The 221,372-nt window shown below is 66.7% G+C and carries 238 protein-coding genes and 2 tRNA genes (2 of these 240 cut by a window edge); 112 read left to right on the forward strand and 128 right to left on the reverse strand.

Annotated elements, in window-relative coordinates; translation table 11 throughout:
• The 3 genes in view from DU502_RS05630 to DU502_RS05640 are tightly spaced (at most 60 nt apart) and all read right to left on the reverse strand, a layout consistent with a single transcriptional unit that may run on beyond the window.
• Positions 1–34, reverse strand: partial view of a DUF2110 family protein gene (locus tag DU502_RS05630; RefSeq protein ID WP_121920955.1) — the 5' end (the start) only. It extends 635 nt beyond the left edge of the window; the window shows 34 of its 669 coding nt (coding positions 1–34); its start codon is at positions 32–34; its stop codon lies off the left edge, out of view.
• A complete protein-coding gene (locus tag DU502_RS05635) occupies positions 34–558 on the reverse strand; it encodes a transcription factor (RefSeq protein WP_121920954.1) in 525 nt (174 codons plus the stop codon). The genes DU502_RS05630 and DU502_RS05635 overlap by 1 nt, the downstream gene beginning before the upstream one ends.
• 60 nt (positions 559–618) lie before the next feature.
• Positions 619–1,227, reverse strand: a complete 609-nt coding sequence (locus DU502_RS05640) for an NfeD family protein (RefSeq protein ID WP_121920953.1) — start codon at positions 1,225–1,227, stop codon at positions 619–621.
• Between the two features lie 178 nt (positions 1,228–1,405).
• On the opposite strand from DU502_RS05640, the gene DU502_RS05645 reads away from it, so the two are divergent.
• Both DU502_RS05645 and DU502_RS05650 read left to right on the forward strand, forming a co-directional pair.
• Positions 1,406–1,840: a DUF4112 domain-containing protein gene (locus tag DU502_RS05645; protein WP_121920952.1), complete on the forward strand. Its 435-nt coding sequence runs from the start codon at positions 1,406–1,408 to the stop codon at positions 1,838–1,840.
• Between the two features lie 343 nt (positions 1,841–2,183).
• A complete protein-coding gene (locus DU502_RS05650) occupies positions 2,184–3,359 on the forward strand; it encodes a mandelate racemase family protein (RefSeq protein WP_121920951.1) in 1,176 nt (391 codons plus the stop codon).
• A 166-nt stretch (positions 3,360–3,525) separates the two neighbouring features.
• On the opposite strand, the gene mtnA is transcribed toward DU502_RS05650, so the two are convergent.
• Both mtnA and DU502_RS05660 read right to left on the reverse strand, forming a co-directional pair.
• Positions 3,526–4,593 carry an S-methyl-5-thioribose-1-phosphate isomerase gene (gene mtnA / locus DU502_RS05655; RefSeq protein ID WP_121920950.1) on the reverse strand — a complete coding sequence of 356 codons (1,068 nt, stop codon included), beginning with the start codon at positions 4,591–4,593 and terminating at the stop codon, positions 3,526–3,528.
• A gap of 49 nt (positions 4,594–4,642) precedes the next feature.
• The gene (locus tag DU502_RS05660) at positions 4,643–5,275 is read right to left on the reverse strand and encodes a class II aldolase/adducin family protein (RefSeq protein ID WP_121921024.1); all 633 of its coding nucleotides are present in this window, start codon (positions 5,273–5,275) and stop codon (positions 4,643–4,645) included.
• Between the two features lie 122 nt (positions 5,276–5,397).
• Between DU502_RS05660 and DU502_RS05665 the strand changes: the two genes are divergently transcribed.
• Complete coding sequence (locus DU502_RS05665; RefSeq protein ID WP_121920949.1) at positions 5,398–8,031, forward strand: PAS domain S-box protein; 2,634 nt, start codon at positions 5,398–5,400, stop codon at positions 8,029–8,031.
• 9 nt (positions 8,032–8,040) lie between these two features.
• On the opposite strand, the gene DU502_RS05670 is transcribed toward DU502_RS05665, so the two are convergent.
• Positions 8,041–10,167, reverse strand: a complete 2,127-nt coding sequence (locus tag DU502_RS05670; protein ID WP_121920948.1) for a PAS domain S-box protein — start codon at positions 10,165–10,167, stop codon at positions 8,041–8,043.
• A gap of 78 nt (positions 10,168–10,245) precedes the next feature.
• Positions 10,246–11,736, reverse strand: coding sequence for a TrkH family potassium uptake protein (locus DU502_RS05675; RefSeq protein ID WP_121920947.1), 1,491 nt, complete (start codon positions 11,734–11,736; stop codon positions 10,246–10,248).
• A gap of 121 nt (positions 11,737–11,857) precedes the next feature.
• Here DU502_RS05675 and DU502_RS05680 point away from each other — a divergent pair, with 121 nt between their 5' ends.
• A complete protein-coding gene (locus tag DU502_RS05680) occupies positions 11,858–12,310 on the forward strand; it encodes a VanZ family protein (protein WP_121920946.1) in 453 nt (150 codons plus the stop codon).
• A 48-nt stretch (positions 12,311–12,358) separates the two neighbouring features.
• Positions 12,359–12,910, forward strand: coding sequence for a hypothetical protein (locus DU502_RS05685; protein WP_121920945.1), 552 nt, complete (start codon positions 12,359–12,361; stop codon positions 12,908–12,910).
• Here the strand turns inward: DU502_RS05685 and DU502_RS05690 are convergent, their stop codons facing one another.
• The gene (locus DU502_RS05690) at positions 12,911–13,429 is read right to left on the reverse strand and encodes a GbsR/MarR family transcriptional regulator (RefSeq protein ID WP_121920944.1); all 519 of its coding nucleotides are present in this window, start codon (positions 13,427–13,429) and stop codon (positions 12,911–12,913) included.
• 224 nt (positions 13,430–13,653) lie between these two features.
• Between DU502_RS05690 and DU502_RS05695 the strand changes: the two genes are divergently transcribed.
• The 5 genes from DU502_RS05695 to DU502_RS05715 all read left to right on the forward strand — a co-directional run bounded on the left by DU502_RS05695 (position 13,654) and on the right by DU502_RS05715 (position 19,419).
• Positions 13,654–13,866, forward strand: a complete 213-nt coding sequence (locus DU502_RS05695; RefSeq protein ID WP_121920943.1) for a hypothetical protein — start codon at positions 13,654–13,656, stop codon at positions 13,864–13,866.
• Between the two features lie 55 nt (positions 13,867–13,921).
• Positions 13,922–14,728 (forward strand): undecaprenyl-diphosphate phosphatase, encoded by an 807-nt coding sequence (locus DU502_RS05700; protein WP_121920942.1) that lies wholly within the window; start codon positions 13,922–13,924, stop codon positions 14,726–14,728.
• A gap of 141 nt (positions 14,729–14,869) precedes the next feature.
• A complete protein-coding gene (locus tag DU502_RS05705) occupies positions 14,870–16,306 on the forward strand; it encodes a sugar transferase (protein WP_241966813.1) in 1,437 nt (478 codons plus the stop codon).
• 108 nt (positions 16,307–16,414) lie between these two features.
• Positions 16,415–18,517 (forward strand): STT3 domain-containing protein, encoded by a 2,103-nt coding sequence (locus DU502_RS05710; protein ID WP_121920941.1) that lies wholly within the window; start codon positions 16,415–16,417, stop codon positions 18,515–18,517.
• A gap of 74 nt (positions 18,518–18,591) precedes the next feature.
• The gene (locus tag DU502_RS05715; protein WP_121920940.1) at positions 18,592–19,419 is read left to right on the forward strand and encodes a hypothetical protein; all 828 of its coding nucleotides are present in this window, start codon (positions 18,592–18,594) and stop codon (positions 19,417–19,419) included.
• 51 nt (positions 19,420–19,470) lie between these two features.
• On the opposite strand, the gene DU502_RS05720 is transcribed toward DU502_RS05715, so the two are convergent.
• Both DU502_RS05720 and DU502_RS05725 read right to left on the reverse strand, forming a co-directional pair.
• Entirely contained in the window at positions 19,471–20,106 is a 636-nt protein-coding gene (locus DU502_RS05720; protein ID WP_121920939.1) for a hypothetical protein, read from the reverse strand.
• Between the two features lie 214 nt (positions 20,107–20,320).
• Positions 20,321–20,857, reverse strand: coding sequence for a DUF7344 domain-containing protein (locus tag DU502_RS05725; RefSeq protein WP_121921022.1), 537 nt, complete (start codon positions 20,855–20,857; stop codon positions 20,321–20,323).
• A gap of 369 nt (positions 20,858–21,226) precedes the next feature.
• On the opposite strand from DU502_RS05725, the gene DU502_RS05730 reads away from it, so the two are divergent.
• The 8 genes from DU502_RS05730 (at position 21,227) to DU502_RS05765 (ending at position 30,812) form a co-directional block, all read left to right on the forward strand.
• A complete protein-coding gene (locus DU502_RS05730) occupies positions 21,227–22,336 on the forward strand; it encodes a SipW-dependent-type signal peptide-containing protein (protein ID WP_121921021.1) in 1,110 nt (369 codons plus the stop codon).
• Between the two features lie 128 nt (positions 22,337–22,464).
• The gene (locus DU502_RS18540; RefSeq protein ID WP_199722722.1) at positions 22,465–24,426 is read left to right on the forward strand and encodes a vWA domain-containing protein; all 1,962 of its coding nucleotides are present in this window, start codon (positions 22,465–22,467) and stop codon (positions 24,424–24,426) included.
• 81 nt (positions 24,427–24,507) lie between these two features.
• A complete protein-coding gene (locus tag DU502_RS05740; protein WP_121920938.1) occupies positions 24,508–25,311 on the forward strand; it encodes a hypothetical protein in 804 nt (267 codons plus the stop codon).
• A gap of 304 nt (positions 25,312–25,615) precedes the next feature.
• Complete coding sequence (locus tag DU502_RS05745; RefSeq protein ID WP_199722721.1) at positions 25,616–26,758, forward strand: signal peptidase I; 1,143 nt, start codon at positions 25,616–25,618, stop codon at positions 26,756–26,758.
• Entirely contained in the window at positions 26,755–27,819 is a 1,065-nt protein-coding gene (locus tag DU502_RS05750; protein WP_121920937.1) for a hypothetical protein, read from the forward strand. Before DU502_RS05745 ends, DU502_RS05750 begins: the two co-directional genes overlap by 4 nt.
• Complete coding sequence (locus DU502_RS05755; protein WP_124897030.1) at positions 27,820–29,817, forward strand: midas domain-containing protein; 1,998 nt, start codon at positions 27,820–27,822, stop codon at positions 29,815–29,817.
• On the forward strand, positions 29,814–30,032 hold the full coding sequence (locus tag DU502_RS05760) for a hypothetical protein (protein WP_124897031.1): 219 nt from the start codon (positions 29,814–29,816) through the stop codon (positions 30,030–30,032). The genes DU502_RS05755 and DU502_RS05760 overlap by 4 nt, the downstream gene beginning before the upstream one ends.
• Positions 30,033–30,107: 75 nt before the next feature.
• A complete protein-coding gene (locus DU502_RS05765) occupies positions 30,108–30,812 on the forward strand; it encodes an HD domain-containing protein (protein ID WP_121920936.1) in 705 nt (234 codons plus the stop codon).
• Positions 30,813–30,953: 141 nt separating this feature from the next.
• Here the strand turns inward: DU502_RS05765 and gltB are convergent, their stop codons facing one another.
• The 5 genes from gltB to DU502_RS05790 form a co-directional block, all read right to left on the reverse strand.
• The gene (gltB, locus tag DU502_RS05770) at positions 30,954–35,486 is read right to left on the reverse strand and encodes a glutamate synthase large subunit (RefSeq protein WP_121920935.1); all 4,533 of its coding nucleotides are present in this window, start codon (positions 35,484–35,486) and stop codon (positions 30,954–30,956) included.
• A gap of 315 nt (positions 35,487–35,801) precedes the next feature.
• Positions 35,802–37,277 (reverse strand): proline--tRNA ligase, encoded by a 1,476-nt coding sequence (gene proS, locus DU502_RS05775; RefSeq protein ID WP_121920934.1) that lies wholly within the window; start codon positions 37,275–37,277, stop codon positions 35,802–35,804.
• Positions 37,278–37,322: 45 nt separating this feature from the next.
• Positions 37,323–38,087, reverse strand: coding sequence for an endonuclease V (locus DU502_RS05780; protein ID WP_199722719.1), 765 nt, complete (start codon positions 38,085–38,087; stop codon positions 37,323–37,325).
• Positions 38,088–38,094: 7 nt separating this feature from the next.
• The gene (locus DU502_RS05785) at positions 38,095–39,030 is read right to left on the reverse strand and encodes a rhomboid family intramembrane serine protease (protein WP_121920933.1); all 936 of its coding nucleotides are present in this window, start codon (positions 39,028–39,030) and stop codon (positions 38,095–38,097) included.
• A 307-nt stretch (positions 39,031–39,337) separates the two neighbouring features.
• Entirely contained in the window at positions 39,338–39,871 is a 534-nt protein-coding gene (locus tag DU502_RS05790; protein WP_121920932.1) for an inorganic diphosphatase, read from the reverse strand.
• A gap of 322 nt (positions 39,872–40,193) precedes the next feature.
• Between DU502_RS05790 and DU502_RS05795 the strand changes: the two genes are divergently transcribed.
• On the forward strand, positions 40,194–40,553 hold the full coding sequence (locus tag DU502_RS05795; protein WP_121920931.1) for a PadR family transcriptional regulator: 360 nt from the start codon (positions 40,194–40,196) through the stop codon (positions 40,551–40,553).
• Here DU502_RS05795 and DU502_RS05800 read toward each other — a convergent pair.
• Together DU502_RS05800 and rnhA are read right to left on the reverse strand one after the other, a co-directional pair.
• Positions 40,534–41,097 (reverse strand): DUF7108 family protein, encoded by a 564-nt coding sequence (locus DU502_RS05800; protein ID WP_121920930.1) that lies wholly within the window; start codon positions 41,095–41,097, stop codon positions 40,534–40,536. The genes DU502_RS05795 and DU502_RS05800 overlap by 20 nt on opposite strands.
• The gene (rnhA, locus tag DU502_RS05805) at positions 41,090–41,683 is read right to left on the reverse strand and encodes a ribonuclease HI (protein ID WP_121920929.1); all 594 of its coding nucleotides are present in this window, start codon (positions 41,681–41,683) and stop codon (positions 41,090–41,092) included. The genes DU502_RS05800 and rnhA overlap by 8 nt, the downstream gene beginning before the upstream one ends.
• 154 nt (positions 41,684–41,837) lie before the next feature.
• Here rnhA and DU502_RS05810 point away from each other — a divergent pair, with 154 nt between their 5' ends.
• The 3 genes from DU502_RS05810 (at position 41,838) to nreA (ending at position 45,050) form a co-directional block, all read left to right on the forward strand.
• Positions 41,838–42,704 (forward strand): alpha/beta fold hydrolase, encoded by an 867-nt coding sequence (locus tag DU502_RS05810; RefSeq protein ID WP_121920928.1) that lies wholly within the window; start codon positions 41,838–41,840, stop codon positions 42,702–42,704.
• A gap of 91 nt (positions 42,705–42,795) precedes the next feature.
• Positions 42,796–43,761 carry a transcription initiation factor IIB gene (locus tag DU502_RS05815; RefSeq protein WP_121920927.1) on the forward strand — a complete coding sequence of 322 codons (966 nt, stop codon included), beginning with the start codon at positions 42,796–42,798 and terminating at the stop codon, positions 43,759–43,761.
• Between the two features lie 38 nt (positions 43,762–43,799).
• A complete protein-coding gene (gene nreA, locus DU502_RS05820; RefSeq protein ID WP_121920926.1) occupies positions 43,800–45,050 on the forward strand; it encodes a DNA repair protein NreA in 1,251 nt (416 codons plus the stop codon).
• A gap of 21 nt (positions 45,051–45,071) precedes the next feature.
• Here the strand turns inward: nreA and DU502_RS05825 are convergent, their stop codons facing one another.
• The 5 genes from DU502_RS05825 to DU502_RS05845 form a co-directional block, all read right to left on the reverse strand.
• Positions 45,072–46,619, reverse strand: coding sequence for a TrkH family potassium uptake protein (locus tag DU502_RS05825; protein WP_121920925.1), 1,548 nt, complete (start codon positions 46,617–46,619; stop codon positions 45,072–45,074).
• A 101-nt stretch (positions 46,620–46,720) separates the two neighbouring features.
• A complete protein-coding gene (locus DU502_RS05830) occupies positions 46,721–47,161 on the reverse strand; it encodes a DUF302 domain-containing protein (protein WP_121920924.1) in 441 nt (146 codons plus the stop codon).
• A 30-nt stretch (positions 47,162–47,191) separates the two neighbouring features.
• Complete coding sequence (locus DU502_RS05835; protein WP_121920923.1) at positions 47,192–47,620, reverse strand: universal stress protein; 429 nt, start codon at positions 47,618–47,620, stop codon at positions 47,192–47,194.
• Positions 47,621–47,662: 42 nt separating this feature from the next.
• The gene (locus DU502_RS05840) at positions 47,663–48,325 is read right to left on the reverse strand and encodes a CPBP family intramembrane glutamic endopeptidase (protein WP_121920922.1); all 663 of its coding nucleotides are present in this window, start codon (positions 48,323–48,325) and stop codon (positions 47,663–47,665) included.
• Between the two features lie 143 nt (positions 48,326–48,468).
• On the reverse strand, positions 48,469–48,759 hold the full coding sequence (locus tag DU502_RS05845; protein ID WP_121920921.1) for a DUF5789 family protein: 291 nt from the start codon (positions 48,757–48,759) through the stop codon (positions 48,469–48,471).
• A gap of 123 nt (positions 48,760–48,882) precedes the next feature.
• Here DU502_RS05845 and DU502_RS05850 point away from each other — a divergent pair, with 123 nt between their 5' ends.
• Complete coding sequence (locus DU502_RS05850) at positions 48,883–49,794, forward strand: DUF7139 domain-containing protein (protein WP_121920920.1); 912 nt, start codon at positions 48,883–48,885, stop codon at positions 49,792–49,794.
• On the opposite strand, the gene DU502_RS05855 is transcribed toward DU502_RS05850, so the two are convergent.
• From DU502_RS05855 to DU502_RS05870, 4 genes are read right to left on the reverse strand one after another with little or no spacing between them, the layout of a single operon-like run.
• Entirely contained in the window at positions 49,791–50,228 is a 438-nt protein-coding gene (locus DU502_RS05855) for a Mut7-C RNAse domain-containing protein (RefSeq protein ID WP_121920919.1), read from the reverse strand. The genes DU502_RS05850 and DU502_RS05855 overlap by 4 nt on opposite strands.
• Positions 50,228–51,979 (reverse strand): DNA polymerase/3'-5' exonuclease PolX, encoded by a 1,752-nt coding sequence (polX, locus tag DU502_RS05860; protein ID WP_121920918.1) that lies wholly within the window; start codon positions 51,977–51,979, stop codon positions 50,228–50,230. Before polX ends, DU502_RS05855 begins: the two co-directional genes overlap by 1 nt.
• The gene (locus DU502_RS05865; RefSeq protein WP_121920917.1) at positions 51,976–52,419 is read right to left on the reverse strand and encodes a DUF5788 family protein; all 444 of its coding nucleotides are present in this window, start codon (positions 52,417–52,419) and stop codon (positions 51,976–51,978) included. Before DU502_RS05865 ends, polX begins: the two co-directional genes overlap by 4 nt.
• Before the next feature lie 21 nt (positions 52,420–52,440).
• Positions 52,441–52,998 carry a CNNM domain-containing protein gene (locus DU502_RS05870; protein WP_121920916.1) on the reverse strand — a complete coding sequence of 186 codons (558 nt, stop codon included), beginning with the start codon at positions 52,996–52,998 and terminating at the stop codon, positions 52,441–52,443.
• Positions 52,999–53,079: 81 nt separating this feature from the next.
• On the opposite strand from DU502_RS05870, the gene DU502_RS05875 reads away from it, so the two are divergent.
• Both DU502_RS05875 and DU502_RS05880 read left to right on the forward strand, forming a co-directional pair.
• Positions 53,080–54,915, forward strand: coding sequence for a flippase-like domain-containing protein (locus DU502_RS05875; protein ID WP_121920915.1), 1,836 nt, complete (start codon positions 53,080–53,082; stop codon positions 54,913–54,915).
• 99 nt (positions 54,916–55,014) lie between these two features.
• A complete protein-coding gene (locus DU502_RS05880; protein WP_121921018.1) occupies positions 55,015–55,695 on the forward strand; it encodes a hypothetical protein in 681 nt (226 codons plus the stop codon).
• Between the two features lie 3 nt (positions 55,696–55,698).
• Here the strand turns inward: DU502_RS05880 and DU502_RS05885 are convergent, their stop codons facing one another.
• Complete coding sequence (locus DU502_RS05885; RefSeq protein WP_121920914.1) at positions 55,699–56,430, reverse strand: helical backbone metal receptor; 732 nt, start codon at positions 56,428–56,430, stop codon at positions 55,699–55,701.
• A 94-nt stretch (positions 56,431–56,524) separates the two neighbouring features.
• On the opposite strand from DU502_RS05885, the gene DU502_RS05890 reads away from it, so the two are divergent.
• Genes DU502_RS05890 through DU502_RS05900 form a run of 3 tightly spaced genes read left to right on the forward strand, consistent with a single transcriptional unit; the run spans position 56,525 to position 58,756 of the window.
• A complete protein-coding gene (locus tag DU502_RS05890) occupies positions 56,525–57,595 on the forward strand; it encodes a DNA-methyltransferase (protein ID WP_121920913.1) in 1,071 nt (356 codons plus the stop codon).
• Between the two features lie 3 nt (positions 57,596–57,598).
• Positions 57,599–58,279 carry a type I 3-dehydroquinate dehydratase gene (locus DU502_RS05895; protein WP_121920912.1) on the forward strand — a complete coding sequence of 227 codons (681 nt, stop codon included), beginning with the start codon at positions 57,599–57,601 and terminating at the stop codon, positions 58,277–58,279.
• 48 nt (positions 58,280–58,327) lie between these two features.
• Positions 58,328–58,756, forward strand: coding sequence for a zinc ribbon domain-containing protein (locus tag DU502_RS05900; protein WP_121920911.1), 429 nt, complete (start codon positions 58,328–58,330; stop codon positions 58,754–58,756).
• Between the two features lie 29 nt (positions 58,757–58,785).
• Here the strand turns inward: DU502_RS05900 and DU502_RS05905 are convergent, their stop codons facing one another.
• Complete coding sequence (locus DU502_RS05905; RefSeq protein WP_121920910.1) at positions 58,786–59,058, reverse strand: winged helix-turn-helix domain-containing protein; 273 nt, start codon at positions 59,056–59,058, stop codon at positions 58,786–58,788.
• A gap of 193 nt (positions 59,059–59,251) precedes the next feature.
• On the opposite strand from DU502_RS05905, the gene DU502_RS05910 reads away from it, so the two are divergent.
• The 3 genes from DU502_RS05910 (at position 59,252) to thsA (ending at position 62,545) form a co-directional block, all read left to right on the forward strand.
• Positions 59,252–59,956, forward strand: a complete 705-nt coding sequence (locus DU502_RS05910) for a class I SAM-dependent methyltransferase (RefSeq protein ID WP_121920909.1) — start codon at positions 59,252–59,254, stop codon at positions 59,954–59,956.
• A gap of 39 nt (positions 59,957–59,995) precedes the next feature.
• On the forward strand, positions 59,996–60,895 hold the full coding sequence (locus tag DU502_RS05915; protein ID WP_121920908.1) for a glycosyltransferase family 2 protein: 900 nt from the start codon (positions 59,996–59,998) through the stop codon (positions 60,893–60,895).
• A gap of 93 nt (positions 60,896–60,988) precedes the next feature.
• Entirely contained in the window at positions 60,989–62,545 is a 1,557-nt protein-coding gene (gene thsA, locus DU502_RS05920) for a thermosome subunit alpha (protein ID WP_121920907.1), read from the forward strand.
• Positions 62,546–62,549: 4 nt separating this feature from the next.
• On the opposite strand, the gene DU502_RS05925 is transcribed toward thsA, so the two are convergent.
• Both DU502_RS05925 and DU502_RS05930 read right to left on the reverse strand, forming a co-directional pair.
• Entirely contained in the window at positions 62,550–63,329 is a 780-nt protein-coding gene (locus DU502_RS05925) for an SAM hydrolase/SAM-dependent halogenase family protein (RefSeq protein ID WP_121920906.1), read from the reverse strand.
• Positions 63,326–63,841: a nicotinamide-nucleotide adenylyltransferase gene (locus DU502_RS05930; RefSeq protein WP_121920905.1), complete on the reverse strand. Its 516-nt coding sequence runs from the start codon at positions 63,839–63,841 to the stop codon at positions 63,326–63,328. The genes DU502_RS05925 and DU502_RS05930 overlap by 4 nt, the downstream gene beginning before the upstream one ends.
• 166 nt (positions 63,842–64,007) lie before the next feature.
• Here DU502_RS05930 and lonB point away from each other — a divergent pair, with 166 nt between their 5' ends.
• Complete coding sequence (gene lonB / locus DU502_RS05935) at positions 64,008–66,125, forward strand: ATP-dependent protease LonB (RefSeq protein WP_121920904.1); 2,118 nt, start codon at positions 64,008–64,010, stop codon at positions 66,123–66,125.
• Between the two features lies 1 nt (position 66,126).
• Positions 66,127–66,900, forward strand: coding sequence for a CPBP family intramembrane glutamic endopeptidase (locus DU502_RS18170; RefSeq protein WP_166033642.1), 774 nt, complete (start codon positions 66,127–66,129; stop codon positions 66,898–66,900).
• Positions 66,901–66,981: 81 nt separating this feature from the next.
• Here DU502_RS18170 and DU502_RS05945 read toward each other — a convergent pair whose 3' ends face one another.
• Positions 66,982–67,425: an MGMT family protein gene (locus DU502_RS05945; RefSeq protein ID WP_121920903.1), complete on the reverse strand. Its 444-nt coding sequence runs from the start codon at positions 67,423–67,425 to the stop codon at positions 66,982–66,984.
• 75 nt (positions 67,426–67,500) lie between these two features.
• Here DU502_RS05945 and trpC point away from each other — a divergent pair, with 75 nt between their 5' ends.
• The 9 genes from trpC to DU502_RS05990 all read left to right on the forward strand — a co-directional run bounded on the left by trpC (position 67,501) and on the right by DU502_RS05990 (position 75,366).
• Entirely contained in the window at positions 67,501–68,256 is a 756-nt protein-coding gene (trpC, locus tag DU502_RS05950) for an indole-3-glycerol phosphate synthase (RefSeq protein ID WP_121920902.1), read from the forward strand.
• Complete coding sequence (trpB, locus tag DU502_RS05955; RefSeq protein WP_121920901.1) at positions 68,253–69,503, forward strand: tryptophan synthase subunit beta; 1,251 nt, start codon at positions 68,253–68,255, stop codon at positions 69,501–69,503. The genes trpC and trpB overlap by 4 nt, the downstream gene beginning before the upstream one ends.
• The gene (trpA, locus tag DU502_RS05960) at positions 69,500–70,345 is read left to right on the forward strand and encodes a tryptophan synthase subunit alpha (RefSeq protein ID WP_121920900.1); all 846 of its coding nucleotides are present in this window, start codon (positions 69,500–69,502) and stop codon (positions 70,343–70,345) included. The genes trpB and trpA overlap by 4 nt, the downstream gene beginning before the upstream one ends.
• 23 nt (positions 70,346–70,368) lie before the next feature.
• On the forward strand, positions 70,369–71,160 hold the full coding sequence (locus DU502_RS05965; RefSeq protein ID WP_121920899.1) for a 2-amino-3,7-dideoxy-D-threo-hept-6-ulosonate synthase: 792 nt from the start codon (positions 70,369–70,371) through the stop codon (positions 71,158–71,160).
• A gap of 51 nt (positions 71,161–71,211) precedes the next feature.
• Positions 71,212–72,387: a 3-dehydroquinate synthase II gene (locus tag DU502_RS05970; RefSeq protein WP_121920898.1), complete on the forward strand. Its 1,176-nt coding sequence runs from the start codon at positions 71,212–71,214 to the stop codon at positions 72,385–72,387.
• A 76-nt stretch (positions 72,388–72,463) separates the two neighbouring features.
• The gene (locus tag DU502_RS05975) at positions 72,464–73,222 is read left to right on the forward strand and encodes an MBL fold metallo-hydrolase (RefSeq protein WP_121920897.1); all 759 of its coding nucleotides are present in this window, start codon (positions 72,464–72,466) and stop codon (positions 73,220–73,222) included.
• 44 nt (positions 73,223–73,266) lie between these two features.
• Entirely contained in the window at positions 73,267–73,923 is a 657-nt protein-coding gene (locus DU502_RS05980; RefSeq protein ID WP_121920896.1) for a YkgJ family cysteine cluster protein, read from the forward strand.
• A 52-nt stretch (positions 73,924–73,975) separates the two neighbouring features.
• Entirely contained in the window at positions 73,976–74,374 is a 399-nt protein-coding gene (locus DU502_RS05985; RefSeq protein WP_121921016.1) for a TRAM domain-containing protein, read from the forward strand.
• A 62-nt stretch (positions 74,375–74,436) separates the two neighbouring features.
• On the forward strand, positions 74,437–75,366 hold the full coding sequence (locus DU502_RS05990) for a hypothetical protein (protein ID WP_121920895.1): 930 nt from the start codon (positions 74,437–74,439) through the stop codon (positions 75,364–75,366).
• On the opposite strand, the gene DU502_RS05995 is transcribed toward DU502_RS05990, so the two are convergent.
• The gene (locus tag DU502_RS05995) at positions 75,363–77,084 is read right to left on the reverse strand and encodes a radical SAM protein (RefSeq protein ID WP_121920894.1); all 1,722 of its coding nucleotides are present in this window, start codon (positions 77,082–77,084) and stop codon (positions 75,363–75,365) included. The two genes, DU502_RS05990 and DU502_RS05995, sit on opposite strands and share 4 nt — an antisense overlap.
• A 167-nt stretch (positions 77,085–77,251) precedes the next feature.
• Positions 77,252–78,847, reverse strand: coding sequence for a hypothetical protein (locus DU502_RS06000; protein WP_158601174.1), 1,596 nt, complete (start codon positions 78,845–78,847; stop codon positions 77,252–77,254).
• Positions 78,848–79,171: 324 nt separating this feature from the next.
• Between DU502_RS06000 and DU502_RS18175 the strand changes: the two genes are divergently transcribed.
• On the forward strand, positions 79,172–79,330 hold the full coding sequence (locus DU502_RS18175) for a DUF7559 family protein (protein WP_166033644.1): 159 nt from the start codon (positions 79,172–79,174) through the stop codon (positions 79,328–79,330).
• Entirely contained in the window at positions 79,327–79,779 is a 453-nt protein-coding gene (locus tag DU502_RS06005; protein ID WP_121920893.1) for an Hsp20/alpha crystallin family protein, read from the forward strand. The genes DU502_RS18175 and DU502_RS06005 overlap by 4 nt, the downstream gene beginning before the upstream one ends.
• 39 nt (positions 79,780–79,818) lie before the next feature.
• Here DU502_RS06005 and DU502_RS06010 read toward each other — a convergent pair whose 3' ends face one another.
• The 3 genes from DU502_RS06010 to DU502_RS06020 all read right to left on the reverse strand — a co-directional run bounded on the left by DU502_RS06010 (position 79,819) and on the right by DU502_RS06020 (position 82,056).
• Positions 79,819–80,418 (reverse strand): NUDIX hydrolase, encoded by a 600-nt coding sequence (locus DU502_RS06010; RefSeq protein ID WP_121920892.1) that lies wholly within the window; start codon positions 80,416–80,418, stop codon positions 79,819–79,821.
• A 67-nt stretch (positions 80,419–80,485) separates the two neighbouring features.
• Positions 80,486–80,968 carry a DUF7109 family protein gene (locus DU502_RS06015; protein WP_121920891.1) on the reverse strand — a complete coding sequence of 161 codons (483 nt, stop codon included), beginning with the start codon at positions 80,966–80,968 and terminating at the stop codon, positions 80,486–80,488.
• Positions 80,965–82,056, reverse strand: a complete 1,092-nt coding sequence (locus tag DU502_RS06020; protein ID WP_121920890.1) for a glycosyltransferase family protein — start codon at positions 82,054–82,056, stop codon at positions 80,965–80,967. Before DU502_RS06020 ends, DU502_RS06015 begins: the two co-directional genes overlap by 4 nt.
• Before the next feature lie 160 nt (positions 82,057–82,216).
• On the opposite strand from DU502_RS06020, the gene DU502_RS18180 reads away from it, so the two are divergent.
• Positions 82,217–82,387: an HVO_0758 family zinc finger protein gene (locus DU502_RS18180; protein WP_166033646.1), complete on the forward strand. Its 171-nt coding sequence runs from the start codon at positions 82,217–82,219 to the stop codon at positions 82,385–82,387.
• On the opposite strand, the gene DU502_RS06025 is transcribed toward DU502_RS18180, so the two are convergent.
• The 12 genes from DU502_RS06025 to DU502_RS06080 all read right to left on the reverse strand — a co-directional run bounded on the left by DU502_RS06025 (position 82,380) and on the right by DU502_RS06080 (position 95,720).
• Positions 82,380–83,468, reverse strand: coding sequence for an aldo/keto reductase (locus DU502_RS06025; RefSeq protein ID WP_121920889.1), 1,089 nt, complete (start codon positions 83,466–83,468; stop codon positions 82,380–82,382). The genes DU502_RS18180 and DU502_RS06025 overlap by 8 nt on opposite strands.
• A 57-nt stretch (positions 83,469–83,525) precedes the next feature.
• Entirely contained in the window at positions 83,526–84,683 is a 1,158-nt protein-coding gene (locus tag DU502_RS06030; protein WP_121920888.1) for a DHH family phosphoesterase, read from the reverse strand.
• Positions 84,684–84,757: 74 nt separating this feature from the next.
• On the reverse strand, positions 84,758–85,627 hold the full coding sequence (locus tag DU502_RS06035; RefSeq protein WP_121920887.1) for an SDR family oxidoreductase: 870 nt from the start codon (positions 85,625–85,627) through the stop codon (positions 84,758–84,760).
• Positions 85,628–85,633: 6 nt separating this feature from the next.
• Complete coding sequence (locus DU502_RS06040) at positions 85,634–86,062, reverse strand: DUF5791 family protein (protein ID WP_121920886.1); 429 nt, start codon at positions 86,060–86,062, stop codon at positions 85,634–85,636.
• A gap of 31 nt (positions 86,063–86,093) precedes the next feature.
• On the reverse strand, positions 86,094–89,171 hold the full coding sequence (locus DU502_RS06045) for a DUF7286 family protein (RefSeq protein ID WP_124897033.1): 3,078 nt from the start codon (positions 89,169–89,171) through the stop codon (positions 86,094–86,096).
• Complete coding sequence (locus DU502_RS06050) at positions 89,168–90,025, reverse strand: DUF7284 family protein (protein WP_124897034.1); 858 nt, start codon at positions 90,023–90,025, stop codon at positions 89,168–89,170. The genes DU502_RS06045 and DU502_RS06050 overlap by 4 nt, the downstream gene beginning before the upstream one ends.
• Positions 90,022–90,417 (reverse strand): DUF7285 family protein, encoded by a 396-nt coding sequence (locus tag DU502_RS06055; RefSeq protein ID WP_121920883.1) that lies wholly within the window; start codon positions 90,415–90,417, stop codon positions 90,022–90,024. The genes DU502_RS06050 and DU502_RS06055 overlap by 4 nt, the downstream gene beginning before the upstream one ends.
• A complete protein-coding gene (locus tag DU502_RS06060; protein WP_121920882.1) occupies positions 90,398–90,865 on the reverse strand; it encodes a DUF7283 family protein in 468 nt (155 codons plus the stop codon). The genes DU502_RS06055 and DU502_RS06060 overlap by 20 nt, the downstream gene beginning before the upstream one ends.
• A gap of 43 nt (positions 90,866–90,908) precedes the next feature.
• On the reverse strand, positions 90,909–92,633 hold the full coding sequence (locus DU502_RS06065) for a type II secretion system protein (protein ID WP_121920881.1): 1,725 nt from the start codon (positions 92,631–92,633) through the stop codon (positions 90,909–90,911).
• Positions 92,630–94,570 carry a type II/IV secretion system ATPase subunit gene (locus tag DU502_RS06070; RefSeq protein ID WP_121920880.1) on the reverse strand — a complete coding sequence of 647 codons (1,941 nt, stop codon included), beginning with the start codon at positions 94,568–94,570 and terminating at the stop codon, positions 92,630–92,632. Before DU502_RS06070 ends, DU502_RS06065 begins: the two co-directional genes overlap by 4 nt.
• Before the next feature lie 32 nt (positions 94,571–94,602).
• A complete protein-coding gene (locus DU502_RS06075) occupies positions 94,603–95,037 on the reverse strand; it encodes a DUF7311 family protein (RefSeq protein ID WP_121920879.1) in 435 nt (144 codons plus the stop codon).
• Positions 95,034–95,720, reverse strand: a complete 687-nt coding sequence (locus tag DU502_RS06080; protein ID WP_121920878.1) for a DUF7310 family coiled-coil domain-containing protein — start codon at positions 95,718–95,720, stop codon at positions 95,034–95,036. Before DU502_RS06080 ends, DU502_RS06075 begins: the two co-directional genes overlap by 4 nt.
• Before the next feature lie 86 nt (positions 95,721–95,806).
• Here DU502_RS06080 and DU502_RS06085 point away from each other — a divergent pair, with 86 nt between their 5' ends.
• Positions 95,807–96,886 carry a tubulin/FtsZ family protein gene (locus DU502_RS06085; RefSeq protein ID WP_121920877.1) on the forward strand — a complete coding sequence of 360 codons (1,080 nt, stop codon included), beginning with the start codon at positions 95,807–95,809 and terminating at the stop codon, positions 96,884–96,886.
• A gap of 84 nt (positions 96,887–96,970) precedes the next feature.
• On the opposite strand, the gene DU502_RS06090 is transcribed toward DU502_RS06085, so the two are convergent.
• On the reverse strand, positions 96,971–98,323 hold the full coding sequence (locus DU502_RS06090) for an alkaline phosphatase family protein (protein ID WP_121920876.1): 1,353 nt from the start codon (positions 98,321–98,323) through the stop codon (positions 96,971–96,973).
• A 214-nt stretch (positions 98,324–98,537) separates the two neighbouring features.
• Here DU502_RS06090 and DU502_RS06095 point away from each other — a divergent pair, with 214 nt between their 5' ends.
• Positions 98,538–98,783: a DUF7123 family protein gene (locus tag DU502_RS06095; RefSeq protein WP_121920875.1), complete on the forward strand. Its 246-nt coding sequence runs from the start codon at positions 98,538–98,540 to the stop codon at positions 98,781–98,783.
• Here DU502_RS06095 and DU502_RS06100 read toward each other — a convergent pair.
• The 3 genes from DU502_RS06100 to DU502_RS06110 are packed head-to-tail and all read right to left on the reverse strand — an operon-like array spanning position 98,771 to position 101,228.
• Positions 98,771–99,445 (reverse strand): winged helix-turn-helix transcriptional regulator, encoded by a 675-nt coding sequence (locus tag DU502_RS06100; RefSeq protein ID WP_121920874.1) that lies wholly within the window; start codon positions 99,443–99,445, stop codon positions 98,771–98,773. The genes DU502_RS06095 and DU502_RS06100 overlap by 13 nt on opposite strands.
• 49 nt (positions 99,446–99,494) lie before the next feature.
• Complete coding sequence (locus DU502_RS06105) at positions 99,495–100,634, reverse strand: SPFH domain-containing protein (RefSeq protein WP_121920873.1); 1,140 nt, start codon at positions 100,632–100,634, stop codon at positions 99,495–99,497.
• 54 nt (positions 100,635–100,688) lie between these two features.
• On the reverse strand, positions 100,689–101,228 hold the full coding sequence (locus DU502_RS06110; protein ID WP_121920872.1) for a tRNA (cytidine(56)-2'-O)-methyltransferase: 540 nt from the start codon (positions 101,226–101,228) through the stop codon (positions 100,689–100,691).
• A gap of 82 nt (positions 101,229–101,310) precedes the next feature.
• On the opposite strand from DU502_RS06110, the gene DU502_RS06115 reads away from it, so the two are divergent.
• Complete coding sequence (locus DU502_RS06115) at positions 101,311–102,240, forward strand: NAD-dependent epimerase/dehydratase family protein (protein WP_121920871.1); 930 nt, start codon at positions 101,311–101,313, stop codon at positions 102,238–102,240.
• A 36-nt stretch (positions 102,241–102,276) separates the two neighbouring features.
• Complete coding sequence (locus tag DU502_RS06120) at positions 102,277–103,023, forward strand: DUF2797 domain-containing protein (protein WP_121920870.1); 747 nt, start codon at positions 102,277–102,279, stop codon at positions 103,021–103,023.
• 16 nt (positions 103,024–103,039) lie between these two features.
• Here DU502_RS06120 and DU502_RS06125 read toward each other — a convergent pair whose 3' ends face one another.
• Positions 103,040–103,354 carry a hypothetical protein gene (locus tag DU502_RS06125; protein WP_121920869.1) on the reverse strand — a complete coding sequence of 105 codons (315 nt, stop codon included), beginning with the start codon at positions 103,352–103,354 and terminating at the stop codon, positions 103,040–103,042.
• A gap of 95 nt (positions 103,355–103,449) precedes the next feature.
• Here DU502_RS06125 and DU502_RS06130 point away from each other — a divergent pair, with 95 nt between their 5' ends.
• Positions 103,450–103,878 (forward strand): hypothetical protein, encoded by a 429-nt coding sequence (locus DU502_RS06130; RefSeq protein WP_121920868.1) that lies wholly within the window; start codon positions 103,450–103,452, stop codon positions 103,876–103,878.
• Here the strand turns inward: DU502_RS06130 and DU502_RS06135 are convergent.
• A complete protein-coding gene (locus DU502_RS06135; RefSeq protein WP_121920867.1) occupies positions 103,875–104,978 on the reverse strand; it encodes a glycosyltransferase family 4 protein in 1,104 nt (367 codons plus the stop codon). The two genes, DU502_RS06130 and DU502_RS06135, sit on opposite strands and share 4 nt — an antisense overlap.
• Before the next feature lie 24 nt (positions 104,979–105,002).
• Entirely contained in the window at positions 105,003–106,067 is a 1,065-nt protein-coding gene (locus DU502_RS06140) for a glycosyltransferase family 4 protein (RefSeq protein WP_121920866.1), read from the reverse strand.
• Positions 106,068–106,184: 117 nt separating this feature from the next.
• Between DU502_RS06140 and DU502_RS06145 the strand changes: the two genes are divergently transcribed.
• From DU502_RS06145 to DU502_RS06155, 3 genes are all read left to right on the forward strand, one after another.
• The gene (locus DU502_RS06145) at positions 106,185–106,460 is read left to right on the forward strand and encodes a ribonuclease P protein component 4 (RefSeq protein WP_121920865.1); all 276 of its coding nucleotides are present in this window, start codon (positions 106,185–106,187) and stop codon (positions 106,458–106,460) included.
• Between the two features lie 85 nt (positions 106,461–106,545).
• Positions 106,546–106,794 carry a YhbY family RNA-binding protein gene (locus DU502_RS06150; RefSeq protein ID WP_121920864.1) on the forward strand — a complete coding sequence of 83 codons (249 nt, stop codon included), beginning with the start codon at positions 106,546–106,548 and terminating at the stop codon, positions 106,792–106,794.
• The gene (locus DU502_RS06155) at positions 106,791–107,714 is read left to right on the forward strand and encodes a mechanosensitive ion channel family protein (protein ID WP_121920863.1); all 924 of its coding nucleotides are present in this window, start codon (positions 106,791–106,793) and stop codon (positions 107,712–107,714) included. Before DU502_RS06150 ends, DU502_RS06155 begins: the two co-directional genes overlap by 4 nt.
• On the opposite strand, the gene DU502_RS06160 is transcribed toward DU502_RS06155, so the two are convergent.
• Both DU502_RS06160 and DU502_RS06165 read right to left on the reverse strand, forming a co-directional pair.
• Positions 107,711–108,517 (reverse strand): HD domain-containing protein, encoded by an 807-nt coding sequence (locus tag DU502_RS06160; RefSeq protein WP_121920862.1) that lies wholly within the window; start codon positions 108,515–108,517, stop codon positions 107,711–107,713. The genes DU502_RS06155 and DU502_RS06160 overlap by 4 nt on opposite strands.
• Before the next feature lie 54 nt (positions 108,518–108,571).
• On the reverse strand, positions 108,572–109,048 hold the full coding sequence (locus DU502_RS06165; protein ID WP_121920861.1) for a redoxin domain-containing protein: 477 nt from the start codon (positions 109,046–109,048) through the stop codon (positions 108,572–108,574).
• 143 nt (positions 109,049–109,191) lie between these two features.
• Here DU502_RS06165 and DU502_RS06170 point away from each other — a divergent pair, with 143 nt between their 5' ends.
• Positions 109,192–109,476: a Sec-independent protein translocase subunit TatA/TatB gene (locus DU502_RS06170; protein ID WP_121920860.1), complete on the forward strand. Its 285-nt coding sequence runs from the start codon at positions 109,192–109,194 to the stop codon at positions 109,474–109,476.
• Between the two features lie 204 nt (positions 109,477–109,680).
• Here DU502_RS06170 and DU502_RS06175 read toward each other — a convergent pair whose 3' ends face one another.
• Positions 109,681–110,238, reverse strand: coding sequence for a cupredoxin domain-containing protein (locus DU502_RS06175; protein ID WP_121920859.1), 558 nt, complete (start codon positions 110,236–110,238; stop codon positions 109,681–109,683).
• Positions 110,239–110,369: 131 nt separating this feature from the next.
• Here DU502_RS06175 and DU502_RS06180 point away from each other — a divergent pair, with 131 nt between their 5' ends.
• Genes DU502_RS06180 through DU502_RS06210 form a run of 7 tightly spaced genes read left to right on the forward strand, consistent with a single transcriptional unit; the run spans position 110,370 to position 118,911 of the window.
• The gene (locus tag DU502_RS06180; protein WP_121920858.1) at positions 110,370–113,357 is read left to right on the forward strand and encodes a type II/IV secretion system ATPase subunit; all 2,988 of its coding nucleotides are present in this window, start codon (positions 110,370–110,372) and stop codon (positions 113,355–113,357) included.
• A complete protein-coding gene (locus tag DU502_RS06185; protein ID WP_121920857.1) occupies positions 113,357–115,381 on the forward strand; it encodes a type II secretion system F family protein in 2,025 nt (674 codons plus the stop codon). The genes DU502_RS06180 and DU502_RS06185 overlap by 1 nt, the downstream gene beginning before the upstream one ends.
• Entirely contained in the window at positions 115,378–115,911 is a 534-nt protein-coding gene (locus tag DU502_RS06190; RefSeq protein WP_121920856.1) for a DUF7287 family protein, read from the forward strand. The genes DU502_RS06185 and DU502_RS06190 overlap by 4 nt, the downstream gene beginning before the upstream one ends.
• A gap of 1 nt (position 115,912) precedes the next feature.
• Positions 115,913–116,506, forward strand: a complete 594-nt coding sequence (locus DU502_RS06195; protein WP_121920855.1) for a DUF7288 family protein — start codon at positions 115,913–115,915, stop codon at positions 116,504–116,506.
• A complete protein-coding gene (locus tag DU502_RS06200) occupies positions 116,494–117,696 on the forward strand; it encodes a DUF7261 family protein (RefSeq protein WP_121920854.1) in 1,203 nt (400 codons plus the stop codon). Before DU502_RS06195 ends, DU502_RS06200 begins: the two co-directional genes overlap by 13 nt.
• A complete protein-coding gene (locus DU502_RS06205; protein ID WP_124897035.1) occupies positions 117,693–118,151 on the forward strand; it encodes a DUF7266 family protein in 459 nt (152 codons plus the stop codon). Before DU502_RS06200 ends, DU502_RS06205 begins: the two co-directional genes overlap by 4 nt.
• Positions 118,144–118,911 (forward strand): DUF7289 family protein, encoded by a 768-nt coding sequence (locus tag DU502_RS06210; protein ID WP_121920852.1) that lies wholly within the window; start codon positions 118,144–118,146, stop codon positions 118,909–118,911. The genes DU502_RS06205 and DU502_RS06210 overlap by 8 nt, the downstream gene beginning before the upstream one ends.
• Here the strand turns inward: DU502_RS06210 and DU502_RS06215 are convergent.
• A complete protein-coding gene (locus DU502_RS06215) occupies positions 118,904–120,382 on the reverse strand; it encodes a DUF7289 family protein (RefSeq protein ID WP_121920851.1) in 1,479 nt (492 codons plus the stop codon). The genes DU502_RS06210 and DU502_RS06215 overlap by 8 nt on opposite strands.
• A 177-nt stretch (positions 120,383–120,559) precedes the next feature.
• On the opposite strand from DU502_RS06215, the gene DU502_RS06220 reads away from it, so the two are divergent.
• Positions 120,560–121,954 carry an FAD-binding oxidoreductase gene (locus tag DU502_RS06220; protein ID WP_121920850.1) on the forward strand — a complete coding sequence of 465 codons (1,395 nt, stop codon included), beginning with the start codon at positions 120,560–120,562 and terminating at the stop codon, positions 121,952–121,954.
• On the opposite strand, the gene DU502_RS06225 is transcribed toward DU502_RS06220, so the two are convergent.
• The 3 genes from DU502_RS06225 to DU502_RS18185 form a co-directional block, all read right to left on the reverse strand.
• A complete protein-coding gene (locus DU502_RS06225; protein ID WP_121920849.1) occupies positions 121,955–122,362 on the reverse strand; it encodes a DUF7475 family protein in 408 nt (135 codons plus the stop codon).
• A 185-nt stretch (positions 122,363–122,547) separates the two neighbouring features.
• Positions 122,548–123,123 (reverse strand): response regulator, encoded by a 576-nt coding sequence (locus DU502_RS06230; RefSeq protein ID WP_121920848.1) that lies wholly within the window; start codon positions 123,121–123,123, stop codon positions 122,548–122,550.
• 105 nt (positions 123,124–123,228) lie between these two features.
• Positions 123,229–123,390, reverse strand: coding sequence for a hypothetical protein (locus DU502_RS18185; RefSeq protein WP_158601173.1), 162 nt, complete (start codon positions 123,388–123,390; stop codon positions 123,229–123,231).
• A 179-nt stretch (positions 123,391–123,569) separates the two neighbouring features.
• On the opposite strand from DU502_RS18185, the gene DU502_RS06235 reads away from it, so the two are divergent.
• On the forward strand, positions 123,570–123,791 hold the full coding sequence (locus DU502_RS06235) for a DUF5795 family protein (RefSeq protein ID WP_121920847.1): 222 nt from the start codon (positions 123,570–123,572) through the stop codon (positions 123,789–123,791).
• A 40-nt stretch (positions 123,792–123,831) separates the two neighbouring features.
• Positions 123,832–124,008: transfer RNA gene (locus tag DU502_RS06240), tRNA-Trp, on the forward strand.
• Between the two features lie 320 nt (positions 124,009–124,328).
• On the opposite strand, the gene DU502_RS06250 is transcribed toward DU502_RS06240, so the two are convergent.
• From DU502_RS06250 to csg, 3 genes are all read right to left on the reverse strand, one after another.
• Positions 124,329–125,891 carry a hypothetical protein gene (locus DU502_RS06250; RefSeq protein ID WP_121920846.1) on the reverse strand — a complete coding sequence of 521 codons (1,563 nt, stop codon included), beginning with the start codon at positions 125,889–125,891 and terminating at the stop codon, positions 124,329–124,331.
• A 1-nt stretch (position 125,892) separates the two neighbouring features.
• The gene (locus tag DU502_RS06255; protein WP_121920845.1) at positions 125,893–126,618 is read right to left on the reverse strand and encodes a hypothetical protein; all 726 of its coding nucleotides are present in this window, start codon (positions 126,616–126,618) and stop codon (positions 125,893–125,895) included.
• Positions 126,619–126,963: 345 nt separating this feature from the next.
• Positions 126,964–129,927 carry an HVO_2072 family ArtA-dependent S-layer glycoprotein gene (gene csg, locus DU502_RS06260; protein WP_121920844.1) on the reverse strand — a complete coding sequence of 988 codons (2,964 nt, stop codon included), beginning with the start codon at positions 129,925–129,927 and terminating at the stop codon, positions 126,964–126,966.
• A gap of 503 nt (positions 129,928–130,430) precedes the next feature.
• Between csg and DU502_RS06265 the strand changes: the two genes are divergently transcribed.
• Positions 130,431–130,772 (forward strand): hypothetical protein, encoded by a 342-nt coding sequence (locus DU502_RS06265; RefSeq protein ID WP_121920842.1) that lies wholly within the window; start codon positions 130,431–130,433, stop codon positions 130,770–130,772.
• A gap of 7 nt (positions 130,773–130,779) precedes the next feature.
• Here the strand turns inward: DU502_RS06265 and DU502_RS06270 are convergent, their stop codons facing one another.
• The gene (locus DU502_RS06270) at positions 130,780–131,313 is read right to left on the reverse strand and encodes a type IV pilin (protein ID WP_199722718.1); all 534 of its coding nucleotides are present in this window, start codon (positions 131,311–131,313) and stop codon (positions 130,780–130,782) included.
• An 86-nt stretch (positions 131,314–131,399) separates the two neighbouring features.
• Between DU502_RS06270 and DU502_RS06275 the strand changes: the two genes are divergently transcribed.
• Positions 131,400–131,642, forward strand: coding sequence for a hypothetical protein (locus DU502_RS06275; RefSeq protein WP_121920840.1), 243 nt, complete (start codon positions 131,400–131,402; stop codon positions 131,640–131,642).
• 106 nt (positions 131,643–131,748) lie between these two features.
• Positions 131,749–132,912: a pyridoxal-phosphate-dependent aminotransferase family protein gene (locus DU502_RS06280; RefSeq protein WP_121920839.1), complete on the forward strand. Its 1,164-nt coding sequence runs from the start codon at positions 131,749–131,751 to the stop codon at positions 132,910–132,912.
• Here DU502_RS06280 and DU502_RS06285 read toward each other — a convergent pair whose 3' ends face one another.
• Both DU502_RS06285 and DU502_RS06290 read right to left on the reverse strand, forming a co-directional pair.
• Complete coding sequence (locus DU502_RS06285) at positions 132,913–133,692, reverse strand: GTP cyclohydrolase IIa (RefSeq protein WP_121920838.1); 780 nt, start codon at positions 133,690–133,692, stop codon at positions 132,913–132,915.
• Between the two features lie 74 nt (positions 133,693–133,766).
• Positions 133,767–135,353, reverse strand: coding sequence for a LamG domain-containing protein (locus DU502_RS06290; RefSeq protein WP_121920837.1), 1,587 nt, complete (start codon positions 135,351–135,353; stop codon positions 133,767–133,769).
• A 162-nt stretch (positions 135,354–135,515) separates the two neighbouring features.
• Here DU502_RS06290 and DU502_RS06295 point away from each other — a divergent pair, with 162 nt between their 5' ends.
• Entirely contained in the window at positions 135,516–136,295 is a 780-nt protein-coding gene (locus tag DU502_RS06295; RefSeq protein ID WP_121920836.1) for an HAD-IIA family hydrolase, read from the forward strand.
• Here DU502_RS06295 and DU502_RS06300 read toward each other — a convergent pair.
• A complete protein-coding gene (locus DU502_RS06300) occupies positions 136,292–136,939 on the reverse strand; it encodes a potassium channel family protein (RefSeq protein WP_121920835.1) in 648 nt (215 codons plus the stop codon). The genes DU502_RS06295 and DU502_RS06300 overlap by 4 nt on opposite strands.
• A 2-nt stretch (positions 136,940–136,941) precedes the next feature.
• Positions 136,942–138,402 (reverse strand): APC family permease, encoded by a 1,461-nt coding sequence (locus DU502_RS06305; RefSeq protein WP_121920834.1) that lies wholly within the window; start codon positions 138,400–138,402, stop codon positions 136,942–136,944.
• A 237-nt stretch (positions 138,403–138,639) separates the two neighbouring features.
• Between DU502_RS06305 and DU502_RS18190 the strand changes: the two genes are divergently transcribed.
• Positions 138,640–138,783 carry a hypothetical protein gene (locus DU502_RS18190; protein ID WP_158601172.1) on the forward strand — a complete coding sequence of 48 codons (144 nt, stop codon included), beginning with the start codon at positions 138,640–138,642 and terminating at the stop codon, positions 138,781–138,783.
• A gap of 56 nt (positions 138,784–138,839) precedes the next feature.
• On the opposite strand, the gene DU502_RS06310 is transcribed toward DU502_RS18190, so the two are convergent.
• Entirely contained in the window at positions 138,840–139,238 is a 399-nt protein-coding gene (locus DU502_RS06310; RefSeq protein ID WP_121920833.1) for an OsmC family protein, read from the reverse strand.
• Between the two features lie 40 nt (positions 139,239–139,278).
• Complete coding sequence (locus DU502_RS06315; RefSeq protein ID WP_121920832.1) at positions 139,279–140,010, reverse strand: metal-dependent hydrolase; 732 nt, start codon at positions 140,008–140,010, stop codon at positions 139,279–139,281.
• Between the two features lie 92 nt (positions 140,011–140,102).
• Here DU502_RS06315 and DU502_RS06320 point away from each other — a divergent pair, with 92 nt between their 5' ends.
• From DU502_RS06320 to tpiA, 11 genes are all read left to right on the forward strand, one after another.
• Positions 140,103–140,834 (forward strand): fumarylacetoacetate hydrolase family protein, encoded by a 732-nt coding sequence (locus DU502_RS06320; protein WP_121920831.1) that lies wholly within the window; start codon positions 140,103–140,105, stop codon positions 140,832–140,834.
• Positions 140,835–140,983: 149 nt separating this feature from the next.
• The gene (locus tag DU502_RS06325) at positions 140,984–141,523 is read left to right on the forward strand and encodes a gluconate 2-dehydrogenase subunit 3 family protein (RefSeq protein ID WP_121920830.1); all 540 of its coding nucleotides are present in this window, start codon (positions 140,984–140,986) and stop codon (positions 141,521–141,523) included.
• Positions 141,516–143,135 (forward strand): GMC family oxidoreductase, encoded by a 1,620-nt coding sequence (locus DU502_RS06330; RefSeq protein WP_121920829.1) that lies wholly within the window; start codon positions 141,516–141,518, stop codon positions 143,133–143,135. The genes DU502_RS06325 and DU502_RS06330 overlap by 8 nt, the downstream gene beginning before the upstream one ends.
• 114 nt (positions 143,136–143,249) lie before the next feature.
• Entirely contained in the window at positions 143,250–143,870 is a 621-nt protein-coding gene (locus DU502_RS06335; protein WP_121920828.1) for a phage tail protein, read from the forward strand.
• Positions 143,867–144,370 carry a phage tail protein gene (locus DU502_RS06340; RefSeq protein WP_121920827.1) on the forward strand — a complete coding sequence of 168 codons (504 nt, stop codon included), beginning with the start codon at positions 143,867–143,869 and terminating at the stop codon, positions 144,368–144,370. Before DU502_RS06335 ends, DU502_RS06340 begins: the two co-directional genes overlap by 4 nt.
• Before the next feature lie 39 nt (positions 144,371–144,409).
• Positions 144,410–145,492 (forward strand): histidinol-phosphate transaminase, encoded by a 1,083-nt coding sequence (gene hisC / locus DU502_RS06345; protein ID WP_121920826.1) that lies wholly within the window; start codon positions 144,410–144,412, stop codon positions 145,490–145,492.
• Positions 145,489–146,010, forward strand: a complete 522-nt coding sequence (locus DU502_RS06350; protein WP_121920825.1) for an adenylate kinase family protein — start codon at positions 145,489–145,491, stop codon at positions 146,008–146,010. The genes hisC and DU502_RS06350 overlap by 4 nt, the downstream gene beginning before the upstream one ends.
• A 79-nt stretch (positions 146,011–146,089) precedes the next feature.
• A complete protein-coding gene (locus DU502_RS06355) occupies positions 146,090–146,698 on the forward strand; it encodes a CDP-alcohol phosphatidyltransferase family protein (protein WP_121920824.1) in 609 nt (202 codons plus the stop codon).
• A 123-nt stretch (positions 146,699–146,821) separates the two neighbouring features.
• Positions 146,822–147,355, forward strand: a complete 534-nt coding sequence (locus DU502_RS06360) for a multiprotein bridging factor aMBF1 (protein ID WP_121920823.1) — start codon at positions 146,822–146,824, stop codon at positions 147,353–147,355.
• 71 nt (positions 147,356–147,426) lie between these two features.
• Positions 147,427–148,542, forward strand: a complete 1,116-nt coding sequence (locus DU502_RS06365; RefSeq protein WP_121920822.1) for a carbon-nitrogen hydrolase family protein — start codon at positions 147,427–147,429, stop codon at positions 148,540–148,542.
• Between the two features lie 36 nt (positions 148,543–148,578).
• A complete protein-coding gene (gene tpiA / locus DU502_RS06370; RefSeq protein WP_121920821.1) occupies positions 148,579–149,223 on the forward strand; it encodes a triose-phosphate isomerase in 645 nt (214 codons plus the stop codon).
• Here the strand turns inward: tpiA and DU502_RS06375 are convergent.
• From DU502_RS06375 to aroA, 8 genes are all read right to left on the reverse strand, one after another.
• Complete coding sequence (locus DU502_RS06375) at positions 149,220–151,274, reverse strand: ATP-binding protein (RefSeq protein ID WP_121920820.1); 2,055 nt, start codon at positions 151,272–151,274, stop codon at positions 149,220–149,222. The genes tpiA and DU502_RS06375 overlap by 4 nt on opposite strands.
• A 103-nt stretch (positions 151,275–151,377) precedes the next feature.
• Positions 151,378–152,646, reverse strand: coding sequence for a DNA polymerase IV (gene dinB / locus DU502_RS06380; RefSeq protein WP_121920819.1), 1,269 nt, complete (start codon positions 152,644–152,646; stop codon positions 151,378–151,380).
• 42 nt (positions 152,647–152,688) lie between these two features.
• Positions 152,689–153,117, reverse strand: a complete 429-nt coding sequence (gene lrpA1 / locus DU502_RS06385) for an HTH-type transcriptional regulator LrpA1 (RefSeq protein WP_121920818.1) — start codon at positions 153,115–153,117, stop codon at positions 152,689–152,691.
• A 72-nt stretch (positions 153,118–153,189) separates the two neighbouring features.
• Complete coding sequence (locus DU502_RS06390) at positions 153,190–154,128, reverse strand: thiamine pyrophosphate-dependent enzyme (protein WP_121920817.1); 939 nt, start codon at positions 154,126–154,128, stop codon at positions 153,190–153,192.
• Between the two features lie 3 nt (positions 154,129–154,131).
• Entirely contained in the window at positions 154,132–156,018 is a 1,887-nt protein-coding gene (locus DU502_RS06395; RefSeq protein ID WP_124897037.1) for a 2-oxoacid:acceptor oxidoreductase subunit alpha, read from the reverse strand.
• 183 nt (positions 156,019–156,201) lie between these two features.
• The gene (locus tag DU502_RS06400; RefSeq protein ID WP_341776199.1) at positions 156,202–156,699 is read right to left on the reverse strand and encodes a DICT sensory domain-containing protein; all 498 of its coding nucleotides are present in this window, start codon (positions 156,697–156,699) and stop codon (positions 156,202–156,204) included.
• A gap of 191 nt (positions 156,700–156,890) precedes the next feature.
• The gene (aroC, locus tag DU502_RS06405) at positions 156,891–158,099 is read right to left on the reverse strand and encodes a chorismate synthase (protein ID WP_121920815.1); all 1,209 of its coding nucleotides are present in this window, start codon (positions 158,097–158,099) and stop codon (positions 156,891–156,893) included.
• Positions 158,089–159,381, reverse strand: coding sequence for a 3-phosphoshikimate 1-carboxyvinyltransferase (gene aroA, locus DU502_RS06410; RefSeq protein WP_121921015.1), 1,293 nt, complete (start codon positions 159,379–159,381; stop codon positions 158,089–158,091). Before aroA ends, aroC begins: the two co-directional genes overlap by 11 nt.
• A gap of 140 nt (positions 159,382–159,521) precedes the next feature.
• On the opposite strand from aroA, the gene DU502_RS06415 reads away from it, so the two are divergent.
• The 3 genes from DU502_RS06415 to DU502_RS06425 all read left to right on the forward strand — a co-directional run bounded on the left by DU502_RS06415 (position 159,522) and on the right by DU502_RS06425 (position 163,107).
• Positions 159,522–161,312 carry a hybrid sensor histidine kinase/response regulator gene (locus tag DU502_RS06415; protein WP_121920814.1) on the forward strand — a complete coding sequence of 597 codons (1,791 nt, stop codon included), beginning with the start codon at positions 159,522–159,524 and terminating at the stop codon, positions 161,310–161,312.
• Positions 161,313–161,367: 55 nt separating this feature from the next.
• Complete coding sequence (locus DU502_RS06420) at positions 161,368–162,417, forward strand: NAD(P)-dependent glycerol-1-phosphate dehydrogenase (RefSeq protein ID WP_121920813.1); 1,050 nt, start codon at positions 161,368–161,370, stop codon at positions 162,415–162,417.
• A 63-nt stretch (positions 162,418–162,480) separates the two neighbouring features.
• Positions 162,481–163,107: a DUF420 domain-containing protein gene (locus tag DU502_RS06425; protein ID WP_121920812.1), complete on the forward strand. Its 627-nt coding sequence runs from the start codon at positions 162,481–162,483 to the stop codon at positions 163,105–163,107.
• Here DU502_RS06425 and DU502_RS06430 read toward each other — a convergent pair.
• Entirely contained in the window at positions 163,104–163,541 is a 438-nt protein-coding gene (locus DU502_RS06430) for a universal stress protein (protein WP_121920811.1), read from the reverse strand. The genes DU502_RS06425 and DU502_RS06430 overlap by 4 nt on opposite strands.
• A gap of 115 nt (positions 163,542–163,656) precedes the next feature.
• Here DU502_RS06430 and DU502_RS06435 point away from each other — a divergent pair, with 115 nt between their 5' ends.
• The 3 genes from DU502_RS06435 to DU502_RS06445 are packed head-to-tail and all read left to right on the forward strand — an operon-like array spanning position 163,657 to position 166,902.
• Positions 163,657–164,721 (forward strand): glycosyltransferase family 4 protein, encoded by a 1,065-nt coding sequence (locus DU502_RS06435; RefSeq protein WP_121920810.1) that lies wholly within the window; start codon positions 163,657–163,659, stop codon positions 164,719–164,721.
• 43 nt (positions 164,722–164,764) lie between these two features.
• Positions 164,765–165,025: an MTH865 family protein gene (locus DU502_RS06440; protein ID WP_121920809.1), complete on the forward strand. Its 261-nt coding sequence runs from the start codon at positions 164,765–164,767 to the stop codon at positions 165,023–165,025.
• Between the two features lie 47 nt (positions 165,026–165,072).
• Complete coding sequence (locus DU502_RS06445; RefSeq protein ID WP_121920808.1) at positions 165,073–166,902, forward strand: S9 family peptidase; 1,830 nt, start codon at positions 165,073–165,075, stop codon at positions 166,900–166,902.
• Between the two features lie 66 nt (positions 166,903–166,968).
• Here the strand turns inward: DU502_RS06445 and DU502_RS06450 are convergent, their stop codons facing one another.
• On the reverse strand, positions 166,969–167,607 hold the full coding sequence (locus DU502_RS06450; RefSeq protein WP_124897038.1) for a hypothetical protein: 639 nt from the start codon (positions 167,605–167,607) through the stop codon (positions 166,969–166,971).
• Positions 167,598–167,807 carry a hypothetical protein gene (locus DU502_RS06455; protein ID WP_124897039.1) on the reverse strand — a complete coding sequence of 70 codons (210 nt, stop codon included), beginning with the start codon at positions 167,805–167,807 and terminating at the stop codon, positions 167,598–167,600. The genes DU502_RS06450 and DU502_RS06455 overlap by 10 nt, the downstream gene beginning before the upstream one ends.
• Positions 167,808–167,969: 162 nt before the next feature.
• Between DU502_RS06455 and DU502_RS06460 the strand changes: the two genes are divergently transcribed.
• Genes DU502_RS06460 through DU502_RS06470 form a run of 3 tightly spaced genes read left to right on the forward strand, consistent with a single transcriptional unit; the run spans position 167,970 to position 170,389 of the window.
• On the forward strand, positions 167,970–168,383 hold the full coding sequence (locus tag DU502_RS06460) for a cobalamin B12-binding domain-containing protein (protein ID WP_121920805.1): 414 nt from the start codon (positions 167,970–167,972) through the stop codon (positions 168,381–168,383).
• On the forward strand, positions 168,380–169,438 hold the full coding sequence (gene meaB / locus DU502_RS06465; RefSeq protein ID WP_121920804.1) for a methylmalonyl Co-A mutase-associated GTPase MeaB: 1,059 nt from the start codon (positions 168,380–168,382) through the stop codon (positions 169,436–169,438). The genes DU502_RS06460 and meaB overlap by 4 nt, the downstream gene beginning before the upstream one ends.
• 24 nt (positions 169,439–169,462) lie before the next feature.
• Positions 169,463–170,389: an alpha/beta fold hydrolase gene (locus DU502_RS06470; RefSeq protein WP_121920803.1), complete on the forward strand. Its 927-nt coding sequence runs from the start codon at positions 169,463–169,465 to the stop codon at positions 170,387–170,389.
• Here the strand turns inward: DU502_RS06470 and DU502_RS06475 are convergent.
• Both DU502_RS06475 and DU502_RS06480 read right to left on the reverse strand, forming a co-directional pair.
• Positions 170,382–170,756 carry a Zn-ribbon domain-containing OB-fold protein gene (locus tag DU502_RS06475; protein ID WP_121920802.1) on the reverse strand — a complete coding sequence of 125 codons (375 nt, stop codon included), beginning with the start codon at positions 170,754–170,756 and terminating at the stop codon, positions 170,382–170,384. The two genes, DU502_RS06470 and DU502_RS06475, sit on opposite strands and share 8 nt — an antisense overlap.
• On the reverse strand, positions 170,753–171,919 hold the full coding sequence (locus tag DU502_RS06480) for a thiolase domain-containing protein (protein WP_121920801.1): 1,167 nt from the start codon (positions 171,917–171,919) through the stop codon (positions 170,753–170,755). Before DU502_RS06480 ends, DU502_RS06475 begins: the two co-directional genes overlap by 4 nt.
• Before the next feature lie 174 nt (positions 171,920–172,093).
• Between DU502_RS06480 and DU502_RS06485 the strand changes: the two genes are divergently transcribed.
• Genes DU502_RS06485 through DU502_RS06495 form a run of 3 tightly spaced genes read left to right on the forward strand, consistent with a single transcriptional unit; the run spans position 172,094 to position 174,633 of the window.
• Complete coding sequence (locus tag DU502_RS06485; protein WP_121920800.1) at positions 172,094–173,392, forward strand: M28 family peptidase; 1,299 nt, start codon at positions 172,094–172,096, stop codon at positions 173,390–173,392.
• Positions 173,393–173,439: 47 nt separating this feature from the next.
• Entirely contained in the window at positions 173,440–174,168 is a 729-nt protein-coding gene (locus DU502_RS06490; RefSeq protein ID WP_241966812.1) for an NAD(+)/NADH kinase, read from the forward strand.
• Positions 174,169–174,192: 24 nt separating this feature from the next.
• Complete coding sequence (locus DU502_RS06495; protein WP_121920799.1) at positions 174,193–174,633, forward strand: DUF7313 family protein; 441 nt, start codon at positions 174,193–174,195, stop codon at positions 174,631–174,633.
• 91 nt (positions 174,634–174,724) lie between these two features.
• Here the strand turns inward: DU502_RS06495 and DU502_RS06500 are convergent, their stop codons facing one another.
• The 7 genes from DU502_RS06500 to DU502_RS06530 are packed head-to-tail and all read right to left on the reverse strand — an operon-like array spanning position 174,725 to position 178,932.
• A complete protein-coding gene (locus DU502_RS06500) occupies positions 174,725–175,003 on the reverse strand; it encodes a DUF7314 family protein (RefSeq protein WP_121920798.1) in 279 nt (92 codons plus the stop codon).
• The gene (locus DU502_RS06505; RefSeq protein WP_121920797.1) at positions 174,996–175,376 is read right to left on the reverse strand and encodes a DUF7315 family membrane protein; all 381 of its coding nucleotides are present in this window, start codon (positions 175,374–175,376) and stop codon (positions 174,996–174,998) included. Before DU502_RS06505 ends, DU502_RS06500 begins: the two co-directional genes overlap by 8 nt.
• Positions 175,377–175,387: 11 nt before the next feature.
• Positions 175,388–176,158, reverse strand: coding sequence for a cytochrome b family protein (locus DU502_RS06510; protein ID WP_121920796.1), 771 nt, complete (start codon positions 176,156–176,158; stop codon positions 175,388–175,390).
• Positions 176,159–176,161: 3 nt separating this feature from the next.
• Positions 176,162–176,956 carry a cytochrome b gene (locus tag DU502_RS06515; protein WP_121920795.1) on the reverse strand — a complete coding sequence of 265 codons (795 nt, stop codon included), beginning with the start codon at positions 176,954–176,956 and terminating at the stop codon, positions 176,162–176,164.
• Between the two features lie 3 nt (positions 176,957–176,959).
• Positions 176,960–177,346, reverse strand: a complete 387-nt coding sequence (locus DU502_RS06520) for a DUF7318 family protein (protein ID WP_121920794.1) — start codon at positions 177,344–177,346, stop codon at positions 176,960–176,962.
• The gene (locus tag DU502_RS06525) at positions 177,347–177,988 is read right to left on the reverse strand and encodes a halocyanin domain-containing protein (protein ID WP_121920793.1); all 642 of its coding nucleotides are present in this window, start codon (positions 177,986–177,988) and stop codon (positions 177,347–177,349) included. It lies immediately after the preceding gene.
• Positions 177,989–178,044: 56 nt separating this feature from the next.
• Positions 178,045–178,932, reverse strand: a complete 888-nt coding sequence (locus DU502_RS06530) for a DUF7319 domain-containing protein (RefSeq protein WP_121920792.1) — start codon at positions 178,930–178,932, stop codon at positions 178,045–178,047.
• Positions 178,933–179,049: 117 nt separating this feature from the next.
• Here DU502_RS06530 and DU502_RS06535 point away from each other — a divergent pair, with 117 nt between their 5' ends.
• On the forward strand, positions 179,050–179,529 hold the full coding sequence (locus DU502_RS06535) for a DUF7321 family protein (RefSeq protein ID WP_121920791.1): 480 nt from the start codon (positions 179,050–179,052) through the stop codon (positions 179,527–179,529).
• Here DU502_RS06535 and nth read toward each other — a convergent pair.
• The gene (nth, locus tag DU502_RS06540; protein WP_121920790.1) at positions 179,526–180,212 is read right to left on the reverse strand and encodes an endonuclease III; all 687 of its coding nucleotides are present in this window, start codon (positions 180,210–180,212) and stop codon (positions 179,526–179,528) included. The two genes, DU502_RS06535 and nth, sit on opposite strands and share 4 nt — an antisense overlap.
• 114 nt (positions 180,213–180,326) lie before the next feature.
• On the opposite strand from nth, the gene DU502_RS06545 reads away from it, so the two are divergent.
• The 4 genes from DU502_RS06545 to DU502_RS06560 are packed head-to-tail and all read left to right on the forward strand — an operon-like array spanning position 180,327 to position 183,232.
• Positions 180,327–181,559, forward strand: coding sequence for a hypothetical protein (locus tag DU502_RS06545; RefSeq protein ID WP_121920789.1), 1,233 nt, complete (start codon positions 180,327–180,329; stop codon positions 181,557–181,559).
• 1 nt (position 181,560) lies between these two features.
• A complete protein-coding gene (locus tag DU502_RS06550; RefSeq protein ID WP_124897040.1) occupies positions 181,561–182,052 on the forward strand; it encodes a hypothetical protein in 492 nt (163 codons plus the stop codon).
• 38 nt (positions 182,053–182,090) lie between these two features.
• The gene (locus DU502_RS06555; protein ID WP_121920787.1) at positions 182,091–182,942 is read left to right on the forward strand and encodes a shikimate kinase; all 852 of its coding nucleotides are present in this window, start codon (positions 182,091–182,093) and stop codon (positions 182,940–182,942) included.
• Positions 182,939–183,232: a chorismate mutase gene (locus DU502_RS06560; protein ID WP_121920786.1), complete on the forward strand. Its 294-nt coding sequence runs from the start codon at positions 182,939–182,941 to the stop codon at positions 183,230–183,232. The genes DU502_RS06555 and DU502_RS06560 overlap by 4 nt, the downstream gene beginning before the upstream one ends.
• A 180-nt stretch (positions 183,233–183,412) precedes the next feature.
• Here DU502_RS06560 and DU502_RS06565 read toward each other — a convergent pair whose 3' ends face one another.
• From DU502_RS06565 to DU502_RS06580, 4 genes are all read right to left on the reverse strand, one after another.
• Positions 183,413–183,799: a PIN domain-containing protein gene (locus DU502_RS06565; RefSeq protein WP_121920785.1), complete on the reverse strand. Its 387-nt coding sequence runs from the start codon at positions 183,797–183,799 to the stop codon at positions 183,413–183,415.
• Positions 183,796–184,041: an AbrB/MazE/SpoVT family DNA-binding domain-containing protein gene (locus DU502_RS06570; protein WP_121920784.1), complete on the reverse strand. Its 246-nt coding sequence runs from the start codon at positions 184,039–184,041 to the stop codon at positions 183,796–183,798. Before DU502_RS06570 ends, DU502_RS06565 begins: the two co-directional genes overlap by 4 nt.
• 659 nt (positions 184,042–184,700) lie before the next feature.
• Positions 184,701–185,054, reverse strand: coding sequence for a type II toxin-antitoxin system PemK/MazF family toxin (locus DU502_RS06575; RefSeq protein ID WP_121920783.1), 354 nt, complete (start codon positions 185,052–185,054; stop codon positions 184,701–184,703).
• The gene (locus tag DU502_RS06580) at positions 185,051–185,290 is read right to left on the reverse strand and encodes a hypothetical protein (RefSeq protein WP_121920782.1); all 240 of its coding nucleotides are present in this window, start codon (positions 185,288–185,290) and stop codon (positions 185,051–185,053) included. Before DU502_RS06580 ends, DU502_RS06575 begins: the two co-directional genes overlap by 4 nt.
• 298 nt (positions 185,291–185,588) lie before the next feature.
• On the opposite strand from DU502_RS06580, the gene DU502_RS06585 reads away from it, so the two are divergent.
• Positions 185,589–185,909, forward strand: coding sequence for a hypothetical protein (locus DU502_RS06585; protein WP_199722715.1), 321 nt, complete (start codon positions 185,589–185,591; stop codon positions 185,907–185,909).
• Entirely contained in the window at positions 185,910–186,434 is a 525-nt protein-coding gene (locus tag DU502_RS06590) for a hypothetical protein (RefSeq protein ID WP_121920781.1), read from the forward strand.
• Positions 186,435–186,534: 100 nt separating this feature from the next.
• On the opposite strand, the gene DU502_RS06595 is transcribed toward DU502_RS06590, so the two are convergent.
• Entirely contained in the window at positions 186,535–186,945 is a 411-nt protein-coding gene (locus tag DU502_RS06595; protein WP_121920780.1) for a CopG family ribbon-helix-helix protein, read from the reverse strand.
• A gap of 107 nt (positions 186,946–187,052) precedes the next feature.
• On the opposite strand from DU502_RS06595, the gene DU502_RS06600 reads away from it, so the two are divergent.
• Positions 187,053–187,886, forward strand: coding sequence for a hypothetical protein (locus DU502_RS06600; protein WP_121920779.1), 834 nt, complete (start codon positions 187,053–187,055; stop codon positions 187,884–187,886).
• A 6-nt stretch (positions 187,887–187,892) separates the two neighbouring features.
• Here the strand turns inward: DU502_RS06600 and DU502_RS06605 are convergent, their stop codons facing one another.
• The 12 genes from DU502_RS06605 to DU502_RS06660 form a co-directional block, all read right to left on the reverse strand.
• On the reverse strand, positions 187,893–188,573 hold the full coding sequence (locus DU502_RS06605; RefSeq protein WP_121920778.1) for a carbonic anhydrase: 681 nt from the start codon (positions 188,571–188,573) through the stop codon (positions 187,893–187,895).
• A gap of 72 nt (positions 188,574–188,645) precedes the next feature.
• Positions 188,646–189,434, reverse strand: a complete 789-nt coding sequence (gene surE / locus DU502_RS06610; protein ID WP_121920777.1) for a 5'/3'-nucleotidase SurE — start codon at positions 189,432–189,434, stop codon at positions 188,646–188,648.
• Between the two features lie 93 nt (positions 189,435–189,527).
• Positions 189,528–190,919 (reverse strand): small ribosomal subunit Rsm22 family protein, encoded by a 1,392-nt coding sequence (locus DU502_RS06615; protein ID WP_121920776.1) that lies wholly within the window; start codon positions 190,917–190,919, stop codon positions 189,528–189,530.
• On the reverse strand, positions 190,916–191,647 hold the full coding sequence (locus DU502_RS06620; protein WP_121920775.1) for a prephenate dehydrogenase/arogenate dehydrogenase family protein: 732 nt from the start codon (positions 191,645–191,647) through the stop codon (positions 190,916–190,918). Before DU502_RS06620 ends, DU502_RS06615 begins: the two co-directional genes overlap by 4 nt.
• Positions 191,648–191,725: 78 nt before the next feature.
• Positions 191,726–192,895 (reverse strand): MFS transporter, encoded by a 1,170-nt coding sequence (locus DU502_RS06625; RefSeq protein ID WP_121920774.1) that lies wholly within the window; start codon positions 192,893–192,895, stop codon positions 191,726–191,728.
• A 93-nt stretch (positions 192,896–192,988) separates the two neighbouring features.
• Positions 192,989–193,339, reverse strand: coding sequence for a hypothetical protein (locus DU502_RS06630; RefSeq protein WP_121920773.1), 351 nt, complete (start codon positions 193,337–193,339; stop codon positions 192,989–192,991).
• 74 nt (positions 193,340–193,413) lie between these two features.
• Positions 193,414–194,583, reverse strand: a complete 1,170-nt coding sequence (locus DU502_RS06635; protein WP_121920772.1) for a M24 family metallopeptidase — start codon at positions 194,581–194,583, stop codon at positions 193,414–193,416.
• 103 nt (positions 194,584–194,686) lie between these two features.
• The gene (locus DU502_RS06640) at positions 194,687–195,211 is read right to left on the reverse strand and encodes a hypothetical protein (RefSeq protein WP_121920771.1); all 525 of its coding nucleotides are present in this window, start codon (positions 195,209–195,211) and stop codon (positions 194,687–194,689) included.
• A gap of 94 nt (positions 195,212–195,305) precedes the next feature.
• Positions 195,306–195,929: a LysE family translocator gene (locus DU502_RS06645; RefSeq protein WP_241966818.1), complete on the reverse strand. Its 624-nt coding sequence runs from the start codon at positions 195,927–195,929 to the stop codon at positions 195,306–195,308.
• Between the two features lie 118 nt (positions 195,930–196,047).
• Entirely contained in the window at positions 196,048–196,758 is a 711-nt protein-coding gene (locus tag DU502_RS06650) for a TMEM165/GDT1 family protein (protein WP_121920769.1), read from the reverse strand.
• On the reverse strand, positions 196,755–197,432 hold the full coding sequence (locus tag DU502_RS06655) for a metal-dependent transcriptional regulator (protein ID WP_121920768.1): 678 nt from the start codon (positions 197,430–197,432) through the stop codon (positions 196,755–196,757). Before DU502_RS06655 ends, DU502_RS06650 begins: the two co-directional genes overlap by 4 nt.
• Before the next feature lie 79 nt (positions 197,433–197,511).
• Positions 197,512–198,684: a pyridoxal-phosphate dependent enzyme gene (locus tag DU502_RS06660; protein WP_121920767.1), complete on the reverse strand. Its 1,173-nt coding sequence runs from the start codon at positions 198,682–198,684 to the stop codon at positions 197,512–197,514.
• Positions 198,685–198,751: 67 nt separating this feature from the next.
• On the opposite strand from DU502_RS06660, the gene DU502_RS06665 reads away from it, so the two are divergent.
• Entirely contained in the window at positions 198,752–200,029 is a 1,278-nt protein-coding gene (locus tag DU502_RS06665) for an NAD(P)/FAD-dependent oxidoreductase (protein WP_121920766.1), read from the forward strand.
• On the opposite strand, the gene DU502_RS06670 is transcribed toward DU502_RS06665, so the two are convergent.
• Positions 200,026–200,697, reverse strand: coding sequence for a ribonuclease H-like domain-containing protein (locus DU502_RS06670; RefSeq protein WP_121920765.1), 672 nt, complete (start codon positions 200,695–200,697; stop codon positions 200,026–200,028). The genes DU502_RS06665 and DU502_RS06670 overlap by 4 nt on opposite strands.
• A 91-nt stretch (positions 200,698–200,788) precedes the next feature.
• Here DU502_RS06670 and DU502_RS06675 point away from each other — a divergent pair, with 91 nt between their 5' ends.
• Together DU502_RS06675 and DU502_RS06680 are read left to right on the forward strand one after the other, a co-directional pair.
• Positions 200,789–201,424, forward strand: coding sequence for a PH domain-containing protein (locus DU502_RS06675; RefSeq protein WP_158601171.1), 636 nt, complete (start codon positions 200,789–200,791; stop codon positions 201,422–201,424).
• Positions 201,421–202,119, forward strand: coding sequence for a PH domain-containing protein (locus DU502_RS06680; RefSeq protein WP_121920763.1), 699 nt, complete (start codon positions 201,421–201,423; stop codon positions 202,117–202,119). Before DU502_RS06675 ends, DU502_RS06680 begins: the two co-directional genes overlap by 4 nt.
• 1 nt (position 202,120) lies before the next feature.
• Here the strand turns inward: DU502_RS06680 and pdhA are convergent, their stop codons facing one another.
• The 8 genes from pdhA to DU502_RS06720 form a co-directional block, all read right to left on the reverse strand.
• Entirely contained in the window at positions 202,121–203,215 is a 1,095-nt protein-coding gene (gene pdhA / locus DU502_RS06685; RefSeq protein ID WP_121920762.1) for a pyruvate dehydrogenase (acetyl-transferring) E1 component subunit alpha, read from the reverse strand.
• 108 nt (positions 203,216–203,323) lie between these two features.
• The gene (locus DU502_RS06690; RefSeq protein ID WP_121920761.1) at positions 203,324–204,025 is read right to left on the reverse strand and encodes a metallophosphoesterase; all 702 of its coding nucleotides are present in this window, start codon (positions 204,023–204,025) and stop codon (positions 203,324–203,326) included.
• Positions 204,026–204,032: 7 nt separating this feature from the next.
• Positions 204,033–204,629 carry a J domain-containing protein gene (locus DU502_RS06695; RefSeq protein ID WP_121920760.1) on the reverse strand — a complete coding sequence of 199 codons (597 nt, stop codon included), beginning with the start codon at positions 204,627–204,629 and terminating at the stop codon, positions 204,033–204,035.
• 39 nt (positions 204,630–204,668) lie between these two features.
• Positions 204,669–205,427, reverse strand: a complete 759-nt coding sequence (locus DU502_RS06700; protein WP_121920759.1) for a proteasome assembly chaperone family protein — start codon at positions 205,425–205,427, stop codon at positions 204,669–204,671.
• 5 nt (positions 205,428–205,432) lie between these two features.
• Entirely contained in the window at positions 205,433–205,615 is a 183-nt protein-coding gene (locus tag DU502_RS06705; RefSeq protein ID WP_121920758.1) for an RNA-protein complex protein Nop10, read from the reverse strand.
• A gap of 9 nt (positions 205,616–205,624) precedes the next feature.
• Positions 205,625–206,425, reverse strand: coding sequence for a translation initiation factor IF-2 subunit alpha (locus DU502_RS06710; RefSeq protein WP_121920757.1), 801 nt, complete (start codon positions 206,423–206,425; stop codon positions 205,625–205,627).
• Between the two features lie 7 nt (positions 206,426–206,432).
• Positions 206,433–206,606: a 30S ribosomal protein S27e gene (locus DU502_RS06715; protein ID WP_121920756.1), complete on the reverse strand. Its 174-nt coding sequence runs from the start codon at positions 206,604–206,606 to the stop codon at positions 206,433–206,435.
• Positions 206,603–206,884 (reverse strand): 50S ribosomal protein L44e, encoded by a 282-nt coding sequence (locus DU502_RS06720; RefSeq protein ID WP_092631957.1) that lies wholly within the window; start codon positions 206,882–206,884, stop codon positions 206,603–206,605. Before DU502_RS06720 ends, DU502_RS06715 begins: the two co-directional genes overlap by 4 nt.
• Positions 206,885–207,032: 148 nt before the next feature.
• Between DU502_RS06720 and DU502_RS18195 the strand changes: the two genes are divergently transcribed.
• A complete protein-coding gene (locus tag DU502_RS18195; protein ID WP_158601170.1) occupies positions 207,033–207,206 on the forward strand; it encodes a hypothetical protein in 174 nt (57 codons plus the stop codon).
• Position 207,207: 1 nt separating this feature from the next.
• Positions 207,208–208,197, forward strand: coding sequence for a sodium:calcium antiporter (locus tag DU502_RS06725; RefSeq protein ID WP_121920755.1), 990 nt, complete (start codon positions 207,208–207,210; stop codon positions 208,195–208,197).
• A gap of 25 nt (positions 208,198–208,222) precedes the next feature.
• On the opposite strand, the gene DU502_RS06730 is transcribed toward DU502_RS06725, so the two are convergent.
• Positions 208,223–209,746, reverse strand: a complete 1,524-nt coding sequence (locus tag DU502_RS06730; RefSeq protein ID WP_121920754.1) for an aldehyde dehydrogenase family protein — start codon at positions 209,744–209,746, stop codon at positions 208,223–208,225.
• 132 nt (positions 209,747–209,878) lie between these two features.
• Between DU502_RS06730 and DU502_RS18200 the strand changes: the two genes are divergently transcribed.
• On the forward strand, positions 209,879–210,049 hold the full coding sequence (locus DU502_RS18200) for a hypothetical protein (RefSeq protein ID WP_158601169.1): 171 nt from the start codon (positions 209,879–209,881) through the stop codon (positions 210,047–210,049).
• Between the two features lie 16 nt (positions 210,050–210,065).
• On the opposite strand, the gene DU502_RS06735 is transcribed toward DU502_RS18200, so the two are convergent.
• Positions 210,066–210,914, reverse strand: coding sequence for a proline dehydrogenase family protein (locus DU502_RS06735; RefSeq protein ID WP_121920753.1), 849 nt, complete (start codon positions 210,912–210,914; stop codon positions 210,066–210,068).
• A 91-nt stretch (positions 210,915–211,005) separates the two neighbouring features.
• Between DU502_RS06735 and DU502_RS06740 the strand changes: the two genes are divergently transcribed.
• Entirely contained in the window at positions 211,006–211,269 is a 264-nt protein-coding gene (locus tag DU502_RS06740; protein WP_121920752.1) for an HAH_0734 family protein, read from the forward strand.
• A 43-nt stretch (positions 211,270–211,312) separates the two neighbouring features.
• Here the strand turns inward: DU502_RS06740 and DU502_RS06745 are convergent, their stop codons facing one another.
• Positions 211,313–213,631 (reverse strand): DUF2298 domain-containing protein, encoded by a 2,319-nt coding sequence (locus tag DU502_RS06745; protein WP_121920751.1) that lies wholly within the window; start codon positions 213,629–213,631, stop codon positions 211,313–211,315.
• A gap of 84 nt (positions 213,632–213,715) precedes the next feature.
• On the opposite strand from DU502_RS06745, the gene DU502_RS06750 reads away from it, so the two are divergent.
• The 4 genes from DU502_RS06750 (at position 213,716) to DU502_RS06765 (ending at position 215,580) form a co-directional block, all read left to right on the forward strand.
• The gene (locus tag DU502_RS06750) at positions 213,716–214,486 is read left to right on the forward strand and encodes a glycosyltransferase (RefSeq protein ID WP_121920750.1); all 771 of its coding nucleotides are present in this window, start codon (positions 213,716–213,718) and stop codon (positions 214,484–214,486) included.
• Positions 214,483–214,941 carry a GtrA family protein gene (locus DU502_RS06755; RefSeq protein WP_121920749.1) on the forward strand — a complete coding sequence of 153 codons (459 nt, stop codon included), beginning with the start codon at positions 214,483–214,485 and terminating at the stop codon, positions 214,939–214,941. The genes DU502_RS06750 and DU502_RS06755 overlap by 4 nt, the downstream gene beginning before the upstream one ends.
• 151 nt (positions 214,942–215,092) lie before the next feature.
• A tRNA-Met gene (locus DU502_RS06760) sits at positions 215,093–215,167 on the forward strand.
• A 188-nt stretch (positions 215,168–215,355) separates the two neighbouring features.
• Positions 215,356–215,580, forward strand: a complete 225-nt coding sequence (locus DU502_RS06765; protein ID WP_121920748.1) for a hypothetical protein — start codon at positions 215,356–215,358, stop codon at positions 215,578–215,580.
• A 70-nt stretch (positions 215,581–215,650) separates the two neighbouring features.
• On the opposite strand, the gene DU502_RS06770 is transcribed toward DU502_RS06765, so the two are convergent.
• From DU502_RS06770 to DU502_RS06795, 6 genes are all read right to left on the reverse strand, one after another.
• Positions 215,651–216,073 (reverse strand): Rieske (2Fe-2S) protein, encoded by a 423-nt coding sequence (locus DU502_RS06770; RefSeq protein ID WP_121920747.1) that lies wholly within the window; start codon positions 216,071–216,073, stop codon positions 215,651–215,653.
• A gap of 46 nt (positions 216,074–216,119) precedes the next feature.
• Positions 216,120–216,995 carry an aminotransferase class IV gene (locus tag DU502_RS06775; protein WP_121920746.1) on the reverse strand — a complete coding sequence of 292 codons (876 nt, stop codon included), beginning with the start codon at positions 216,993–216,995 and terminating at the stop codon, positions 216,120–216,122.
• Positions 216,996–217,559: a helix-hairpin-helix domain-containing protein gene (locus DU502_RS06780; protein ID WP_121920745.1), complete on the reverse strand. Its 564-nt coding sequence runs from the start codon at positions 217,557–217,559 to the stop codon at positions 216,996–216,998.
• Positions 217,560–217,683: 124 nt separating this feature from the next.
• Entirely contained in the window at positions 217,684–218,502 is an 819-nt protein-coding gene (locus tag DU502_RS06785; RefSeq protein ID WP_121920744.1) for a shikimate dehydrogenase, read from the reverse strand.
• A 37-nt stretch (positions 218,503–218,539) separates the two neighbouring features.
• Positions 218,540–219,715 carry a sodium:calcium antiporter gene (locus DU502_RS06790; RefSeq protein ID WP_121920743.1) on the reverse strand — a complete coding sequence of 392 codons (1,176 nt, stop codon included), beginning with the start codon at positions 219,713–219,715 and terminating at the stop codon, positions 218,540–218,542.
• A 102-nt stretch (positions 219,716–219,817) separates the two neighbouring features.
• The gene (locus DU502_RS06795) at positions 219,818–220,213 is read right to left on the reverse strand and encodes a universal stress protein (protein ID WP_121920742.1); all 396 of its coding nucleotides are present in this window, start codon (positions 220,211–220,213) and stop codon (positions 219,818–219,820) included.
• 159 nt (positions 220,214–220,372) lie between these two features.
• Between DU502_RS06795 and DU502_RS06800 the strand changes: the two genes are divergently transcribed.
• A protein-coding gene (locus tag DU502_RS06800; protein WP_121920741.1) for a D-aminoacyl-tRNA deacylase crosses the window boundary here: on the forward strand, positions 220,373–221,372 show its 5' portion. 350 nt of this gene lie beyond the right edge of the window; the window shows 1,000 of its 1,350 coding nt (coding positions 1–1,000); the start codon lies at positions 220,373–220,375; its stop codon lies off the right edge, out of view.

Consider the following 221,372-nt stretch of genomic DNA (forward strand, 5'->3'; position numbering starts at 1 on the left):
CCTCCACGTAACACTTGGTTGCGAGAACGACCATCAGCGGGTGATGTCCACGTTGAGTTCGTTCCGGAGTTCCTCGATACGGCGCTCGGTCGCCCGAACGAGGTCGTCGTTCTCCATCGGTTCGAGCGGCGCGCCCGTCTCCGGGCACTGGAAGTCGAACTCCATCGCTTCGCTGAACTCGAAGCGGATGCCCGCGGGTTCCGAGAGGTAGAACTCGTGGGTCCGCTCGTACTCCAGTCGCTCCTCGAGCGCGTCGAGCAGGCGGTACATCTCCTCTTCCAGATTCTCCGGAATGTTCTCGTACTCGAACGTCCAGAGATACGTGAGCCACCCGGAGTCCTCGTCGCGGACGCGGCGGTAGCTAGCGAGGTCGTTCTCGTAGAGGATGAAGAGGGCTCGGCGCACGTCGTTGAGTTCGAGCTCCAGTTCCTCGGCGAGTTCCTCGTCCGTCACCTCCCCGTCCGGCGGCGCGGCCGCGACCGGCATCCCCGTCGGTCCGACGAGTTCGTGGAGGTACTTCTGGATCACCGGATCGCTCAGCAGCTCCTCAAAAGCCATTGTGGTCCGTTCGGAGCGGTGGCGATTTAAACGCCACGGTGACGCGGCACGCTCGCCCCGTCAGGCCCGCTCCGGTTCGTCTTCGGTGGCCGCGTCGGCGTCGGCCGACTCCTCGGCCTCCGCTTCCATCCGCGCCCGTCCTCGCGCCAGTTCGGCGTCGATGTCGTCTTCCAACTCCTCCATCGGCGTGACCGTGAGGACGTTACCGCCGCCGGGGTCGACCACCAGCACCTCGGCCCCGACCGGAATCTCGCCGTCGATGGAGCGGGCCGCGTAGTTGGGGTTGAAGCCGCCGCGATCGAGTTTGACCGCCCCCGACTGGGGCGTGACGCGTTCGGTCACGCGCCCGGTCCGTCCCCGGAGCGAGTCCGAGTCGGTCGTCTGCCCGGCGCCCGCGTCGCCGTAGAGGTCGAACCGGCGGTAGCCGACGAGCGCGAGGCCACCGAAGACGAGGACGAGCACCGCGAGGACGAGCGGCCCGGCCAGCGGGCCGAGGAGGAGCCCCACGATGCCGGCCGCCAGCAACGCGACACCGAGAACCGCGAAGTGGGCACCCGGCGCCATCGCCTCGGCGATGGAGAGCCCGAGGCCAGCGACGATCAGCAGGAGTGGAAGCGTCTCCGGCCCGAGTTCGAACCCTAACTGGAGGACGCCCGTCGATACGACCATATCCCGACGTTTGGGCCGCGGGCGTTTATACTGTCGGCCCGGAGCGACGAGTAGTGTTCGGATAAGTCAGCAAAACTGTGAGCACCTCGAAAGCCCCGCTTCGTGTTCTGTGCGACGGACGACCGATCGGTGATCACCGGGCCACGAGGGTTATCCGTCTCGACCCCCACACACGCCCATGAGCGACGATCTGGCGTCCGCGTTCGACGTAGCGATCGACGACCTGCCCGACTCCGTCGACCGAGCGGCCGTCAAGCGCATGCAGTTCGTGGCGCACGTCCTCGACGAGAGTGTCCGGATTCCGGGGACGGACTTCCGGATCGGTCTCGACCCGCTGCTCGGTCTCTTGCCCGGGTCGGGTGACGTGATGAGCGGTGCCCTCTCGCTGTACATCGTCGTCGAATCGGCGCGCCTCGGCGTCTCCTACGCGACGCTGCTCGAAATGCTCGCCTACGTCGGCGTCGACGTGGCCGCCGGATCGATCCCCGTCGTGGGCGACCTCTTCGACGCTGCGTGGAAGGCCAACATGCGCAACGTCTCCCTCGCGCTCGACGAGTTGAGCGGCGAGGACGCCGACCCGTCGGCGGAAGCCGTCGAAATCGAGATCGAATAAGTCGACTGCTCGGTGCGCCGCACCGCCGACGAAGACGCCGCCCAGTACGACGAGACGCCTGCCCACATCGTGCTCCGATCGACCGCCGAGACGGATCTGGCCGTCTGCCCCACGTTACGTCGGTCGTCAGCGTTTCTCGACCGCTCGCTTCTCCCAGTCCGTCTCGAAGAGGTTGATCGTGTAACCGTCTGTTCAGTAGGCGTGTGCCTCGATAACGTCGTGGTTGAGTTCGATGCCGACGCCCGCCGGGGGGCGTCACGGACGCCGACCCGATACGGGTGTGGCTCGTGGTCGCGTCCGTCCCGGCAGCATACTTATCATCTGCTGTCCGGACTCTGCGCGTATGGCGTTGACTATCACGAGCATCGAAAGTCGCGAGTTCGAGTACCCTCTCGAGGACGTGGGTACTGACGAGCACGGATTCAATCTCGTCTACGAGCCGGGCGAGACGACCCACCGAAAGCTGTTCGGCCTGCGGATCCACACGGACGAGGGCATCACCGGCGAGTACGTCGGCGGGAACTCCCCGGGCGCCGCCCAGATCAACATCATCGCGCCGTATCTCGTCGGGAAGAATCCGCTCGAACGCGAGAAACACTGGTCGGAGATCAAACGCTCCCTCCGGAAATACGACCGGATGGGGATGGGCCCCATCGACATCGCGCTCTGGGATCTGGCTGGAAAACACTACGGCGCACCGATCCACGAACTGCTCGGCACCTACCGGGACCGCATTCCGGCCTACGCGTCGACGTACCACGGCGACGAGGCGGGCGGGCTGGACTCACCAGAGGCGTTCGCGGACTTCGCCGAGGAGTGTCGCGACGCCGGCTTCGGCGGCTTCAAGATCCACGGGTGGGGTGGCGGCGACGACACCCGTGACCTGCGCCGCGAAATCGAGGCCGTCCACGCCGTCGGTGACCGCGTCGGGTCGGAGATGGATCTCATGCACGATCCGGCGTGCGAACTGGAGACGTTCGCGGACGCGCTGAAACTCGGGCGCGCCCTCGACGAGGAGGGCTTTTTCTGGTACGAGGACCCCTTCCGTGACGGCGGCATCTCACAGCACGCCCACCGAAAACTCCGGGAGAAACTCGACACACCGATCCTCCAGACCGAACACGTCCGGGGATTGGAGATAAAGTCCGACTTCGCCGCCGGTGACGCGACCGATTTCCTGCGGGCGGACCCCGAGTACGACGCGGGCATCACGGGCGCGATGAAAGTGGCCCGGATGGCGGAGGCGTTCGGGCTCGACGTCGAGTTCCACGCCCCCGGGCCGGCACAGCGCCACTGCATCGCGGCCACCCGGAACACCAACTACTACGAACTCGCGCTGGTCCACCCCGTGTGTCAGAACACGCAACCCCCCATCTACGAGGGAAGCTACTCCGACATGATGGATGCCGTCGACGCGGACGGAACGGTCTCCGTCCCCGACGGGCCGGGGCTGGGCGTCGAGTACGACTGGGACTACATCGAGGCGAACGCGACGGGGTCGCGTCACGTCTACGACTAAGCGGGGATGGCGAGGCGTAGCGATACCCGACAGGCGACGAATGAGACGTTCGGGTCGTGCGGGAGCCGACACCAAGACGCCGACCGTCGCGGTCACCTGCGCCGAGTGGGTGGGCCGGACTCGTGTCGCCGGAACCAATCCCACAGTCGTGGACGCGGGCGTCCGCTCAGACCGTCGCCGGTTCGTCTGCCATCTCGAAGGCCACCCGATCCAGCGGCGGTTCGTACACGCCCGTCTCGGTGACGAGGTAGTCGACGAGTTCCATCGGCGTCGCGTCGAAGGCGGGGTTGTACACGTCGGTGTCCTCGGGCGCGTTCTGGACGCCGTAGATCTCCCGGAGTTCGTCGGGATCGCGCTGCTCGATCTCCACCTCGTCGGCGCTTCGCTCGGTATCGATCGTCGCGTGCGGCGCGGCGACGACGAACGGCACGTCGTGGCGGTCGGCGATGACCGCGTGGTTGTACGTGCCGATCTTGTTGAAGACGACGCCCTGATCGCCGAACGCCTCGCCGCCGTCGAGGACGATCCGATCGGCGCCGACGACGACGGCGTCGACGCGGCCTTCCTGCATACACAGTCCGCTCGCGCTGTCGGGGATGAGCGTCGTCTCGACGCCGTGTTCCAGAAGTTCGGTGGTCGTGATGCGCGCCCCCTGATTCAGCGGCCGTGTCTCGTTGGCGATGACTCGTACGTCCTTCCCCGCCTCCTGTGCGGAGTAGATCACGCCGAGTGCCGTCCCCCAGTCGACGGTCGCGAGAGCGCCCGCGTTGCAGTGGGTCATCACCGTGTCGCCGTCCGCGAGGAGGTCGGCGCCGTGTTCGCCGAGCCGTTTGTTTCGTGCCACGTCCGCGTCGGCGATCTCCTCGGCGCGAGCGAGCGTTCGCTCCCGCGCCTCGGGGATCGACGAACAGGCGTCGAGTTCGGCCAGCACCGTCTCGACCTCGCTGGAGAGGTTCACGGCCGTCGGGCGAGCGGTGGCGATGGCGTCGGCGTCGGCCCTGACCGCCTCGACGAACGCGTCGAACGCGTCCGCGTCGTTGCGCCGCGCTGCCAGTGCCACGCCGTAGGCGCCGGCCGCGCCGAGGGCCGGTGCGCCGCGAACCCGTAATAGCTGGATGCTCTCGATCAGGTCGGCCACCGTCTCGGCGTGGTAGGTCGTATACTCCGCGGGGAGTTTGGTCTGGTCGACCATTACGATGCAGTCGCGGTCGTCGTCCCACTCGATGGTTCTCATGCGTACTAGTAGCGGGCGACGCACCTTAACGCTCGCTCCGCCTCGACGCTCACTCCCCGTCCGGTCCGTAGTCGGCCAGTTTCCGCCCCACGCGGTCCAGTTCGGCCTCGGGAAGCGGTTCCGGCGTGCCGATTGCCAGCGCCTGACAGTAGACCTGCGCGACCGATTCGACGGCGACGGCGGTTTCCATCGCGCCGTCGAGGTCGTCACCGATGGCGACGAGGCCGTGATTGGCGAGCAGACACGCCGTCGCGTCGGCGTCGGTCATCGCGGCGACGACGTTCTCACCCAACTGTTCCGTCCCGTACGTCGCGTACGCCGCGACGGGTACCTCTCCGCCAGCCAGCGAGAGCATGTAGTGAACGGGGGGAATCGGTTCTTGGAGGACGGCGAGCGTCGTCGCCCACGGCGAGTGGGCGTGAGCGACGGCGCCGGTGTCGAACGCCTCGTAACACGCCCGGTGGAGGGGGAGTTCGCTGGACGGCGCGTGATCGCCGTGGACCTCCCCGTCCGGGCCGACGACGGGCACGTCCGCGGCGTCGATGCGGTCGTACGGAACCCCGGAGGGCGTGATGGCGACGTGATCACCGCGACGAACGCTGAGGTTGCCGGTGCGGCCGGGCGTCAGCCTCGCGAGCGTCGAAACCGCCGTGGCGACCGTCTGGCGTTCGGCGTCGAGCATGGAGTCCTCATCGGCCGGCAGCGTCATGGGGGTTTGGGTCGGTATCGTTGCCACGAGGCGCAAGCGGCCGCACGGGACGGCTAACCGATGAATTTTCACATCAGTAACACGTGGTGGGGATAATGGGCGATTCCGTGCGCGTCCTTTACGTCGACGATCCGGGGCTCGTTGCGCGAGCGGCGACAGGACTCGGACGTGCGGATGCGCGGCTCACGGTGGAGACGGCGACCAGCGTCGACGAGGCGCTGGGCCGGGTCGACGACGCCGACTGTGTCGTCAGTGCCTACGACTTGTCGGACGGGGACGGGGTGGACTTCCTCGGCGCCGTCCGCGAGCGCGACCCCGACCGGCCTTTTATCCTCTTTACCGACGCGGGGAGCGAAGCCGTGGCGAGCGAGGCCATCTCGGCGGGCGTCACCGACTACGTGCGGAAAGACGCTGTCTCCGACCCGTGGCGACAGTTGGCGGACCGCGTCGTCGACGCCGCCGACCGCTCCCGCGACAGCGTCGACTACCGCGCAATCTTCGAGCACAGTCCGGACGGCATCGTCGTCCAGAACCCCGACGGCTCCTTCGTCGACATGAACGACGCGTACGCGGACCTGTTCGGCTACGACCGCGAGGCGTTTCTCGAGGCCGACTTCGAGGCGGTTCATCCCGACGAACCGCCGTACACGCTGGACCACGCTCGGGAGCAGATTCGAGACGCGCTCGAATCCGGCCCGCGAACGTTCGAGTGGCCGGGCATCACGAGCGACGGTGAGCAGTTCTGGACCGAGGTCCACCTGACGCCGATCCGTCTCGACGGCGCCGACCGGGTGCTCGCGACCGTCCGTGACGTGACGGAGCGCAAGGAGCGAGAACGTGAGCTTCAGCGCGCTGAGCGCCGCTATCGGGCGATTCTCGACGATCCGAACATTCTCGCCGGCCTGCTCGACCCGGACGGGACGGTACTCGACGTCAACGAGACAGCGCTGGCGTACGTCGACGCGCCGCGGGAGGCGGTGATCGGGGTACCGTTCTGGGGGACGCCGTGGTTCGCGCAGGCGGACGCAGCGCGCGCAGGTATCAAAACGCGGATCGACCGGGCCGCCAGCGGCGAGTACGTCGAGTTCGAGGCCGACCTCACGGGCGCCGACGGGACCGTCCACGCCATCGAGGGCGTCTTCCGCCCCGTTGCGTCCGAGGACGAGGTGGTCTCCATCGTCGTCTCCGCGCGCGAGGTGACCGAGCGCAAGGAGCGTGAGCGCGAACTCGAACGGATTCGTGACTTCTTCATGGAGGCCGAACGCCTCGGCAACCTCGGCGCGTGGGAGTACGACGCCGACGACAACGTCGTCTGGACGGAGGGGACCCGGCGGATTCACGGGGTCGACGACGACTTCGAGCCGACGGTTGCGGCGGGCCTCGATTTCATCCATCCCGACGACCGCGACCGCGTGGCCAGCGCCGTCGAAGCGGCGATGGAGATGGGTGAGCCGTACGATATCGAGGCGCGGCTGATCACGGCGAGCGGCGACACGCGCTGGATTCGGGCCCGTGGAGAACCCGTCGATACCGACGGCACCACCGTTCGGGGCTACATTCAGGACATCACGGACCAGAAGGAGCGCGAGCGGCAACTCCGCGAGGCGAAATCGCAACTGGAGGCGGCCATCGAAGCCGGCGCGCTCGGCACATGGGGATGGTCCATCCCCGAAGACCGGGTCGTCGTCGACCGCGCGTTCGCCGAGACGTTCGGCATCGACCCGGACGCGGCGGCCGACGGCGTCCCCATCGATCGATTCCTCTCGGCGATTCACGAGGAGGACCGCGACCGGGTCGAGGACGCCATCGACGCGGCGCTCGACGACTGCGGCGAGTACGCCGAGGAGTTCCGCGTTCGCGACGCCGTCGGCGACTTCCGCTGGGTCGTCGCCCGTGGGAACGTCGAGTGCGACGAGTCCGGGGCGCCAGTGACGTTCCCCGGGACGCTGACCGACATCACCGAGCGCAAGGCGTACGAACAGCGGCTCGAACGCCAGAACGAACGGCTCGAAACGTTCGCCAGCGTCGTCAGCCACGACCTGCGAAATCCGTTGACCGTGGCGCAGGGCCGGCTTCAGCTTGCCCGCTTGGCCTGTACCTGCGACTGCGACGAGTTCGACGCCATCGAGCGGGCCCACGAGCGGATGCGCGCGCTGATCGACGACCTCCTGACGCTGGCCCGGCAGGGCGAGGGTGTCGACGACACCGAGCCGGTCCACCTGTCGTCGGTCGTGGCCTCGTGCTGGCGGACCGTCGACACCACGAACGCCGACCTGATCGTCGACACCGACCTGATCGTCGAGGCCGACCGGAGTCGGCTTCAGCAACTGCTGGAGAATCTGATTCGGAACGCCATCGAACATGGCTCGGCGGGCAGTCGGCTCGGCGCCGACGACGCCGTGGAATACCGCTCCACGGGCAACCGGACGCAGTCCGGTGACGCTGTCGAACACGGGCCGGACGACGACACCGTGACGATCACCATCGGTGACCTGGACGACGGGTTCTACGTCGCGGACGACGGCCCCGGAATCCCCGAGTCTGAGCGCGAGACGGTGTTCGAGGCGGGGCACACGACTCGCGAGGGCGGCACCGGCTTCGGCCTCTCCATCGTCGAACAAATCGCCGACGCCCACGGCTGGTCGGTCGCAGTGACCGCGAGCGACACCGGGGGTGCCCGCTTCGAGATCACCGGGGTCGAGCGCGTCGATCCGGACGCGTCGACCTGAGACGACGACTCACAGCCGCGGCACCCGCACACGGATGACCGTCCCGCTGGGGTCGTTGTCGGCGAATTCGACCGAGCCGCCGGCGATCTGAACGAGCCAGTGTGTCAGCCACAGCCCGAGCCCCTGACTGTGTTCGAGCGGCGTCTCCGCGCCAGTTTCGAGCACGCGCCGCTCCATCGCGGGGAGTCCGGCCCCGTCGTCCGTGACGACGAACTCGAACTCGGCCGCGTCGATCAGGCGCACCTCGACCGTCACCGCCGTATCGCCGTTCGTGTGTTCGACCGCGTTCTCGACGAGTTCGACGAGTGCGTGGTCGATCACGTTCAACACCGCGCCGTCGACGGCCGGATCGACGGTGATCGTCACGCTCGCGTCGTCGAGTCGATCAGTCTCGCGCCGGAGGTTCGCGAGCACTTCCCACACCGGGCGGGGAGTGTACCGCTCCGCGTTCAACAGCGTCTGGAACCGTCGCGCTTTCTCGCTTTCCGCCAGCAACCGGTTGCACCGATCAGTCACCGTCTGGAGGGCGTCCCGGAGTTCGTCGTCGTCGACGCGCTCGGCGACGAAGTCGACGTGGCCCTGCACGACGTTGAGGCCGTTGCGGAGGTTGTGACGGAGCATCCGGTTGAGGACGCCGACCCGCTGTTCGTCGAGCAGTTCATCGGTGATGTCGGTCTGGATTGCCACGTAGCCCGTGATCGAGCCGTCGTCGACGATCGGACCGATGGTCTGGACGGCGGTGTACTTCTCTCCCGACCGGCGCTGGTCGACGATGGTTTCCTCCCAGACCTCGCCGCTCTCGACGGTCTCCCAGAGGTGCTGGTAGTACGCCGCGTCCTGTTCGCCGGAGTTGAGGATGCGGGTCGTCTCCCCGACCGCTTCCGCGCTCGTGTAGCCCGTCAGTTCCTCGAACGACGGGTTGACGTACTCGATCGTGCCGTCGGCATCGGTCATGTACACTGCGGCCCCGGTCTGGTCGATGGCCTGTTCGAGCCTCTGCAGTCGCGCCTCGCGTGCTTTGCGCTCGGTCACGTTCCGCGTGTTGACGAGGATGCCGTCGACCAGCGTCGAGTCGTTCGGGACGCGAGCGACGGACTCGACCCACGTCCACTCCCCGTCCGCGTGGTGAATGCGGTACTCGATCGGACCAGACTCCCGGGCCGACGCGTTCAGCAGTGGCTCGAACGCTTCGGCGACGCGTTCCCGGTCCGCCGGGTGCACTCGGTCGAGCGCCGCCGTCCCCACCAGCGCAGCCGGATCGCCGCCCGTGACCTGCTCGACCGAGGGGCTGATGTACGTGATCGTCCCCTCGTCGTCGACGATGGCGATGGTGTCGAGGGAGTGCTCGATGAGTTCGCGAAACCGCGCCAGATACTCGATCTGTTTCGTGATGTCGGTCAGGATGCCGATCATCCGCCGTCCATCGTCCCCGTCGTCGGTACAGTAGGCCCGTGCGAGCACGTACGCGTACGTGCCGTCTCCGTCCCGGAACCGGTAGACGTCCTCGTACTCGTCGAGGTCGCCGTCGGCGGCCATCGAGAGGTGTGTCGTCACGCGGTCGCGGTCGTCGGGGTGGACGCGCTCGACCCACCAGTCGAACGACGGTTCCACCGCGGCCGGCGCGTAGCCGAACGTGTCGACGAAGCCGTCGCACCGGCGGACTGCGTTCGCGTCGAGATCCCACTCCAGGAAGGCGTCGGCCGACGCGCGGGCGACGAGGTCGTATCGTTCGCGCGCTGCGGCCAGTTCCCGATCCGTCCGACATCGACCGACTGCGGTGGTGATCCGGGTCGCCAGCACGACTGGATCGGCCGCTCGTGGGACGTAGTCCGTGATCCCGGCGGCGAAGGCGTCGTCGGCGTCGATTTCGCCGTCCGTGAGCAGGAGAAACGGGCGGTCGGAGTCGCGGTTCCGGACGGCCGCGAGCAGATCACCCCCTCGTCGGTCGTCGAGGGGAACGCCGCTGACGACGCAGTCGACGGATCGTTCGTCGAGGATGGCCAGCCCCGCGGCCGCGCCGGATGCGGTGAGGACCTCGAATCGCGGGTGCTCGCGTTCGAGCGCTGTGGCCCGCTCGTCCACCCCGTTCCCGTCGACGAGAAGGACGAGTAGTGGCGTTCCGGGCCGTGTCGACATGCTGAGGATACGTGTCCGGCGAATAAAAACGCGCGGACGTGACCGATACTGGAGACGGACGACAGCGCGTGATCGCCGTCACGACCGCCAGTACGACGGCGTCAACAGCACGAGAACGGGGATGATTTCGATGCGGCCGATCCACATGAGAAACGTCATGGCGAGTTTCGTCGACGGCGGGAAAGGGGCGTAACTCTCCAGTGGCCCCGCGATGCCGAACGCCGGACCGACGTTGAAAAACGTCGAGGCTGCGGCGCCCATCGCCTCGAATTCCGTGACGGTGAGGCCGACCCGCGAGGCGTCGACGACGACGAACACCGTCGCGAGGATGAAGATGACGAGGCTCACGAGGGTGTACGCGTAGATATCGCGGATCGTCTCCTCTTCGATGACGTCGCCGCTCAAGCGCACCGGCCGAACGGCGCTTGGGCTTGCGGCGACGAACAGGTCACGGCGGAACGCCTTGAGCACGACCAGCCAGCGGAGCGTCTTGATCGAACACGTCGTACTCCCGGCCATGCCGCCGATGAACATACAGACGAAGAGGACGTGTTTGGCCCCCGACGACCAGAGGTTGAAATCGGTGCTCGCGTAGCCGGTGGTCGTGACGATGGAGACGACCTGAAACAGCGAGTGGCGGGCGACGGCCTCGACGCTCCCGTACGTCGCGTCGGCCGTTTCGACGGCCGCGACGACGACGGCGAAGAACCCGAGGATTCCGATGTAGAACCGGAACTCGTCGCTCTGGCGGAGGCGGTCGAAATCACCACGTAGAACGAAGTAGATGAGGACGAAGCTCGTGGCGCCGAGGATCATGAACGGGATTATCGCCCACTGGACGGCGGGCGAGAAGGCGGCGATACTCTCGGCACGCGGTGAGAATCCGCTGGTCGAGATGGTAGTGAACGCGTGCGCGACGGCGTCGTAGAGCGTCATTTCGGGGGCGACCCCGAGCAGGTGGAGTCCGTAGAGGACGGCCACCTGCAGCCCGGTCAGCCCGAGATAGAGTTTCCCGAGCAGACTGGCCGTCTCCGAGATACGTGGTGTGAGGCGGCCGCTATCGGCTGTTTGACTCTCGGTCTCCATCAACTGCGCCCCGCCGACGGAGAGTTGCGAGAGGATGGCCGTCGCGAGGACGAGGATGCCGAGGCCGCCGATCCACTGCAGGATCGCCCGCCACAACAGGATCGCCCGCGAGTGACGGCCGAAGTCGCCGACGACCGTCGCCCCGGTCGTCGTGATGCCACTCATGCTCTCGAACAGCGCGTTCACGGGGACGGCGAGTGCCCCCTGTCCGGCGAGGACGAACGGCGTCGCGCCGACGACGGCGACGCCGAGCCACGTGAACGACACCATCAGGAACGCCTCGCGCGCCCGGAGGTCGCTCCGCTCGGTCAGTCGTTCGAGTCCGGCGCCGACGACGACGGTCCCGGCCATCGGCAAGAGGAACGGGCGGAGTGCACTCCCATCGAGGACGGCGACCCCGAGCGGGAGCACGAACGGCACCCAGAGCCACTTGAGGATCGTCCCGATCAGTCGACCGCTCACTCGCCAGTCGACGCGGATCATCGTGGATTCGGGCTCGAGGACATCGTCGTCGGAACGACGGCGTGGATCGGGTTAAGTGATCTCCCGACTGCGGTCGGCTGCGACCACCCGACGTTTTCAGGACCGGGCCCGTAGCAAGTGTATGGCCGGCCGCCGTGTCCACCTGCCGCTCGTTCCCCGGTCGATCCGCTGGCTGCTCGTGATCGCGGTGCTGGCGGCCATTCTCGTCTTCTCTATCGTGCGCCCGCCCGGAACGGGTCGGCTGGTTACCGGTCCCTTCGGCGTCCTCCCGCTCTCGACGTGGCTCCACGCCATCGGCTACGCGGGGTTGGCGCTCGTACTCGCGTACGCCCTCCAGAGCAGTCCCCGACCGAACTGGCAACTCCTCTGTCTCGTGTTCGGGTTCGCGACGGCGTACGGCGTCGGGATGGAGTTGATCCAGTCGACGCTCGCGTACCGGACGTTCGATCCGGCGGACATCCTCGTCAACGCCGTCGCCGCGGCGCTGACGGTGGTCGGCTGGACCCTGCTCGTGCGACGCGTCCGGTTCTATCGGTGCCGGCGGCTCGACGCGCTCCAGCCACCGCTCGGATGACCGTCGTCCCACCAACCTATATCCCGGTGCCACACACCCAACAGTACGATGGCACTCTACGAGGCCTTCGACGAGGACGTGGAGGTCCACGGTCGGACGATCCTCGCCGTCGTCGACGACGCGCTCTCCCGGTTCTCCGAATCCTACCGCGAGACGGCGTACGACGCCCTCGCGGCCAACGGCATCGACGACCCATCTCCCGACGAGTGGTATCCCCAGCAGGCGTGGCTGAACACCTTCGAAGTGCTCGCCGAGGAACTCGAACCGCACATTCTGGACCGCCTCGGCGAACAGATTCCCGACGTGGCCGAGTGGCCGACGGGCATCTCGTCGGTCGAGGACGGGTTACGGTCCATCGACGAGGCGTACCGACGCAACCACCGCGGCGGCGACATCGGCTCCTACCGGTTTACGTCGACCGGCGACCGGACTGGCGAGGTGACCTGTAAGAACCCCTATCCCTGCGAGTTCGACCGGGGGCTGATCCGGGCTGTCGCCCGGCGGTACGCGCCAGTCGAGTCGTTCGTCTTCGTCGAGGAACGTGGTGAGCGGTGTCGGCGCGACGGCGACGACGCCTGCGTCTACACCGTCTCCTGGTAGCTACTCTTCGTCGTACGCTTCGATTGCCGCGATCAGTTCGTCGACCGAGTGATCCATCGCGAGTTCGAGGAGTCGTTCGAACTCGTCGTACGTCTCGGCGAGGTCCTCGATACGGTCGCGTGTCCCGTCGGCGTCCGACTCGTCGAGTCGGCCCGCCGCGCGGTCGAGCGTCCGGCGGGTCGTCCCCATCTCCCGGGCGACGAACTGCTGGAACACGTCCTGCACGACGAACCAGAGGTCGGTCTCCGGTTCGAACTGGACGCGACGCCCCCCACCGCCGCTCGATCGGCGGCGTATCAGGCCGATGCGGGTGAGCTTTCGCGTCACGTTGCTAATCGTCGATTTCGCGTACCCCGTCTCCTCGACCAGTTCGGGAATCGATAGCGGTTCGGCCGCGAAGTAAAGGACGCCGTACACGCGCCCGGCGCTCCGACTCAATCCGTACACTTCGGCCGACCGCTCCATCGATTCGATCACGTCCTCCCGGACGGCCTCGGCAGCGTCCTCGTTCCCGCTCATCGTCGCCTCCCGACGCCCGTGTCCTCGATTCGCCCTGCGTTCACGTCTCTACCCGACGTACCGTAAGCATTAAATTGTTCGGTCTGTTTGTTCGGGACGAGCCGAACAAACAAAACAGACGGCTCATCCCTCTCCCGTATCCGACGGCCACTCCCCGCTCCGCTTCGGCCCTCACACGCTCCCCCTGGCCGTCGTGAACCAGCGTTCCCCGATACCCTCCGCCCATGTACACGATCCCCCACACCCGCTCCCGATGCGAACGTCTCGCCGCCCGGACCGAGAGCGACTCGGCCGTGACCGCGCTGTTGATCGTTCCCCTCCTCGCACTCGTCCACCCCGCCGTGCCGGTGGCGCTTCTCGCCGCGCTGTCCGTCCGGTGGCTCGGCCGTGCCGCGCGCTCCCCGACGGGGCACGGCCGTGTTCGGCGGCCAGCGTAGTCCCGCCTTCTGCCGTTTCCACACCTTCTATAAGTGTTGACAGTTTCCTCACGGTATGGACCCGCATCTGGTCGCCGTCGTCGTGGGCCTCCTGCAGGGAGTGTTCGAGTGGCTCCCCATCTCCAGCGAGGGCAACATCGCCATCGCCTTGACGGCGCTCGGCACTGCGCCGAGCGTCGCCGTCTCGTACGCGCTGTTCGTCCACCTCGGGACAGCCTGCTCGGCCACGGCGTACTACCGCGACGAGGTGCGGACGGCGCTCGCCTCGTGGTCCTCGTTTCAGCCCTCCTCGGCGTTCGACGGCGAGACGGCGACGCTCTCCTTCGTCGTCCTCGCGACTGCCGCCTCGTCGGCGGTGGGGCTCGTTGCGCTCCTCGCGCTGGAGGCGTTAGTGAGCGAACTGACGGGCGGCGCTTTCGTCGCACTCATCGGCGCCCTCCTCGTTGCCACCGGTCTCCTCCAGCGGTTCGCAGATGCGCGCTCGCTGGCAACACGGGAGACGCCGAACGCCTTCGACGCCCTCCTGGTCGGTGGTCTGCAGGGTCTCGCCATCCTGCCCGGCGTCTCCCGTTCCGGGACGACGACGAGCGCACTCCTCCTGCGCGGCCACGACGGTCCCGCCTCCTTCCGACTCTCGTTCCTGCTCAGTATCCCCGCCGCGCTCATCGGCGGGACCGTCGGCGTCGTCCGCGGGGGCGGTATCGGCGTCACGCCCACCGCGGGCCTCGTCGCCCTCGCTGTCGCTGCCGTCGTCGGCTACGCGACCATCGACCTCCTGATGCGCATCGTCCGCAGAGTGGCCGTTTGGGTCCTCTGTGTGGGTTTGGGAGCTCTCGCCATCGCCGGCGGCCTCCTCCTATAACCTTCGATTAACGACACGTTTCCCCGGGTAATGCGCGCCCTACCGATCCGTTCCGATCCCGTAGGCTCGTATTACTCTTCGACACGAATCGGCCACCAGCGTCAAGAGCAACGGTTAACCAGTAACTAACCAAATAGACGTATGCACACTCCACTGGTAATGCTCTCGGGGTGGCGGTACCGGCTCGTCAGTGGAATGGGGGCCGTAGCGCTCGCAGTGGGGAGTGTCAGTGTCGCGAACCACCCGGTCGTCCAGCAACTGGCCGTCATGGTGCCGGTGTTCAACCGGCTTCCGGCGACGACACTCTCTAACGGCGACCTCTCGCTCGCCCTCGCGACGATGTTGTTCGTCGTGCTCGCTGCGCTCGTTCCGCTGTTCAAGCCGCGCCCGCGACGCGTGCTCGACACGATCATGCTCGTCGAGCAGCGGGTGTTTCTCGCCGCCGTCGCACTCGCCGCCATCGGCTACTTCGACTACACCTACCGACTCCCGCGGACGACGCTCGTTCTCGCGACGCTCACGATGGGTGTTCTGTTCCCGGTGTGGTTCGTCGTCATCCGCCGGAGTCCGCGGATCGATCCCGAGCGGACGGTCGTCGTCGGCGACGATCCGGGAACGATCGAGGATGTGATTCGGGAGACGAACGTCCCGATCGAAGGCTACATTTCCTCGTTCGCGTCGCGATTCCGACGGCCACTTCACGAGGGTGGCACCGCTATCGCGACTCCCGACGGGGGGACGGTTAGCGTCGCGTCCGTCCCCGAGCAGGAGTGTCTCGGCGGGCTCGCCCGTCTCGAGGATGTACTCATCGAACGAGATATCGACACCGTCGTCTTCGCCTTCGAGTACCCGGACCAGGAGGAGTTCTTCGGGTCGCTCGACACGTGCCATCGCATGGGCGTCAACGCCAAAGTCCACCACCGCCACGCCGATACGGTCCTCACGACGGGCCTCGAAACGGGTGAACTGGTGGATATCGATGTCGAACCGTGGGACTGGCAGAGCCACGTTCTCAAGCGCGCGTTCGACATCGCGTTCGCACTCGCCGGCCTACTCGTCCTCGGGCCGGTCATGCTCCTCATCGCCCTCGCGATCAAGCTCGACGACGGCGGCCCCGTCTTCTACGCGCAACAGCGCACGGCCGAGTTCGGGGATACGTTCACGGTCTACAAGTTCCGGACCATGGTCCCCGAAGGCGAATCCGCGACGCCTCTCGACGACGAGGAGAACGACCGAATCACCCGAGTCGGGCGGATCCTCCGAAAGACGCATCTGGACGAGGTTCCACAGCTGCTAACGATCCTCAGTGGCCAGATGAGCGTCGTCGGACCGCGTGCGGTGTGGGTCGACGAGGAGGTCGAGATCGAGTCCGAAGTTAGCTCGTGGTGTCAGCGATGGTTCGTCAAACCGGGGCTCACCGGTCTCGCCCAGATAAACGGCGTGACGAGTACCGATCCCGACGAGAAGCTCCGGTACGACGTGGCGTACATCCGTAATCAGTCGTTCTGGTTCGACGTTCGAATCGTCATCCGACAGCTCTGGATGGTGTTCGTCGACGCGATCCGGCTCCTTCGATAGGATCGTGCGCGGACGACGTTCAGTGACGGATCGATTATATGTGGCTGTATCTTCACTGTCCAATCGAATGGTGGCGGAGAAACGAGATACGTCCGAGCGAGGTAGGCGATGAGTGAGGCCGAACGGTCCGACGATTCGCCGGAAGGGATCGACAGACAACGTCGCATCCCTGTCCGGACGGCGCTCTTGCTCGCCCTTTTGCTCGTCGTCCTCGTTCGTCTCCCGACGATTCAGGAAGTGTTTCGCGACGACTGGGTCGTCCTCGCCTCGAACGATCCCTACTTCTACCGCTATCTGGTCGATCAGGCGTTGGCGAGCGGGCCGCTCCCGTCGCTTCCCGACCGGGCGATCCGTGGCGAACCGCTGCTCGCCGCGACGCTCTCGGTGGCGGCGTGGCCGTTCGGCGCGCGCACGTGGGGATCGGGGTTCGTCGTCGCGTGGTATCCCGTGGTCGCGGCGGTGCTGACGGCCGCCTTCGTCTACGGTGCTGCCACGCGGCTCACCGGCGACGTGCGCGTCGGTCTCGCCTCGGCTGGACTCTTGGCCGTCACGCCGGCGCACGCCTACCGGACCGCACTCGGCGTGGCCGACCACCACGCCTTCGACTACGTGTGGCTCGCGCTGACGGCGCTGGCCGTGATCGAACTGCTCGCCCGGAGCGAGCGTGACCGCCGAACGTGGCTCGCCAGCGGCACCCTCGCTGTTGCGGTCGCGGCTCAGGCGCTCGCGTGGGAAGCCTCGCCGCTCCTGCTCGTCCCGCTCGCCCCCGCACTCGGCCTCGTGGCACTGGTCGAAATTCGTCGACCGGGACCGGAACGGCTCGCACCGGTCGTCGCCGGTCTCGTCGGCGGTGCAGCGCTCGCGCACCTCGTCCACATACTGCTCGGCTGGCAGTTCGAGGCCGTTATCTACGCACTCGACCTGCTCGCGCTCGGGAGCGTCGGGTTACTGGCGCTCGTCGTCGCCGTCCGACGGACCGGGGGCTCGTGGAGGTGGCTCGCGGCCGCCGAGGTGGTGTTCGGCGTCGTCGCCGCCGTCGCCGTCCGTCAGGTTCCGCCGATCGCGACCGAACTGGAGTTGGGCCTCGCCTTCTTCTTGCGGAGCGGCCCGGCCGAACTCGCGGGCGTCGGCGCCAACTACGGCGCGGTCGGCGTACTGGTCATCCTCGGCTTCGCGTCCGTGCTCGCGGCGCCGATACTGCCGTTCGCGGCCAAGTGGGGCTGGCAACGGCTCGAACCCGGGTGGCTCGTCGTCGGCGTCTACGCCCTCCACTTCGGCGTGCTGGCGGCGCTGCAGCGACGGTTCGCCGGAGAACTCGCACCCTTCGCGGCCATCCTCGGTGGGATGGGTTTCGTGATGCTCGCTTCGTGGTTCGACCTCGTCCAGCCGCCCGTGCCGCGCCGAGACGGGAGCGACGATACCGCGACTCCAGCTGTCGCCGCTGACGGTGGCGACGACGATCTCGTCGTTCCGGATCGAACCCGCGTGGCACTGCTCGCCGGCCTCGCAGGCGTCGCCGTCGGGTCCGGATCGCTCTACGCCGCGCTCATCGACCGACGACTCGTCATCACCGACGCCACCTACGACGCGGCGCGCTGGATCACGGAGTACGTCGACGAGAGGGACATTCCCTATCCCGAGAGTTACGTCCTCAGCAAGTGGGGGCGCAACCGCGTCTACAACTACTTCGTGAACGGGGAAGCGGCGTCGTACTCGTACGCCGAGCGCCACTACGAGGACTTCCTGTTCTCCAACTCCAACAGTGCCGACGAGTGGTACGGGGAGTTCGAAGGTCGCGTCGGATTCGTCGTCACCCGCGACCTGCCGCATCTCGGGTTGATCTCCTCGTCGACGATTCAGTCGACGCTCCACGACCGATTCGGGAGTGCCGAGATCAGTGATATCAGCGGCGTCGGGCACTTCCGCGCCCTGTTCGCTACCGAGGACGGCGCCCGGAAGGTGTTCCGGCTCGTCCCCGGCGCGACGATTCGTGGTCCGGCGCCGGACGACAGGGACCACGTTCGACTCGTCGCCGAGGTGTCGATCACCGGCGACGACTTCGAGTACGTGCGGCGAGCGCCGGTGACGGACGGCACGTTCGAGGTGACGGTCGCCAATCCGGGCACGTATCGGGTCGGTGCGGACGGACGGACCGTCGAAATCACCGAACGCATGGTCCAGTCGGGTGACACCGTGACCGTCGACGACTAATCGAGAAACGACGGCCATACGATGGTTAACGAGCAATTATCTATGAGCGACGCGATGTTCGATACGATCGACTCATGTCTCTCAGTGAACGCGTACACCACCTCCGCCAGCCGGAGTACACGGGGGAGAATCGCTGTGTTCCGTGTACGGCCGTCAACCTGGTGATCGCCGTCGTCGTCAGCGGCCTCGTGGCGGTCGTCTCTCCGCCGATTGCCGTCCTCGTGTTCGTGGCATCCATCGCCGCGATCTATCTGCGGGGATATCTGGTACCCGGAACGCCGACGCTGACGAAGCGGTACTTCCCCGACTCCGTCCTCAAACTGTTCGACAAACACGAACTCCCCGATCCGCCGGCCATCGAGGACGACGCCGACATCGAAGCGTTCCTTCTCGAGGTCGACGCCGTCGAGGAGTGTCGCAACGGGACGGATCTCTGTCTCACCGACGAGTTCCGCGAGGCGTGGTACGACCGCATCGAGACCCTCCGCGAACGGGGCGACGAGGACGACAGCGTTGCCGTGCTGTTCGATGGGCTCGATATCGACTCCGATCGGGTCCGCATCCAGTCCCACGGTGACGCGTACGAGGCGTACATCGACGATACGCGCGTCGGACAGTGGGAATCACGGGCCGCCTATCTGGCCGATATCGCCGCCGAGGAAGAGTTCCGGGAGCGACACTCGGCGTGGCCCCGTCTGGGATTCGACGAGCGCACGGAGATCCTCGGGGCGCTGCGACTCTGGCTGGAGGAGTGCCCGGTGTGCGAGGAGCCAGTGACGCTGGGTGAGGAGACCGTCGAGTCGTGCTGCCGGTCGATCGACGTTATCGCCGCCACCTGTGAGGGGTGTGGGGCCCGAGTGTTCGAAGCCCAGTTCTCCCCGGGAGCGATGGCGGCAGGATAACCCACGGCGTTGTCACTCTCGGTAGTGTCCTACGTCGCTGACGCGGCTGAATTATCCGTCGTGTTCGTCCAGAATCCGCTGGAAGTACGGCGTCATCGCTTCGCGCCCCTGCTCGTACTGTCGCGTGTCGTGGAGTTCGACTCCGAGCGCGTACCGCGTCGGCTCGGCACCGAAGCCACTCTGGCCATACCGTGGCTTGTTGGGGTACTCCAGGTCCTGTAGTGCGACGCGGAGTTCGAGCATCTGGGCCTTCATCATCGGCGTCCAGTAATCGCCACCGATCTTGTGTTTGATCCACGCCTCGGTCGTGAGGGGTGCGTACTCAGGATCGATACCGACCACTTTGGCTCGGCGCTCGAAGCCTTCTTCGACCGCCGACCAGTCCGCCTCGGCGAGGCGCTCGGGATCGATCTCTCCGTCGTCGGGACTCCGACACGAATCCTCGACCTCGTCTTTGGCCCACAGTGCGTCGACGTAGCCTTCGGCGGCCTTGCGTGCTTCGACCTCGTCGAGATGCTGGAACTGCAACACGTCGACCTTGGTGAACGCTTCGATAGCTGCGTCACGCTCGCGACGGTCGTGGTGCAGGAATCCGCGGCCGAGTTGATCGGCCATGTACGGTGCGGACCGCTCGACTTTCGAGGGAAGGGGGGGTGCCTCCGTCCAGTCGCTCTGACTCTCACTCATGGGTTCAGCCTTGAATGTGAGGCCAGTTAGAATAAACATTGGCTCATCAATATCTCCTGTGATAATTGGAGCCGATTATCGTTGAATTTCGAAATCGGCTTTTTTTAGCACTACAGGGGAGTTCTTCTAGGTTCTAGGATTTTCGTTCGGGGTAGGTGGATCAAAAATATCGCACAAGAAAGCCGGGCTTGATTAAGTTCGACAGATTTCAAGGTCATAATAACTGCTGAAGGTACAGCCATCGGCGCGACCAGAACTGGTAGAGCGTCGACACGGCGATGACGACGAGGAAGAAGCTTGCCCACAGCAGCGGATCGATCGCCGAGACCAGCGGCGTGTTGGTAGATGCGAGGACGATACTGAGGAGGGAGATCGTACCGAGCGCTCGATAGTAGGTCGCCCACGTAACGCCGTAGCGGGTGACCACTTCCATATACAGATCGACTTGGCGGGCGGACTTTCGGAGGATGATCGTCTTTCGGTCGCTGTCGTAGTCAACGATACCTGCGTCGTCGAGCTTGGGGAGGTGCGTCTGATGGAGCGAGACGTACACGCTGTCTCGGATGTTGCTCGGTGGCGGCGACTCGTTCGTCTCGATTTCGGCGATGTGTTCCGCGAGATCACGGAGCGACACCTCGCGCCCCCGGTCCTGGAGGCACTTGATGACGTTTCTGCGACGGTCGTTTCGAAGAATATCGTGGATATCCGTTTCGGGAAGTACGTCGTCGGTTTGGAGTAGTCCAATGTTCATGGCGACCGGGTCGACCACACCAACACGACAAAAGGGGATAGTTATCAGGAGCTTTCCCCGGAGACGGTCGAGCCTGAACCTGCGGCTAACCCGAAATTATGTAGTTCACCCAACCCAAAAATTCTCGGGTTTCAGTCCCTCTCGCTAGTTAATCATTGGTTAACGCGCAGGTATGTGCGCGCACGACGACCGGACTCACTGCCGACGCAGGTAATCGAACCCTTACACCGCTTAGTGCGTCGTTATGTGTGAGAATTGGTGATTAGCTATGGGGGTGGGTGTTATGCATAGAGGTGTCGGAACACCCACGCTGGTCGCGACGACGGTTCGATTCCGTCGGTGGGCATCCCCTCACAGGGGAAACACACCATGACGGACGAACGATTCGACATATCACGGCGGAAGGCACTAGCTGCACTCGGCACCATCGGCGTAGCGTCGGCGGGTGCTGGTCTGGGCACGAGCGCGTACTTCTCCGACCAGGAGACGTTCGAGAACAACTCGCTCGTGGCCGGCACGCTCGACATGGGCGTCGGGTACACGGCGCACTACTCGGACTGGAGCCCGGACGAGGACGGTGGTGACACGGAGACGACCGACGACGACGTCGACGTGATCATGTACGACGGCGGTCCCAACGAAACCGGGAGTGCCGGTGAGCTGCCCACGGTTAACGGTACGCAGTACACGGGCCTGCCCGCGAATGACGCGTGGCTGATCGCCGTCGACGACCCCGACCAGTTCCTCACGAACACCCAGACCGGCGTCTATCCGAACGCCGGCGATACCGACGGCGATGGCGTCGACGATCAGGGCCCGGTCGAATGTGTCGACAACGGTGACGGTGCCCTCGTCGCGAACGCACAGGCCGACGACGCCACGAAGCCAGTGATCGAACTGGACGACGTGAAGCCGGGCGACTTCGGCGAGGTCACGTTCGACTTCGTGCTGTGTGACAACCCCGGCTACGTCTGGCTGAACGGCAGCGTCATCAGCGAGAGCGAGAACGGGATCACCGAACCGGAGGCCGACGACCCCGACGAAGAGGAGACCGAAGAGCGACCGGCGAGCGAGGACAGCGAGAGCGACGTGGTCGAACTCCTCGACGTCGTGCAGGCTGCCGTCTGGGTCGACAACGGCAACAACTACCAAGACGGCGACGAGGGCGGCGTGATGCTCAACACGGGATCGCTCCGCGAGGTTCTGGGAATGGTCAGCGGGGGTTCGGCCGGATACGAACTCAACGGCAACATGAACGCGGAAGCCGGTGGCGGGACCGGCGACCAGGGGTGTTTCGAGGCGAACACCATGCACTCGCTCGCGTTCGCGTGGTGGGTTCCCATCGACCACGGCAACGAGATTCAGTCCGACTCCGCGACGTTCGACCTCGGCTTCTACACCGAGCAGTGCCGCCACAACGACGGCAGCGGCATGAACAACGAGGGCCTCGAAGACGAAGTCGACGACGACGCGGAATAACGGACCCCTCACACCCACTTGGAGACAGCGTCTCCCCCCGACGCTGACGGCGGTTCGATTCCGCCGGTGGGCATCCCCGGGACGGGGAGTGAGGCCGCCTCAATGCGGTCGAACGAGAACACGAAACCATGTCAAACAACGACTTCGAACTCTCACGGCGGAAAGCGCTCGCCGCTCTCGGTAGCATCGGCGTGGCGTCGGCTGGGGCCGGACTCGGAACGTCCGCGTTCTTCAGCGATCAGGAAACGTTCCAGAACAACCGACTCGTTGCGGGCGAACTCGACCTCAAGTTGGACTGGGAGGAGCACTACTCCAACTGGTCCGCGGACGAGAACGACGACCGGGAAGAGAACGACGGCGGTGACGGCGAAGGCGACGACGGCGTCGGCGAATTCGAAGTGACGATGGAGCGCCCGGATAATCCGGGGATGTACCGTCCGTTCCCGCCCGGGACGGAGGGCTTCGACAACGATCAGGAGCCGCTTCTCTGGGTGCCCGAAGCGTACGTCGACGACTTCATGGACAACACGTCCATCGAAGCGTATCCCGATTCGAACAACGACGGCATCGCGGAGTTCCCGATCGAGGAAATGAACGATCGGGCTCCCTGTGACTACCTCGCCGACGTGGGCGCCAACGACGAGGGACTCGATCCGGACAGCGATCCGCTGGGCCGGACGGACAACGACGACACGCGTCTCGACGATGGCTCGCCGGCACCGATGATCCATCTGCAGGACGTGAAGCCGGGCGACTTCGGCGAGGTCACGTTCAGTACGCACCTCTGTGACAACCCCGGCTACCTCTGGATGAACATGCCGGGTGGTCTGGATGCGAGCGAGAACGGGTTCACCGAGCCTGAGCTCGACGACCCCGACGAAGACGGACCCGGTGGTGAGGTCGAACTCGTCGACCAGATTCAGACTGCCCTCTGGTACGACGACTGTGACAACCTCTTCACCTGCGACGAACTGATCGACCTGATGATCGTCGCAGACACGTCAAACAGCATCAACGGGGATCTGGACGAGGATACTGGCGGTCCCGGTGAGGACGACGAAAGTGTTCCCTCGGAGGCGGAGCTCCTCCGGGACGCGGGGAACGAGTTCATCACTGCACTCGAAAATGCGACCAGTGGTGATCAGGTCAGGGCCGGCTTCCTGACGTTCAACGGCGCAGGCGATCCCGACGACGTTGACCCGTCCGGAACCGGGGTCTTCGGTCGTCCAGCTCTGCGCGCCGGTATGGGACCGCTCTCGCAGTTCGATCCGGACAACACTGGTGGCCCCGACCTCGGCGAGTTCCTCCCCAACCAGGGGAACGGCAACACGCCGCTCCCGTACGCACTGGATCTGGCGCAACAGGTGCTCGATGACCAGGGTCGATCCGGTGCGAAAAAAGTGATCCTGGTTGTCACGGACGGTCTTCCAGACTACGTCGGCGGTGGCAACACCGTGCCGTACACCGTCGAGGAGAACGAGGGAGGCCCGCTCACGCCCACTGGGAATACCTACACCTCCGCGGTCTACTCCGACGGCATTGCCGACGGTTCCTCCTCCCAGGCCGAACAGGACGAGAGCGCGGCTGTCGCCACGGACATCCAGAACGACGGCACCATCATCCGCGTCGCCGGCATCGGTCTCACGCCGTCTGCGGACAACTTCCTGCGCGCCGGCATCGCCGGCACCGACGGCGATCCGACTTCCGCCGAGAGTGGGTTCTTCTACGACCCCATCGACTTCGCGAGCCTCGTCGACCTCGCCGAGACGATTGCCGGAGACATCACCGCGGGCGTCAACGGCTGCGAGGAGATCATCTTCTCCGGCACGCTTGGCGAGCTGGAGACCGCACTCACCGCCAACGACGGCCGCGGCATCCCGCTCGACGGGGAGCTCCCGGCCGAACAAGGCGGCGGGTCCGGTCGAAACTGTTTCGCTGCGAGCGCCACGCACTGCTTTGGCTTCTCGTGGTGGCTTCCGGTCGACCACGCGAACGAACTCCAATCTGACGGCGTTTCGTTCGACATCGGCTTCTACACCGAGCAGTGCCGCCACAACGACGGCAGCGGGATGAACAGCGAAGAGGTCTAACTGGGGACCACCTCGCTCCCCATCCCTTAGCCCGCGCAGGTCGCCAGTGCGACGGTTCGAATCCGTCGGTGGGTCTCTCAGATGCCCCTGAACTCGCTCACGCGGCGACGGATCCTCGCCGCAGTCGGGAGTGCCGGTGCTCTCTATCTCGGTGTGGATCGAGCCGGGGCTACACTCGGACTCGATCCAATCGATATGAATCAGCGGACGGTGAACGGGACGTACGCGCAGACGAATGGATTCACCGACGCGCCGCCGCGGATCGCACTCTCCTGGCGCGAAATCGTGAACGGCCAGGTGCAGGAAGATACGGGACTCACGACGGATACGGAGGGTGAGACGGGCGACGTGGGGCTGATCGTCGACGAGGCGGTGGTGCCCGGCGATAGCGGTTCGGTGACGATGCGGGTCGAACTCCTCGAACGGGACACCCCGACCGAGAACGCACAGCTCTATCTACTCTTCCGGCTCTCCGACACGTCCGAAAACGGAGTGAACGAACCCGAGTTTGATGCCGGCGACGATCCGAGTTCGTCCGAAGGTGAACTCGACGACGAGACGGAGATTTCCGTCTGGATCGACGAAGGCATCCTCACCGGCAACGGTGAACTCGAACCGCTGCCGATCATCGGCGACGAGACGGTCGCGGAAGGGAGTCTTCGCCAGGTGTCTCGTGATCCCGCAGCGGGTGGGATCGGTGGCAACGCAGCCGAGAATACGGGTGGCTACCAGATCACCATCGACGGCGACACGTGTCTCTCCCCTGGCGACGAGGTGTACGTCTCGTTCCAGTGGCGGATTCCGGAGAGCGTCGGCAACATCATCCAAGGGGATTCGGCAACGTTTCAGGTCGTCTTCGATCCGCGGCCGTGCCCGGAGGGATAACCATGTCGAAACCGGGGGTTAATGGATCATTAGACGCTCGTTCACACTCTTGTAGTGTGGACTCGGTCGGTCGATTCGCAGGAGTTCCCGCTCCTCTTACGTTCCGTGACCCCTCTCGTCGTCAGACCCCCCTTCAGGCTCCGCTTACCTCCTGGCGAGTCGTGTCAAAGCAGCGGATAACTAAGGCCGGTACACTACTCGATAGTAGTGATGGACGAAACGGGGGCGAACGACGAGTGGTCGAGTCACATCGGGGGACGACTGTGATGATACCCGGACAGCGACGGATCGGGGGGTGTCGCGCGTGAACGCGCAGTCGACGACCGACAGGAACACGCTTCGCTTGGCGAAGAACGCGCTGGTAGTGCTCGTGTTGCTCGCCGTCGTCGCTCCCTTCGTCGTCTACGCGGTTCCGAGCGTCGTCGGGGCGGACCACGGACTCGTCGTTCTCTCCGGCAGTATGGAGCCGAAGATGAGCCCGGGTGATGCGGTCATCGTCCGGGAGGTGCCGGCCTCGGAGATCGAGCAGGGCGACATCATTACGTTCCAGCGGTCCGGGAGCGACACGCCGACGACTCACCGAGTGGTCGAGAAACAGCAGGCTGAGGACGGTGTCGCCTACGTCACCAAAGGCGACGCCAACGAGGAACGTGATCGGGGGACCGTTCCGCACGACCGGGTGGTGGGTGAAGTCATCTTCGTGATTCCGTTCATCGGTCACGTGATCCAGTTCGCCAACACGCAGGTCGGCTTCCTCGCGCTCGTGCTCACGCCGATGGTTCTGTTCGTCCTCTCGGAGCTCTGGGAGATGGCGAAGGAGATTCGCGAACCCAAATCGTCCAGCGCGACGGCGACCGACGGGCCGTCGGTTACGGCAGCGACTCGGACGACCACCGACGCCAGTGTCGGCACCACTGGCACCGGCGGCGGCGAGAGTGACGGATTCACGCTCACGCGGTCGAGCCTCCAACTGCTCTTGCTCCTGTTCGGACTGTACATGCCGTACAGCGGGTACGTCGCGTACACGATGCAGGAAGCAGTGCCGATAGCCGTCGCGACCGCGACGACGATCGCGTTCCTGTTCTGTCTCGTGATCTATCTAGCCAGTCGTGGGGCAGAAAGCGACTCGGCCGGTTCGGCGACCCGTTCGATCGAGGGCGTCGTCCGACAGGGCGAACTCCCAGCGCGGATCGGTGAGCGTACCACGATCCCGCTGGACTCGGTCGAGTCGCTGGTTCAGATGGCTCTCGACCGCGACGACTGGGTCATCTACGACGACGAGCAGGACACGTACTACATGGCTCGGGACGACGCGCTGTATCTGCACCGTGCGGCGCCCGAAACCGACGGGGGGACGGTCGCCGACGGCGACACGACGGAGACGGTCGAACCGGATCGGCGGTCGACCGACGACAGTCCGTCCACGACGGGTGGTGGTGGAACGTGACCGACGGCCGCGACCTGTCGCGCCGGAAGCTCCTCTGGGCGATGGCTACCGCCGGAGCTGCGGCGTCGGCCGGGAGCGGCACCGCGGCGATGATGCAGGACTCCGAGAACTTCGACTCAGAAATGATTGCAGGCATAGTCGACCTCGACACCGAGCCATCGTGGGGGACCGATTCGAGTTTCGGCACGGCGTCGGAAGGCGATAGTGGGACGGAGACGGTCACGCTCTCGGTTTCGGACAACCCGTCCTATCTCTGGTTTCGGACGAAATGCGCTCAGTGTGAGGCGGTCGAAGAGGCGCTGTTCGTTCGCTTCGGTATCGATACCGATGGCGACGGCACCGTCGATCGGTGGCTCTCCAGCGACTACCTGTCGCTTCGGGAGGCACGCGAGCAGTTCGGCGAGGGGATCAATCTCGGCGAACTCGATCCCACGGATACGTGGGAACTCGTCGTCGAGTGGGAAGTCCGCGACGGTATTCGAGACGACACTAACGTCGACTTCGACTTCGACTTCTACGCTACCCAGTCACGCCACGTCATGAACACGGACTCCGTTGCCCCCGACTGGCAGTGCCCCGGTAGCTGTGGTGGTACGGGTGGCGATCCGGACGAGGAATCCGGGATCAGCTGGGTCGCGTTCTGTAGTTCGGAAACGTTCTCCAAACGCGATATCGGCTTCGAGCGGAGCGACGACGAACGGAAGCTGGGGATTCGAAGCCTGCCTGCTTCGATCGACACCATCGTCATCAAGTACGGCACCAACTTGGACGTGTTCGACGTCAGTTCCCGGGGCGGTCAGTTTTCGCTCACGGTCGGCGACGGCACCACGCACACCCAAGAAGGCGACTCGTACGCCGGCACCGACCGGAGCAATTCGCTCCCGTGCCCCGACAGTTACGGGTGCAAGTACGACTTCCCGGGCCGGAATGACCCGGGTGGCTGGGAGTGTAAAGACTCCCGAGACGACACGAACATGCAAGACAGAGACTCCGATCCCGGTAGCTGGTCCTTTCACTCGCTCACGGAAACCGGTGGCAGCTTGATAGGGGGTGAGCGCTGAATGTCGCTCCGAGACCTCGATATCACGTGGAAGACCGTCGCCATACTCCTCCTCGCGTTCGTAGTTATCGCTTCGGCGTCCGGCGGTGCGACGTACACGGTGCTGTCCGACGCGGAATCTACGTCTGGGATTTTGACCGTCGAGGCGCAGTTCTCGAACGGCATGTACCAGCTCAAGCCGATTCCCTGTCAGCAGGCCGAATCGGCACGTGCCACGGGTGTGACTCCCGATCCGGACGACCAGAAGAAACTCAAGCAGTTCGACGTGGCCGGCAACGGAGGTTGTGCGAAGATTTCGTTCTGGCTCGCCCCCTTCTGGTTCGGCGATACGTCGCCGTCGAAAGCGACTATCGGTCACCAAGACGAGAGCACCGGGAAGTGGTTGTTCTTGGAGACCACCGTGGGCAGGCACACCGATCGGACGGTTAGACTCGACGCCGTCACGACCGGGTTCAGTCCGTTCGCGGTGTTCGTGCCTAACGAGACCCAAAGCCAACCCGTGACGAACGTCGATCCGACGAACGGGACGGCGACGGCATCCACCGATAACGGGACGGCGACGCCGACGCCGACATCGACATCGACGCCGACGCCGACATCGACGCCGACGCCGACTCCCACCGAATCGGGTGACCAGTCCACCAGCTCCGGTTCGGCCGGCGCCGGGGCAGTCGATAGTTCGGACGACTCGTCGGAGTCGGACGAGAGCGAGACGGACTCCACGTTCGACAGCGACTCCGATTCCAGTGACTCCGACGACGGGACGGCAGACGACGAATCGACGTCGTCCGAGGACGGTTCGGACCCCGACTCCGACTCGTCGGAGGAGTCGACGACGGACAACTCAACGACGGACAACTCGCCGGAGGAATCGACGCCGGACAACTCGCCGGAGGAGTCGCCGGACAACTCGACGGATGAGTCGCCGGACAACTCGACGGATGAGTCGCCGGAGGAGTCGCCGGACAACTCGCCGGAGGAGTCGCCGGAGGAGTCGCCGGACAACTCGCCGGAGGAGTCGCCGGAGGAGTCGCCGGACAACTCGCCGGAGGAGTCGCCGGAGGAGTCGCCGGACAACTCGACGGACGAGTCGCCGGAGGAGTCGCCGGATGATTCCACGACGGATGAGTCGCCGGATGATTCCACGACGGATGAGTCGCCGGATGATTCCACGACGGATGAGTCGCCGGATGATTCCACGACGGATGAGTCGCCGGACGAGTCGCCGGACGACTCGGAGGGAGATGATTCGACGCCGGACGACTCGGAGGGAGATGATTCGACGCCGGACGACTCGGAGGGAGATGATTCGACGCCGGACGACTCGCCGGATGATTCGCCGGACGACTCGGAGGGAGATGAGTCGCCGGAGGAGTCGCCGGATGATTCCACGACGGATGAGTCGCCGGACGAGTCGCCGGACGACTCGGAGGGAGATGATTCGACGCCGGACGACTCGCCGGATGAGTCGCCGGACGACTCGGAGGGAGATGATTCGACGCCGGACGACTCGCCGGATGAGTCGCCGGACGAGTCGCCGGACGACTCGGAGGGAGATGATTCGACGCCGGACGACTCGCCGGATGAGTCGCCGGACGACTCGGAGGGAGAGGAGTCGCCGGATGAGTCGCCGGACGACTCGGAGGGAGATGAGTCGCCGGACGACTCGGAGGGAGATGAGTCGCCGGAGGAGTCGCCGGATGATTCCACGACGGATGAGTCGCCGGAGGAGTCGCCGGATGATTCCACGACGGATGAGTCGCCGGACGACTCGGAGGGAGATGATTCGACGCCGGACGACTCGGAGGGAGATGATTCGACGCCGGACGACTCGCCGGATGAGTCGCCGGACGAGTCGCCGGACGACTCGGAGGGAGATGATTCGACGCCGGACGACTCGCCGGACGAGTCGCCGGACGACAGTTCCTCCTCGGGCGGCGACACGGATTCGTCCAGCACCGACGATGGAGACGACTCCTCCGACGGCGGGTCACAATGACGCTCGGTAGCGTCGAACTCTCGCGTGTCGTCCGACGATTCCGACGAGCCGTCCGCGACCCCTCGGAATACCGGTGGCTCCACCCGTTACTCGCCACCAGTGCGTGGCTGCTCAAACTCCCCGGGATGCGACCACGCGCGCCGAAACGAAACGTGATCTTGGGGCTGATATACCTCTACGGGTTGCTCGTCCTGCTCTCTATTGGTTCCGTCTGACTGTCGTAACGCCTAATAGTCGAACACCCCTTTTTTCGACAATGAGAGCAACACGAACGCAACGGAGGTGGGACCGTGGGAGTTGAAATAAAGGAGTCCGCCGTTCCGGACGCGGAGTTCGAGGAGATGAAGCAGTTCGTCTCGGATTATCTCGCTGCGAGCGTCGAGAACGAGGAGGACGGCGGCCGGATGCGCTGGTATCCGTGGCACAGCGCCGAATACCGGTTCAACCACACGCTCAACGTGGTCGAACTCGCGACGGATATCGCTCGCCGCGAGGGCGCCGATATCGACGTGGTTCGTGTGGCCGCGCTGTTTCACGACATCGCGAAACTCGAAGCCGAGCAGGAACGCCACGCCGACGAGGGCGCGCGTGTCGCGCGCGAGTATCTCACTACCCGCGGCGACTACCCCCAGTCGTTCGTCGATCAGGTGACCCAGTCGATCCGCGAACACTCGTATCAGGGACCGCTCGGTGATGTCTCCCTGGAGACGCAGTGTCTCATCGAGGCCGACATCCTCGACAAGATCGGGGCCAACGGCGCCGTGTTGATGCTCCTGCGGATGGGCTACGAGTCGCGCACGCACATGGACGCCGGCGAGATGATCGACCGCGTCCTCGAACGCGGCCGTGACGCCGCTTGTCGGGTCGAGAGCGACGCCGCCGAGAGCGTCGCCCACCAGCGGCTGAAACGGGTGAAGTGGTTCCGCGAATGGCTCGAAGCGGAAGTGCCGGGCATCGACGCCCAGGACCCGGATAGCGGTTCGGACGACGCATAGCGTCGCCGTCGAGTGTCGAAGAACGTAGTTTTTGCTGGCTATTCAGTGCCCGCGTAGCCGGCGGGTCGCTCTCCCGGCTTGTACGTCCGTGGTTCGATTCGACACTCCGACGTGTCGAATCGCGCCATACGACCGACAGTCTCAGTCGTCGCCAGTCTGGACCGTCCCGGCGCCGACTTCGGCGCCGCCGACCGGCGACGCGGGTTCGGGAAGGTCGTTGCGCACGTCCTCGCGGCTCTCCTCGGCGATGACCTCGGCGTAGGCGTCGGGCATCACCTTCGTGAAGTTCCGCACTTCGGAGCCCCAGTCGGCGAGTAGCGCCTGTGCGCGGTCGCTGTCGGTGTACTCGGCGTGGTTCTCGACCATGCGTCGGAGCATGGCCTCGTCGGACTCTTCGAGGTCGTCGTGGATCGTCACCATGCCCTTGTTGACGCGGTCTTCGAAGTCGCCGTCGGGGTCGTAGACGTAGGCGATGCCGCCGGACATACCGGCCGCGAAGTTCCGCCCCGTCTCGCCGAGAACGGCGACGACGCCGCCGGTCATGTACTCACAGCCGTGGTCACCGACGCCCTCGACGACGGCTTTCACGCCGCTGTTGCGGACGGCGAAGCGTTCGCCGGCGAGGCCGTTGACGTACAGTTCGCCCTGTGTGGCGCCGTAGAGACAGACGTTGCCGACGAGGATGTTCTCCTCGGGTTCGTAGGCCGCCGTTTCTGGCGTCCGGACGATCACCTTGCCACCGGAGAGCCCCTTGCCCACGTAGTCGTTGGCGGCGCCGACGAGTTCCATCGTCACGCCGTTGGCGAGGAAGGCGCCGAAGCTCTGGCCGGCAATGCCGTCGAAGGTGCAGGAGATGGTGTCCTCGGGCAGGCCACTCTCGCCGTAGCGTTGCGAGATGCGGTTCGACAGCATGGCACCCACCGCGCGGTCCTGATTCGAGATGTCCTGACGCAGGTGGATGGGTTCGCCTTCCTCGATGGCGCCGGACGCCTCGCCGATCAGGCCACGGTCGAGGTGGTTCTCGACGTCCGTGTGTTTCTGTTCACGGACCTTGTGGCGCTCGCCACCTTCGGGTTCGGCGATGATGGCCGAAAGATCGAGGTGTTTGGCCTTCGGGTGGTCGGTCTCGACCTGTTCGAGGAGACCGGGACGGCCGATCATCTCGCCGACCGTCCGGAAGCCGAGTTCGGCCATGATCTCACGCAGTTCCTGCGCGAGGAACACCATGTAGTTGATGACGTGATCCGGCTGCCCGGAGAAGCGCTCGCGGAGGTCTTCGTCCTGCGTGGCGACGCCCGTCGGGCAGTTGTTGGTGTGACAGATGCGCGCCATCACACAGCCCGAGGTGATGAGGCTGGCAGTGCCGAAGACGTACTCCTCGGCGCCCAGGAGCGCGGCGACGGCCACGTCGCGGCCCGTCATCATGCCGCCGTCGGTGGAGATGCGGATGCGGTCGCGCAGGCCCGTCGCGCGGAGCATCTGGTTGGCCTCGGCGAGGCCGAGTTCCCACGGCAGACCGGCGTTCTTGATCGAGGTCTTCGGCGATGCGCCGGTGCCGCCGGAGTGACCCGAGATGTGGACCACGTCGGCGTTGGCCTTGGCGACGCCGGCGGCGATGGTGCCGATGCCCGCCTCCGCGACGAGTTTCACGTTGATGTCGGCCTCGGGGTTGGCCGTCTTCAGGTCGTGAATCAGCTGTTTGAGGTCCTCGATGGAGTAGATGTCGTGGAGCGGGGGCGGCGAGATGAGGCCGACGCCCGGCGTGGAGTAGCGGACGTGGGCGATCATCTCGTTGACCTTCTTGCCGGGGAGGTGGCCGCCCTCGCCGGGCTTGGAGCCCTGAGCCATCTTGATCTGGAGTTCCTCGGCGGAGGAGAGGTAGTTCGACGTGACGCCGAACCGGCCGGAGGCGACCTGCTTGATGTTACACTCCTTCTCGGTCCCGAACCGCTCTGGCGGTTCGCCACCTTCGCCGGTGTTCGACTTGCCGCCGATGCGGTTCATCGCGATGGAGTTCGTCTCGTGAGCCTCCGGCGAGAGCGACCCGAGCGACATGGCGGCCGTCGAGAAGCGTTCCACGATTTCGTGGACCGGTTCGACCTCGTCGAGGGGGACGGGGTCGCGGTCGCTGTCGAACTCCAGTAGTCCGCGGAGGGTGTGGAGTTCCTCCCGCTGGTCGTTGATCAGGTCCGCGAACTCCTGATACTTCTCGTAATTGCCGGAGCGAACCGCCTGCTGGAGCGTCCCGACCGTCTTGGGGTTCCACTGGTGGTGGATGCCGTTCGAGCGGTGTTCGTACTCGCCCTGGCGTTCGAGTTCCGGATCGGTGCCGTAGGCGACGGCGTGACGCGTCAGGAGATCCTCTTCGAGTTCGGGGATGCTGATCCCTTCCGTCCGAATCTCCGTCCCTTCGAAGTACTCGCGGACGAAGTCGGAGGAGAGCCCGACCGCCTCGAAGATCTGCGCCCCCTGGTAGCTCTCCACGGTGGAGATGCCCATCTTCGCCATCGTCTTCAGCAGGCCGTCTTCGAGCGCCTTCGTGTAGTGGGAGATGGCCTCGGACTCGTCGGCCCCGTCGGGGCCGGCGACGATGTCGCAGATGGTCTGGTAGGCGAGGTAGGGGTTGACCGCGTCGGCGCCGTAGCCGACGAGCGTGGCGAGGTGGTGGACCTCGCGGGGGTCGCCGGATTCGACGACGAGACCGGCGTGGTTGCGGAGGCCGTTCCGCACGAGCGCGTGGTGGACCCCGCCGGTCGCGAGCAGGCTCGGAATCGGCACGCGGTCCGGCCCGGTGTTCCGGTCGGAGAGGACGACGATGTCCGCGCCGTCCTCGATAGCTTCGCGGGCGTCGCGGCGGAGGCGCTCGACGGCCTCTTCGAGGTCGCTCTCCGTTTCGTAGGTCATGTCGACGACGGCCGTGCTGAACTCGCCGTCGAGGTCCTTGATCGCCGCAGTCTGGGCGTCGGTCAGGACCGGCGAGTCGACGACGAGTTGTCGGGCGTGTTCCGGTGTCTCGTCGAGGAGGTTGCGCTGGGGACCGAGCCGTGACTCCAGACTCGTCACCAGTTCCTCGCGGATGTAGTCGATCGGCGGGTTCGACACCTGCGCGAACAGCTGTTTGAAGTAGGTGAACAGCGGTCGGTTGAAGTCGGAAAGGACCGACAGCGGCGTGTCGTCACCCATCGAGCCGACGGGGTCTTTGCCCTCTTTGGCCATCGGTTCGATGAGGTGGTCGAGCTGGTCGTAGGTGTAGCCGAACGCGGCTTGCTGGGCACGGAGCGACCCCACTTCGTCGCGAGGTTCGTAGTCCGTCTTGGCCGACTCGCCGAGGTGGCGCTGTTCCTGTTCGATCCACTCGCCGTACTTCTCGTCCGTGAGGTCGTCGAACACCTCGTCGTCGGGGACGACTTCGCCGCGTTCGGGGTCGGCGACGAGCAACTGACCGGGCTGGAGTCGGTGGCGTTCCTCGATGTCCGCGGGGTCGATGTCGAGCGCGCCAGCCTCGCTCGCCATGATCAGTCGGTTGTCCTTCGTCACGTCGTACCGACAGGGCCGAAGCCCGTTTCGGTCGAGGGCGGCAGCGATCTGCTCACCGTCGGTGCCGACGACGAGCGCCGGGCCGTCCCACGGCTCGACGAGGCTCGCGTGGTAGTCGTAGAAGTCCTTGCGCTCCTGGCTCATCTCGTCGTTCTTGCGGAACGCTTCGGGGATGAGCATCCGGAGAGCGTGAGGCAGGTCACGGCCGCCCTGAACGAGGAGTTCGAGGGCGTTGTCGACCGAGGCGGTGTCGGACTGGTTCGGGTCGTTGATGATCGGCTTCAGCGTGTCGATGTCGTCGCCGAAGTCGGGATGTTCGAGGTCCGTCTCGCGGGCCCGCATCCAGTTGATGTTCCCGCGGATGGTGTTGAATTCGCCGTTGTGGATGATGTTGCGGTAGGGGTGGGCGAGATGCCACGCCCCGAGCGTGTTCGTCGAGAAGCGCGCGTGGACGAGCACGAGCGTCGACTTGACGCGCTCGTCGACGAGGTCGGGGTAGTAGGTCGGGAGCTGCGTCGCCTTGAGCAGGCCCTTGTAGACGAGGGTCTTGCGGTCGAGCGAACAGATGTAGAACCGCCCGGCACCGGCCGAGTCGAGTTCCTCGATGGCGTTTTCGACCGCTCGGCGGGCGACGTACAGCGCGCGGTCGAACGCGTCCTCGTCCATCCCCTCGGTCGGCTGGACGAACGGCTGGTAGACGTTGGGCTCGGAGTCGAGCGCCGTCTGCCCGAGTTCGGAGTTGTCCGTGGGCACGTCGCGCCAGTGGAACACGTCCAGCCCGTGTTCGGCCAGCGTCCGCTCGAAGATGGTCATGAGGCCCTGTCGGGCGGCGCCGTCCTGGGGCATAAACACCGAGCCGACGGCGTACGTGTCGGGGAGGTCGGCGTCGACGACGGCCTCGAAGAACTCGTCCGGCCGCTGGATCATGATCCCGGCGCCGTCGCCGGTGGCCTCCTCGGCACCCGTCGTTCCACGGTGTTCGAGGTTGATGAGCAGGTCGATACCGTCGGCGACCGTCTGGTGGGAGTCGCCGCCGTCGAGGTCGAGAACGACGCCTACGCCACAGTTTGATCGCTCGTCGGTGGGGTCAGCCAGCCCCCGCTGATCGGCGTGGGCGTCTCTCCGCGGCTTGGTCATAACCCCCCTTCTATGTTCCCACTTATCAGCCTGTCCCTGTTACCGTAAGGCTTCACTAGTCACATACAAGGCAATATATATCATACTAAGCCGCCCAAAGACCTTAGCGAATTTGTATAATGATTAATTTCCCACTGTATCTCCGATACGCGAAACATGTTCGTCGACCGCCGAGCGCTCGAATCCCGTCATCGTGTACTTCTCGTCACCCCGTGTGGATAAGACACACTCGACAGTGATGGTCGTACTATCGGCTGTCCCTGTTTCACGAAAGTCACCACCGCGAATAGTGTATGCGACGTGCGGCCGGCCGTATCAGTACGACTTGGCGAAGTAGGCCGTCTCCACCGCCTCGTCGCCACAGATGGCACAGGTTTCGCCATCGTGGATCGATTCCGTGTCGCTCTCCGACCCCTCGAAGGGGACGAGGACGATTTCGGCCGCGATCTGGTCCTTGATCTCCCCTTCGCAGTCCTCGTCACCGCACCACGGTGCCTTCACGTAGCCGCCGTGCTGGCCGATGGTGCCCAGAATCTCCGCGCGGTCGGACGCCTCGCGGACGCCTCCCTCCAGGTTCTCCTCCGCCGCCGCGTAGAGTTTGGCGTACACCGTATCGAGGTGGTCGTGGACGGTGTCGACGATGCCGGCGCGGTCCTCGTTGACCGACTCGCCGTCCGGCCGGTGGACGAGCGTCGCCGTCTCCTCCTCCACTTCGTTCGGACCGATCTCGATCCGCAGGGGGACACCTTTCAGCTCCCACTCGTTGAACTTGAAGCCGGGGTTGCGCTCGTCGCGGTCGTCGAGTTCGACGCGGACGTCCGCCTCGCGCAGGTCGGTTGCGATACCCTCGGCGTAGTCGAGTACGTCTTCCTTGGTCTCCTCCTGCCAGATAGGGACGATCACGACCTGCTCGGGGGCGACCGTCGGCGGTAGGACGAGCCCCTGATCGTCGCTGTGGGTCATGATGAGGGCGCCGAGCGCCCGCCACGACAGCCCCCACGATGTCGTGTGGGCCACTCGCTCCTCTTCGTCTTCGGCGGTGTAGGTGATGTCGAACGCCTCCGCGAAGCTCTGACCGAGGTAGTGGCTCGTCGCGCCCTGCACCGACTTACCGTCGGGCATCAGCGCCTCGACCGTCGTCGTCGTGTCCGCGCCGGGGAACTTGTCGTGTTCCGGCTTTTTGCCTCGCAGCACGGGGATAGCGAGGACGTCCTCGTACACCTCCTCGTACTGGTCGAGGCGAGTCGTCGTCTCCGACCACGCATCGTCTTCGCTCGCGTGCGCGGTGTGACCCTCCTGCCAGAGGAACTCCTTGGTGCGGAAGAAGGGCTTGGTTTCCGTGGCCTCCCACCGGATCACGCTACACCACTGGTTGACACGCATCGGGAGATCACGGTAGCTCCGGATCCACTGGCTCAGATACGGCGCGATGATGCTCTCGCTGGTCGGGCGGACGGCGAGGCGTTCCTCCAGTTCCTCGTACCCGCCGTGGGTGACCCACGCCACTTCGGGGTCGAACCCCTCGACCACGTCCTTCTCGCGTTCCAGATACGACTCCGGAATGAGCATCGGGAAGTACGCGTTCTGGACGCCGGTTGCCTTGAACCGGCCGTCGAGTTCGTTCTGGACGGCCTCCCACAACGCGTACCCGCGCGGGCGCGTCACGATGAATCCACTCATGCCCTCGGGGCCGTAGTTCGCGAGGCCGGCCTTCTGGACGACTTCGGCGTACCACTCCCCGGTGCTGTGTTCTTTCGACTCGGTGATCCCGAGTTCCTGATCGTCGGTCATTACCGAACGGTGACGGAGATACGGCTTAAAACGTGCGAAGCCCCCCTACACCTTCGCTTTGCACTCGTCGGCGTACGCGTCCGCCAGCCGCGTCGGCTCCGGAAGTTTGTACCCTCCACACAGCCGTGCCACGAGGTCGACCGTCGTCTCGGCGCTCACGCGGTGGCCGGGGCTGATGTAGAGGGGGTTGATCACGGGGTTCGACTCGTACTGGCGGGACTGGTAGGCGTAGCCGATGACGGTCCCCGTGGGGGCGTCGACCCGGTCGTTCGCGACGACCGGCGCCCGCCAGCCCTCTGGGCGGCCGTCCACGTCGCCCTCGACCCGGCCACAGAGGAGGTTCTTGGCGACGCCGATACTCGGCACGTCGAGGACGACGCCGAGGTGGGTAGCGAGGCCGGCCTGCCGGAAGTGGATGCGGCCGCTTCCGTCGAAGACCACGAGGTCGGGGGTCGTGTCGAGTGCCTCGAACGCCGCGAGGATCGGCCCGCCCTCGCGGAAGGAGAGGAGGCCGGGCACGTAGGGAACCGAGAGGTCGGTCACGGCGTGGGCGCGTTCGACTACCTCGCCGCCACGCAGGCAGACGACGGCGCTGACCGCCCGGTCGTCGTCGAGGAAGGCCTGATCCACGCCCGCGACGAGGGGACGCTCACCGGTGAGCGCGGTGTCTCGCCCGACCGAGACGGCCGCCGGATCGAAGGCGAAGTCGTCGGCGAACGTCGCGGCGGCGGCCACCTCGCGCTGGAGCGCCTCCATCTCCTCGCGGGACTGGGACGGATCGGGGACGAATTCGGGGCGGGCAGGGGTCACGGGGCGCTCACCGCCGTCGGCCGGGGCCGCCCGGACCACCCGGACCACCCGGACCACCACCGCCACCGAACGTCAATCGGTCGGGCACCCGTCGCGGCTGCTTGATCCGTTTGCCGTACGCCAGCCCGATGACGAGACCGATCAGGTGGGCGAGGTGGGCGACGTTGCCCTGGTTGGCCGCCGACGCGGTCTGTGGCTGGAGGAAGAAAAGCACCGAGATGACGGCGAAGGCGGCGGTGAACAGCCAGAGTGGGATGGGGATGATGAAGTAGAGGTAGATGCGGAGTTTGGGGTTGAGGACGGTCAGCACGCCGAGGACGGCGAAGATGGCTCCGCTGGCGCCGACGACGGAGACGCCCGTGGCGCCGAGGACGATGCTGGCGACGACGAAGCCGAGGCCGGCGAGGACGCCGCTCGCGATGAACAGAGCAGCGAAGCGTTTCGACCCGGTGTAGCGCTCGACGAGGGGGCCGAAGAAGTACAGCACGATGCTGTTGCCGGCGATGTGGTAGAGGCCGCCGTGGGCGAAGATGGAGGTCACCCACGTCCAGACGTAGAACAGGCGGTCGGACTGCAGGACGAAGAGGGTCTCCATCGCCCCACGTCCCAGCAGTCCCCCGACGAGGAACTGGAGTGCGAACGTGATCCACATGAGGGCGAGGAACAGATACGCGACGTTGCCACGGAAGTAACCGAGGACGCCGCCCGTCCCGGTCAGCGATCCGAGCCCCGGAATCCGGTCACCGAGGCTCCGGCTGTCGCCTTCGTCCTGAACGCTGTCGTCGAAGCCGCTGTCGAAGACTCCGGACGGATCGTTCCACTCGTTCAGGCCGGGACACTCGTGGTTTTCGGGCAACCGGTGTTCCGCACAGAACGTGCCGCCGCAGCGCCGACACTGATACGGCAGGTTCTCGTGACTGCCGCACTCGTCGCACTGAGCCATTATCCATCCCTAACGGCGGCGCCGATAAAAAGGGGTGCGTTCGTTGCCGGTGTCGTCCGGCTATCGATCCGGCCGCCCGTCGCCCGGCGCCTCCTCGTCCCCGTCGTAGTTCGACGGGACGACCGTCACGTGATAGAGGCCGGGATGGGTGTCGTTCATACGAGTTCCTACGGCACGTTCGCCCAAAAGATTACCCATGCGCATAATACATCTGTGCCGGCGGGCACATAACCGACGGGAATCGCCGCGTCGAGCGTCGGTCGACTGTTCGGTCACACGGCTGCGCCGAAAAAACGGGATTGCTCGCTCAGGCGAACTTCTCGTCGTAGAGGTCGAGCGCGTGTTCGATGGCGTCTTTCGCGGCCGCCTTGTCCTCCCAGCCCAGCGTCTCGACTTCCTTGCCCTCCTCGAGGTTCTTGTAGGTCGAGAAGAACTCGTCGATCTCGTCGATCGTCTGCTGAGGGATGTCGTCGAGGTCCTCGATGTGGTCGAACCGGGGGTCCTCGCTCGGGACTGCGATGACCTTATCGTCCTGCTCGCCGTCGTCGTCCATCTTCATGAGGGCGACGGGGCGCGCTTCGACGATGCAGCCGGGGAACGTCTGATCCTCGACGAGCACCAGCACGTCGAAGGGGTCGTCGTCGTCGTAGTACGACTGCGGGATGAACCCGTAGTCGTACGGGTAGTGGACGTTGCTGTGGAGGACGCGGTCGAGGACGATGCCGGGCACGTCCTTGTCGTACTCGTACTTGTTGCGCTCGCCCTTGAGACACTCGACGACGGCGTGGATGGTCTCGGGTGGGTTCGGGCCGGACTCCAAATCGGTCCACAGGTTCACCATACTGATACGACGGCCGAACCGCCCAATATGCCTTTCGGGATGGTCCTAATACGAATGAAAAGGTACATGAACGGCCGCACCTCAGGTCATGTAACTGCTACGAACGGTCGGCCGGACGCGCCGGTCGGCCGTCCCGCCGGGCACGCGACGGAGCCAGCCGGTGACGACCGGGCAGTCGTCACCGGGACACGCCGATCAGAACTGGTTCGGTGAGCGATGTGTCTCGCGCTGATAACGTCGCATTCTCGCGCTGTGGGGGCTGACGTGTGCGTTGAAGGACGAGTTGAGAAAGGTTAAATATCTCCATGACATGTTGATAAGCATGTCAGAGGCACAAACAGTCAGTAGCAGCCCCGGCATCGTTCGCGACCTCACCGCGTTCCAGCACAACATCCTCGTCATCCTCTCCGAGGAACCGATGTACGGTCTGGCGATCAAACGCCAGCTCGAGGAGTACTACGGCACTGAAGTGAACCACGGCCGCCTGTACCCCAACCTCGACAACCTCGTCGAGATGGGCCTCGTCGAGAAGAGTGAACTCGACAAGCGGACGAATCAGTACGAACTGACCGAGGACGGCCACGAAGCCGTGCTCACCCGCCTGAACTGGGTTCTCTCGAAGTTCGTCACCGACGACGACCGCGCCGACTCGGTCCGCGACCTCATCGACGCGCAGCAGTAAACTCGGGCAGTGCCGTCTCCGTGACGGCGAAGACGTGTTCGAGCGACTGCGTGACGGCATCGCGCTCTTCCTCGCTCGGCCACGCGTTCCGTGGATAGTACTCCGTCAGAAACTCCTCGAGTTCCGCGGCCGTCGCCGTCTCCACTCGCCGCGCGTAGTGATTCCCCATGAAGTCGGCGAACGCCCGCGCGTTCGCCGCGTGAATCTCGCCCGTGCGCTCGGCCACCTGCGCGACCACCTCGGCGTTGTGGGTCTCTACGTCGTCCCATTCTTCGGGGTCGCCGCTGCCCGAGAGCGGTACCTCGACCGCGCGGTCGGTGTCCTCGATCCGGTCCATTCGCGCCGTGTCTCCATCCAGCCACTCGGCCGGGTGGAGAACGAGCGTGTCGTCGCTCTCGCGGATGCGCGCGGTGAAGCCGTATTCGTCGAGCCGTTCGTCCCGGTCGCGTTCGTACGCGGCCGCTTCCGCGTCGTCGACCGCCCGACGGGCCAGTCGGGTCAGCCGCTCCGCCGCGTCCACGACCTCGCGTGGCAGGTCAGTCATCGTCCAGCGCTTCGTTCGCCAGTTGGTCGGCGCGGTCGTTTATCTCTCGCGGTACGTGTTCCAGCGACCAGCGGTCGAAGCCGTCGAGCAACTCCCGGGCCCGGACCCGCCGTTCGCGCAGGTCGGGATCGTTCGTGTTCCACGCTCCGCGCACTTGCTTGACGATCAACTCGGAGTCGCCGCGCACGTCCACTTCGTCGAAGCCGTGATCCCGGGCCATTTCGAGCGCCCGGATCAGCGCCTCGTACTCCGCGCGGTTGTTCGTCGTCCGGCCGATGGTCTCGCTGCCCTCGTCGACGATGCCGTCGCCCGAGACGATGACCCACCCCACCGCCCCGGGACCGGGGTTGCCGCGACTCGCGCCGTCGAAGTAGACGTGGGCCCGCCCACCAGACTCGGAGAGGAGTGCGGTCAGATCCGTCGGGCGCGCCCCCTGAACGACCACCGTATCGTCGTAGGCGACCGCGACCGCATCGCCGCGTTCGGCGCGCCACCGTTCGTGTTCCGTGTTCCCCGGCCCGATTTCGACGCCGGCCTCCTCCAGCCGCCGTCGAGCCACCGCTGGATCGCAGTCGAGAGTCGGCATTGGCGGTTCTTCGTCGGACCGACTCAAAGGCCGTTCGTTACGTGTGCGAAGCGACGGCTTCGCAGGTGCGTGTGCGAAGCGACGGCTTCGCAGGTGCGTGTGCGAAGCGACGGCTTCGCAGGTGTTTTTCCGTTCCGCTCGCGATCCGCCGACGATGGACGCCGCCCACCCTCCCTCCACCGAGTCCGTCGACTGCGTGCCGATCGACGACGACCGCCACGTCGCCTACGCCGAGTACGGCGACCCCACCGGACGCCCCGTCCTCTTCCTTCACGGGACGCCGGGCTCTCACCGCCTCGGACGACTGTTCGACGACACGGCCCGACGTGAGGGTGTCCGTCTCCTCGCCATCGACCGGCCCGGATACGGCCGATCCTCGCCGTGGCCGACACGCGACCTGACCGACACCGGCGCGTTCGTCGTGCCCGTCCTCGACGACGTGGGGGTCGACCGCGCGGGCGTCGTCGGCTTCTCCGGCGGCGGTCCGCACGCCCTCGCCCTCGCGGCGACACACGGCGCTCGCGTCGAACGCGTCGACGTGGTGTCGGGTGCGACGCCGCCGTCGGTCGGGGAAACGCCGACGACACAGCGGCTGCTCGAAACGCTGGCGTCGACGGCACCCTCGCTTCTGCGCGGCCTGTTTCGCGGGCAGGCGACGCTCGCGGAGTTCTTCCCGCCCGCCGTCGTGGTCTCACAGTACACCACCGCGGAGGGGCGGGCGTCGCTGTCCGACGACGTGGCGGCACTCGTCGCCCGCGACTTCGTCGAGGCGTTCGCGCAGACGCGACGCGGAGCCGTCACCGAACTTCGCTTGCTCTCGGCGCCGTGGCCGTTCTCGCTGTCGACGCTCGACGTTTCCGTCAACCTCTGGCACGGCGCGAACGACACGAACGTCCCCGTCGAGGGCGTCCGACGCTTCTGTGACCGTCTGCCCGACGCCCAACTCACGGTGTTCGAGGACGCCGACCACCTGACCACGCTCCTCCGGAGTCGGTCGTCGGTGGTCGCGGACGTCGGATAGACCCCACTCGACGGCGTCCGCGTGTGGCGGTCGGGAGCGGCACGCACGGCCGAGGATTTAAGTATGCGCAAAATACGAGTATAAAAACGCGATGACACGGCCCACCCGCCAGCGGGAAGACCGGACGCGATGGCAGGGCGAGGAGGAGGAGGAAGCCGACGAAGACGTCGACCTCGACGATCTCGATCCCGAAGATCTCGTCAGGACGGCCGACGGCGAACTGATTCACGAGGAAACCGGGCTCATTATCGAGGAAGAACAGATCGACCCGGGCCCGGAGTGGCGGGCGTTCAACCACCAGGAACGGCAGGAGAAATCGCGGGTGGGGGCCCCGACCACCCAGACGATGCACGACAAGGGGCTGACGACGACGATCGACTGGAAAGACAAAGACGCCTACGGGCGCTCTATCTCCTCGCGGAAGCGCTCGCAGATGCACCGCCTCCGCAAGTGGCAGGAACGGATTCGGACGAAGGACGCGGGCGAGCGCAACCTACAGTTCGCGCTCTCTGAGATCGACCGGATGGCGTCCGCGCTGGGCGTCCCGCGCTCCGTCCGCGAGGTCGCCTCGGTGATCTATCGGCGCGCGCTCAACGAGGACCTGATTCGTGGCCGCTCCATCGAGGGCGTCGCCACCGCCGCCCTCTACGCCGCCTGTCGGAAGGAGGGTATCCCCCGCTCGCTGGAGGAAATTTCGGAGGTCTCGCGGGTCGAACGCAAGGAGATCGGTCGCACCTACCGCTACATCTCGCAGGAACTCGGACTGGAGATGAAGCCGGTCGACCCCAAGAAGTACGTCCCCCGATTCTGTTCGGAACTCGATCTGAGCGAGGAGGTGCAGGCGAAGGCCAACGAGATCATCGAGACCACGGCGGAGAAGGGCCTGCTCTCGGGCAAGTCGCCCACCGGCTACGCCGCCGCTGCCATCTACGCCGCCTCCCTGCTCTGTAACGAGAAGAAGACCCAGCGCGAGGTGGCGGATGTGGCGCAGGTGACCGAGGTCACCATTCGCAACCGGTATCAGGAACAGATCGAGGCGATGGGCATCCACAGCTAGCGCGATAGGTTCAAATCCCGGCCCGCGCAATCGCCTCTATGCGCCTCGACGAGTTCATCGACATCGAGGCCAACGAACGCGCCGAGCGACGGCGTCTCGCGAAAGAGAAATCCTACGACATCCTCGATCACGTCGAGAGCGTCGCCGACCGGATCGAACGGTCCGTCTCCGGCGACGCCATCGTCGGCAGCGTCTCGCCCTCCATCTTCGTCGGCCGCTCGAACTACCCCGAGGTGTCGACCGGCATCCTCTCGCCCGTCGGCAACGAGGGCGACGCCGCCCGGTTCGCCACCAGCGGCGCGTGGTACGAGGAAGGCGTGGATTTAGACGAGGTGTTTCGGCGGCGGACTAGCCTGCTGAACTCCCGGCGTTCGTCCCCGGTCGATGTCCACGACACGTGGGACGGCTTCGTCGGCGTCGGCCGGGAAGTCGCCATCGCGGACCGCCCGGTCGACGTGGAGATCGGCCTCGACGGCGACCCGAAGGTGAGTTTCGACGCCGACGGTGTCTCGACGCCCACGGGGCCGAGCGCACCCGCCCGCTCGGCCCAACTGGGCGAGAACCCGCACGTCCCCAGAGCGGTCGAGAAGACGCTGGAGGACGACGACTGGCGGGCCGAAGGGGCAATAAATTACCTCTACCGACGCGGATTCGACGTGTACGAGGTGAACACCATCCTCTCGGCGGGGGCGCTGGGACAGCGCGAGAACCGCCGTCTCGTCCCGACGCGGTGGTCGATCACCGCCGTCGACGACACCGTCGGGCAGTTCCTCCGGGGGTCGCTCCGCGACGCGCGAAGTATATCCGAGGTGGAGATCCACCGTGACGAGTTCCTCGGCAACGCCTACTGGGTGATCCTCGCCCCCGGCCAGTGGGAGTACGAACTCGTCGAGTTGAAGGCGCCGGGCAGCGTCTGGAATCCCGATCCCGAGGCGGGGATGTGGCTCGCGGCCGACTACGAGGGCTACGAGGGCCGCACCGGCTACGTCGACGAGACGGCGGGCGCGTATCACGCCGCCCGTCTGGCCGTCCTCGAACACCTCGACGACCGCGGACGGCAGGCGAAGTGTCTCGTTCTCCGACACGTCTCGGACGACTACTGGGGGCCGGCGGGCGTCTGGCAGGTGCGCGAGGGCGTCCGCCACGCCTTCGAGGGCGACCACGCCACCGCCGAGACGCTCGCCGACGCGGTCCGGGGCGTCGTCGACTACGTACCCACGTCGATGGCGGCGTTGCGACGGAAATCCGCGATGGTCGCAGGGCTGCAGACGACGCTCGATCAGTTCTGAGCGGTAGTAATCCCCGTCGGCTCACCAACGCCAGAACGACGGCGTGAAGATGACGAGTACCGAGAGTACCTCCAGCCGGCCGATCCACATCAGAAAGATCATATAGAGCTTCGCAGCGTCGGAGAAAGGCAGGAAGCTGTTCATCGGCCCGACGACGCCGAAGCCGGGGCCGACGTTCCCCAGCGTGGCGATGGCGACGCTCATCGCGTCCAGTCCGGACAGCGAGATTTCGGGCGTCCGGAAGCTATCGAGATAGAGGACGACCGTCGAGAAGGCAAACAGCGCCAGAAAGAGGAGGACGAACACAAAGACGTCACGGATCGTCTCCTCGTCGACGGCCTCCCCTTCTAGCCGGAGCGGTCTGATGGCTTGGGGGTGGACGGACGTGTACAGCGACCGGCCGATGGCTCGCTTGACGAGCACCCACCGCACGATCTTGACCGATCCGGCGGCCGAGCCCGCGGAGCCCCCGAGGAAGTACGCGAACAACAGGATCGTCTGTGCGGAGCCGTCCCAAGCGTTGACGTCCATGCTCGCGTATCCGGTCGTCGTCACGATGGCGATTACCTGAAAGAGCCCTTGCCGGAGCGCGCTCTCAACGTTTCCGGGGATCACGGCGACGTTCGACGGCATCTCCGCGAGGCCGACGCCGAGGTAGAGCACCGCCGAGATGACGGCCCCGAAGCCGGCGACGGCGAGCAGATACGACCGGAACTCGGTGTTGCCGGTCAGTCGGTTCGGCTTCCCCTTGAGGACGTACCAGAACAGGGCGAAGTTGGTTCCAGCGACGAGCATGAACGGCATCATCACCCACTGGGCGGCGGGGGCGAACGCCTCGGCGCTCCGGGCTTCGGGCGAGAATCCGCCGGTCGGCATCGTCGTGAGCGCGTGAGCGACCGCGTTGTAGAGGTCCATGTTTGGCGCGGTGCCGGCCAGATGCAGCCCGTAGTAGACCGCCGCGGTGAGGACGGTGACCCCGGCGTAAATACTCCACAGGACGCGTGCAGTCTCTTGGATTCGCGGCGTCAGTTTCTCCAGCGCAAGCCCCGGCGCCTCTTGGTTGATGACCTGTGCCCCGCCCACGGACAGTTCCGGCAGGATAGCGATCATCAACACAAGGATACCCATTCCGCCGAGCCACTGGGTGAGCTGGCGCCACAGCAACATCGCGTGACCGTGGCGTTCGACCGAGATTTCCCCGAGGACGGTTGCTCCGGTCGTTGTGAACCCACTCATGCTCTCGAACATCGCGTTGACGGGAGTTGCGACGGTTCCCGTCCCGGCGACAAGGTACGGGACGGTTCCCAAGAGGGGGACGACCAGCCAGGCCAGGCTCACCAGCAGGAACGCCTCTCGGTTGCCCAAATCGCCGTCGCCGCGAACCCGCTCGAGGAGGGCACCGCTTCCGATCATGACGACGCTCGTTGCGACGAACGGGACCGGATCTTCGCCGTAGTAGAGTGCCAGCACGAGCGGAAACGCCGGCGTGACACCGATATACTTGAGCACCGTCCCGACGTAGGCCACGGTCACCCGGTAGTCGACGTACGCGCGCTGGCTGCGAGCCATTGAACGTCTGCAACTGTTACGAAGGACGGATGACAGTTTCGACTGTGCAGAGGTCGTCCGCCGACCCCGTCACGTTACCCACCGCCGGACGCCCGGGACCGCTACAGCGCCGCGTACGCGGCGTCGACCATTTCACCCGTCTCCGCGATGATGTCGGCCATCCCCTCGTCGTCGGGCGCCATGCCGAGCAGGCGGCCGATCCGCATGATGCTGACGTGGTAGACGGTCTGGACGCCCGGCCGTTCCTCCCAGACGACGACGTTGCAGGGCATGATCGCGCCCACCCGCCCCTCGCTGGCGTCGAGGACGCGGTCGGCCATCGAGGGGTTGCACGCGCCGAGGACGTAGTAGGGGTCGCGGCCGGCGTCGATCTTCTCGTTCAACATCTCGGACACCGAGAACTCAACGGGGACGCCGAAACCGGCGGCCTCGAACGTCTCGCGGACGTGTTCGACCGCCTCCTCGTGATCCATCTCGAGTGTCGCGCGCTGTTCGCCGATGTCGCTGGCTTCGAGGGTCGCGGGGTCGATAGGGAGCGCCATAGCGAGGGGTACGGTCCGGAAGGGGAAAAATCAGACCGTGTGGACCGGAATCGACGATGCCTGGACGACCCGACGGGCGGTGTTCCCGATGATGGGCTTGTCGGGGTCGCGCTTGCCGTGTTTACCGAGGGCGATCAGGTCGACCCCGTGATCCTCGGCGTAGTCGACGATGGCCTCGTCGGCGATGCCCGTGACGACCGCCGTCTCGCACTCGACGCCCGCTTCCTCGGCCATCTCCCGAATCTCGTCGACGAGTTCCTCGCCTTTCTTTCGGATGCGATCCTTGGTCTCCGCGATGTCGCTCGGTACCGCCACGTAGTCGGCGTCGCCCATGTCGATGACGTAGAGGGCGGTGATCGTCCCCTCGGAGTCGGCAACGAGGTCGATCGCGTGGTCGGCCGCGCGCTTCGCCGCCTTGCTCCCGTCGGTCGGGACGAGAACGTGTTGGAACGTAGCCATGAGTGGCGAAACGACCCTCGTCGACATAAATCCACACCGCCATTACAGCGGAATGGGGAGCCACGACAGTGCCCGAACGACCGTCGCCGTCGGGACGAGTGGCGGGTGGAGGACGAGCCAATCGAGTAACGCGAGGCCGAGGCCGTGGGCGACGACGGAGGGCAGGATGGAGGCGCTCCGGTAGTCGACGGCGCCGAAGAGTACGTCCGTCGGCGCCGACAGCAGGAGTTCGATCGGCGGCTTGTGGATGTGGTGGAAGGCGTAGACGACGGGACTGATGAAGACGCTCTTGAACCCCACCTCGCGGACGCCGACACAGAGCAGGCCCCGGTAGTACGTCTCGGCGGCGGCGGCGACGACGAACTGCGCGGCGGCGTGAGGGAGGAAGACGGCGAGGGCGGTGTCGGTCGCCCACATCGGGTAGTACGCTCGGATCGTCGGGAGCGACGAGCCGACGACGTAGAAGGGGGTGACGAAGAGTGCGAGCAAGACGGTGTTGCGGAGGGCGCGGCGGTCCACTCGCCAGCCCAGATCACGGCCGCGAACGAGCGCGAGCGTACCTGGCAGACCGATGAACACCACCACGTCGCGGACGAGGCGGGCGTCGAGGCTCGTGGGTGGGACACGCCAGAGCGACCAGACGACGCCGAGACAGAGTCCGACGAGCAGCGACGTTTGCACCCAGGAGAGCCGAGTGAGGCGCATCACCTAGACGTGGTCGTCAGGCGTGATATAGTGACGGTCGAAACCGTTTGCACACCCGATCGCAAGACTGGACCCGAGCGTGTGCGATGACGTTCGACCATTACGATAGCTCCTTGCCGTCACGAGGCCGTAGAACGGGTTGCTCACTCCTCGGCAGTGGGGATCGGGCCGGTCCCGATCTCCGACCGGACTTCGGTGAGGAAGGTCTGTCGCGTGTCGAAGTACGTCTCGTCGACGGCGTCGAGGACCGAATCGAGGGTTCGCGGACCGTCTGGCGTTCGGATCGTCGCGTCGCCCTCCTTCGTCCGCACCCCACTGGCCTCCTGCGGCCAGGTGAGTCGCGATGCCACGCGTGCGAGTGGCGCCCCCTCGACCGGTTCGCCCTCGCCGAGTTCGACCGCGGGTTCCGCCTCCTCGTCCGTGTCGTCGCTCATGCGCGGCGATACTGCCCCCCGCGAGTTAACGTCTTCGAAGCGACCGGCTCGCTATCCATTCCACGGCGCCGTCACACGCCCGTCTGACGTAGGGTTTTGTGTGAGGCGGCTGTAGCACTGGTTATGACCAGTCTCGGGGAGGTCTACCACGGGGACGACCGGAGCGGCCCGAGTCTCCGGCAGATCTACGCAGGGTCGGCCCTGTTCGTCGTCGGCATCGTCCTCGTCGTCGCGGGTATCGTCGTCGCCACGACCGACGTGCTACTCGGCGGAGGAACCACGCTGTTCGAGGTGCGCGAGTACGGGGGTATCCTCGCCGGCCTCGGCGTCCCCTCCGTCTTCCTCGGTATCTCGGCCGTCCTGCCCGCCGAACGCTCGACGCGCGCCGCCGCAGGTATCGGCGCCAGCGTCGCCGTTCTCGGCGTCGCCCTCTTCGCGCACGCCTACCCGTGCCGGTGGTCCGGCGCCAACTGCGCCCCCGGCATGGTCGACCTCACCCTCCCCACCGTCGGCGTCTACTTCCTCGGCGCGCTCACCACCTTCTGGTGTCTGTTCGTCGGCATCGCCAACTTCAAAACGCGGAACGATCCCGGCGGCACCGTCACCATGGAGGTCACGCGGCAGGGCGAGACGAAAGTGATCGAAGTGGATCGGTCGAAAGGCCACGGAAGCGTCGGCCTCGGCGGCAGCAGTTCCACGCCGACGGCGAGCGTCGGCGCACAGGTGAGCGACGGCGGGAGCGACGACGACGATATCCGCGAGGTGGCGTCCGTCTCGTCCGCCTCCTCGTCGCCCTCTCACGCCAACACTTCCCAGAGCGGTGGCGGCGGTACGGCCACCGCATCCGGCGGCGGTAGCGAAGTCTGGAAGTCGACCACAGCGACCGACGCGACCACCGACAACGCCGACCGCTACTGCGGCAACTGCGAACACTTCGAGTACGTGCGCACTGAGCGCGGTATCCAGCCCTACTGTGGCTTCCACGGCGGCGTCATGGCCGACATGGACGCCTGTGAGGACTGGAGCGGTCGTTAGGGAAGCCGTTCCTGCACGTCGTCCCAGTGACTCCCTTTCCAGAAGTGCTGTCCACACCGCTCGCACCGCCAGACGCTCGTCTCCGCGGGGTCGGGCGCATCGGCCGGCGTCTCTGCCTCGTCCGCAACTGGTTCGAGCCGTCCGTTACACCGGCCACACCGCGTCGGCGTCGCGGGGAGCGAGAGCGAGACGCCGGCCGCGTCGAGTTCCCGTAACTGATCCTCGATATCCCGGGCCGAGAGGCAGATTGCGCCGTCGGTTCGGGCTGCGAGGTCGGCATCGCGGGTGAGAAGGCGCCGATCCTCCTGCAGTGCCACCTCGCGGACGGCGTCGTCGGCCTCCACGCCCCGATCCAGCGCGTACGCCGTATCGTGGCCGCACATCCGGAGATAGCGCGCCAGTTTGCCGAGCATCGCGTCACAGAGGAATCGCATCACTCCAGCCACGACCGCACGTCCGCGGCCGACCGAGTGTTGAGTACTTCGCCCGTTTCGGCCCATCCGCGCCGCGCCGTGTGGACGCCGTAGCGCCGGAGGGGCAGTTCGCCGGTGCCGTGGGCGTCGGTGTTGATCGCGATCGTCGCTCCCGCTTCGACGGCGGTCCGCACCGCCTCGTCGTTCAGGTCGAGGCGGTGGGGGTTGGCGTTGACCTCTAGCGCCGTCTTGGCGTCGGCCGCGGCCACCGCGAGCCGATCCATGTCGGGCGCGAGGCCGGGCCGATCGTTGATGAGGCGCCCGGTCGGGTGGCCGAGGATATCCGTCTCCGGGTGTTCGACCGCCGCGACGAGGCGGTCGGTCGCCACCTCCCGATCCGCGTCGAGGCCGCTGTGGGGCGAGGCGATCACGATGTCCAGTTCGGCGAGTACGTCGTCCCCAACCGAGAGACCGCCGTCGGCGTCGATGTTGGCCTCGACGCCGTGGAACACGTCGATGTCGGCGTCGGCGGCGGCCTCGGCCACGGCGTCCATCTGTTCGCGCAACTCGCCGTCGTCGAGACCGACGCCGCCGACCATCCCCGGGCCGGTCGCGTGATCGGAGATGCAGATGTAGTCGTCGCCGCGCTCGTCGGCCCCCGCGATCATCGTCTCGATGGATTCGCCGCCGTCGGACCAGTCGGTGTGGGTGTGGAGGTCACCGCGCAGCTCCCCTGCTTCCAGCAGGTCGGGCAACTCGCCTGCCTGTGCCGCCTCGATTTCGCCACGGTCCTCCCGGAGTTCCGGCGGGACGAGCGGGAGGTCGAGGGCGTCGTACATCTCGGCCTCCGTCTCGCCGCCGATGCGGCGGCCGGCGCGCTGGCCGGCCTCGTCGGCGTCTTCCACCTCGCTAACGTCGAACACGCCGTACTCGTTCATCTTCAGATCGCGGTCGATGGCGAGGTTGCGCAAGTGGACGTTGTGGTCCTTGCTCCCAGTGAAATACTGGAGCGCGGACCCGAACTCCTCGGGGACGACGACCCGGAGGTCGACCCGCATGTCGCGGGCGCGGACGCTCGCTTTCGTCGTCCCCGACTCGATCCGTTCGTCCACCGCGGCCCAGTCGAGGAAGGCGTCGACGGCCGCCTCGCCGGTCGAACTCGCCACGAGTACGTCCACGTCGCCGATGGTCTCGCGCCAGCGCCGGAGCGACCCCGCCACGTCCGCGCGCTCGACGGGGTCGGCGGCGCGGAGGTAGTCGAGCAACTCCTCCGCGACGGGACGAGCGTCACCGAGGAGTTCCCGCTCCTGTGCCTGCCGGGCGAAGGGGATGTTCTCCAGGATGTTCGATTCGGTCTTCGCGCCGAAGCCCGACACCTCCCGAATCTCGCCGTCGCGGGCGGCGGCTTCGAGTTCGTCGAGCGTCGTGATTCCGAGCGCCTCGTAGAGCGTCCCGACCGTCTTCGGTCCCACCCCTTCGACGCTCGTGAGCGCCGCCATGTCGACGGGTAGCTGATCGCGCAGGTCCTCCAACTCCTCGATTTCGCCCGTCTCGACGTACTCGACGACCTTCGAGGCGAGGGCATCACCGACGCCGTCGATCTCCTCGACTGCCGCTTTCCCCTCCGCGGCCAGGTCCTCGATCGGCGTCGGATGCTCCCGGATGTTCTCGGCGGCCCGGCGGTAGCTTCGGGGTTTGTACTCCACGTCCTGTGCCTCCAGTAGGTCGGCCATCTCCTCGAACCGGGCCGCGACTTCGGCGTTCCGGCTCACATCCGCCCCCGCGTGTTGTGGCTGGTGTCCTTGCGGCCCAGCGCCTTCTTGAGGAAGGACATCCAGCGCTTGCGGTCGGCGGCCTCCTGAGCCTGCGCCTCGCGTTCGAGGTCCGCGGGGCCCAGTTGTTCGAGGGCGTTGAGCGCGCGGTCGATGCCGATGATGCTCTCGACCAACCGCTCTCCCTCCTCGTAGCTCACCTCGTTGTCTTCGATCCGCTGGAGGCGCTGGAGGCGTTCGCGCCGCAGGTTCTTTTTCGCCCGCTCGACCCGCTCGCGCTCACCCGCGGGCACCGTGTCCCGGCGCTTGATCTCGAAGACGAACTGCTGGAGGTCCACCTCTTCGTCCTGCACCTCGATACGCTCGGGGATGTCCGCGCCCACCGTCGCCCCCTCGCGGTTGACGCGTTCGAGGAGCTGCTTGCGCTCGAACTCTTTCACGAGTCGTCGTTGGCAGGCCGTTCACTTCGCTCCTTCGCCCCGCTCGCCCGCCCGCTTCGGATCGGTGTCGGTGTACGGCTCCTCGATATCGGGATCGCCACCCATCATCGCCCCTGCCCGCCGTGTGACGAAGTCGAAGACGATCACGATGGGCAGGAGGAGACGCTCGACGATCCGGACGGGGCGTGCCGCCGTCAGCGACCACGACTCGGCGTGGCCGAGGCCGTACGCCTTCGGCAGGATTTCACCGAATACGAGGACGACACTCCCCGCGACGACGGTCGTCAGCACGACGGCGACGCCACCGGAGAACCGGTCTGCGAGGAGGACCGCAAGGATGCTGGAGATGGCGACGTTGACGACGTTGTTACCGACGAGCAGCGTCACGAGGAGGCGGTGGGGGTCGTCGCGGAGTTCGGCGAGGATCGACGCCCGTCGATCCTTTGCGGCGACGCGCTCGTCCAGCCACGTTCGCGACAGTGAGAAGACGGCGATTTCCGTACTGGAGAAGAAGGCACTCGCCCCCAACAGGCCGATCAGCACGACGACGCTGAGCACCGTCGAATCGAACGCAGTCATACGTCTCGTCGTGTCGGCGGCGTGAAAAGGGTGGGGACGGAGACAGAAAGTTCTTGAACGCGGCCCGACCATCCCCGGCAAATGGACCCGTCCGGCGTGGAAGTGAGCGTCGTCCTCCCCGCGTACAACGAGGAGCGGACCATCGAGCGGACGGTGGAGACGACGCTCGATACGCTCGCAGCCTTCCTCCCGGCCGGGACGTTCGAAGTGATCGTCGCGGAAGACGGCTGTGACGACCGCACGCCGGAGATAGCGGACCGACTCGCGGCCGAGGACGACCGCGTCCGCCACTTCCACAGCGACGAACGCCTCGGCCGCGGCGGCGCCCTCGAACACGCCTTTGCGGCCGCCGATGGCGACACCCTCGTCTACTTCGACACCGACCTCGCGACGGACATGCAGCATCTGGAGGAACTGGTCGAACGGGTGCGGTCCGGCGAGGCCGACGTGGCCACCGGGTCGCGCTGGATGCCCGGCCAGGTCGCCGACCGCCCGGCCAAACGCGGCGTTCCCTCGCGGGTGTACAACGGCCTCGTGCGCTTCGTCCTCCGCTCGCCGCTCCGCGACCACCAGTGCGGGTTCAAGGCGCTGAGCCGCGAGGCGTTCGAGCGCCTGCACGCGGACGTGGAGGACGAACACTGGTTCTGGGACACGGAACTCCTCGTTCGTGCCCAGCGGGCGGGGCTGGAGGTGGCCGAGTTCCCCGTCGAGTGGGAGCCGAAAGGCGACACCAAGGTCGACCTCGTCCGCGACGTGTTCGGCATGGGGAGTCAGATCCTCCGGCTGTGGTGGCAGCTCTCGGTCAGCCCACGGATCACCCGGCGGGTGAGCATCGGTGCCGGTGCGCTCCTGACGGTCGTCGCCCTCGCGCTGATGACGCTGTATCTCGACCCGCAGGCCGTCCTGACCGAACTGGAGGGGGCCGACCTCCGACTCGTCGCGCTGGCGGGCGCCGTCTATCTCCTGTCGTGGCCGCTCCGCGGTGCCCGCTACCGCGACATCCTCGCCGAACTCGGCTACCGCGAACGCCTCGGCTTCCTCACGGGTGCGGTGTTCATCAGCCAGACCGGCAACCTCGTCTTCCCCGCGCGGGCGGGCGACGCGGTTCGTGCGTACGTGGTGAAGGCTCGGCGAGGCATCCCCTACCCGACCGGGTTCGCGTCCCTCGCCGTCGAGCGCGTCTTCGACCTGCTGACGATCACCGTCCTCGGCGGCACCGTCTTGGTCGGCTTCCTGCTTACGGGCGCGACCGGACAGGTGGTGTCGGCCGTCTCGCAGGGCGTCCCCGGGATCGACCCGCGGAGCGCCCGGATCGCCCTCACCGTTGCGGCGGGCGTCGCCGCAGCGGCCGTCCTCGCCGTCGTCGTCATCGTCGTCAGCGCGCGCCGCGAGGGCAACCTCGTCCGGCGAGTCGTCACCGGCGTGAGCTCCGACTCCTACGCCGACTACGTGGCGGGCGTGCTGGAGCGATTCGTCGCCGACGTACAGACGGTGGCCGCTGACCGCGCCGCCTTCGCCCGCGTGGGGGTGAGCAGCCTCGCTATCTGGTCGCTCGACGTGGTGACCGCCGTCCTCGTCCTCGCGGCCTTTCACGTCTCGCTTGCGCCGACGACGCTCGTCGCCATCGGCTTCTTCGCGGTGAGCGTCGGCAACCTCGCGAAGGTGCTCCCACTCTCCCCCGGCGGGATCGGCCTCTACGAGGCGGCCTTTACCATCCTCGTCGCGGGGCTGACGCCCGTTACCGGCCCGACGGCCTTCGGCGCCGCGGTGCTCGATCACGCGGTGAAGAACCTCGTCACCGTCGCCGGCGGCGTCGTCTCGATGCTCGCGCTCAACGTCTCGCTGACGAACGCGGTGGACGAGACATCCGGGGCGGGGACGGACGCGCAACCGGACCCCGATCCGGACGTCGAGTAACCCACGCTGGCCGGCGTCTCCGGGCATCCGTGGCGCGGGTGGGATCGACGGAGCGAGGCCACGAATACGCTTATCGACGGTCGCGCCGTGGTCGTCGTCATGACGAACCCCACGTCACCTGCGGTCAGTCGACTCGGATTCTGGTCGGCCCTCTTTGCGACGCTGTTCAGCGTCAGTTACGTCGTCGCGCAGGTGGCCGAATGGGTCGGATTGCTGGGTTCGGCGGGTGGCCCGGAGAGTGCGAGCACGCCGTTCGGACTCGTCGTGCTTCTCACTCCCTCGCTGTTCCTCGGCACGGCGTTCGTGATTCTGATGGTCAGCATCCACTACTACGCGCCAGCGGAGCGACAGATATGGAGCCACCTCGGCCTCGTCTTCGCGACGATATACACGGTGTTGATCAGCATCAACTACTACGTCCAACTCACGTTCGTCGTCCCGAACCTCCTCGACAGGACGGCCGAAAGCGTTCGACTCCAGCCGTTCCTGTTCGTCTCCTTCGACTCGTTTCTCTACTCGGTGGATCTCCTCGGCTACAGTTTCATGAGTCTCGCCACGCTCTTTGCCGCGTTCGCGTTCACGGGTGAGGGGCTCGAACGAACCGTTCGGTGGTTTCTGATCGCGAACGGCCTCCTCCTCCCGTTTCTCGCGCTCCAGATCTACTATCACCCGTTGATCTGGCTCGCTTCGGCGTGGGCGATCACGTTTCCCGGCTCGAAGATCGCGCTGGCCGTCCTGTTCAGACGGTCCGCGCAGTCGACGCCGACAGCCGTCTCCTGACCGTTAGAACAGCTCTGCCAGCCGTTCGGCTCCGTCGATCAGGTTCGGACTCGGCTGGTTCAGGAGCCGGTCGTCGACGACGTGGACCGTGGCGTCCACGTCCCAGTCGCGGTCGGTGAACGTCGCGGGATCGACCTGCGACCCGTGGTCACAGAGGTGGAGGACGACGTGGTCCGGATCGGCTGCCTCGACAGCATCCTGTGTGATCGCTCGCGAGCGTTCGCCGGGTTCGACGAACGGGTGGTGGCCACCCGCGGCCTCGACGACTTCGGGTATCCAGTTGCCGGCGGCCATCGGGGGCTCTGCCCACTCCTCGCAGTAGACGGTCGGCCGGTCGGCGGGTCGGCGCTCGCGGAGGCGATCCAGTCGCTCGCGGCTTCGCTCGGCCAGTCGTTCCCCCTCGCTCCCGCGGCCCACGGCGTCCCCGAGGGCGGCGAACCCCTCGATCACGGTGGGGAGCGTTCGCGCGTCCATGTGGTAGACCCGGATGCCGCGCTCGCGGATGGCGTCCCGAACCACGGCTTGCAGGCCGTCGCTCGTGCAGACGAGGTCGGGATCGAGCGTCTCCAGTTCGTCCAGATCGGGGTCGAGCCACCCGCCGAGGACGGCGGGATCACCGTCGAGTTCGGATCGGCAGTGGGTCGTGATTCCCACCAGCCGATCCGCAACGCCGAGTTCGCGGCAGGTCGCGGTGGCGGCAGGGGCGAGTGAGACGATGCGATCTGGCGGGGACATGGTCGGTGTTCGGTGCGGAGCAACAAGAGCACGGTGGCGACCGGCGATGCCGGAACCGACACCGATACCTGCCGGGGGCAGGGAGGTGACACCGATGCGGACCACGCACGTCCTGCACGCTGGCGACGCGGCCGAGATGAACGCCGTCGACGACGAGTCGGTCCACCTCGTCGTCACGTCGCCGCCGTACCCGATGATCGAACTCTGGGACGACCTCTTCGCGTCGCGGGACCCGGACGTGCGAGCGGCGCTCGACGCCGGCGACGGCGACGCCGCCTTCGATCTGATGCACGCTCAACTCGACGCCGTCTGGGACGAGGTCGAACGCGTCCTCGCCCCCGGCGGCATGGCCTGTATCAACGTCGGCGACGCCACCCGCTCCGTCGACGGCACGTTCCAGCAGTACCCCAACCACGTCCGGATTATCGACGCCCTCCGATCGCGGGGGCTGACACCCCTCCCCGACGTGCTCTGGCGCAAGCCGACCAACAGCCACACCAAGTTCATGGGGTCGGGCACGCTCCCCCCGAACGCCTACGTCACCCTCGAACACGAGTACGTTCTCATCTTCCGGAAGGGCGGCACCCGGTCGTTCCCGCCGGGCGACGACCAGCGGTACGAGAGCGCCTTCTTCTGGGAGGAGCGCAACCGCTGGTTCTCCGATCTCTGGGAGCTTCGAGGCGAGGGTCAGGCGCTCGACGCCGGCGGGAGCGACGACCGGCGCGATCGGTCCGCGGCCTTTCCGCTGGAGATTCCCCTGCGCCTGATCCGGATGTTCTCGGTTCACGGAGACCGGGTGCTCGACCCGTTCGCGGGGACGGGCACGACGGCGCTCGCCGCGATGCACGCCGCCCGGAACTCGGTCGGCTACGACCTCGACGCCGACCTGTTCGCGGCGCTTGACGACCGCTTGACCGATTTACCGGCCGCGTCCCGGCGGCAGGTCGCGTCGCGACTCGACCGCCACCGGACGGCGATGGTCGACCGCGACGGCGGCTACGAGGCCGAACACTACGATTTCCGGGTGGTGACGAAACGGGAGCGGCGCATCCGTCCCTACGTCGTCGAGGCGGTCACGGAGCGATCCACGGCCGACGGCCGGCGGTACGTCCTCGATCACGTCCCGGCCGACGAGGAGTTTAATGGCGACCCCGCCGAGGGGTGAGGCATGGACTTCGATTCGCTGGTTCTCGCGGCGGCGACGGCCGACCTGGCCGACGAACCCGCGGCCCGCGACCACGCAGACGCCGTCGAGTTCCGAATGGATCTCGCGAGCGATCCGCTCGCCGCACTCGACGACTACGACGGCGACCTGCCGCTCATCGCCACGAATCGCGATCCGGCGGAGGGGGGCGAAGCCGACGCGCCGGAGCGGGAGCGACTGGCCGTACTGGAGGAGGCGAGCGCCCACGACGCCGTCGGCGCCGTCGACATCGAGTTGGCGAGTCTGCGTGACGACCCCGGTACTGCGGCGGCGGCGACGGCCCGCGACAACGGTGCGCGGGTGATCGCGTCGGTCCACGACTTCGAGGCGACGCCCGCCGCGGCGCGCTTGGCGGCGTTGCTCACCGAGGCGGCCGACCACGGCGACGTGGGGAAGGCGGCGGTGACGGCGACCGACCGCGACGACGCGTTGCGGGTGCTCTCGGCGACCCACGCGGCGACGGAGCGTGGCGACCGGGTGGCGACGATGGCGATGGGTGAAGCCGGTCGGCACACCCGGGCGGTCGCGCCGCTCTACGGGTCGAAGATCGGCTACGCCCCGGTCGATCCGGCGGAGGCGACGGCGCCGGGCCAGTACGATCTGGCGACGCTCGCGGACCTGATCGACCGCCTCGGCGGTCGGTAGCGCACTGGGGGCGAGAATATAAGCAGGTGGCGACCCCTCTTTCGGACGATGGCTAACACGGAGCGACGGGTGGCTCTCACCGTCGTCGTGAGCGTGGTCGGTTCGGTGATCGGTATCGCCGGCGCCGGCCACGCCTACCTCCGGGAGTGGGGGCGGGCGTTCGCGTGGTTCTCGTTGGTCCTCGGTGCCGGTCTCGTCCTCACGGCGTCGTTCGCGGACCCCGAGACGGCGACGCTGTCGACGCTCCCGCTTCGCGTGACGGGGCCGATCCTCCTCTTGCTCACGCTGAACACGGTCGACGCGTACTTCGTCGCCCGTCGGTCACAGTCGACCAACGTGGTGGCCGCCGACCCGACCGACGAGGACGGCCCGTCGGTGACGTGTCCGTCGTGTGGCCGGGACTTCGATCCCGACCTCTCCTTCTGTCCATGGTGCGCTGACTCACGGGACGGAGAGCGGGTCGAGGATCGAGAGTAGAAAGAGCGCCGTTCGGCTTTCGGACTCTCTCAGGTCCGCAGGAAGTAGACCTGCTTCCGAGCGTCCTTGAAGCTGTAGCGAGAGCCGACGATGTCGGACTCCTCCAGACGGTTCAGCGCGTAGCGAACCGTCCGGTCAGGGAGCAGCGACTCCTCGGCGAGTTGCCCCTGCGAGAGCGGCGAGTCGCTCTCGAGCACCTTGGCAACGAGTTTCGCACTCGGCGGGAGTTCGCGCAGTCGTTCGCGGTATTCGCTGGTCGTCAGTCGGTCGTCGCCGACGGAGTCGGCTGCTGTGGTGCTCATACCTGTTCGTCCGCATCGGTGTTGGTAAAGGTTGTCTCCATATGCGTGAAAACACACGAGACACCTTATATGGCATTAAATGCAAAAAGAGGCAGTCATTTGTCAACAGTCCCCCACTCTTCGACTCCGAAGTCGGGTGCCGCCGACAGTACATCCAGTACGGTTTTAGTCTTCGGGCAGAGAGACGGGTAGCGTGAAAGGAGAGGAGTGGTATCAGGCGGACGAAGTCGCCCAGGAGTACGATGTCAAGCGGTTCTCCCGCGGTGGGCGTCTCATCGACCGTCGCGAAAAGCGGGCCGTCCTCGAAGCGCTGAACCCGCTCGAAGACCGGAGCGTACTCGAAATTGCTTGTGGGACGGGCCGGTTCACGGTCATGCTGGCCGAACGCGGCGCGGACATCGTCGGTCTGGACATCTCCTCGGCGATGATGGCGGAGGGTCGGAAGAAAGCTCGCGCGGCGGGCGTCGCCGACCGCATCGAGTTCCTGCGTGGCGACGCCGCCCGCCTGCCGTTTCCGGACAACCACTTCGACACCGTCTTCGCGATGCGATTCTTCCACCTCGCGGACACGCCGGCGAAGTTCCTCGCCGAAATGTGTCGCGTCTCGAAGGATCAGGTGTTTTTCGACACGTTCAACGACCGCAGTACGCGCGTGCTCTACAACTGGCTGCTCCCGATGGGCTCGCGGCTCTACGGTCGCGGGGAGGTCGAGCGACTCATCGACGGTGCCGGCCTGACGCTCGTCGACGCGAGCCACGATTTCGTCCTTCCGTACGGCTTCTACCGGAAGATTCCGAATCAGCTGGCCGGCGCGTTCCGCTCCGCCGACACCGCCATCGGCGACACGCCGCTCGGCACCCACCTTGCCTCGGTCTCGTACTGGAACGCGCACGTGTAGGTGCGAACCGTTATGGTCGCTGAGTCGGTGTGGTCGGATATGGACCTCTCGGTAGTGATACCCACTCTCAACGGCCGGGACCGGCTTGCCGCCTGCCTCGACGGCGTAGCCGCCCACGCCCCGGACGCGGAGGTCGTCGTCGTCAACGGTCCATCCACCGACGGCACTACCGGGATGATTCGAGAACGCGACGACGTGGACGTACTGGTCGAGGTGTCGACCCGGACGGGGAACGTCGCTCGCAACGCCGGCCTCGAAGTCGCCACCGGCGACGTGATCGCTTTCCTGCAGTACGACCTCGTGGTCGAACCGACGTGGCTCGCGGGACTCTCCGACGGCCTCGACGACGCGCCGGTCGTCACCGGGCCGACTCACCGGACGCTCGACGGCGGGATGACTACCGAGGAGTCCGAACGGCGACAGATCGGCTCTCGCGAGGTGACTTACTTCAACGGCGGCAACGTCGCCTTCCGACGCCCCGTCCTCGACGCCCTCGACGGCTTCGACGAGTATCTGGAGGCCGGCGGTGACCGCGACGCCGCCCACCGCCTCGCTGGCCTCGACTACGAGGTGGCGTGGCGCCCCGAGATGTGCGTCCGGCAGGAGTATTCGGCCGACGGCGGGACGATCGCCGACCGCGGCGTCGAGTTTCGGGCACTCACCTACCGCCTCGTGAAAAACTACGGCATCCGGCCGGCCGCGGCGACGGGGACGACCCGACGCGCCCTGCGGGACGCCCTCGTCGCCGCCGGCGACGTGCTCCGTGGCGACCTGCAACCGACCGAGTGGCTCGCGACCGGCCGCGCCGTCGTCACCGGCGTCGCCCGCGGCGCCGCCGACGGCCTCGTCGCGCGCCTCAGGGATCGCTCGCCGGTGCGCAACCCCCACGGTATCTCCGACCGCTCGGACCGCGCCGTCGCGCGGTACGACTGGCGCTAATCGGCCGTCTCCGGTGCTGTCGCGTGCTATCATACGTCCGACAACGCATATATAGAACCGCAAGCGTCTGTCTCTCTGTCTATGAGTACCCGTATGCAGCAACCGCTGTACATTCTGACCGAAGACACGCAGCGGACCCAGGGCCGAAACGCTCAGGATTCGAACATCCGCGCGGGGAAAGCCGTCGCGAACGCCGTACGCACCACGCTCGGGCCGCGTGGGATGGACAAGATGCTCGTCGACGCCTCCGGCACCGTCGTCGTGACCAACGATGGCGCGACCATCCTCGGCGAGATGGACATCGAACACCCCGCCGCGAAGATGATCGTCGAAGTCGCCGAGACACAGGAGGAGTCGGTCGGTGACGGCACGACCACCGCGGCCGTCCTCGCGGGCGAACTCCTCGCCCGCGCCGAGGATCTCCTCGACAGCGACCTCCACCCGACCGTCGTGGTCGAAGGGTACGACGAGGCCGTCGGCATCGCGCTGACCGCCATCGGCGAGATGACACTGGAGGCCGACCTCGACGACGACCTGCTCGCTCGCGTCGCGGAGTCGAGCATGACGGGCAAGGGAACCGGCGACGTGTCCGCGGAGATTCTCGCGGAGCGTGTCGTCGCGGCCGTTCGCCACGTCACCACTGACGGCGACATCGACCACGACAGCATCCACATCACCACGCACACGGGCGCGAGTTCGAGCGCGACCCGCCTCGTCGAGGGCGTCGTCGTCGACAAGGATCCCCTCGTCGACGCCATGCCCCGTTCCGTCGAGGAGGCGACCGTGGCGGTCGTCGACGTCAAACTCGACGTGCGCAAGAGTTCGGTCGACACCGAGTACGCGATCACCAGCGTCGACCAGCTCGACGCGGCGCTCGACGCCGAGGAGACGGAACTCCGCGGCTACGCATCCGCCCTCGCCGACGCCGGCGTCGACGTGGTCTTCTGCACCAAAAAGGTGGACGACCGCGTCGCCAACCACCTCGCCCGTGCCGGCATCCTCGCGTTCGGCAACGTGAAGGGCAGTGACGCGACGGCCATCGCCCGCGCCGTCGGCGCGCGTCGACTCGGCACCGTGGCCGACATCGATCCCGACGACCTCGGCTACGCCGACTCGGTCGACATCGAACGCTTCGGCACCGACGACCTCGTGGTCGTCGAGGGCGGCGCGGCCGCCGCGGCCGTGACGCTCCTCCTCCGGGGCGGCACCGAACACGTCGTGGACGAACTCGAACGCGCGGTGACGGACGCCGTCGACGGCGTCGTCGCCGCGGTAGAATCGGGCGGCGTCGTGCCCGGCGCCGGCGCGACCGAAATCGCCGTCGTCAGCCGCGTCCGCGAGGCGGCCGCGCGGATCGCCGGCCGGAAACAACTCGCCGTCGAGGCGTTCGCCGACGCCGTCGAGGCGCTCCCGCGCACGCTCGCAGAGAACACGGGCATGGACCCCATCGACGCGATGGTCGACCTGCGCACCCACCACGAACGCGAGGGCCGCGCGGGCATCATCTCCGGCGGACGCACCGGGAGCGTCGGCGACCCCGTCGAGTACGGCATCCTCGACCCCGCGGCGGTGAAGCGGGAGGCCGTCGGCTCCGCGGCCGAGGCGGCGACGATGATCCTCCGTATCGACGACGTGATCGCGGCGCGCTAAACGCTCAGGCCACGCCGTCGATTTCTACCGTATTCCCCGGCGAGAGGCCGAACCACTCGTCGCCGCGGCCGCCGTTCACGTCGCACTCGACGTAGCCGTGGCTGCCGACGACGACCAGCGGACTGCCGGGATCGACGGCGCCGAACGTCGCCCCGACGGGGACGCGCTGGCCGTTCACACGGACGACCTCCCGGCCGTCGAGGAAGTCGCCGGGAACGTTCGTGACGACGTTGCCGAAGTCGTCGACGGCGAGGACCCACCCATCGGCCCGGTCGTCCTCGACCGTCGCCTCCGGAAGCCGGCAGTCGACCGGCCCGTCGATTGCGGTCAGGCGGTCGTGGGTTCCGAGGGCGCCGACGCCCGCGTCCGCGACGAACTCGTGTATCGTCGCCGCGAGCGGGGCGAACACGTCCCGGCCGTGGAAGGTGCTGGAGGTGGGTTCGCCGGGGTCGGCGTGGAACCAGTCCACGTCGGCGTCCGCGCCGTCCGCGATCCGACGCACTGCGGGTGCGAGCAGACCGTTGTCCGGGCTGACGAATGTGTGTTCGCCCGCGCGGGCGACGAGGACGCCGCGGTCGGTGCCGACGCCGGGATCGACGACCGCAAGGTGGGTCGCCGGCGGGAAGGTGGGCAGGACTTCGCGGAGCCAGAAGGCCGATTCGCGGATCGCCCCGCGGGGCAGGTCGTGGCTCACGTCGACGAGGCGGGCGTCCGTCCGCCGCAACAGGGCGCCTTTCATCGCGGCCGGATACGGCGTGCCGAAGTCGGACGCGAGCGTGATCATGGGCCGTTGCTGTCGGTTTCGCTCACCCGTTGGATACGCTCGATGCCGCCGATTTCGTCGATGACCTCGACGACCGCGTCGGGGACGAGATGCTGCCACTCGCCGCCCTCGATCATGCGCTCGCGGAGTTCCGTCCCCTCTAGCACATCGCGGTTGAACATGGGTGACTGGCGCACCTCGACGCCTGCCTCCTCGAACAACTGGATGACGAGCGGGTTGTTGGAGTAGGCGAGGTCGAAGGAGGGCGACATGCTCCGGACGTGGCTCACCCAGACGGAGTTGCGGTCCAGATCCTCGATAGGGACCACGTAGGTCGTGAGATCGAATTCGGCGACCGATTTCGTGACCATCATCACGCGCTCGCCCGCCGTGAAGGGATTGCGCGTCGTGTGCGAGTGGCCGGCGCTCCCGATCCCGAGGACGAGTTCGTCGACCTCGTCGACGATCTCGGCGACCATCCGGTGGTGACCGTCGTGATACGGCTGGAACCGGCCGATGTAGAACCCCCGCATGATGACGACGTGTACGCGAGCATTTATAAAATCCGCGAGTCGTCGGCTCGGCGGAATTCGGACGGAAGCGGGGTTCACACCGCCGAAGCTGGCCTTCACCAATGATGTCCGGGGGGAGAAAGTATATCAGGCGCGCACCCTTCAGTTCGACCAACGATACCGTTCTATGAACGACGACACGAACACGGACGAGCGCCCGGCCGGCGGCGCGGAGCGGGTCGACGACGACCCGCCCCGTGAGGACTCCGGCGGGGCCGACGAATGGGAAGACGACGTCCCTGTCCCGTCCGACCCGGACCCCGGCGACGACCCGGGTGACGGTGCGGACGACGGGTCCATCGACGACCTCGGCAGCGACGTTCAGATCGACGCCGAAATCGACGAGGACGCGGAGGACGACCTCCTCGGCGGGCTTCAGATCGACTCGACCGCCGAGATCAAAGTTCCCGACCGACTCGTCGACCAGGTGATCGGACAGGAACACGCCCGCGACGTCGTCATGAAGGCGGCCAAACAGCGCCGTCACGTCATGATGATCGGCTCGCCCGGGACGGGCAAGTCGATGCTCGCGAAGGCGATGAGCGAACTCCTCCCGAAGGAGGAACTGCAGGACGTCCTCGTCTACCACAACCCCGACGACGGCAACGAACCGAAGGTTCGGACGGTGCCCTCGGGGAAGGGCGATCAGATCGTCGAGGCCCACAAGGAGGAAGCCCGCAAGCGCAACCAGATGCGCTCGTTCCTCATGTGGATCATCATCGCCATCGTGCTGGGCTACTCCCTCATCATCGCCGGGAACATCCTGCTCGGCATCCTCGCGGCGGGTATCATCTACCTCGCGTTCCGCTACGGCTCCCGTGGCTCCGACGCGATGATCCCGAACCTGATCGTGAACAACGCGGATCAGCAGACGGCGCCGTTCGAGGACGCGACGGGTGCCCACGCCGGCGCCCTGCTGGGCGACGTGCGCCACGACCCGTTCCAGTCCGGTGGCATGGAGACGCCGTCCCACGACCGCGTGGAGCCGGGGGCCATCCACAAGGCAAACAAGGGCGTGCTGTTCGTCGACGAGATCAACACGCTCGACGTGCGTTCCCAGCAGCACCTGATGACGGCGATTCAGGAGGGCGAGTTCGGCATCACGGGCCAGTCCGAGCGCTCCTCGGGCGCGATGGTCCAGACCGAACCCGTCCCCTGTGACTTCATCATGATCGCCGCGGGGAACCTCGACGCGATGGAGAACATGCACCCGGCACTCCGCTCGCGGATCAAGGGCTACGGCTACGAGGTGTACATGGACGACACCATCGAAGACACGCCCGAGATGCGCCGGAAGTACGCCCGGTTCATCGCGCAGGAAGTGGAGAAGGACGGCCGCCTGCCCCACTTCACCGACGACGCCATCGAGGAAGTCATCCTCGAAGCGCGCCGTCGCGCGGGCCGGAAGGGTCACCTGACGCTCGAACTCCGTAACCTCGGCGGCCTCGTCCGCGTCGCGGGCGACATCGCTCGCGCCGACGACGCCGACTACACGACCCGCGACCACGTCCTGCAGGCGAAGGGTCGCTCCCGCAGCATCGAACAGCAGCTCGCGGACGACTTCATCCAGCGCCGCAAGGACTACGAACTGCAGGTCAGCGACGGCTTCGTCGTCGGCCGCGTCAACGGCCTGGCCGTCATGGGCGAGGACTCCGGTATCGTCCTCCCCGTCATGGCCGAGGTGACGCCCTCGCAGGGCCCCGGAGAGGTCATCGCCACGGGACAGCTGAAGGAGATGGCGCAGGAGGCAGTTTCGAACGTCTCCGCCATCATCAAGAAGTTCTCCGACGAGGACATCACCCAGAAGGACATCCACATCCAGTTCGTCCAGGCGGGTGAGGGCGGCGTCGACGGCGACTCCGCCTCCATCACTGTCGCGACGGCGGTCATCAGCGCCCTCGAAGGCGTCGGCGTCGACCAGTCGCTCGCCATGACCGGATCGCTCTCGGTCCGCGGCGACGTGCTCCCGGTCGGCGGCGTCACGCACAAAATCGAGGCCGCCGCCAAGACCGGCTGTACTCGGGTTATCATCCCCGAGGCCAACATGCAGGACGTGATGATCGAGGACGAGTACGAGGAGATGATCGAAATCATCCCCGTCAGCCACATCAGCGAAGTCCTCGACGTGGCGCTCGAAGGCGAGCCCGAGAAGGACTCGCTGGTCGACCGCCTCAAGCAGATCACGGGCTCCGCGCTCGATCAGCAGAGCGTCAGCAAGGGCCCGAGCAGTCCCAGCCCGCAGTAAGGTGCCCGAGTGGACGGCGTTCGCCGGCTTCGTCGGCGTCGTCCTCGCCGGACTCCTCTTTCTCGCACGCGCGTCGACGCAGGCCGTGACGGCACCGTCCGCATCGTCGGCCGAGACGCAGACCTCGGAGTTTCCACCGACCCTCACCGAGCGCGTCGTCGACGCGCCGGACCGTGACGCCCGACCGGTCGACTCCGGCGACGGGGCGCTCCATCTTTCGACGACCGCCCTGCTGGTGAACGTCGTCGTCTCGCAGGGCCTCTTTGCCACCCTCCTCGTCGTCGGTATGTGGGTGGCCGCTGTCCCCGTCTCGTCGCTCGGGCTCACCGTCGACGCCCTGTCGCTCGGCGCCGGCGTCGGCCTCGGCGTCGTGCTCCACGCGATCAACACGCTCGGCTCCCGTCTCAGCGAGCGGTTCGACCTCGGGGACGCGACGGCGCTCCGGGAGGCGATGGCGCCCGACTCGGCCGGAGGCTGGGCGGCACTGCTTCTCGTGGTGCTTCCGCTCGTCGCCGGCTTCGAGGAACTCCTCTTTCGTGGCGTGCTGATCGGCACGTTCGCCACGGGATTCGGCGTCTCGCCGTGGCTGCTTGCCGCCGTCTCCTCCGTCGCCTTCGCTCTCGGTCACGGCGCGCAGGGGCGAGCCGGCATCGTCGTCACCGGGCTACTCGGGTTCGTCCTCGCGGCGGCGTTCGTTCTCACGGGGAGTCTGATCACCGTCGTCGTCGCCCACTACCTCGTGAACGCGCTGGAGTTCGTGGTGAACGAGCGGTAGTTCATAGAGATTATCGGAAGTCATCACAGATTCTCGCCGGGACGATCCGGCGAGAATCTATGACAGTTACGATAACCCCTATCAGGATTCGAGGTCGCGCAGGCGTTCGGTCACCGCGGACGGCGTCGCGCCCGGCCCCGCGACCCGGTGGTCGGGGATGAAGAGGGGGGCGGGGTTGGCCCGCAGCGCCTCCCGGACGGTGTCGAGGTCCGCCTCGTCCTCGTCGTCGAGGCCGGCGAGTCGCGCCACCCGTGCCACGTCCACCGTCTCGCCGTAGGGGACGTTTCGAACGGCCTCCAGCACGGTTCGCTGGTCGGTCGGCACCGTGAGGCCGACGGTCACGTCGTCGAAGTGATCCTCGGCGCCGTCGAGGTAGTCGAAGACCCGGTCCAAGAGGGAATGCTCGGACTCGGCGTCGGCCGGCGGCTCCTCGGGAAAGGAGACGCTGATGACGCGGTCGGCCACGACGCCGATCTGTACGGCCCGGCCGAGCGTCGGCGACTCGCGTGCGTAGATGCCTTCCATACGTAAGCGGTGGCGCGGTCCACCCAAAAGTGGGACGCAAGGCTTATGTGCAAATCAGTCCGTTAGTGTACAATGATGGACGCTAATGGTGAAGAACTGGCGCCCGCGGTGCGCTCGATACTGGCGGCCGCCCGGGACCGGGCCGGTGGCGAGGAACGCCTGTCGGTCGACGCCCGGTCGTTCCCGGCCGCCGTCGCGGACGCGGAGGCGGAGGGGCGGGTGCCGGTGATCGCGGAGGTGAAGCCGACCAGCCCCACGACCGATGGGCGGCGCGACGACGAACCGGTCGACCTCGCACGAGCGATGGTCGACGGCGGCGCGACGGCGATTTCGGTGTTGACCGAACCCGACCACTTTGGGGGGACGCCCGAGTCGCTGGCGCGGATCCGGGAGGCCGTCGACGTGCCCGTTCTGCGCAAGGACTTTATCGTACAGGAGTCCCAACTCGACCTCGTGGCGTCGGACCTGATCCTGTTGATCGCGCGGTTCGTGGACGACCTCGACGCTCTCGTCACCGCGGCCGAGGAGCGCGGCTTCCAGCCGCTCGTCGAGGTGCACACCCGCGAGGAACTCGACCGGGCGCTCGAGGCGGGGGCGGACCTGATCGGCGTCAACAACCGCGATCTGGCGCAACTCGAAGTCGACCTCGACACCTTCGAGACCATCGCGCCCCACGTCCCCGACGACGTGACGCTGATCGCGGAGAGCGGGATCGGGTCGGCCGCGGACGTGCGGCGGATGCGCGAGGCGGGCGCCGACGCCCTCCTCATCGGCAGTGCGATCATGGACGGTGACGTAACCGAGAACGTGCGGCGATTTACGACAGCATGAGCTCCGAAACAGGCAAATTCGGCGAGTACGGTGGACAGTACGTTCCCGAGGCGTTGATGCCCGCAATCGAGGAACTGGAGGACGCGTACGAGCGGTACGTCCTGAACAACGAGGACGGCTTCATGGACGACTTCCGTGAGCGGCTGGCGGATTTCGGCGGGCGCCCGACGCCCCTCCAGCACGCCAAGCGGCTCTCGGATCGCTACGACTGTGACGTGTATCTCAAGCGCGAGGACCTGCTCCACGGCGGCGCACACAAGCTGAACAACGCGCTCGGGCAGGTCCTCCTGGCGAAGTATATGGGGAAAGAGCGCATCATCGCGGAGACGGGCGCCGGGCAGCACGGCACGGCGACAGCGATGGCGTGTGCCCACCTCGGCATGCCCTGCGAAGTGTACATGGGCCGGCGTGACATCAACCGCCAGCGCCCCAACGTGTTCCGGATGCGCCTCAACGGCGCCGAGGTGAACCCCGTGACCGTGGGCCGCGGCACGCTGAAGGAGGCCATCAGCGAGACGATGCGCGACTGGGCGACCAACGTCGAGGACACCCACTACGTCATCGGCTCGGTCGTCGGCCCCCACCCGTTCCCGGCGATGGTGCGGGACTTCCAGCGAGTGATTTCGGAGGAGGCACGCGAACAGATCCGAGAGAAGGCGGGCCAACTTCCCGACTCCGTCGTCACCTGTGCCGGCGGCGGATCGAACACCATGGGCGTCTTCGCGGAGTTCGTCGACGACGAGGACGTGGGCCTCTACGCCGTCGAGGCCGGTGGCAGCAGTCTGGAGGTAAACGAGGAGGAAGGCGTCGCGCCCAACTCCGCGACGCTATCGACGGGGACGGAGGGCGTCCTCCACGGGTCGCGGACGCGTGTATTGCAGGACCGCGACGGGCAGATCATGGAGTCCCACAGCGTCTCCGCCGGCCTCGACTACGCCGGCGTCGGCCCCGAACTCGCGGATCTGACCGACCGCGGGCGCGTCACGGCTGTCAACGTCGACGACGACCGGGCGCTGGAGGGGTTCCACCGTCTCTCCCAACTGGAGGGCGTGATCCCTGCCCTCGAATCCGCACACGCCGTCGCCTACGTCGAGGCACACCACGACGAACTCGGTGACGTGGTCCTCCTCAACGTCTCCGGGCGCGGCGACAAGGACCTGGAGACGGTTCTGGAGGAGACCCACAACCGCGACATCGAGAACGCCCCCGACATCGACACCTTCGCGGCGACGGGGGGATTCCAGTGAGCCGTATCTCGGCGGCGTTCGAAGACGGTCCGGCCTTCATCCCCTATCTCGCCGCCGGCGACCCCAACTACGAGGCGTCGCTGTCGTACGTGGAGGCGCTCGAACGCGGCGGCGCGGACGTGATCGAACTCGGTCTGCCCTTCTCCGAACCTATCGCGGAGGGGCCGACCATCCAGAGCGCCATCGTCCGGTCGCTGGAGGGCGGCATGACGCCCACGCGCTTTTTCGAGTTCGTCGAGGACCTCGACGTGGACGTCCCGCTCGTCTGCATGACCTACTACAACCTCATCTACCAGTTCGGCGACGACGAGGAACGGGGGCCGGAGGCGTTCGTCCGCCGCGCCGCGGAGGTGGGCATCGACGGCTTCGTCGTCCCCGACCTGCCGGCCGAGGAAGCCGACCCGTTGCGCGAGGCGTGCGATGCTCACGACTGCGAACTCATCTTCATCGTCGCGCCGACGACGAAAGGGGAGCGCCTGGAGCGCATCATGTCGCAGGTGTCGGGCTACGTCTACGTGCAGGCGCGACTCGGGACGACCGGCGCGCGGACCGACCTCTCGGATCAGACCGACGCGAGCCTCGAACGGATCGCCGAGTGGGACGTTCCCAAGGCGGTCGGCTTCGGCATCTCGTCGGGCGACCACGCCCAGCGAGTGATCGAGGCGGGCGCTGACGGTGTCATCGTCGGCTCCGCGCTGGTCGATATCGTCGCGCAGGGCGTCGAACGCGGCGATCCGCCGGTGACGGTCGCCAATCGTCTGGAGTCGAAGGCCCGGGAACTCAAGGAGGGCGCACTCCGGGGGGCACCGTCGGACGAACAGCCGCATCCGGAACGTACATAAGCGCCACTGGTACAGGGTAACACATGAATACGGGAACACGCGCACGCCTTCAGCGCATCTCCACGGACGACCGCTTCCTCATCGTCCCCATGGACCACGGCGTCACCATGGGGCCGGTGAAGGGGCTGGTCGACATCGAATCGACGATCGACGCCATCACCGACGGCGGCGCGGACGCCGTCCTCACGCAGAAGGGCGTCGCGCCGCGCGTCCACGACAACAAGAACGGCGCGGGCTACATCGTCCACCTCAACGGCTCGACGAACATCGGTCCGGACGAGGACGACAAACGCCGGACCGGAACGGTCGAGGCCGCCCTCCGCGCCGGCGCCGACGCCGTCTCCTTCCACATCAACGTCGGCTCGGAGTACGAACCCGAGCAGATGACCGACCTCGCTCGCGTCACCGAACGCGCCGAGGAACTCGGCCTGCCGACGCTCGCGATGGCCTACGCCCGCGGCCCGGGCATCGACGAGGACGACCCCGAGGCCCTCGCTCACGCCGTCCGCCTCGCCGAGGAACTCGGCGCCGACGTGGTGAAGACGGGCTACAGCGGCGACGGCGAGAGCTTCACCCCCGTCTGTGAGGGGACTCGTCTGCCCGTCGTCATCGCCGGCGGGAGTCGCGGGACGGATCGGCAGACGGTGCGGATGGTCCGCGGCGCGATGGACGGCGGCGCCGCCGGCGTCTCCATGGGTCGCTCCATCTTCCAGCACGACGACCCCGGCGCCATCACGCGCGCCATCTCCGCGATCATCCACGACGACGCGGGCGTCGACGAGGCGCTGCAGCGCGGCGGTCTGCTCGAAGCCTAACCCGACCCGCTATCCGCCACGTTGAAGCCACGGCGTCCCGAGTTCCCGGTAATGACACGGAGCGTGTGGCTGAAGGCCGACGGGGACGTCGGCGACTGGGAGACGCGGAAGGAGCGTATCACGGCCGGCCTCGAAGCCGGTGTCGACTGGGTACTTGTCGACGAGGCCGACGTGGCACAGGTGCGCGAACTCGGTGACGTGAACGTGGCGGCGTTCCGGACGGACGCGGATCTCGTCGAGGACGCCGAACCCGAGCGACCGGACGCCGACGCCTACATCGTCGGCAAAAATGGGGAAGGTGACGGCACGGTCGACCTCCCGCCCGACTTCTCCGGCTCTGCCGACCTCTCGACGCTCCGCCGCGACGACGACCGGGCGCAGGGCGCCTACGTTCGCATCTTCAGCGAGGATTACGAAGCCTTCGCCGAGGCGGCCGCGAAAGACGCCGAGTACACCATCGTCGTCGGCGAGGACTGGACGATCATCCCCCTCGAAAACCTCATCGCGCGCATCGGGGAGGAGACGGACCTGATCGCCGGCGTCACGAGCGCCGAAGAGGCCCAGACCGCCTTCGAGACGCTGGAACTCGGCGCCGACGGTGTCCTCCTCGATTCCGGCGACCCGGACGAGATTCGGTCGACCTGCGAGGTGCGCGACGCCGCCGAACGCGAACACCTCGACCTGCAGTACGCCGAGGTGACGAAAGTGGAGCGAACGGGCATGGCCGACCGGGTCTGTGTCGACACCGGATCGCTCATGGAACACGACGAGGGGATGCTCGTCGGGTCGATGTCACGCGGGCTCTTTTTCGTCCACGCCGAGACAGCGGAGTCGCCGTACGTCGCCTCCCGGCCCTTCCGGGTGAACGCCGGCGCCGTCCACGCCTACGCCCGGACGCCCGGCGGCGGGACGACGTACCTCTCGGAGCTCCAGAGCGGCGACGAGGTGCAGGTGGTCGACACCGACGGCAACACCCGCGAGACGGTCGTCGGCCGCGTCAAGATCGAGAAACGGCCCATGTTCCGCGTCCAGGCCGAAGTCGAGACGGAGGAGGGCGTCGACCGCATCGAAACGCTCCTCCAGAACGCCGAGACGATCAAGGTCCACACCCGCGAGGGCCGGACCGCCGTCACGGATCTGGAAGCCGGCGACGAGATGCTCGTCTACTACGAGGACGTGGCCCGGCACTTCGGCGAGGCGGTCGAGGAGAGTATCATCGAGAAGTGAGGGCCGTTGTAACTGTTTCCCGCCGGTTCGCCGCCCCGTCCCGGCGAACCGGTGGAACTGACTTACAACGGGCCTCATGACAGTGAAGCGGATTCCGGTCCCGACCGAGACGACCGCCGGCGGAGAGACCAACGCCTACCTCGCGGGCACGGTCCTGATCGACCCTGCCGCCCGCACCGACACCCTCGACGCCGCCGTTGCGGAGCGGAGAGTGGATCACATCGCCATCACCCACGCCCACCCGGACCACGTCGCCGCCGTCGCTCACTACGCCGCCGAGACGGGGGCGACCGTCCACGCGCGCCGTGGCCGCGAAGCACGATTCGAGGCCGCCACCGGCGTCGTCCCCGACCGCACCTTCGTCGAGGGTGAGCGAGTAGGTGATCTGACCGTCCTCGACACGCCCGGTCACGCGCCGGACCACGTCGCGTTCGAGACGGCCGGGGGTATCGTCTCTGGTGACCTCGCTCGCGCGTCGGGGAGCGTCGCCGTCGCCGCACCGGAGGGTGACATGCGCGCGTACCTCGTCGCCCTTCGTCGCCTCCTCGCTCGCGACCCACCGCGCCTGTTTCCGGGGCACGGCCCGACCATCGACGACCCGCGGGCAACCCTGCGTCGGCTCTACGATCACCGTCTCGACCGGGAGCGCCGGATCGAACGCGCGGTGCGGGCGGGCGCCGACTCCGTCGACGCCGTTCTCGACGCCGCGTACGATCAGGATCTGACCGGCGTGCGTGACCTCGCGGCGGCGACGGTGCGCGCCCACCTCGACAAACTCGCCGCCGAGGGGCGGGTCCGGTTCGACCGGGAGACGGGACAGGTCGGAGTGGCGTAGCCCCCCAGCGACGGTCTTTTGTCCGCTCTCCGTCCACGCCCGGTATGGAGTCGCTCGAAGCCGAACTCGACCGGGCGCGGGAGTTGGAGGTGAGCGAGTTGGCCGACGCCATCGAGTCCATCGGCTTCGAGTGTACGCGATGCGGCGCGTGTTGCAAAAGCGAGGGAGACGATCCGCACACGGCCACGGTGTTCCCCGACGAGGTGCGCGAGTTGCAGGCGGCGACGGACGACGATTACGACTGGCGTGACGTGGCCCGGCCCATGCCCTACGGCCTCTCCGAGGGACCGGACGGCCTGGAGGGCGAGACGTTCGAGTGGGCGCTCCAGACGGACGCTTGCGGCGACTGCACGTTTTACGAAGAGTCGGAGGGCCAGGGGCGGTGTACCGTCCACGAGGACCGGCCGCTGATCTGTGAGACCTACCCCTTCAGCGTCGCGCTCGGAGGGACGAGCCAGCCGATGGGCGAGGCGGTGGACGAGGCGGGGATGGTCCGCGCCCACGAATGTGAGGGTCTCGGCCGCGACATCGCCCGCGAGGATGCCGAGGAACTGGCCCGGGCGCTCAAAGAGCGAGCGATCAGGGAGCTAGAGGAAGCCATCGGCGTCCGCGATTCGTACCGGCCGGTCGAGCGCGAGGCGGGTGAGGTAGTCGTCTACGACTCCGAGGGACCGAAAACCCGCGACGGAGCGCCGCATTGACGGCGATACACCTTTAACCATCCCGACACAGGTTGGCATGGAGGTTTACACTGTGGAGATCTCAGATAACCTGTTGTGTCTGTTCAGCGCGCGTGTGCGGTCGGAGGACGGATCGTACGTGATCGAGGTACCCCAGCGAGAGATCGAGACGGGGTCGGTCGATCCCGACGAAACGTACCGGGTCGCACTCATCTCCCGGGAGCGGGCGGAGACGGAGGAGACGGTCGAGTCCGAGACGCCCACGTCCGAGCCTCAGCCACCCGTCGAGGTCGGTGAGATTCGGTACGTCGAGATCGAAGATATCGGCAAACAGGGCGACGGCATCGCCCGCGTCGAGCGCGGCTACGTCATCATCGTCCCCGGCGCCGAAATCGGCGAGCGCGTCAAAATCGAGATTACCGAAGTCAAATCCAACTTCGCGGTCGGTGAGATCATCGACGAAGACTTCTGACGACGCGTGCCGTTCCGTCCTCCCGCCCAAGACCTATGCCGACGGGTACGTGAACACCCGCTATGCGCCGCCGTGCCCTCCTCTCCCTCGGCCTGACGGCCGCGACGGCTGGCTGTCTCGGCCCAGCGTTCGGATTCGGTAGCGACTGCCCTCGTGGTGCCTCGCTCCGCTTGCGCCCCACGACCGACGCGGACACCGCCGAGGGTGCCAGTGATCGGATCGACACGCTCTCCCCGCCCGAACGCGAGGCTATCGCGGCCGCCCTCGACGGCGACGAACCGACGATGTGGCTGCCGGAGTCGGCCTCTGAGCCGTTCACCAGTTCGACGTACTTCGCCAGCGACGGGACGTACTACGCCGTCGAGACACCGCTCGTCACGACCGTCGATCGCATCGGCTATGGGGTCAAACTCGACGCCGGCCCCGACGTGGACACGAGCGGTCGTGCCGTCGCCTTCGACGACCTGCGGGAAATCGACCGTCTGGCGCTGTTCGCGCTCCTCGGCTACCCGAACAGTCGCGAGATGGAGAAGTTCGAACGCGCCCGCGCCATCAGCATCGGCGGCACGCTCGTCTTCCCCGACGACGAGACGCAGGCTCGCTCCGAACTCGCCCCGGACCCGGCCTACGACGTGATCCGGATCGGTGCACACGACTTCCGGTTCCAGCTCGTCGAGACGCGGGACGCGGTGGTCGAAACCCGTCGAGTCGACGTGGAGAGCGTCGCCACGTCCGCGAGCGAACTCGCCGCCATCGTCTACGACCGCTACGGGATCGACCTCGACGAGCGTGTCCTCTCCGCCGAGCAACGCGAGATCATCGAGACGGCCATCGACGAGGGCTACGACGAGTGCGCGCCGTACACCGACGCCTACGCGGACCTGCAGTCGATGCTCGGGGGCACCGACTTCGACGACGACGGCGAACGCGTCGACTACGCCAACTACCGGGACCGCTGGTACTTCGTCCAGCTCTCGGAGTACGTCGCCTAGTCGGCCGACCCCATCGACTCGACCGCCGCGAACCGGGACAGATCGGCGTCGACCTCCACCTCACCCAGTGAGGTGTAGGGCCGATTCACGACGATGTCGCCGGCCGTCGACCGGCCCACGCCCGGGAGCGTGGTGAGTTCGTCCATCGACGCCGCGTTCAGGTCGAGTGGGTGCGGGACGCCCGTCACCGAGCGATAGCCGTGATCGACGATCGCCACGTCCATCGTGGTTCCCAGTTCTCGTTTGCCGGGCACGGCGACCAGTAGGGGGTACGTTCCTAGCTGTCGGCCGAAGGTCTTCCCGCCCTCGTGGTACTCCAGATGCACGTTCGGTAGCACGGTCCCCGGCGGGGCGACCCGGCGGAGCATCGGCTGGTCGATTTCCTCGCGCACCTCGCGTTTGTACCGCTTGAACTGCTTCTTGTGGTCGCGGGCGATGTCGGCGCCGGTGTCGCTCATCTCCGTCCCCGCGAAGGCCATCACCTGCCGGATGTTGATCCGGCGGAGCATCAGCCCCTCGTCGTACACGCGCTGGAGGAAGCGCTTGTTGTGGTCGAACGTCTCCTCGCGCTCTCCGGCGAGGCCGTGGACGAGGTTGATGCCGGGGAGGAGTTTCGGGAGGCGGTTCGCGGCACCGTCGCCGGTCGTCGGGGCGTCGGCCGGATCGTCGCCCGGCCGCCACCCCGCCTCCTCGTTGACGACGCGCACCGCTTCCAGACACTCGTCGGCCGTGACGAGCAGGTTGTTCTCCTCCTGCACGACCGGGTCGGCGGATTCGAGGCCGAAGGCGGCGGTGTCGCCCGCCGTGTTGTGTTCGGCGATGATCCGGATGGCCTCGCGGGATTTCTCCGGATAGTCGACGATGGTGACGGGGTTCATGTTGTCGAGGTGGAACGTCCCCAGATCGGGCGCCACCTCGCGGATGCCGCCGTACAGGCGGCGGAGGGCGTCCGGGTTGGGTGCCTCGCCGTCGCCGCCGAAGGCGAGGATGTCGGCCTGTCGGCCCAGCCGGAAGTGACGAACGCCCCGGTCGTAGAGTGCCTCGACTTCGCGGACGACCGACTCGGCCGAGCGGAAAGCCGGGTTGCCGTACAGCGGTTCGGTGCAGAACGAACACCGGTAGGCACAGCCCCGCGAGGTTTCGAGTTCGGCGATCAGGTAGTCGGGGTGGTTGGGGTGGTCCTCGACGATGAAGGCGCCTTTCGCGGCCCAGCGGTCGAGTTCCTCGTTGTCGCGCATGCGGTCGCCGAACCCCTCCAAGCCACTCGCTACGAGGTCGTGGGCCGCCGCCTCCACGTCCCCCTTGGCCACGAAGTCGTAATCGAGGTCCTTGCGCTCCATGTCCTGCGCGCCAGCGTTCTCCTCGCCGACGCCGAAGCGGACGGGGCCGCCCATGAGCGTCGTGCCGTCCGCGGTCCACGCCAACTCCCGCACCTCGTCGGGTTCGGCGGGCGTGCCGCCCACGTACTTTCCGGGGACGGTCATGCCGCCGAGGTAGATCAGGAGGTCGGGGTCGGCCACGTCGCCCCACTTCGACCGGTCGTCGCGGAGTTCGTCGATGGTGTGATACGCGATCCGCGACTCGGCAACGCCGGCGTCGACCAGTGCGCCGGCGGTGAAGCGAGGGTACGTCGAGACGTACGGCGGGACCCCGAAGTGTGCGGGTTCGTCGACGTAGCCGTCGACGATGGTAACCGTGAGATCGGCGGGGTCGTTCATACGCCTGCGTTCGCGGTCGACGCGTAAAACCGTGTCCGTACCCCAGCCAAAAAGAATTAAATATCAGCTTAGGAATACTGTATTCGATAATCCTCTCTCCCCTGACTGGCTTATGATTTTGAGATGTGCGAGTTAAGATCTAATTAGTGTCAAATAAAGGTGATATGTCAGATGAATTTCGGCGCTTCTGAAGCAAATAAGGAAAAAAATTGTAATAGTGAAGACAAATTGGCAGCATTATTTATTTCCCTGTCATATTTATCTAATATTCCACTAGAGGTACCTCCGAGTTCTTTCACCTTATCTAGGAAACCCACCGGTTCTTCTGACGAATTTTCAACTGCTTTGATTTTTCTCATCAATTCCTCCTTGTCTTCGTCGGGTAGTTCTGAGTCTTCAATTGAGTCGCGTAGAATTTGGACATTATCCAAAATGACTGGCCTAATTTGGTTGACAAATTTAGCACTCGCCTTAGCCATTGAGGTTGCTTCAACTACGTTTTCTATTTCGATACTAGTCCCCTCTCCAATACCGAGCATCTCTTTTCGAAGTTTTTCGTGCTCATTTTTTAATTCGTTTAATTCTTCGTATTTTCTTTTTGATTCTTTAGCAGTTCTAATCAATTCTGGAATCGTTTCACGGGCATAATTTCGCATCATATCGCCATAATCCGGGAACACCGAAATATCCGCTTCAGAAATATTATCCGCAGCATTTTCCAATTTTAGTTTAGCCTCTTCAAACTTGTCGATAGCTTTATTAAATTCATCGTTGCGCAGATGAATTTTGCCAGTAGAGACGATTTGCCTCGAATAGGCATAATTTTCTAAACTTCTAATAAGATTTTTATAAGATTTCTTAATATCTTGTCCAATAAGTTCTTTATCATCATTATCAAACATATGCTGCATGTTATCTTCTATCTTTTTCGCTCTCTCTATTGCTTTATCAAATTCGTCAACGGCAAGTGAATCATTCGTGTTCTTTGAATAATAGATTCCTTGCGCGAGATAATGGTAAAATTTTGCAAGTTCAAAAAAGAATTTGTCGTCGTAGCTGCCGATATCCCGATCTCCCTCAGGAAACATTGCATATGCCTTGCTAAAATGATTCGCAGCATCAGCTGCATCTCGTTTCTTTAAATTATCGATTCCCAATGCTATTTGTTTCCAACCCATCAACAAATTTTGCTCGTCGTCGTCGCAAAGTTGGGTCTGTTTTTCACAAGAGTCTATTGCGTTCTCGATTTGCTTGACTGCTTGTTCAGTAGCTCCTCTGGCTAAACTAAGTTCTCCTTTTTGCATAAATTTTAATTTCTCCGATTCTAACGCAAATTCTTCCAATATATCTTTCTTTTCTTCAACAAAACCTTCTATATTATCTACGTCTTCTAATACTTGATTGATATGGAGATCTTTGTTAGAATCTCCTGTTGATATTACATCAAGCAACTCATTAATGTGTGCTAGTGAGTCTCTATAGAATTCTTCCGCATCAGATAATGCTTCTGCTGCTTGGTTAGGTTCCAATTGTGCCGCTAATCTTGATCCAAGTGAAAGTAATAAATCTGCCTGCTTTTCCAGTGCTTTTGAACAAATAAGCATATCGTACGTGTTTCTCTCTCCAGAATCTGATAAAATATCTTCAACTTTCTGACCGTGTATTAGAACATATTTTTTTAATTCTTCTGGTGGGAGAGTCATATACTCCGACAGTTCCATACTAGTGATCTCACTCAAATTCGCAGGTAGCTCTTCGGTCATATGACGTGATATGTGCCCTACACTAATGGTTTTTCTGTAGGTCAACACGGTAGTGTTTAGACAAGCCAGCGAAACTGAGACCACCTTGAAAGCCCCGCCCGGCGGCGGCCGATTGGCCTGCCGAAGCGGGCAGGACTGAAAGGGGTCGGTGTCTCGGCGTGCCCGGACGTTCACGAGAGCTCCGCTCTCGTGAGCCAACCAGAAGCCTCCGGGGTCTGGGGACGCCGGGGGATTTCGAGGTGTTCTCAGTTTCGCTGGCTTCTCTGAACACTACACGTCACCGCCTCCACGCCACTTATGCCGGTCGCAGCACTATCCTCGACTATGCCCGCGACGAAGGAGATCAAATGCACGAGCCCCGACTGTGAACTCGACATGTTCGAGAACCACTACACGTACGATATCGCCGACGACCACACGGTCGGCGACCTCTCCTGTCCGCTCTGTGGCGGGACCGACTGTCTCGAAGAGATCGAACTATGACCGACTTCAAGGAGTTCGGCAAGTCGGCGGCCAACGCGGTACTGGAGCGGGTCGGCCGCGGTGTCGGCAAGGTGCAGGAGCGCAAACCCCTCCCGTACGACGTACTCGAATCCGACGACGCGTATCTCGTCGTCTTCGACGCGCCGGGCGTCACCCGAAGCGACGTGCAGGTGCGCTACGTCGAGGGCGAGGTGCAGGTGCGACTCGACCGCTTCCGCGACTTCCACGAGGGCTTCGAGATGCGGTTCCCGGGTCGCGGGCTCTCGCTCGACGGCCGCGCGCGCCTCCCGCCGGACGCCGACGTGGACGCTGGCGAGGCGTCGGCCACCCTGAGCGACAACGGGACGCTCCGAATCGAGGTGCCGAAGCGGGCGGGCGGAACGGACGTCGAGGTGCGCGAGGAAGAGCCGGCAGCCGAAACCGAGGACGAACCGGACGAGTCGGAGTAGTCGGACGGGCACGTCGTCCGGGAACGTACTGAGCGACTATTAAACAGGGAAATCGGCGTCCGGATCGACTACCCGATCCACTTCTGGCGGCATCTCCCAGTCGGTCGTGAGTTCGAGCAACTGGACGAGCATCCGCCCGGTCGCGCCCCAGACGGTGTAGCCGCCGACGCGGAAGAAGTGGAGTCTGATCTCGCCGTAGTAGTGGTGATCGCGGCGTTCGGATTCGTAGTTGTCGAGGTCGGTCAACTCCTCGACCGGGAGCATGGCTATTTCGGCCACCTCGCGCTCGTCGGGGACGTACTCGCGGTCGGGGACGCGCGAGACGAAGGGCCGGACGCTGTAGTCACTGACCGTCGGGATGTCGTCGAGGCGGCCGACGATGTCGATTTCCTCCGGTCGCAGCCCGATTTCCTCGTCGGCCTCGCGTCGTGCCGTCGCCTCCAGATCCCCGTCGCTGGGTTCGCGGCCGCCGCCCGGGAAACTCATCTGTCCCGGGTGCTGGCCGAGGTGGTCCGCGCGCTTCGTAAAGAGGAGGGCGTCGCCATCGCCACGGTCGACGACGGGCGCGACGACCGCCGCTTCGCGCTCGGCGTCGTCGATGCTCCGTGGCGTGTGGCGCGCGACCGCCGACAGATCCATGCGCATGTGTGATTGGGTGCCCCGATACGGGGCGGACGTTACCCCACCTACGAGCCGGGGGGTGGTTTCAGTTGCGGTTTTCGAGCGCGTCGTCGAGTCGTCCCCGAACGTCGCTCACGTCCGTCGCGCCCCACGTTTCGAGATCGTAGCTCACGTCGAGTAGGTGCTCGATCCGGTCGGTGTCGTCGGCGTCGACGGCCCGAGCGGCGTCGGCGCGCAGGCGACGCTCCGTCGCCTCGACGACACCCTCGTCGTCGACGTCGCGGTTCGGGGCGTCCATGATGTGCGGGAGGTCATCGGCGCCGTCGGGGAGGGTCGGGAACGCCACCGGGCCCGGCGCGAGGAGCGTCTCGTCGTCGCGCTCGACGGCGACGAGGTAGTAATCGTCGATAGCGGCGTCGACGGCGGCGTCGATAGCGTCCTCGTCGACCTCCTCGCCACGTTTGAACGCGAGTTCGCCGAGCGCCGCTTCGAGTTCGGCGCGGGTCAGTGCGCCGAAGAGGTCGACGACGCCCGCGAGTTCGTCGCCGGTTGCGGTGGGGATGCTCATCGGGCCGCCTCCAGATCCTCGGCGGCGGCCGCCGCGATGCGCGCCGGCGAGAGCGGCGCGTCGGTCCACGGCGGCAGCCGTCGGTCCGTCCCCGGCGGTTCGATGGCGTCGACGTACGCCTCGATCTGGTCGAGTTCGTCCCCGCGGTCGTACGTGAGTCCGTTGAATCCGGCGTCGAGTTCGTAGCTCCGAACGAGCGAACGCGCCGCCGCCTGGTATCGGTCGGGAAGCGTGTCGTAGTCCGGGTCGACGCCACCCTCCTCGACGACCCGGAACAGCGCCGAGCCGACGTGCCGGCTCATATCGGAGAGGCCGGTCGGCCCGTTCACCGACCGGTGGTCGTGTTCGTACGTCCCCAGATCGACCTGTGCGCTCCCGTCGAAGCCGGCGTCGTCGAAGGCGTCGCCGAGGGTCCCGATCTCCAGTCCCCAGGAGCGTTGCGGGCGGAACTGCTCGGCTAGCGTCGTCGTCGCCGCGAACTCGCCGGCGAGCGCGTAGCGGAACGACTCCAGATAGCGGAGGATGGACGCGTCCCCCCGCTCGCTCAGTGCACGAACCAGCGGGACGAAAAACAGCCGGAACAGGCGACCGTAGAGACGGTCGTTTTCCACCCGGGCGTAGTACCCCTTCGAGAAGTCGTAGCCGTGGGCGAGGGGGTAGAGGAGACGCGGCACGTCGGCACGGGAGTAGGTCTTGGTGTCGGCGTCGTGGACGACGACGTACTCCCGGTCGAGTGCCTGCCCGAGGCCGAGCCACACGTCGCGGCCCTTCCCGAACTCGCCGTCGAGTCCGTGGTCGTCGAGGAGGGCCTCCAGGCGAGGCCCGTTACACCAGAGGACGGTCAATGAGAGATCGAAGTCGTCGAGCCAGTCGTAGAAGGGGCCGACGCGCTCGGGGGCGGCCCGGAGCGGGACGACGACCTCGCCCGGATCGACGCGTTCGAGTTCCGAGAGGACGCGATCCGGCGCCAGCCCGGCGTACTCCCGTTCGGTCATGGGGACGACGACCGCCGCCCGGTCGATCGGCGCCGTCGGCGTCGGATCGGTCAGATCGTGGAGCGTCGTCACGCGTTCCTGGACGTACTCCATCACGTTTCCCTGTGTACGGGGAGGACAAAAGCCCGAGGATGCCGAGGTGGTCTACGGATCGTCGTAACTGGGTACCGGTGGTCGGCGACTGCCGGAACTGACTTACGACGCTCCGTATCGGCCGGTCCGTTTTTTAAACAGGGACGCCCAAGGTTGGGGTATGAAATCGACGCGGAAGGGGCTCCGTGATGGCGAACTCGTCAAGGACACCTACGAGCGACTCACCTGCGCGGAGTGTGAGAAGGTGTTGAAAAAGCGGGACGACCCCGACGAAGTCTTCTCGCTTCGGATCTGTCCCGAGTGTGGCCGGGAGTGGAAGGACCTCAGGTAAAGACGGCGTCGAAGGCTCGGGCACCGAGCGGGTCGAACGTCCCCGCCGCAACGTCCTCCGCGACGTGGTCGGGATCACTCGCCCCGACCAGTGCGCACGTGACTGCCGGCGCGCTCCGTGCGAAGTTGATCGCTCGCTGGGCGGGGGTGTCTCCCGACAGCTCGGCGTCGACAGCCGCCGGCAGACCGGTTAGCAAGTCACCCTGTGCGAGGCTGGCGCTCGTGAACACGTCCAGATCGAGCGTCTGCGCGACCGACAGCGCCGACCGATACTCGCCCTCGAACTCGTGGACCTCCGCGGTGAACGCGTCGGCCATGTGGACGTTGAACGGGAGTTGGATCGCCTCGAACCCCGTCTCCGCGCGGCCGACCGTCGCCGCCGCCGATCGCGCGCGTGCGGCGACTTCCGGGAGCGACAGGTGCGCGTCGGCTTCGGGTGGGACGCGAAACGCCTGCCACGTCGCCACGCCGTACCGGCCGATGTCGCCCGCGGCGACTCGCCGTTCCAGGCGCTCGAACGTCGCTTCGAGCTGGTCGTACACGTCTTCGCGCGACCGCGCCCGAAGCTGTGTCTCGGGGTTGTGGACGTAGTAGCAGTCGATCGTCTCTAGGCCGAGCGCGTCGAGCGAGCGGTCGAGCAGTGCCTCGATGGCGTCGGGCGCGATGCAGTGGTAGTCAGCGGCGAGGTCCGTCGGGTCGACGGGGCCGCCGTCGACGAACTGCTCGCGGATGTAGTCGGTGGGGTCGGCGGGGCGTTCGCCATCGAACGGCAGGAAGCCGCCCTTGGTGGCGACGACGACGGCCTCGCGGTCCACGTCCGCCCGCTCGATCGCTCGGCCGACGACCCGCTCGCTCCGCCCGCACCGGTAGTTGACCGCGGTGTCGACGACGTTACAGCCGCCTTCGAAGCCAGCGATCAGCGCGCGTTCGTAGTCGTCGTCGACGGCGTCGGTCGGGTCGCCGAGATAGGTTCCGAGGCCGATGCTGGAGACGACACCGGGGCCGAACCGCCGGAAGTAGGTACGCCCGAAGCCGTCGCCGAAGCGGTCCCGGTACGCCCACGTGGCGCGAGTGGTCGCCATACGTTGGCTACGCGGGTCGGCGGTATAGGACTTTGTCGGCGGTTCCCGTCGCGGCCGCTACAGGTCGCCTTCGAGCGCCCGCCAGAGTCGGTCGGTGAGGGAGGTCTGCCGTGCGGGCCAGACGAAGTCGTTGTCGTCGAGCGGGATCTGCCCGCCGCCCATGTGGGCGTGGCCGCCGCCGCTCGCGTCCGGCACGTCTTCCAGTGCGGATTCGATCGCGCGGCCCATGTGGACGCGGTCGTCGCGGGAGCGCCCGGAGAGGTAGAGCATCCCGTCACGGGTGCCGTAGACGACGGCGGCCGTGACGCCTTCGAGCAGGATGAGTTCGTCGACCGCCTGTGGAATCGCGTCCACGTTCGACACCTTGCCCACGTCGCTGATCGCGAACGCGCCTTCGATCTGTCGCTCGCGGATGGCCGTCGCTTTGATCTCCAGCGTCTCGGCGCTCACTTGCGGGTTGGCGATCCGGTCGAGCAGCCCCTCGTCGACACCTGGTGCGAGGTAGCCGCTCGCGGCGAAGTCCGCAGGATCGATCCCCACCGTGAGTCGGTCCGTGTCGGTGAGAATGCCGAAAAAGAGTCCCGTCGCGACTTTCGAGGGGACGACGTACGTCGAATCGATCTCGCTCTCGTGGCTTTCCGGTGGGACCGGCGTGGCGTCGAGATCCTCGAAGTACTCCGCGATCATGCTCGAACAGGCGCCGTACTCGGTCCGTACGTCGGTGAACTCCTCGCCCCGACCCTCTCCGGGGTGGTGGTCGACGACGGCGACCGGTCGGACGGTCTCGGACCCCGAGAACCCTCGTGGCTCGTTGTGATCGACCAGAATCACCTGCCGTGATTTCAAATCCTCCGCCCGCTCTATCGGGTCGAGGTCGACTTCGAGGACGTTGCGGAACGCTCGATTCTCCTGATGGCGGATCTGCCCCGAGAACTGGATCGTCGCCGCCGTGTCTACCTGCTCGGCCAGCGAGGCGACGCCCATCGCGGCCGCCATCGCATCCGGATCGGGATTGGGATGGGTCAGGATCGATACGTGATCGTGCTCGGCCAGTACCGACGCGAACCGGACACCTGTCGGACGTGCGAACTGGTGAAGGACGTACCCACCTCCGACCAGCACGACCAGACTGACGAGCAGCGCCGCCAGTAACTCCGGATGCGACTGGGCGAACGCCACCGCCCGCTGGACGAACTGCTCGGCGGCGACCGACATACCCACCCCGACTCGGTCGAAGGAAAAGAGTATTCTCCTATTGTGTCGCTCGTAAAGCGACCGAATTTGCGGGTTCAGTTCGACCGAAACCCGTCGATAGCGGGCCGGTAGCCCTCCCACACGGTCGGAAAGCGGAAGTCGTAACCGAGGTCGTGGAGGTAGTCGTTCGCACACCGCTTGTTCGCGCGGACCCGTCGGCTCACGTCGCCGTCGGCTGCCCGCTCTTCGACCGTCTGCTTCGGCGGATGGGCGACCCCACACTCGTCGGCCAGCCAGTCCGCGAACGCCCACTTCGAGACGGGCTCGTCGTCGACGGCGAGGACGACGTCGTCGCGCGCACGGTCGGTCTCCAGCAAGTACGCCACGACGCCGGCCGCGTCGTCGCGGTGGATCGAGTTGAGATACCCCTCCGTCACCGGCCTGTCGAGGTAGTACTCCAGTCGGTACCGGTCCGGACCGTAGAGGCCGCCGAACCGGACGACCGTCCCGTCGAGACTGCCTTCCTCCAGCGCGACCCGTTCCGCCTCCAGCAGGACGCGCTGACGGTCGGTTGCCGGATCTGGCGTCGTCGTCTCGTCGACCCAGTCGCCGTCGTGATCGCCGTAGACGCCGGTGCTCGACGTGTAGACGAGCCGATCGGGTGGTGATGACCGCGCGTTGAACGTTTCGACCGCGGTTCGCAGGCCGTCGACGTACGCCGCCCGCGCCGCGTCGACGCTACGGCCGCCAGCGCTCGCCGCGTACACGAGCCAGTCCACGTCGGGGACGGCTGCCAGCGAGTCGGCGTCAGTCGCGTCGGCGCGGACGGCGTCGAAGCCCGCGGCCTCGATGGCGTCGAGGCCCGCGTCCGATCGCCGGACGCCGATCACGTCGTGGCCGGCCGCGGTCAACTGTCGGCCGAGTTCGAGGCCCACGTAGCCACAGCCGAGGATGGCAACCCGCACGATCGATCAGCGGGCGTTCCGCCCGGCGACGTAGGTGTGGATGGCCGCGAGTTCCGCGAGCGTCATCCGAATACGGCCTTCGATAGCTTGCTGGACTTCCTGTCCCGAGAGGTCGAGGTCGACGTTCGAGGCGATGGTATCGACGTCGAGGACGCCCGTCGTCATCCCCATCAGCAGGTGATCGCGTACTTCCTGTACGATCGTCTCGGCGTCGAGATTGGAGTCGACTGCGAGGATCGACGCCGCCTCCATCAGCGTCAGCGTCGGCGACTCCCCGTCGGCCAGCGCGTCGACCGTCTCGGTCGACAGTCCCGTCTCGTCCGCGACGGTCTCGGCCCCGTGAACGTCGATCACCGCTCGCAGTTCGGCTTCGTACGCGTCGTGGAGTTGTCGAGGTGAGAGCGTCGCCGGTTCGTCCGCAGCGTCGTAGAGCATACGTTCGATGAACGCCCCGCCGACAAAAGTCTCACTCTCGACCCGAATCGGGGCACGACTCCGCCTCCCACGACGTGCATCTCGGTCGCGGCCAGGTCCCCGAACGTTCGTCGGCGTTGCCGTCCACGTCACCGACGCCGCTCCGATACGGCGGGACGGCGACCGCCACGACCGTTCGCGTCTCGAAGTCCACACGGTCGTCGCGGCCGAGTCGCTCCGGTGTCCCGTCGCCGTCCACGTCCAGCCGAACCGTCGATCCGTCCCGAACGTATCGGACCGACGCCCCCGGTGACGACGGCGGCGTGCCGCGCCTCGTCCGGAGCGTGAATCGGGCGTACGCGCCCCGAACCTGCACCTCCCAGACGTTCACCGTCGCGTACCAGTAGCCCGGCACCGGCGCGACGGGGAGCCCTGCCGGTATCGTGCCGAGTCGCTTCTTCACCCGACTCCGATCGATCCGAGCTTTCGCCGTCGAGACGGCCCGGGCGACCGCTCGGTCCCGCACCCGCGTCAGTGCCTCCTGCACGAGTCCCTCTCCGACCGTCGCCGCTGGCGTCCGGCGCACGTCGACGATGGCCGCATCGAGCGCCGTCTCCAGTCGGTCGGTCCGTCCGGAATTTCCGTCGGACGCTCGTTCGTCCGCCGCGACCGCGATGGCTGCCGCGAGCGATCCGTTGCTGGCCGCGAGCGCCCGACGCCCCGGCCCCTCCCAGCGTGCGAACCCCTCGGCGACCGCGGCCTGCGCTTCGGACCGCGTCAACGTCGTCTCGTTTCGAACGACACGACGCGTGCGCGACCGGATCAAGTCGACCGATTCTGACACCGACTCCCGGAGGGGACGGCGCGCCGCTCGAACCGATGCGTTCGACATCGACTCCGAGGCGACCAGAATCTGCGCCGCCGTCCGAAGGCGGACGCCAGACGCGCCGTCGATTCCTGAACTCGTGACGGTGTCCGCCGCGTCGCCGTACGGGACCGCGAACAGGTTGACGTTCTTCGCCGATAGCGGGCGGTACGACCGCGAGGGCGGCACGCCCGGCGCGCGGTCGTGGCTCACCGACGCGACCGTGAGATACGCGGGCGAGCCGTCGGGCACGACGCCGACGGCGCCACCTGGGGGCGACCCGGGAAGCGTTGCCCGCTGCGACGGCACCGGTGTCCCTCGCTGGTCGAGAATCTCGCGAAGCTGTCGCGACGAACCGAGCCCCACGTCTCCGAGCGCCGTGTCGAACGCCTCCCGCGTCGTGTTGTGACTCACTGCGCGCCGCTCTAGCCGCCGGATCGTCGCGTCGAGCAGGGCCGCTCGGGCACCGATCCGCGCTCGATCCGCGACGCCCCGGTATCGCGCCGGCGCGTCGATCAGGCTCGCCCGACGACGGCGGAGTTCGGTCGCCAGTTGCGCTGGCGGGTTCTCCGCGTACGTTGCGACCGCCCCCGCCGAAACCGAGACGTTGACCGTCTCGAGCCGCTTCCGGAACGCGGTCAGGTCGGTGTTCGTCCACGACCTAAGTTCGTCCGGACGGTCACCGTAGACGACGCGTTCGGAGACGCCGAGGGTGTCGTCGGCGACGGCGACGGCGACCGCTTCCCGACCGCCTTGCCGTTCGACGAGTTGTCGTTCGGCTTTCGCGGCGACATCGGCGAGATTCGGGCCATCGAGCGGTCCGCCCCGCTCGAACCGCGGACGCGTCGGCCGGTCCGGTGCCGTCCCGTTCGGTGCGTACGTCCCGACTATCGTCACGCCGACGCGGTAGCGCTCGGTCCACTCGCCGGTCGTGGTTCGCGTGTCGTTGCCGCGTTCCCACGTCCACGTCACCTCGCGTTCGAGCGCCACGTGTCTGGCGAATCCGCCGAACCGGCGTTCCTCGGCGCCGACGCTCGGCGTCGATCCGACGCTCGGATCGACTTCGGCGTCCGTCGCCACGTCCGTCCGTCGGAGCGACCACTCCTCGCCTGGCGCGTCGGGGTCCGGTCGGGGCTCGTCGTACGTCTGCTCCCGTGTCGTCCGAAGTTCGGTCTCGACCCGATAGGCCGCGCGGAGGACGCCGTCGAGCGAGCGATTCCGCCGGCCGGTGTCACGTCGGAGGCCGACCAGCGCTCGCCCGGAGAGTGTCCCCACGTCGACGGTTATCGACCGGTCCGGGGTCGCTCCATCCGTCCCACGGCGGCCGGGAAGTGGCACGCCGCCCGACGTGGTCGTGTTCCGATTGGGGCGCGGGAGGATACGCGTTGCCTGACTCCCGTCGACGGGCGTCCCGGCAGCGAACTCGCGCACGGCGAACTCACGATACGCGCGCCGCATCGCCCGTCGACCGGCAGGGTCGCTCCGGCCGAACACCGCCCGTTGCGTCTCGAGGACGGCACCGTTCGTCGACGTTTCCACGTGTCGGTTCGCGACGACGTTGGCGATGGGGCCACCGTAATACTGCCCCCAGCCTCGTGCCCACGCGACGGGGTAGAGCCGGGCGGTCAGCCGCCGACCCAGTCCCGGCCCCTCCAGCGGTCCGCGGTTCAGACGCGTCTCGAACGCCGTCGCGCGGTCGTGGAGCGCGAGTACCGGTGTCGAGACGGTCACCGTCCAGTCGCGTTGCTCGCTGGCGACGGCCCGTCCGTCCTCCCGTGCGGCCACGGTCACGTTCCGAACCGTCACCCGGAGTGCCGTCCCGTTCTCGACGCCTCGAATCTCGACTCGCTCCATCCCTCGCCGGAGTTCGGCCGGCGTCGTCCCTCCGGGGAGCGACGCGACAGCCGTCACGTCCCCCCGGCGATACCGCGTCACCGACAGGCGCTCGCGGGCGGCCAGATAGATCCGCAGGCGCAACGCGTCCCGAAACGGCCGGTCGTCGCTCAACAACCGTCCGTACGGCGTCTCGGCCGGTGACGTGACCGGCTCTGCCGCCGCTTCTCGCGCGGCCTCGCCGACGGCCGACCGAAGGGCAGCAGTCGTCTCCGCGGACGCCCGCTCCATCGCTGTGTCCGCGTCGCGGTCGACCCGATCCGGCCCGCGCGTCGAGACGGCCGCGCCGAACGTCGACGCCCCGACCAGCAACAGGACGCCGACGAGGGCGAACGGCACCCGCGCTCGTCGATCTTCGGCGAACCGGGTCATGGCCACGTCCTCACGACGATTCGGACGCGACCGAGACGGACCGCGTTGGCGGCCGCCGTGGCCGACGTGTTCGTTTCGCGTAGATCACGCTGCACCCGTTCCGAAACCGCCGCTTCGAGGCGGTCGTTGGCGGCGTCGACGCCGCCATCCCCGAGTCTCGTCGGTGGCGCCGCTCCGAATCGGTTCGCGACACGGCGATACCGATGGCGGACCAGCGCCGCCGATGGCGACGCGCTACTCGCCGCGATTCGGGTTCGAGTCGGCGGAAACAGCCCCGCCACGAGTCCGTCGGCGACGGCGTCCGCGACGCCATCGACACCACGGTCCCGCGCGGCACGGCGGATCGACTGCTCCCGTGCCGGGAACCCGCTCGGCACGTCGACCGTCGCTGCGTGGACCGGCCGGTCGGGTGGGGGGCGACTCCCGATGACGAGACGACCCGCAATCGACGACGCGGGATACGGTCGCCAGACGGCGGTGATCTGCGTGTGGTTCGCCCGAATGGCTCCTCTGACCGCTCGAACGACCGCCCGCCCGAACCCGTCCCGTGCGTGCGAGAGACGCTCGCCGTCGGCAGTGATTCGAGCGACGGTGGCGCGAGCGAGGAGTTCGGCCAGCGTCCCGTGGGCGGTCCGGTCGAAGGACCCGCCCGTACGCGGAACGTCGACACTCGTCGTCTCGAACCGCGGTGTGAGCGTGTAGTTCACTGCCGCCGTCGTCGTCGACAGCGTCGCCGCGACGTCGGGCGCGCGCCCCTCACCAGCCGGGTCCTGCGGCGTCGCGGTGGTGACGGTCACCACTGCAGCGCTGACAAGCAGGAGACAGAGCAGACCGTCGAGGACGGTGCTGGTCACGACCACACCTCCACCCGGACGCGACCGGGGCGAACGCGCCCCGGCGCCAGTCGGACGCCGAGGGAGCGCGTCGCGGTGTCGGTACCGGCCGTCGGCCCCGGGGTCGTCGGTCCCGCGTGCCAGCGTCGGCCCGCTGCCGCCAGCGTGACGTTGACCCGGTAGCCTCTGGGCCCCGCGCGCTGTGCCCGCCGCCGTCGCGTCGGATCGGCGACGCCGCCGACAGCGAGGCGGTCGACGACGCGGTCCAGCGTCGGTGTCGCGACGTTCCGCTCCGCCTCGTATCCGGCCCCGTTGAGGACCGTCGCGTACGTGGAGACGGCACCGCACACTGCCAGGAGGACGACGAGCGCGGCAGTCGGCTCGACCTGTCCCCTAGCCGACGAGCGTGACATCACATCCCTCCCAGACGACGTGGCGAGCGATCAGCGGGCCATCGACCGGTCGCCACCGCGGCGCTCGGTCGCGGGCGTCAGCGCTGGCGTCACAGAGCGCCGATCCGGACTCGAACCGGGTTGCCGGCGGGGCGCCGCGGAGGACGGCCCGGAGCGCGCGCGACCCCGTCGCGGGCGTCACCGGTCCGAACGCGAACGCCGCGTGTGTCGTTCCGGCGTCGTTCCGAAGTCCGAGCCGTCGCGGGCCGACCCGCACCGCCGTCGCGTCGAGCGGATGTTCGGCCGTCGCGGGGTGGGCCGTCGCCGCCGTCCGGTCGACGGTGTCGGCGGCGTCCGCGGCGGCCGGTGGCGGTGCCGTCGGCAGCGTCGCGCCGACACCTAGCAGTGCGATACTCGCGAGCGAAAGCCCGAGCCAGACGTACCACGCGTCGACTGGAACGCCGATCATGGCGAGGGGTGGTCCCGTTACCGCACTTGAACCTCCGGGCACGTCACAGGAACAGCCCGGCGCCCACGTACGCCGCGAGATAGCAGACGGTAGCGAGACACAGCGCCACCCCGACGCGGTGGCCGACGAGCGTCCGGTCCAGTCCGCGGGTCAGCCCCGTCGAGAGAATCGTGAGTGCGGCCGAGAGCCAGAGGACGTACGCCCCGACCGCGAGGCCGAGTCCGGCCGTCGGGAGCGCGCCACCGCCGAACTGGGCCGTCGTCCCGGTGCGAGCCACACGGGCCGACAGCGCGACCGTCGCCCCGCCGACGACCGGCCCGAACATCGCCGCCGTATTGGTCAGCGTGTCGGTGATTCTGGACAGTTCTCTGCGAGCTTCCCGCTCGACGCGCCGGAGTTCCTCGACGTGTTCGGCCGTTGCGACCAGCGCTTCGCCCGCCGGCCGCCCCTCGGTCGCCGCGAGGTCGAACAGGGTCGCCACTTCGCGGGCTCGACTGCTCGGCAGCGTCGCGAGCGTGCCGTGTTCGCCGTCGAAGGCCTCGCCGACCGTGACGCCGAGTCGGCGCTGCCGTCGCGCCGCGTCGTCGAGCATCGTCCCGGTCGCTCCCGCGACCCGATCCGCCGCGTCGGCGAGCGCTGTCTCGACCGCCTCGCCCGCCGCGACCCGTCGGCCGACGAGATAGCAGGCGTCGTGGAGGTCGGCCTCGACGGCGCCGACGCGGTCCTGCACCCGTTTCGCCGCGCGGGCGTCGACAACGAGTGCGGTTCCAACGCCCAGACCGACCGCGGCAATCGGCACCGCCCACGGTTCGACCAGTCGCGTCGCGCCCGCCGCGCCGACTGCCCCGCCGGCGATGCCCCCGACCACGACGTGTAGACGCCCGTCCGGCGTGTCGGGATGGTCACGCCCGACGTGTGGCGGCGGGAAAGCGACGGGTCGACGGGCGAGGAGCCACGCGCCCGCCGCCACGACGACGAGGGGAAGTACCACGTCGTACAGCACGACGATCACCGGCAGCGAGAGGCGGGCGCCGGCAGCGTTCGCCGCCGGAAGGACGCCGATCAGCGCGAGCGGCAGGAGGATGCCGAACGCGTAGAGGCCCGTGACCGCTCCCCTGATCTCGCTCGTAAAGGACGCCAGTTCCTCCTGTACGCCGTCGAGCGCTGCCTCGACCGCTCGGTCGAGGTGCTGGTCACGGTCGCTCGCCGGCGCCGACGCGGCAGCGTCCAGCCGAGCGACGGCACGCGACAGCGCCGGGAATCGCTCGCCCCACTCCTGCGCGAACGCGGCGAACCCGTTCCGCGGCGTGCCAACCGCTCGCTCGACGTGTTCGCCGAGACTCCGGGCGAGGGAACCGGTCCCCGTCTCGCTCGCGAAGGCCGCCGCGCGTTCGACCGTCGGATCGACGCGAAGACGGAGCGCCGCCCGGCTGACGAGCGCTGCGGCCGACCCGAGCGCCCGCGTCCGCGCCAGCGTCGCCAGCCATCGTGGCCCGCGATCGGCGAGGATCGGTACGGCGACGCCGACGGCCGCGACGGCCGACGCGACGGCGATGCCCGTGGTCGTCGACGTGACGGTCCCGAGTATCGCACCGATCCCGACCGCGCCGGCGACGACGACTGTGGCGACGACACGGGCCGCGCGTTCGAGGGCTTCGGCGTCGACGCCACTCCCGAGATACCCCAGCGCGCGGTCGAGTTCCGGGGCCGGATCGACGGGCCACGGCCACCACGTCCCCACTGTCTCGACGACCGTCCAAGCGTTCATTCCATCACCCGTCGACGGTGGACCGCGTCGACTTCGTCGGGTGCCGTCCGTTCGGTCGACGCGAGGTCGGTCAGCAGCGTCTCGCGTTCGTCGAGTTCGGTCAGCACGTCCGCGTACGACTCTCCTGGGCGAGCGAGCGACGCCACGAGCCGACTGTTCCCGCGGTCGACGACACCCGTCGGTTCGGCGCCGTCGGCGCCGGGTTCGAACAGCGACTCGAACGCCACCTCTCCGTCGACGTGGCGCACTTCCTCGATGGCGGCGACGCGGCGCTCGTCGCTGAGCGTGACGAGCAGGTCCGTCGCCGCGAACGACGACGCAGGGACACCGAGGTCGGTCACGACGCGTTCGAGGACCGACGCGGCGCCGTCGCCGTGGATCGTCCCGAGGACGGCGCTCGACGCTGCGCCGACTCGCATCGCCTCGTAGAGGGTCGACGCTTCCTCCCCCCGGACCTCGCCGACGACCAACGCGCCGTCACCGAGGCGGAGCGCGGTGCGGAGCGCCTCCGGCGCCGACAGCGACGGGCCGTCGTCGGCCGCGATGCGAACCGGCTGTACGTCGCGGCCGGCGTCACGAAGCGCCGGCACGGGGAGTTCGGGCGTGTCCTCGACGGCGACGGTCCGGGTCGCCGGCGGGAGTTCCCACAGGAGCGCCGAGAGGAGCGTCGTCTTCCCCGCACCGCGCGGGCCGGCGATCAATCCCGCGGCGGCGCGTTCGACGGCGACCGAGCAGAGCGCCGCCGCGTCGGCCGGGAGCGTTCCGTTGGCGACGAGCGCCGGGAGCGTCCACGTCGTCCCGTCGTGGGCTCGGAAGACGAAGCCGTCGCCGTCGCTGACCGGGTCGGTGACGCCGGCGACGCGGACGCGGCCACCGAACGGACCTTCCGTCGTCGCGTCGAGCGTCGGGTTCGCGCGCGAGAACCCCCGACCGCTCTCCCGGCGGAACCGGGACGCGAGCGCCGCGACACCCGTCCGCGTCAGGTGGACGTTCGTCGGCAGACGCTCGCCGTCGATGGCGACTCGGACGGGGCCGTCGCTCACTGGGGCGGTGACGACCACCTCCGACACCTGCGGATCGGCGAGGAGATCGTCGAGGATGCCGTGCCCGCGAGTGTGTTTGCGGAGGACGCGTTCGACCGCCGCGACCGACGCGTCGTCGACACCGTCGACGGCGCGGACGGCGTGGCTGACGGCTCGCCCCGATCCCTCCTCGTCGCCTTCGACGCCCGCCGCCAGCCGCTCGTACGCGGCCGACAGCGCGCGCAGATCCGCGTCGTCGAGTCGCGAGTCCAGCGGCTCGAGCAGGTAGTAGTCGCCGCGGTCCGTGCGATACCGCCGGACCGTCGCGCCGGTGTCGAGGTCCCGTCGATCCACCAACGTCGCCTCGTCCGGCGGCCGCGCGACCAGTCGCGCGTTCGACACCGTCGGACCGACCGTCGCGGTGAGTGCCTGTTCGTACCCGTCGTCGACGCGGTCGGCACCCGAGGCCAGTCCCGAGGTGGCTGCTAGCTTCGCGACCGGGCCGGCTCTCCCCGTCGCGGCGTGGGCGGCGCCCAGTGGGTCGTGACGCGCCCGCGCGGCCAGCGTCTCGTCGTGGACGGCGACCCGCGCGGCGAACCGCCCGGCGGCGACGAGCAGGCCGACGGCGCCGTCGTCGTAGACGCGTTCGCGCCCGTCACAGCGGACACGGACGGCGTCGGCGTCACGATCCGCGAGCGCGTCGATCACCGTCGCCCGACAGTTCGGCTCGGCCGCGAGGTTCCCCCCTCCGGGACAGTCGGCGGCATCGACGACCAGCGCCGCGTCGCCGTCCGGATCGGTACGGGTCGGTGCGCGAAACGCCGTCTCACACCGGCACGGCATGTCGCCGCTAGCTCCCGCGTCCGTCGCACCGGTCGCTCGTTCGCCGCCCCACAGTCGATTCAGCAGTTCCATGGGTCGGGTGGCCGCGGCATCGCTTTTGAACCTCAGCCCCGGGTGATCGTGACCCCGACCCCGTCCGACCGGACGAGCGAGACGGCGAGCCGATACCGTGCCGACCGCTCGAAGACGACCGGTCCGTCCGGCGTCCGGAGGTCGAGGTCGCGGAGCGTCGTGCGGTGGGGACGGCCGCCGTCGAGGCGGTAGCCGATCAGGTTGCGGTCGCCGTCGATCCACAGGCGCGCGCCGACGGCCGTCCACGACCGGGCCGGGAGTCGGAAGCGGACGATCCGCCGCGCGCCGGCGACGCCCGGCCGCGTGGGGTCCTCGTGCGCCCGGAGCGACCGCGCCGCGCGCTCGATCCGGTCGGTGACGCGGTCGAGATGGATCGCGGTTCGCGCCGTTCGTCCCTCGTCGATGGCCGGTGTGACCGCTGCCAGCAGTGCGACCGTCAGGAGGACGGCGAGGACGACCCGGATCACAGCAGCCGACGGAGGCGGTCGGCGAGCGAGCGGTCCTCGCTCGACTCGTCGCTGGATCGAGTCTCGTTCGCGGCCACCTCCGCGAGTGCCGCATCGCTTCGATCCGTCACCGTCCCGCGCAGCGTCCCGTTGCGTCCGGAGCGTGTGTCGGCGTCGGCGGTGCCGTACTCGGCTGTATCTCGGTTGGTCGCTGGCGTATCGGGATCGGCGGAATCGAGGTGGGAGTCAGTGCCGGAATCGGTCACCGTCCCGCCGTCCGTCTGATCGACGCGCGTCTCGGTCTGTTCGTCCTCGGGTAGGTCGGGCGCAGTGCGGTGGCGCTCCGCTCTGCCGTCCCGACGGCCGGCCGCCGTCCTCCTGCCTGACTCTCCCGGCCCGTCGTTGGCAGCCGTCCCCGTTGTCTCTTGGAGTTCTGATTCGAGGCGCTCGACCCGTGCGATGGCGGCGTTCGCCCGGCGCTCGACCGACTCGTCGACCGCTCGGACGCCGCCGGCGAAGCCCCGGAGGGCCTGCACCGCCGCGTCCAGTTCCGCGAGTCGGTCGTCGAGATCCTCGACGGTCGCTTCGAGGTCGGCCACCCGGGCGTCCATCCGCGCGGCGTCGGGGAGGCCGTCGGCGGCGTGGCCGTCGGTGACTGCGCGTTCGAGTGCGTCGACGCGTTCTTCGAGTCGTCCGTCGTCCATGCGCCGGGGTGGTCCCGGTATCGTACGTAAAATCTCGGTCACACTCAGCGGTGCGTTGAAGAGGCCGCACGACACACGTCTGACGTATGAAATCCGTCCTGATTGGTGTCGGGCAGGCTGGTGGCAAGGTGACCGCCGCGCTGTCCGATTTCGACTCCCGAAACGGCTTCGGTGCTGTCGTCGGCTCCCTCGCCGTCAACAGCGCCCGCTCGGACCTCCAGTCCCTCCCACTCGACACCGTCCTCATCGGTGGGGTCGACGTGAGCGGCCACGGCGTCGGTGGCGACAACGAACTCGGCGCACAGGTGATGCAGGAGGACATTCAGGAGGTACTGGGCGCCATCGACGGTCGGACGACCGCGGAGGCCGAGGCGATATTCGTCGTCGCGGGTCTCGGCGGCGGCACCGGCAGCGGCGGTGCGCCCTACCTCGTCCGCGAACTCCAGCAGATCTACGACATCCCCGTCTACGGCCTCGGCATCCTCCCCGGCCGCGACGAGGGCTCGCTCTATCAGGTGAACGCCGGACGGTCGCTGAAGACGCTGATCCGTGAGGCGGACGCGACCCTACTCGTCGACAACGACGCGTGGCGATCCTCCGGCGAGAGCCTCGAATCCGGCTACGAGGCGATCAACGAGCGCATCGCCCAGCGGGTCGGGCTCCTGTTGGCCGCCGGCGAAGCGGTAAACGGCGTCGGCGAGTCCGTCGTCGACAGCTCCGAGGTGATCAATACGCTCCGCGGTGGCGGCGTGGCGACGCTCGGCTACGCCGCGGCCGAGGCGTCGTCCGACGCCGCGATGAACGTCAACGTCGTCACGAGTACGACCCGGCGGGCGGTGCGCTCGGGGATGAGCCTCCCCGACACGACGAGCGCGGAACGCGGCCTGCTCGTCGTCGCTGGCCGCCCCGACTCCATCTCGCGCAAGGGCGTCGAGCGCGCCCGCTCGTGGCTGGAGACGGAGATAGACACGATGGAGGTCCGTGGTGGCGACTTCCCGATGCGCGAGGACCGCCTCGCCGCACTCGTTCTCCTCGGCGGCGTGGCTCACTCCGACCGGCTGGAAGGCTTCCTCGAACGCGCGCGACAGGCCGCTCGCGAGGAGAAAGAGCGGGAACAGGAAGACGACCGATCGCTTACGGACGACCGGATCGACGGACTGCTGTGACCGTAACGGCGACTCTCGACCGTCGTCGAACGCCCACGCCCGACGGGTTGGACGGCGACCGCTCGACTGGCCCGACAGTCGCCGTTACTTGGAGGTAACCAGACTGCCGCCGTCGAAGTCGGTGCGCCCGTAGTCGACCTCCATCAGGTCGAGGATGGTCGGCGCGATGTCGAACAGGTCCGCCTCGGTGATGGAGACGGCGGGGTCGTCGACGAACAGCGTCGCGTTGTCGAAGCTGTGCATGCCGTTGCGCGGCCCCACGTCGAACACGTCGTCGTGGCCCTTGAATCCCGATTTGAGGTCGAACCCGTGGTTCGGGATGGCGACGAGGTCCGGCGCGATGTCGGCGTGGGCTCCACGGAAGGCGTCCTCCTTCTCGACGACGCGTGCGCACACCTTCTTCCCGTCGGGACCTTCCAGCGCTTCGAGTTCCGCCTTCAGTTCCGCGCGGGTCTCCTCGTACTCCTCCTCGGAGACGGAGCCGCGCGGTTCGCGGCCTTCGAGGTTGATGTAGAAGCGGCCGGGGATGAGCGAGTAGGCGCGGGACTCCTCCGCGATGTCGGTCAGGTCGTCGTGGTCGTCGTCCTCGAAGGAGAGCCACCCCTCCTCTTCGAGCCACGCGTTGCAGTGGACCTCGTAGTCGAGCGAGGTGAAGCCGTGGTCGCTGGCGACGACGAGCGTCACGTCGTCGTCGAGCATCTCTCGAATCCGCCCGATGTAGTCGTCGACCGAGCGGTAGAAGTCCATGAACGCGTCCTTGTTCGGGCCGTCGCGCTCGTAGTCTTTGAACAGGAAGTGGTTGACCCGGTCGGTCGTCATGAAGACGCCGAAAAAGAGGTCCCAGTCGTCCTGCTGGAGGTAGTGGGAGAAGGCCTCGAAGCGGGTGTCGAGTGTCTCGTGAGCGTCCTCGACGAAGGCACTCTTGTCCTCCTTGTGCCCCAGTTTCGCGTTCACGTCGATGGCGTAGTCGATTGACTGCAGGTAATCACGGAGTTCGTCGGGGTGGGCGGCCTTGTCGACACCGGGAGAGAGGAAGCCGGACACCATCCGCTGGACGTTGCGCTGGGGTGGGAACGTGACGGGGACGTTCATCACCGTCGAGGTTCGATCGGCTTCCTCCAATCGGTCCCACAGGCGGGGTGCCTGCACGTCCTGCCCCATCGGGACGTAGGTGTCGTAGGAGCCGACTTCGCGGTCTTGGAACCCGTAGACCCCGGTTTCGCCGGGATTGACGCCGGTCGTCAGCGCCGGCCAGCAGGCGCTTGACTCCGGCGGAACGATGCTGTCGATGGCGCCCGCGCTCCCCTCCTCGGCGAGCGCCGCGAAGTTCGGAAACTCCTCGGGATGCTCCTCGAGGAGGCTGAACGGCACCCCGTCGATGCCGACGAACGCGACGCGCGGGTGGTCCTCTCCGCGCAGTCGATCGAACAGACCCATGCCATTCCATACCCGGGACGTCAATAAGTATCTTCGTTTCCCGACGGATACGGACGCGAGCGACGACACGCGCGCTCTCGGTGTTAGGCGACCGTACCTCGCGACCCGGATTCGAGGGTCGTCTGCCGCTTCCGATCCGCAATAATCGCACGACAGCGGCGTGTTAACCGCACGTACCAAACCCCCTATTACCGATTCGGTCTACCTTCTTACTATGAGCACGACTGCCGCGGGCCCCGACCTCAACGAGAAACAGCGTCGCATCCTCGGATATCTGCGGGAACACGCCACGACGAAGACGTATTTCAAATCCCGCCTCATCGCGCAGGAACTCGGTATGACCGCCAAAGAGGTAGGGGCAAACATGACCGCGATCCGTACAGGCGAGTTCGACGTCGACGTGGAGAAATGGGGCTACTCGTCGGGGACGACCTGGAAAGTCGACGTTCAGGGATCGTAGCTGACGAGCGACGCCGCGTCGGCCGCGAAGGCCTGCGTCTCGGCGTCGAAAGAGTCGGCGTACCGCACTAGGAGCGTGATGATCGTCTCCGGTCGGGCGACGGCGTAACCGTCCGTCCGGTCGAGCAGTCCCGCTTCCGCTAGCTGGGAAGCGTACGTACTCACCGTCGCCCGCGACACGTCGAGTGCGCTCGCGATGTCGCTCCCCGTCGCGTCCGGGTGGCGAAGGAGCGTCGTGAGCATTCCCCGTGGCGTCTCGCGGCGGAGGTAGCCGAGCGCCACCTGCTCGAACGTCGAGAACCGGTCGGCGACGAAGAAGCGACGGTAGTCGCCGTCGCGTCTGGAGACGAGCGCACTTCCGTCGGATCGGCGATCCGACGACGTCCCAGTCGTGTCACTCCCGGGATCGTCGTCGAGCAAGCGTCGGAGGTGGTGTTGAGTCTCGCCGGTGCCGAGTTTCAGGTCGTCACGGAGCTTCGAGAAGTGGGCGCCGGGCGTCGTGCTCACGTACCCGAGGATGGCGTCGCGGGCGTCGCTTCGGTCCGTCTCCGCTCGCGCTTCGCCGGTGCTCAGACCGGCGAGCGGCGTCGCCGCTCCCAGTGCGGCGAAGCGTCGTAGCGTCGCCCGCTTCTCGGCGTCGACCCCCCGGTCCCCGTCCGGCATCTACTCACACACTCGTCACCTGCCGACTAAAACGTGTCGCCCCCGTCGGCTACTCCGTTTCGGATTCCGGTTCTTCGCCCGAGAAATCGGCGCCCTTGTCGGCCTCCTGAACGACCTCGTCGGCGCTTTTGATGTCCGTCCCCGCGCCCGACTTGATCGCCTCGGCCTCCTGTTCGAGTTCCTCGATGTCCATCTCGGCGGCTTCGTCTATCTGCCCGAGAATCTCCTCGATGTCGTCGAGGCCGATCAACTCGCGGGTCTCGTCGTCGAACCCCAGCGAGTCGAGTCCTTCCATGTCCTGTACGTCGCTCCCCGTCAACTGCTTGCCGTAGCGGCCGACGAGCGACGTGAGTTCCTGCGGGAGGACGAACGTCGTCGACTCGCCCTGCCCGATGCGTTCGAGCGTCTCCATCCCCTTGTCGATGATCGCACGTTCGCCCATCGACTCCGCCGATTTCGCGCGCAGGACCGTCGAGATGGCGTCACCCTGCGCTTCGAGGATCTGGCTCTGCTTTTCCCCTTGCGCGCGGATGATGTTGGACTGCTTCTCACCCTGTGCCTTCTCGACGGCGCTCCGGCGTTCACCCTGCGCTTCGAGGATCATCGCCCGGCGCCGGCGCTCCGCGGAGGTCTGTTGCTCCATCGCCTGCTGCACGTCTTGCGAGGGGTTGACTTCGCGCACCTCGACGCTCTCGACCCGGACGCCCCACTCGTCGGTCGGTTCGTCGAGTTCCTTCCGGATGCGGGCGTTGATCTCCTGCCGCTTGTTGAGGGTGTCGTCGAGTTCCATGTCGCCGAGGACGGCCCGCAGGGTGGTCTGGGCGAGGTTCGACACCGCCATCTTGTAGTTGTCCACTTCGAGGAACGCCTTCCGGGCGTCCATCACCTTGATGTAGACGACGGCGTCGGCGGTGACCGGGGAGTTGTCGCGCGTGATCGCCTCCTGACGCGGCACGTCGAGTGTCTGTGTCCGCATGTCGAAGGCGTACGTCCGCGAGACGAACGGTGGAATGAACGTGATGCCCGGTTCGAGCAGGCGGCGGTACTCTCCGAAGACCGTCAGCGCCTTCTTCTCGTAGGCGTCCACGATCTCGACCATCTGGTACACCGTGACGATGGCGAGGATGAGGACGAGGATGCCGACGATCAGCGGTCCGAGGCCGAGTCCGAGTTGGAGAACGGGGGCCATAGCGGAGGTTAGGGAGTAGTTGGCAAAAGGGTTCTCCCGCCGTCGAAGAATCCCTTACTCGTCGACTTCTTCGACCCGCTTGCCCGTCGCCTGCGGAATGACCCGTCGATCCGCGTCTTCCCACTCTCGGTCGAGTTCCGTACCGTCGAACAGCCGATCCAGAAACACCGCCAGCGCCGCCACCTCGGAGTGGGGCTGGTTCGTCACGCCCACGTTCCAGTCGGCGCGGTCGTACACCTCGAAGTCGACCTTCCCGGCGCCGACGACGAGGAGGAGCGGCTGGGATCGGTGGTGCTCGCGGATCGTCGGCGTCACCTCCTCGACCGGTTCGCCGTACATCGTGAGGTGGACGACGGTGCCCGCCCAGTCGCGCAGAAGGGGACGGTAGGAGTCGGTGACGGTCACGTCGAACGGCCCGCCGAAGCGGTCGGTGATGTCGTCGACGGTCTCCTGGGCCTGCGTGGCCTCGCCGACGAGAACCGCCCGGTCGGCACCGAGCGCCCGCGCCGTCAGGGCGACGTGTGTCGTCATGCGGTCGTCGCGGCCGGGGCGATGCCCGAGTCGCAACACGACGACCTCCGGGGTGTCTTGCATGGGTGGGGAGAGACGGCCGAGGAGGTAACGGCTTTCGGAACCCGACCGGAAGGCACTTGCGCGGGCCAGCGGATGGATCGGTATGAACCTCACCGACCGGCGAGTGGTGATCACCGGCGGCGCGGGCCTCGTCGGCTCCCACCTCGCGGCGTGCCTTGCCTCCGACAACGAGGTGGTCGTCGCCGACGACCTGTCGAAAGGCGAGACCGACCGCGTCCCCGACGGCGCGGACCTCGTCGTCACGGACGTGACCGATCCCGACGACGTGGCCGACGTGATCACGCCCGACGTCGATCTCGTCTGCCACCTCGCCGCCTACACCGACACCAACTACGCCGATCCCCGGCAGTTGTTCGAGGAGAACACCGAGATGACCTACAACCTCCTCGAACGCGCCGACGAGGTGGGGGTCGACGGGTTCGTCTTCACCTCCTCGTCGACCGTCTACGGCGAGGCACCGCGGCCGACGCCCGAAGATTACGCCCCCCTCGAACCCATCAGCGAGTACGGCGCGAGCAAACTCGCCGACGAGGGACTGGTGTCCACCTACGCCCACTCCCACGGGTTGCAGGCGTGGACGTTCCGCTTCGCCAACATCGTCGGCCCCCACCAGCGCGGCAACGTCGTCCCCGACTTCATCGAGAAACTGTGCGACGACCCCGAGACGCTCACCATCCTCGGTGACGGTCGGCAGGAGAAGTCCTACCTCCACGTCGAGGACTGTGTCGACGCCATCTGCCACACCGTCGAGCACGCGGACGCGACGCTGAACACGTACAACCTCGGGTCGCGGACGACCACCTCCGTCAACCGCATCGCCGACATCGTGAGCGAGGAGATGGGCCTCGATCCGACCTACGAGTACACGGGCGGCGACCGCGGGTGGACGGGCGACGTGCCGAAGATGCGCCTCTCCATCGAGAAGCTCTCGGCGCTGGGCTGGGAGCCGCCGGAATCGAGCGACGACGCCGTCCGTCGGGCGGCCCGGCAGTTGATCGACGAGATCGCATAGATACCCCTTTTACGCGTCGCGGACGAACGGCGGAGCGTGCAGATCGTCGGCTACGACGCGGGTGACAGCGGCCTCCTCGTGAGCGACGGCGCCGATGTCGAGTACGTCCCCCTCGATCCGGGGACGGACCTCTCCTACCGCCTCGACGACCGCCACTGCGCCGGCGTCCTGACCGACGACGGCCACCGCCCCTGTGACGCCGACGCCGCGCCGCACTGCGAGGCCCACACGTCGACGTGGGTCTGTGCCCGGTGTACGGGCACCTGTCTCAAAGACGAGATGGACTGCTTCGACGACCACGCCGTCTACCTCGCGACGTTCGCGCCGGATACGTTCAAAGTCGGGGTCACCAGGGAGTGGCGACTGGAGACGCGCCTCCGCGAACAGGGGGCGGACCGCGGCGCCCACGTCCGCACCGTCGAGAACGGGCGCATCGCCCGCGAAATCGAGGCCGAACTGGCGACGGCGATTCCGGATCGGGTGCGCGTCCCCGAGAAACGGTCGGGGCTCGGCCGGGCGGTCGACGATTCGGCGTGGCAGGCACTCCTCGACGACTTCGACCCCATCGAGACGTTCGACTTCGACTACGGTCTCGACCTCTCGGAGCGGCCGGTGGCGGAGACGCTGGCGACGGGGACGGTCCGCGGGACGAAGGGTCGACTGCTCGTTCTCGATCACGCCGGAAGCACCTACGCCGTCGATATGCGTGATCTCGTGGGCTACGAGGTGATCGACGGGGGGACGGATCGCCGTCTCCAGTCGAGTCTCGGCGCGTTCGGGTGAGAGGAGTTGCGGTGAGTCAGGCGGCCCGATTCCACGAGGGTGCGTCGTCGAGCGCGGGACGTACGTCGGGGAGATCCATCAGCGCCGCGCCGTAGAACCGCTCGCGGCCGATAGGCGTCCGGACGCGGATGACGACCGTCTCACCCGTCACCTGAAAGAGGGTGAGCGTCCGCGAGGAGTCCACGTGTACCCACCGGCCGAGCCGCGCCGATTCGTCGTCGTCGACGACGCGGGAGCCGAGTTCCCAGCTCAATCGGCTCAGCGGGGCGGAATCGAACGGCACGACGCCGGGGAGGGTCGTCCCGCCGTTACAACGGTCACGGGTAGCCATACCACACCTCGAAACTGTCCGTAAAAAACGTCTCCGATTCGGCGGTCACTCCGGAGACGACAACCCTTTTCGGCGTGGGTTGCGAACCGGATTCCATGGCAGACGACGACACCGGCGACGACGCTCCGGCAGAGGGCGGCGAGGAAGCCGAATCCGAAGGCGAGAGCGGCGGCGAGGAGAAATCCTTCCGCGAGCGCGTGGAGGAAATCCGCGAGCGCCGTGCCGAGGAGCGCGAGGAGGGCGAGCGCCCCGACCCCGAGGAGATGATGGGTGGCGAGGGCGGCAACCCCTTCGCGCAGATGATGAGCGGCATGATGGGCGGCGGCGGTCCCGGCGGCATGGGCGGCGGCCCGCCGGGGATGGGTGGCGGCCCACCGGGGATGGGTGGCGGTCCCGGCGGCCGCGGCGAGGAGGAGTCGGTCGGCAACGAGGAACTCGTCCGCGAAGTGCGACAGCTCCGTGACGAGGTGCGCGACGTGACCCGACAGCTGCAGCGGATCGCGCAGGCGCTCGAAGACGATTAACTGAGGCGCTCGTACACGTCCGTGAGCCGGTCGACCGCCCGGTCGACACCGTGTCGCTCCCGGCGGTCGAGACACGACCTTCTGAGCTCGTCGCGTTCGGCGAGCGTCCGCCGTATCGACTGCCGGAGTGACGCGACGTCTCCGGTTTCGAAGTGATAGCCCGTGACGCCGTCCTCGACGGTGTCGGCGAGGGCGCCGTCGTTCGCGCCGACGACCGGCGTGCCGCAGGCGTTGGCTTCGAGGGCGACCAGCCCCTGCGTCTCGACCGGACTCGGGAAGACGAAGGCGTCGAGCGCGCTGTAGAAGGCGGGCAGTTCCTCGCGGTCGAGGAAGCCGAGAAAGCGGGCGTCGACGCCCCGCTCGACCGCTCGCTGCTCCAACTCCGAGCGGGCGGGGCCGTCGCCGCCGAAGACGACCGTCGCGTCGAGTTCCGCCGCGGCGTCGACGAGGTCACCGAGGCGTTTCTCGTAGCCGTGGCGGCCGGTGTAGCCGATCAGCGTGTCGGCGTCGTCGAGGCCGTGGCGGGCGCGGAAGGCTTCGGCGTCGACCGGCCGGAATCGTTCGGTGTCGATGCCGTTCGGAATGACGGTCACGGGCGTCTCGACGCCTACCTCGTCGGTGAGGTGGGCGGCGGTGGCGTCGCTCGGCGCGAGAATGGCGTCCGCGCGGTCGAGGAACCACCGCTCGTAGCGCTCGCTCCCGCGCTCGAGGAGGGTTTCGACGGCGTCGCCGGGGGCCACGTAGTCGGCGTACTCCGCGGTCGGCGTGTGGTAGGAAGCGACGAAGGGGCAGTCGCGCGTTCGCGCCAGCCGCAGTCCCGCGAGGCCGACGGCGAAGGGCGTGTGGGCGTGGACGATATCCACGTCTCGGACGCGACGGGGAATCCAGGGGATACCGATCCGGAAGCCGGGGTAGAACGGGAAGGGGAGGCTCCGGACCGGATACTCGCCGACGCGGGCGGCGTAGCCGTCGGTGCGGGGGTAGACCACGTCCATCCGGCCGCCGCGGTCGGCCCAGCAGTCGCGCCACGCTTTGACGGTGTAGGTGACGCCGTTGACGGTGGGGAGATAGGTGTCGGTGAAGACGGCGACCGAACGCATTGCCGGCGATTCGACGAGGAGGGGTTAATGGCTTGTGACTTCGTTTCGGACGCGCCGATACGCGTCGACGAGTTTCTCGCCCACTCGCCCCAGCGAGTGTTCTCCCGCCGTCTCTTTCGCGTTCTCGCCGAGACGCTGGCGCAGGTCCGGATCGGCGGCCAGCCGATCCAGCGCCTCGCGGAACTCCGCCCGCGTCTCACACTTCAGACAGTCGTGACCGTGGGTGTAGAACTCCTCGAAGACGGGGATATCGCGGAGGACGACGGGTTTCCCGCAGGCCATCGCCTCCAGCACCGCGATGCCCTGATTCTCCGCCTTGGTGGGGAAACAGTACACGTCGCCGGCGGCGAAGGCGCCGCGTTTGTCGTCGACCCAGCCGGTGAAGGTGACGTTCGCGGGCGGGTCCTGCGTCCAGCGACGCACCGTCTCGGAGGCCTGCGGCCCCGTGTCGTAGGGGCCGAACCACGCGAACTCGTAGTCGGTCTCCTCCGCGAGGCGGCAGAACGTGGTGAGGCCTTTGCGCTCGAACACGTTGCCGACGGAGAACACGACGAGGCCGTCGAGATCGAACCGCTCGCGGTACTCTTCGCGCAGATCCTCGAACCCCGCCAGCGACGCGGTGTCGACGCCGTTGGTGATCGGCTGGATCGGCGCCTCGACGGGGTAGGATTCGAGCGTGCGCTTCGTGTACGCGCTCGGACAGAGGACGAGGTCGGCCTGCGAGTAGAACCAGCGGAGATACCGACGGAGCGGCCCGGCGAGGTGGGTCGATCCGCGGAAACTCTCGGCGAAGTCCTCGGCCGTGACGTGGGCGTGGAGAACGAGCGGCGTGTCCGTCCGCTTGGCGTGGCGGGCCACCGCGAGGGTCCCCGGGCCGATCATGTTGCAGTGGGCGACGTCGTACTCGCGGAAGGCGCTCCGTCCGCGGAGGGCGTCGACGGCCGCCCAGTGCGGCTCGCCGCCCCGCCACGGCGACGTGAGCACGGATACGTCGGTCGTCGCCAGCGCGGCGCGCTGCTGGTCGGCGGCGGTGCCGATGCCGCTCCGATCGAGCCGACTCTCCAGTTCGAGGTAGTTCAACACCCGCACGGGCGGCGATTGACCGGTGACGCTCTTGACGCTACCGATAGCGTCTCCGTCCGGTCGCGGCACGCGCCACGACACGGTGTCGGAAGGCCTTTGCCACCCCGCGGCCCCGATTCGCGTATGGGCATCGCCGCGGAGCGCATCGAGCGACTGGAAGCGCTCGCCCGCGACGCCGTCGACGAGGGGCACGAGGACCGCGCTCGGGAGTACGTCCGCCTCGCCCGCCGAATCGCCGAGCGAAATCGGCTCACGCTCCCCCGCACCTTCCGCCGGTTTACCTGCGACGCCTGTGACGCCTACCTGCGACCGGGACGGAACGCCCGCGTCCGACTGCAGGACGGCCACGTCGTCGTCCGCTGTGACTGCGGCGAAATCGCCAGATATCCGTACGAGTGACTGCCGGGGGACGCCTCGCGAACCGCTTCTCCGCTCCGCCACACTTATTATAAACTTTCAAACCGATTCGGCGCAAGGAACATCTATGGATACGCAAGCGCTTCGCAAGCGGGCCCACGACCTCGACGTGACGGTCTGGGTCGGCAAGAGCGGGGTGGACGCAGTCGTCGGCGAGTGTGACGACCAGTTGAAAGATCGCGAGCTGGTGAAGGTCAAGTTCCTGCGCTCGGCCCGCGGCGGAACGGACGTGGAGTCGCTGGCGGCTGATCTGGCCGAGCGGGTGGACGCGCAGGTGGTCGAGACTCGCGGCAATACGGGCGTTCTTTACCGATGAGTGGCATTCCGATCCAGACTGGCGGGACCGGGAGCGACGCCCAGGCCCAGAGCGGCGCCCTCGCGCAATTTCTCGCGAACAACGGCGTGCCGTACGCCGACGCCATCGGCTCGGCCATCTCCTTCTTCGTCGCCTTGCTGGCCGTCTACATCGTCGGCCGGGCGGTCATCATCCCACTCATCGACCGGGTGATGGACGCCCGTGGGCTGGAGGTTCACGCCCGGAATCCCCTGCGGAAACTCACGCTGGCTATCATCGTCTTCGTCGCCATCGCCGTCGCGTTCGGTTTCGCCGGCTACGGTAGCTTCCTGCAGTCGCTCGCCACCGTCGCCGCGGCGGCGACGCTCGCCATCGGGTTCGCCCTGCAGAACGTCATCGCCAACTTCGTCGCCGGCATCTTCATCTTCACCGACAAGCCGTTCAAGATCGGTGACTGGATCGAGTGGGACGGCAACTCGGGCATCGTCGAGGATATCAGCTTCCGCGTGACGCGGGTGCGCACCTTCGACAACGAACTCCTGACCGTTCCCAACTCCGAACTCACCGACGGCGTGATCAAAAACCCCGTCGCGAAACAACAGCTCCGCCTGCAGGCCCCCTTCGGCATCGGCTACGACGACGACATCGAGCGGGCGAACGAGATCATTCTGGAGGAGGCCCACGCCCACCCGGAGATTCTCGACGACCCCGCGCCGTCCGTCCGCCTGGCCGAACTCGGTGACTCGTCGGTCGTGCTCAAATCCCGTGTCTGGATCGACGATCCGAGCCGCTCGGACTTCGTCAAGACGCGCGGGGAGTACGTCACCTCGGTGAAAGAACGGTTCGACGAGGAGGACATCAACATCCCCTATCCGAACCGCACGCTGGGCGGGTCGCTGGATATCAGCGGCGTCACGGCCGAAGACGTCGTCGAGGGCTAGAGTTCGATCCGTTCGACCAGCCCGCTCTCCTCTTTCGTGTTGACTGCGACGATGCGGACGTACTCTTCCAGCATCGAGTCCTGCAGTTTTGCCTTCAGCAGGTTGTCGACCTGGTAGACGCCGGCGGCGTTCACCATCTCGATTTCGACGAGGACGGGGGCGTCCCCGCCCTCCTCTAACGTGACGTTGCGGATCGCCTGACTCGACAGGGTGTTGATGCCGCGACCCCCCTTCTCGTAGGGGATGCGCGAGCGCCCACGCTCCATATCGAGGGCGTCGGCGACGCGGATGACACCCGCCTCGCGAGTCAGCGGGTCCTCCTCCGTGTGGTGACAGAGGATGGCGTGGAGCGTCTCGGCTTTCACCCGCACTGCCTCGGGCGTGTCGTACCACTCCGCGAGAAGGCGGTCGAGGATGTCCGACGCCAGCGGAATCGAGTAGTAGGCGTGTTGGTCGCGGTGGACGACGTGGCCCACATCGTGGAGGGTGGCTGCGAGGGCGACGATGACCGGTTCGTCCGCTTCGTCGAGGCCCTGGTCGGCGGCGCCGTTGAAGTCCACGTCGGCGCGTTTCAGCAGTTCGTACAGGCGGAGCGCGCGGTTGCGGACGATGCTGATGTGTTTCGGGCCGTGGTCGTTGTACCCCTTGCGCTTGACGGCGTTGACGTTCTGGGCGTCGAGATACGCCTGCACCTCGGGATCTTCGAGCAGCGCCGGCAACATCCGGTTCAGCTTCTCGTCGGGGAAGGTGTGGGGGGCATCGGGGTCGTACACCCGGCCGTCGGCGGGCTCGTCAGTGCTCATACGAGCCGTTGGCCGCCGACGGGAAAAAGCCCGCTGGCTCGGGGGCGGTTTCCCCTACGCGCTGGCGTCAGCCGCCGCCTCGCGCACCGCGTCGTAGTCCGGTTCCTGTTTCGGGTTGTCCGCGATCCAGCGGTAGGTGATACGCCCGTCGCCGTCGACGACGAACACGGCGCGTTTGGCGACGCGAATCTCCCGTGGTTCCCACGACTCGCCGACGCCGTAGGCGTCGATCAGGTCCCGTCGCTCGTCGCTGATGAGTCCGAAGTTCAAGTCGTTCTGCCGACGGAACTCGTTGAGCGTGTAGGGGAGGTCGACGCTGACGCCGTACACTGTCCCGCCGACGTCCTCGAACCGCGACAGGCGGTCGCGGAACGTACACATCTCGGTCGTGCAGGTGTTGGTGAACGCCGCCGGGAAGAACGCGAGGACGATGGGCGCCTCGTCGAGGTGGTCCGACAGCGTGAACGCTTCGACGTCGCCGTTCGCGAGCGGAGCGGTGAAGTCGGGTGCCTCGTCGCCGATGTCGACCATATCCGTCGTTCGGCCGACCGCGGTATACGCTTGTGGGTTCCGGTCGATCCGTCGACGGGTGTGGCTGGACGGGCCGTCGCCCCGACCAGTGGTCGCGAACAGCAAAAAGCCTATAATTGCGAACAGGCTAGCGGGAGGTAGTGATGCAAAACGCAATCGTGCCACTGTTCCCCGGGCTGCCCGGCGGGCCGGAGTTGCTCATCGTGCTCTTCGTCCTCGTCCTGCTGTTCGGGGCGAACAAGATCCCCAAGCTGGCTCGCTCGACCGGCCAGGCCATGGGTGAGTTCAAACGCGGCCGCGAGGAAATCGAGGAGGAACTGAAGGAGGGTGCCGAGGAGTCGGGTTCGAGCACGGAGACGGCCGAGACGTCGACGAGCGAGACATCGACCACCGAGACGTCGACGACCGAACCCGAGAAATCGAGCTGAACGCGGCCGCTCCGCCGGCCGATCCTCTCTCCTCCCGCTTTTCCCCCCGGCGAGCGACAGCGACGCTCGCTCACCTCCTGTCCCGGTCCCGCACTGCGCTTCACCGGCGCCGTTCGACGACGAGGGTCACGTCCGTGCTCGCAGGCCGAGAATGACGCGCCGCTGCGGTGGCGTAGGGAGCCAGTAAAACGTGGTGCCGTCAGTTCACTGCGGCTCGCAGGGTAGCATATCCTGCGAGTAGTCCTGATCGCCAACCACAACGGCCGCACAGCCGCCGATGTGGCCGAAGTCGTAGTCACACTTGTACTCGTAGACGCCCGGTTCGGGGAAGTAGTGGGTCACCGGCTCGCCGCCGAGGTCCTCGTCCATCTCCCAGTCCGAGGCGATTTCCGGGTTCCACGCCTGCCTGCCGCTCTCGGAGGCCGAGGGATACATCGACGTGACGCTGTGTGAACTGAGGCTCTCCGTGGTCCACTTGACGACGGTCCCCGGCTCCACCTCCGCGACCATCGGGATGAACGTCTTGTTCTCGTTGCTGACCGTGAACTCCGGCGCGTCCTCCGGCGGCCCGGAGGGTGTCGGCGTGGCCGTCGCCGTCGGCTCGGGCGTCGCCGTCGGGGTCTCCGTCGCCGTCTCGGTCGCCGTCGCCTCGCCGCCGTTACCGCCCTCGCTGCCGCCACCACCGGAGCCGCCCGCACAGCCCGCGAGTGTGCCAACGAGTCCAGCAGCGGCCGCGACAATCTTCCTGCGACTGAATGTCATGGTCGGGTGTGAAAGGCGGTTAGCGATACCCCTTCAAAAAACGTTCGAGATTGCCCCGGCACATTCGTCCAATTATCACCCGTCTAGATCGGCCAACAGAATTTATATTCGTGAACTCCCTGATCCGTGCAATGGCTATCGACGACGCCGAGAGCTCCGATTCCGAGGGGTTCGACGGCGCGACCGCTCTCGGGCTAGATCACGACGCGGTCGGCCGTTCGGAGCTTCCCGCGTTGCTCGCGGCCGGGGAGGCGGCGGCGACGCGACTCGACGCTGCCGTCACGCGAGTGCAGGACGGGGCAACACCCGTCGTCAAGGATCTCTGGACTTGGGAGGACTACAAGGAGGAGTTCTACTACGACGAGAGCGGCAACCCCCCGACCGACGGCGAGGGGGAGCCGGTTCCCTTCGATCCGAGCGATGCGCTCGGCTTCGACCCCGAGAAGACGGAGAACGTGCTCTCCTTTGCCGCCGATCTCGGCGCGGAACTCGACGACGTGGTCGACGAGCGAACGGTCGACGTCGACGACGGCCTCGACGAGGACGCCTTCTTTCGGACCGAATTCGGCACCACCACAGTCACCAACCGCTACGACCTGGAGAAGACGGTGCCGCTGGAGAAGAAGACCCACTTCGAGGAGATCGACCGCTACTGGGTGAACAAACCCTACGCCTACGTCGTCATCTTCCAGTCCCGGAAGGAAAACGAGAAGAAATACTACGTCGTCCAGCCCCACACGACACCCATCGAGGACGACCTGCTCGAATTTCTGCGGGCCAAACTCCAGAACGCGATCAAGTACGCGGACGTGGAGGTGGCGGGCGGCCTCGACGAGCGCGAGCGAGTGATCCAAGACGAGACGTACGCCCTGCTCGACCGGTACGACCTCTACTCGGAGACTTCCGGAAGCGGGTTGCTCGACACCATCGCCAGCAGCGTCGGCGTCGAGGACGCCGATGGGACCGTCGGACGCCTCCTCTCCCGACTCGGCTGGCGGCCAGCACCGGATTTCGACGAGGATCTGTCCGGGCTCAGCGTCCGTCCAGAACCCATCTTGGTCGAGGAAGACGCCGACCATCTGTCGGAGTACCAGGTCGAGAAGCTGCTCTACTACCTCAAACGCGACTTCATCGGCTACGAGCGCATCGACGGCATCAAACACGACATCAACGTCGAGGACATCTCGTGTGACGGCTACCACTCGCCCGTCTTCGTCTACCACAGCGACCACGAGCAGATCATCTCCAACATCTACCACGGCGACGATGAACTCGACGACTTCGTCGTCAAACTCGCCCAGCGGTCGGGGAAAGGCATCAGCAAGCGCCGACCGCAGGTCGACGCCACCCTCCCGGACGGGTCCCGCGCGCAACTCACGCTCGGCAAGGAGGTGTCCGACCACGGCACCAACTACACCATCCGTCAGTTCAAGGACGTGCCGTTCACGCCCGTCGACCTCATCAACTGGAAGACGTTCTCGCTGGAGGAGATGGCGTACCTGTGGCTCGCCATCGAGAACAACAAGTCGCTGATCTTCGCCGGCGGGACGGCCTCCGGGAAGACGACCAGCCTGAACGCCGTCTCCCTCTTCATCCCCTCGAACTCCAAGATCGTCTCCATCGAGGACACCCGCGAGGTCGAACTCCCCCAGCGCAACTGGGTGGCCTCCGTCACCCGGCCCTCGTTCTCCGACGACGAACAGGGCGAGGTCGACGAGTTCGACCTGCTGGAGGCCGCACTCCGCCAACGGCCGGAGTACATCGTCATGGGTGAGATCCGTGGCGAGGAGGGGCGCACCCTCTTTCAGGTCATGTCGACCGGGCACACCACGCTGACGACCTTCCACGCCGACTCCGTGGGCGAGGTGCTCAAGCGGTTCACGACGGAACCGATCAACGTCTCCAAGACGATGTTCTCGGCGCTCGATCTGGTATCGATTCAGACCCAGACCAGAGTGGGGGGACGGAAGGTCCGCCGGAACAAGAACCTCACCGAGATCAACTTCTACGACGCGGAGAACGACGAGATCAACGTGCAGGACGTCTACCAGTGGCAGGCGGAGACCGACGAGTTCCTCCGGATGAGCAACTCCAACACGCTCGAAGAGATCCGGTTCGACCGCGGGTGGACCCGCCAGACGCTGGAGGAGGAACTGTTCAAGCGGGAGGTCGTCCTCGCCTACCTCATCGAGAACGGCCTCAACACCTACACGCAGGTCGCCGCGACGGTGCAGGCGTTCATCAACGACGAGGAGACGATCCTCGCGCTGATGGCCAACGATCAGCTCGAACGCAGTCTGGAGGACCTCCGCGAGATGGAGTCGGTCCTGATCGACATCGACCCGGAGAAGGAGGCGATGGTGCCCCGCCCCGATCCGAACGAGGAGGGGCTAGAGCTGTGTGCAGACCTCCTCGACCGGGCGGAGACGGAACTGTTCGAGGAGTACCGCGGGGAGTCGGTCCCGGGTATCGACACGGCGCTCATGGACATCGACCCGGCCGCGGACGTGACTCCCGAGGCTGGGGACGCGATGGCCGACGCCGGAATCGATGCCACGGTCGACGTGCCGTCCGCGACGGACGACGATGTCGACCGCGACGCGACCGGTGAAGCGGTCGATCTCGACGACGGCTCGTTGTTCGCCGACGATGCCGACGACGACACCGACGACGGCTCCCCGGTCGCGGACACCGACGACGAGTTCGGTATCACCTTCGACGACGGGCCGTCGGACGCGGCGACTGATCCGGGTGCGGGCGACTGGGGGGCGCCGGACGACGCCACGTCGGGCGAGTCGGCAGGTGAGGCGGATGCGGACGCCGACGCAGGATTCGATGTGGCCGACACCGACGCAGGATTCGATGCCGACCCGAACGCGGATGGAGACGACGGCGCGGATGGCGATTCCGACACCGAATCCTCTCCCGTCCCGGACGCGGGTGCCGACGCGTCGGAGACGGACGACATCGAGGCCAACGCGGCCGAGACGGACACGGACGACACGGACGACACGGACGACGCCGAGACGGACACCGACGACGCGGACGACACCGAAGCCGACATGGACGAGTGGGGGTTCGGTGACGTGACCGACGCGAACGCGGACGAGGAGGACTAATGAGTCTGGACACGGGGAGTGGGCTGGATCGGAGCGTCGACAGCCTCGGCGACCTGTTCTACCCGCTCTACCAGTGGCTCTTCGACGACGACGGCGACTTCGTGAGCGACGTGGAGACGAAACTGGTGCAGGCCCGGATGGCGACGACGGTCGAACTCTACCTCTCCCGAGCGCTCGCCGTCGGCGTCCTCCTCGGCGGCGTGCTGTGGGCGCTCGGGACGTTCGTCGGCTACAGCCTCTTCGCGTTCGGCATCGTCTCGCCGGATCTGTTCGAGACGGGTGCGCGGATTCCCAACGAGACGGTCGTCGCCATCATTGAGGCGATCAAGATCCCCGCCGCCATCGCCATCATCGGCCTCGTCATGGGGTCGTTCGGGCTGGTCACCGGGTTCGGGACGCTCGTCGCCATCCCGTACTCGCGGGCGTCGTCGCGGGAGCGCGAGATCAACATGTTGCTCTCGGACTCCATCTCGTTCATGTACGCCCTGTCGGTCGGGGGGCTGAACCAGCTAGAGATTCTGGAGGCGATGGCGCGAGCCGAGGACACGTACGGCGAGGTGGCCCGCGAGTTCCAGAGTATCGTTCAGGAGACGGAATACTTCGGCACCGACTACCGGAACGCCATCCAGGAACAGGCCATCGAGACGCCGAGTGACGACCTCTCGCAGTTCCTGACGGACATGCTCTCCATCGTCAACTCCGGCGGGAACATGCAGGCGTTCCTCTCGGACAAGAAGGACAAGCACATGCGGACGGCCAAACAGCAACAGGAGGTCACGCTTGACACGCTCGAACTGTTCGGCGAGATGTACATGACGCTCTCGCTCTTTCCCCTCCTGCTCATCATCATCCTCGTCATCATGAGCATGCTGGGCGAGGCGCAGACGATCATGCTCTACGCGACGGTGTACGCCCTCATCCCCCTGACCGGCGTGATGTTCATGGTGCTGGTGTCGACGGTGAAGCGGGACGAACCGGGCGACGGTTACCTCGACCCCGGTGGCGGCGACAGGGTGTCGCACACGGCCAACGAGGGTATGTTCCACCTCGGATTGATCGAGCATTACGTCGGCGAGTTCGGCATCTTCGACCGCATCAAGTCCCGCGAGGGAACCTTCCAGACCAAACAGCTCCTCCGGAATCCGCATCACTTCTTCCGGGACCACCCGGTGTTCACGCTGGCGCTAACCGCGCCGGCGGCACTGGTGCTGGTCGGCTTCGCGGCGGTCAGCGGCGCGGCGCCGACGACGTGGGGCGGCATGGTGCAGGCTCCCGTCTGGGGCACGTTCGTGTGGGTGTACGTTCCGCTCTACCTGGTTCTCATCCCCCTCGGGGTTTTCCACGAGTGGAACGTCCGCTCGCGCGCGGCGATCACCGGCAAGTTGTCCGACAACCTCCGGAAACTGTCGAGCGCGAACGACACGGGCCAGACCCTCCTGGAGTCGGTCAACACCGTCGCCGAAACCTCCTCGGGCAAACTGGCCGACGAGTTCGACGTGATTTACGCGAAGGTGAACTACGGGATGAGTCTGCGGGAGGCGCTCGTCGAGTTCAACAACAAATATCACATCCCGCGGCTGGCGCGGACGGTCAAACTCATCAGCAAGGCCCAGGAGGCGTCGAGTCAGATCACGCAGGTGCTGACCACCGCGGCGCAGGCCAGCGAGAATCAGGACGACATCGAACGAGAGCGGCGATCACGCACCCGGATGCAGGTGGCGATCATCCTGATGACGTATCTCACGCTGCTCGGCGTGATGGCCATCCTGAAGACGCAGTTCCTCGACGTGATGGCGGGGCTCACTCAGCAGGCCAGTAGCGGCGGGGGCAGCGGTTCCTCACAGTTCGGCGGTGGCATCGACACGCAACTCCTCTCACTGCTGTTCTTCCACGCAGTGACGCTACAAGCGATCCTGTCGGGGATCATCAGCGGCTACATCCGGACAGCCAAGCTGATGGCCGGGGTCAAGTTCGTGGTGATTCTCCAGACCATCGCGCTCGCCGTGTGGCTGGTGGTTGGATGACCGATCGCGCCCAGACCACCATCGACTTCGCCATCGGGACGAGCGTCTTCCTCATCACGGTCGCCTTCGTCGTGGCGTTCGTCCCCGGCATCTTCCAGCCGTTTGCCGAGGGTCCACAGGAGGAACTCGCCGGTATCGACCGGATCGCGGACACGCTCGTCTACGACCTCCTCGGCGACGGGGACGACGGTGCGACGCTCGACCGGCAGTGTACGATCGCCTTCTTCGACGGTGACTCGTCAGATACGGGCTGTAACTTCGACGACAGCGAGTCGTTCGCGACACAGGTCGGTTTATCCGCGGGCCACCACGCGAACGTGACCCTCGTCGCTGGCGACCCCGACGGTGGCGAGCCGAACGCCGTCTGCTCCGACGGGACGCGCATCACGGTGAGCGACACCGACACGTGTCCGAGCGGGTTCGCGCTCGACGCAGGTGAACCGCTCCCCGACGACGGTGCGTCGGTGATCGGACGGCGGGTCGTCTACGTCGACGGGACGACGGCGACCGTGATCGTCAGGATGTGGTAACGTGCGCGCACAGGCTCACACACTGGAGGCAATCGCCGCGGGTATCGTCGTACTGGCGAGTGTCGTCTTCGCCCTGCAGGTGACGGCAGTCACCCCGCTGTCGGCGAGTACGGCCAGCCAGCACATCGAAAACCAGCAGCAGTCGTCGGCCGCGGGCGTCCTCGACGCCGCCCGGGAGAACGGCTCGCTCGACACAGCGGTCCGCTACTGGGACGAGACGAACGGGACGCTTCACGGCTCCTCCGGGGGAGGGTACACGACCGACGCCGAGGTCGAACGGACGACACTCGGCCGGATGCTCCTCGACACCTTCGAAGCGCGCGGCGTCGCGTTCAACGTCTACTTCGCTTACACGACGGATACGGGGACGCTCGTCCGCGAGCGCTTCATCTACCGTGGCGAACCCAGTGACAACGCCGCCACGGCGACGACGGCCGTGGCCCTCTACGACGACGACCCGCTCTACGATGCGGACGGGATGCCGACGGACACGACGGTCAACGGGTCGAGTTCCTACGACACGCAGATCCCGCCGGACTCCTCGACCGGGCTGTACAACGTCGTCCGGGTGGAGGTGGTAGTATGGCGGATGTGAGTGACCGCAGTCGTGCCCAGTTGCTCCTCGTGGGTGCGCTCGCGCTCGCCGTGGTCTTTCTCTCCCTGAGTCTCCTCCTCAACTCCGTCATCTACACGGAGAATCTGGCGACGCGACAGACACACGCGGACACGGAGAAGGCCACGACCTTCCGGACCGCCGTCGTCGACGGCCTCGGCGGGGCTATCGGCCACGCCAATCGGCGGAACACGACGAGTTTCGCCGACCGGCGCGACGCGTATCGGGCCGCGGTAGACGACCTGATACCGATACTGGCGAACCACTCCGCGACCGACGGGGTGGCGGCCGACGTGGACCGCCAGGGGGTTCAGGAGGGTACCCGCCTCGTCGACGACGACGCGACTTCGGGTATCGTCGACCAGGATGGCTCCGGTACGTGGACGATGGCGACCGACTCGAAGGTCAGGGCGTTCCGGCTGAACGTCACCAGCGTCTCCGGCGACGTGACGATCACCTTCGACGACGGCACCGCACAGGACGTGGTCATCGCCGCCGCCGGTCCGTCGGTTCGCGTCGACGGCGAGTCGTGTGCGCTGGAGACGGGCCGCATCGACATCGGCGCCGGGACGGTCGACGGCGAGTACTGTGCGCCGCTGGCGGACGCTCGGCCGACCGGCAACGTGAACGTCACGGTCGAGAATGGAGGGTCGATCGAAACGACGTACTCGCTGGTCGTGGACCGCAACCAGGCGGGCTTCCGGACCGCCGTCGACACGGCGAACTATCCCACCCAGTGTACGCCGCCGTCATCGACGTACGCGTCGACTGACGCCGGCGACCCGTACACGACGCCGGCCGTCTACGCCGCCACGGCGCGGATCAGCGTCGCGACGCAGGACCTCGACTACGGACGGGATGTCCGCGCGGCCCCCGGTGAAGTCGGTTCGCCGGCGAGCGAACCGACCTTCACGGAGTTCAGCGTCACACAGTCGGGGAACGATTTCGACGTCAACTGGACCAGCACCGACCCGAACGGCGACATCGACCACGTCGACGTTCGGATGTACTACGTGACCAACGGCACGCTCTACGGCGACACACTCGGTGCGCCCGCGGACGGGTCGACGACGTTCAAGGACGTGCCGAGTGGGTACCAGTACTACGTCAACGGGACGGTGGCGGACGACGCCACGTCGACACGGCGCGTGAGCGAGGTGGTGTGTTCGTGATCCGTCGTGACCGCCGGGCCACGTCGACGGCGCTCGGCTACGTCCTGTCGCTCGGCATTTCGGCCATCCTCATCTCCGGGCTGATCGTCGCCGGCGGCGGGTTGATGGAGAGCCAGCGCGACCAGTCCGCCCGGATCGAACTGCAGGTGATCGGCCAGACCGTCGCCGACGACCTGTCGAGCGCCGCTCGCCTCGCGGACTGTGACTCCTGTGAGGTTCGCCTGCGCATCGACGTGCCGTCTCGTGTCGCCGGCGAGTCGTACCTGATCCAGGTCGACGAGATAGATGGGTCTCCGCCCGCCTACCGCTACCGACTCACGCTATCGACCGGTCGGTCGAACGTGGCGGTCGACGTCTCCGTTCGGACGAGCGTGCCGGTCGCGGAGACGAGCGTCGCTGGCGGGACGATGATCGTCGACTACGACGCGGGACAGTTGGAGGTGCGGAATGACTGACGACCGTGCCGTCAGCGACGTGTTGAGTTTCATCCTCGTGTTCTCGCTGATCACGGCGTCCGTCGGCATCGTGACTGTGGTCGGTCTCGGGAGTCTGCAGGACGCGCGCAACGCGGAGCGGATCGACAACGGCGAGCGTGCGTTCGAGGTGCTCGCGGACAACCATCGCGACATCGCCCACGGCGGCGCGCCGTCGCGAGCGACCGAAATCAAACTCGCGGAGACGACGCTGACGCTCGCGGACCCCTCGGACTCCAACGTCACGCTGTCGGACGGGACGGCCGTGGGATCGACCGAGTCCAGATCGGTCACGTTCGGCACGGCAGGCGACGGCTCGGCGCTCTCCCGTGGCGTCGTCTACGAACTCGGTGCCGTCTTCCGCGTCGACCGCGGCGGGGCCGCGATGCGCCGGGCGCCCCCCTTCCAGTTCGACGAGAACCGGACCGTGCTCCACTACGTGACGCTCGAATCGCGGACCGGCCAGATCCAGCGCCAGTCCGGGTCGACGACGGTGCTCGTCCGGAGCGTCCGCGGGACGACGACGCTCATATCCCACACGGAGCCGACGAACGAGGTGACGATCACGGTCGAAACCGAGCCCCGGCGAGCCGAGGCCTGGAAGCGCTACTTCGAGACGCAGCTGGAGGGGATGGCGGGGTCGGGCTGTGATTCCCTCGACGGCTCCGGGACCGTCTCCTGCTCGTTCGAGACGGACGACCTCCGCGTGACGCGGACGACCATCAGGGTTCAGATCAGTTGACGCTGGCCGTCACGTTGTGTTTCGTGATGTGGAGATAGGTGACGACCTTCCCGCTCCCATCGTAGTAGATGTAGCCCGAGGAGCCGGATTCGCCGATGCCCGCGTTGTTGCCGTCGGCGACGATGAGGTCGAACCCGGGGCCCACCTCCGCGAAGTAGTGCCGGGTAAGGAACGTCAGATCCTCCGGGTCGCCCGTGCTGTAGGGGTAGGGGCCGTGGCTCGAATCCGACGGGTGGTCGTCGAAGTTCGCGTCGCCCGCGAGCGTCTTCGACCCCGACTTGAAGTGCGTCATCTCGTTTTTCACCTTCTCGTAGTTCATGCTGGCCGTGCCGTTGGGCGGGGTGAGGTCCACGTCGACCCAGATTTCGTCGCCGTCTGCGGGTTTGCCGTTAATCTCGCCACACTCGGCAGTGAGGTAGTCGTCGCTGTACCACCCGTGATGGGTGTCGCCCCCGTCGTCGCTGTAGTAGAGGTACAGATCGACGTTTTCGCCGCAGGTGGTATCGCCGCCGTCTTCGACGTGAATCTCGAACTGTTGCTGTCCTTGCTGGGCGTACAGCGACCAGTCGAGATTCGAGAAGGAGGACTCCTCGCTGTCCTGCGGACGAATGGTAAAGGAGAAATCTTGGAGCGAGTGGCCGCTGTCCATGCCGCGGACGGTGATGCCCTGCGTCTCCGGCGGCATCTGGAAGTCACCAAGCGTCCCGATACTGATGAGTTCGACGGCGACGGTGTTCGAACTTGGGTGCGAGACGTTGCCGTCGGTGCGTGTCTCGAAGTACGATCCCCACGCTTCGGCGTACTCGCTCTGGATGATGACTTCGACCGTCCCGTTCTCGACGGGATTCGAGTAGTCGGTGCCGTCGGGGTACGTCTCCGTGTCCGGATACACCGGCACGCCCTGTCCAGGTGATCGGGCGCTCACCGTTGTCTGTCCAGCGCCCCCACCGGAGCCCTGGATGCGGACGAGGGGGAAGGTGAGCGTCCCCCGCCGGTAGTGAAACTCCGGCGGCGACACCATCTGTGACGAGCCACCTTCGTACGAGCGCCAGACGCCCCCGCCCTGGTAGGCGATGGACTCCCCGTCGCTCCGGTAGATGATCGCGCCGAGCGACGTGTTCGGGACGAGCGTCGCGTCGTTGGCGCCGTCGTAGTTCCGGTGGACGATCCGAATCGTCCCGGCGTCCTGATCGACGGTGTAGCTACCGCTCGTCGTGGGAAGGTCGACGCGCTGGCTCTCCGAGTCCCCGAGTGCGACCGTCGACAGCCGGGAGTCCAGAAGCGTCATCCCGTTCTCCGCCCGGTCGAGTTCGGATTTGGACTGTACGTCGTTGATCGCGGTCGATCCGAACGCGATGACGACCGTCGTCGAGACGATGACCAGTGCGAGGACGAGGATCACGCCGATCGGTTCGGCCTGTGCGGTTCGGTCGCGGACGAACCGGTACAGGCGTGGGGCGCGTGACCGCATTACCGTTCAGTCGGTGGCAGCGCATAAAAGCCGACTGGCCGATTCTCGAAGCTGAGATTCTGACCGTCCGTTCCCCTTGAACACGTCGTACGGCGCTGCGTCGCGTTCTCGTGTCCGATAGTGATCCGTCGCGTGTCGAGCAACAGGACTATACTCACGCCCCTGTTGAGTGGGAGTATGCACCACGACACCGCGTTTCTCGACGATCTGGGTCTCGCTTCCGATCAGATGTCGGTCACCGACGCGGACCGGGAGCAGCGCTCGCACGACTGGGGCACTCCCCGCGAGGACGGCGTCCGACCGGACGTCGTCGTCTGGCCCGAATCGACGGAGGACGTCGCGTCGATCCTGCAGGCGGCGACCGAACACGGCGTCCCCGTCACACCCTACGCCGCGGGGACGAGTCTGGAGGGCAACGCGGTTCCCATCGAAGGTGGAATCACCCTCGATATGACCCGGATGGACGCCGTCCTCGACGTACGACCTGACGACCTGCAGGTGGACGTCCAGCCCGGCATCTTCGGCGACGACGTGAACGAGGCGGTGGCGAAACACGGGCTCTTTCTCCCCTCGCTCCCCTCCTCGGGTGCCATCTCGACCATCGGCGGGATGCTCGCCAACGACGCCAGCGGGATGAAGACCGTCAAGTACGGCGAGGTGAGCGACTGGGTCCTCGGCATGGAGGTCGTCCTCCCGACCGGCGAGGTGATCACGACCGGGAGTCGGGCGGTCAAGACCTCCAGCGGCTACAATCTCGGTGACCTGATCGTCGGGAGCGAGGGGACCTTGGGCGTCATCACTCGGGCGACGATCAAGTTGGCCGGTCGCCCCGCCCAGATCCGGGGTGGACGCGCCCACTTCGAGACGCTCGACGACGCCGCGGAGGCCGTCTTCGACGCCGTCCGCTCCGGCGTCGACGTGGCGAAGATCGAACTCATCGACCGGCTGAGCGCCGCCATCTCGAACGCCCACCTCGACACCGACCTCCCCGACGTGCCGATGGTGTTCGTCGAGTTCCACGCCAACCACGGCATCGAGGAGGAGATCGACTTCTGTCGGTCGGTGTTCGAGGCCCACGACGTCACCAGCTTCGAGGTGGCCGAGAACGACCGCGGCATGGACGAACTGTGGCAGGCACGGCGCGAACTCGCGGACGCGTTCGAGCCGTACGACGACGACCTCTCGCCGCTCACACCCGGCGACGTGACCGTCCCCATCAGCAAGTATCCGGAGATCACCCGTTACGCGAAGCAGTTGGGCGAGGAGGAGGACTTCCTCGTCGCCTGCCTCGGTCACGCCGGCGACGGCAACCTCCACTACATCATCATGGTCGACCCCGACGACCCCGAGGACGTGGCTCACGGCAAGGAAGTATCCCGAAAGATCGTCGAACGCGCCATCGAACTCGGGGGCACGTCGACGGGCGAGCACGGCATCGGCCTCGGCAAGCAGGACTACCTCGCCGCCGAACACGGCGAGGCGGCGGTGGACGCGATGCGGTCGATCAAGCGGGCGCTCGATCCGGCGGGGATCATGAACCCCGGAAAGGTGTTCGACGGGCCGGACGCCTGATCACTCGGCCGCCGTGTACAGATACGCGCTGACGGCGACGATCAGCACTTCGGCCGCCTTGGCGACGACGGCCATCATGTTGAGTTCGCCGCCGCGGTAAAACGGCGAGACGAAGCCCTCGAACCCACCGAAAAAGAAGAAGGCGAGGAACGTGACGAGAGCGTAGCCGGCGGCGACGAGAAAGAGTTCGCGCCGCCAGTAATGAGTCAGGTAGAGGATGATACCGCCCATGAACCCGAGACCGTTGAGGATGAAGAGGATGCCGAGCGTCTGGCTGAAGCCCATCACGCGCGGACCCAACAGCAGGTGGATCACACCCGTCACGATCGCCAGTAGAATCGCCAGATAGCCGACGGGGTTCTCCGGGAGGCTCACGAACGACTCGCTGGACTGCGTGCTCACGCTCATCGGTCTCCCCCCTGACGCCGGTTCGTCGGCGTGATCACGTCTCGGTCGGGGACTAGCGACGGGGCAGTCGCGTTGGAATAGGCTCGTGCCATGGATAGCTTGTCAACGCCGCGAAACAAATGCCGATTGGTGCGATCCTCGAAAGATCGACGTCGAGTCGGCCGACTGCGGCGCCGCTCTCCCGTTCACAGGTCGACGCGGTCGAAGTCGTAGAAGACGGCTTCGAAATCCTCCTCGTTCATCCCCGATTCGAGTTGCTCCACCCGGTCGCGCGTCCGCTTCAGTTTCTCCCGGAGTTGCTGGTACTTCTCGTTCTCTGCCAGTTCGTCCGCCTCCTTGTGTGATTCGAGTGCGGCGAGTGTCGACGCCGTCGCAAAGAGTTCGGAGAGCTGTCGGTCGTAGGCGTTGCGTTCGAGGAGTCCCCTGACGAGTCGCTGGATGTCCTTCCGGAAGAGAGGCTTGACGACGTAGTCGTCGAACCCCATATCGAGCACGTCGAAGTCGGGTTCGACCGCAGTCACCATCGCCACGCGACAGTTGTAGTCACGCTCGCGAATCCTCTCGAGCACCTCGTCCCCCGAGAGTCCGGGCATCAGTCGGTCGAGTAATACGATGTCCGTGTCGTCGTCGACCAGTTCGAGCGCTTCCTCCCCGTTGGTCGCGACATCCACGTCGTACTCCTCGGAGAGCCACTCGGCGAACAGTTCGGCCAGTTCAGTCTCATCCTCGACGACGAGGACGTGGGGTGGTGACGAGGTCATGTCAGCGCCGAGCCGCTCCGGCTACAGGACGTTACGGCGGCAGGGTAATGATATTTCTGCCGATTTACTGACAATTCATCGCCGCTCTCGTGGCGTCGGGGCGTCTTACGAGTCCACCATCGAGCGCCGCTCGAGTGTGAGCGTTCCACAGACGGGACAGAGATAGTGGTCGTCGTCGAACGTCGAGTCACAGTTAGAACAGACGTACTCCGATCCGTTCTCCGGGCCTAGGGGGAGCATCCCATCGTAACTGTACGGTGCAGTCACAGGTTTCCCACCCCTTCGTGTTGGCCGCGTACACCACCGTGCATGGTATCTATCGGTACTGGGGCCTACTGCTCCATAGTACCAAAAGCTACCGGTCGTGGATCTGTCGGTGTCGCGATTCGATGCCGGAGCCCGTCAGCGTACGCAGGGCTTACCTGTCTCCGCATCTAGCCCCGACCATGACGAACCGCGTCGTGCAGGGACGGATGGTGACCGCCGAGCGTCTGGCCGAACTGATCGAGGGCGAACCGCCCATGGAGGCCGACGCCATCGAAGATGCCGACCGCCAGTGTCCCGAGTGCGACGGCGATGTCCTCACCGTCGCCTACATGCCCTCCGTAACCGAGTTGATCACGGGGTACAAGTGCCAGGAGTGCGACTGGGCCGACACCGACCGATAACCGAAATCCCTTTACCGTCCTTCGGATAACGGAGTATCGAGGGGTCGTGGCCAAGCCCGGCATGGCGACTGACTCCAGAGGCTCCGCCCGGTGACGACACTCCAGACTGATATTCCGAGCGCGCGACTGATCATCGCCGCGCGACGACGACCCTCTGGAGTACCGAGGCGCAACCGGAGATATCAGTCGATCGGGGGTTCAAATCCCTCCGACCCCACTCTGAAATAAACTCTTACGGTGGGTTTTATCGACCATTAGCGGCGCTCCACTAACGAAATGTGAACGCGAGCGGCGGCTATTCTCTGAGCGTGGCTGTTCGTCTCGTCGGCCTGCTGTAGTCCGGATCATTCTGTTACCTCGTCGAAGTCGGTCGGATCGCTGTGCTCGCAGATGTCGATGTCGTCGAACTGCTGGAGGTTTGCGGGGACGGTGCTGGCCGGCGCTCGAAGTTCATCAGTCTCCAAGCCCGGCTCCAGACGTTCGAAGGAGGAGTATCCGTCAGATCTCAGCGGCGTCTGTGGAGAGTTCTGGGCAAAATCAGTCTTGAATATCGATACTTCGTTGAAAGAATCCGAATCCAAGTTCGGACTGAAAACGGCTTGCCAGTTCGAGAATCTGTTGGGTCGCTCCTGCAGCGATCAGTTCGTCAACAATTCTACTGGTCTGTTCGTACAGGACTCGCACTTCGCCATCTTCAACAAACTCATCGATAGCTGGTTCGACATCCGCCATCACGTTTTGATGCTGGAGGATGCTCTCGATCGCGCTCCATCGGATAACTGTGAGCCCAGCATTGACTTTCAGCAGATAAATCTCCGTTTCATCGAATCGCGTTGCAATCGTCGGTGACGGTTCTATACCCCGATCGGTAAATGACACCAGGGAAGGGAGAGGGGAGTTGGCCACCGCATCCAAATTCTCGCTCATCGCCTCGAAGAGTTCGAACAGGGGATTCGACGGATCAACCTTCTTCAACTCGTGAAACATCTGCTCAGCATCGTTTAATGCGTCGAGATGTGCGTCTTCTGTATCGATAGAATACAGATCGATCGGAAATTGACGGTTGATCAACCAATACAGAACGAAATCGGGGATTAGCCACCAAACTACCTTTTGGAGCCACCGCAGTATTCGATCAGAAAAATCGTCTGACTGTTTTCGGGCCAGAACCACCTCGATTTGTTCGAGCAGTCTCAAAAAAATGGATGATGGATTGCCTTGCTCGGACAGATTCGACGAAAGCTGAATGAATTCTGGAATCGCTCTAATGTGTTCCTCGCCGTACCTGTCGAGAATATCAAGAATACGGTAGAGCACGTATCGTTGGTATTCTTGGCCGTACGAGTGCCATTCTGCTCTGAACATCTCCAAAATGGATTCCATGTCGTCCTCGTATCCCTCCATGAACTCCTCGACAGACGGACGAGCAGGAGGATCATTCTCCGCGGAGTTTGAAGAGAGGCGAGCGTAGTGATCTGCTAGTACATTCCGCGTTTCATCGGGAGCCGTAATCGCCTCTGCAATCCGGGCGCTCACCTCCTGCAATGGTTCCCACATCGAGAGACTTATCATCATATGACAATGAACACCCACCTGAAGACCGAAATGGAATAATTGGACGAGTGAACTGATGTCGAAGTGACTGTACTCATTTTCGTACCGCTCAAATTCGTCCAGTTCGACGTCGAGACTTGTGAGGACGAAACGTATCATTCCGGTATGTTGATCGCGCTCGATCGTTCGCTTCGAGCTCGCCGTGAATATTTTGAGCAGATTTAGATAGACGATGTTCGCAAGTAAATTAGGGAAGTACAGTCGAACCCAAGCGGGGCTACCCCTGTTCTGATACGTGTGTTCCAGTTCGTGGCTGATGATCTCTTTTGTAATCTTGCCCAATTCGTCCTCCACCCCGTCGGCCGCAATCTCCGTACGTAATTCCTCCAATGTCTCGACAGGTGCTGGAAACTGGAATTGACAGTAGTCGATCGTCGGGAAGTACATTCCAGGGGGTGTATGGGCTTGAGTCACCCCTCCAGTGAGCGGATAATGATACCCGAACACCGGTGAGTACTCAAACGATTGGAACCATTCGGAGGTCATCTTAGGCGGTCGGGTGGAGGCCGGTCTCGATTACGGTCCGAACAGCATTTCGCGTGATGATTACTGTGCTAATAGCATCGTCCTCGTCCATCGATTCGTTACGCTCGTTGATTTGTCTGCTCTTTTGCTTGATAAATTCCAACTTACTGAATAGATTGGCGGTGTGATCGGGTGTCATCTGTGCCTGCACTAACTCTATGCCATCTTTCCAAACGTCGTCGGGGATCTCAGAGCAATACGCTTCACAAAAATACGCTATCAGATGTTCGATTGCGAAGGCGCTGTGTAGTATCACACCCGTTTCTGACCCCTCATGGAGTGCATCGTACGATTTCTGCAGATCGTCTTTCGTCTCCGTCGGCAGCTGCGTCCAGACATCAGTCCCTACCCACTCGGCGGGATCTGTGGCAATTGATTTCGAGTTGATAGTGATCAAGTCACCGTCAAGCCGCTCCCGCAGTTTTCGAGCGAGACGCTCGTTCCCGCCCGTTAGTTCTCCGATTTGATAGCCCACGATGAGGAGTTCGATTATCGGGAGGATTTCGATCCAATTGAAAGCAAAGCCTGTGTCGCTCTCGTCACCCTTCATCTCCTGCGTTGGGTCGAACGATTCGAACCATACACTTGGAGAACTCCTACGTGAGTCTGTCAGCTCGTCCTGAATCTGTTGCAGATCATCCTCAGTGAGTTCTGTCGCTGGCGAAAGCACGAGGTACTCGTCTCTCATATCGATCTAGTTGCCAGTGTGTCATGTTATATCTTCTCGTGGAAATCGGTAGCAAACATACGATAGAAGATAACCCCAATGAGATCCGACTATGTGGCCCTCGATGATCCTCAGTCAAGAGTTTGAAATTGGGTGTTTCGAATGGATCCCTCGCACAGCGACGGTACTTCACTGTGACCGGCAGGGGGATAGAGTCCGTTTTCGGCGGGTTCGGACTCTCCAGAGGCGTCTTTGCTCTCTCTCACCTCACTTCGTTCGGTGAAACTGCACTGTGAGCGGCTACTGCACCAGTTTTCCTCCGACCGGACACGACGGACGACCGAGCCGGCCGCGGTCGTCACCTGCTCAGGCGTCTCGCCGAGCGGCCAGTAGTGCAGCCGCGACGAGCGCGATAACCGCGACGACGGCCCCGAAGCCGGCACCACCCCCTTCGGTGGGCGTCGGTGTGGGCGTCGCAGTCGGCTCGGGCGTGGGTTCGGGTGTCGGCTCCGGCGTGGCTGTCGCAGTCGGCGTGGGTTCGGGCGTCGCCGTCTCCGTCGGCGTCGGCCGCTCGGTCGGTGTCGGCTCGGGCGTCGCCGTCTGTCGGGTTTCGACGATCTCTACCTCGACCGTGTCGGTGTTGTAGGAGTCGTCCACTTCGAGCGTGTACGTGCCCGGCTCCACCTCCACGTCGTCGAGGTCGAGCGCGATCCGGTACCTGCCGTCGTAGCCCCACTCGTCGGTCGTCGTGAGGGCGACGGAATCGCCGTCGTCGGTCAGTAACTCGACGGTGATCGAGTTGTCGCCCGGCCGCAGGTTGGTCGTCCCCTCGATGATCATCGTGTCGTCGATGGCGATCGGATTGACGCCTGTGGCCGGTGCCCCCTGCGGGTAGACGTTTCCGATCGTGGATCGGGAGTCCGCGAGCCGGAAGGTCGTCGTCACCATCCGGTCGTCGCTCGCGGTCGCTTCGGTCGTCGCATCCAGGAGGCGCGCGCGGACCTGAGCACCCGTCAGCGACTGCTGATCGAGGTTGGTCGCGAACTGCTGGAGATCCGAGTACGCGTCCCCGCTCGTGAGCGCACGCAGGCCGCCGTTCCCGAACTGGCCGTCGCGTCCGGCGGTGAGTGCCATGGCGATGACCGGCCCTTCCTCGAGATCCTCGCCGATGTTCAGGTCGTCTTCCTCGAACGTGTTGTCGGAGTCGATCCGTACGTCCGTGTACTGGACGTTGCCGCGTTCGTCGACGAACAGGAAGGCGACGGTCTGCGAGCCGAGCGACGTGCCGGACACGCCGATCACGCGGTCGTCGACGGACACCTGTCCGCCGACCGACTGGAAGGTGGCGCTCAGTTCCGTGTCGGTCACGCGGAGCGACCGCTGGAAGCTCGTCCCGGTCGTGAACTCGGAGACGCTGAGACTCCGCGCGATGTTCCCGCGCCCGCCGGCGTCGGCCGCGTCGATCACCCCGAGGCGGTACGTGCCGGGCAGGGAGAGGAGGTCGTTACCGTCCTCGTTCCCTTCCGAGAGGACGATCTCCTCCTCCTCGAACGTGCCGTCGGCGTCGACGGAGAGCGTCGCCTGCGTGCCACCGGAGGCCGAACTGTCGAGATCCAGAAGCTGGTAATCACCCTGTCGGCGCACGTAGAAGGCGACGTCGTCGACCCCGCTCGACGCCGTCCCGTTCAGGGTAATCTCGCTGCCGATGGCGTACGTGTCGCGCGGGTTCGTGATCGAGACTTCGCCCTGTCCGACCGTCATCGAGGGGTCGTCGACGACGCTGAGACTGCCGAGGTCGGCGTCGACGTCAGCTTCGCTGGTGGGCCGATCCGGCGAGGCCCGGTAGAGGTCGATGTCGATACTGCTGTCGTCGAGGTTGGTCGTGTCGATCTGGCCGACGCCGAGGCCCGTGTCGTCGTCGATCTCGACGACCGCGTACGCCACGTCTCGTTGCTCGGAGTACCCCGTGAGCACGGTGTCACCGACCCGTCGGAAGATCCGCTCTCGCTGGGCGGTCGAGAGACTCCCCGACCGGAACTCGTCCTCGGCGATGGTGACGATGTGGTACTCGCCGGCGCTCGACCCGCGAATCCGGAAGCTCACGTCTTCGCCCCGCGTTACGGTTCGACGGTTGAGGACGAGTCGCACGTCGTCGTCGCCGGTGACGGTGATGGTCGCGCTCCGGCTGGCGGTCCCGAAGTCGAGGTCGTCCGTGCCGGCGAGCGTGACCGTGAACGTCCCCGTGTTGAGGTCCGAGAGATCCATGTCCCACCGGACCTCGCCGTTGGTCACGTCGGATGCCTGCTTGGTCGCCGGGTCGCCGGTCGATCCTGGCGATTCGACGATGGCGTCGCCGGTCACGTCGAGACCGTTGTTGTTCCGAACGGTGACTTCGAGGTTCTCGGCCTGCTGGTAGTTCCAGGCGCCGGCGACGGTGAGTTCGCCGGATCCGCTGGTGGCACTGCCCTGCCGAACCGATCCTCCAGCGATGTCGACGCCACGGATGTTCTCGATGTCGAGCGTGGTGACGCGCGGCGTCGTGACCGTCACGCCGGGTGATCCCCTGTCGCCGTCGGTCGTGTAGCGGCCGATGGCCTGATCTTGCGGGACGTTCGGCGTTTCGAGAGGCACGCCCTCGGCGTCGCCGGCCGTCTTCACGACGCCGCCGGAGAGCGAGCCGCCGAGTTCGATCCCGGATTCGCCCTGGAAGACGGTCGCGCCGTCGTAGACGACACCCTCGCCGTCGACGGTGTCGAACGGACCGCTCCCACCGGGACCGGAACGGGTCGTCCCGCTCGGTCCGGCGACGTCCTCGACGGTCACCGACGCGAGCGTCGTGGAGCCGAGATCGTCACTACCGCTGTCGGTGAACCGGTACGTGATGGTCCCAGTCTGGTCGCTGGTCACCGATCCCCAGGTGACGCGAATCGTCGCGTCGACGGTGAGATCGACGTCGGTGTTACTGGACCCCGACAGATCCTGTGTCGCGTTGATGTACGCCGTTCGGCCGACGACGTTGGTCGTCGAACTGACGGTCGTGGTGTTGTTCGTTACGGTTGCACTGGTGATCGTGGCGCCAGTCGCCGTCGACGGAAGTGTCACCGCGAACGAATCGGTGCCGCTGTCTGCCGTAACGTCGGTCACGGTGACGGTGAAGTCGTGTGAGACGGTCGATTGTTCGTCGACCGTCGTCGGCGACAGTGCGCTGTCGATGGAGAGTCCACTCGCCGCGACGCCCGTCTGGGAGAGGGCGACGACGCCAGCGATCGGTGCGACCACGACCAGCACCGCGAGGAGTACTGCTCGAACGTGTTCTGTATCAGATCTCATTTTCGTTTCGTGTGTTTGGGTGGGAGCTGCTGGGCCAACTTCTGGTTCGATACGACACCTACCGCTGGTTGCTGTCGCCAATATGTTTTCCACCTATAATAAAATAGCTTACCACTCTGTGTCGGTCGGGGCATCGACCCGTCGTGCTTCCGGACGCGGCCGTCTCGATTCGCTCGTCTGCCCGGCCGTTACCCCTGCCGACGTGGCGGCGACGAGTGAAGCAATTACCCCTTCGATTTATCTCACACACTCGGCCACGCGGAACACGACGTGTGAACGAAACGGTCGTGCGATACGTCGGCGGCGGTGGGGTTGGGCTGCTGTTCTCCTCCTGGCGATCCCCGTCTTCGGGATTCCATCGGCGTTCGTTTCGTTCGCTGCCCGCACGATCACGACCACGATCGCGGCATCGCTGCTCGGTATCTGGCTGTTCGACCGGTATCTCGACTGGTGACACTAGGCAGAAACAGCACAGTTATGATCGACTCGACGGAGGAACGGCCATGACTCCGGTCGTCCTCCTCGGGTCGTTCGTCGCTCCCCTCGTCGCGGGACTCGTGTATCTCGACGCGACCCGGCGAAACTTCTCGCGATCGGTGCGCCTCCGGTGGACCGTCGGCGTCGCCCTCGTCAGCGTCGGCGGATTTCTCCTCCCGCTGTTCGTCGGTGACGCGCTCGTCCGTGCGTACTTGCTGTGGACGAAACCGGCGCCCGTGGTCACGTCGCCGCTCGAACGCCTCGGACTGCACGCTGCTGTCGGACTGGCCGTCACCGGGGTGGCGCTCGTCGGCTACGGGATCGGGACGGTCGCCGTTCGACGCCGTGGCGGGCCGAGCGACCGGTGACGGCCTTTCAGACTCGGAACTCGGCGATCAGGTTGGCGTCGTCGCCGGTCACCGTTCCGGGATTACCCCCCTCGATCGGCTCGGTGTTCCAGTAGATGCTGATCGTCACGCCCTCGGCCGTCCCTTCGGGATCGAGATAGATCGTCTCGCCGGACTCCCACTGCTCTCCGATGCCGACCTGCGGCGGATTGTCGCCCGCGGCTTCGACGAAGTTCTCCCTGTCGCTGGCGTACGTCTCGTCCGCCGGCGTTCCGCTTCCGGGTGCGCCGCCGATGTCCAGCGGCTTCGACCCGGTGACGTAGAGTTGGTCGGTGTCGACGGCGTTGCCCCCCTCTAGCGTCACGGCGATCGTCCGTTCGTCCCCGTCGGACACCAACTGGTGCGAGACACTGATCTGTGGGGCCGGCGGTGGGAGGTCCGGATTGTCCACGAGGACGAACGCCGACACCGTGGTCGCGAGAACGACGGCGAACGCGACGAGTATCGTCACCGCGATGACCGGCGCGACGCCTCGTCTCTCCCTACCGAGATCCCTTGACACAGTGGTATTTTCAGCAGCATGAATTAAAAACGCTACCGCTCGGACCGTCCCCCGATGCTTTTGCTCGTGGCTACCTGACGCCCCGTATGGCGTCGTCATCCGACGCGGCCGGCTCGGCCGGGCGCCCGTCCGCGACCAATCCCGGATCGTTCCTGAGCTGGTATCACCACGCAGTCGCCGTCGCGTACAGCGTCAGCGCCGCCGTCTCCGCGGAGTCGATGCCGCTCGACCGGTTGGCGCTCTACTTCGCCGGTTCCCTGCTCGGTGCGTACGTCGTCGTCGTCGTCCTGACGGTGATCTGGCGACGCCTTATCCCGCGTCTGCTGTAGCCGATCCGTGTACAATGGTGGCCTATGGCAATCGTCGAACCACCCCTTCGACAATATATTGCCACGAACACGCAGGTTTTTATTCCGTTCGTCCTTCACTCGATATATGAGAAGTCCACCCGAGACGAGCGAACTCGATACACCGTCACGCATTCTGATGGGCCCCGGCCCGAGCATGATCCACCCGCGCGTCCTCCGCGCGATGTCGACACAGGCGCTCGGCTACATGGACCCGTCCTTCCTGGAGATTATGGACGACATCCAGGAACTCCTTCGCTACACGTTCCAGACCGACAACGAGTGGACGCTCGCGACGAGTGGTACCGGCACGGCTGCCATGGAGACGGCCATCGGCAACATCGTCGAACCCGGCGACACGATGCTGGTGCCCACCAACGGCTACTTCGGCGACCGGATGGGGAAAATCGCCCGCCGCGCCGGTGGCGACGTGGTGACCGTCGACGCGCCGTGGGGTGAACCCCTCCAGCCCGCGGACGTGGCCGACGCCTTCGACGAACACCAGCCCGACGTGTTCGGCTTCGTCCACGCCGAGACCAGTACCGGCGTCCGCCAGCCGAACGTCCCCGAACTCACCGACATCGCCCACGACCACGACGCGATCACCATCGCCGACTGTGTCACCTCGCTCTCCGGCGTCGAACTCCGAATCGACGACTGGGGCATCGACGCCGCCTACGGCAGCCCCCAGAAATGTCTCTCCTGTACGCCCGGCGCGACGCCACTGACCATCGGCGAACGCGCCCGCCAGAAGATTCAGAACCGCGAGGAAGACACCGGCTCCTGGTATCTCGACCTCGACCTCGTCATGGAGTACTGGGGCGACGAGCGTAACTACCACCATACGGCGCCGACGACGAACTTCTACGGCCTCCGCGAGGCGCTCCGCCTCGTCGCCGAAGAAGGACTCGAGAACCGCTGGGAGCGCCACCTCGACATCGCGGGCGAACTCCGCGAGGGCCTCCAGAGCCTCGGCCTCGACCCCGCCGCCGAGAAGGAGTACTGGCTCCCCAGCCTGAACTCCATCGAAGTGCCCGACAGCGTCGACGACACCGCCGTCATCGAGTACCTGATGAACGAGTACGACATCGAGATCGCCAGCGGCCTCGGCGCTCTCGAGGGCGACATCTGGCGCATCGGTTGCATGGGCTACTCCGCCCGCCGACAGAACGTCGCCTGCCTCCTCGCCGCGATGGAGGACGCCCTCGAAGCGCAGAACTTCGACGTGGACGAACCGGCTATCGAGGCCTGATTACTCGCTCTCGACTTCTCTCGCCGTCTCGCCTATTTCGACCGCCGTCCCCCGGTGTCGGCACTCCTCTAACGCGTGTTTTGCCGTCATGCCGGCGGCGTGGGCGTCCTCACCCCGCCCGACGCCGACCTTGAGGTCGACCCCGACCGCCTCCTCGACGTGGTCGATGGCGGCCTGATAGTCGCTCGCGTCGATGTCGGGCATGACGGCGATGATGTTGTCGCCGCCGACGAAAAAGGAGAGCCCGCCGTGTTCCTCACGGAGGTAGCGCATCAACGCGGCGTACCCCTGTTCGATCTGGATGAAGGAGTCGAACTCGTTGAGTTGGTCGGTGTACTTTTCGGTCGCGTCGTTCACGTCGAAGTGGGCGATGGCCACGTCGTCGGCCGACGGATCGGCGACCGGCGTTCCGGTCAACACTTCCCGTCTGTCGCCGTCCTGTGCGCTCCCGGCCCCCTGGAGTCCCTCGGTCGCCCGTTCCAGCGCGACCGCCGGGTTCGGGTCGACGCCGATGCCGAGGCTGACGGTCACTGGGTAGCGGTTCCCCGTCGACTCCTGCAGGAGTCGGTGGTCGTCGAGGTCGAGGCCGTTCGTCACCGCGACCATGTTGTCGAAGCGGGTGAAGAAGGCGTAGCCACCCCGGTGGCCGACGAACTGCGCGAGGTCGGCGAACAGGCGCGACTGGAGCGTCTGTAGGTCCATCTCGCGGCGCGGCTCCGGCGTCACCGTCCAGGGTCCGTAGTTGTCGATCTGAACGAGCGTCAACTGCGTGTTCGTCACGGTATCGGACCGTGGGGCGGCGACCCAATGGCTCTTTGGTTCTGTGGCGGGCGGGAGAACAGTGGACCGACGCGCTACGCCGAGTCGTAGAGCGACTGGACTTCGCTCGCGGAGAGGGCGCGCGAGTAGATGCGCACGTCGTCGGCGTCGCCGGAGAGATTTCGGTTACCGTAGTGTTGCATCATGCCGAAGAACGAATCCCCGTCCCGGATGGCGACATCTCCGGGGAAGGCGAGAGTCTCTTGGAGCGTGCCGTCGATGTAGAACCGCACCTCGTCGGCGTCCGCGTCCCGGACACCGGCGTAGTGGTGCCAGGTGCCGTCGAAGGCCGGTTCGTACGCGCCCGTTTGAGCGTTGTTCGACCGGTTTGCGTCCCTGACCCAGAAGAACATCCCGTCGCCGTCGTTCGTCCCGATGGCGAAGAAGCCGTCGTGGCTGGTGTCGACGTAGTTGCTGAAAGCGAAGTGGTTCTGACCCACGGACTGGCTGGGAAGCTTGAGCCAGCCGGCGACGGTCAGCGACTCGTTCGCGCTGCCGACGTTCAGGCTCGTCGTGACCAGATCCGCGTCGCCGTCGAACGACGCCGCCTGCCCGACCGGCCCGCTCGTGAACGACGTGTTGCCCACGAGCGTCCCGTCGTACCCGTTGCCGCTCACGTCGTCGGCGCTCCCTTCGAACGGGTAGTACGCGACGAGATCCGTTTCGCCGTCGTTGTGGCGGCACTGCTCGGTGTAGAAGCCGAGGTCGAACGTCACGCTGTCGGACTGCACCTGATTGCCGTGGTCGATGGGAAGCCACCAGACCACGCTCACCTCGTGGACGCTCGGCTCCTCGGGGTTGCCTCCCGAGAAACAGCCCTGCTCACCCGTCCCACCGCCAATTTCGGCGTCGATGTCGCCGTCCAGCGCGATGCCACCGCCATCGAGCATCGCGAGGAACTCGCGGAGGGTGTACTGCTCGACGGGCTGGAAACCCGCGTCGGTGTCCTCGAAGGCCGACGTGTCGCCGTTGATCGGCCCGACGCCGTAGGCGACCTGCACCTCGTCTAAGAGTTCGACTCCCTCACCCTCGTCGGGGTCGTCACCTTCGGGTTCGGTCACGCCGTTCTCGCTGGCGCTCTCGAGTCCCCCGGTGAGCCAGACGTAGCCGGGGTTGTCACAGAGTTTGAACGCGAACTGCGCCCCCCCGAAGTCGCCGGGCTTCACGTCGCCGATGTCGATGATGACCGGCCCGTCGGCGTCACTTTCGGTGCCACAGAGTCCGCCCGCCGCGGCCGCCATCCCACCGTTGACGCGGTTGTACGGGTTGCCGTCCGCGTCCGTCGAGATGGCGTCGAAGAAGTTGGCGTAGTTGTCGCCGTCGATATCGATGGCGATGTCCTGTGCGTCGGACTGCCCGTCACCTGCCGGTAGACGGATGTCCGTCGAGGCTTCGTCCGTCGCCATACCCGCGTACTCGGCCTCGTCGGCCGACCAGTCGGAGTAGTACTCCGTCGCGGTTACCTTCATGTCCAGCGTCCCCGCGGTAAGCTGGTTGTTCTCGAACGTCTCCTGATCGCTGAAGTACGCACTCGTTCCCAGTCCTGCACCGGCCGACGCGACACCGATACTGCCGAGAGCAGCCAGCGTCTTCCGTCTCGTGAGTTCGAAGCTGTCGTCCATAGTCTCTCCCGGATCGGGACGCTCGACGGCGTCCCCCTCCTTGGTACTGCGATCCTCACCACCTACCCCGTTAACTAATGACGCCTTGTGCCACCTAATGGGTCGTTAACGGCGTTCAGGCCGAGCGCGAAGTTCAACTGCCTCGCGTTCGTACCCCCGTCGATGAGTTATCGCGGAGTCGTCCTCGACGTGGACGGAACGGTGGTGCGTGGCGACGAGCCTATCCCCGGTGCTGCCGAGGGGCTCGACCGACTGTCCGCGGCGGGGCTCCGTCGCCTCTTCGTCTCCAACAACCCGACCAAGCGCCCGCCGGCCTACGCCGACCGGCTCCGACGGGCCGGTTTCGACGCCCACCCCGACGAAATCGTCACCGCCGGGACGATTACCACCGCCTACCTCGCGGAGCGCCACCCCGACGACGCGCTGTTCGTCGTCGGCGAGAACGCCCTCGTCGAGCAGTTGACCGACGCCGGCCTGACCGTCGTGACCGACGAGGCCCGCGCCGACACCGTCGTCGTCTCCATCGACCGGTCGTTCGACTACGACCGGCTCTGTGCGGCGCTCCGCGCGTGCGACGACGAGGACGTGACGCTCGTCGGCACCGATCCCGACATGGTGATCCCCGCCGCCGAGGGCGACGTGCCCGGGTCGGGCGCGATCATCAACGCCGTCGCGGGCGTCGTCGGCCGTAAGCCGGACGTGGTACTCGGGAAGCCCTCCAAGCCGGCTCGTCGGATGATTCGCGACCGCCTCGACCTCCCGCCGCGCGACTGTCTGGTCGTCGGCGACCGTCTCGACACCGACATCGCGCTCGGCGAGCGGGCGGGCATGACGACGGTGCTCGTTCGCACCGGCGTCACCGACGACCGCGACCTCGAACGGAGCGACGTGACGCCAGATTACGTCCTCGATTCGCTGGGCGATGTCGGATCGATCCTCTAGCCCCGCAGCAGGTTCATCACTTCGTCGGCCACGTCCGGTTCGACCGCGATCACGTAGCGCTTGCCCGGCGTGAGCGTCGTCTCCGGCCGGGCGACTCGCTCGCCGTCGTCGTCCGAGATGACGAGCGTGCCGGCGGGGAACCGCACGGACTGCAGTGCCTTGCCCGCCGCTGGCGCCCCTTCTTGAACCCGGATCTCCATGATGTCGAGCGTTCCCGTCACGTCGGCAAGCGTCCGTACGTCGCTCCCCTCGATTTCGTTGGCGGCCACGCGCGCGCCAGCCCCTTCGGGGAAGACCGTCTCGTCGACGAACTGGCCGTAGCCCTCTTGATTGCGGTTCCCGATGCGCGCGACCGTCCGAATCTCGGCGTTCATCTCTTTCGCTTCCATACAGATCGCCAGATTCAGCCCCGGTTCACCCGTCACCCCGGCGATCACGTCGCTTCTCGCCACGTCCGCCTGCCGGAGGATGTCCGGGTCCGAGGCGTCGCCACGGATGATCGTCGCCATGTACTCGTCGGCGAGGTCGTCACAGCGCGCCGCGTCGGGTTCGACGACCGTCACGTCGTGCCCCCGGTCGTCGAGGAGGACCGCTGTCTCGAAGCCGACACGTCCACCGCCCGCGATGATAATGTCGAGTGTCATTGTTACTGTGGTATCGTTGCGTCGTCCGGTTCGTCCGTCTCCTCGCTCGACCCCAGTCGGGTGTAGATGCCGTACGCCACGACCCCGAGCAGGATCCAGCCGACGCTGAGGACGAGCGCCAGCACGTCGGTTCGGAGCAGGTACGTCACCAGTACCCCCGTCAGGATCAGATTGAGGACGATTCCGAGGATCGGTGGGATCGGATAGTACGGCATCTCGTACGGTCGGTTCATGTCCGGGCGCTCCCGTCGGAGTTTGATCACCGACCCGTTGACGACGATGAAGGAGAGCAGGAAGAAGAGACTCGACATGTTGCCGGCGCTCTGAGTGGGGAGCGCGACGGAGCCGAGCATCACCACTCCGCTCGCGAGGATGGCGACGAACGGCGTCCCGTAGCGATGGTGGAGTTGGCCGAAGGAGGGGAGGAGTTGATCCTCCCGCCCCATCGAGAACGCCACCCGCGAGGAGGCGATGACGACGGCGTTCAACGCCGTCAGCGTCGAGAAGACGGCGCCGAAGACGATGATCGCGCCCCCGTTCTGGATGATCGGCAGGCCCGTCGGCATGAACTGCGTCGCGGCCTGTGCGATCCCGGCCTCTCCCGCCTCGGCGAGTCCCTCGGCGCCGAGCGTCCCGACCGCGACGCCAACCACCGCGAGGTAGACGAGCACCGTCACCCCGAGGCTCACGAAGATGGCCTTCGGAATGTTCTCCCGCGGGTTCTCCACCTCCTCCGTCACCGTCGTGATGAGGTCGTACCCTTCGAACGCGATGAACGTCAGCCCCATCGCGGGGAGGATGCTGAGGGGGCTGGCGCCACCCGGAAAGAGCGGCTGGAATTCGGCCGTCGCGAACATGGGCGACGTGGCGCCGAAAGCGACGAAGATCACGAGGATGCCCACCTTGACGAGCGTGAAGATGGTCTCGACGCTCCCGCTCGCGGCCGTCGAGAGGGCGTTCAGCGTGACCAGAAAGAGGACGGCCACGAACGCGAGGGCGACGGCGGCGGGCACGCCAGCGTCGATCACGGGGAGGGCAATCGCACCCACCTGATTCGGCGCCGGTGTCACGTCGTAGACGTGCAGGAGTTCGAGGAAGTTCGGCGCGAACCCCAGCGCGTACAGGCCGCCGGCGATCATGTAGGCGAACCACAGCATCCACCCCATCACGAACGAGGGGAGGTCGTCGAACACCTCGCGCACGAAGGCGTAGCCGCCGCCGCTCTTGGGAATCGACGCCGCGAGCTCCGCGTACGAGAGGCCGGTGAAGGCCGTCACGACGCCGTTGAGCAAAAAGACGAGGATCGCCGCAGGGCCGGCAATCTCCGCCGCGAGGCCGGTCAGGACGAAGATCCCCGCGCCGATCATCGCTCCCATCCCGATCATCGTCGCGTCGAGCAGTCCGAGGTTGGCCTCGGGCGCTCGCTCGCCGTGTCCGCTCACGGCATCCTCCGCCGTCCCCATCGCTCTCGATCCATCCCGGCGTCGATTCGGTCGTGACCGTCGTCGGTCGTATCGCTACGATCCATCCCGATGTATCGGATACGATGGAAACGGCGCACAAGAAAGTACGGTGACGTTCCCGCCCGACGGCAACGCCGTCCGAGCGACTCGACGCCGGCTGGCAGGAATCCGGCGCGACACGGCGTCACACTGCCGTCTGACGTAACTTTATTTATGTGTGGGAGCGTACCACGGTGTATGTCACCGAACAACAGCCCGTACGTCTTCCGCGAGGAGGTCGAAGACGAGGTGGATGACGCCGACGAGCGGTCGACGACCGAGGGACAGGAGGTCGTCATCGTCGACGGCCGAGCGATGAGTTACCGCTGGTACCGCCGCTGAACGGTCGTTTTCGGCGTGGTCGTCCACCGTCCGTGAGCGGCGGCGCCGGGCCGATCTCAGAAGGCGTCGCCGTAGACGTCGACCTCGGCCGCGAGGCCGTCACGGAGCGCCGCATGGACGTGACAGATGTCCTTGGCGCGCTCGACGATTTCGTCGAACGTCTCGTCGTCGAGGTCGGCGGCCACGTGGATCGCGAAGTGGATCGAGGCGAGGTCGTCGTCCTCGTCGAGGTCGGCGCTCGCGTCGATCTGAATCTTTCCGAGGTCGTCGTGACCGTGCTGTTGACCGCCGACGCGGAACGCCGGCAGGAAACAGGAAGCGTACGTCGCCACGAGCGCCGCGTTCGGATTCGGCCCTTCCTCGTCGGTGGCGTCGACCGTGAACTCGAAGTCGCCGACCTGGTTGACACACGCGAATCCTTCGTCGCTGACGGTGATCGTCTCGATATCGCTCATTGCATCCGTCGACTCGGGACGCGGCGTCTAAATCCTGTCCCTACTCCTCGGCGTACGGCCGCTCGAACGCGAAGCTCTCGTCGCCGTCGAGGACGTGGACCGTCGCAGTCGATCCGGTCGCCGCCACCTCGCGTTCGAAGTCCCCCACGTCGATCTCGATGGGCGGGAACGTGTCGTAATGCATCGGGAAGACGTGATCGACGTCGAGCCAATCGGCCGCGATGGCGGCCTGTGCCGGCCCCATCGTGTAGTGGTCGCCCACCGGGAGCGCCGCGGCGTCGGGTTCGAGGAACGGCCCGATCACGTCGCGCATCTCGCTCATCAGCCCCGTATCGCCCGCGTGGTAGAACGCGAAGGCGTCCTCGTCTGTCTCCTGCGTGGGGACCGTGTCGCCGATGATGTAGCCCGCCGGCGGCCCGGCGCTGTACTCGTAGTCGGTGCCGATGCCGTTCGTGTGATCGGCACGGTGCATCGTCACGTACGCGTCGCCACACTCGACGGTGCCGCCCATGTTCATCCCGACCGTGTCGTCGGCACCGTGTTCGTCGGCAACCCACGCCGTCAGCTCCGGGGTGCCGACGATCGTCGCGTCGGTGAACGCGCCCACGTCGCCGATGTGGTCCGCGTGGCCGTGGGTCAGGAGAACGTAGTCCGGATCGAGATCCGACGGATCGACGGCCGTAAACGGGTTGCCGAAGAACGGGTCGATCAACAGGGACGTGTCGTCGACGGAGGCGTGCCACGTGGAGTGGCCGTGCCAGGTAAGCTCCATGGTTCCGGTACAAGTTGTCCGGATTCGAACATCAATCTTGCTCCCCAGCCTAACGAGGAAGGCTTATTTCGCCCGCGGATGAGCCCTCTCCCATGCGACGCGTCAGATTCCGCGATCCTGCAGGTATGGTTCGGACGGGCGAATGGCACGGCGACAGCGTCAGTTTCGCCGACGCTACCTACGATCTCGACGAGGTAGATGTCCTCGCCCCCTCCGAACCCTCGAAGATCATCTGCATCGGCATCAACTACGCCGACCACGCCGAGGAGACGGGCATCGCCGTCCCCGACCGCCCGATGCTCTTTCTGAAGACGCCGAACACCGTCGCCGCCCACGGCGACACCATCACCCTCCCCGAGGGCAAAGAGCAGGTCGACTGGGAGGCCGAACTCGGCGTCGTCATCGGCGAGCAGTGCCGGAACGTCGACGCCGAGGACGCGGAGTCGGTCATCGACGGCTACACCGTCGTCTGTGACATCTCCAACCGCGACGACCAGCGCGAAGAGCAGAACTGGGTGCGCGGCAAGGCCTTCGACGGCGCCGCCCCGATCGGACCCGTCGTCGCCGACCCCGAACACCTCTCCGACGACGCGGCCGTCTCTCTCCGCGTCAACGGCGAGACCAAGCAGTCCTCCGACATCTCACAGCTCATCTTCTCCGTCCCCGAACTGATCGAGGAGATTTCCTCGTACATGACGCTCGAACCCGGCGACGTCATCTCGACCGGCACCCCCTCGGGCGTCGGCGGCCTCGAAGACGGCGACGAGGTCGAAGTCGAGGTGGAAGGCGTCGAGACTCTCCAGTTCACCGCGCGGCGCGACTGATACGGAGTGTCGTAACTGATCGTCGGCGGTTCGCCGTGTCGTGTCGACGAACCACTTCCAACGATCTGTACGAGACTGCGGTTCGCGGGTTCTTTTTCCACGCCGCCAGAGGACAAGCCATAAATTTAGGCTCCCCTAATCCGGTCCCGATGAACCTGAGTCGACGGGACGCGCTCGCGGCGCTGGCGACGGCCGGCGCCGTCGGCGTCGCGGGGGCGACGGCCCTCGGTGACGAGGGGAGTCCCGACACCACCGTCTCCGACGACACCCTCGCCATCCTCGTCGCCGTCGCGGAGGCGGTGTATCCCGCCGAGGCAGAGGGGATCGAACCCTTCGTCGAGACGTACGTCGCCGGCCGCATCGCGGACGATCCGGCCCACCGCGAAGGCGTCGTCACGGCCGCCGCCGACCTCGACGCCACGGCCCGCGACTGGCGCGGCGCACCGCTCACCGACCTCGACCGGTCGGCGCGCGACCAACTTCTCCGCGATCTCAGCGTCGACGTGGCCGACCCCGACCCCGACGGCAACCTCGCCGCGCAGGTGCGATTCTACCTCGTGAACGAACTCCTCTACGCATTCTACGCCTCCCCGACCGGCGGCCGTCTGGTCGGCATCGAGAACCCCGTCGGCTACCCCGGCGGCACCGAGAGCTACCAGAAGGCCCGGATGGAGGACGAGGATGGCTGAGGATCGGTCGCCCGAACCGGACGCCGACGTGTGTATCGTCGGCGCCGGTCCCGCGGGCGCCATCGTCGCCGCACGGCTCGCCGAGGCGGGACACGACGTGGTCGTCCTCGACGCCGGGCCGCGGTTCGACCTCTCGGAGCGGGAAGAACAACTCGACGCCCACCTCCGCCCCGGTGTCGAAGGTGAGGCGTCTGGGGGAGGCGGCGTCGACGGGCTCTGGGGCATGGGCGGCGAGCGCGACGCCTACACCTCCAGCGGCTCGAAGGGCTACCCCCTCAACGCCGCGCGCGTGAAGGGAATCGGCGGCTCGACGCTCCACTGGCAGGGGATGGTGATGCGCCTCCACGAGCGCGATTTCGAACTCCAGTCCCGCCACGGCGTCGGCGCGGACTGGCCCATCGACTACGCCGACCTGCGCCCCTACTACGCCGAGGCGGAACGCGAACTGGGCGTTGCCGGCGCCGCCGACAACCCTTTCGCACCACCCCGCGAGGAACCGCATCCCCTCCCCGCCTTCCCACCCTCGCACAGCGACTCCATCTTCGCCGACGCCTGTGAGGCGCTCGAACTCCCCATGCACTCCGTGCCGAACGCGCGCAACTCTGAACCCTACGACGACGCCTCGGCCTGTGTCGGCTACGGTACCTGCAAACCCGTCTGTCCGTCGGGGGCGAAATACACCGCGGAGCGCCACGTCGCCCGCGCGGAGGCCGCCGGCGCCCGCGTTATCGACCGCGCGCCCGTCCAGCGTCTCGACCATGGCCCGGACGGCGAGCGCATCGAGGCCGCCGTCTACGCCACGCCCAGCGGCGAGGAGCATCGGCAAGAGGCCCGTGCCGTCGTCCTCGCCTGCGGCGGCGTCGAGAACGTCCGCCTCCTCCTGCTCTCGGCGTCCGACGCCCACCCCGACGGCCTCGCCAACTCCTCCGGCGCGGTGGGACGATACTTCATGGACCACTGCTTCGCGGGCGTCGGCGGCCGGATCGACCGCCCCACCCGCCAGAACCACGTCGGCTTCAACACCAGCGAGTGTCACGCCCTCTACGACGGCGAGGACCCCCTTCCGGGGGTCAAACTGGAGTTTCTGAACTACGCCGGCCCGTCGCCGGTGATCGAAGCGCTCCACGCCGACGACTGGGGCGACTCCCTCCTCGACACCCTCCGCGAGTCCTACGGCACCCACCTCGCCGTCGGCGCCCTCGTCGAGCAGTTCCCGCGCGCCGAGAACCGCATCACGCTCGACCGATCCACGACCGACGACCACGGCAATCCCGTCCCCGACGTGCGCTGGTCGGTCGGCCCGGAGACGCGACAGGCCATCGAGCGCGTCAACGAGGTCCAGCGGGCAATCTTCGAGGAACTCGACGCCGACATCGACTGGGTCGTCGGCCCCGACGGGACGGGACCCGCCTTCCACCACATGGGGACGACCCGGATGGGCACCGATCCCGCGGAGAGCGTCGTTGCGCCCGACTGCCGCGCCCACGACTGCGACAACCTCTGGATCGCCGGCAGTAGCGTCTTCCCCACTGGCGGCGCGATGAATCCCACGCTCACCATCGCGGCGCTCTCCTGTCGGATCGCGGAGCGCCTCGACTCGTGGCTCGGCTGATCGCCCCCTCTGCCGCCCCGGATAGCTTCAAGAGCCTCGCCGGCGTGTAGCCGTGTGTAATGGTAACGAACGTGACATTCGTCGACGCGGCGACGACGCCGCTGGAGCGGAGTGATGCCTGACCGACATGGCCCGTTCCGGATGGCCCGCTTTCTCGTCGAAATCGACGGCATCGCGAAAGCCGGGTTCAACTACTGTCGGCTCCCTACCTCCTCGACCGCTGTCGTCGAGTATCGCGAGGGCAACGACCGGCCCACGCCCCGGAAACTCGCCGGCCTGAACGAGTACGGCCCGCTGGAGTTGCGGTACGGCGTCACGATGGACGGCATCGAACTCGCCGAGTGGTGCCGACTGGTCCAGCAGGGCACGGTCGACGAGGCGCGGCGAGCCATCGCCGTCGTCCTCCTCGACGAGGAGGGAGCGTCGGCGGCACGGTGGGAACTCCGGAACGCGTGGCCCGCCCGATACGAGGCCCCGACGCTGGACGCCGACCGCTCCGCCGTCGCCATCGAGACGCTCGAAATCGTCCACGAAGGGGTCGAACGCGTCGACATGGGCGGCGAGACTGACGGCGGAGAGCGACGGGACGAGGGTGAACGGGAGACGGCGGACGAACCGGACGAGCCGGAGACGTATCAGACGAAACACGAGAAACCGGAGACACGACGGACGGAACACGAGAAGCCCGAGACGCGACGGACGAACCACGACAAGCCACCGAAGCGGACGAAATGACCGACCGCCCTGTCGATCCCTACGGCCGTCACCGGTTCGACGTCGACCTCGGTGACGACCGTCCACCGCTCGGCTTCACCGAGGTCAGCGGCCTGTCGGTCCGCGTGCAGGCGCGACCGGCGGACGACGCCCCCGAGGACGACAATGTGGACTGGTTCGACTGGGGCGACCGTCTCGGGCGTGCGGTCGGCCGCGTGCCATCCGCCCCACGACGGCGGACTGTCTCACCGACGCTCACGCTTCGGCGGGGTGTCACCGACGACCGACGGCTCTGGGACTGGCTTCAGGACTGGGTGGCGGGGATCGTCGATCCGCGGACGGTGCGGGTGTTTCTCCTCGACGCTGCAGGCGAGCGAGCGCGGGGGTGGCGCTGTGTCGACGCCACACCGGTCCGGTGGGACGGGCCGGAACTGGTGGCCGACCGGCCGGCCGCCGCCACCGAGACGCTGGAACTGGCTCACGAGGGCATCGAGGCGATCACCGGCGACGGCGATGAGTGATCAATCACGCTTAAGCGTCGTCGTCCGCATCATCCGGCCATGCAACCACGGGACCTCTCCGACCTCTCGCCGTACGTCCCCGGTCGCGGCGCCGAGGAGGTGGCCCGCGAACTCGGGATGGACCCCGACGACCTCACGAAACTCTCGTCGAACGAGAATCCGCACGGCCCGAGTCCGGCGGCCGTCGCGGCCATTCAGGAGACCGCGCCGCGCGTCGGCGTCTATCCGAAGGCCTCCCACACCGATCTGGGGGAGAAACTGGCCAACCACTGGGACTGCGCGCCCGAACAGGTGTGGGTGACACCCGGCGCCGACGGCGCCATCGACTACCTCTCGCGGGCGTTTCTCGACCCCGGCGACCGCATTCTCGCGCCCGAACCCGGCTTCTCCTACTACCGGATGAGCGCCCGGTACCACCACGGCGACGTGGCGACCTACGAACTGTCGAAGGCCGACGACTTCGCGCAGGCGCCAGCCACCGTCCTCGACGCTTACGACGGCGAGCGCATGGTCTACCTCACGACGCCGCACAACCCCACGGGCGCGGAGTTCTCCCGCGAGGCCATCGTCGAGTTGGCCGAATCGGTGAGCGAGGACACCCTCCTCGTCGTCGACGAGGCCTACGCCGAGTACACCGAGGCGCCGTCGGCCATCGACCTTCTCGACGACTACGACAACCTCGCCGTCCTGCGGACGTTCTCGAAGGCGTACGGCCTCGCGGGCCTCCGCGTGGGCTACGGCGTCGTCCCCGAATCGTGGGCGGACGCCTACGCTCGCGTCAACACTCCCTTCGCCGCCAGCGAGGTGGGCTGTCGGGCCGCTCTGGCCGCCCTCGACGACGACGACCACCTCGACACGACCGTCGAGACGGCCCGGTGGGCGCGGGCCTACCTCCGCGATAACCTCGACGCCCCGACGTGGGAGAGCGGCGGCAATTTCGTCCTCGCGGAGGTTGGCGACGCCTCGGCGGTGGCGGAGGCCACCCAGCGACAGGGGGTCATCGTCCGCGACTGCTCCAGTTTCGGCCTGCCGGAGTGCATCCGCGTCTCGTGTGGCACGCGCGAGACCACGCCCCGCGCCGTCGAGACGATCAACGACGCACTCGCGGAGGTACGGGTATGAGCGACGCCGACGAGGTCGACTACCGCGTCGCCGTCACCGGCACGCCCGGGACCGGCAAGACCTCCGCCACCACGCTCCTCGACGGTCCGGTCATCCACCTCAACGAACTGATCCGGGAGGCGGGCCTGTGGTCCGAACGCGACGCGGACCGCGACTCGCTCGTGGCCGACCTCGACGCCGTCCGCGAGTCGCTGGGCGACTGGTCGGGCGTCGTGGAGTCACACCTCGCGCACCACCTCGACGCGGACAGGGTGGTCGTCCTCCGGTGTCGGCCGGACGTACTCGAAGACCGCCTGCGCGACCGCGGCGCCGACGAGACGAAGGCGACGGAGAACGCGGAGAGCGAGGCGCTCGACGTGATCCTCTCGGAAGCGGTGGATCGCCACGGGCTGGAGCGGGTGTACGAAATCGACACCACGGACCGAACGCCGGCCGACGTGGCCGAGGCAATCGAGGCCGTCGTCGCTGGCGACCGAGAACCGAGCGCCGGCGACGTGGACTTCACGGACTACCTGTGATAATGATCGTTGGAAGTCATTACCGGCGGTTCGCCGTACCGTGCCGGCGAACAACCGGGAAACAGTTACAATCACCAGTATGACGCTGGATCGCCTCCGCCCCGTGGCCGAACTCGTCCTCGATCCGATGGTCGCCGCGGCCGATCGGATCGGCCTCACGCCAGACGGCGTCAGCGTGGTCGCCTTCGGGTTCGCCGTCGCCGCCGGCGTTGGATTCTACCTCGCCACGCCGCTCGGCTACGTCCTCGGCGCGCTCTGTGTCCTCGCGAACGGCTGGCTGGATCTGCTCGACGGCGCCCTCGCGCGCACCCAGAACGTCGACTCCCGTGGCGGCGACCTGCTGGATCACGTGCTGGATCGCTACGCCGATATCGTCCTCGTCGTCGGGTTGGCCGCCGGCACCGGTCGGTACGACCTCGGCCTCCTCGCTGTCACCGGCGTCCTGATGACGTCCTACCTCGGGACGCAGATTCAGGCGGTCGGCCTCGGCCGCGAGTACGGCGGCCTCGTCGGCCGCGCGGACCGCCTCGCCCTCATCGGCGTCGTCGCCGTCGTCGCCGCCGTCGTGGGCGGGCCGGTCGGCCCGCTCTCGCTCACCGTCGTCGGCTACCTCCTCGTCTTCTTCGCCATTATCGGGCACTTCACCGCGCTCCAGCGGTTCTGGGGCGCGTGGTCCGATCTGACGTGAGGCGGGCCGTTGTCGGTCGTTTCCGGCCGTCGCCACCCCGAGGTCGGCGACGGCCGGGACACAGCTACAACGGGCTGGATGAGGGGCGCACCTTTTATCCCCCGCCGTCCGCTACGGAGGAGTATGCCCCAGTGTGAAATGTGTGGAGCCGAGAGTTCGTCGCTCACCACGACGAAAGTCGAAGGGGCCGAACTGGAACTCTGCGACGAGTGTTCGGACTTCGGGACCGAGGTCCGCACCGAGTCGAGCAGTTCGTCCTCGACGAAATACTCCACCTCGTCGTCTTCGTCCTCGTCGAGTGGCGGGTCGAGTTCGTCGTCCGGCGGGTCGTCGAGCGGTGGCGGCAGTTCGCGCCGCCGGCGCGACATGTTCGACGACATGGAAGAAATCGCGACCGACTACGACGACCGTATCCGCACGGCCCGCGAGGACCGCGGCCTGACCCAGGAGGAGCTCGCACAGGAACTCAACGAGAAGGCGAGTCTCATCCGCAAACTCGAACGTGGTGACGTCCTCCCGAGCGACGAGGTACAGACGAAACTCGAACGCAAACTCGACATCTCGCTGTCCGAGGGTGCGGGCGACGAGGACGCCGAGTGGTCCGGTGGCTCCTCGACGACGACGACGCTCGGCGACGTGGTCAAGCGCAAGGACTGATCGCTCGCCGTCTCCTTTCTCGCCTCGCACGCTCGACAGCTACATGGGCTCGGCCTGCGAACGGCCCGGCCATGGCTCGTGACCGTGACGTAGCCGAGTCGTTCACGCTCGGTGCCGCTCAGATCGAACCCGTCTACCACGACGCCGAGGCGACCCTCGACAAGACCTGCCGGTGGATCGAACGCGCCGGCGACCGTGGCGTCGATATCCTCGTCTTCCCCGAGACGTACTTCCCCGGCTACCCCTACTGGCGACGGAGCACCTCCATCGCTCGGTGGACCGACCTGATGGTCGACCTCGGGGCGAACAGCCTCCACGTCGACGACGACGCCGTGGCGACTATCGGCGAGGCCGTCGCCGACGCCGACCTCCATCTCGTCCTCGGCACGAACGAAGTCGACGACCGCCCGGGAAGCGAGACGCTCTACAACTCGCTCTTTTTCTTCGACCGCTCGGGGTCGCTCGTGCGCCGGCACCGGAAACTCATGCCCACCCACGACGAGCGTGCCATCTGGGGCCGTGGCGACCCCGAGAGCCTCGCCGTACACGACACCGACGTTGGTCGACTCGGTGGCCTCATCTGCTACGAGAACCACATGACACTCTCGAAGGCGGCGCTCTGTGCGCAGGGTGAGGAGATTCACGCCGCCGTCTGGCCGGGGTTCTGGGAACAGCACGGCCACCCCGGCGACAAGACCCGTGCCGACTCGGCCGCGGCCCGCGACACCTGTGACATCTACCCCGCCGTCCGCGAGTACGCCTTCGAGACGCAGTCCTTCGTCGTCTCGTGTTCCGCCTACATGAACGAGGGCGTCCCCGACGGCTTCGAGGAGGGCGAAATCGGTTTCGGTGTCGGGAACGGTGGAAGCATGCTCGTCAACCCCGCGGGCATCGTGAAAGCCGGTCCCGTCATCGGCGAGGAGACACTCCTGACTGCCGAATTCGACCGCGACGAGCGTCGGGCGACCAAGGCCTACTTCGACGCCATGGGGCACTACAGTCGCTGGGACGCGGTGAATCTGGAGGTGAACGACGGGCGTCTCGACCCGATTCACGACCACCACGGCGACGACGCCGCTTCCGCTCCGTCCCTCTCTCCCGCCGCCGCCCAGTCCCTCGCCGAGGAGTACGATGTCGATGTGGAGACCGTCGAGGCCGTCGCGGACGCCATCGCGGACGCCGAATAACCACGTTTTTTCACCTCACCCCACGCTTGCCCCGGTATGTTCGTTCTCGTCAACCTGAAGGCGTATCCGTGTGATCCGGTCGAAGTCGCCGAGGCGGCCCGCGACGTAGCCGACGCGAGTGGCGTCCGCATCGCCGTCGCCCCGCAGGCCGCCCACCTCGACCGCGTCGCCGCCACCGGCGTCGAGACGTGGGCGCAGCACGTCGCGCCGGTCGCCCACGGCAGCCACACCGGCCACACGCTCGCCGAAGCCGTCGCGGATGCCGGCGCCGAGGGAACCCTGCTCAACCACTCCGAACACCGCCTGAAACTCGCGGACATCGACGGCGCCCTCGACGCCGCCGACCGCGCCGGTCTGGAGACGGTCGTCTGCGCCAACAACCCCGATCAGGTCGGCGCGGCGGCCGCCCTCGGCCCCGACGCCGTCGCGGTCGAACCCCCCGAACTCATCGGCGGCGACGTGTCCGTCAGCACTGCCGACCCCGGCATCGTCGAGGGCGCCGTCGCCGCCGCCAGCGCCGTCGACCCCGACGTGGACGTGTACTGCGGTGCCGGCGTCTCGACCGGTGAAGACCTCGCCGCGGCCGCCGACCTCGGCGCCGAAGGGGTGTTGCTCGCGAGCGGGGTCGCCAAAGCCGACGATCCGCGGGCGGCGTTAGAAGATCTGGTGTCTGGCGTTTAGAGAATCTCCGCGTCGGTTCGCGAGTTCGGGTCGTCACCCTCGCCGCTCCCCGACGCCATCTGCTGTCGCGTCGCGTGATCCGCCGAGGCGGGCGTCTCGCCCCCGCCCTCGACGAAGACGGCGTCCTCGTCGACGAACCCGTCGTCGCCAGCCACGTCGTCGTCGACGACTTCCACCTCGTCGCGTTCGTCGGGTACGCGCACGTCCTTCGCCTCGGCGGCGAGCGTCTCCCCGTCGACGAACGCCTCCTCTACCTCCCGGACGACTTCGTCCAGTGTCTCGTCGTCGAGATGTCCGTCGAACGCCTCCGCGACGCGATCCGGGAGCGCGTACCGGTAGCGGTCCTCCTCGACGTGTTCGACGAACCCACCCGTCCGAAGGGGCCGGTTCCGCCCGTACGCCATCGGTTGGTCGGGCGTCCCGCCGGCGGCGACGTGCGCGTCGACCGGATCGGCCTCCCGCTCGATCCGGTAGTGGGCGAGCATCTGCTGGGAGAGAGCCGGCAGGTCGCGAATCTGCCCTCGGAGTCGGGCCACGACCGCCTCGCGGGTTCCGGGGGCCGCGCTGGACGTGCGGGTCGAGGTGGGCGTGTCGGTGTCAGCCGTGGGATCGGCGTCGTCGTCCGCTTCGGGCGCCGTGTCGTCCCCGAATGTCACGTCGGTCTGTTCGTCCGCCGACGGGGCGCTGGCGTCGGTGTCCGTGATGTCGTCTGCGCTGGCGTCCTCGTCGGCGTCCGCGCCCTCCGCGCTCGCCACAGTATCGGGCGTCGGCCAGTCGTTCGGTTCGATTTCGGGGCGGTCGTGATCGGCGTCCGTCACCGCTTCCGCGTTCGCGTCTGCGGGGTCGTTCCCGTCCGACTCGGTCGTCGCGTCCGCGTCCTCGTCCCCGCGCTGCTCCGTCCGCTCCCGCTCGTACTCGTGCAGTTCGGCCTGATCGTCCGCGACGGTTCCCGCGCGGGCGAGGTTGCGACCCCCGCCGCCGCGGTACGGCGCCTCGGCCTTCTGGAGCATCGCCTGCGCGAACCGGTCGGCCATCCGCGAGAGGTCGCGGGCCTCCTCCAACTCGGCTTCGAGTTCGCGGATGCGTTGCTCTTTCTTGTCCAACTCCTGACGGAGGTCCGCGAGTTCGCTCTCCCGACGCTCCTGTTCGTCGCTGATCTCGCGGAGGTCGGAGACCAGGTCGTCACTGATCGACTTGAGTTCCGGACGCTCGAAGTCGTCGAGCCCCGGCGTCGCCCCCGCGTCGAAGGTGCGTTTGCGGTGGAACTGCACCCGCCGCACCGACTCGCTCCAGTCGGTCATAAGGAAGGCTTCGCCGTCGCCCAGATCCTCGACGGCGTTGGCGTGTTCGGCGTCGATGATCCGACTCACGACGTTCGTGTCGTTGTTCCACGTCAGGCGGTGCCACACCAGCCAGTCACACTGCGTGATGAAGTCCTTCTTCACGTCCGCCGGTCGCTGACTGATGCCGACGATCCCGAGACCGTGTTTCCGGCCCCGCTTGCCGATCTTGATCAGCATCTTCCCCGTCTCGTCGAGGCCGCCGCCCTCGGGGATGTACTCGTGAACTTCCTCGACGAGCATCAGGAAGGGCTTTTTCAGTTTCTTCTCCTTGGCGAACAGGTGGCGGGCGACCGACAGCAGGAGTTCCTTCGCCTCGTCCTCGTCGAGATAGCCCGACACGTCGAGGATGATCGGCACGTTACCCTCCAGCGCCAGCGACGCGATTTTCTCGGCGTGTTCCGGGCTGACCTGAATGTCACACTCGTCGTCCGCGCCCGCGTGCAGGAGTTCGAACTCCTCTTTCAGGCCGTAATACTCCCCGTCCGTGTCGACCACGAGAACGGGAAAGTTGTTCTCCAGCAGGTTCTCCACGAGTACCGACGCGGTGTTCGACTTGCCCGATCCGGACTTCCCCGTGACGAACCCGCGACCGGTGAGCAGTTCGACGACCGGAAGGTCGACCGGCGTCCCCGGATCGGCGTCGGCGTCGCCGCCGGGACCCTCGCTCACGTCCGCGACCGTGATGGTTTCCGTCTCCGTGTCCGTCATTGGTCTGTGAGAGTGTCCCGGCCCCCATAGTTCCGCGTCAGACGGGCGTCCTACGGATCGATAGGGTTCATCGGAAGTCATCTATGAACAGTTACGATAATCCCTAGAAATCGGTCAGCGACGACTGGCCGTCCGAGGACGACGGCCGGGAGGTGTCGTCGTCGGTCGCCGTCCCCGTCTCGCTACTGCCCCACCCATCCAGCCGCGCCTGCGCCGCCGCCTCGAACTGGAGGTTCGACACCCGAACCCCGAGTTTGCGGATCGGATCTCCCTCGAACTCCGCGAGGAGGTCGAGCGCCACCTCCCGGACCAGGTCGGCGTCGGCCACGGGGCCGGGGAGCGACCGTTCGCGCGTGTTCACGTCGTACGGCGGCGTCACGGCCTTGATCCCGATAGTGCGATAGAGGGCGTCTTTCCCCTCGGCTCGCTCGGCCACGTCCGCTGCCAGCCCGTCGACCGTCTCGCGCTGACGCTCGGGGTCGGCCGTCGCCTCGGTGAACGCCGACTCCCGCGAGAGGCTCTTGGGTCGGCCAGTCGGCCGGACCTCGCGGTCGTCGTGGCCGCGGGCCCGATCGTAGAGCGTCCGCCCGCGCTCCCCGAACCGCTCCCGGATCGCGCCGGACTCGGCGGCGGCGAGGTCGCCCGCCGTCTCGATCCCCATCTCGCCCAGTTTCCGTGCCGTCACCGGACCGACGCCGTGAACCGCCTCGACCGGCAGGGGATCGAAAAAGTCGCGCACGTCGCCGGGTTCGACGACGACTAGCCCGTCGGGCTTGTCGTGGTCGCTCGCCACCTTCGCGGCGCTCATGGTGGGCGCGACGCCGACGCTCGCGGGGACGCCCACCTCGCGCGCGATCCGGTCCTTGATGTGTCTGGCGTAGCCCTCCGCGAGGGGTCGGCCGTTCACGACGGTCCACCCCGTCCGCTCGGTCACGTCGAGATACGCCTCGTCGACGCTCACCTCGCGCACCCGGTCGGCGCACTCGTGGAGGATGTCCTTGATCGCGCTCGCTATCTCGCGGTAGTACTCCAGATCGACGGGCCGGTAGTGGGCTGCGTCCGCGGGATCGAGGTCGGGGTCGTCGCGGGCGACGTCTTTCCGGGGCAGACGGTCGAGCGCCTGCGAGATGGGCTGGGCGCTCTCGACGCCGTACGCGCGCGCCTCGTAACTCGCCGTGGCGACGGCGCCGTGGGGTTCGCCCGATTCGTAGCCCATCCCCACCACTACCGGTTCGCCGTGGAGGTCGGGTTCGCGCAGGCGCTCACAGGAGGCGTAGAAACAGTCCATATCGACGTGGCAGACGATGCGGTCGTCCTCGTCCGCGTCGTCTACCCCTGCGCCGGGGAGTCGCTCGCCTTCGCCGCCGACCATGCCACGTCTCGGGTGCCGACGACCCTCAATATTCCGCTACTGCTACTTCAGCCGTTCCTGCAGGAAGGAGGGGTGTGTCGCCGTCACGCCGTCGATGTCGAGGATGGTGTCGTTGATCACGTCGCCGAGGGCGTCGCCGTCGCGGGCGCGGACTTCGGCCATCAGCATGTGGTCGCCGGAGGAGGTGTAGAGGGCTTCGACCGCGTCCATCCCCTTGAGCGCGCGGGTGACCTCGACGTAGCGCTCGCTCTCGACTTCGATGCCGACGATAGCGATAGACTGCCCGGAGAGCTTCTTGGGATCGACCTCCGCCGAGTAGCCGACGATGACGCCGTCCTCCTCCATCTGCTGAATGTACTTTCGAACCGTCGGCTTCGACACCCCGGCACGATCGGCAATCTCTCCGTAGGACGCTTGGGCGTCCTCTTCGAGGACGGAGAGAATTCGACGTTCCGTATCGAGCGTACCCATACACTTCCGTTTCGGTCCACGGAAAAAATATGTTGCGAAGACGAAAATCGATTCGTGGTCCCGCTTCGGCGTCTACTTGTGACGGTCGAGGAACATGTCGTGGGCCCGCTCCCACTCGTAGTCCTCGTCGAAGTAGCGCTCCGCGAGCGGTTCCTCGGGCATCTCGCCGATGGCCTGCTTCTCCTCGGAGTAGGACAGCCGGTCGCTGTCGACGTAGAACCGGCCCGTCAGGACTTCGCCCTCGTAGAGCGACTGCTCGGCCTCGGTCGCCATCGCGGCTGCCTCGTCCTTGTTCGTCGGGTCGAAGTCGTAGTCGTCCGACTCGTTCACGTCGATGTAGGGGACGTACTGCCGCGCGTCCTTGTTCCAGGTCGGACACTGGGTGAGGAAGTCGATGTGGGCGAAGCCGTCGTGTTGCATCGCCTCGACGAGGATTTCCTTGGCCTGATTGGGGTTGACCGCCGCCGTCCGCGCGACGTAGGAGGCGCCGGAGGTGAGCGCCAGCGAGAGCGGGCGGATGGGGTCTTTGGCGCTCCCGTGGGGCTGGGTCTTCGACTTGTGGCCCTTCGGCGACGTGGGCGAGGTCTGCCCTTTCGTCAGGCCGAAGATTTCGTTGTCGAAGACGATGTAGGTCATGTCGTGGTTCTCGCGGGCGGTGTGCATGAAGTGGTTCCCGCCGATGCCGTAGCCGTCACCGTCGCCGCCGGCCGCGATGACCTCCAGTTCGGGATTGGCGAGTTTGGCCGCGCGCGCGATGGGGAGCGACCGGCCGTGGATCGAGTGGTAGCCGTAACACTCGAAGTAGCTGTTCAGCTTGCCCGAACAGCCGATACCGGTGACCAGCAACACCTCGTCGGGGTTGCGGCCGATTTCCGGCATCGCCTGTTTCAGCGCCTTCAGGACGCCGAAGTCGCCACAGCCCGGACACCACGTCGCCTGTGGCTCCAGCGTGGGCGTGAACTCTTCGCGGTCGATCTCTCGGTCTTCGCCGATGGCTGAGAATGCACTCATTGGTTAGTCACCTGCCGCGGGGACGTAGGTCGTCTGCTGGTCGGGGACGTCCTGCCCCTCGATGCTCGCCTCGAACCCGGTGACGATTTCGGCGGGTTCGAACGGTTCGCCGTTGTACTTCAGGAGGCTCGACAGTTTGTCGCCGAACCGGCCGAGTTCCTTCTGCGTGAGGCCGCGGAACTGCCCCGAGGAGTTCATCTCGACCACCAGCGCCTCGTCGACGCTCTCCAAGAACTCGGTCATCTCCTCGACCGGGTACGGCATCATGTCGCTGACGCCGATGCCTTTCACCGAGTGGCCGGCGTCGTTGAGGCGGTCGACCGCCTCGGCGACCGTGCCCTGCTGACTCCCGAAGGTGATGAGGCCGTACTGGGCCTCGTCGGGGCCCATGTACGTCTGGGTGGATTTGTCGTCGAGGAACTCGCGGATAGCGTCGAGTTTCGACGCCCGACGCTCCACTTGCGTGACGCGGTTCGTCGGATCTTCGTCGATGTGGCCGGCCGGGTTGTGTTCATTGCCGGTTACGAGGAAGTGCCCGCCCTTCTGGCCGGGGATTGCCCGCGGGCTGACGCCGTCTTCGGCGTCGTAGCGGTAGCGGTGGAACTTCCCGCCCGGACCGTGGGGGGCGTCTTCGAGTTCTTCCTCGGTCGTCACCGCGCCCAGATCGGGGTTGGGCTCGCGGTCGAAGTGACTCGCGGGCACGTTCATCAGTTCGCCGCCGATCTTCTGGTCGTACAGCAGGATCGCCGGGATGTTGTAGCCGTAGGCGAGCTGGAAGGCGAGGCGGGACTGTTCGTACGCCTCGGCGACCGTCCCCGGTGCCAGCACGACCCGGTTCGAGTCACCCTGACTCGTGTAGAGGACGTGTTCGAGGTCGGCCTGTTCGGGCTTGGTCGGCAGGCCCATCGAGGGACCGGCGCGCATCGCTTCGACGAGGACGACCGGCGTCTCGGACATCTCCGCGAGGCCGAGCGGTTCGGACATGAGCGCGAACCCGCCGCCGGACGAGCCCGACATCGACTTGACGCCGGCGTGGGAGGCGCCGAGCGCGAGCGCGGCCGCCGCAATCTCGTCTTCGACCTGTTCGGAGATGCCGCCCAGCTGCGGCAGCGCCTGGGACATGATGGTGAACACCTCGGTCCACGGCGTCATCGGGTAGCCGGCGATGAATCGACAGCCCTCGTCGATGGCGCCGTAGGCGATGGTGTCGCTGCCCGAGAGGAGCACCTGTTCCTCGTCGTGGCTTCCCTCCGGCACTCGGAGGTCGTGGGTGAACTCGAACTCCTCTTTCACCATGTCGTGGGTGTAGTGGAGGATTTCCTTGTTGGGTTCGAGGATGTCCTCGGGCATCGACTCGGCCATCAGTTCCTCGAAGTACGCGAGGTCGATCCCCAGCAACGCGGCCGTCGCGCCGACGCCGGCCGTGTTCCGCATCACTTCCCGTCCGTGTTCGCGGGCGATCTCTCGCAGGTTGATCGGGTAGACGTGCCAGTCGTTCTCCTCGGCCCGTTCCTCGAAGTCGGGAATGTCGTCGGCGTCCAGCAGGCCGGTGTCGTAGACGATGACACCGCCTTCGTTGAGTTCGTCGAGGTTCTCCGACAGCGGCTTCACTTCCTCGTCGCCGTAGTAGGCGCCTTCTTTCGGGTTGCGTGCGAAGGAGTCGCCAAGCGCGAGTAGACAGTTGAACCCGTCACCTCGGGAGCGTACGGGTTCCGTGTCGGCACGTACCTCGGTGTACGTATGACCGCCGCGAATCCGCGACGGATAGTGTCGATGCGTAAAGACGTGTAGGCCCGCTCGCATCAGGGCCTTGGCGAAGTTCTGGCTGGTCGACGCGATGCCGTCGCCGGAGCCACCAGCGATTCGCCACATGAGCTCGTGGTCAGTCATATTTACATCACGGCCCTCCGCGGGCCACTACCGAGACGGTTGACCACGGTTCGACTAAAGCCTTTGCTATACGTTACCAAGCAAAAATGATGTAAGACCGCCGATTTCGGCGGTCTAGCGGTTCGATACTGTGCCGGTTTGTGCCCCGTTCTGGGCGGAACGAGTCGGTCGCACACACCGCGCTCAGAACGACCGGTCGAGATAGCCGTCGACTTGGGTGACCGTCTCGGGGTCGTACGTCCAAAATCCTCGCCACCGGTTCGGCTCCTGCTGATTGGCGAGTAGTGCTGCGCCGCCGTCGTCGGGCGGCTGAAACACCACACACCACGAGCTTCGGTATTCGTCGCTGGTGCCGCGATGGACTGTCACGTCCAGTTTCTCCGGGTTGCTGTCGGGCACGCCGTAGACGTGCACGTCGATCGTCCATCCCGCGAGCCGTTCGTACACCGTCCGGGTGCCGAACTCGTCTTCGAGCCGCGAGAGCCGCTGGAACGTCGACCGCAGTCGTCCCTCGCCCGTCTCGTACGCGAGCCGCTCGATGTGTTCACCAGCAGGAACGATCGCATCACCTCGGTCAACGACGAGATGGCGCTGACCTCGCCATCCTTGCGCAACGCGACGAGATCGTCGTCCTCTCGGGGTAACGACCGTTCGACCAGATCGATCGACTGCGTGCTGAATGCGTCAGCGAGTAACTCCTGTACCGGCCTCGGCTGCGCGCGATTGATCGTGACGAGTGAGACCGCCCCGCCGCTCACGTCGTCGAAGAAATCCCGGAGACTGGATGGGCTAGCGTCGGCGGCCATCTGAAACAACTGGAGGACTGCACCGGAATATATCCCCGGGACAAGCTATCAATCCTGAGAGGGGATCTACGAGTCGACGTTCTCCGGGCTCCGCGGGTGGTAGTCGGTCTCGTACTCGCCCGGCTGGTCGTCCATCCGGTCGGGATTGATCCGCCCACCGAGGAGCATGAAGTCCACGAGCGTCAGCGCGAGCATCGACTCGACGACCGGCACGCCCCGCGGCGGGAGAACGGGATCGTGACGACCGACGACCTGAATCTCCTTTTCTTCTCCAGTTTCCCAGTCCACCGTCGTCTGCGTCTTGGGGATCGACGTGGGCGCGTGGAGCGTCACCTCGCCACGGATCGGCTGGCCGGTCGTGATCCCGCCCTGAATCCCACCGTGGTCGTTGCCGACGGGGATGGGGTCGCCTCGCGCTCGCGGCTCGTCGCCGCTCGCGTCTTCCGAGGCACCCTGTGCCTCGCTCTCGTCGAACGTCCAGTCCTCGTTGCGCTCCGATCCCGTGTAGCGGCGCGCCTCGCGTCCGAGGCCGAACTCGAACGCCGTCGCCGCCGGCACCGACATCATGGCCTGTCCGAGTCGCGCGGACACCGAATCGAAGCGGGGAGCGCCGAGGCCGCGGGGGACGCCCCGCGCCTCGAACTCGATGGCGCCGCCGATGGAGTCGCCTTCCTGCTGGTACTCGTCGATCCGGTCGCGCATCTCTTCGGCCGTTTCGGGATGCCCACACCGAACCTCGTTGTCCTCGCTGTGTTCCAGCATCTCCTCGAAGCTCACCTCGGGCGCCTCGATGTCGCCGATCTGGTTGACGTGGGCCTTGAGTTCGACCCCGTTCTCGTTCAGGATCTTCTTCGCCACCGCGCCCGCGGCGACCCAGTTCACCGTCTCCCGGGCCGAGGAGCGTCCGCCCCCACCCCAGTTGCGCGTGCCGAACTTCGCGGAGTAGGTGAAGTCACCGTGGCTGGGTCGCGGGGCGGTGACGAAGGGTTCGTACTTGCCCGAGCGGGCGTCCTTGTTCTGGATGACCATCCCCAGCGGCGTGCCCGTAGTGTAGCCGTCCTGCAGGCCGCTGTGGATGCGCACCTCGTCGGGTTCGCCGCGGCTGGTCGTGATCATCGACTGTCCCGGCTTGCGCCGGTCGAGGTCGCGCTGGATATCCGCCTCTTCCAGTTCGAGACCGGCCGGACAGCCCGAGACGACGACGCCCATCGCGTCGCCGTGGCTCTCGCCGTAGGTCGTCACCTGGAACAGACGACCGAATCGGTTACCGTTCATGCTCGTCCAGTTCGACCCCGAGGTCATAAAGCACGTCGAAGAACCCCGGGAAGGACACGTCGACGTGATCGGCACCCTCGATGGTGGTCGTTCCCTCCGCGACGAGGCCAGCGACGGCGAGCGACATGACGATCCGGTGGTCGTCGTGGCCCGCGACCGCCGCCCCCCGAAGGTCGCTCTCGCCGCCGTGGATCGTCAACACGTCTTCTTCCTCCGTGACCGCGCCGCCCAGTTTCTCCAGTTCCGTCGCCATCGCGCGCACCCGATCGGTCTCCTTGTACCGGACGTGTTCGCAGTTGACGATCCGGGTGTCGCCGTCCGCGACGGCCCCCAGTACCGCGATGGTCGGCAACAGATCGGGGGTGTCGCCCACGTCCACCTCGACGCCCGAGAGGGCGCTCCGGCGGACCGTGATCTCGCCCGCGTCGCGGTCCCACGCGATGTCTGCGCCCATCCGCTCTAGCACGTCGACGATGGCGCTGTCGCCCTGCGCGCTCGGATACGCGCCCTCGACGACGACGCCGTCGTCGTCGCCGGCGACCGCGCCCGCGGCGAGGAGATACGACATCGACGAGAAGTCGCCGGGGACGGGATAGGCCTCGTCGCGGCCGTAGGACTGGCCGCCCGGGACACGGTAGCCGTCACTCGTCTCCGCGGCGTCGACGCCGAACGCGTCGAGCACTTCCAGCGTGATGTCGACGTACGGTGCCGACTTCAGTTCGGTTTCGAGGTCGATGTCGATCCCCTCGTCGGTCACCGCACCCGCCATCAACAGGGCGGTGATGTACTGAGAGGACACGTCGCCGGGAATCGACACCGCGCCGCCGTCGACGTGGCCACCGATCACCAGCGGCGCCTGTCCGTTGCCGCGCGTGCTCTCTGCCCGTCCGTCGAGTTGCTGAATCGCATCCAGTAACGGTCCCTGTGGCCGCGACCGGAGCGAGTCGTCACCCGTCAACACCGTCAGTCCGTCCGCGAGCGCCGCGCAGGCGGTTACGATGCGCGTGGTCGTCCCGCTGTTCGCGCAGTCGATCACGTCGTCGGGGACGCCGGGTCGGCCGTCGAACCCGGCGACGTCGAGGCGGCGCTCGTCCCGGTCGACGTGTCCGCCGAAGGCCTCGACGGCCCGCATCGTCGCCCGCGTGTCCGCGCTCACGAGCGGATCGGCGACGACGGCGCCGTCGCTGTACCCCGCGGCGAGAATCGCCCGGTGGGTGTAGCTCTTCGACGGCGGCGCGCGCGCTCGCCCCCCGACCCGCGATCGGCTGATATCCACGTCCATGGGCGACCCGTCGGACGGCCGCCGTATCAGCGTACCGAACCCGGCGGCTCCGTCCCCGGCCGTCGACTCGTCGGGACTCGGTTCGCTCGTCACTCCCCACTGCCAAAAGGTTAGGTAAGTAGCACGCGTCAACACGATTTGTGGCTCCATCTGACCCCGAGACACCTCGTATCGGTCTCGTCGACGGGGGGGATCGGCTCGAAGAGCGATTCGCGCCCACGTTCCTCGACGCTGGCTACGCCGTCACGACGGTCGATTCGGCGGGCGACTGTCTCGGTCTCGTCGCCGATGGAAATCTCGACGGCATCGTGAGCGGCTACGACCTCCCGGACCTCGACGGCGTGCGCCTCCTCCGGTCGGTTCGGGTCACCCACCCTGCCCTCCCCTTCCTCCTCGTACCCGCGGCCGGTTCGGAGACCATCGCCAGCGAGGCAGTCGACGCGGGGGTGAGCGGCTACGTCTCTGCCGACGCCGACGCGCTGACGGTCCTCGAGCGACTCGAAAACGCCTTCGACCGACAGGGGACGTGGAGCGACGCGGAACACCAGCGGCGGTACCGCCACCTCATCCAGATATCGCCCGTCGCGGTCAACCTGTTCGACGAGACCGGCGAGTCGATCTGGTGTAACGACGCCACCCTCGACTTGCTGGGACTGGACGGGCGCGGCGACTTAATCGGCCGACAGATATTCGAATTCATCCACCCCGACGACCACGACACCGCACGACGGGAGATGGAGTCGGTCATCGGACGGAAGGTGTCCGTCGGCCCGACCCAGCTACGGCTTCGGCGAGCGGACGGCACGGTTCGCTTCGTACAGGTAGCGACCGCAATCGGCAGTTTCCTCGGGGCGGATATCGGACAGGCCATCATCGTCGACGTCACGCCGCTCCGCGAGGCGCAAGAAGAACTCCGGAACGAACGCCGGTTCGTCGACGGGGCGCTCGATGCGCTTCAGGACGTGTTCTACGTCGTCGACGCTGACGGTGACCTCCTGCGGTGGAACGAGGCGCTGACCGAGGTCACCGGCTACGACGACGACGAACTGGCGTCGATGAACGTCTCGACGCTCGTCTCCGAGGCCGACGCGCCGCGACTGCTGGTGTCCATCGAGACCGCTATCGAGGAGGGAGCCGACGTGACCGAGGCGACGCTCGTCACCGAGCGCTGCCTCCGACTCCCGTACGAGTTTCGCGCTCGGCGATTGACCGAGGCGGAAGACGACGGCGAACCCCGCGTCGCCGGCATCGGCCGTGACGTCACCGAGCGAAAGGAGCGCAAGCGGCAGCTACAGGCGCTCGAACAGTGGCTCAGACACAACATCCGAAACGACGTGAACGTCATTCAGGGCACCGCCGAGGACGCGCTGGCGGGGAAGATCGACGACGTCGACGAGGGCTTGCGTCGCATCGAGCGCTACGCGGAGCACCTCCTCGAACAGGCCAACCGCGAGCGACGAATCGTCGAAATCCTCACGACGCCGCCCGACCCCGTGTCGGTCGACCTCGAGACGGTGGTCCGACGGCTCCTCGGCGACCTCCGCGAGCGGCACCCGAACGCCGACATCGACCTCGAGCGGGTGGACTCGGTCGTCGTCGTCGCCATCCCCGACATCTCGGCCGCCGTCGAGGAACTCGTCGATAACGCCGTCGCGTACGCCGACAGCGAGACGCCGACGGTCCGAATCGCCGTCGTCGCCGACGACGCTCGGGGACTCGTCCGCGTGTCGGACGACGGCCCCGGTATCCCGGCGCTCGAGCGGAACACGTTGCGGATCGACCACGAAATCGACTCGCTCCACCACGGCTCCGGACTGGGACTGCTGTTCGTCTACTGGGTGGCGCGTCTCTCCGGCGGGGACATCACCATCGACGACGACGACGACGGTAGCACCGTCACCCTCTCGTTCCCGATGGCTCACGAGAGGTGATCGTTTTTCGGCGTCGACCCTCAGCTACTAAAGGATCAGGTCGAGTAGGGAATCTATGTTCGACAAGTCGACGTGGATCAAACTCCCGCGGAACGTAGTCGTGGGCCACGACGTTCTCTCGGACCTCGGCGCCGTCGTCGACGACCTCTCCGTGGCCGGGCGGCCGCTGGTCGTCACGAGTCCGACGCCGAACCGACTCGTCGGCGACCGGGTCCGCGCACAGCTCGGGAGCAACCCTGCGACAGTCACCGTCGAGAAAGCCGGCTTCGACGCCGTCGAGCGCGTCGTCGAGGCTGCGAAGGCCGAGGAGGCGACGTATCTGGTCGGTCTCGGCGGCGGCAAACCCATCGACACGGCGAAGATGGCGGCCGACCGCCTCGGCTTCGGCTTCGTCTCCATCCCCACCGCCGCCAGCCACGACGGCATCGTCAGCGGCCGGTCGTCGATCCCCGAGGGCGACACCCGGCACAGCGTGGCGGCCGATCCGCCGCTCGCCGTCGTCGCCGACACCGAAGTCGTCGCGGCCGCGCCGTGGGAACTCACCACCGCTGGCTGTGCCGACATCGTCTCCAACTACACCGCCGTCGAGGACTGGAAACTCGCCTACCGGCTCCAGAACGTCGAATACTCCGAGTACGCGGGCGCGCTCTCCCGCATGACTGCCGAGATGCTGGTCGAGAACGCCGACTCGATCAAGCAGGGGCTAGAGGAGTCGGCGTGGGTGGTCGTGAAGGCGCTCGTCTCCTCCGGCGTCGCCATGTCCATCGCGGGCTCCTCGCGCCCCGCCAGCGGCGCCGAACACCTCTTCTCCCACCGCCTCGACCGCATCGCCCCGGACCGCGCGCTCCACGGCCACCAGGTCGGCGTCGGCGCCATCCTCGTCGCCTACCTCCACGAGGGCGAGAAGGGCATGTGGCGGAACATCCGCGACGCGCTGGCGGTGATCGGCGCGCCGACGACCGCCGCTGACCTCGGCTTCGACGACGAGACGGTAATCGAGGCGCTGACGACCGCCCACCGCATCCGCGACCGGTACACCATCCTCGGCAACGGTATCAGCGAGGCGGCCGCGCGCGAGGCGGCGACGAAGACGGGCGTGATCTAGCGCCGGCCCCGTCGTCCCGCTCCGAAACGGAAGACGCATGGCGGTGCGGTCCAACCCTCCGCTATGGCAACGGCCAGCGCCAGCGGCCCGGTCAAGGACCATCCCGCCGCCGTCACGTTCGTCCTCTCCGTCGTCGGGTACACCCTCGTCGTCGGCACCTTCCTCGGCGTCGTTCCGGGATCGATCTTCCCCGACCTCTCGCTCCAGCAGGTGAACCGCCTCTCGGACGCCATCGCCGTCGTCAACACGCTCGCGACGCTCTCGCTCGTCGCCGGCTGGCGGTGGATTCGCCGCGACGAGGTGAAAAAGCACGCCGCCGCCATGGTGACCGCGTTCGGCCTCATCCTCGTCTTCCTCGTCCTCTACCTGACCAAAATCGGCGGCGGCGGCACCAAGGAGTTCGTCGGCCCGCAACTCGTCTACTACGCCTATCTCGCGATGCTCGCCATCCACATTATCCTCTCTATCGTCTCCGTCCCCGTCGTCCTCTACGCCATCGTCCTCGGCGCGACGCACACGCCCGCGGAGCTCCGTGACACCGCCCACGCCCGCGTCGGGCGCATCGCCGCCGGTTCGTGGATCCTCTCGCTTTCGCTCGGCGTCGTCACTTACCTCCTTCTCAATCACGTCTACAGCTGGGAGTTCGTGGAGGCGGCCGTCGTCGTCGCGGCGCCGGGGCTCCGTAGCTAGTCCCACTCCCCGCGGACGACGAGCGTCGGCACGTCGGTTCGGCGGACGACTCGTTCGGTCACGCTCCCGACCAGATAGCGATCCATCCCCCGGCGGCCGTGAGTCCCCATCACGATCAGATCGATTCCTTCCTCGTCGGCGTAGTCGACGATGATGTCCTCGGCTAACCCCTCGACGACCGCGGTCGTCACGTCGACGCCGCGGTCGTCGCCGCGTTCCGCGACGGCCGCCGTCGCCGTCTTTCCCTCCTGTCTGAGTGTGTCACGGAGGGTGTCGAGAGTCAGCCCCGGCGCCTCGTGCGCGATACCGTCGACGTCGACGATGTACAGCGCGTGGACCGTCGCGTCGAAACGCTCGGCGATCGTCAGCGCGTGGTTCGTCGCCGTCGACGCCGGATCGCTCCCGTCGGTCGGGACCAGAATACGGTCGTACATGGGCGACCGTTCGATCGATTGCGCTACAAATCCGACGGCCGTTCCCGGGATCCGAGAACGCCGGTCCACCGACCGACGGAAGGACTTTTTGTCCCCCCGTCGCGTGGTCGTGCGTGTGCGTGTCGCGTTCGTGTCGCTGACGACGGCCCACGACGGCGACGACTGGTACGCCCGCCGGATGCGAGCGGTCGCCGAGCGACTGGTGGCCCGTGGTCACGACGTGACCATCTGCTGTACGCAGTGGTGGGACGGCGACCACCCCGCCTTCGATTTCGAGGGCGTCACGTACCGCCGCGTGACGGCAGAGCCAGCACCCCAGGCGTTCGTCGCCAAACTCCCGTTCGTCCTCAACAGCGTCCGTCCCGACATCGTCCACGTCGCCACCAACCCGCACCTCGCGGTGCCTGCCGCCCGCGTCACCGGCCGCCTTCGGCGCATCCCCGTCGTCGCCGAGTGGTGGGCCCAGCCCGACGACGAGACGACGACGTCGTGGCACCGCCGCTGGGCCGCCCGGTCGCCGGGTCGCGTGCTCGTCCCCTCCCGTACCGTCGGGACGGCGGTCCGGGAGTGTGGCGCCGACGCCGACGATGTCGAGGTCGTTCCCGACAGCGTCGACATGGCGGCCATCCGAAGCGCGTCCGTCGACCAACGCGCCGACGTGGTGTACGCCCGGCCGCTCGACGACCACGCCAACGTCGAGGAGTTCCTCCTCGCGCTGGCGGAACTCCGGCAACTGGAGTGGCGGGCGGCGGTCATCGGCGACGGCCCGGCCCGCCCCGACGCCGAGCGCACCGCCCGTGACCTCCGCATCGCGGACCGCGTCGAGTTCCTCGGGGCCCTCGATCCCGCCGACCAGGTGCCGATCCTCAAGGGTGCCCACGTCTTCGCCCAGACAGCCACGTGGGAGCCGTTCGCGACGAACCTGTTGCGGGCGCTCGCGTGTGGCTGTGTGGGCGTCGTCGAGTATCAGGCCGACTCGGCGGCGCACGAACTCGTCGAGGAGGAACCTCGCGGCGCCTTGGTGACCTCTCCCCGCGAACTCGCGGACGAAATCGTCGACGCCGCGGAGATGGAACGGTGGACGGTCAACGAGGCGTACGCACCCTACGACCACGACGCGGTGCTCGACCGCTACGTCGACTGCTACGAGCGCGCCATCGACGACTACGGCTTTTTCTAACGCTTTCGGAACGCTTTTCCCCCCGATACGTCCACGATTTCCCATGAGCGACGACGTTGCGGCCGAGCTCCGCGAGCAGTTCAGGACGGCGTTCGAGGGCGCCGACTTCCCGGTTACCGACCAGATGGATCTCGTCCCGGCGCTGCCGAACGGTCCCGGAACCCGCTTCGAGGCTGGCGACGTGTCTTTCTCCGCCATGGAACTCGCCGCGACCCTCGACGGTCATCAGGAGTTCCCCTACGAGTCCGTCGACGAACTCGTCGACGACGTGATGGTGGCGCTGGAAGCCGAAGGGCTCATTTAGGGCCGTCGGGGGGAACACGTTTTGGTCACCCCCGACCAACGGCCCGTATGTTCGACATCGAGCGGTATCTCAATGTACGGAGCGCCCACGGCGTCTCCGTCGGCCCGGACGGCGACCACCTCTCATTTCTCATGGACACCACCGGCGTCCCGCAGGTGTGGACGCTCGATTCCCCCGGCGGGTGGCCCGAACAGCGCACCTTCTTCGACGACCGCGTCACCTTCGCCTCGTGGTCGCCCGAACGCCTCGAACTGATCGTCGGCCGTGACCGCGGCGGCGACGAGAAAGAGACGCTCTACCTGCTCAGCGTCTCGGACGGCTCGATCACCGACCTGACCGAACATCCCGACGCGAAACACTGGTTCGGCGGGTGGAGCCCCGACGGCGAGCGCTTCGCCTTCGCCTCCAACCGCCGCGATCAGTCCGTCTTCGACGTGTACGTGCAGGACCGTGACGCCACCGGCTCGGACGCCGAACGCGTCTACGAGGGTGACGGCTGGTTCTCCGTCGCCGGGTGGAGCCCCGACGGCGACCGACTCCTCCTCACCGAATCCCACTCCAGTTTCGACCAGGACGTGTACGTCCTCGACGTGGAGACGGGATCACGCCGCCACCTCACGCCCCACGAGGGGACGGTCCGCCACCTCAGCGCCAACTGGGGGCCGGCGGGCGAGAACGTCTACCTCGTCACCGACCGCGACACCGATACGCTCCGTCTCTCGCGGATCGACCTCGCGACCGACGAGCTGTCGCCGGTCGAGGCGGCTGGCGACGACACGCTCGCCGACGACGAGTGGAACGTCGACGGCGTCGCCGTCGATCAGGACTCCCGCCGTCTCGTCTACTCCCGGAACGCCGATGGTTACACCGAACTCGGCGTGGGCGAACTCGTCGCGCCCGGCCGTCTCGACCACTTCCCGACGCCCGACCTGCCCGACGCCGTCGCCGGCGGCGTGAGTTTCGGCCCGGACGGCGACCGCTTCGCGCTCACCGTCACCCGGAGCGACGACACCGCCAACGTCTACGTCGTCGACGTGACGAGCGGCGAGGCGACGCGCTGGACCCGCGCCTCCACCGCCGGCATCCCCCGCGACTCCTTCGTCGCCCCGGAGCTCGTCCGCTACCCCTCCTTCGACGGGCTAGAGATTCCGGCCTTCTTCTCCTTGCCCGAGACGGACACCGGGCACGGCGAGACGCCGGTCGTCGTCGACGTCCACGGCGGTCCCGAGTCGCAACGGCGGCCCTCCTTCGGCCGCGTGAAACAGTACCTCCTCTCGCGGGGCTACGCCGTCTTCGAACCCAACGTCCGCGGATCGACGGGGTACGGCAAGGCCTACACCCACCTCGACGACGTGGAAAAGCGGATGGACTCGGTCGCGGACCTGAAGGCCGGCGTCGATTGGCTCCACGACCATCCCGCCGTCGACCCCGACCGCATCGCCGTCATGGGTGCCTCCTACGGCGGGTTCATGACCCTCGCCGCGCTGACCGCTTACCCGGATATCTGGGCGGCCGGCGTCGATATCGTCGGCATCGCCAACTTCGTCACCTTCCTCGAGAACACGGGTGACTGGCGGCGCGAACTCCGCGAGGCCGAGTACGGGTCGCTCGCCGAGGATCGCGAGATGCTGGAGTCGATCAGTCCCATCAACCACGTCGAGGACATCGCCGCGCCCCTGTTCGTCCTCCACGGCGAGAACGACCCCCGGGTGCCCGTGAGCGAGGCCCACCGCATCGTCGAGGGCGCCCGCGAGGCGGGCGTCCCCGTCCGCGAACTCGTCTTCGAGGACGAGGGCCACGGCTTCACGAAACTCGAAAACCGCATCGAGGCGTACTCCGCTATCGTGGAGTTCCTCGACACGCACCTCGCAGAATAAGGGGTCGCGGCCGGGTCATACGGATTATTGTAACTGTTCACCGGTAATGACTTACAATAAACCGTATCAGGTCGCCCGCTGGTCGTCGGGGTTCTCGGCCCGGTTCCGCACCGTGTTCTCCTCGCCTTCACGGCGGCGTGGGTCGGCCATCTCGGCCACGGCCTTGGTGGACATGTCGTCGCCGCCCTCGTCGTCCTCCTCGGCTTCCGATTCTTCTTCTTCGGCTTCCGCTTCGTCTTCCTCGGCCGCGTGATCCGCCGGGTTCTCGGCGCGGTTCCGCACTGTGTTCTCCTCGCCTTCACGGCGGCGCGGGTCGGCCATCTCGGCCACGGACTTGGTGGACATGTCGTCGCCGCCCTCGTCTTCTTCCTCGGCTTCGGCTTCGTCTTCCTCGGCTTCGGCTTCCTCGGCGGCCGCGTGATCCGGCGGATTCTCCGCCCGGTTCCGCACTGTGTTCTCCTCGCCTTCACGGCGGCGTGGGTCGGCCATGGCGGCCACGTCTTTGGTGGGAACGTCGTCGCCGCCTTCCTCTTCTTCCTCGGCCTCCGCTTCTTCGGCCTCCGGTTCAGCCGTCTCTTCCGCGACCGTCTCCTCGGCCGCCTCGGCCGCCTCGGCCGCCTCGTCCGGCGTCGACGCCCGGGACGTGTCGCTCGACTGCGACCCGCCGCCACCGAACAGCGACAGGATCTTGTCGATCAGACCCATGCGGACTCACCTCCGTTCTCGTGGCCGCCGTCCGCGGCGGGTGCTGGCGTCGATGTGACTGTCGTCTCGGCCCACTCCGTCTGGTCGGCGTGTACCGCGAGAATACCGCGGGTCAGTGCGAGAACGGTGAGGACGATGCTCGTTACGGCGGCGGCGACCACCTCGGCCCCCTTGCCGACTGTCGGTATCAATCGGTGCATGTCTATCGTTAACATTACGGTCTGTTATAAAAGTAGGTCACGGTCGTGACCGAAGATTGTCACGATGGCGGCGCTTCGCCGGCCTGACGAGTGATTTCCGGTCGCTCCGCGTCGACGCGTGGCTCCGTTAGAGTCAAACGGACGCACGGTGAACGGTAACGCATGAGTACGGGGCAGGAACAGCGAACCATCCGGTGTCTCGTCGCCAAAGTCGGCCTCGACGGTCACGACCGCGGCGCGCACGTCATCGCTCGGGCCTTCCGCGACGCCGGGTTCGAAGTGATCTACTCCGGCCTACACCGCGCACCCGAGGAGATCGTGCAGGCCGCGGTACAGGAGGACGTGGACGTCCTCGGCATCTCCATCCTCTCGGGGGCACACAACACGCTCGTCCCGAAGGTGATCGAGGGGCTGAAGGAGTACGGCGCGTTCGAGGACACCCTCGTCCTCGTGGGCGGCATCGTCCCCGACGAGGACCGGGACGACCTGAAGGATGCGGGCGTGGCCGAGGTGTTCGGCCCCGGGACGCCGATGCAGGAGACGATCGATTTCGTCCGCGAGAACGTCCAGCGATGAGCGAGGCGCGTGTCGACGACCTCGTGGCCGGCGTCCTCGACGGCGAACACCGGGCGCTCGCCCGCGCCATCACGAAAATCGAGAACCGCGAGCCCGGTTACCGCGACCTGGTGTCCGCGCTCCACGCCCACACCGGCGACGCGGAGGTGATCGGTGTCACCGGCAGCCCCGGCGCCGGCAAGTCCACGCTGGTCGACAAACTCGCCAAACGGTACCGCGATCGGGGGCTCACCGTCGGCGTCGTCGCCGTCGACCCCTCGTCGCCGTACTCCGGCGGCGCGGTCCTCGGCGACCGCATCCGCATGGCCTCGAACGTCGGCGACATGGACGTGTTCTTCCGGTCGATGAGCGCCCGCGGCCAGTTAGGGGGACTGTCGACCGCTACCGCGGACGCCATCACCGCCCTCGACGCCTTCGGCAAGGACCGCATTATCGTCGAGACGGTCGGCGCCGGCCAGAACGAGGTGGACGTGGTCCGCACCGCCGACACCGTCGTCGTCCTCGTCCAGCCCGGAAGTGGCGACGACGTGCAGATGCTCAAAGCGGGCATCTTGGAGATTGGCGACGTGTTCGTCGTCAACAAGGCCGACATGGACGGCGCCGCGACCACCGTCTCCGACCTCCGGGAGATGCTCCACATGCGCGACGGATCGCCGGCGAGCGCTGGCGCTGCCGGCCATCACGGCATGGGGTCGATGGCGGACGGCGACGACGACGTGGCCGAAGACAGTGCCGACGACTGGGATCCTGTCGTCGTCGAAACCGTCGCCACCGAGAACACCGGCGTCGAGGACCTGATCGACGCCCTCGACGACCACTACGCCCACCTGCGGGAGACGGGCGAACTCGACCGGCGGGAGCGCGCCCGCTACGCCGAGGGGATCCGCCAACTCCTCCGCTCGGACACCGCGGACCTGCTCGAAGACGAGATTGCCCGTCACGGCGGGATGGACGCGCTCGTCGACGCGGTGCAGGCGCGGGAGGCGGACCCCTACACCGTCGCGGATCGGATTCTGGACCCGCTTGCCGACTGCGTCGACCGCCGCCGAGAATAAGGCGACGGCGTCCGACGAGTACGTATGAAACTCAGACGCCTCGGCCTCGCCGCCGCGGGCCTCGCCGGCGGGGTCGTCGCCGGCGACAGACTCCTTCGTGACGCTGCTGGCGAACTCGAACCCGCCCTCGACGCGACCGAACGGACGTATCGCTGGCGCGGGATGGACGTCGCGTACGCCGAACTGGGTGACGCCGCCGACCCGACGCTCGTCTGCTTCCACGGCATCAACGCCGCCGGCTCGTCCGGTGAGTTCCGCGAAGTCGTCGACGCCCTCGCCGAGACACACCACGTCGTCGTTCCAGACTACCCGGGATTCGGACGCTCGGATCGCCCGCCGCTTCGCTACTCCGCGGCGCTCTACGAGGACTTCGTCGCCGACTTCCTCGCGGAGTACGAATCCCCCGCCGTCGTCGCCTCGTCGCTCTCGGCCGCCTACGTCGCCCGCGCGGCCGACGACCGCCGGGTGACGCTCGACTCCCTCCTGACTATCTGCCCCACGACCGTCGCTGGCCCCGCCCCGCCGAAGACGTGGCTCCGCGAACTCCTCCGCGCCCCCGTCGTCGGCACGGCCCTGTTCGACGCCCTCGTCTCCAAGCCGTCGATCCGCTACTTCAACGCCGACCACGCCTACGCCAACCCGGCCGCCGTCTCCGACGACTGGACCGACTACCAGTGGCGGACCACCCACCAGCCGAACGCTCGCTTCGCCGTCGCCTCCTTCGTCGCCGGGCACTGCAACTCGGACATCGACCTCGGCGCCGCGCTCCGTACCTGCGACGCCCCCGTCACTCTCGTCTGGGGACGCGACGCGACCCTCCCGCCGCTCTCCCGTGGACGGGATCTGGCCGACGAGGCGGACGCGCGGCTCGTCGTCTTCGATCACGCCAAACTCCTGCCGCACGTCGAGCATCCGGACGCGTTCGTCGACGCGGTGCGCGAGGCTACCTAGCCCGCAGGATGAGGAGGCCCTCGCCGGTCGTCCGGTTGGTGCCGACCCGCGCCTCGACGGGCATCCCGACCGTCACGTTCTCGGGGTCGGTGCCGCGGACGACGCCCGTCAGGCGAACGTCGCCGAAGTCGACGATTGCGGTCGCGTACGGCTCCTCGTCCTCGAAGTCGGGACCGCCGACGTAGCAGATGGTGAACGTCTCGACGGTGCCCGTCGACGGTAGGCTCGCCCGTTCGAGTTCCGACGACCCGCAGTGGGGACACACCCGACGCGGCGGGAGCGCGCCGTGGCCCTCGTCGCACTCGAGGTAGTAACCCTCGCCGTCGTCGATGGCGTCCAGCCACTCGTCGTAGCCGGCGTCGGTCATCGGTCCACCTCCAAGACGTGGACGACCGCAGAGGCCACGGTCCCGCCGGCGTTGTGCGTGACGCCGAGCGTCGCGTCCTCGACGTGTTCGCTGTTCGGGTGGTCGCCGCGGAGCAGGCGCGTCATCTCCGCGATCTGACTGCCGCCAGTGGCGCCGACGGGGTGGCCCTTCGCCTTCAGGCCGCCCGAGAGATTGACCGGCAGTTTGCCGGTCGCCGTCGTCTCGCCGCGGCGCGCGGCGCCGATACCCTCACCGGAGTCGTAGAAGCCCAGCCCTTCGAGCGCCAGCACTTCCGCGATAGTGAAGCAGTCGTGAACCTCGACGAGGTCGACGTCGCCGGCTGTACAGCCGGCGTCGTCGTACGCCTCGGCTGCCGCGCGCTCGGTTGCCGGCGTGACCGCGAGGTTCTCGCGGTCGTGGAGCGCGAGGTTGTCGCCGCCCTGTCCCGACCCGGTGATCGACACCGGCGCGTCGAGGTCGTGTTCCTCGGCGTACTCGTCGCTGACGAGGACGATCGCGCTCGCGCCGTCCGTGACTGGGCAGGCGTCGAGCAGGCCGATGGGGTCGGAGACCATCGGCGCGTCGAGCACCTCGCCGACGGTGATGGCGCGGTGGAACTGCGCGTACTCGTTGGGGAGGGCGTTGTCGTGATTTTTCACCGCAATGTGTGCGAGATCCTCCCGTTCCCCGCCGAACTGTTCGAAGTACGCCCGCGCCATCAGGGCGTACGCGCCGGGGAAGGTCATCCCGGCGCGAATCTCGTAGAGTTCGTCGGCCGCCGTGGCGAGGGCCTCGGTCACGTCGGCGGTCGAGAGATTGGTCATCCGCTCACAGCCGCCGGCGAGAACGACGTCGGCCTCGCCGGAGCGGACGGTCCGGACCGCTTCCCGGATCGCGACACCGGCGGACGCACACGCTTCCTCGTAGCGCGTCGCCGGACACTGGAGGCCGGCCATCTCGGCCATGAGGGGCGCCTGGTGGCCCTGCCGCTCCGCCAGCGACCCCATGAAGTTTCCGTAGTTGATCGACTCGATATCTTCGGGAGGGACGGCCGACTCCTTGCGGGCGGCGAGGGCGGCTTCACCGAACAGATCGCGCCCGGTCCGTTCCGGATGTCGCCCGAACTGCGTCAAACCGACGCCGGCGACACGTACGCCTGTCATGGGTTCACATAGGCGGACGAGCGGATAAAGACCTGCCGGATTCGGAAGCTCTCGGGCCCGGTATCGGCCGTTTGACGTTCGACAGTTGTGCGTCGGGTGATCGACGTTCGACGTTCGAACTGCCCCGGCCCCGCCGACCGAAACGATTAGCCGCGGGGACGCACACGCAGGGGCATGGAGTGGATCGGCGAGACGTTCACCAGCGACGTGGGGTGGACGCATCTGGAGCGCTTGGTCGACATCGGGAACCGAATGACGGGGAGTCCGGGCGAACGCGAGGCGTTGACGGCGACACGCGATGCCCTCGACGCCGTCGGCGCCCGAAACGCCCACGTCGACGACTTCGAGATTCAGGGCTGGATCAGGGGGACGAGCCGGATCGACACGCCCGACGGCGAGGCCGACTGCATCGCCCTCCCGCGCAGTCCCGCGGCGACCGTCTCGGGACCGCTCGTCGACTGCGGCGACGGTCTCCCCGAGGATTTCGAAGACGCCGACCTCGACGGCGCTATCGCCCTCGTCTCCTCGACCGTTCCCGACCACTACGACCGCTTCATCCACCGTCGTGAGAAGTACTACCGTGCCGTCGAGGCCGGCGCGACGGGCTTCGTCTTCCGGAACCACACGCCGGGCTGTCTCGCCCCCACCGGGAGCGTCGGCACCGACGACGCTCCGGTCGGCCCCATCCCCGCCGTCGGCGTCAGTCGGGAGGTCGGCCTGCGTCTCGCCCGCCGGCACGACGGGGAGCGCGTCTCCCTCTCGGTCGACTGCGAGACGCCCACGGCCGAGAGCGGCGTCGTCCGCGCCGACATCGGCCCGGAGACCGACCGCGCCGTCTACCTGACCAGCCACGTCGACGCCCACGACATCGCGGAGGGGGCCGTCGACAACGGGGCCGGGACCGCGACCGTCCTCGAAGTCACGCGCGCCCTCCTCGCGCGCGAGACGCCCCTCGACCGTCGGGTTCGGATCGTCTGCTTCGGCGCCGAGGAGGTCGGCCTCCGTGGCTCGAAACGCGAGGCCGACCTGGTCGACCCCGACGCGGTGCAGGCGGTCGTCAACTGCGACGGCGTCTGCCGCGGCCGGACGCTCCAGTACTACACCCACGGGTTCGACGAACTCGGCGCGGCGGTCGACCGCGTGGCCGACCGATTCGGTCACCCCGTCTCCCTCCGCCCGACCCAGCATCCCCACAGCGACCACTGGCCCTTCGTCGCCCGCGGCGTGCCCGCCATCCTCGTATCGAGCGACGACGGCGACCGGGGACGGGGCTGGGGACACACCCGCGCGGACACGCTCGACAAACTGGAGCGTCGCACGCTCCGCGAGGCGGCCATCCTCCTGACGGGATTGGTGGCGGACCTCGCCGCCGCCGACCGCATCCCCCGCCGCGACCCCGCCGACGTCGCGGCCGACCTCGAACGCGAGGATCTGGCCGCGGGGATGCGCGCCACCGGCGACTGGCCGTTCTGATCGCGGACGTTCTGACCGAGGAGATTTTTAACGCCGTAGGTCGACGTGTGTCGCATGACACGGACCGGAGGCGGGCGACGGTGAACGTCGCCGTCCGCGGCGGCGACGATGCGGTGGCGTCGGCAGTGGGCGTCGGCGGCGCCACGGTCGTCGCCGAGGACGACGATCCGGATCTGGTCGTCGCCGTCGGTGACGAGGCCATCCAGTCGGCCGTCACGACCCCACCGAACGTCCCCTTGCTCCCGGTGACCGCCGAGGGCGGACGCCACCTCGTCGCCCGCGACTCGCTCGACGCCGCCATCGCCGCCGTCGCTGCCGGTGACCGCCGCGTCGACACCCACCCGATCCTCGGCCTCCGCGACGGCGACGCCGTCGTTCGTGCGCTCCGCGACGTGACGCTCGTCACCGACGCGCCCGCGAGTATCTCCGAGTACGCCGTCACCGTCGGGGAGGAACGACTGGGATCGGTTCGGGCCGACGGCGTCGTCGTCGCGACACCGCTGGGCAGCGACGGCTACGCCGCGGCGGCGGGTGGCCCCGTCGTCGAGGCCGGCGCTGGCGTCGCCGTCGTCCCTATCGCCCCGTTCTCGACGACGGCGTCGCGGCGGGTGGTCGATCCCGACGCCCCGCTCACCGTCTCCGTCGAACGCGACGGGGCCGTCGCCGTCGTCGTCGACGGCGTCCGTCGGGACGTTGTCGACCGGGGGGCCGACCTGCAGGTCGAGCGCGTCGATTCGCTCGACGTCGTGACGCCGACCCGAACGGAAAACTTCTAATGAGTCTGCGCGTGAGTTCAGGGTATGCAACCGCTACAGTTCGCCGTCCCGGTCGGCGCCCTCGACGCGCTCGAACCGTACATCGCCCACGTGGTGCTGGCGCTGGTGCTGGTGAATATGTTCACGCGGATTCGCGCGCACTCGGTCCACCAGCAGCAGGTCGATGACGGGGCCGACGAACTGAGTCGGTATCTCCCGCACTCGATCACGACGGTCCTGCTGGTGCTCGCCTCGTTCGTCTTCCTGATCGTCGAACCCCACGGCGGCATGGTGATGTCGGTCCTCGCCATCGGCCTGTTCCTGACCGACTTCTTCGAGTTCGAATCCCGGCAGGTCGAAGCCCGGAACGACATGACGTTCGAACGGCCGAAAGGCGCCGTCGCGGCGTCGCTGCTCGCCTTGCTGTACGCCGGCTACCAGAGCCTGTTCGTCTTCATCCAGCCGGTCTGGAACGCCATCGTGTAGGCCGGTCGGCGTCGCTGGTTTCTGCTCTCTTTCCACACACGGACCGATACCTATCGAACGCAGTCTCGCGGAAAAAGATCGTCAGCGTCGCTTACGCACTCCGGTTTTCCATCGCCTTGCGGGCCTGTCGAACGGCCGGCAGGACGATCCAGAACGCCAGTGGGCCGAGGAGGGCGAACCAGAAGAGCACGTCCATCAGCATGATGCCGAGCAGGTTGAACATGTCGGCGCTCGCCGGACTGGGAGAGGCCGGACTCACGAGCTGGCGCGTGCTCTCGAATCCCGGCGTCCGGTACCACCCAGCGAGCGTGAGCCAGCCGAGCCCCGCACCCGTGAAGATGCCGAGCCCTTTGATGAATTCGTCAGCCATTATCCGAAGATTCGTCGGCGTCCTCTTGAGGGTTTCCCATTCCGCGAGCGCGGAATCGCGTCCCGAGCACGTAGACGCCGGCGCCGAAGGCGATGGACGCGAGGCCGAGGACCGCGAGGATGGCGCTCAGGACGGTCGCGGGCGGCGAGACCCCGACCATCTGGAGCGCGCCGATCACGAGGCGACGCAGGAGGCTGAGTCTGATCGTCGCCGCGTCGAGCAAGACGAACCCGAAGACGACGGCGACGACGGCGATGAGCGTCGAGAAGACGGTGACGGTCTTGTACAGGCGCATCGGGACGACCACGTCGCGGCCGCCCTCGTCGGCACGGACGCTCCCCTGCGTATCGGTGCGGTCGTCGGAAGAAGACATTTGACGTTACGTCACTTCGGCGGTCGGAGCCGGTAGTACCGCCGGTTGAGGTCGTACATGTACCCCTCGCGCATCGTCTTCAGCACCGCGTAGGTGACCGTCGTCGCCACGATGGGCAGGAGGAAGGTCAGGTCGAAGAGCAGGTGGACGTCCATCGGCATCAGGTTCTTGACCGCCAGCAGGCTGATGGTGAGCGCGAAGACGACGCCGCCGACGCCGACGGCCGACCAGAACGGCTGCTCGACCGGCCGCCGGGCCGATCCCTTGTTCAGGAAGGGAACGATGGCGATGAAGCCGACGACGACGACGTTCGCCAGCACACCGTAGGTGCGGTCGGCGGTGAGCTTCTGCCCGCCGAGGATGGCGAGGTCGGGGTTCAGCGGGCCGAGCTTCAGCAGGCCGAACGACCAGTAGAGATACCAGTCGGGCAGGATGATCGCCGGCGTCGAACTCGGATTGGCCGGCGCGCCGATGTGCGGCGGCATCGTCGCCGAGAGGAAGAAGATCATCCCGGTGAAGAAGGACGCGATGGCGAGGTTACGGACCGTCTCGTGGGGCCACGTCGGGAACGCGAGCACGTCCCGTTCGACGTAGTCCGACTCGGTTCGCAGGTCCTGGTCCTCGCGACGGGCGCGCTCGAAGTACTCGTACGTGAGCCGCGAGAGCCCCGTCGTCCGTTCCTTGCGCTCGCGCCACGTTGGCGTCTCGTCGTCCGGGGCGACGATGCCCGGGCTGCCGCCGTCGGTGCGCGTTTCGTCCGTGGTGGATTCGTTCTCGCTCATGGTTTAGTGGGGTTCCGCGATGCCCTGAACCCAGACGATGCCGATGTGGATGGCGATCAGCGTCGTCACGACGAACGGGAGCAGGAACACGTGGATGATGTACATCCGCTGGAGCGTCGCCTGACTCAGGGTGAAGCCGCCGAACAGGAGCTGGGCGATCCACTCGCCGGCCAACGGGATGGACAGCGACATCTCGACGCCGATCTGTCCCGCCCAGAAGGCGAGCTGGTCCCACGGGAGCAGGTAGCCCGTGTACCCGAACACCATCGTCAGGCTGATGAGCACGATGCCGAGCAGCCAGTTGAGTTCGCGTGGCTCCTTGTACGCTCCCGTGAAGTACACGCGGAGCATGTGGAGGAACACGGCCGCGACCATCACCTGTGCCGACCACCGGTGGATGGATCGCAGCATGAACCCGAACTGGAGGTCCGTCATGATGAACGTGATCGAGTTGTACGCCGTACTCGGATCGCCGGTCTGTGCCGGGGCGTAGTAGAACCCGAGAAGGGCACCACTGACCGCGGCGACGATGTACGCCAGCGTCGAGAACGATCCGAGCGCGTACAGCGGGTACCAGTACCAGAACTTGTTGTCGAGGTCGTACTGCTCGGTGTGGCTCTTCGGCATCTGGAGGTTGACCTTGTAGTACAGGTTCTCCAGCAACTCCAGGTAGTCGACGATCCGGAGCCGCTTGTCCATCCAGATGAGGGCCGTCAGGAAGGTGGACTCGACGGGTGTCAGATCCTTCCGCTTCATCCACCCCTCGTGGTCCATGTCGTCTTTCTTTTCTAGGCTCATTGCTTATCGCTTGTAGTACGGGTAGACCGCGCGTTTGACTGTGTCCCACGCCCCGTCACCGAGAGTCTCGCCGTCCACGTCCTCCTCGCGGATGTAGAGGTCCTCCCACTTCCGACGCCGTTTCTTGACGATGACGACGTCGGGGAGGAACTCCTTGCGGTACAGCGCGAGGATGAACGCGAGGTCGACGAAGATCACGGCCAGGATCGCTCCGAGGAACATGTTGCCCGTCTCGCTGAGGCCCCACCCGCTCACGAGGCCGTAGGCGAACATGAACACGAAGACGACTTCGATGACCGTCAGGAGGACGATCGTGATGGCCGCTGCCGTGCTCTCTCGGGCCGGTTCGTATCGGTGAATGTCGCCGTAGGTGCTTCCACTCGATGACATTTACTCTCCTCTCCCAGTTCCGGTGTGTGGTGACTCGCCGTATTTCAGCACGTAGAAGCTGAATATCAGCGAGACGATGATGCCGAGGATCGTCGCGGCACCGACCCAGTGGGCCTGAATCGGCACGCCGAGCGTGTGGAGGTCGACTTCGCCGCCACCACCGCCTTCGCCACCACCGCCACCGCCGCCGCCGCCGGAGTCGGGCATCGCGCCGACGACGACGACGCCTTTCATGCCGAGCGCGCGGTGGGGCTGGCAGAAGTACTTGATCACACCTTCGGACTCGAAGGTCTGTTCGAACGTGAAGCCGGCTTCGGCGGTGAGTTCGCTCTCGAACTCGCCACCTTCCTCGGCGACGACGTTGTGTTGACCGCCTTCGCCGTTCCACTCCCAGATGATGGTCGTCCCGGGATCGACCTGGACGGCCGGCGGGCCGAACGCGAAGTTCCCGCCGTTGCCCTGGGCACCGACCGTGATCGTCACTTCACTCTGTCCGGTCGCGTCGGCCACTTCGCTGTAGTTGCCAACGTCGCTCATCCACCCGTCGAACGACGCCTGCGCGGCGGCCGGCGTCGCCGTGGCGGCAGCCGTTCCGACGGCGGCGGACCCACCGGCCACTCTCAGGAAGTCCCGCCTCTTCATACGGTCGAATCTCAGGAAGGAACGCGCTTAAACCCACCGACTCCCCGTCGACTGCCTCACGCGCGGTCGTCGCTCGAATCGGCCGTTTCCGACGCATCCGCGGCCGACTCGTCCAGCGGCGGGAGGAAGTCCGGTCGCTCGCCGTCCTCGATGCCCACGGCTCGCAACCGGTCGCGGAACTCCTCGGCCCGGAACCGGTCCGAGAGCCGAGCGTTGGCGACGACGGCGAAGAGGAAGATGCCGATGCCGACGAACACGAGCGCCGTCAGGGGCGCCACGAGGTCGACGTACCCCCCCGGCGTCGGAATGGCGTCGGTGAATAGCCAGACGCCGAGCAGTCCGAGGCCGACCAGAATCTGCGCGGCCGCGATGAGTTGCAGGAGGTTGTTCCCCAGTTGACCCGTTCCCTCGGGTACGTCGTCGGGCGACGGCAGCGACACCTCGTCGGGAGCGTCGGGCACCTCGTAGGAGTCCATCGAACACAGCGCGACGGTGGGTTTCACGTCGCGCAGGACGGTTCCCTGTCCCTCGACGCTTCCGTCGGGGGCGACGATGGCGTATCCCTCGTCGGAGTAGGCGACTAGCCGCTCCTCGCCGTCCTCTTCGAACCGTTCGAGGACGGCGAACACCTCGCGGCGCTGGATGCGGCTCTTGAGATCCTGTTCGACCCGGTCCAGCAGTTCGGCGCCGACGATCCACGTGTCCGGATCGAACGCCGCCTCCCACTCCTCGACGCTCATCTGGGCCATGTCGCTCGGGCCGAAGTCGTCGAAGTCGTACTTCTCCTCGACGTCACGACGGAGGGCGTCGATATCGGCGTCGGCGTCGGCCGATGATCGGTTGCCCGAGGAGCCCCGCTCCTCGTCGTCCGCCTCGGCCTCGTCCGCGGCCGTGTCCGTCGCGTCGGCTGTCCCGTCGGTCGACGACGGTGACGAATCAGCCATCGACCGACGTTGGGTCCACAGCGGCATACGCTTTCCGACCTCATACTGTCGGCTGTACGTCGATAGTATCGCCCTTGAGTCGGGTTCGTTTTAACGCCGCCATCCTAACTTCCGTCGATGGTGAGCGAGGCGACGGTGGCGACGCTCGCGGGCATCTCGGTGACTGTGAGTTTCCCCTTCTACCTCTACGGTGCGTGGATCGTCATCGACACCGAGACCGTGACGTGGGCCGTTCTCGTCCGACACCTGAAGTACATCCTCGTCGGTCTCGTGCTGACGACGGTTCCCGTCGTGGGGTGGATGATGCCCCGCCTGATGGACCAGTTCGGCGGCCTCGCCGTCCTCCACGCCGTCCTCGGCCTGCAGGCCTACGCCATGCTCGCGTTCGCGCTGACGGGCATCGTCCGCATCTTCCAGGCCAAACACGCCGCGAGCCTCTACCGTGAGCCGGGACAGGACGTGGATCTGAACGACCTCCACGAGAACATGAGCGCGTGGCGCGGCCGCCTCCGAATCGGCGTCTTCGGCTACGTCCTCTTCTGGCTGGGTGCGTACCTGATCGGTGTCGTCCGGTACGTCCAGTTACATCTGGCCTAACCCCACGCCTCGCCGCTCGCCAGATCCGTCTCTGAATCCAGTTTCGACGAGGGACAGATATCTTCGAGGACGCACGCGTCACAGTCGGGGGTCCGGGCGTCACACACCGCGCGCCCGTGGCTGATGAGCAGGTGGGTGAGCTGTTGCCAGTCGTCCTCGGGCACCACGTCCATCAGGTCGTCTTCGATCTTCTCGGGCGTCTCCTCGGTCGTGAGGCCGAGGCGCCGCGAAAGTCGCTGGACGTGCGTGTCGACGACGATTCCTTCCACCACGTCGTGGCCGTGCTGGAGGACGACGTTCGCCGTCTTGCGCCCGACCCCCGAGAGGTCGGTGAGCGCCGACATGGTGTCGGGCACCTCGCCGCCGTGTTCCTCGACGAGCGTCTCGCCCATGGATTTCAGGTAGCCCGCTTTGTTGTTGTGGAAGGTGATGCCGTAGATGTCCTCGGCGAGTTCCGCCTCGTCGGCGTCGGCGTAGTCCTCGGCGGACGTGTACTTCTCGAAGAGGTCGGCCGTCACCTCGTTGACGCGCTCGTCGGTACACTGCGCCGAGAGGACGACGGCGACGAGCAGTTCCAGCCGATTCGAGTAGTTGAGCGAGATGGTCGCGTCGGGATACTCCTCGTACAGCCGATCCAGCACTTCCTCGACCTGGCGTTCCCGGGAGTCCAGTGGCGTGCCCATGTGACGCGATGGGGAGCGGCCCCCGTTGAGTCTGTCGACCCGCTTTCGTCCCTCGCTCTCATCGCTGATTCTTAGGCCGGACCTTATTTATCGGGCGCTCGCTTTGACGCGCCCATGGACTTGACACGTCGGACACTGCTGGCGACCGGGACCGTACTCGGTCTGACCGGCTGTCTGTCGTCCGGCGATTCGAACGTCTCCTACCCCGAGACGGCGACGCGGACGCCACCGCCGACGGAGACGCCTGCCGACGCCGCTATGGCCGAAGCGGAGTCGGAGCCGGCCGCCGTCGACGAGGAGGAGGTGCAACAGACCGAGCCGTCGGTACCCAACCGGCAACTGGCGACCGAGGTCGGGCGGGTGTACGGCGAAATCGAGTGGTTCGCCACGTCGTACGACGACGCTATCGACACGCACCAGCGCGTCCTCGGCAACGCGATGGCCGCGGTCACGCGCGTCCGCGACGCGGCCGAGTTCGACGCCAACAGTCTCGGACTGGTTCGCGGGGCGACCGATCGGGCCGTCAGGACGGCCGAAGCGGAACTCGGCGGTCACTTCGGTATCCCCGAGCAGATGCGCGAGCAGATCGACCACCACCTCGCGACGACCCGACGCTTCGCCAACCGGGGGGATCTGGACCGCGTCGACGAGGAACTCGAACGCCTCCACGACTACCTCGCGGGCATCCGGAGCGACCTGTTCGTCAGGCGGGTGCTCTCCGACCGCCAGGTCGACGCCACGCTCTATCGCAACCTCCACGACGGGACCGCGGATTCGGACGACAGTGACGACGATGACGACGACGAGGCCGCCCCCGGTCTCTTCGAGTGCTACCACTCGACGGGCTACGCGGGCTACGCGTACGCCGGGCCGCGATATATCGAGCGTGAGCCGTTCGGCGACGCCCCCGGCGACGACATAAACGAGGGCCAAGAACTCCTCGCACGGCAGCGACTCCACTTCGACGCCGTCGGCGAGTCGACCGGTCGGAACGGCTTCGCGTACGTCGTGAGCTACGCCGTTCCGGAGGCGGACGAGCAGCCCACCGACCTGAATCCCCTCGACTACCCGCACACGTCCCTGTTCGTCCAGCACTACGACGGCGTACAGGCCGCGACCGACGCCGCCGAGACGCTGTTCGACACCTCGGTCAGTCGGGAGGGGACCTACTCGTTCGGTCGAGACGAGTGGCATCAGGTGTACTACCACGCCGACGGCGACGTGTCGTACGCCTACCTGATCCAGGCCGGGCCGTACGTCGTCGTCGCCGCGCCCTCCGAAGTCGCGTGGGAGGAGCGCGTCGACTGGACCGACCCGCTCGACCGCCTGTGGCTGTGGAGACCGTAGCGTGTCCGGGCGCAGTGCCCTCCCCTCGGTGCGCCGACAGGCCGGCCTGATCGTCGCCGTCTTCGCCCTCGTCGGCGCCGCCCTCGGCGTCGTCGGCTTCGTCGCCGGTGACTGGGCGCGCACCCAGTTCGTCACCGCCGCCACCGGAGCACAGCCGACGACGTTCGGCCCCGTCTTCCTCGCGCTCTCCGTCTTCCAGACCACGGTGACGCTGTTTTTCGCCGGACCGGTCCTCGCCGCGGTGCTTGGCCTGCTCTCCGGCTCTCGGTTCGCCGACCCGAGCGCGGCGGCCGGCGTCGCCGCCGGCGGCGCGCTCGTCGGTTTCTTCGCCATGGCGGGGCTGGGCCTCCTCGGCCTCTCGACCCTGTCCGGCCCCGGCACCGGACAGGTCTACGCACTCCGGGCAGCTGTCGGACCACTCCTCCTCTCCGGCGTCGCCACGACGGTCACCGGCGGCGTCGCTGGCGCCCTCGGGTCGCGGTTCGTCCGGTAACCGGCACACATAACTGTCCGCTCCGCGCGGGGTTCGATATGCACGGCGAGGCCGTCGCACTCGGCGCGGGCACGGTCCTGAACGCCCTCGCGACGGGGATGGGATCCGCCTTCGCCATCGACGCGGAGACGACTGCCCGGGTCGAACTCGACGACACCGGGGCGGTTAGCGGCGAGATTGCGGGCGCGCCCGACGGCGACACCCGCCTGATCCGTCGGTGTGTCGAACGCGTCGTCGAGCGGTTCGGCGACGGGGAGGGCGGACACGTCCACACCGAGAGCGACGTACCGATGGCCGCGGGGCTGAAGAGTTCGAGCGCCGCCGCGAACGCGACGGTGCTCGCGACGCTGTCGGCGCTGGACGTGGACGACGTGGACCGCGAGGAGGCCTGTCGCATCGGCGTGCAGGCGGCCCGCGACGCCGGCGTCACCGTCACCGGCGCGTTCGACGACGCGAGCGCGAGTATGCTCGGCGGCGTCACCGTCACCGACAACACCGAGGACGAACTCCTCGCCCGCGAGACGGTCGACTGGGACGTGCTGGTCTGGACGCCCGCGACGCGGGCGTTCAGCGCCGACGCCGACGTTTCGCGGTGTGAACGGGTGGCGCCGATGGCCGACCTCGTCACCGATCTGGCGCTCGACGGCCGCTACGGCGAGGCGATGACGGTCAACGGACTGGCGTTCTCGGCCGCACTCGGGTTCCCGACCGACCCCGCGGTCGAGGCGATGCCCCACGTCGACGGCGTGTCGCTCTCGGGCACCGGCCCGAGCGTCGTCGCCGTCGGCGACCGGGACGGACTGGAACGCGTACGCGACCACTGGAGTCAACGGGAGGGAGACACATGGCTAACGACGACACGAACGGACGGCGCACGGGTGATCGAATGAGCGAGAGTGACGCGACCGACGAGATGTCACTGGACGAACTCCGCGAGGAGATCGAGGAGATCGACCGCGAACTCGTCGAACTCATCGCTCGCCGCACCTACGTCGCGGGCACCGTCGCACAGGTGAAAGCGGAGCGCGACCTGCCGACCACCGACGAGTCACAGGAGGCTCGCGTGATGGAGCGCGCAGGGCAGAACGCCGAGACGTTCGACGTGGACGCGAATCTGGTGAAGGCGATTTTCCGCTTGCTCATCGAGTTGAACAAGGTCGAGCAGCGGGAGAGTCGCTAGGGGACGAACGGGCGTTAGAGGACTTCTATCCGCGTATTAGGGGAATGTGGTGTCAGTATTCGATGCCACCTTTCGAATTTGAATTCGACGAGCAGGCGGAAGATCCGACCAAGTCTGTTGCACACGTGGTCACGACGGCCATCACGGTTCGTCAACTAGTACTCTCCACTCCGACTGAAGTCATTCCTCGTCGGTCGGTTCGAGTGGGACTCGTTCTACCTCGACGTCTTCGTAGTCTTTCTCGGAAGAGAGTACGTCCATCCCTCGCGTTTCCGCAGTCGCTGCGTGGAACGCGTCGAATGGCGTCATCCCCTCGTCGTAGTAGTTGACGGCTTTCAGAACTACCTGTTTCTCTTCCTCGTTCCGCACAGGGACGAGTTCGAGCAGGTTCGCCACCAGCGGAACGTAGTCGAACTCGTAGCGTTCCCGGGCCAGGAGGAGTTCGAGATATGAGAACGGTGACGTTTCGATGTCGTATTCGACAATGGCGTCCTCTGCGGAGCCCTGTAACCAATCAGTATCTTTGGCGAGTGCGAGCAAGAAATCGGTCTCGACGTACTCCGTCATCTGTCGCTGCCGGCTTCCTCAGCCTCGTCTTTCGCCTCTGCCTCGATATCCTCTCGAATTTTCTCGACTGATGCATCGTGAAGCTCGCCTGCCGCCTCGCGGACAGCGGCGAGTGGGTCGTCCGCGACCGGAATTAGCTCGATTCTATCCTCGTACATGACTATATGATACTTCTGGCCATATTTCTCGCGCACCTCTTTCGGGATGTACAGCCGTCCCTGCGCATCCGTCTCTGTTGACATAGATAGGGCTACAGTTCCACGGACAAAGAATCTTACCACTAACGTGTGAGTGATGGTTTCCATCGAAGCATCTCAGTAGTGTGTATGGTGGATTTCGTCCTTTTGAACAAGGTCGAACAGCGCGAGAGTCGGTAGCCGGCTCCGTATCGTCTACCGAACAGTTCTGGCACCCGATTCAGCCGAAGTGCGTCCGTCGTATCGAAGGGAAACGACCAGAGAAATCACGTTTCTCACGAACAGAAAGCTGACGACCGTCGTCGGGAGGATTTATGAAGAGTATGCGCCGACTCGCCAAACCTCTCAGAGCTGGAAGTGCTCCAGTTGGAGCCGTTTTAGTCGTCAATATCGTCGAATTCGCGTTGCTTCCCGGTCAGTTTCCGGGGTCGGCATGATTGGAGTATTCGCCCTCGCTGTCATCGGTGTTTTGGCCACGTTGTTCGCAGCGGTTGTGTATCCGTTCAGTCGTTTCTCGCGTACGACATCGAAAGCGCTCGGTACAGTTGGTCTCCTGCTCGTCTCGGGGTCAGTTCCGTTGTATTTCACGTTCGGGTGTGTCTTCTACGGATGTCCGGGCTGAGATATTGTATCGACCGTTGATGGCCTCCCGAAAGCGAACGGACACTCGCTAAAATCCCACGCCAGTCCTGTTCGACCGATGCTTAATCGAGTCCGAGGCTCAGTTTCAATGCGTCGTCCACCTCGTTCATGGTCTCCCCACCGAGACTTCCGGCGACTGAGTGAATCCGCTTTTCGACGGATACGACACGAATTTGGTCGAGACGGATAGAGGAGTCCTTCTCGAACGGAGAGTCGTCTGCTTCGACGAGTACCTCGAAGGGGTAGCCACGGTGCGTCCCAGTTGTGGGCGCGACGATGGTCGTACTGGAATTTCGGTTTCCAACGTCGTTCTGGACGACCACCGCTGGTCGAGTCTTCTTCATCTCGTGTCCCTCGGCAGGATCGAGTCGGACTATGACTACATCACCACGTCGAATCTCCACTCCCTCGCTCATTCATCCAGCCCAGCCCACGCTTCGCCCGACGCCTCGTCCCAGTCCTCGGCCAGCGTTTCCGCACTTTCGGAGGCCTCGCGGTACGCGGCAGCCAGTTCTTCCTCGTCGGGATGGTTGGATTCGACCTCCACGACGGCTACCGTGACGCGTTTGTTTGCGTACTCCGTTCCGAGATAGATGCGACCTCGGTCGTCCGTCTCGTTCGTTCGCAGGTCGTGGGCGTCGACTTTCATCACGTTACCCACTATGACCCACTGTGGGATAACTCTTGCCCACTATTACCCACAACGATTGTTTCGCCTCGAAGTATGATGGATTTCCGCTACGTGAACAGGGTGGAGCAACGAGAGAGTCGGTAGCTCGAAATCCAGCAATACAAGTCGTATGAGGCCTGTTTAGTCCTCAAAATATTCTTCTGATTGCTGTTCTTCGATTCTGGTTCGGTCAAAAACCCATATCCGGCCTCGGTAGCTCCGACGGATGGGGAGTGACGAGAGAACAAGCGTTTTGCACCTGCACTCACATTGTACACACATGAGTTCCGGCTCCGAGAAGAAGCGCGTCCAGTTCCGCGCACCGAGAGGATTGGTGGACCGGGCCGACGCGCTCGCGGCGGTGTTCGAGACGGACCGGACGGACATCCTCATCTCCGCGCTTCGGGAGTACCTGCGAGACGCCGCGCACTCCGACGAGGTGAAACAGGAGATTGCGGACGCCTTCTACGACGACGACATCTCGTTCGAGGAGCTGAAGGACCTCGTCGGTCACGAGGAGGCCGCCAACTTCCGCCTCCTGAAAGAGCAACTGACCGACGAGTTCGTGGACGAAGTCGCGGAGGAACTGGGCGACTCGTAGATGGTGCTGCTCGTCGCCGACACGTCGGCCCTCGTGAGCCTCGGAACCGTAGTAGACAACTCACTGAACCCACTCGACCTCCTCCTCGATTCGCACACCGTGGTCGTCCCAGAACAGGTCGTCACCGAACTCACCGAGACGGCGTCCTACGACGATGCCTCGGGTGAAGCGGCGCAAGCAGTTCTCGACCGTCGCTCCGCGTTCGAGGTACGTTCCGTCGAACTGGACGAGACGTTCCCGCTGGACGACGGCGAGAACGCGGCGGTCACGCTGGCGAACGAGGTAGCCGCCGTGCAACTACTCTGTGACGAGTTCAATCGACTCGCGCTCGTCCACGCCTCGCTGGCCGAGGTCCGACTCGTCACGACACCCAGCCTCCTCACTGCGCTGGTTCGCAACGACGCAATCTCGCCTGACGCTGCCGAGGCGTTCCTGACCGAGATGAGTGATGCTCGCAGTTGGTCGTCGAATTCCTACGTTGCGCGGGCGAAGTCTACGCTTCGACGGCAACGCGATAACGGTTAACCCGATACGAGATGTTGTCGCGTTGAACGAGGTGGCGCAGCAGGAGAGTCAGTGGTCACGAACTCGGCGCAGCTCGCTTCTCGACGAACTCCCGTTCGCCTCACTCCTCGTCAGTCGATTCGACGCTATCCCGAATCACCATCACTTTCACACGCCGCACGCCGTCGAAATCACGAAGCTGGTAGGTCAGTTCGCGGATTCGCGCCGCCGCCCCGCGACAGAACAGCGATTCGAGACACCACTCTCCCTGATGGGTGTGGCTCGTGTTGAGGATCACGTCCTGATACGCGTGCTGCACCGAGTGCAGTTCCGCGATGACCTCGTGGTGGCGGTAGTCGAACGCGACGAGTGCGACCACTTCGCCGCTCGTGGCTTCGAGACGCGAGTGAGACTCGATGTACTCCTGCATCGCTTCTCTGACCGCCCGCGACCGGTTTTCGAGTCCCTGTTCGTGCCACACGCGGTCGAACTCGTCGACGAGGTCGTCGGGGATGTTGAAACTCGTCCGCATAGTCACCGACTCGTCGGTCGGCTACAAGAGTCCCACCGTATGACGATTCCCCCGTTTCGGTATTAACAACCGTTATTGGCGTCGTTCGCGGACGCTCTCACAGGGAGATGTTACACGGCGACGCACTCGGCCTGCTTCTCGGGGCGGTCGCGCTCGGTGCGGTCCACGGCGTCGAGCCGGGTCACGGCTGGCCGGTCGCTGCCTCGTACGCACTCGACCAGACGAACAAGTGGCTGTACGGGTTCGCAGCGAGTTTCATCCTCGGCGTCGGCCATCTCGTCAGCAGTATCGCGATGGTGGGGGCGTTCTTCTACGCGAAAAACTACTTCAGCCTCACGCAGGTCAACGAGCCGATTACGGTGAGCGGTGGCATCCAGATCGGCGGCCCCGTGAGCCTCGTTGCCGGTGTCTTGCTCATCGCGCTCGGGATTCGTGAGTACAGTCACGGGCACTCTCACGGAACTCACGACCACAGCACCCACAGCCACGGCGACAGTGATCACTCACACGACCACGACCATTCTCACGATCACTCACACGACCACGACGAGCATTCCCACGATCACGACGACGATGGGCTGTTCTCCCGATTGAAGGGGTTCGTCCCGTTCGTCGGCGGACATTCCCATTCGCACGCCGACCTCGACGAGGCTGCCGACCGTGGCCTCCTCGGCATCGCGTGGTTCGCGTTCCTGCTCGGCTTCGCACACGAGGAAGAGTTCGAGATTATCGCGCTCTGTGCGGGATCGAACTACTGTCTCGAACTGATGAGTGCGTACGCCATCACCGTCGTCGTCGGTATCGTCGGGCTGACGATGCTGTTGATTGCGGGGTACCAGCACTACGAGGAGCGAGTCGAGCAGTTCACGCCGTATCTACCCGCGTTCTCGGCTGCCGTCCTCGTCGTCATGGGCCTCGGCTTCGTCACGGGGCTCCTCTGATCACGATCAGTACTCCCAGAGCCGGTCGATCCGCCCCTCGATCTCCGGATGTTGCTTCCGGAGCGTTTCGGCGGCCCGCTCGCCGTCGACGTTGACGACGTGGATTTCGCCCCGCTGGCCGGGGTAGGCGTCCTGAAAGTCGTACACACAGCCGACGATATCGACCGAGTCTGGTACCTCGTCGCTCTCGCGGAGGAACGCCACCTGCCAGTCGACGTTGTACTCGACGAGGCGGTTGATCGTCGCCGGTCGATCCAGATCCGAGGGGAGCGAGTCGAGTCCCGAGTCGAGGTGCGGCGTCAGCAAGTCGAGACAGTGACGGACGCCCGGCGGCGCGTCGATGCCGTCGGTCAGGTCGTCGTACGCCGCCGTGACGGCGCCACAGCCCGTGTGCCCCACGACGAGGGCGACCTCGGTGTCGAGATACGCGAGCGGATAGAGTACGTCACCCGAGACGACTTCGCCCGCCTCGGTCGTCTGGACGACCCGGTTGCCGATGTTCCCACACGTGAAGATGTTCCCCGGTTCGTCGTTGCCCCACATCAGGTCCTGTAACACCCGCGAGTCGGAACAACAGACGGTGACCACGTCCGGGTGCTGACTCTCCTGTACGTCGTCGAAGTGGGAATCGTACGCGCGCGTGTGTGTCTCGTTGCCCCGTAACAACTCGACGACCGTCCGGTGCATGACTGACCTACTACCGCGCCGGTCGCCATAGTGGTTGGTGTTTCCGTAACTATTAATAGTGGGGTACGGCCGTCAGTCCTGGTACGCCTCCGCGAGGGCGTCGAGCGCTTCGTGGTGCTGGGAGCTGTGCGGAGCCGTGAGCGGCGAGACACTGACTCGGCCCTCCACGATTGCCCGACGGTCGGTTCCCTCCGGGTCGGGGAGGTCCCCGTCACGCATCCGCGCCCAGACGTTGTCGGTGAGGCTGATCCGCTCGCCCTGACGCTCGGCGCGCATGTCGTACAGCGTCGAGGGTTCGGTGATCTCCAGCGGTGCGAGGTCGTCGCCCTCGCTCCAGATGGGGGCGTTGACGTTCAGATACTCGGCCTGATCGAACACGCCGGCGCCGAGGGCGTGATCGACGAGGTACGCCGTCGCCTCGGTGGCGTTGCGGTAGTCCTCGGTCCGGTCGGCGGCGTGTTGCCACTCGCCGTCGCCGCCGGGGACGTACAGCGAGACGGCGATGGCGGGCACGTCGAAGAAGGCCGCCTCGACGGCGGCGCTGACCGTGCCCGAGCGCCCGAGGACGTACGCCCCCAGATTCGCCCCGCGGTTACAGCCCGCGATCACCATGTCCACGTCGGGACAGAGCGCCTCCAGGCCGACGACGGTGCAGTCCGCGGGCGTCCCGTGAATCGCGTAGCCGAGCTCGTGGGTCTCGACCTGGACCTCCCGCGACATCGCCCGCCCGACGGCGCTCTTGTCGCCGTTCGGCGCGACCGCAGTTACCTCGGTGAACTCGGAGAGCGCGTCGTAGAGGGCCCGGAAACCGACGGAGTCGATCCCGTCGTCGTTCGTCAGGAGGACGTGTGGCTCGTCCATGCCCAACCCTCGGGAGGCCGACGAGAAAGGCGCACCGCTTCGTACGGACGGTCGTGTCCGGTCGCCGCCGGTAAACAGTTACAACAGTCCGTATTAGCCCACCATATCCACGACCGCCTCGTCGTCGACGACGAGGTTGTACGCCCCTTCGTCGTCGTTCCAGAGCGCGAGGACGTTCTCGAACTGCAGGACGGCGCCGTAGTCGGCGTCGCCGAGCGCGCGGTTCAGCCCCGACTCCCGGGTCAACACCGCGTAGTGCTCCAGTTGCTCGCTCCCGTCGCCCACCTTGTAGAGCGGGTTGCCGCCGTCGGAGAGGTTCCGGCTCAACTTCACCGCCAGCAGGTCGATCCGGTCGGTGACGTGGTCTTCCATGTCGACCATCCGGGCGTGTCGCGACCGGTCACCGCGCACGTCCACCCGACGCATCCCGTCGGTCCGCAGGAGCGCGTAGGAGAACTTCACCGTCTCGTTGCGGAACGTGCCGGGCTCGCCGCCGGCGTCGTCGAGGCGGCGCTGGACGTGCGGGGCCTCGATCCGCGGCCGTTCGTCGAACGACCAGCCGTGATCCGCCGGCTCCAGCCCCGGCCACAGGCGGAGCGTCGGGGCGTACACCGTCGCGCCGCGGTCGCTCACGAGTTCCCGTTCTACCTCCCGGAGTCCCGTGCTGGTTTCGAGGTCCGCAGGTGCGAGTGCGAGGAGCGTCCCGTCTTCCGCGAGGGCGTCGAGCGCCTGTCCAGCCACAGCGGTCGGCTCGTCGAGTTCGCTCAGTACGTTCGCACAGACGACGAGGTCGTACGGGCCGTCGAACGCGAACTCCTCGACGTGCTCGCGGTGGATGGTCGCCCGGAAGTTCCGCCGGGTCTCGTCCAGCAGGTCGTCCAGCACGTCGGCGGCGGCGCTCGGTTCGACCGCGTGGTAGTCGACCACCGCATCGTCGGGGAGGTAGTCGTGGAGACCGAGTGCGGGGCCGCCGACGCCCGCGCCGATATCGAGGACGCGGAGGCGACGGGGCAGACACGCTCGCTCGACCAGGTCGTCGAGGACGTACCCCACCGCCGCGTAGTAGTCGGGGAGGTGGTAGACGGCGTACCCCAGCGCCACTTCGGCGTCGTACTCGACCGGATTCCGGTAGTAGTAGTCCTCCTTCAGCCGGCGGATCACCTCGCGCAGGTGGGCACCCGACTCGTCGCGGTGCCAGTTGACGCCGTAGCGGTCCACCAGCAGGTCTTCGAGCACGTGGGTGTAGCGCTCGGGGAACTCGCGGGGCTCCCACCCGGGCGCCGACACCGGCTCCTCGTCGACCGGGACGAACGACCCATCCTCGCGTTCGTAGAGGCCGAGGTCGTACGCCTCCTCTCGCAGCACTCGCCGGACGACTGCCGGGTGCGGCGTCTCCTCGACGTACTCGGAAATCTCGTCGGGGTCGATGGGGCGCACCTGCCGCAGGTACTTCGCGTTCGAGCGGACGGCCTCGCGGTCGATCATCGCTCCCCCGCTTCGCGATAGAGGTCGTCGAACCCGTCGCCCTCGGCGTCGGCGACGCGTCGGGCGGCGTCGGCGACGCGGTCGGCACCCTCGAACGTCTCCTGAATCTCGCGATACACCCGTGGCGTCCCGTCGGTCACCGTCTCGACGAGGTCGTCGAGCGCGGCCGAGACGGGGGTAGCGAACTCGTCGCGCACGTCAGCGGCCGCGAGCGCGTACGCGAGAATCGCCGTGTGGGCGCCCGCCTGCACCGTCTCCATGGCCGCATCGTGTTCCGCGACGGTCGTCTCGAAGGGGTGGTTGCCCGCGGCTGCCACGTCCGCGCGGATGGCGTCGGTCGCCGGACCGGGTGCGTCGGCCACGACGGCGACGTTGCCGGGGGCGTTCGACGCGGCGAACAGGGGATGCATCGACAGCCGTTCCCGATCCGGGAGCGCCGCCCGCATCGCCTCGACCGGACCCTCCATCACTCCGCTCACGTCACACATCGCTCGTTCGGCGTGCGGGGCGTAGCGCTCGACGGCGTCGGCGACCGCCGAAATCGGCACCGCGAGGCAGACGATGTCGAACGTCTCGGTCGTGTCCGCCGGCACCGCGCGAACGTCGTCGAGGCCGGCGGCGGCCGCCTCCGCCACCGCGGGGTCGACGTCGGTGACTGCGACCGGTCGGTCGGCGGTGCGGGCGATCCACCGCCCCATCTCGCCCGCGCCGACCACCAGCAGATCCATGCGCGTGGCTTTCCCCTCACCGCTCAAAAGGGGTTCGGTGCGGGCTAGTGGTGCGGGAGTCTCCCCGGCCGACGACGGTTAGAGACCCAGCCGGAAGACGCGATTCCCGAGCAAGAGCGCCAGTCCCAGCCCCGTCACGCCGACGAGGAGGCCGTACGCCACCTCCCACCCCGCCACGTCGGAGAGGACGCCGACGACGACGCTGCCCGTCGCGCCCAGCACCATGTACGCGGTGCGGACGAGGCCGAAGGCGGCGCCGCGTTCGTCCGCCTCGAACTTGTCGAAAAAGCGCGACTGGAGGGGCGCACCCCACGTCATCGCGGCACCGACGCAGACGACGGCGGGCAGGAGCGCGAGTTCCGGCCCGGCGACGAGGAGGGTGTAGCCGACGACGCCGAGCGCCATCGTCGCTATCGCGGCGCCGTCGCGACCGATCCGGTCCGACACCCACCCGGTCGTCGGCTGGACGAGGCCGTTGACGACGAAGTAGGCGGAGAACAGGAGACCGGCGCTCGTCTCGGGGAGGCCGCGAAAGGAGACGAGGAAGGTGGGGAGGAAGGAGGCGGTCGCCTGCCAGCAGAAGGCGCCGAGGACGGCGACGGCGGTGGTGAACGTGATCGGAGGTCGAGAGAGGAGCGCGACGAGCGGACGGATCGCCATCCGGTCGCGCATCGACTCGTCCGGGCGTTCCGGCGGCGTCGGCTCGATCCGCCACCCGAACGCGACGAAGACGGGGACGGCGACGGCGGCGCCGACGGCGATGGCCGCCCGCCAGTCGTAGCGCGCCGCCACCGCGGTGGCGACGACGGGGGCGATCAGCCCCGCCAGCGGCCCGCCAGCGACGTGGAGGCCGATGGCGCGCCCGATGTCGTCGAACTCCTTCGTGAGGAGGGTGGTGGCGACGCTGTAGTGGAGACCGGCGCCGGCGCCGAGCGCGACGGTCAGGATCGCGAAGGCGACGAAGTTCGGCGAGAGGGAGAGCAGGAGGCTCGCACAGCCGGTGATCCCCACCGCGGCGAGGATCACCCGTCGCTCGCCGAAGCGGTCACCGAGGATGCCGGAGGGGAACTGCGTGAGGGCGTAGGCGGCCCACATCCCCGAGAGCGCGAGGCCGACGGCGCCGGTGGAGACGCCGAACCCGTCGGTCACGTCGGGGACGACCGGACTGATCACCAGTCGGGCGAGCATCGTCGACGCGAACGCGAGCGTACAGAGCCCGAGGACCGTATGGCGATACTGCCAGTTCACACCGGCCGTGGGCCGACACGGAAAAAGTGCCTTCCGATTTACCGGCTCTGCTGTACGCCGAGGGCCGTGACAGGAACCGCCCGCCGACGCGCTCTAGCTGTCGTCGTCCGACCCGCTCTCGACATCGATGCGGTGTGGTTCGTCCCGATCCGTCTCGTCGTCCCCGCCCAGGAGCGTCGACTGGACGTTCTTGGCGAACGACTCGACCTGATTACGGAGCGTCTTGACCTCGTCCTCGAACTCCTCGACGGAGCGCTCCACGTAGTGAACCCGCTGGAGGGGGATGCGGCGGACGATGTCGTTGCCGGTCTCGTCTTCGTCGAGTTTGACGAGCCAGTGGTCCTGGAAGTAGGCGACCCGCGCGTTGTCGACCGTCCGCTCGACGGTGCCCTCGTCGGGGTCGTCGTAGACGATGACTGCCTCTCCGCGATCTGGCTGGGCCATACTTCTACGTGCCCGTCGAGACTTGTAGGTTCGTTGCTACTGTCGCGTTCGAGAGCTACGACCGTGGTACCGGTCTAGACGACGAGTTCGACCGGATACTCCGTCAGGTTCTCGTAGCCGTCCTCGGTGACGACGACGAGATCCTCGATGCGCACCCCGCCCACGTCGGGATCGTAGAGCCCCGGTTCGATGGTGATCACGTTCCTCGGTTCGAGTTCCGCGCCGTCCGGAGCGATCCGTGGGAGTTCGTGCACGTCGAGGCCGACGCCGTGGCCGGTGCTGTGGATGAACCCCGTCTCCGCGTCGGGATCGGAACGGAGCGTCGGCAGGCCCGCGTCCTCGTACACGTCGCAGACGGCGTCGTGGACCGTGGCGCCGGTGACGCCGGGTTCCACCGCGTCGAGCGCCGCCCGCCGTGCCTCGTCGGTCAGGTCGAACCACTCCCGCAGGGTCGCGCTCGGCTCACCTTTCAGGAACGTCCGCGTCATGTCGGCGTGATACCGCGTCTCCGTGTCGCGCGGGAAGATATCGATCACGATGGGTTCGTCCGCGCGGAGCGGCCCCGATCCCCGGTCGTGCGGATCGGCGGCGTCGGCGCCACAGGCGACGATGGTCTCGTCGAGCGCACACCCCTCCTCCAAGAGCGTCAGTTCGATCTCCCGTCGGACCGCCTCGCTGGTCAGCGCGTCGCCATCGTGGTGGAGGACGCCCTCGACGACGGTCGCGGATTCGAGAAGCGACTCCGCGGCCGCCATCGCCCGCTCGTTCGCCCGCTGGGCGCGGCGGACGTGATCGATCTCCTCCGGCGTCTTGACCGCCCGAATCTCGGCGACGGCGTCCGCCTCGTCCACCTCGACGGTCACACCGGCCTCGCGGAGGCCGTCCGCGGTGCCGAGGGGGAACCGGCCGGGGACCAGCACCGACTCGACGCCGTGGTCGGCGAGGAAGTCGGCGACGACGACTCCGCGACCGGTCTCCCGGCCGAGTTCCCCCACCCGGTCGCGGTAGTCGTACGCCGAGAGACGGGAGACGGTGGCCGCACGCGCCTCCTTCTTCGCGCGACCGTACTCGAGCCCAGAGACGAGGAGATGAACGCCATCCGGCGTGTAGCAGGTGACGAAGGGGTCCGGGGCGCCGAACCCCGAGAGGTAGCGCTGGGTCGAGTCGGTCCCGTCGGCGTCGAGCAGGTAGCCGTCATGGTCGGCGCCGAGCGTGGTAGCGAGGGCGGAGAGATCAGGTTGCATGGGAGGTGGTCGGGGACGGGAGGGCAAAACGCTTGGCAGGGCGTCGGGCGACTGGGCCGCGTCATTCGATGGCGGCCGTCTCTATCGGTGTGGTCGCTTCCCATTACTCGTCGTCTTCGTCGTCAGCGTCGCCTTCGCGCTCGTCGTCTTCGTCATCAGCGTCGCCTTCGCGCTCCTCGTGTTCACCGGACTCGTCGTCTCCGTCCGCCGACTCCACGTCGTACTCGTACTTCTCCTCGACGAGCGTGAGCGAATCGTCCCGAACGACGAACTCCAGTTTGCCTTCGGCGTGGTCGGATTCGTACTCGACTTCGAGTTCGTCGAGTGATTCACCGTCCTCGGTCAGCGCCGACCGGTCGACCGTCGCCGTGCCGTTCGCGTCGGTCGTGACGGTGACTTCGTCCTCGCCTTCGACGGTGATCGATGCGTTCTCGACGGGTGTCCCGTCGTCCGCGACGGTCACCGTGACCGTCTCGTTGCCGAGCGTCGCGTCCATCTCCAGCGCCGAGACGGTGCCTGTCGACGTAGATGCGCTCGCGTCGGTCTGTGCGACGCCGGTCGCGGCGACGCCGCCTCCGGCGACGAGCAATACGGCCAGGACTGCGATCAGGGGTTTCGAGAGTGCCATCGCGGTCGGTCCGTGTGATGGACACCGCATAAACCACCTCGACGGTCAACGCCGATGACCCCGATTTAACTCCGATTAAGCCGCCTGAACCGGCTCACGCCAGCGTCCGCACGGCGTCGACGAGGAAGACGACGCCGAACCCGCCGAGGACGAGCGCACTCGCGCCGGCGACGACGGGCGCGAATCTGGCGACGCGTCGCTGGGCCGCGCGGAGCGCCGCCGGGAAGCCGGTGATCCACAGCGTGATGCCGAGGAAGAAGCCGGCGATGAGCGCCGGGCTTCCGGTCCGCACCACCAGCAGGCCGGCGAGGTCGGCGCCGACGTACGGCGTGTACGAGAGCACGTCGAGTTGCCCGGGTTCGAGCAGGCCGACGCCGATAGTCAACCAAAAGAGGATCTGGTAGGGGTTGGTGAGCGCGAGGACGAACGCCTTGCGGAAGCCGGTGGCTGCCCGCGCCGCCGCGCTGTCGGTCGAGGTGGGGACGGCGTCCACGTCACCCACGGCGTCCATCGCGGCCCCGTAGGCGAAGTAGAGCATCAGGACGCCGCCGACGCCCACCATCGCCGCGCGAAGTGTTGGAAACCGTTCGACGAAGGTGACGACGCCGAGCAGCGCGCCGACGAAGAAGACGGCGTCGGCGGTCATCGCACCCAGTCCGGTTCGAGCACCTGCGAGCCAGCCGTTGGTGACGGACTCCTCGGCGATGACGGCGTTCATCGGTCCCGGCGGAGCGGCGAGTGCGAGGCCGAAGACGACGCCCGCCAGGAGCGACGGAAGGGGGTTCGGCACGGCTGATCACTCGCCGTCGACCAAAAATAACGTACCGCTTTCCGCGTCAGAACAGCGTTAGCACGGCCGTCGACGCCACCTCGACGATGGTCTCCCAGACGGAGAAGCCGGTGACGATGCTCAGGACGGTGTCTGCCGCGAAGAAGGCGAACAAGCCAGCGGAGAAGAAGTGCGCCTTCCGCAGGTCGAGACGGTGGGAGAACTTGTGGAAGAAGAAGGCGTTCGCGAGGCTCACGGGGATGATCGCGAGCATCTCGCCGGCCCAGATGGCGGGGTGGGCGCCGTACTGTGCGGCGAGACCGATGGTCACCAGCTGTGTCTTGTCACCGAACTCGCCGGCCGCCATCATCGCGAAGATGGGGACGAAGCCGCCGAGGGCGTCGGGCACCTCTCGGCCGAACACCCGCGGCTGGAAGTCGTTGCCGAGCGCGGTGACGCCGCCGTCCGTCGCCGCCGGATCGACTCGTTTCGCCTCGCCACTCGCCGGCGCCGAGCGGTAGAGCAGGATGGCGAACACGAAAAAGAGGGCGGCGGTGAATGCGTCGAGGACGACCGGCGGGAGCGCACGCTGGAGCGCCTCTCCGAAGAGGATTTCCAGCGCCGTCCACCCCGCGAAGGCGGTGCCTGCGGCGCTCACCACCACCCACGGGTTGTAGCGAGTCGACAGCCCCGCGATGATGAACTGCACCTTCTCGCCGGGCAGGACGACGAGTTGGGCCACGAAGGCGACGGTGAGGATTTCGAGCCACCCGGTCACGCGTCGCTCACCTCCGCATCCACGGGGTGAACCCTGATCGTCCGCGCCACCGACTCGGGGAGGCTCTGTTCGGACTCCCCGATCCGTACCGTCACCATGCCGAACGGTGCTACGTCGACGATGTCGAGTTCCGTCCCCGGTCGCACGCCCGCGTCGTCGAGGTAGGCGAGTTCCTCCTCGTCGCGGTCACGGACCCGGCTGACGACGACCGTTTCGCCGGCCTCGTGCTCGCTCAACGGCGTCGTCTCGTCGCTCTCCAGCGGCCGGAGGTCGGCCCCGGGGATCGGATCGCCGTGCGGATCGACCTCCGGGTCGCCGAGCGCGTCCGCCACCCGTCGCTCGAACTCCTCGGAGATGTGGTGTTCGAGAGCGTCCGCCTCCTCGTGTACGTCCGTCCACGAGTAGTCGAGATGTTCGGCCAGATACGCCTCCAACAGGCGGTGATGGCGGAGCACCTCCAGCGCCACAGTCTCCCCTTCCGGCGTGAGTTCGACCCCCTTGTACTTCTCGCGCTCCAGCAGGCCCTGATCGGCGAGTTTCTGCACCATGCTCGTCACCGTCGGGGCCGTCTTGCCAACCTCGTCGGCGATAGCGGAAGTAGACACCGGCGCGCCATCCTCCGACTGGAGCCAGTAGATAGCCTTCAGGTAGTCTTCCATCGCGTCGCTCAGCATCTATCTATCTGAATTTGATGCGTCTAATCTATAAACCTGTTGTGCCGAAACCGTTCGCAGTGGACGTGTCCGCGTCCGCTCAGACTCCCTGTCCCATCAGATGACTCCGGAGCACGTCGGCCGTCTTCACGCCCGCGTCGGCGTTGACGACGAGGGCCGACTCGTCCGCCCCAAGGTCGCCTCGCTCGGCGAGCGCCCACGCACCCGCGGCCGCCACGCCACCCGTCGCCCCGACTTCCGTTCCGAGGCGCTGGGTGAGCGCGACGGCGCTCTCCAGTAGATCCTCGTCGGCGACGGTGATCGCCCCACCAGCCGTCTCGGTCAGGGCGTCGAGCGCCATCGCCCCACCCGTCGGCGCGGGGAGTTCCAGTTCGCCACAGATGGTGTCGGGGTACTCGACCGGCTCCACGTCCGCCGCACCGGCGTCGTGCGCCTCGACGATGGGCGCACACCCCTCGGGCTGGACGGCGTAACACCGCGGCACCCGTTCCGTCAGGCCGAGTGCCGCGAGATCTTGGAACCCGCGCGCGACCCCGACGAGCGTCTCACCCGTCCCGACGGCGAGGACGACGGCATCCGGCGCGGTCCAGTCACGTTCGGCGGCCACCTCGTACGCCAGCGTCCGGTACGCGTCGTGGCGGTACGGTGTCGTGAACGCCTGCAGGGAGTACCAGTCGCGCTGGAGGTCGGATTCGAGCGCGTCGAGCGCGTCGGGGTACCGCCCGCCGATCACCCGCATGTCCGCGCCGTGGACGTTCACCATCGCCTTGTTCGGGAAGGGCGCGCGGGAGGGGAGGTAGGCGTACAGATCGGTGTCGATCCGGCCAGCGTAGGCGGCCGCGGCCTGCCCGGCGTCGCCCGGCGCCGCGAGCGCCAGCAACTCGGCGCCGTGTGCCCGCGCCATCGTCACCGCGACCGACAGTCCCCGGTCGAGGATGCTCCCCGTCGGGTTGCGTCCCTCGTCTTTGAGGTGGACGTGCCCGACACCCATCTCCGCCGCGAGGTCGGGGGCGTCGAGCAACGGCGTCGCACCCTCGCCCGCCGAGACGGCGCGGTCGGCCGGAACGGGCAGGAGGGCGTCGTACTCCCACATGGAATCGGGCGCGGTCGGAAGATCGTCGGCATCGACGCCGTCTAGGTCGTAGACGGGATCGAGCGGTGCGTCGGCGTCGCTCCGCCCCACGTGGTCGGGTGCGTACCGGTCGCCGGTCGCCGTGCAGTCGAGGCCGACGAACGCGTCGGAGGTGTCCATGCCGGCGGTTGCGACCGGAGGGGGAAATCTCCGTGGGTTCTTTGTCTCACCTCCCCTTCTCCCCGGCATGGACGACCAACCGTCGGTCGCCGTCGTCGGCGCGGGACTGGCTGGCCTCGTCGCCGCCCGTCATCTCGCCGACGTGGGCGCGGACGTAACCGTCTTCGAACGGCGCGACGAGGTGGGCGGCCGGGTCCGAACCCGCCACGAGGACGGCTACACGCTCGACCGTGGCTTTCAGGTGCTCTTTACCGCCTACCCGGCCGTGCGGCGCGAACTCGACCTCGACGCCCTCGACCTGCACTCCTTCTCGCCCGGCGCTGTCATCGCTCGCCCCGGCGAGCGGTCGGTGCTCTCCGACCCGCTGCGCGACCCGTTCTCGTTCACCGACACGCTGTTCAACCACGAGGTGACGACGACCGACAAACTCCGGACGCTCGCCCTCCGCCAACACGTCGGCAGCCGCGACGAGGCGGATATCTTCGCCAGCGCTGACGCCCCCATCGACGACTACCTCCACGACTGGGGCTTCTCCCACCGCTACATCGACAACTTCGTCGCCCCCTTCTACGGCGGCATCACCCTCGATCGCTCTCTCTCCACCTCGAAGCGCGTCTTCGAGTACACGTTCAAGGCGATGAGCGAGGGGCGGGTCGCCCTTCCGGCCGATGGCATGGGCGCGGTCCCCGACCAACTGGCCGACCGCGCCCGCGACGCGGGGGCGACGATCCACTGCGCGGAACCCGTCGCCTCGGTGACGGCCGACGACGACCGGGCGACCGTCGAGACGGAGACGCTGACGGTCGAAACCGACGCCGTCGTCGTCGCCGCCGATCCGCGGACTGCCCGCCGCCTGACCGGCGTGGCGGCCATTCCGACGACTGCCCGCTCCTCCGTGGCCTGTTACTGCTCCCTCCCCGGCGACGCACCCCTCGACGACGGGCGGAAGATCCACCTCAACGCGGCCGGCGATCGCCCCAACGCCATCGCGCCGCTCTCCGCCGTCGCGCCCTCGTACGCCCCCGACGACCACCACCTCCTCGCGGCGACGTTTTTAGGAAGCGACGCGCTCGACGCCGACGACGCCGACCTCGTCGACGCCACCCGTGACGCCCTCGAATCGTGGTACCCCGAACGCCTGTTCGGCGGCCTCGACCACGTCCACACCGACCGGATCGAGTTCGCGCAGTTCGCTCAGCCCCCCGGGATTCACGACGACCTGCCCGACACGCGCGACCCTGCCGGTCCCGTCTACCTCGCCGGCGACTACACCGCGTGGTCGTCGATTCAGGGGGCGATGCGGAGCGGGCGGGAAGCGGCCGACGCCGTGATCGACGACCTCTAGTCGAACCGCGTCTCGGTGCCGAGATACCGCCCCTCGACCGTGTTCCCGATGTCCGCGTAGAACAGCGCGAGCGTCGCCTCCAGATCCCCGGTCAGATAGTGATCGACGATTTCGGCCAACTGCGCCCGGAACCGCCCACCCGTCTCGGTGCCGAGCGTCCGGAGGTACGCCGGCCCGAGTTCCTCGCCGAACCGCGTGTTCGTGAGCGGTTCGCCCCGCCAGACGGTCGTCGCCGGTTCGTGACCGTAGGCCTCCAGACAGGCTTCGAGTCGCGGCCACGACACTCCCTCCTCGTCGGCCCGCTGTTTCCGATCCAGAAAGAGGTCGAGGTGTGCCGGCGGTTCGGTGATCGCCGGCAAGTCCATCCCCGCGCCGAGCCGGTCGAGCCGGTCCGTGACGAACGGCAGGTCGAACTCGACGCCGTTGTACGTCACGAGACGGTCGGCGTCGGTGTCCGCGAGACACGTCATCGCCCGCTCGACGAGGGCGGCCTCGTCCACCCCGCCGCGGTGAAACGTCTCGTAGGTCGCCTCCGTCAGCGGATCGGCGCAGTCGTGAACGCCGACGCCGACGGAGACGAGTTCGCCTGCGGTCGGATCGGTCGCCGTCGTCTCGATGTCGACGGTCGCGATCCGTTCGTGTCCGGGGTCGTCGCGGGGGTAGCGCATAGGTGCAGTCCTCACCTGTTTCGTCATCGGGTTTACGATGTCGGTGTATCCGGCCCCATCATTTACCACCCATCACGCGAGACGTGCCGGTATGGAAACCCGTCCCGATTGGCTCTCCCTCGACGCCGACGAGACGGTCGTCTGGCAGGGTGCGCCCCGCCTCCGGCGCATCCTTCCGACGGCCGCCGCCGCGACGCTCTGGATCGTCTTCCTCGTACTCGGTGCCCTCCTCGGCCCCCGAGTCGCGCCCGAAATCGCGCTGGTGTTCCCGCGTATCGTTCTCGCCGGTGCCGCTCTCCTGCTCTCGCTCCCGGCACTCGCCGCCGTCGCGTGGGCCTACTTGCGGACCACGAACGTCGACTACGTCCTCACCGAGCGGAACCTGTACCGCAAGGCGGGCGTCCTGTCGACGCGCGTCTCCCGGATCGGCCTCGCCACCGTCCAGAGTACGAGCCTGACGAAAAACGTCTGGGGGAACCTCTTCGACTACGGCACCATCGAGATCAGTACCGCCGGCTCCGACGGCGTCGACCTGCGCCTCACGGATCTGGACGACCCCGAACCCATCCGGGCCGAGATCCGACAGTTGACGGGCAGTCGGCAGTCAGAACGCGATGCCGCTCCGGCGATGCCCATCGACACCGCGACGGCCGACACGCTCCACGCCGACTTCCGGGCGCTCCGCGACGCCGCGACTCGCGTGGAAGGGGTGGTGAGCGAGCGATGAGCGAGTCGACGGATGCGGACGCCGAGTCCGTGGCCGAGATGGACGCCGGCGACGACGCCCCACCCGAGTGGCTCTCGCTCGACCCCGGCGAGGACATCGTCTGGATCGGCCGCCCGGCGTTCGAGACGCTCTACGGAACCCTCCTCAGCGGCCTGCTGTTGACCGTCTTCCTCATCGGATTCTTGATCCTGCTGGGCGTCCCCTTCGCCTACCTCCGCATCCAGAACACCGACTACGTGGTCACCACCGAATCGCTGTACGTCAAATCCGGTATCTTCTCGACCAACATCGAGACGGTGGATCTGGACCGTATCCAGAACACGGAGTACAACCGGAGTTTCTGGGGCAAGCAGTTCGGCTACGGGAGCATCTCGATCAGCACCGCCGGGAGCAGCGGCGCGGAGATATCCTTCGACGGGATTCCGGACGCGCCGGCCGTCCGCGACCGGATCACCGAACTCCAGCGGCGCCACTCGGGGCGCGGCGACGACGGAGCGGGTGATCGAGAGGGTGAGCGTCCCGCCAGCGCCGATCAGATCACCGAACTGATCGAGGAGGTGCGCGCCACCCGCGAGGCGTTCGAGCGAATCGAACGCCACCTCGCCGACGGCGAGGCGTCGAGCGTCCAGCCGTCGTCCACAGATTCGGACGGCACGGATGCGAGCGCCGACACCGGCGACGACCCCGACCGCTAGCCTACTCCCGCAGGAACGCTTCGTCGCCGTACGCCGAAAGCATCGACAGGAAGCCCTCGCGCTGTCGCTCCAGTTCCGGCGGCAGGTCCGCGTACGCGTAATCGAACATCGACTCGGGATCGGCCTCCTTCTCCGACGCCTCGTCGATGATGGCCGCGACGTGATCCTCGATGTCGGCCTGAATCTCCGCGTCCAGTTCGTCGTCCAGCCGTCCCGTCCGGCGGAGGAACGCCTCGAAGCGCGTCAGCGGGTCGCGCTCTTTCCACACCTCCACCTCCTCGTCGTCGCGGTAGACGGTTGGGTCGTCGGCGGTGGTGTGGGCACCGAAGCGATACGTCACCGCCTCGATCAGCGTCGGCCGCGTCTCCCCCTCGTCGGGGTCGCGCGCCCGCTCGACCGCTTCCTTCGTCACCGCGTAACAGGCGAGGGGGTCCATGCCGTCGACGCGGATTCCTTCCATCCCGTAGGCGTCGGCTTTCACCGCGATGGTGTCGCTCGCGGTCTGGTTCTCGACAGGGTGGGAGATGGCCCAGCCGTTGTTGTTACAGAAGAAGACCGTCGGCGTGTCGAAGACGCCAGCGAAGTTCATCGCCTCGTGGAAGTCGCCCTCGCTGGTCGCGCCGTCGCCGAAGTGGACGACCGTCGCCCGCTCGTCACCCTTCAGTTTCGAGGCCCACGCCATCCCCACCGCGTGCGGGAGGTGGTCCGCGATGGCGATGTTGAGCGGGAAGACGTGTTTGTCCGCGAGGCTGGCGTTGCCCGATTCGTGGCCCATCCAGTACTCCAGATAGCCGGCGTCGAGGTCGCGAACGACGACGGCGCCGTGTTCGCGGTACTGGTAGAGGATCCAGTCGTCGGGCGCGAGGGCGTACGTCGATCCGATCTGCGCACCCTCTTGCCCCGCGCCGGAGGCGAAGGTGCCGATCCGTCCCTGCCGCTGGATATTGATCGCCCGCTGGTCGAAGTGGCGGGTCAATCGCATATCACGATACATACCCACGAGCGTCTCGTCGGAGAGGTCGGGCATCGCCGCCTCGTCCACCACCTGTCCCTCCTCGTCGAGTACCCGTACGAGTTCGTCGGGGTCGTAGTCCACAGTCAGTCACCTCCCGCGGATCGGTGTGGTCGCTCGCCGCTCTCCACACGCCGCCGCGGGTGTCGCCGTCCGTACATACGTCGGCCGAGACGCTCCGCCGAGTAAATCCTATCGCCGGAGATAGGGTCGGAGGTCGGCGAGTGGGGGGAACCACAGCGTCTCGGCCGCACCGTCGTCGGTTCGGTCGATCACCCCCGGCCGAACCGCGTCGAGGTCGGGCACCAGCGGCGAGTCGACGGCGTCGCGGCGTTCGATCCGTAGCCCCGCCGCGAACGTCGAGAACGCCGGCAGCACGAGCGTCGGCCGGTCGCGGTACCCCTCGGCGGTCCAGAGGAAGCAGTCGCGCTTGCGACCCTCCATCTCGATGGCAGGGTGGAGGTGACCACAGACGTACCGCTCGGCGTCCGTTTCGGGTGCCTCGTGGCCGTGACAGACGAGCGTTCCGTCGGGCAGGCGGTACGCGTCGTGGACGGGACCGGGCCAGATGCCCGCGAGGCCGCCGTCGTGATTGCCCGCGACGGCGACGGGCCGCGCCCCCGCCGCGCGGACGGCGCCCGCGAGTGCCCGGATCGTCCCCGCGGTTCGGTCGCTCGGCGCGCCAAATCGGTGGCACAGGTCGCCCGCGAAGACGACCGTCTCCGGTTCCATCGCGGCCATCGCTGCCGTCAACCGGTCCAGCAAATCCTGTCGCTCGTCGAGGAGGATGCCGGCGTTCGTCGCCGTGGCACGGCCGGCGTGGAGGTCGGCCACGACCAGCGTCGCCGCTGCCGGGAGAAACACCGTCCGGCCGTAGGTATCGGGGGGTGTCACGGCGCCCTCAGTCCGCGTGTTCCCTCGCGGTGGCGTACGCGTCCTGCAGGCGTTTGAACGATTCGCTGTCGCCGCCGTGGTCCGGGTGGACGTTCTTGACCTGCCGCCGGTAGGCGCGTTTCACCTCGTCGGCGCCGGCGGTCGGCGGCAGGCCGAGGCGGGCGAAGGCGGTGCCGATCCGGGTCGACGACGTGACACCGTTTTCGTCCCGTCTCGGCGTCTCGAACGGCAGTCGGCGGCCGAGTTGATGGCCGGGCATCTCGTGTTCGCAGAGGACGGCGGCGGTTCCCGCACGCTCGATCCGGAAGTACGCCTGCGGGTCGAAGGTGATCGCCACCTCGTGGTCGGGCAGGTAGAAGGCGACAGTGTCGTCGTGGACGGCCGCGTCCTCGACGTAGCGCTCGCCGATCGAGTCGAGATAGGTTCGGATCTCTCCTCGCCGTCGGTCGGTGCCGTCGACCCGCGGGCCGCGATCCATCGGTGGCGACGGAAACAGGCGACCGCCGACGACGAAGATACCCGCGACGAGGACGACGGCGGCGGCGCCCATGGCGACTCCCGCCAGCAGCCACGGCGGGACCAGTTGCACCCACTCCGGTAGCACGGCCGTCCGTTGGCAATGCGTGATAAAGAACTTCTCGCCCTAGCCGATGTACCGCAGGTCGTCGTCGGTCGGCATCTGCGCACCCTGATTCTGCATCTCCTGAATCTTGCCGACGACTTCCTCCATCTCCTCCGCGCGGTCCTCTAGCGACTCGTAGTCGATGTCGAAGCCGATCACCGTCTCCAGCACTTCGAGCACCGCCCGGGCGCTCTTGGGGTCGACGAGGTAGCCGCTCGTCTCGCCCATCAGACAGGTGGCGTCGAAGCCGCGGCGACCGCCGAGGCCGAGCAACAGACCGCTCACGCCGACGATGCCACCGGCGGGTTCGTCCTCGCGGAACTCCACGCCCTCTGCCTCCAAATCGGGCTTTAGATCCGCGTCGGTCACGGCGCCGAGGACGTGGTACTCCTCGATGAGTTCGCCGGTGGGCACGCCGCCGAGGGCGAACAGTTGTTCGACGCCCATCTCCGCGGCGATGTCGAGAAACGACTCCGTGAGGTGGTAGTGGCCCTCGTTGCTCCCGGCCTGGTGGTCGCCGGTGAGTACGAGCATATCCTGTCCGTCGGTTTCGACGGCGTGAAACTCCGCACAGACCAGTTCCGCGACGCCCTCGTCGTCGATGCTCACCTGTGGCGGGAACTCGTCGGCGTACACCCGCCGGACGAGTTCGCTCTCGAACTCCTCCAGCAGATACTCGGCGGCGAGTTTCCCGACGTGCCCGACGCCGGGGAGGCCCTCGACGAGCACCGGGTCCGACAACGTCGGCTCCGCGACCGTCTCGATCTCGATGGCGTCCATACCGCCTATTCGCGTTCGCGGCGCTTAAGAGCGCGTCGGTACTTCCCGTACGGGTCCGCAGGATCGAACGGCGCCGGGGCGCTGTTGACGGCGTCGGCACCACAGTCGGGACAGGTCGACCCGAGCGTGTAGACGGGGCGGTCGTGGCGGTCCTGCCACGCCGAACACACTCGGATATCGGATTTCATCGCAGTGCGCTACTCGTCGTCGGTCTCGCGCTCGCGGTGGTACCGGGCCGTCCCGCCGGCCGCCGAGATGGCCTCGCGGGCCCGCTCCGCGCTGGCTTCGAGTTCCGACTCCGCGGTCTTGTAGTCGGGCGCCTTGACCTGGATGCGGTACTCCGGCGACCCGACGTACGACACCGAGAGTTCGATCTCGTCGCTCACGTCACCGTTACCCTCGGCGGCCTTCAGCGCCTCCTTGATGTGGTCGACGCCGTCGCCGCTCGGACACTCCAGATCGACGTAGCCCGTGACGTTGACGTAGGGGACGGAGACGTTCTCGCGGGCCGTTGCGACGATAGTCTCCACGTCGTCGTCGTCGAGGTCGACGTCGTCGAGCGCTTCGGCGCCGTGGATCGCCGCCGACTCGAAGGCGTCGTAGAGGCTCTCGAACTCCGCGAGGAGGGCGTCGGCGATTTCGCCGTAGCGCTCGTCGGACACCTCCTCGCCGAAGGCGATGGACATCCACTTGTCCGCCTTCTGCTCGTTTTTCCACTCCTGAATCTTCTCCTTGCGCTGGTGCTCGTTGACGTCCTTGATCGAGAGGTCGATCTGCTGGGACCCCTCGTCGACGTCGAGCACTTTCGCGACGACCGTCTGTCCTTCGCGGACGTGGTCGCGGACGTTCTTGATCCAGCCGCTGGCGACCTCGCTGATGTGCGCGAGCCCGCGCTTGTCCTCGTACTCCTCGAGGTCGACGAACACGCCGAAGTCGGTGATCTCGTCGACCTTGCCGACGACGAGTTCACCCTGATCGGGCCAGCCACTGTACTTCATGGTGGAGCTAGCGTGCCTCGACGGTGTCGACCACTTCGCCCTCGAACGCGGTCTGGCCGCCGGTCGGCCGGGCGAGCGTGCTGCCACAGACCGCGCAGTTCACCGTCGTCGACACCTTGCCGAAGACGGTCTGTTCGTTGCCACAGTCCGCGCACTCGACGGTGAAGAAGCTCCCCGTCATTCCTGGAACTCCAGTCGGCCGGCGCGCCAGCCCTCGCGCATGTGGGCCTTGCCACACTCCGAACACCGGTACTTCAGGTTGGTCTTCTTCGTCGGCTTGTCGCCACCCGGCACCTTCGAGAACTTGCCGGCGTTCCCGATGGTGGACGTGTTACGCTCGCGCTGTCGGTCGATCCACTTCATCCCCGTCTCTCGACCGCGACGCACTTTCTCGACCTCGTGCTCGAAGTGCCCGTTGCAGTGCGGGCAGTACGTGTTGAATCGGCGTGGCATCTGCATAGATATCTACCTTGCCGGCAATTTCGCGTCGGGCGTTAAAACCCGTTTGGTTCGGCGGCGTGGTCGTCCACGCCCACCCGTGCTGTCGGCGCGTTACGGGGGGTCACGAGGGTAGACTTTTATCGCCCGCAGCCATCAGCACGTTCACATGTCCACGGAGGAGACCTGTGAGGCGCACGTCTGGGCGTCCGTCGGCGTCGTGAACCGCGACGGCACCGTCTGTAAGATCTGGGAGTGCGAGAACTGTCCGGTCTGGGCCGCCGAACCCTTCGACGACGCCGTCGAGCGAGCGTGGGAAGACACCTGGCTGTCCGAGCGCTGAGATGTCGGTCTCGGGCGCACTCCTCACGCAGGTGTCCGTCGGCGCCGTCGCCCTGTACACCCTCGTGACGGCGGCGAGTCGAGCGATCGACCGGCTGCTGGCACTCGCGGAGTACTACGACATCGACGAGGTGCTCGTGGGGATGACCGTCCTCGCGCTGGGGACGAGTCTGCCGGAACTCAGTGCCCACCTCGTCGCGTCGCTCGGCATCCTCTCCGGCGTCCTCGACTATCAGGTCGCCTCCGCCGTCGTCATCGGGGGAAACACCGGCTCCTCGACCGTCCAGCAGTTTCTGCTCGTCGGCGTGTTGCTCATCGCCTGTGGCAGCCTCCCGCTCACCCGGACGTTCGTGCGCCGGAGCTACCTGCCGATGCTCGGCGCGCTACTCGCGACGTTGCTGGTCGCGTGGGACGGGTCGATCAGCCGACTCGACGGGTCGGTGTTGCTGGCGCTCTACCTTATCTACGTCCTCGTGAGCGTCTCCAACCGTGAGCCGACGGGGACGATCCGCGAGCGACCGAGCGAACGGCCACGGCGCGACGCGCTCGTGGCCACGGGCCTGCTCGTTCTCGTCTTGCTCGCCGCCTCGCTCGTGCTCTCGGTCGTCGGGACAGTCGTCGACATGCTCGCACTCGGCGGGTCGACGGTCGGCGTGGTGACCATCGGTGTGGCGGCCGCGCTTCCGGAACTGACGACCGTGATGGACGCCGTCCGCCGCCGAGCACCCAACGTCGCGCTCGGCACGCTCGTCGGGAGCAACATCGTCAATCCGCTGGTCGGCATCGGCCTCGGTGGCGTCGTCTCCACGTACTACGTCCCGCCGGTGGTCGTCCTCTGGGATCTGCCTTTCAAACTGGGTGTCGGCGGGGTGTTGCTCGGCTGGGTGCGGTTCCGACGAACGGGACGGCTAACGCGGACGGAAGGGGGGTACCTGCTGGGGCTGTACTTCGTGTTCATCTCTGGGCGACTCCTCCTGTTCCCCGGACAGTGACCGCCGACGGAGACGCCGCGTTCCGTCACTCCTCGAACCGCAACTCCGCCGACAGCCCCTGCGCCATCTCGATGTCTCGCTCGTTGTTCAGCGTCCACGCCGTCCGGTCCGTGACCGCCTCGATTACCTCGCGGGCCGAGGGCGACCCCTTCCCCGACTTGCCGAGGCCGCCGAACGGCAACTGGACTTCGGCGCCGATGCAGGGCAGGTTGCCGTACGCCAGCCCCGCCTGCGCCTCGTCGCGGTAGTAGTTGAGTTGCCGGTAGTCCTCGCTCACGATGGCGCCCGCGAGGCCGTACTCTACGGCGTCGTGAATCTCGACCGCCCGCTCGATACCGCCGCTGTAAGGAATCAGGGCGACGTGCGGGCCGAACACCTCCTCGCGGAGGACGCGGCTGTCCGGATCGTACTCCATCTCGTAGACGAAGGGACCGACCCAGTGGCCGTCGGTGTGACCCTCGGGAATCTCGGCGGCGGCGAGTTCGCTCCGGTCGACGAGGACGGTGGCGCCCTCCTCGCGGGCGAGGTCGTTGTACTCGCGGAACTTCGACACCTGGTCAGCGTCGATCAGCGGCCCCATGAACGTCGACTCGTCCAGCGGGTCGTCGACGGCGATGCGTTCCGCGGCGTCGACGAAGCGGTCGCGGAACTCGTCGTACACGTCCTCGTGGACGATCAGGCGCTCGGCGGAGACACAGCGCTGGCCGGTCGTCTTGAACGCCGACAGCACCGCCGAGTGGGCGGCGATGTCGAGGTCGGCCGCCTCGGTGACGACGACGGCATTCTTCCCGCCCATCTCCAGCGAGCAGGTGCGACCGGGGCGCCCGCCGAGCGTCTCGTCGATCAGGTTCCCCACCTCCGCCGATCCCGTGAACAGGATGGTGTCGACGCGGTCGCCCTCGACGAGGGCGGCGCCCGTCTCGCCGTAGCCCTGCACCATGTTGAACACGCCCGGCGGCACGCCGGCGTCGTCGAACATCTCGGCGACGATCCGGCCACAGTACGGCGTCTGCTCCGCGGGCTTCCAGACCACCGTGTTGCCCTCCACCAGCGACACCGCCATGTGCCAGAAGGGGATGGCGACCGGGAAGTTCCACGGCGTGATACACCCGACGACGCCGCGCGGGCGACGCCGCATGTAGGAGTCCTTGCTCGCGATCTCGCTCGGCACTACGTCACCGTGGGGATGCCGGGCGTTGCCCGCCGCCCACTCCACCATGTGCGCCGCCTCCTCGATATCGGCGAGCCCCTCGCTGATCTCCTTGCCGCACTCCCGGGTGACGATTTCGCCCAACTCTTCCTTTCGCTCGCGGAGTTCCGCGTACACGTCCCACAACACTTCGGCGCGGCCGACGTACGACCGCTCGCGCCACGCCGGCGCGGCCGCCCGTGCCGCCTCGACGGCCCGCGCCACGTCCACCGACGACGCGTGTTCGAACGTCGCGATTCGCTCGCCGGTCGCCGGGTTCGTACTCTCGAACGGTTCGCCCTCGCCGCCGACCCACTCGCCGTCGACGTACTGTTCGAACGGTTCGGTGCCTGCTACCATGCCCCACGGTAGGCGAAGCGTTCGGATAAACTAACTGTTGGCGTCGTCTCGGGACACGAACGACGAGCTATCCTCGACGAAACTGAAAACCTTCCAATAGCTATTTCGCCGGCGGCGACGACGTTCCCAGCGATGCCGTGGCGCCGTTCGCGCATCGTCACACCGCTCGTCGCCGGTCTCGCCGCGTGGCTCTGTGTCGGCGTCGTGAGTCGTGCTCTGCTCGGTACCGACATCGGCTTCCTCGTCGGCCTCGGCGCCGGTGTCGCCGCGGCCGTCGGTTTCTGGGCCGAGGTGAGGAACTGACGATGCACGTTGACGGTCAGACCGGGCTGTACGCGTCCACGACCGCCCGTAGCGCGAATCGGAGATTCTCGCGGCGCTCCCTGATCCGCCGGTAGAAGTACGACGCCCACGCGCTCCCGTAGGGGACGTACTGATAGACCGTCTCGGTGGCGGCGAGTTCCCGCTGGCGGTCCTCGCGGACGCCCATCAACATCTGGAACTCGTAGTCGCGGTCGTACTGGTCGCCTAGGTCGAGGGCGTACTCGATCAGTTCCTCGTCGTGGGTGGCGACGGCGATGCCGACCGTCGTGTCGGTAAAGAGCCGGTGGAGCAAGTGTCGGTACGCCTCCTCGACCGCCGCGCCGTCGCGGTAGGCAATCGATTCGGGTTCGTCGTACGCACCCTTCACGAGCCGTATTTTCCCGGCCGTGTCGCCCAGCCGCGTCACGTCGTCGGCCGTGCGTCGAAGGTTGGCCTGCAGACAGATGCCGACGCCCCCGTCGTGCTGCTCGGCGAGCGCCTCGTAGGCCCGGACCGTCGCGTCCGTCGTCTCGTGGCCCTCCATGTCGATCCAGACGAACGTGTCCGCGGCGGCCGCCACCTCGACGATTCGGGCGAGGTTGTCCCGGAACACGTCCTCGCCGATATTGAGGCCGAGTTGCGAGGGCTTGACCGAGATGCTCGGTGGGTGGGCGGTGTCCGGGAACCGCTCGAGCAGGCGCAGATACTCCTCCGTGTCCGCCCGGGCGTCTTCGGGGTCGTCGTAGTGTTCGCCGAGGAGGTTGACGATGCTCGCGATGCCCGCGTCGTCGAGGTCACGGACGTGGGCGACGGCGCCGTCGATCGATTCGCCGGCGACGAATCGGTCCGCGATCGGGGGGAGCATGAGTGAACGTAGGGGATGAGCGACCAAAACCCCGTCTCCCCGTCGAGTGGCCATCGAAGCGATTAAGCCCGGACTCGCCGAACGGCCGTCTATGCAGTACCTCATCGTCAGGGGGGACCCCGGCATCCGCAAGGACGCCGTCATCGACTACGACGGCGAGGAGCAGGTCTGTTTCTCGATCCAGCGTCAGGGCGACTACCACGGCCCCGAGGAGGTACAGCTCTGGTGTACCATCGGCACGCCCGACGAACGGGAGGCGTTCGAGAAGCGTCAGTACGTACCCCACTGGCTCGACGTAGACTCCATCGACGCCGACGCGCTCGACGTGGTGTCGTCGCTCGGCCGGCAGTCGTAGCGAGTAGTCGCGGCGTTCGTCTGCCGGTCGGCCACGGTACGGCCTACCGGTCGACCTGCGGATCGTCGACCCGATAGATCGTCACCGCCTCGTTCTGGAAGACGGCCGTCAGCCCGTCGACGCCGTCGAACGTCACCGAGCCGTAGCGGGCGCGCTCTGCCGGCCCCACCCACACGTACTCTACGTCGTAGCGTTCGAGTACCGCGACTGTCCGCTCCGGCGACCCGGTGTAGGCGGCGTCCACGTCCCGAACGCGGGCCAGATACGCCTCGGCGCCCCGGTACCCGACCTCGTGGTGCCAGCCGGCGACCGTCGGGACGCCCGTGAGGCTGGCGGCCGGGCTGGAGTCCCAGCTATACATCCCGGGTGGTGCGGGATACTCCCCGCCCGGCCCGGGATAGCGGCCCGTTGCCGGTGCGGAGAGGAGCGTCGGCTGGCCGGACAGGTCGTCGACGTAGGCGATGGCGGGCGCCTCGTCGGGGTGGTCGCGCTCGACGAAGCGGGTGGCGTCGAGCGTCGGCTCGGCGGCCCCGGCGAAATGCGACGAGAGCGCCAGGCCGGCGTAGGGGACGGTGGCGAGGACGACGGCCACCGCGAGGGCGGCCCGGAGCCAGCGCGAACGCGTCCCCGGGATCGACGGCGTTCGGTCGCCGGCCCACCGGACGAACGCCGGGAGCGCGGCGCCTGCGGCCACGCCCCACAGCACCCACACCTGCATGTAGGTCTTGAACACCGTGTTCATCCGGAGGGGACCGGCCTGCTCTTTGACGTAGACGAGTTCGACGATGCCCACCAGTCCGGCGCCGGCGACGATCAGGACCGTCTCGAAGCCGACCGGACGATCCGTCCGACAGGCGGCCCAGCCGAGGGCGAGGAGAGGGCCGACGGCGACGGCGACGGCCAGATTCGCCGTGGCCGCGAGCAGACCGAGGATGGCCACGCCGATCACGAGCGGTAGGACACGGTCGACCGCCAGCCGATCCAGCAGGTAGGCGTAGAAGACGACGAGGAATGCGCCGTGGACGAGCAGGAGGCCGGGGAGGCTCGTCCGCTCGGCGGCGGCGAGGATGGCCACTTCGCGGCCGCTCGCGGCTCCGAGCAGGAAGGGGAGGGCGAGGGCGGCACCGAGGATGCCCGCGACGGCGGTGACGCCGATGGCGCCGACGAGATGACCGAGTTCGTCGACGAGGGGGTCGTCGTCGCGCGCCCGTCGCCACGCCGCGACGCGGCGGGAGAGGATGGGCCACGGATCGGCCGAGCCGAGCGCGACGGCGAGAAAGAGGAGGCCGAAGATGGAGGGCATACTCCACGTATCGATCACGGTCTGCAGGCCCGCGAGCAGGGGCACGGCGACGAACACGAGCGTGCGCCGTCGTCGCAGGTCTCGCGGGGGAGTCCGATAGAGTGCGAAGGCGATGGCCGCACCCAGCAGGAGGAAGGGCGTCCCCATCATATGCGCGTGCAGGTCGCCGTTCAGCCACGCGAACAGCGGGAACTCGTTGATCGTGCCGGGGATGACGCGGCTGGCGGTCCAGTAGGAGAAGGAGTCGATGCCGCCGAGGACGGCGTCGGTCGAGTACCGCGACCGGGCAGCGATGGCGGCGGCGAGGTCGGCCTGCATCCCTCCGGGGAGCGCCGCGACGACGAGGCGGCTGACGGTGACGAGGTTGCTCGCGATGCCGACGAAGAAGGCGGCGGCGAGGGCGGCGGGCCGCCACGCGTCGGCGCGTTCCCTCGCGACGGCGCCGGCCAGTCCGTAGGCGGCGCTCACGAGCGTGGCGTAGAAGCCCGCGAGCGAGAGGTTGTAGGCGAAGCGGGGTGCCGTGCCGGTGAGGTCCGAGAGGAGTTCCGTCAGGAGGTGGCCGCCGTAGTAGTAGGCGACGGGTTCGTTCGCGAACCACATGTCTTCGGGCGGCAGGACCGTCGCGCGGTCCAGCGTCTTCAGCAGCCCGAAATCGAGGAACTTCTCGCCGCCGAGCGGGTAGACCGCGGGGTCGACGGCACGAACGGCGACGACGAAGGCGAAGGCGACGAGGAAGACGACGGCCGCCTCGGCGCTCCGCCGGGGTGGGCGGACGCCGTGTACGAGTTCGAGGCGGCGTTCGCGGAGGGCGTCGCGGTCGAGGCCGGTCAGGAGGGCGAGGGCGACGAGGGCGAGGAGGCCGGCGGCGAGGGCGGCCGGACCGAAGGTGAGGTGGCCGACCCAGTAGCCGACCGTGCCGACGACGACGAGCGCGGTCGGGAGCGCGAACCCGACGCCGCGGCCGGGAAGCGTCGAGCACAGGCGGGCAGCGACGGGGCGACCGAGCGCGGCGAGGACACCGTAGGCGACCAGCCACCGGACGACGAGACCGTACTCCATCGACCGGATTGGTGCCCAGCGTCGGTAAACAGTTTGTGATCCCAAGTCGGTCGGTTTTTTACCGCGGTAACGAAAGGAGTCCCCATGAGCCGTTCCGTGGGGGTCGTGATCCCCGCGTACCATCCGGACGTCGACCGCCTCGGGGCGTACGTCCGTGCCCTCCACGAGGCCGTCGGTCCCGAGGAGATCAGGGTCGAACTCGACGCGGCGACCCCTGATGTCCGGGACCGGATCGAGTCCCTCCCCGTCACGCTCCACGAGGCGTCGAGCCGCCGGGGCAAGGGCGCGGCGATCACCGCTGGCTTCGAAGCGCTGTCGACCGACGTACTCGCCTTCGCCGACGCCGACGGGAGCACGCCCGCCACCTCCATCGCGGACGTGATCCGCCCGGTCGTCGACGGCGATGCCGACCTCGCGGCAGGGTCGCGTCGCCACCCCGACGCGACCGTTCAGTCTCACCAGACGGTCGCTCGCCGCTACCTCGGCGACGGCTTCGCGTGGCTCGCCCGTCGCCTCCTCGACATCCACCTCTACGACTACCAGTGTGGCGCGAAGGCGCTCACCAGCGACGCGTGGGACCGCATCCGCCCGCACCTCCACGAACCCGGCTTCGCGTGGGACATCGAACTCCTCGCCGTCGCGGACGCGGTCGGCTGCCGGATCGTCGAGGTGCCCGTCGTCTGGGAGGACCGCCCCGAATCCACCGTCTCCCCCGTGCGGACGACGCTCCGCCTCGCCCGTGGGCTGGTCGTCTCCCGCCACCGAGCGCGTCTCCTCCGGAACGACCGCCTCCACTCGCTCCTCGACCGACCGCGTGAGTCGACGCCCGCGCTCGTCGACCGTGATCACCGATGAGCGGCGGGCTGGGCAAACTGGAGGAACTCTACTCCGGGATTCGGTTCGGACAGTTCGTCTCCGTCGGCGCCGTCGGCGCCACTGCAGAGACTATCGTCGTCGCCATTCTGACCGCTGGCTACGGATTCGTCCCGCAACTCGCCAAGGCCGTCGGCGCCGAGGTGTCGATCACCCTCATGTTCCTCATCAACGACCGGTGGACGTTCGCGGAAGCCGGGGCAGCGGGGTTGCTCCCTCGATTCCGGCGCTACCTCAAGTCGCATCTCGTGCGTGCTGGTGGGTTGATCGTCGGCTTCGCCGTCCTGACGGCGTTGACTTCGTGGACCGACATCCGACTCGTCATCGCGGGCGCCGACCTCTGGCCGACGGTGGCGAACGCCATCGGTATCGGGTGTGGGATGCTCCTCAACTACCTCACCGAGGGGCTGTTCACGTGGCGGGTCGGTGCCGAGTGATAGGGATCATCGTAACTGTTCATAGATTCTCGCTCGACCGTCCCAGCGAGAATCTATCGTGACTTCCGATGAACTCTATAAACGCGTGCGCTGATCGACATCCGGTACGCGAATCACAACCCTTAATGCCGCGACTGGATTCGACTCTGGTAGCGGGATGGGATAGCCAGGAGATTCCGCCGGGCTCATAACCCGGAGATCGGTAGTTCAAATCTACCTCCCGCTATTTTTCGAGCGATCACCTGCAACCGAGGAGCTCTGCGACGAGGGAGCCGGTCGCTCGAAAATACCCGTAGATTTGAACCAGACGAGTCGCAGCCCGCGCAGCGAAGCGAGCAGGAACGTCTCGGCGTCGTTCAAATCTACCGCCCGCAGTCGCTCACTTTTAACACTCACCGCCGAGACGCCACACCCATGGTCCCCCTCCAGATGGGTCTCCCCGGTGGTCCAGAGCTGTTGATAATCGGTATCATCCTCCTCGTCATCCCGTTCGTCATGGCCTACTGGGTCTACACGGACGCGGAGAAACGCGGCGACGACCGGGCGGCGTTCTGGGCGCTCGCCGTCGGCGGCCTCACCTTCCTCACCTTCTTCGGCGGACTGCTCGCGCTCGTGGTGTACGTCTGGCAGCGCGACTAAGGAGCGTTCGTAACTGTTCGCACGCCGGACTGCACGCAATCTTGCGATCCGGCGACGTACGAACGCGCCGTTAGAACTCGACGTTCGAGGTGTTCGACGGCCCGTCGTCGCCGTCGTCCATGGGTCCGCTCTCGACGAACGTGTAGTCCTCGTCGGTCAGGTACACGTCGCCGTCGTCGACGGTCGTGTCGACGGCTTCGAGCGTGGCGCCATCGCACGGTCCGAACGTGCAGTAGCCGGTGTCGGCCTCGAAGTACGCGCCGTGGTTCGCACAGACGAGTTCGCCGTCGCGCATCGGGGCGCCGTCCCCTTTGTCCAGCCGTACGTCCAGCAGGTGCCGACAGTAGTTCAACCAGCCACGCACCCCGTCCTCGGTTCGGACGAGGACTGCCTCACGCCGGTCGCCCTCGTCGTCGCGGACGGTGAAGAGGTAGGTCGTATCGGCGGGCACGGCGTCGAGCGACGTGATCCGAGAATCGGGTGCCAGCGCCATCGCCCGTCCGTATCGGGCGACGGGATATATACTCCGCGTTCGACCGTTAGTCGTCCCCGACGACACGTTCGTCGTACAGGTGTGCGAGGAGGCGGGTAAGGGGACCGCCACCCACAGCCACGCCGTCGAGTCGCGCGACGGGGCGGACGCCAGCGGTCGGTTCCGCGACGAACGCCTCGTCGGCCGCGCGGAAGTCGGCGGGCGTGTAGTCGCCCTCGACGACGGGGAACCCCTCGGCTCGGGCGAGGTCACGGACGACCGCCCGCGTCGCCGTCCGTGCCGGCCAGTCGTCCAGCGCCGGCAGGCGGAGGGCGTCGTCCGCGACGAAGACGGGATCGCTTGCCGTCCCGCCCACGACGTGTGCCTCGTCAGCGAGAAGCAGTGCCTCGTCCGCCGGGTCGTCGTCCGGCGGCGCGGCCTGCCGGAGTTCGGCCTGCGCGCGCACCGCGTCGAGGCGGTTGTGCGTGACGGGGGCAGCGGGCACCGCTACCGGTCCGATCGGTCGGGTGCGGACGGTCTGGAGCGCCACGGGGGTGCGTTCGCTCGACAGCGGGTCGACCGTCACCACGACCGTCGGATCGGGGTCGGTCGGCGGCCGAGCGCGATCCAGCAGGCTGGAACTGGCTGTCCTCTGCTCGCGTCCGCGGGTGATCGACAGATGGACGAGCGCGTCGTCCGGATCGTTGGCGGCGAGCGTCTCGGCTACGCGGTCCCGCAGCTCCGCGGCATCGACCCCGGGGTCGAATCCGAGCGCGTCACACGCGTCGAGTAGGCGGTCGACGTGGGCCTGCCACGCGACGGGCGTCCCGTCGACGGCGCGGAGGGGTTCGCGGACGGCGTCCCCGAAGGAGAGACCGCGGTCGTCGACCGGGAGCGCCGCGGCCTCGGCGTCGACGAGGCTCCCGTCGACGTAGTACTGCATCTAGCGTTCCTTGGCGCGGTCGATCCAGCGGCCGACCCGTTTCTCGGAGAGGTCGACCGCCTCGGCGAGTTCCGCCACGTCGGCGGCCGCGAGGTCGGCCACGGAGTCGACGCCCGCGTTCGACAGCCGTTCGGCGTACGCGGGGCCGATACCTTTGATGACCTCGACGGATTCGTCTCCGCCGGCCGTCGCTTCGGCTTCGGCTTCAGCCGCGGCATCTTCCTCCGCGTCCTCGATGTCGACGGTCGCCTCGTGTTCGCTCGTCGTCTCCCCCTGTGACTCGGATTCGGCGGTGTCGAGTTCCGTCTCGACGCTCTCGGTATCGACCGCTTCGGCGGGTTCGGCCGCCTCGCCTTCCCCGTCGACGAGCGACTCGGTCGACGCTGCCGCGTCCGTCCCGGCAGCGCTCGCCTCGTCGCTCTCGTCGGTCCCTTTGACGGCCGCTTCCGTCTCCGTGTTCGCCTCTCGTTCCACGCTGACGGTCGTCTCTCGCCGGTCGTCGTCCGACGACGACGACGAGTCACCCAGTCCGAGCAACGACAGGAGCGTGTCCAATAGTCCCATTGCCGAAAGTTACGGCGGCCCGATACTTAAAAACATTCGAGGCGGGTCGTCGGGAGTATCGTAACTGTCGATAGATTCTCGCCGGGACGGTCAGGCGAGAATCTATCGTGACTTTCGATACTTCCTACCCGAGGTGGGATCGAAGGGCGGCGTTCATCGCGTCGACGGGGGCGTCCCGACCCGTCCAGTGTTCGAAGGCGACGACACCCTGAAAGAGGAGCATCCATCCGCCGTCGATGGTGGTCGCGCCGACGCCCGCGGCGTCCCGGAGCAGGCGCGTCTCGACCGGCGCGTACACCGCGTCGAGGACGGCCAGATCGCCGTGGAGCAGCTCGGCGGGCACCGGCGTCTCGTCTTCCTCCATCCCGACGCTCGTCGCGTTGACGAGAACGTCGGCGGCGGGAACCCGGTCGGCGAGGGTGTCGAGGCCGCCGCCGGTCACCGTCGCCGCGGCGCCCTCGCGCACGTCGGCCGCGAGCGACTCGGCCGTGTCCACCGTTCGGTTGGCGATGTGGACGGTGTCGCAGGCGTCGGCGAGGGTGAAGGCCACGGCCCGACCGGCGCCGCCGGCGCCGACGACGACGGCGTCCGTGCCGGCGAGCGACACGTCGTGGTGGTCGAACGCTCGCCGCACACCCGCGGCGTCGGTGTTGTAGCCGCGCGGCGGATCGGTCGAGAAGTCGACCGTGTTGACTGCGCCGATGCGCGTGGCGAGATCGTCGGGGTCGACGAGGTCGAGAACGTCCTGTTTGAACGGGATGGTGACGTTGAGGCCGTCGATTCCGAGGGCGGCCGCGCCCTCGATGGCGTCTTCGACGGCGTCGGCGTCGGGTTCGAAAGTGACGTATCTGGCGTCTATTCCCAACTCGTCGTAGGCCGCCTCGTGCATCGGCGGCGACAGCGAATGGCCGACGGGGTTGCCGATCAGGCCGAAGACGTGCATGGTTCTCCGTGCGCCGAACCGGACAAAAGCCCTTTCCCTAGTGGCCGGCGCCTGCTGCCGAAATCCCGATCACGAACACGTGATACAGGAGGACGACGAGGAAGAGCGCGTAGAACGCGCCGCCGATGAGGAAGGGGTACGGACTCATGTTCCCTTCCTTGATGTTGCGTGCGCGGAGGTAGAGGATGCTACCGCTGATGATGGCGAGAATTGCCGAGAAGGCGTTGAGGAAGCCGGTCGTCCCCCACGTGAGCGAGAGGTCCCACGAGGTAAAGAGAATGCCGAGGGTGACGGGAAGGGTACCCTGAAACGCCATCGCGCCCGAGATGTTCCCGAGGGCGAGGGTGTCCTTGTCCCGCGAAATCCAGATGATGCTGTTGAACTTCTCGGGGAGTTCGGTCGCCAGCGGCGCGATGAGGAGGGCGATCACCGCGGCTGGAATGTTGAGAATCTCCTCGGAGACCCACGTCGTCTGCCCGACGAACATGTGCGCGCCGGCGATGATGATGCCGAGTGCACCGAGCGTCTGGAGGACGACGAGGACGGTGTTGGGGTCGTCGGCGTGGTTCCCCGTTTTGCCCGAGGTCAACCGCTCGCTGAGGCCTTCGACGAGTTCGCCGAGGTGGAGTTCCTCCAGTTCCTCGCCCTCGACGAGTTCACCGCTCCGGAGCGACAGGACGAGGTAGACGAGATACAGCAGGACGAGGAGGATACCGATGGCGATGCCGAAGAGTTCGTTCGTGATGATCGCGGCGAGGAAGGCGAGCGTGTAGCCGACGAGGAAGAAAGAGAGGTCGCGCTGGGTCGCCTCCTCGTTGAAATGCATCTGCGCGCCGAAGTTGCGTCGCCCGCTGAAGTAGAGCACACTCGCCCCGACGAGGAACATGGCGATGGTCGAGAGCATGAACGGGGCGCCGAGGATGGCGCCGACGCCGACGGCGTCGGCCGCTTCCTGTGATCCCGACCCCATCACGGCCTGGAGGATAGCGATGACGGGGATCATCGTCTCCGGGAGTGCCGTCCCGACGGCCGCGAGGATGCTCCCGGTGGCGCTCTCGCTCACGCCGAGGCGGTGACCCAGCCACTCCACGCCGTTCGTGAAGATTTCGGCGCCGAGAAGCAACAGCATGAACGACACCACGAGCAGTGTCAGATTCGTTACCGTCGGGGGCAGTAGTTGCCCGACGACCAGCGTTAGCGGACTGGCAGACATTGTTGCCCGGCGGTTTCGAAGGGAGGTAGTTAAACCGTTTCATCCTCGGCTGTCGCGGCCGATCCCCCGACGTGACGGCCGCCGTCGCGGCGACGACGCGCGTCAGGGAACGATCGTCGTGGGCACTTTCCCCGACTTCGACACCGTATTGGCGGCACTGCCGAGGAGGAATTTGCCGATCCGGCCGGTGCCGTGGTGGCCCATGACGACGTGGTCGTAGTCGCGATCCTCGACCAGTTCGAGGATGTCCTTCCCGACCTGATCCGAGGCTTTGAGGTTGTCGAGGCGGACGTCGCCGATGACCTCCGTCTCGGTCTGCAGCCCTTCAGCCTCCAGTACCTCCTCTACTTTCCCTTTCAGCCGTTCGGTGTCGGACCCCGGCGAGTCAGTGAAGTGGACGACATCGAGCGTCGCGTCGAACCGCTTCGCGAAGTCGGCCCCGAAGCCGAGCGCGCGCATGCTACACTTCGATCCGTCGACGGGCACGAGCACTTTCATGGGCCTGCCTCCTCGGCCTGCCGGAATAAGCGTTCCCCCATCGACGAACTTCCGCCGACGGCTGTCCGTCGGCCGGGGCGACCGCCGCTCCGAGACGGCGACCCACTCGAACCGGTCGCAGTCGACAGTGTTATTCGCCGCCCCGGCCGACCTGCCGGCGTGATCGCACTCGTCGTCAGCCGTGCCGACGGCGCCTCCGAACACATCGGCGAGGCGTTGCTCGACATCGGCGACTGGACCGAACGAACGGACGACACCCGCCCCGACGCCGACGGCGGCGGCACCTACTACCGGACCGACGGCTTCTCCCTCCGGACCTTCGACGACCTCCACATCTATCTCGACCGTCCGGACGCGGCCTTCGATGACCCCGACCTCCTGATCGTCGTCTCCCGTCACTCGGGCGAGACGGGCCCGCTCCTGACCGCCCACTTCACGGGCAACTTCGGCGACGCGGAGTACGGCGGCGAGGCGGGACAGTTCGCCCGCGCCTGTCCGAACGCCGCGAGCGAGGCCGTCGCGGCGCTGGACCGGCACGCCCCCGACGGCTACGAGGTCGGCACCGAGTGTACCCACCACGGCCCGACCGACGTGGGTGTGCCCTCGATGTTCGTCGAACTCGGGAGCGCCGAGGAACAGTGGAACGACCCAGCAGGGGCCGAGGCCGTCGCCCGTGCCGCCCTCGACCTGCACGGCGTCGGCGTGGATCGAGAGAAACAGGTCGCGGGCTTCGGCGGCGGCCACTACGCTCCCCGGTTCGGCCGCGTGATCCGCGAGACGGCGTGGGCCGTCGGGCACGTCGGCGCCGATTGGGGACTCGAGGCGATGGGCAACCCCGCCGCCAACCGCGACGTACTCCGGCGGGCGATGGAGGCGAGCGCCACCGAATACGCTCTCGTCGAAGGTGATCGGCCGGGGCTTACGGACGTCCTCGACGACCTCGGCTACCGCGTCGTCTCCGAGACGTGGTTACAGGAGACGAGCGCCCACCCCCTGCCCGTCGTCGAGGCGGTCGAGGCCCGGATGGACGACGTGAGCGACGGACTCCGGTTCGGAGACGTGGTTCCCGCGGTAGATGGGGACACCATCGTCGTCACCGACCTCCCCACCCAACTCGTCGACGCGGCCCACGGCGTCGACGCCGAGGCGGCGCGTGCGG

Source organism: Haloplanus aerogenes (assembly GCF_003856835.1).
Lineage (GTDB): Archaea > Halobacteriota > Halobacteria > Halobacteriales > Haloferacaceae > Haloplanus > Haloplanus aerogenes.

What these genes read in the sequence shown, in the direction of transcription:
- DU502_RS05880 (WP_121921018.1), top strand. Translation starts at nt 55,015, where the DNA reads ATGACGAACCCCACGTCACCTGCGGTCAGTCGACTCGGATTCTGGTCG.
- DU502_RS05680 (WP_121920946.1), top strand. Translation starts at nt 11,858, where the DNA reads ATGGCCGGCCGCCGTGTCCACCTGCCGCTCGTTCCCCGGTCGATCCGC.
- DU502_RS06390 (WP_121920817.1), bottom strand. Translation starts at nt 154,128, where the DNA reads ATGAGTGCATTCTCAGCCATCGGCGAAGACCGAGAGATCGACCGCGAA.
- csg (WP_121920844.1), bottom strand. Translation starts at nt 129,927, where the DNA reads ATGAGATCTGATACAGAACACGTTCGAGCAGTACTCCTCGCGGTGCTG.
- DU502_RS06275 (WP_121920840.1), top strand. Translation starts at nt 131,400, where the DNA reads ATGGCGTCGTCATCCGACGCGGCCGGCTCGGCCGGGCGCCCGTCCGCG.
- DU502_RS05855 (WP_121920919.1), bottom strand. Translation starts at nt 50,228, where the DNA reads ATGCGATTCCTCTGTGACGCGATGCTCGGCAAACTGGCGCGCTATCTC.
- DU502_RS06290 (WP_121920837.1), bottom strand. Translation starts at nt 135,353, where the DNA reads ATGGACGACAGCTTCGAACTCACGAGACGGAAGACGCTGGCTGCTCTC.
- DU502_RS06455 (WP_124897039.1), bottom strand. Translation starts at nt 167,807, where the DNA reads ATGCACCGATTGATACCGACAGTCGGCAAGGGGGCCGAGGTGGTCGCC.
- DU502_RS06255 (WP_121920845.1), bottom strand. Translation starts at nt 126,618, where the DNA reads ATGAGAGACGAGTACCTCGTGCTTTCGCCAGCGACAGAACTCACTGAG.
- DU502_RS18200 (WP_158601169.1), top strand. Translation starts at nt 209,879, where the DNA reads ATGCCGTGGCGCCGTTCGCGCATCGTCACACCGCTCGTCGCCGGTCTC.
- DU502_RS06045 (WP_124897033.1), bottom strand. Translation starts at nt 89,171, where the DNA reads ATGACCCGGTTCGCCGAAGATCGACGAGCGCGGGTGCCGTTCGCCCTC.
- mtnA (WP_121920950.1), bottom strand. Translation starts at nt 4,593, where the DNA reads ATGAGAACCATCGAGTGGGACGACGACCGCGACTGCATCGTAATGGTC.
- DU502_RS06480 (WP_121920801.1), bottom strand. Translation starts at nt 171,919, where the DNA reads ATGACAGGCGTACGTGTCGCCGGCGTCGGTTTGACGCAGTTCGGGCGA.
- DU502_RS06665 (WP_121920766.1), top strand. Translation starts at nt 198,752, where the DNA reads ATGGACGACCAACCGTCGGTCGCCGTCGTCGGCGCGGGACTGGCTGGC.
- thsA (WP_121920907.1), top strand. Translation starts at nt 60,989, where the DNA reads ATGCAGCAACCGCTGTACATTCTGACCGAAGACACGCAGCGGACCCAG.
- DU502_RS05795 (WP_121920931.1), top strand. Translation starts at nt 40,194, where the DNA reads ATGTCAGAGGCACAAACAGTCAGTAGCAGCCCCGGCATCGTTCGCGAC.
- DU502_RS05840 (WP_121920922.1), bottom strand. Translation starts at nt 48,325, where the DNA reads ATGCGCCTCACTCGGCTCTCCTGGGTGCAAACGTCGCTGCTCGTCGGA.
- DU502_RS18175 (WP_166033644.1), top strand. Translation starts at nt 79,172, where the DNA reads ATGCCCGCGACGAAGGAGATCAAATGCACGAGCCCCGACTGTGAACTC.
- nreA (WP_121920926.1), top strand. Translation starts at nt 43,800, where the DNA reads ATGCGCCTCGACGAGTTCATCGACATCGAGGCCAACGAACGCGCCGAG.
- DU502_RS06715 (WP_121920756.1), bottom strand. Translation starts at nt 206,606, where the DNA reads ATGACGGGGAGCTTCTTCACCGTCGAGTGCGCGGACTGTGGCAACGAA.
- DU502_RS06460 (WP_121920805.1), top strand. Translation starts at nt 167,970, where the DNA reads ATGAGTACGGGGCAGGAACAGCGAACCATCCGGTGTCTCGTCGCCAAA.
- gltB (WP_121920935.1), bottom strand. Translation starts at nt 35,486, where the DNA reads ATGACCAAGCCGCGGAGAGACGCCCACGCCGATCAGCGGGGGCTGGCT.
- DU502_RS06210 (WP_121920852.1), top strand. Translation starts at nt 118,144, where the DNA reads ATGACTGACGACCGTGCCGTCAGCGACGTGTTGAGTTTCATCCTCGTG.
- DU502_RS06185 (WP_121920857.1), top strand. Translation starts at nt 113,357, where the DNA reads ATGAGTCTGGACACGGGGAGTGGGCTGGATCGGAGCGTCGACAGCCTC.
- DU502_RS06070 (WP_121920880.1), bottom strand. Translation starts at nt 94,570, where the DNA reads ATGGAACTGCTGAATCGACTGTGGGGCGGCGAACGAGCGACCGGTGCG.
- trpB (WP_121920901.1), top strand. Translation starts at nt 68,253, where the DNA reads ATGAGCTCCGAAACAGGCAAATTCGGCGAGTACGGTGGACAGTACGTT.
- surE (WP_121920777.1), bottom strand. Translation starts at nt 189,434, where the DNA reads ATGGACGAGCCACACGTCCTCCTGACGAACGACGACGGGATCGACTCC.
- DU502_RS06645 (WP_241966818.1), bottom strand. Translation starts at nt 195,929, where the DNA reads ATGAACGCCGTCATCGCCGAGGAGTCCGTCACCAACGGCTGGCTCGCA.
- DU502_RS06170 (WP_121920860.1), top strand. Translation starts at nt 109,192, where the DNA reads ATGCAAAACGCAATCGTGCCACTGTTCCCCGGGCTGCCCGGCGGGCCG.
- DU502_RS06745 (WP_121920751.1), bottom strand. Translation starts at nt 213,631, where the DNA reads ATGGAGTACGGTCTCGTCGTCCGGTGGCTGGTCGCCTACGGTGTCCTC.
- DU502_RS05675 (WP_121920947.1), bottom strand. Translation starts at nt 11,736, where the DNA reads ATGATCCGCGTCGACTGGCGAGTGAGCGGTCGACTGATCGGGACGATC.
- DU502_RS06510 (WP_121920796.1), bottom strand. Translation starts at nt 176,158, where the DNA reads ATGAGCGAGAACGAATCCACCACGGACGAAACGCGCACCGACGGCGGC.
- DU502_RS06220 (WP_121920850.1), top strand. Translation starts at nt 120,560, where the DNA reads ATGCACCACGACACCGCGTTTCTCGACGATCTGGGTCTCGCTTCCGAT.
- DU502_RS06160 (WP_121920862.1), bottom strand. Translation starts at nt 108,517, where the DNA reads ATGAGCACTGACGAGCCCGCCGACGGCCGGGTGTACGACCCCGATGCC.
- DU502_RS06265 (WP_121920842.1), top strand. Translation starts at nt 130,431, where the DNA reads ATGACTCCGGTCGTCCTCCTCGGGTCGTTCGTCGCTCCCCTCGTCGCG.
- hisC (WP_121920826.1), top strand. Translation starts at nt 144,410, where the DNA reads ATGCAACCACGGGACCTCTCCGACCTCTCGCCGTACGTCCCCGGTCGC.
- DU502_RS05715 (WP_121920940.1), top strand. Translation starts at nt 18,592, where the DNA reads ATGTCTCTCAGTGAACGCGTACACCACCTCCGCCAGCCGGAGTACACG.
- DU502_RS06575 (WP_121920783.1), bottom strand. Translation starts at nt 185,054, where the DNA reads ATGAGCGAGGGAGTGGAGATTCGACGTGGTGATGTAGTCATAGTCCGA.
- DU502_RS06605 (WP_121920778.1), bottom strand. Translation starts at nt 188,573, where the DNA reads ATGCACCGGACGGTCGTCGAGTTGTTACGGGGCAACGAGACACACACG.
- DU502_RS06365 (WP_121920822.1), top strand. Translation starts at nt 147,427, where the DNA reads ATGGCTCGTGACCGTGACGTAGCCGAGTCGTTCACGCTCGGTGCCGCT.
- DU502_RS05635 (WP_121920954.1), bottom strand. Translation starts at nt 558, where the DNA reads ATGGCTTTTGAGGAGCTGCTGAGCGATCCGGTGATCCAGAAGTACCTC.
- DU502_RS05785 (WP_121920933.1), bottom strand. Translation starts at nt 39,030, where the DNA reads ATGGCTCAGTGCGACGAGTGCGGCAGTCACGAGAACCTGCCGTATCAG.
- DU502_RS06060 (WP_121920882.1), bottom strand. Translation starts at nt 90,865, where the DNA reads ATGATCGGCGTTCCAGTCGACGCGTGGTACGTCTGGCTCGGGCTTTCG.
- DU502_RS06360 (WP_121920823.1), top strand. Translation starts at nt 146,822, where the DNA reads ATGCCCCAGTGTGAAATGTGTGGAGCCGAGAGTTCGTCGCTCACCACG.
- DU502_RS05945 (WP_121920903.1), bottom strand. Translation starts at nt 67,425, where the DNA reads ATGGAAGGCATCTACGCACGCGAGTCGCCGACGCTCGGCCGGGCCGTA.
- DU502_RS05710 (WP_121920941.1), top strand. Translation starts at nt 16,415, where the DNA reads ATGAGTGAGGCCGAACGGTCCGACGATTCGCCGGAAGGGATCGACAGA.
- DU502_RS06750 (WP_121920750.1), top strand. Translation starts at nt 213,716, where the DNA reads ATGAGCCGTTCCGTGGGGGTCGTGATCCCCGCGTACCATCCGGACGTC.
- DU502_RS06585 (WP_199722715.1), top strand. Translation starts at nt 185,589, where the DNA reads ATGAGTTCCGGCTCCGAGAAGAAGCGCGTCCAGTTCCGCGCACCGAGA.
- DU502_RS06520 (WP_121920794.1), bottom strand. Translation starts at nt 177,346, where the DNA reads ATGTCATCGAGTGGAAGCACCTACGGCGACATTCACCGATACGAACCG.
- DU502_RS06200 (WP_121920854.1), top strand. Translation starts at nt 116,494, where the DNA reads ATGGCGGATGTGAGTGACCGCAGTCGTGCCCAGTTGCTCCTCGTGGGT.
- DU502_RS06395 (WP_124897037.1), bottom strand. Translation starts at nt 156,018, where the DNA reads ATGACTGACCACGAGCTCATGTGGCGAATCGCTGGTGGCTCCGGCGAC.
- DU502_RS06440 (WP_121920809.1), top strand. Translation starts at nt 164,765, where the DNA reads ATGAGCGACGACGTTGCGGCCGAGCTCCGCGAGCAGTTCAGGACGGCG.
- DU502_RS06015 (WP_121920891.1), bottom strand. Translation starts at nt 80,968, where the DNA reads ATGAGCATCCCCACCGCAACCGGCGACGAACTCGCGGGCGTCGTCGAC.
- DU502_RS06000 (WP_158601174.1), bottom strand. Translation starts at nt 78,847, where the DNA reads ATGACCGAAGAGCTACCTGCGAATTTGAGTGAGATCACTAGTATGGAA.
- DU502_RS06040 (WP_121920886.1), bottom strand. Translation starts at nt 86,062, where the DNA reads ATGCTCTACGACGCTGCGGACGAACCGGCGACGCTCTCACCTCGACAA.
- DU502_RS06505 (WP_121920797.1), bottom strand. Translation starts at nt 175,376, where the DNA reads ATGTCTTCTTCCGACGACCGCACCGATACGCAGGGGAGCGTCCGTGCC.
- DU502_RS06590 (WP_121920781.1), top strand. Translation starts at nt 185,910, where the DNA reads ATGGTGCTGCTCGTCGCCGACACGTCGGCCCTCGTGAGCCTCGGAACC.
- DU502_RS06250 (WP_121920846.1), bottom strand. Translation starts at nt 125,891, where the DNA reads ATGACCTCCGAATGGTTCCAATCGTTTGAGTACTCACCGGTGTTCGGG.
- DU502_RS06180 (WP_121920858.1), top strand. Translation starts at nt 110,370, where the DNA reads ATGGCTATCGACGACGCCGAGAGCTCCGATTCCGAGGGGTTCGACGGC.
- DU502_RS06530 (WP_121920792.1), bottom strand. Translation starts at nt 178,932, where the DNA reads ATGGCTGATTCGTCACCGTCGTCGACCGACGGGACAGCCGACGCGACG.
- DU502_RS06165 (WP_121920861.1), bottom strand. Translation starts at nt 109,048, where the DNA reads ATGGTCGACATCGGCGACGAGGCACCCGACTTCACCGCTCCGCTCGCG.
- DU502_RS06450 (WP_124897038.1), bottom strand. Translation starts at nt 167,607, where the DNA reads ATGGGTCTGATCGACAAGATCCTGTCGCTGTTCGGTGGCGGCGGGTCG.
- DU502_RS05915 (WP_121920908.1), top strand. Translation starts at nt 59,996, where the DNA reads ATGGACCTCTCGGTAGTGATACCCACTCTCAACGGCCGGGACCGGCTT.
- DU502_RS06765 (WP_121920748.1), top strand. Translation starts at nt 215,356, where the DNA reads ATGGTCCCCCTCCAGATGGGTCTCCCCGGTGGTCCAGAGCTGTTGATA.
- DU502_RS05850 (WP_121920920.1), top strand. Translation starts at nt 48,883, where the DNA reads ATGACCAGTCTCGGGGAGGTCTACCACGGGGACGACCGGAGCGGCCCG.
- DU502_RS05875 (WP_121920915.1), top strand. Translation starts at nt 53,080, where the DNA reads ATGGACCCGTCCGGCGTGGAAGTGAGCGTCGTCCTCCCCGCGTACAAC.
- lrpA1 (WP_121920818.1), bottom strand. Translation starts at nt 153,117, where the DNA reads ATGGGTACGCTCGATACGGAACGTCGAATTCTCTCCGTCCTCGAAGAG.
- DU502_RS05885 (WP_121920914.1), bottom strand. Translation starts at nt 56,430, where the DNA reads ATGTCCCCGCCAGATCGCATCGTCTCACTCGCCCCTGCCGCCACCGCG.
- DU502_RS05815 (WP_121920927.1), top strand. Translation starts at nt 42,796, where the DNA reads ATGACACGGCCCACCCGCCAGCGGGAAGACCGGACGCGATGGCAGGGC.
- DU502_RS05905 (WP_121920910.1), bottom strand. Translation starts at nt 59,058, where the DNA reads ATGAGCACCACAGCAGCCGACTCCGTCGGCGACGACCGACTGACGACC.
- DU502_RS06570 (WP_121920784.1), bottom strand. Translation starts at nt 184,041, where the DNA reads ATGTCAACAGAGACGGATGCGCAGGGACGGCTGTACATCCCGAAAGAG.
- DU502_RS05800 (WP_121920930.1), bottom strand. Translation starts at nt 41,097, where the DNA reads ATGACTGACCTGCCACGCGAGGTCGTGGACGCGGCGGAGCGGCTGACC.
- DU502_RS05690 (WP_121920944.1), bottom strand. Translation starts at nt 13,429, where the DNA reads ATGAGCGGGAACGAGGACGCTGCCGAGGCCGTCCGGGAGGACGTGATC.
- DU502_RS06155 (WP_121920863.1), top strand. Translation starts at nt 106,791, where the DNA reads ATGAGTGGCATTCCGATCCAGACTGGCGGGACCGGGAGCGACGCCCAG.
- DU502_RS06020 (WP_121920890.1), bottom strand. Translation starts at nt 82,056, where the DNA reads ATGGAGTACGTCCAGGAACGCGTGACGACGCTCCACGATCTGACCGAT.
- DU502_RS18180 (WP_166033646.1), top strand. Translation starts at nt 82,217, where the DNA reads ATGAAATCGACGCGGAAGGGGCTCCGTGATGGCGAACTCGTCAAGGAC.
- DU502_RS06300 (WP_121920835.1), bottom strand. Translation starts at nt 136,939, where the DNA reads ATGACACTCGACATTATCATCGCGGGCGGTGGACGTGTCGGCTTCGAG.
- DU502_RS06755 (WP_121920749.1), top strand. Translation starts at nt 214,483, where the DNA reads ATGAGCGGCGGGCTGGGCAAACTGGAGGAACTCTACTCCGGGATTCGG.
- DU502_RS05700 (WP_121920942.1), top strand. Translation starts at nt 13,922, where the DNA reads ATGGACCCGCATCTGGTCGCCGTCGTCGTGGGCCTCCTGCAGGGAGTG.
- DU502_RS05790 (WP_121920932.1), bottom strand. Translation starts at nt 39,871, where the DNA reads ATGGTGAACCTGTGGACCGATTTGGAGTCCGGCCCGAACCCACCCGAG.
- DU502_RS06150 (WP_121920864.1), top strand. Translation starts at nt 106,546, where the DNA reads ATGGATACGCAAGCGCTTCGCAAGCGGGCCCACGACCTCGACGTGACG.
- DU502_RS06135 (WP_121920867.1), bottom strand. Translation starts at nt 104,978, where the DNA reads ATGCGTTCGGTCGCCGTCTTCACCGACACCTATCTCCCCACCGTCAAC.
- DU502_RS05640 (WP_121920953.1), bottom strand. Translation starts at nt 1,227, where the DNA reads ATGGTCGTATCGACGGGCGTCCTCCAGTTAGGGTTCGAACTCGGGCCG.
- DU502_RS05670 (WP_121920948.1), bottom strand. Translation starts at nt 10,167, where the DNA reads ATGTCGACACGGCCCGGAACGCCACTACTCGTCCTTCTCGTCGACGGG.
- DU502_RS06375 (WP_121920820.1), bottom strand. Translation starts at nt 151,274, where the DNA reads ATGACGGACACGGAGACGGAAACCATCACGGTCGCGGACGTGAGCGAG.
- DU502_RS06325 (WP_121920830.1), top strand. Translation starts at nt 140,984, where the DNA reads ATGAACCTGAGTCGACGGGACGCGCTCGCGGCGCTGGCGACGGCCGGC.
- DU502_RS06740 (WP_121920752.1), top strand. Translation starts at nt 211,006, where the DNA reads ATGCAGTACCTCATCGTCAGGGGGGACCCCGGCATCCGCAAGGACGCC.
- DU502_RS06340 (WP_121920827.1), top strand. Translation starts at nt 143,867, where the DNA reads ATGACCGACCGCCCTGTCGATCCCTACGGCCGTCACCGGTTCGACGTC.
- DU502_RS05720 (WP_121920939.1), bottom strand. Translation starts at nt 20,106, where the DNA reads ATGAGTGAGAGTCAGAGCGACTGGACGGAGGCACCCCCCCTTCCCTCG.
- DU502_RS06545 (WP_121920789.1), top strand. Translation starts at nt 180,327, where the DNA reads ATGGACTTGACACGTCGGACACTGCTGGCGACCGGGACCGTACTCGGT.
- trpC (WP_121920902.1), top strand. Translation starts at nt 67,501, where the DNA reads ATGGACGCTAATGGTGAAGAACTGGCGCCCGCGGTGCGCTCGATACTG.
- DU502_RS18540 (WP_199722722.1), top strand. Translation starts at nt 22,465, where the DNA reads ATGTCAAACAACGACTTCGAACTCTCACGGCGGAAAGCGCTCGCCGCT.
- DU502_RS06105 (WP_121920873.1), bottom strand. Translation starts at nt 100,634, where the DNA reads ATGGCCCCCGTTCTCCAACTCGGACTCGGCCTCGGACCGCTGATCGTC.
- DU502_RS06330 (WP_121920829.1), top strand. Translation starts at nt 141,516, where the DNA reads ATGGCTGAGGATCGGTCGCCCGAACCGGACGCCGACGTGTGTATCGTC.
- DU502_RS06790 (WP_121920743.1), bottom strand. Translation starts at nt 219,715, where the DNA reads ATGTCTGCCAGTCCGCTAACGCTGGTCGTCGGGCAACTACTGCCCCCG.
- DU502_RS05685 (WP_121920945.1), top strand. Translation starts at nt 12,359, where the DNA reads ATGGCACTCTACGAGGCCTTCGACGAGGACGTGGAGGTCCACGGTCGG.
- DU502_RS05900 (WP_121920911.1), top strand. Translation starts at nt 58,328, where the DNA reads ATGGCTAACACGGAGCGACGGGTGGCTCTCACCGTCGTCGTGAGCGTG.
- DU502_RS05980 (WP_121920896.1), top strand. Translation starts at nt 73,267, where the DNA reads ATGGAGTCGCTCGAAGCCGAACTCGACCGGGCGCGGGAGTTGGAGGTG.
- DU502_RS05760 (WP_124897031.1), top strand. Translation starts at nt 29,814, where the DNA reads ATGACGCTCGGTAGCGTCGAACTCTCGCGTGTCGTCCGACGATTCCGA.
- DU502_RS06720 (WP_092631957.1), bottom strand. Translation starts at nt 206,884, where the DNA reads ATGCAGATGCCACGCCGATTCAACACGTACTGCCCGCACTGCAACGGG.
- DU502_RS06630 (WP_121920773.1), bottom strand. Translation starts at nt 193,339, where the DNA reads ATGGCCCAGCCAGATCGCGGAGAGGCAGTCATCGTCTACGACGACCCC.
- DU502_RS05870 (WP_121920916.1), bottom strand. Translation starts at nt 52,998, where the DNA reads ATGACTGCGTTCGATTCGACGGTGCTCAGCGTCGTCGTGCTGATCGGC.
- DU502_RS06730 (WP_121920754.1), bottom strand. Translation starts at nt 209,746, where the DNA reads ATGGTAGCAGGCACCGAACCGTTCGAACAGTACGTCGACGGCGAGTGG.
- DU502_RS06005 (WP_121920893.1), top strand. Translation starts at nt 79,327, where the DNA reads ATGACCGACTTCAAGGAGTTCGGCAAGTCGGCGGCCAACGCGGTACTG.
- DU502_RS05645 (WP_121920952.1), top strand. Translation starts at nt 1,406, where the DNA reads ATGAGCGACGATCTGGCGTCCGCGTTCGACGTAGCGATCGACGACCTG.
- DU502_RS06535 (WP_121920791.1), top strand. Translation starts at nt 179,050, where the DNA reads ATGGTGAGCGAGGCGACGGTGGCGACGCTCGCGGGCATCTCGGTGACT.
- nth (WP_121920790.1), bottom strand. Translation starts at nt 180,212, where the DNA reads ATGGGCACGCCACTGGACTCCCGGGAACGCCAGGTCGAGGAAGTGCTG.
- DU502_RS06770 (WP_121920747.1), bottom strand. Translation starts at nt 216,073, where the DNA reads ATGGCGCTGGCACCCGATTCTCGGATCACGTCGCTCGACGCCGTGCCC.
- DU502_RS06795 (WP_121920742.1), bottom strand. Translation starts at nt 220,213, where the DNA reads ATGAAAGTGCTCGTGCCCGTCGACGGATCGAAGTGTAGCATGCGCGCG.
- DU502_RS06560 (WP_121920786.1), top strand. Translation starts at nt 182,939, where the DNA reads ATGAGCGAGAGTGACGCGACCGACGAGATGTCACTGGACGAACTCCGC.
- DU502_RS05650 (WP_121920951.1), top strand. Translation starts at nt 2,184, where the DNA reads ATGGCGTTGACTATCACGAGCATCGAAAGTCGCGAGTTCGAGTACCCT.
- DU502_RS06430 (WP_121920811.1), bottom strand. Translation starts at nt 163,541, where the DNA reads ATGTACGACCGTATTCTGGTCCCGACCGACGGGAGCGATCCGGCGTCG.
- DU502_RS06335 (WP_121920828.1), top strand. Translation starts at nt 143,250, where the DNA reads ATGCCTGACCGACATGGCCCGTTCCGGATGGCCCGCTTTCTCGTCGAA.
- DU502_RS06780 (WP_121920745.1), bottom strand. Translation starts at nt 217,559, where the DNA reads ATGGGACTATTGGACACGCTCCTGTCGTTGCTCGGACTGGGTGACTCG.
- DU502_RS05830 (WP_121920924.1), bottom strand. Translation starts at nt 47,161, where the DNA reads ATGGCGCTCCCTATCGACCCCGCGACCCTCGAAGCCAGCGACATCGGC.
- DU502_RS05970 (WP_121920898.1), top strand. Translation starts at nt 71,212, where the DNA reads ATGACACGGAGCGTGTGGCTGAAGGCCGACGGGGACGTCGGCGACTGG.
- DU502_RS06725 (WP_121920755.1), top strand. Translation starts at nt 207,208, where the DNA reads ATGTCGGTCTCGGGCGCACTCCTCACGCAGGTGTCCGTCGGCGCCGTC.
- DU502_RS06225 (WP_121920849.1), bottom strand. Translation starts at nt 122,362, where the DNA reads ATGAGCGTGAGCACGCAGTCCAGCGAGTCGTTCGTGAGCCTCCCGGAG.
- DU502_RS06355 (WP_121920824.1), top strand. Translation starts at nt 146,090, where the DNA reads ATGACGCTGGATCGCCTCCGCCCCGTGGCCGAACTCGTCCTCGATCCG.
- DU502_RS06495 (WP_121920799.1), top strand. Translation starts at nt 174,193, where the DNA reads ATGCAACCGCTACAGTTCGCCGTCCCGGTCGGCGCCCTCGACGCGCTC.
- DU502_RS06030 (WP_121920888.1), bottom strand. Translation starts at nt 84,683, where the DNA reads ATGTCGGTCGCCGCCGAGCAGTTCGTCCAGCGGGCGGTGGCGTTCGCC.
- DU502_RS06100 (WP_121920874.1), bottom strand. Translation starts at nt 99,445, where the DNA reads ATGCCGGACGGGGACCGGGGGGTCGACGCCGAGAAGCGGGCGACGCTA.
- DU502_RS05730 (WP_121921021.1), top strand. Translation starts at nt 21,227, where the DNA reads ATGACGGACGAACGATTCGACATATCACGGCGGAAGGCACTAGCTGCA.
- DU502_RS06310 (WP_121920833.1), bottom strand. Translation starts at nt 139,238, where the DNA reads ATGAGCGATATCGAGACGATCACCGTCAGCGACGAAGGATTCGCGTGT.
- aroA (WP_121921015.1), bottom strand. Translation starts at nt 159,381, where the DNA reads ATGGACGTGGATATCAGCCGATCGCGGGTCGGGGGGCGAGCGCGCGCG.
- DU502_RS06190 (WP_121920856.1), top strand. Translation starts at nt 115,378, where the DNA reads ATGACCGATCGCGCCCAGACCACCATCGACTTCGCCATCGGGACGAGC.
- DU502_RS05825 (WP_121920925.1), bottom strand. Translation starts at nt 46,619, where the DNA reads ATGGCTCGCAGCCAGCGCGCGTACGTCGACTACCGGGTGACCGTGGCC.
- DU502_RS06565 (WP_121920785.1), bottom strand. Translation starts at nt 183,799, where the DNA reads ATGACGGAGTACGTCGAGACCGATTTCTTGCTCGCACTCGCCAAAGAT.
- DU502_RS05930 (WP_121920905.1), bottom strand. Translation starts at nt 63,841, where the DNA reads ATGCGGGGGTTCTACATCGGCCGGTTCCAGCCGTATCACGACGGTCAC.
- DU502_RS18190 (WP_158601172.1), top strand. Translation starts at nt 138,640, where the DNA reads ATGTCACCGAACAACAGCCCGTACGTCTTCCGCGAGGAGGTCGAAGAC.
- DU502_RS06675 (WP_158601171.1), top strand. Translation starts at nt 200,789, where the DNA reads ATGGAAACCCGTCCCGATTGGCTCTCCCTCGACGCCGACGAGACGGTC.
- DU502_RS06095 (WP_121920875.1), top strand. Translation starts at nt 98,538, where the DNA reads ATGAGCACGACTGCCGCGGGCCCCGACCTCAACGAGAAACAGCGTCGC.
- DU502_RS05695 (WP_121920943.1), top strand. Translation starts at nt 13,654, where the DNA reads ATGTACACGATCCCCCACACCCGCTCCCGATGCGAACGTCTCGCCGCC.
- DU502_RS06595 (WP_121920780.1), bottom strand. Translation starts at nt 186,945, where the DNA reads ATGCGGACGAGTTTCAACATCCCCGACGACCTCGTCGACGAGTTCGAC.
- DU502_RS06555 (WP_121920787.1), top strand. Translation starts at nt 182,091, where the DNA reads ATGCACGGCGAGGCCGTCGCACTCGGCGCGGGCACGGTCCTGAACGCC.
- DU502_RS06700 (WP_121920759.1), bottom strand. Translation starts at nt 205,427, where the DNA reads ATGGACGCCATCGAGATCGAGACGGTCGCGGAGCCGACGTTGTCGGAC.
- DU502_RS06475 (WP_121920802.1), bottom strand. Translation starts at nt 170,756, where the DNA reads ATGACCGACGCCGGCTACGACGAGTGGCTGGACGCCATCGACGACGGC.
- DU502_RS06295 (WP_121920836.1), top strand. Translation starts at nt 135,516, where the DNA reads ATGAGTTATCGCGGAGTCGTCCTCGACGTGGACGGAACGGTGGTGCGT.
- DU502_RS06515 (WP_121920795.1), bottom strand. Translation starts at nt 176,956, where the DNA reads ATGAGCCTAGAAAAGAAAGACGACATGGACCACGAGGGGTGGATGAAG.
- aroC (WP_121920815.1), bottom strand. Translation starts at nt 158,099, where the DNA reads ATGAACGGTAACCGATTCGGTCGTCTGTTCCAGGTGACGACCTACGGC.
- DU502_RS06445 (WP_121920808.1), top strand. Translation starts at nt 165,073, where the DNA reads ATGTTCGACATCGAGCGGTATCTCAATGTACGGAGCGCCCACGGCGTC.
- DU502_RS06320 (WP_121920831.1), top strand. Translation starts at nt 140,103, where the DNA reads ATGCGACGCGTCAGATTCCGCGATCCTGCAGGTATGGTTCGGACGGGC.
- DU502_RS05835 (WP_121920923.1), bottom strand. Translation starts at nt 47,620, where the DNA reads ATGGCTACGTTCCAACACGTTCTCGTCCCGACCGACGGGAGCAAGGCG.
- DU502_RS06010 (WP_121920892.1), bottom strand. Translation starts at nt 80,418, where the DNA reads ATGGATCTGTCGGCGGTCGCGCGCCACACGCCACGGAGCATCGACGAC.
- DU502_RS06680 (WP_121920763.1), top strand. Translation starts at nt 201,421, where the DNA reads ATGAGCGAGTCGACGGATGCGGACGCCGAGTCCGTGGCCGAGATGGAC.
- DU502_RS06280 (WP_121920839.1), top strand. Translation starts at nt 131,749, where the DNA reads ATGAGAAGTCCACCCGAGACGAGCGAACTCGATACACCGTCACGCATT.
- DU502_RS06085 (WP_121920877.1), top strand. Translation starts at nt 95,807, where the DNA reads ATGAAATCCGTCCTGATTGGTGTCGGGCAGGCTGGTGGCAAGGTGACC.
- DU502_RS05725 (WP_121921022.1), bottom strand. Translation starts at nt 20,857, where the DNA reads ATGAACATTGGACTACTCCAAACCGACGACGTACTTCCCGAAACGGAT.
- DU502_RS06710 (WP_121920757.1), bottom strand. Translation starts at nt 206,425, where the DNA reads ATGAAGTACAGTGGCTGGCCCGATCAGGGTGAACTCGTCGTCGGCAAG.
- DU502_RS06705 (WP_121920758.1), bottom strand. Translation starts at nt 205,615, where the DNA reads ATGAAATCCGATATCCGAGTGTGTTCGGCGTGGCAGGACCGCCACGAC.
- DU502_RS05995 (WP_121920894.1), bottom strand. Translation starts at nt 77,084, where the DNA reads ATGAACGACCCCGCCGATCTCACGGTTACCATCGTCGACGGCTACGTC.
- DU502_RS06125 (WP_121920869.1), bottom strand. Translation starts at nt 103,354, where the DNA reads ATGGCTACCCGTGACCGTTGTAACGGCGGGACGACCCTCCCCGGCGTC.
- DU502_RS06305 (WP_121920834.1), bottom strand. Translation starts at nt 138,402, where the DNA reads ATGGGGACGGCGGAGGATGCCGTGAGCGGACACGGCGAGCGAGCGCCC.
- DU502_RS06470 (WP_121920803.1), top strand. Translation starts at nt 169,463, where the DNA reads ATGAAACTCAGACGCCTCGGCCTCGCCGCCGCGGGCCTCGCCGGCGGG.
- DU502_RS06115 (WP_121920871.1), top strand. Translation starts at nt 101,311, where the DNA reads ATGAACCTCACCGACCGGCGAGTGGTGATCACCGGCGGCGCGGGCCTC.
- proS (WP_121920934.1), bottom strand. Translation starts at nt 37,277, where the DNA reads ATGACCGACGATCAGGAACTCGGGATCACCGAGTCGAAAGAACACAGC.
- lonB (WP_121920904.1), top strand. Translation starts at nt 64,008, where the DNA reads ATGAACGACGACACGAACACGGACGAGCGCCCGGCCGGCGGCGCGGAG.
- DU502_RS06230 (WP_121920848.1), bottom strand. Translation starts at nt 123,123, where the DNA reads ATGACCTCGTCACCACCCCACGTCCTCGTCGTCGAGGATGAGACTGAA.
- DU502_RS18195 (WP_158601170.1), top strand. Translation starts at nt 207,033, where the DNA reads ATGTCCACGGAGGAGACCTGTGAGGCGCACGTCTGGGCGTCCGTCGGC.
- DU502_RS05890 (WP_121920913.1), top strand. Translation starts at nt 56,525, where the DNA reads ATGCGGACCACGCACGTCCTGCACGCTGGCGACGCGGCCGAGATGAAC.
- DU502_RS06655 (WP_121920768.1), bottom strand. Translation starts at nt 197,432, where the DNA reads ATGCTGAGCGACGCGATGGAAGACTACCTGAAGGCTATCTACTGGCTC.
- DU502_RS06785 (WP_121920744.1), bottom strand. Translation starts at nt 218,502, where the DNA reads ATGCACGTCTTCGGCCTGATCGGCAACCCCGTCGGCCATTCGCTGTCG.
- DU502_RS06055 (WP_121920883.1), bottom strand. Translation starts at nt 90,417, where the DNA reads ATGTCACGCTCGTCGGCTAGGGGACAGGTCGAGCCGACTGCCGCGCTC.
- DU502_RS06065 (WP_121920881.1), bottom strand. Translation starts at nt 92,633, where the DNA reads ATGAACGCTTGGACGGTCGTCGAGACAGTGGGGACGTGGTGGCCGTGG.
- DU502_RS06735 (WP_121920753.1), bottom strand. Translation starts at nt 210,914, where the DNA reads ATGCTCCCCCCGATCGCGGACCGATTCGTCGCCGGCGAATCGATCGAC.
- DU502_RS06215 (WP_121920851.1), bottom strand. Translation starts at nt 120,382, where the DNA reads ATGCGGTCACGCGCCCCACGCCTGTACCGGTTCGTCCGCGACCGAACC.
- DU502_RS06175 (WP_121920859.1), bottom strand. Translation starts at nt 110,238, where the DNA reads ATGACATTCAGTCGCAGGAAGATTGTCGCGGCCGCTGCTGGACTCGTT.
- DU502_RS05810 (WP_121920928.1), top strand. Translation starts at nt 41,838, where the DNA reads ATGGACGCCGCCCACCCTCCCTCCACCGAGTCCGTCGACTGCGTGCCG.
- DU502_RS06485 (WP_121920800.1), top strand. Translation starts at nt 172,094, where the DNA reads ATGGAGTGGATCGGCGAGACGTTCACCAGCGACGTGGGGTGGACGCAT.
- DU502_RS05925 (WP_121920906.1), bottom strand. Translation starts at nt 63,329, where the DNA reads ATGATCACGCTCGCGTCCGACTTCGGCACGCCGTATCCGGCCGCGATG.
- DU502_RS06110 (WP_121920872.1), bottom strand. Translation starts at nt 101,228, where the DNA reads ATGCAAGACACCCCGGAGGTCGTCGTGTTGCGACTCGGGCATCGCCCC.
- tpiA (WP_121920821.1), top strand. Translation starts at nt 148,579, where the DNA reads ATGTTCGTTCTCGTCAACCTGAAGGCGTATCCGTGTGATCCGGTCGAA.
- DU502_RS06420 (WP_121920813.1), top strand. Translation starts at nt 161,368, where the DNA reads ATGTTCGACAAGTCGACGTGGATCAAACTCCCGCGGAACGTAGTCGTG.
- DU502_RS05660 (WP_121921024.1), bottom strand. Translation starts at nt 5,275, where the DNA reads ATGCTCGACGCCGAACGCCAGACGGTCGCCACGGCGGTTTCGACGCTC.
- DU502_RS06350 (WP_121920825.1), top strand. Translation starts at nt 145,489, where the DNA reads ATGAGCGACGCCGACGAGGTCGACTACCGCGTCGCCGTCACCGGCACG.
- DU502_RS06670 (WP_121920765.1), bottom strand. Translation starts at nt 200,697, where the DNA reads ATGCGCTACCCCCGCGACGACCCCGGACACGAACGGATCGCGACCGTC.
- dinB (WP_121920819.1), bottom strand. Translation starts at nt 152,646, where the DNA reads ATGGTCGGCGGCGAAGGCGAGCGACTCCCCGGCGCAGGGGTAGACGAC.
- DU502_RS06640 (WP_121920771.1), bottom strand. Translation starts at nt 195,211, where the DNA reads ATGGCACTCTCGAAACCCCTGATCGCAGTCCTGGCCGTATTGCTCGTC.
- DU502_RS06145 (WP_121920865.1), top strand. Translation starts at nt 106,185, where the DNA reads ATGGGCATCGCCGCGGAGCGCATCGAGCGACTGGAAGCGCTCGCCCGC.
- rnhA (WP_121920929.1), bottom strand. Translation starts at nt 41,683, where the DNA reads ATGCCGACTCTCGACTGCGATCCAGCGGTGGCTCGACGGCGGCTGGAG.
- DU502_RS06615 (WP_121920776.1), bottom strand. Translation starts at nt 190,919, where the DNA reads ATGATCGACCGCGAGGCCGTCCGCTCGAACGCGAAGTACCTGCGGCAG.
- DU502_RS05740 (WP_121920938.1), top strand. Translation starts at nt 24,508, where the DNA reads ATGCCCCTGAACTCGCTCACGCGGCGACGGATCCTCGCCGCAGTCGGG.
- DU502_RS05665 (WP_121920949.1), top strand. Translation starts at nt 5,398, where the DNA reads ATGGGCGATTCCGTGCGCGTCCTTTACGTCGACGATCCGGGGCTCGTT.
- DU502_RS06080 (WP_121920878.1), bottom strand. Translation starts at nt 95,720, where the DNA reads ATGGACGACGGACGACTCGAAGAACGCGTCGACGCACTCGAACGCGCA.
- meaB (WP_121920804.1), top strand. Translation starts at nt 168,380, where the DNA reads ATGAGCGAGGCGCGTGTCGACGACCTCGTGGCCGGCGTCCTCGACGGC.
- DU502_RS06235 (WP_121920847.1), top strand. Translation starts at nt 123,570, where the DNA reads ATGACGAACCGCGTCGTGCAGGGACGGATGGTGACCGCCGAGCGTCTG.
- DU502_RS06525 (WP_121920793.1), bottom strand. Translation starts at nt 177,988, where the DNA reads ATGAAGAGGCGGGACTTCCTGAGAGTGGCCGGTGGGTCCGCCGCCGTC.
- DU502_RS06130 (WP_121920868.1), top strand. Translation starts at nt 103,450, where the DNA reads ATGGCAGACGACGACACCGGCGACGACGCTCCGGCAGAGGGCGGCGAG.
- DU502_RS05845 (WP_121920921.1), bottom strand. Translation starts at nt 48,759, where the DNA reads ATGAGCGACGACACGGACGAGGAGGCGGAACCCGCGGTCGAACTCGGC.
- DU502_RS05705 (WP_241966813.1), top strand. Translation starts at nt 14,870, where the DNA reads ATGCACACTCCACTGGTAATGCTCTCGGGGTGGCGGTACCGGCTCGTC.
- DU502_RS05965 (WP_121920899.1), top strand. Translation starts at nt 70,369, where the DNA reads ATGAATACGGGAACACGCGCACGCCTTCAGCGCATCTCCACGGACGAC.
- DU502_RS06600 (WP_121920779.1), top strand. Translation starts at nt 187,053, where the DNA reads ATGTTACACGGCGACGCACTCGGCCTGCTTCTCGGGGCGGTCGCGCTC.
- DU502_RS05755 (WP_124897030.1), top strand. Translation starts at nt 27,820, where the DNA reads ATGTCGCTCCGAGACCTCGATATCACGTGGAAGACCGTCGCCATACTC.
- DU502_RS06025 (WP_121920889.1), bottom strand. Translation starts at nt 83,468, where the DNA reads ATGGCGACCACTCGCGCCACGTGGGCGTACCGGGACCGCTTCGGCGAC.
- DU502_RS05895 (WP_121920912.1), top strand. Translation starts at nt 57,599, where the DNA reads ATGGACTTCGATTCGCTGGTTCTCGCGGCGGCGACGGCCGACCTGGCC.
- DU502_RS05990 (WP_121920895.1), top strand. Translation starts at nt 74,437, where the DNA reads ATGCGCCGCCGTGCCCTCCTCTCCCTCGGCCTGACGGCCGCGACGGCT.
- DU502_RS05975 (WP_121920897.1), top strand. Translation starts at nt 72,464, where the DNA reads ATGACAGTGAAGCGGATTCCGGTCCCGACCGAGACGACCGCCGGCGGA.
- DU502_RS06425 (WP_121920812.1), top strand. Translation starts at nt 162,481, where the DNA reads ATGGCAACGGCCAGCGCCAGCGGCCCGGTCAAGGACCATCCCGCCGCC.
- DU502_RS06635 (WP_121920772.1), bottom strand. Translation starts at nt 194,583, where the DNA reads ATGCAACCTGATCTCTCCGCCCTCGCTACCACGCTCGGCGCCGACCAT.
- DU502_RS06500 (WP_121920798.1), bottom strand. Translation starts at nt 175,003, where the DNA reads ATGGCTGACGAATTCATCAAAGGGCTCGGCATCTTCACGGGTGCGGGG.
- DU502_RS06660 (WP_121920767.1), bottom strand. Translation starts at nt 198,684, where the DNA reads ATGGACACCTCCGACGCGTTCGTCGGCCTCGACTGCACGGCGACCGGC.
- DU502_RS06315 (WP_121920832.1), bottom strand. Translation starts at nt 140,010, where the DNA reads ATGGAGCTTACCTGGCACGGCCACTCCACGTGGCACGCCTCCGTCGAC.
- DU502_RS06775 (WP_121920746.1), bottom strand. Translation starts at nt 216,995, where the DNA reads ATGCAGTACTACGTCGACGGGAGCCTCGTCGACGCCGAGGCCGCGGCG.
- DU502_RS06620 (WP_121920775.1), bottom strand. Translation starts at nt 191,647, where the DNA reads ATGGATCTGCTGGTGGTCGGCGCGGGCGAGATGGGGCGGTGGATCGCC.
- DU502_RS06090 (WP_121920876.1), bottom strand. Translation starts at nt 98,323, where the DNA reads ATGGGTCTGTTCGATCGACTGCGCGGAGAGGACCACCCGCGCGTCGCG.